A 230,686-nucleotide genomic window follows, 5' to 3' on the forward strand; every position below is an offset into this window, starting at 1 on the left:
TTACGGTGGTTATAGCGTCAGGGAAACGCCCGGTTACATTCCGAACCCGGAAGCTAAGGCTGACAGCGCCGATGGTACTGCGAGGGGGACCTCGTGGGAGAGTAGGACACCGCCGGACCTCTTCATCGAGGGTCGTGCAACGGACACCAATGCTGGTGACCGTCGCACGGCCCTCTTTTTTTTGTGCGCTCGGGCGACTCGACGATCCCTAGCGCATCGAGCCGAAAGCGGTTGCCAGTCGCGCTCCGCTAAACTGGATGACTGAAACACCACACCGACCGCCAACGATATTGAGAGCGAGCCGCCTATGGGTGCGATGACGAGTGCTATCGTCTGCCTCTCGGTCCTCGCACTGCTCGCCTACCCGTTGGTTCGCCGTTTCGGTCGGAAGACCTTCCTCTTCCTCTCGGCCGCGATGCTCGCGGTCTTCGTATGGATTCTTGTGCTTGCTCAGCCTGTGTTTACGGGTGGAGAGCCGCTTGTTGAAGCAGCGGAATGGATCCCTCACTTGCAGATGGGGTTGACGTTCCGGCTCGATGTCGTCGGTGCGCTCTTTGCTCTTCTGGTGACCGGTGCCGGCGCCCTCGTGCTGCTGTACTGCACGGCTTACTTTGAAGAGGGAGAGGCCGGTCTGCCTCGGTTCGCCTCGGTCTTTCTCGGGTTCGCCGCCTCGATGCTGGGCCTCGTGCTCTCAGACGATGTCTACCTGCTCTTCATCTTCTGGGAAGGCACGACTGTCTTCTCCTTCCTGCTGATCGGACACGTGACCCGTCTGCGCACGGCCAACTCGGCGGCGCTGCAAGCGCTGATGGTGACGACGCTGGGTGGCCTTGCCATGCTCGTCGGATTCGTGATTCTCGCCCAGGGAGCCGGCACCAGCCGACTGTCAGAGATTATCGCCGACCCACCGGGCGGTCCTGCGGTACATGTTGCGGTCTTCCTTCTGCTTGCCGGAGCACTCTCCAAGTCGGCGATCTTCCCATTCCATTTCTGGCTTCCCGGAGCCATGGCTGCTCCGACTCCCGTGAGCGCTTACCTGCACGCCGCAGCGATGGTGAAGGCAGGGGTCTATCTCATCGCAAGGATCAGTCCGGGTTTCGGCGACGTTGCCGGGTACCGCGAGACTTTGGTCATCCTGGGCGGCGCGACGATGATCGTCGGCGGCATCCGCGCACTCAAGCAGTTCGATATCAAGTTGATCGTCGCCCACGGCACGGTCAGCCAACTCGGCATGCTCGTCATGGTCTTCGGGTTAGCCGACCCACGCGCATCGTTTGCGGGTTTCGCGTTGCTGTTTGCCCATGCGCTTGCGAAGGCACCGCTCTTCCTCTCGGTCGGCATCATCGACCACGCCACCGGCACCCGCGATCTGCGGCGACTCTGCGGCGTCGGCCGAAGAATGCCGACACTGGCGGTGGTCACCACACTCGCCGCCGCTTCGATGGCGGGTGTGCCCGTCTTCGTCGGCTTCGTGGCCAAAGAGTCAGCGATTATCGAGCTGAGCCGGATGGGGGAGTCGTTCCCGATCGCCTACCTCGCATTGACCGTCATGATCTTGGGCAGCGTGCTCACCGTCGCTTACATGGGTCGACTGCTGTGGGGTGCATTCGGTGATAAGCGGGACGCTCAGGAGTGCGCCGTGTTGCATCGGCCGCACCGCGGCATTCTGGTCGCACCGGCGGTGTTCGTACTGCTGACGCTCGTCGGCGGCGTGCTCGCATCCTCGCTCGATCCGCTGCTCCAGTCCATGATCCAGAAGACTGCCGACGCTGAACCGGAACACTTCGCACTGTGGCACGGGTTCACCGCAGAGCTCGGCGTCTCGCTTGCGATCCTGGTCGTAGGTGCGGCAGTTGCACTGCTGACATCGCGCACCCGGCCGGTGCTTCCCGTGCTTCCTGAACGGTTCTCGGGCTCGCACATGTACTGGACGGTGACTCACTGGGTCGATGCGATCGCAGTAAAGGTCACGTCAATCACCCAGCGCGGCTCGCTGCCGTTCTACCTGTCGGTGATTCTGCTCGTCGTCGTCGCAACACTCGGAGGCACCGTTCTCGGTATTGGAGCTTGGCCTGAGCAGGTCACGTTCTTCAGCGCACCCGTGCAGATTCCCATCGCGATCGTCATGATCATCGCCGCGATCTACTCCCTGCGTGCGCGCACGAGATTCCAGTCGGTTGTGCTGGTCGGCGTGACTGGCTACGGCATGTCCGCGATCTTCGCGACGCACGGGGCGCCCGATCTGGCCCTCACCCAGGCGCTCGTAGAAACAGTCACGTTGATCGCCTTCGTGCTCGTCATCCGGCGGCTTCCGCAGCGGCTCGGGCCGCGGCCCAAGCGCAGCCTCCACTGGATCCGTCTCGGTATCGGCAGCGCCGTAGGCTTGGTTCTCGGTGCGGTCGCAATCGTGTCGCTCGGCGCTCGAATCGCCGATCCGATCTCACTCGAACTGCCAGCGCTCGCCTATTCGGGAGGACATGGAAGCAACGTCGTGAACGTGATGCTCGTCGATATCCGCGGCTGGGACACAATGGGGGAGCTGTCCGTGATCCTCGCTGCCGCCACGGGCGTCGCCTCGCTCGTTTTTCTGAACACCCGGGTCGATCTGCGCCCGAAACTGAGTCGACGCGATGCACGCAAGCGCACACAGGCCCATCTTCTGCGCGTCGCCGACCCCAGCGATCCGGCGAGTCGTTTCTCCTGGCTCCTCGCAGGACCGCAGCTTGATCAGTCCCGTCGTTCGATACTGCTAGAGGTCGTCGTCCGGCTGATCTTCCACGCGCTGATCATCCTCTCGATTTACTTGTTGCTCACCGGGCACAACACTCCGGGCGGTGGCTTCGCAGGAGGCCTTGTCGCGGGCCTCGCACTTGTGGCCCGCTACCTCGCCGGTGGACGCTACGAGCTCGGCGCGACCGTGCCGCTCGATGCAGGGCGGATTCTGGGTACGGGTCTCGCGCTCGCGGTCTCAATGGCCTTCCTGCCGCTGCTCTTCGGCCAGTCCGCACTCGCCTCGGCATGGGTTGACCTTGACCTGGGGTTCTTCGGCACGTTGCCGCTTGTCACATCGACGTTGTTCGACATCGGCGTCTACTTGGTCGTCTTCGGATTGATCCTTGATGTGCTGCGCAGCCTGGGTGCCGAGATCGATGAGCAGGAAGAGGCCGATGCTGCCGCCTTCGAAGATGAGGCGGTGATGAACCGATGACGACGATGCCACTCGTATTGGTCGCCGTGATGGTCGTACTCTACGCCTGTGGCGTGTATCTGATGCTCGATCGCACCCTGACGCGTCTGCTGCTGGGTTTCCTGCTCGTCGGCAACGCCACCAACCTCCTCATCTTCTTGATGTCGGGGTCATTCGGGAAGGCACCGCTCTCGGCGGAGACCGGTGCCGAGGAGATGAGCGACCCGTTGCCACAGGCGTTCATCTTGACAGCGATCGTGATCACGTTCGGTGTCAGCGCCTTCCTACTCGCGCTCATCTACCGGTCATGGCGTCTTGCTCAGCACCGAGACGATACTGTGCAGGACGATGAGGCAGATCTCGAGGTCGCGCGTACCGGTGCGCTCACGACCGCGGAGGTCACGGATGAGGATCTCCAGGAGACCCCAGAGCTCTCGGACGACGATGATGTCGACGATGACGGTGATCCCTTCGCGCCGGGGACCGGGCCTATCAAGACGCTGATCGCTCCGGAATCTGGGCTTGGCACACGGGAGGAGCAGCGATGATCGCATTGGTTCCCCTCGCGGTACTCATTCCCCTCGGTGGCGCGGCGCTCGCGCTCGCGGTTCCGGGGCACCGGAGACTGCAGCAGGCCATCACCCTGGTTGCCCTTGGTGCGGTCGCAGTGCTGAGCGGCGTACTCATGTGGCTGGTCGACAGCGCGGGAACGCTGGTGATGGAAGTGGGCGGCTGGGCCGCGCCCTTCGGCATTGCGCTGGTCGTGGATCGCGTGTCCGCCCTGATGCTGATCGTCTCGGCTCTCGTGCTCTTGGGCGTGTTCCTGTTCTCTATCGGACAGGGTCTCGCGGATGGCGACGAAGATACTCCGGTCTCGATCTACTATCCGACCTATCTTGTGCTGGGTGCGGGCGTCTTCAACGCCTTTATCGCGGGCGATCTCTTCAATCTCTACGTCGGGTTCGAGATCCTGCTCGTCGCAAGCTACGTGCTCATCACGCTCGGAGGAACACAGCAACGCATTCGTGCGGGCGTCACCTACGTCATCGTGTCGCTCGTCTCCTCGGTGCTGTTCCTCGCTGCGATCGCGCTCATCTACGGCGCGACGGGCACGGTGAACATGGCACAGCTGACCGTGCGTATTGCGGAGCTCCCGGCAGAGGTACAGCTACTCCTGAACCTCGCCTTGCTCATTGCATTCGGGATCAAGGCGGCGGTCTTCCCACTCTCTTTCTGGCTACCTGATTCCTATCCGACGGCTCCGGCTCCGGTGACGGCGGTCTTTGCCGGCTTGCTCACCAAAGTCGGTGTGTATGCCATTATTCGGAGCCAGACGCTACTGTTCCCCGAATCGAGCGTCGACAATGTGCTGCTGGTCGTGGCGGGACTGACGCTGCTCATCGGTATCCTCGGTGCTGTCTCGCAGCTTGATATCAAGCGTCTACTCTCATTTACGCTGATCAGTCATATCGGGTACATGATCTTCGGTATCGGGATGGCGAACGCCGCGGGCTTCGCTGCCACGATCTACTACATCGCGCACCACATCATCGTGCAGACTACGTTGTTCCTCGCAGTCGGTCTGCTCGAACGTCAGGGGGGCACGACCTCGCTCTCCGACCTCGGCGGAATGATGCGCAGTGCTCCGGCGATTGCGGTTCTCTTCTTCATACCGATGCTCAATCTCGGTGGGATCCCACCATTCTCAGGGTTCATCGGCAAGGTCGGCCTGTTCTCAGTTGCAGCTGAACTCGCCACTCCCGGTGCATACATGCTCATGGGCGTTGGCGCACTGGTCTCGTTGCTGACGTTGTATGCCCTGGCACGCGCGTGGGTGCTGGCGTTCTGGCGCCCGCGCATCACAGCGGAGTCGAAGCAGGCGAAGAACCCCAGCACTGAGGCGCTGCTGCTTCGGGAGCGTGAAGAGGCGCTCCTTGAGCGACTGCAAGACGCTCCCGATGCCCAGCCGAAGCAGGAGCAAAAGGAGATTCCGCGTCTGATGCTGTCGGCGACCGGTGGCATGGTCGTGGTCAGTATCGCGCTGACCGTATTCGCGGGACCTCTGTACGCGTACGCGACCCGCGCCGGCGATGACCTCGCGAAGCCTGGACGCCTGGTCGAGCAGGTTCTTGATTCGCCGGGACCGCTCGGTGGAGGAAGCGGAACCACCGAGCCGGAGGGGGAGGGGCACTGATGTCGAAGCTGCATGAACCCGCAAGCCCCGCCCGTCGTATCGAGCGCGGCGTGCGCCTGCACGAACTGCCGCTCATCGCGGGGTTGGTCATACTCTGGACGATGCTCTGGCAGACCTTCTCACCGCTCTCGGTGGTGAGCGGCGTGATTGTCGCGATCTTCGTCATGAGACTTTTCTACCTGCCTCCGGTGGACCTCGCCGGGCGGTTCAATGTGCTCTGGGCGTTGCGCTATGTCGGCTACTTCCTCTGGCATCTCTCCCGGGCCTCCTGGCAGGTGGCGTGGCTCGCCGTGCGCCCCGGGCCGGTGCCGAAGACGTCGATCATCGAGGTGCAACTTCGTACGCGCTCAGATTTCATTCTCACGATGGTCGGGCTGACGAACTCGCTCATCCCGGGTTCGCTCGTCGCCGAGGTCGACCGTTTCAACTCGACCCTGTACCTCCACGTGATCAACACACCCACCGAGCGCGAGATCGAGATGATGCGCGATGAGGTCTACCACATCGAGCGATTGCTCATCATGGCCGCGGGCTCTCGCGAAGAGATGAGGGCCGTCGCATGAGTATCCTCACGACTGCGTTGATCGTCGCTGCGGCTGCCGGTCTCACGGTAACCGCGCTCGCGGCGATCGTCAGGATCGTGCGTGGTCCGACGATCCTCGACCGTATGGTGGCATCAGACGTACTGCTCACGACGCTGATGCTCGCCGTGGGGACTGACATGGTCGTGCGGGGGCACACCGACTCGATCGCGCTCATGACTGCGATCGCCGCGACCGCGACGTTCGCGACCATCGTCGTGGCGCGCTTCGTGAAGCGTCGTGCCGAGCACGCCGCAACGACACACACTGGTGAGCCGTCCGGAAAGGAAGCCGGCAATGTATGAGGATCTGCTCGACGTCGTCGTGCTTACCTTGCTCGTGCTCGCTGCCGCACTGTCGGCAGCGGCGGGGATCGGCTTGCTGCGTTTCCCCGATGCGCTGAGTCGACTGCACGCGGCCACGAAGCCGCAGATCTTTGGTTTGCTGCTGGTGATCGCTGCCGTGGCCCTGGATCAGCGCTCCTTGGGAACTCTGTTCGCGCTGGTGCCCGTATTCGTCTTCCAGTCGCTGACGGCGCCGGTCGCTGCGCATATGGTGGGCCGCGCCGCGTATCGGAGCGGTCAACTCGACACCGCGAGCATGGTCGCCGATGAGCTTGCGCCGGCCATTGAGCGGAGCGCGCGCGAGTCGAGCTGAATCGCCGATGTCAGGATGCGCGGGGCCCGCCGCTGCGATAGCGTAGTGGTATTGGCCCAGGAGGCCTTCTCACAGTCGATTCGAGCAGGGAAAGAGTGGACGTGAACGCCGAACACAGGGCCCGTCGTAACGATGATACGCAGTCGCGCTCGACCCAGCAGTTCCGCGAGGATCTGGGGGCGATGGTGCGTGCTCGCGTCACCGATCTCACGGTCGACGAGCAAGAAGCCGTCGCTGCTCTGCCGTCGGGTGCGGCCCTGCTCGTCGTCCGTCGGGGCCCTGATCTCGGCGCACGTTTCCTGCTCGATCAAGACCAGACCGTAGCGGGGCGGCATCCCGGTGGCGATATCTTCCTCGACGATGTGACGGTATCTCGACGGCACGCGGAGTTTCTGAGGCAGGGAACCACGTTCTCGGTGCGGGATATGGGGTCGTTGAACGGTACGTTCTGCGATGGCGCTCGTATTGACGGAGAGCGTGAGCTCGAGGATGGATCAGAGGTGCAGGTCGGCAAGTTCCGCTTCACCTTCTTCGCTTCGCGCTTCGATCTGGCGGACGCGGCCTGACGTGGGGGTGCGGAGCGCAAACCCGTCGCCGCCGGGTCTGCTGAGCATCGGTCAAGTTCTGGAGCGATTACAGGACGACTTCGTCGACCTCACGCCGTCGAAGTTGCGGTTCCTGGAAGAGCAGGGGCTCGTTTCGCCGGAACGGACGAAGTCGGGGTACCGCAAGTTCTCTCAGTCCGACATCGAACGTTTGCGCCTGATCCTCACCCTGCAGCGCGAGCACTACTTGCCGCTGAAGGTGATCGCAGAGGTGCTTCGAGAGGTCGATGCGGGGCGCGATCCGATCATTCCGGGCGCGGCCCCGCGCAGTGCGTCGACGATTCTCGCCCCGCGCAGCGTGCTGAGCGGCGATGAGCTGCGTCGTCTTACCGGCGCAAACGCTCGGTTTCTCGGAGAAGCGATCGCTGCGGGTCTGCTCCCCGCCGCGGAGGTGTTCCCGCACGACTGCGTCGCGCAGTTGACGGCCCTCTTGAAGCTGGCTGAGCGGGGAGTCACCCCTCGCCACCTGCGTTCGCTGCGCGTGGCTGCTGAGCGCGATGCCGAGTTGATTGGTCAGGCTGTTGCCACTCGCGGAGCCCGGGCAGGCTCGCCGGAGGTGAGCGAGGAATCGCTCGAGCTCGCCGGTTACTTGGAGACTGTCCGTTCGGGCGTGCTGCGTCAGCGCCTCGCCGGCGGCCGGTAGTTCTCTCGACCCGCGCAACTCGCGGGTCGAAGGTCGTTGCAGTTGGCCCTCCCTGTGGGTACCGTTAATGAAGTCCGACGCTGTTCGCGTCGATGAGGAAGGATCGTGATGGAAGACTCCCCTTCGCAGTCGGGCGACCCGGTGACGGACGAAGATCGAACTGCCCCTGAAGTCGCTCCCGATGATGCGGTGATGCTCTTCGACGACGGCCTTCCGAAGCCCGATCGTAATGGTGGTTTCAAGGGTGCGGTGGCGGCCCGCGCGGCGGGCATCAGCTACCGGCAGCTTGACTACTGGGCACGCACTGGTCTGGTGGAGCCGACGGTGCGCGGCGCTCAGGGGTCCGGTTCGCAACGCCTCTACGGGTTCCGGGACATTCTTGTGCTCAAGCTTGTGAAGCGGCTGCTCGACACCGGGATCTCGTTGCAGCAGATTCGCACCGCGGTCGCCCAACTGCATGAGGCCGGCGTGCACGATCTCTCGCAGACCACGCTCATGAGTGATGGGGCGAGCGTCTATCTGTGCACCTCGAGCGACGAGGTGATTGACCTCATGAGCCGGGGCCAGGGGGTCTTCGGCATTGCTGTCGGTAAGGTGCTGCGCGAAGTCGAGTCAACTCTCGTCGACCTCGACAGCCATCGTTCCGGCGCGGATGCCACGGATACTGACGCGGTGGACGAGCTTGCTGCACGGCGACGTGCGCGCAAGATTTCCTGAATTCGGGTTGGAGTCGCTGGCTTCAGGCCCAGGAGACTTCGAGTCTCGGGTCAGTCGCTCTCTCGGTCGGTGACGACCTCTTGCGTATCCGACATCTCATCGGGGATGGCGTCGTCGACGACAGTCATAGCGCGCCCGGCGAGCGGCGCGGCCGGGGGAGCATCGATGCCTCCGGAGCGGAGCACACGGTCGAGGACCTGATCGAAGTAACCTGCCATCTCCTGCGCCGCTTCGCCCGGCCAGACGTGCACGGGGCGCGCAGCCCCCTGCGCCTGCTGCAGTGAGGTGCGCTCGGGCAGCTGCGGATTGAGTACGAGCGGACCGAACATTTCGCGCAGCTCGCGGATGCGGAACTGATGCTCCATCGACTGCGGACGAGTGCGGTTGATGAGAATGCCGAGCGGCTGCAGTCGGGGGCTGACGCCGCGACGCAACTCCTCGATCGAGCGCAGCGCGCGATCGGCGGCAGCGACGGCGAAGAGGCCGGGCTCGGTGACGACGAGTACCCGATCGCTCGCAGCCCATGCGGTGCGCGTGAGGGCGTTCAGCGACGGGGCGCAATCGATGAGTACCAGGTCGTAGTCGGACTCGACGTGAGCGAGCGCTTCCTCGAGCTTCCAAATCTCGCGAACTGACGGGTGGGGGCCGTCGAAGTTAATGGCCGACGGGCTCCCCAGCATCAGGTCGATGGTGCCGCCCTCATGATGGCGCGTCCAACCGCTGGGTGCGATCGCGTCGCGTACGGTCTTCTCTTTCGGATTCTCGAGTACGTCAGCGATGTTGAGGTGACCTTCCGGGTTCACATCCATGCCCGTCGAGACGTCGGACTGCGGGTCGAAGTCGACCACGAGCGTTCGGAGGCCGCGGGAGAAGGCTGCGGAGGCCAGGCCGAGGGTGACGGTCGTCTTGCCGACACCGCCTTTGAGGGAACTCACGCTCAATACATGCACGCCCCAAGTTTAGACGAACGTAACCTTGAGTGCGCCAGGGAGTCGGAAACGGTGACGGCTTCGAAGAAACTGCAGACTACCCCCGCAAAAGTTTGTGTGAGGTATTTGGTAATCTTTGTCTGGTTGTAAGACAATTTTGGGTGATGAAGCGCTAGGCTGATTTCGTTCAGTGTTGAAACGGTTCTGCCACCCGAAGGAGCCCCCATAGATGTTCGAGAAGATCCTGGTCGCCAACCGCGGCGAGATCGCGATCCGAGCCTTTCGCGCCGCCCACGAGCTCGGTGCGAGAACGGTCGCGGTATTCCCCTATGAAGACCGTAATTCCCTGCACCGCCTGAAGGCGGATGAGGCGTATCTGATCGGCGAAGAGGGGCACCCGGTACGCGCGTACCTGGATGTCTCCGAGATTGTTCGTGTGGCTCAGGAGTCGGGAGCGGATGCGATCTATCCGGGATACGGCTTCTTGTCGGAGAATCCGGAACTTGCGGCGGCTGCCGAGGCGGCGGGGATTCGCTTTATCGGGCCGGGGCGTCAAGCGCTTGAGATGGCGGGGAACAAGGTTGCGGCGAAGGAGCACGCGATCGCGGCGGGCGTTCCGGTGCTGCGGTCGACGCCACCGTCGACCGATGTCGACGAGTTGATCTCGGGCGCGCGTGAGATCGGCTTCCCGGTGTTCGCGAAGGCGGTTGCGGGCGGCGGTGGGCGCGGTATGCGTCGGGTCGAACGCGAAGAGGATCTGCGTGACGCGCTCGAATCAGCGATGCGCGAGGCGGGAAGTGCGTTCGGCGACTCGACGATGTTCATCGAGCAGGCCGTCTTGCGGCCGCGCCACATCGAGGTGCAGGTGCTCGCTGACAAGACCGGCGCGGCGGTCCACCTGTTCGAGCGCGACTGCTCGGTGCAGCGCCGTCACCAGAAGGTCGTCGAGATCGCACCGGCGCCGAACCTTGACCAGTCTGTGCGTGATGCGCTGACGCGTGACGCGATCGCGTTCGCGAAGTCGATCGGTTATGAGAATGCTGGCACGGTTGAGTTCCTGCTCGATACTGAGGGAGACCGGGCTGGTGAGCATGTGTTCATTGAGATGAACCCTCGCATCCAGGTTGAGCACACGGTGACCGAGGAAGTCACCGACATCGATCTGGTGCAGTCGCAGATGCGGATCGCTGCCGGCGAGACGCTTGCGGACCTGGAGTTGACGCAGGACCGGATCCAGTTGCGTGGTGCGGCTCTGCAGTGCCGCATCACGACTGAGAACCCGGCTGATGGGTTCCGTCCGGATCTGGGGCGCATCACGGCGTATCGTTCACCGGGCGGTGGCGGGGTGCGTCTTGACGGCGGCACGATCAACCCGGGCGACCACATCAGCCCGCACTTCGATTCGATGCTGGCGAAGCTCACCTGCCGCGGGCGGGATTTCCCGGCGGCCGTGTTGCGTGCCCGCCGTGCGCTTGCGGAGTTCCGCATTCGCGGTGTGGCGACGAACATCCCCTTCCTGCAGTCCGTGCTCGCCGATGCCGATTTCCAGGCCGGTGATGTGTCGACCGCGTTCATTGAGGAGCGGCCTGAGCTGCTGAGCTTGAACAAGCCTCAGGATCGTGCCACCCGAATGCTGCAGTACCTCGCCGATGTCACGGTGAACGAACCGAACGGGAAGCGCCCGGGCACGATGGCGCCGGCTCGGAAGCTCCCTGCGACGGATCTATCGCAGCCGGCACCTGCGGCGGGCCGTCAGCGGTTGCTGGAACTGGGGCCGGAGGGCTTCGCGCAGGCGCTGCGCGAGCAGACGGCGCTCGGCATCACCGAGACCACGTTCCGAGACGCTCACCAGTCGCTCCTCGCGACACGGGTGCGTTCGCGTGACCTCATCGCGGTTGCTCCGCATGTGGCCAGGCTCACTCCGCAGTTGTTCTCGGTAGAAGCGTGGGGCGGTGCAACCTACGACGTGGCGCTCCGCTTCCTCAGCGAGGATCCCTGGGAGCGGTTGGCAGGGTTGCGTGAGGCGATGCCGAACATCCCGATTCAGATGCTGCTGCGCGGCCAGAACACCGTCGGTTACACGCCGTATCCGGCACAGGTGGCACAGGCGTTTGTGCAGGAGGCTGCGGCAACCGGCGTCGATATTTTCCGCATCTTCGATGCGCTCAACGATGTGAATCAGATGCGGGTTGCGATCGATGCGGTGCGCGAGACCGGTACCGCTGTTGCCGAAGTCGCGATGTCGTACACGGGGAACCTCCTCGACCCGGCTGAAGATAAGTACACGCTCGACTACTACCTGCACCTTGCAGACCGTATCGTCGAAGCAGGAGCGCACATTCTTGCGATCAAGGACATGGCTGGGCTGCTACGGCCCGCGGCTGCTGAGAAGCTGGTCACGGCGCTGCGCGAACGCTTTGATCTGCCGGTGCATCTGCACACCCACGACACTCCGGGTGGGCAGCTCGCAACTCTGCTCGCGGCGTCGCGAGCGGGGGTCGATGCGGTTGACGTGGCAAGCGCTCCGATGGCCGGTACGACCTCGCAGCCGTCGCTGTCGTCGCTGGTGGCGGCGCTCGCGCACACCGAGCGCGACAGCGGACTCTCGACTGACGCGGTGTATGCGCTCGAGCCGTACTGGGATGCGGTGCGCACCACGTACAAGCCGTTCGAATCGGGTCTGCCGTCACCGACCGGGCGCGTGTACACGCATGAGATTCCAGGCGGTCAGCTGTCGAATCTGCGCCAGCAGGCGATCGCGCTCGGTCTCGCCGACAACTTCGAGAAGATCGAGGACATGTACGCGGCGGCAGACCGTATTCTTGGACGTATTCCGAAGGTGACGCCGTCCTCGAAGGTGGTCGGTGACCTCGCCTTGCATCTCACGGCGGTTGACGCGGATCCTGCCGACTTCGAGGCCAATCCCGAGAAGTACGACATCCCGGACTCGGTCGTCGGTTTCCTGGCGGGAGAACTCGGCGAGATTCCAGGCGGTTGGCCGGAGCCGTTCCGTTCGCGCGTGCTCACGGGCCGGAGCCGCTCGGTCGAAGTCGCGCCGGTTGCCGCCGAGGATGCTGAACTGCTTGAGCATGCTGGGGAGGAGCGTCGGGCAACGTTGAACCGTCTGCTGTTCCCCGGGCCCACGGCGCAGTACCTCGATGCGAGGGGGCGCTTCGGTGATCTCTCCATTCTCGAGACCGATGCGTACCTGTACGGTCTCGAGGCAGGGGAGGAGCAGGCGATCGACCTGTCGCGAGGAGTTCGTCTGTATGTCGGGCTCGAGGCCATTGGCGAGGCCGATGACAAGGGCGTGCGCACGGTGATGGCTCGGGTGAATGGGCAGTTGCGTCCGGTGTTCGTGAAGGATCAGCGCGTCGCCGTCAGTGCTCCGCAGGCTGAGAAGGCCGACCGTACTGTGCCGGGGCAGGTTGCTGCGCCGTTCTCGGGTACGGTGACGCTGAAGGCCGAGGTCGGAGACACGGTCTCTGCGGGCGATCCGGTCGCGACGATCGAGGCGATGAAGATGGAAGCCGCGATCACGGCGACCGTTGATGGAACTGTGGAGCGCGTCGCGTTCACCGGTACGCGGGGTGTGGAATCGGGGGATCTGATCCTCGTCATCTCCTAGCATTGGCGCTCCCGAGCGTCGGAGTCTTCTAGGATTGCAGCGTGGCTGTACGTGAAATCAGACTCTTCGGTGACCCGGTGCTCCGCACCGCGTGCGACCCCGTCGTCGATATCGACGACGGGGTCCGCGCGATGGTGGCAGACCTGTGCGACACGGTTGCCTTCGATGGGCGTGCCGGGCTCGCCTCGACGCAGATCGGTTACACGCTGCGTGCCTTCAGCCTGCATATCGAGGGCGAGGTGAGCTACATCCTGAACCCTGAGATCGTTGCACTCGAGGGTGATCCCGTGCCGACTGGGGAAGGGTGCCTCTCGGTTCCCGAACTCTGGTTCGATGTCATGCGTTACCCGCGGGCCACCGTGCGTGGTATCGACCTCGATGGTGTCGAGCGGACGATCGCCGGGGAGGGGCTACTCGCCCAGGCGCTGCAGCACGAGTGCGATCATCTCGACGGGAAGCTCTATCTCAGCCGACTCGATCGCGAGACCCGAGGCGAGGCGATGCGCCGGGTCCGCACCTCTTCCTGGTTCTGAGCGAAGGGTGCGGCCGCCCGGTCAGGCAGACGTCGTAACGGCCTGAGTCTGCGGGTTGTCGCCGTAGAGTGCCTCGATCTCGCCCGCGTAGTCACGCAGAATATTGTCGCGCTTGATGCTCATCTTCGGCGTGAGGTGTCCGCTGGACTCCGTGAACTCGGTCGGAAGGATCGTGAACTTCCTCACGGACTCGGCTCGGGAGACGTGTTCATTGCCGTGGTCGATGGCCCTCTGGACCTCTTCATGCACTTTAGGGTGCGCTGAGGCCTCAGCCAGTGACATTTCAGGATCCTCACCCTGGTTCTTCAGCCATCCAGGCAGCATCTCGGGATCGAGCGTGACGAGCGCCGCGATGAACGGCTTCTGCTCACCAACGACGACAACCTGACTGATGATCGAGTTGGAACGGATCGGATCCTCGAGCTGAGCAGGGGCAACGTTCTTACCGCCCGCAGTGACGATGATCTCCTTCTTGCGTCCCGTGATCGCGAGGTATCCGTCTTCGTCGATCTCGCCGACATCGCCGGTGCGGAAGAAGCCGTCTTCGGAGAATGCTGCAGCCGTAGCCTCAGGATTGTTCCAGTACTCCTTGAACACATCGATGCCTTTGACCTCGATCTCTCCCTCATCCGAGATCCGAATCGTGTGTCCGGGGAGTGCGGGGCCGACCGTACCGATCTTGAACTTGTCGGGAAGGTTCACCGTGACGGGGGCCGTCGTCTCGGTGAGCCCGTACCCCTCCAAGATCTTGACGCCCAGACTGCGGTAGAAGTGACCGAGGTAGCGGCTGAGCGGCGCGGATCCTGACACGGCGTACTTCACACGTCCGCCGAGACGCTCGCGCAGCTTTCCGTAGACGAGCTTGTCGAAGAGCTTGAATTTCAGCCCGAGAACGAGCGGCACTCGTCCGGCGTCCAAGGCCTCCGAATGGGCGACCGCAACTTTCGCGGCTGCGCGGAAGATCTTGCCCTTCCCTTCGGCCTCCGTCTTCTGCTCAGCCGAGTTGTAGACCTTCTCGAACACGCGAGGCACCGCAAGCAGGAACGTCGGCTGGAAGGAGCCGAGCGCCGGAAGCAGCTGCGTGGTGTCGGCTTGGTGCCCGACACGCACGCCCGCGTGCACCGCGAGCACCGAGATGAAGCGGGCGAATACGTGTGCCAGCGTGATGAAGAGCAGAGTCGACGACCCGGGCTCCTCAACGACCTTGCTCAGTGCTGAAGCCGAGTTGCGCGAGAGGTCGACGAAATTGGAGTGAGTCAGCACGCAGCCCTTGGGGCGTCCGGTAGAGCCGGAGGTGTATATCAGCGTGGCGATGTCGTCACCGTTCGCGAGTGAGCGTCGACGCTCGATCTCTTCCTCGGGCACCTCTGAGCCTTGCGAGACGAGCGCATCGATCGCTCCATCGTCGAGGTTCCAAACGAGATCGACGAGCGGCAGCTCATCGCGTACCTCCTCGAATCGTGCAGACTGATCGCGTGTCTCGGTGATGATGCCGCGCGCGCCGGAATCTTCGAGAATCCAATGGATCTGCAGCGGGGAGGAAGTCTCGTAGACGGGGACCATCACGGCTCCTGCATAGTGCAGCGCGAAGTCGATGAGCGACCACTCATACTTCGTCTTGCAGATGAAGGCGATCCGGTCGCCAGGTCGCACTCCGGCGGCCGCAAGTCCCTTCGCGACCGACACCACCTGATCTCTGAAAGCGGTGGCGGTGATGCCACGCCAACCATCGCCTGCGGGCACTGCGAAGAGCTCCCGTTCCGGGGTTGCGGAGACGCGTTCTTCAAGCAGGTCTGAAATGTTGTCGTGAGGGGCCTGGGGAACGATGAGGGGGGTCTCTGACGTCTTCACGGTAACTCCTTCGATACCCGTTCGCAGGCTCCGATCGCGTCGCTGTCGCGAATGCGGACGGTGCGTGTCGCTTGCACTGTTACCCACCACCCTATCGGCCGACTCGGCTGGGAAGACTGGAGGCGCCGCGCGTCGGCATGCTCGCCCAGGATGCGGGCCTCCGCTATCCTGTTCGAGTCGAAAGGGATCGCACGCCGTGATGTACTGGATTTTTAAGCACCTGATCATCGGGCCGCTCCTGAAGACGATCTATCGACCCTGGGTCGAGGGATCGGAGAACATGCCGGCAACGGGGCCCGTCATCATCGTGGGCAATCACCTGTCAGTTGTGGACTCCTTCTTCATGCCGCTCATGATCGACCGGCGTGTGTACTTTCTCGCGAAGAGTGACTACTTCAAGGGGCGAGGCCTCACAGGTTGGATCGTCAAGAACTTCATGCTCGCGGTCGGGCAGCTGCCGATCGACCGTTCCGGGGGCAAGGCCTCTGAGGCGTCTCTCAATACCGGATTGTCGGTGCTCGAACAGGGCAACGTACTCGGTATCTATCCGGAAGGCACGCGCAGCCCAGATGCCAAGCTCTACCGCGGCCGCACGGGGGTCGCACGCCTCGTTCTCGAATCGGGTGCACTCGTCGTGCCGATCGTGATGATCGACACCGAGAAGGCGATGCCGATCGGGGCAAAGCTTCCGAAGATCCGCCGTATCGGTACGGTCATCGGTAAGCCGATCGACTTCAGTCGATTCGCGGGCATGAGCGCCGACCGCTTTGTCTTGCGTAGTGTCACTGACGAGATCATGTTCGAAATCCAACGGCTCAGCGGTCAGGAATACGTCGACGTCTACGCTTCCAGCGTACGTGCGGCCCGAAGCGCCTGAAGCCGGGCCGTTCCGCGCAGCTGCGCTGCTCCGCTCCTCTGCTCGATCCGTAGGAAGTCGAGTAGGCTGGAGAGGTTGCGGCGGAGCGTCGCACCACCATTTGAACCTCGGGAGCAATCGTGAGCCACATCGACGGTAGCGGAGCAGCGCAGCGACTCGCGGAACTCGATGAGTACCGCCGCTACGAAGCGAAGCAGCAGCCGAGCTGGCCGGATCCCGCCGCCGCACAGTCGGTCGGAGCCGAGCTCGCCCAGCAGCCGCCGCTGATTTTTGCTGGTGAAGCTGATCAGCTGCGCGAGCGTCTGGCTGTCGCGGCTCGAGGTGAGGCATTCCTGCTTCAGGGCGGCGATTGCGCGGAGACCTTCGCGGGTGCCACCGCTGACAAGATCAGGGACCGGGTCAAGACGCTCTTGCAGATGGCAGTTGTGCTCACCTACGGCGCTTCGATGCCGGTGATCAAGGTGGGACGCATGGCCGGCCAGTTCGCCAAGCCGCGCTCGAGTGATTCAGAGACCCGGGACGGGGTGACGCTTCCGGCCTTCCGCGGCGACCTCGTGAACGGATACGACTTCACTCCTGAATCTCGCACCGCAGACCCGCGTCGACTGCTGCAGGGGTACCACGTCTCGGCTTCGACGCTGAACCTCATCCGTGCATTCACGCAGGGCGGTTTTGCCGACCTTCGCCAGGTGCACGAGTGGAACAAGGGCTTCGTCTCGAACACGGCGAACCAGCGATACGAATCGCTCGCCGCCGAGATCGACCGTGCCGTGCGGTTCATGGATGCCTGCGGAGTCGACCATTCGGCACTGACCCAGACCGAATTCTTTGTGAGCCATGAGGCTTTGCTGCTCGACTACGAGCGCCCGCTCACCCGCATCGATTCTCGAACCGGAGACATCTACGACACCTCCGGGCACTTCCTATGGATCGGAGAGCGGACGCGCGATCTCGACGGTGCGCACGTCGAGTTCCTGTCGAAGGTGCGCAACCCGATCGGTGTGAAACTTGGTCCGACTGCCACCGTCGAAGACGCGCTGCGCCTCATCGACAAACTTGATCCGGAGCGCGAGCCCGGGCGCCTGACCTTCATCACCCGTATGGGTGCTGGCAAGATTCGTGAGGCCCTGCCACCGCTGCTCGCTGGTGTGAAGGACGCGGGTGCGCAGCCGCTGTGGGTCACCGACCCGATGCACGGCAACGGGATCACCTCCTCGACCGGTTACAAGACCCGTCGTTTCGACGACGTCATGGATGAGCTTCTCGGGTTCTTCGAGGCGCACCGCGAGGCAGGCACCTTCCCCGGTGGCATCCATGTCGAGCTCACGGGCGATGACGTAACCGAATGCCTGGGCGGATCCGAGAACATCGATGAGGAGACGCTCGCCACGCGGTACGAGTCTCTGTGCGATCCGCGACTCAACCACATGCAGTCGCTCGAGCTCGCGTTCCTGGTCGCTGAGGAGCTCAAGCGCCTCAGTCGCTAACTCGTCTCCCCTCTACCGGGGGCTTTCCCTTCTACCGGGGGCACCGAGGCGCTGTTCGGCCGGCCAGCGCTCAGAGGTCGATCGTGGCCCGTACTTGCACGGTCGCGCCCTTGCGTACTTGCTCGCCCGCGGCGGGGTCGGTTCCGGTCGCCTTCGCGAACCCTCGGAGTGCGGACGGCACCGCGGTCGTCGGTTCAAAGCCCTCAGCAGCCAGCGCGTCCATGGCATCTTGCAGCGGTCTGTCGGAAATGTCAGGGATCGGGAAGAGCTCAGGCCCGAGTGAGACCCGCAGTCCAACACTGTCACCGGCGCGGAGCGGATCGGTGTTCACCACGAGACCGATGACCTGGCCCTTCTCAACCTGATCGTGATGCGACTCCTCAGCGAGCCCGGGGTCGACGGTGAGTTCCTGCTCGGTCAGTGCGTCCGTTGCCGCTTGCACGCTGAGTCCCGATACATCGGGAATCGGCCCCATCGACAGGATGAGGTCGACCCGTCCCTGTTCGGCGTACTCGTCTCCGAGTTCTTCGCCGTCAGCATCGAGCGCCGCGATGACGGTGCCCGCATCTGCATCGGTGAAGCGCTTGTCCGCCACGTCGCCGACGGAGAAGCCCGCATCCTCGATCGCATGCTCCGCGTCGTCCGCAGTGAGGCCGACGAGGGTCGGTACGGGAAGCATCTCAGGTCCCGCCGAGGCGCACACTTTCACCACGCCGCCGCGGTCGACCCTGGTTCCGGCCTCGGGTTCCGTCCGCACCGCACTGCCGACCGGAACGTCGACGCTGGTGCAAGAGAAATCCTCGGCTTCCAAGTCGAGGTCAGAGAGCGAAGCGTGGGCATCGTCCATAGAGAGTCCGGCGACGTCAGGAACGGTGACCCGTGCTCCAGGGCCCTGGAATATCCACCAGGCGGCACCTCCGGCCAGCAACGCGAGCACCACGATAACGATCGCACTGATCTTGCCGCGCCGCTTGCGTTGGGATGCCGCGTCACGCGCAGCCCCGATTGGTGCGCGAGGCTCGGAAGCCTCGGAAGCCGCGGAGTCCGGCTCCTCGAAGCTCGTTGGCGGCGGGGCCGCCAGGGCATCGCGCTGGGCCTCGTCGAGTACCGTCGTTGCTGGAGTCGCACCGCTCGCGAACTCGTCCGTGGGCAGCACTCGTGTTGCCTGCTGCATCGAACCGGCGCGCAGAGTCGTGAGGTGGTCGAGCACCATGCCGGCGTCCCGGGGGCGAGCGTCGGGATCGCGCTGCGTCGTCCACCGCACGAGTTCGTCAAGTTCCGGACTGATACCTCGTGCGCGGGAGGAGGGCGCCGGAACGTCTGAATGGGCGTGCTGATACGCGATCTGCATCGGCTGTTCGCCAGTGAACGGTTGTGCTCCCGTCAGCATCTCGAACATCATGATGCCGAACGCATAGACATCACTGCGTGCATCGGCGATGCCTCGCGTGACGAGTTCGGGGGAGAGATAGGCGATGGTGCCGAGCAATGCTTGGCCGGTCGTCGTGTTCGCGGATACGGCGCGCGCAAGACCGAAGTCGCCGATCTTGATCCGCCCGTCATCTGCGAGTAGCACATTCTCAGGTTTGAGGTCGCGGTGCACGATGTCAGCGCGGTGCGCCGCGGCGAGCCCGGCAAGCACGGCTTCGGCGATCTCCGTCGCTTGATCCGGTGTGAGACGACGCTGCTGCTTCAGGAGATCGCGCAGGGTGATGCCCGGGAGATACTCCATCACGAGGTAGGCGCGTCCATCGGCGGTGCCCTGGTCGAGCACATTGACGACGTTGGGATGTGCGAGGCGCGCCGCGCTCAGCGCTTCGCGTTCAAAACGCCTGACGAAGTTCTCTTCATCGGCGAGGTGCGCGTGCATGACTTTCACCGCGACTCGGCGTTCAAGCCGGAGATCGCTCGCGAGGTACACCATCGCCATGCCGCCCCTGGCGATGCGCGAACGTACGACGTAGCGATCGTCGAGCGTTCGGCCAATCAGAGGGTCGACGGGAGCGGAGGTCACGTGGAGAGTCTAGTGGAGCGCTGGAATCTATAGAGTTGAGACGTGGCACAGAACATCGATCCCGACACCCCATTCCTGACCGTCCCCGATCTCGTCGAGCTCCTCGGCGTCTCACCCGGCAAGATTCACCGCCTCATCGAGGAGCGTCACGTCGCCGAGGTCCGTATCGATGGCGTGCGGAAGATTCCCGCAGAGTTCGTGAAGGATGGAGAGCCGCTCCCATCGCTGCGCGGAACACTGCTCACGCTGCTCGACGCCGGATTCGCGGAGGAAGAAGCGGTGGCCTGGTTGCTCGCCGACAATGACGAACTCGGGGAGCGGCCCATCGATGCGCTGCGCGCCGGTCGGAAGAGCGGTGTGAGACGTGCGACCCAGGGGCTCGCGTTCTGACATGCGAGTCAGGCCGTTGCCGGCCGATCGTGCAGTGATCGCCCGCCGGCTGCCCGTCGAGAGTGGCGTCAAGCGGCTCGCTGCGTCGCGCGCTCGGCGAGGGCCGCGAGGCGTTCGGCGGCAGTGCGCTCGATCGGCGCGCTCTGCAGCGAAATGACGGCGCGTTCGACGTTACGCGAGATCATCTCTTCGACGCGTCCCACGGCTCCGCTCTCGCGGATCGTGCGTTGCAGCATGGCGATCTGGTCTCGGTCGAGTTCGGGCGTGCCGAGCAAGTCATCGAAGATTCTCGCCTGCGTGTGCGGGAGGTGTTGCCGCGCCAGGGTCACGAGAACAGTGCGCTTCCCTTCGGCGAGATCGTCACCGGTCGGTTTCCCCGTGAGCTCCTCATCGCCGAACACTCCGAGCAGGTCGTCACGGAGTTGGAAGGCCACGCCAACGGGCAGCCCGAAGTTTGCGAGCGCGTCTTCTTGGGCGGCGTCCGCGCCGGCGAGCGCTGCACCAATGAGCAGCGGGGCCTCGACACTGTACTTCGCCGATTTGTAGACCAGCACACGCGTGGAGCGCTCCAACTGCACCGCATGCTCGGCGAAGACCGGCTGCTGCTCCTCGAGCACATCGAGGTACTGGCCGATCGCGACCTCGCTGCGCATGCGATTGAAATGCTCCCGCGCCGCCTGAGCGGCGTGTCGGTCGGGAGTGTCGTCGCACACCTGTTGGAAGAGCTCGTCGGCCCAGGATTGCAGCAGATCGCCAAGCAGGATCGCGCCCGCGATCCCGAAGTGATGCGCCGAACCGCGCCAGCGGTGCAGCTCGTGCATCGCTGCCAGACTGCGGTGCGAGGCGGGGCGCCCTCGGCGGGTGTCAGAGCGGTCGATGACATCGTCGTGGATCAGCGCTGCGGCATGGAACAGCTCCAGTGCGCATGCGGCATCAAGCACTCGTGAGAACTCGGCCTCGACGCCGTCGTCGATGTCGAGCGGACGCACTGCTCGGTAACCGAGTGTGGCGAACTGTGCGCGGAAACGTTTGCCTCCGATGAGGAAGCCGACGGCCTCGTCGAGCAGGGGAGCGGCATCGGGGCCGAGTGGTTCGAGCAACCTGCGCTGCTCGGCCAGCCGGTCGGAGATGCGCTCCTGTATAAGGCCTGCGAGTCGAGTCGTTTCTTGCACGCTCACTAGCCTATCCCGGCAGGTGACGGCTAGACTTGGGGCAGAAGATTCACCACCATCGAGGGGGCCGTGATGGCGCTGTCAGAGCGAGAGCAGCAGCTGCTCGAAGAGATGGAGCGTCACCTCTATCAGAGTGAGGCTGACGTGGTGCAACCGAGCGCTCGTCGCTCCGTCAATTACCGTTCGCTCGTGCTCGGCATCATCGTCGCGCTCGTCGGTATCGGTGCATTGATCGGCGGGGTTGCCGCGCAGCAGCCCTGGCTCGGCGTTGTGGGCTTCATTGTGATGCTCGGCGGCGTGCTGCTGGCATTCGGTCGTGGAGGGTCTGCAGAGGCCTCCGAGGGTGCCGAGCGCCCGGGGGGCCGTTCCGAGCGAGTTGCGAAGGAATCGCTGAGCGACCGCATGAGCAAGCGCTGGGATCAGCGGATGGATGGCGAGCGGTAACTGAAGACGCGAAGCGTCTGAGGTCGCCGCTCGGCCCGGCTACAGCCGGGGCCCACGGAGCGAAGCGCTAAAGGGGCCGGTAGCTGTGGAGCGGTAGGTCAAGGCGCGCGAGATGTGCAGGGATCGTGGTTTCGGCCACGGTCCCTTTTTTTGCGTTTTGAGCGCGGTGTTCATGCGCGTCCTCTGAAGAGCAGTTGAACACTCCACTTTGCTCCACGTCGACCTTCCTGCTGGTCTGCCGCCTGATCCTGCGTCGTCAATTTCGCGATGATTCTGCGGATCTTAGAGCCCTGCGGGGTGCGCTCAGGTTCGTTCTCGTCTGCCGTATCGACGATCGTCAGCGTACTTTTCTGCCCAAAAATCGGTGGAGTGGAGGAAAAGTTCATAAAAGTGGAGTGAAGTGGAGTAAAGTGGCGATCACGGTCATCGACGGGCGAAAGGAGCACCGATGTTTCTCGGTACTTTCACGCCCAAGCTCGATGACAAGGGGCGGTTGATCCTCCCGTCGAAGTTCCGTGATGAGCTTGCAGACGGCCTCGTGATCACTCGCGGTCAGGAGCACTGCCTGTACGTCTTCAGCGAGCAGGAGTTCGGCGAGATGCATGAGCGCATCCGGCAGGCACCGATCACGTCGAAGCAGGGTCGCGACTACCTGCGTGTGTTCCTGTCAGGAGCTCACGCGGAAACGCCTGACAAGCAGAGCCGCGTGACGATACCTCCGGCACTGCGCGCATACGCGGGACTTGACCGGGAACTCGCAGTGATCGGTGCGGGTACTCGTGCCGAGATCTGGGACGCAGAGGCCTGGGAGCAGTATCTGACCGCTCAGGAGAGTGCCTTCGCCGAGATCGAGGAGGAGGTGATTCCGGGCATGTTCTAGCCCGGAATGGATATGGAACACCTCGATACCCGCGACGCCAGCGAACTGCACGTTCCCGTGCTGCTCGAGCGCTGCCTCGAACTTCTCGCGCCCGCCATCGAACATGCCGGTGCGGTCGTGGTTGACGCGACCCTTGGGATGGGCGGACACACCGAAGCCCTGCTCAATGCGCACCCTGAACTCACAGTCATCGGACTCGACCGAGACGCGGAAGCGTTGCGGCTCGCGGCGCGGCGCCTCGCGCCCTTCGGAGAACGCGCGGTGCTGGTGCACGCGGTCTACGACGAAATTGCCGAGGCGGTGCGGGGAGCTGGATTCGAGCGTGTCGATGGCGTGCTCTTCGATCTCGGTGTGTCGTCCCTCCAGCTCGACGAGGCCGAGCGAGGCTTCGCCTACGCCCAGGATGCTCCGCTCGACATGCGTATGGATCAGGAGCGGGGTGAGACTGCGGCCGATGTGCTGCGCACGGCTCCCGAAGGACGACTCCGGGCAATCTTCGAGCGGTACGGCGAGGAACCGTTGGCCGGGCGTTACGCCCGCGCGATCATCGCAGCCCGTACCGAAGCGCCCATCGAACGCAGCGGGCAGCTGGTCGACATCCTGCAGCAGGCGACGCCCGCCGCAGTACGGGACCAGCGGCACCCTGCCAAGCGTGTGTTCCAAGCTCTGCGGATCGAGGTGAACGGTGAGCTCCAGGCGCTGGAGCAGGCCGTTCCCGAAGCCATCGAACTGCTCGACGTCGGAGGTCGGATCGTCGTGATGTCATATCAATCGCTCGAAGACCGCCTCGTGAAGCGTTCACTCGCGGCTCGCAGCAAATCGACGGCACCTCCCGGGCTGCCGGTCGAGCTTCCCGAGCACCGCCCCGAACTGCGTCTGCTCACCCGCGGAGCCGAGGTCGCCTCCGACGAAGAACGCGAGCGCAATCCGCGTTCGATCCCGGTGCGCCTGCGTGCCGCTGAGCGGGCGAGGGCTGCCTGATGGCCGGCGAAACCGCACAGATCATGACGAATCGGTTCGACCGGAGTGCACTGCTTCAGGCAAGCGGCGCAGAGCAGAAGGCCACGCCGCATGAAGCTCCGCGAGAGCGACGTCCTCACCTGCGCATCGCCGAGTTGGCGTCTCAGCAGAAGGGCGCTCGACGCAGCCCGATCGCCGCAGCGCTGCTGGTGGGCGCGATCCTCCTCGCGATTCTCGCCACCCAGCTGGGCCTCAGCATCGTGATCTCCCAGGGTGCATACGAGAAGCGCGCACTGGAACTTGAGCAGCGCGATCTGCTGCGCGTCGAGCGCGTCCTGACTCAGAACGTGCAGAAGCTCGCATCGCCGCAGAACCTGGCCGACAACGCCGCTGAGCTCGGCATGGTGCAGAACCTGAACCCCGCCTCGCTTCGTCTGAGTGACGCCGCGGTGCTGGGGTCGCTCGACTCCAAAACCGAAGCCGTCGGCGAGAACACGGTGCCGAACGCCACCCTCGAGTCGATGCCGGTCGTAGATGCGGAGGGCCTCCTCGTGCCGCGATCAGGGCAGGTCGGCGCGGATAGCGCAGTATCGACGCAACCCCCGGTACCGTGGAAGGGCAAGCTGCCGGCGCCCACAACGCACTAGCCGATCTCGATACCGGCAGTACCGGATCGCGACGGGCTCAGCAGGTGCGAAACGAGCGAAAGCAGCGAACGGAGTCAGCGGAATGATGAGAGCGAGTGCACGACCCAGGTTCCGCAGAGCCGTCGCACTGCTCGTCATCCTGCTCACCGCCCTGATCTTCGTGTTCCGACTGGTCGATCTGCAGGTCGTCTCCGCTGCGGCGCTGAACGAAGAAGCGAAGGACAAGCGGGCAGTTCCGGTCTCGATCCCGAGTCTGCGAGGGGACATCGTCGACCGCAACGGCGTCACGCTCGCCACGACCGACGAGCGTTACGATGTGCAACTCTCGCCCAAGAACACGCGGCTCAACAACGGCAAGTTCTACCGGCCGAAGGACGACCAGGGTGTGGCCACCGTCGAGGTGACCGCCAAGCAGGCCTTTGCCGAGATCGGCGAGATCACGGGCCAGTCCGCTGCCGAGATCGAGGAGATCGTCGACGACGCGCTCGAAGAGAATCCGAAATCGGATTTCGCCTACGTGAAGCGGGCTGTCGACCTCGGGTCGCTGAACCGGCTCAAGGAGTTGCGGATCCCCTGGCTCACGTTCGAGAGCCATCACACCCGGAGCTACCCGAACGGAGCAGTCGCCGGCAATATCATCGGGTTCTCCGGCTTCGAGGACGTGCCGCAGTCGGGCGTCGAGGTGTCGCAGGATGCGTGTCTGACCGGGGAAGACGGGGCAGAGACCTATGAGCGGGGAGCCGACGGGGTACCTCTTCCCGGAAGTGTTGTCATCGCGAATGAGGCAGTCGATGGAGGGACGGTCGAGCTCACGATCGATCGTGACCTCAACTGGCAGGCTCAGCAGACCGTGAACGCGAAGGTCGATGAGTTCGATGCCGAGTGGGCGCGTGCCGTCGTCATGGACATCAAGACTGGCGAGCTGCTCGCCGTCGCCGAGGACGGATCGGTCGACCCGAACGACGTCGATGCCGGGGATCCTGCCAAACGCGAGGCGCGCTCGTTCGTCGATCCGTACGAGCCCGGGTCGACCTTCAAAACCATCACCGCAGCTGCCCTGATCAATGAGGGCGTCGCCAATGCCGCGACTCGGAACAGCACCCCGGACTACTGGGAGCCTGAACCCGGGGTGCGCTTCAGCGACTCGTTCGTGCACCCTCCCATGAACTGGACGCTTGCAGGCATCATGGCGAATTCTTCGAACGTCGGCATCTCGGCGCTCGGTCGAAACCTGTCGGAGGAGAAGCGCTACGACTACCTGCAGAAGTTCGGAATCGGTGCGGCAACCGATGCCGGGATGCCGGTTGAGGACACGGGAACGCTGCATCCGGTTGAGGATTGGGATCGCCAGACCTCGTACAACACCATGTTCGGACAGGGCTTGTCGTCGACCATCGTGCAAACGGCCGGGGTCTTCCAGACGATCGCGAACGGTGGCGTGCGCGTACCTCCGAGCATCGTGCGCAGCTGCACGGACGCAGATGGAACCGAGCACGTGCTCGAGCACGGTGATCCGGTGAATGTGGTCTCTGAGGATACGTCGAAGCAGATGCTCGACATTCTCGAGACCGCCGCTGCACAGGAATGGATCCAAGACACGATCGATCTGCCTGGCTACCGCATCGCCGGCAAGACCGGCACGGCGGAGCAGTCGGACGGGCAGGGCGGTTATCGCGCCGATTACGTGCACAGCTTCGCCACGATCTTCCCTGCCGAGGACCCGCAGTACGTCGCGGTAGCATCGATTGGTTATCCGAAGTCGGGTAATGGTGGCGTCGCCGCCGTGTCCACGGTCGGCGAGGTCATCGAAGCGATGATTCGCAACTACAACCTGCCGCCGTCGAGCGGTAAATTCGAGCCGCTTCCGCTCGAGTACTGATCGCAGACGAAAGCCGAGGAGTTAAGCCACCGATGAGCGCCGACGACGTGCTGAGCATTCGCCCCCTGAACCCCGAGCCCTGCCGGTTGGGGGAGCTGAGCCGACGCTTCGATCTGACCGTGGCGAACTCTGACGTGCTCGGTCCTCTTGCGGCGACGGGGGTCACGCTCGATTCGCGCGATGTGCAGCCCGGAGACCTCTACGTCGGTCTCCCGGGGGCCCGGCGGCACGGCGCAGAGTTCGCCGCCCAGGCGAAGGAACGCGGCGCGGTCGCCATGCTGAGCGACGCGGAGGGTGCACGGATCGCGGCCGACTCGGGCCTTCCGGTGCTGGTGACCTCCGGCGGGCCCCGGGAAGTGCTCGGAGAGGTTGCCGCAGCCGTCTATGGCACTGGCAGGATCGGCGGCACTGGCAGGATCGGCGCGGCCGAAGGCGGCGTTCCCGTCTTCGGCGTCACCGGCACCAATGGCAAGACGAGTGTCGTGTATCTACTCGCCGAGCTGCTGCGGGCCGCAGGGCTTCGTCCGGGACTGAGCTCCACTGCCGAGCGCCGGGTCGGCGATACCGTGATCCCATCGAACTTGACGAGCCCCGAAGCGCCGGAGCTGCACGGACTGCTCGCACGCATGCTCGAAGAGCAGGTGGAAGGCATCGCCCTCGAGGTCTCGGCGCACGCAACCGCCCGACACCGCGTGGACGGGGTGCATTTCGATGTGGTCGCCTTCAACAACTTCTCCCAGGATCACCTGGACGACTTCGGCGATCTCGAAAGCTACTTCGCAGCTAAGCAGCTCCTGTTCACCCCAGCGCACGCTGAGCGCGGCGTTGTCGTGGTGGATTCCGATCATGGTGCGCGCATGGCGAGAGAATCCCGGATCCCGGTGACCACGCTTGCCACCGAGTACGGCCGCGACGCCGATTGGCACCTCGCAATCACCCGACAGGACCTCGATGGTGTCGGGTTCGTGCTGCAGGGCCCGGAGGGTGCCAGGTTCCGCGGCAGTGTGCCGGTGTTCGGGCGGTTCATGGCGGAGAATGCGGCGCTCGCGCTCATCATGCTGCATGAGGCGGGGATCCCGATCTCGCAGGTGGAAGCAGGGCTTGAGCACGGGCGTATTCCGGTCTACATTCCGGGCCGGCTCGAGGAGATCTCGGAGGGAGGCGGCCCGCGTTTCTACGTCGACTACGGGCATACTCCCGGGGCTTTCTCGGCGATGCTCGATGCGCTCGGCGAGGTCGCTCCCGGGCGGGTGATCTTCATGTTCGGTGCTGACGGTGACCGCGATACGACCAAGCGTGCGGAGATGGGCCGGATCGCTGCGGCCGGCTCGGACGTGCTCATTGTCTGCGACTACCACCCTCGCACCGAAGATCCGGCGGCGATCCGCGCACAGCTCATTGCCGGGGCGCGTACAGCGAATCACGCAGAAATCATCGAGGTCGCCGACCCGCGTGAGGCGGTGCGGCACGCGGTTTCGCTCGCTCGACCCGATGACGTTATTCTGTATGCCGGTCCCGGTCACGAGGACTATCAGGAGGTCGACGGGCAGCACCTGCCGTACTCGGCTCGCGAGGAAGTACGCGGAGCACTCCGCGAGGCAGGATTGCTGCAGTGATCGAACTCACACTGTCCGAAGTTGCCGAGGCGGTATCGGGACGTCTCGTTGGTGGCGACGCCGATCGGGTGGTCTCGGGCGAATCGCAGACCGACTCGCGCGAGGTGAGTCCCGGGCAGATCTTCTTCGCACGGCGCGGTGAGGAGACTGACGGTCACCTGTTCGCCGGTCAGGCTGTCGCAGCCGGTGCCGCGTTGCTCGTCGTCGAGCGTGAGCTCGACGAGCAAAGTCTCCGTGTCGAGCGTGAGCTCGATGCAGAGGTTCCCCAGATTGTGGTGGAGGACGCGACGATCGCGCTCGGCGCTCTCGCGGGCGAAGTGGTGCGTCGAGTCAACGCCGAGGGCAAGCTGACGATTGTCGGCATCACCGGTTCGAACGGCAAGACGACGACAAAGAACCTGGTCGAGTCGATGGCCGAGCGCATCGGGCCGACGGTCGCGTCGGCGAAGTCCTTTAACAATGAGGTCGGCGGGCCGCTCACGATGCTGCGTGTCACCGGTGAGACTCGAACGCTGGTCGCCGAGATGGGGGCCAGTGCGGAGGGCGAGATCGCGAGGCTGACCGCGATGGCACCGCCCCATATCGGTGTGGTGCTGTCGGTGGGTCTCGCGCACGCGGGCGAGTTCGGCGGTATCGAGACGACATTCCGAACGAAGAGCGAGATGGTTCGGGATCTTCCGGCCGGTGCCGTTGCCGTGCTCAACCGTGATGATCCTCGTGTCGCGAAGATGGCGGAGCTGACGCGTGCCGATGTGCTGTGGTTCGGTCAGCACCCGGAGTCGGATGTTCGCGCGAGCGATATCGAGTCCGACGCGAGCGGCACCAGTTTTACCCTGCATGTCGGCGGTGAGTCCCTCCCGGTGCGCTTCCGCGTGCTGGGGGAGCATCACGTCATGAACGCTCTTGCCGCCGCCGCGGTCGGCTCCCGCCTCGGGCTCAGCGCCAGACAGATCGTGGAGGTGCTCGAGGCGGCGACACTCGCGGCTCCCGGTCGCATGGAGGTGCTCGGTGGACGCGATGAGATCACCATCATCAACGATGCCTACAATGCGAGCCCGGACTCCATGAGCGCTGCGCTGCGCACGCTCGCCCAGATCCGACGCCCGGAGGGGCGTTCAGTCGCGGTGCTCGGCGCGATGAGCGAACTCGGGGAGTACTCGATCGATGAGCACATCAGAATCGGCCTGCAGGCGGTCCGTCTGCGCATCTCCGAACTCGTGGTTGTCGGACGGGAGGCTCGGGACCTGCACATCAGTGCGATCAACGAGGGATCCTGGGACGGTGAGAGCGTGTTCTTCGAAACGCAAGATGAGGCGTTCGACTACCTGCGCGAAAACTTGCGTACGGGGGACACTGTATTGGTGAAGTCCTCGAACGCGGCCGGGTTGCAACGACTCGGTGACCGACTGGGGGAGGCCTACGCATGATCGCACTGATGATCGCCGGTGGCTTCTCGCTGCTGTACTCGCTGCTGCTCACCCCCGCGTTCGTGCGCGTCTTCAACCGCCTGCGCTGGGGTCAGCCGATTCGCGTCGATGGCCCCAAGGAGCACGAGGTGAAGCGGGGCACGCCGACCATGGGCGGCCTCATATTCCTGTCGGGATCGATCCTCGCCTATTTCGTCGGCAAGCTCGTCATGGGAGAGACGCCGACGCCGTCGGCACTGCTCGTGATCCTCATGGCCGCGGGGGCCGGCCTCGTGGGCTTCGTCGATGACTTCATGAAGGCCAGGCTCCAGCACTCGGCGGGCCTGAACGGATGGGCGAAGATCGTCGGCCAGATCCTCATAGCCGTCGCTTTCGCGCTGCTCGGCATCAGGTTCGCGAACGAGGCCGGGGTGACGCCCGCCTCGACGAACATCTCACTGTTCAGAGACTTGCCTTTCGACTTCATGATGCTCGGTTCCGTCGTCGGCATCGTACTGTTCATCATCTGGATCATGGTCATCGTCACGGCGACGACGAATGCCGTCAACGTCACTGACGGGCTCGACGGGCTTGCCGCCGGTGCGGGTATTTTCGCGTTCGGCGCCTACCTCGTGATCGGATTCTGGCAGTCGGCTCAGAGCTGCGCCGTCACGCTGAACGAGCAGGGCTGCTACGAAGTGCGCGACCCGATGGATCTCGCAGTCATCGCCGCAGCCTTCCTCGGAGGTCTCGCCGGTTTCCTGTGGTGGAACACCAACCCGGCGCAGGTGTTCATGGGAGACACCGGGTCGATGGGCATCGGCGGAGCGATCGCTGCGCTCGCGATCCTCACCCGCACCGAACTGCTGCTCGTGCTCATCGGCGGGCTGTTCATCATTGAAACCGGCTCGGTCATCGTGCAGCGCCTGTACTTCAAGGTCACCAAGGGCAAACGCATCTTCTTGATGAGTCCGATTCACCACCACTTCGAGCTCAAAGGGTGGGCCGAGGTCACCGTCGTCGTGCGTTTCTGGATGATCTCGGGCCTGTTCGTCGTCGTTGGCATCGGACTTTTCTACGCAGAATGGGTGCTGCAGCAATGACGACGACACAGGAGCGAGTGCTCGCACTGACGAGCTGGCACGATGACTGGGCAGGCCTGCGCGTCGCCGTGCTCGGGCTCGGAGTGACCGGCTTCTCGGTGGCGGATACGCTCGTGGAACTCGGCAGTCGCGTGCGGGTCATCGCGGGTGCTCCGGATCCCGAGCGGGAACGACTGCTCGACGTCATCGGCGCCGAACGCTTCACCGGAGGCGATGACGAGCAACTCACCGATCTCGTCGCGTTCGAGCCGGAGCTTGTGGTGGTGTCGCCCGGCTATCGGCCCGATCATCCGCTCACGACGTGGGCACTGGAGCAGGGCGTCGTGGTCTGGGGAGACATCGAACTCGGGTGGCGGCTGCGCGACAAGACGCCGCGGATCGCGGATTGGATCTGCATTACCGGAACGAACGGGAAGACCACGACCACCCAGTTGACGGCGCACATGCTGGTCGCCGGTGGTCTCCGCGCGACACCCGCGGGCAATATCGGTACGCCGATCCTCGACGCGCTCCGCGACCCTCAGGGCTACGACGCCATCGTCGTCGAGCTCTCGAGCTTTCAGCTCGAACGCCTCGGGGAGATCTCTCCCTATGCGAGTGCGTGCCTGAACGTGGCGGATGACCACTTGGACTGGCACGGTGGCCCGGATGCCTATCGCAGCGCGAAGGGCAAGGTCTACCGGAACACGCAGATCGCCTGCGTCTACAACCGGGCCGATGCGGCGACCGAGCGCATGGTCGAAGAAGCCGACGTCGTCGAGGGTGCCCGCGCCATCAGTTTCGGTCTCGACAGCCCTCCGCCGAGCGGGTTCGGGCTCGTTGACGACCTGCTCATCGACCGAGGGTTCCACGCCGAGCGCCGGGAGTCCGCATTCGAGCTCGTCTCGCTCGACGAACTCGGAGAACGGCACCTCGCAGCACCGCACATGGTGCAGAACATTCTCGCCGCTGCGGCGCTCGCGCGAAGTCGCGGTGTCGAACCGGCGGAGATCGCGGAGGCGATCCTCGCCTTCGAACCCGATGCGCACCGTGCACAGCACCTCGGACGACTCGACGAGGTCATCTGGATCGACGACTCCAAAGCGACGAACGCGCACGCAGCCGATGCGTCGTTGCGTGCGCTCGACCGCGTGGTCTGGGTGCTCGGAGGGCTCCTCAAGGGGGTCGACATCGGAGATCTCGTGGCCGCCCATGCGCACCGATTGCGGGGCGCCGTGGTGATCGGGGTCGATCGAACTGAAGTCGTCGCAGCGCTCGCGGCGCACGCACCCGGCGTTCCCGTAGCCGAGGTCGACGCCGGCGACTCTGATGAAGTCATGCTGCAGGCCGTTCGTGAGGCTGCCGCAATCGCCGAATCAGGCGATACCGTGCTGCTCTCACCGGCCGCCGCGTCGATGGATCAGTTCACCGACTACGCGCATCGCGGGCGCTGCTTCCAGGCGGCGCTGAGCGCGTATAGCCGGGAGTAGCCGATGAATTCGTCGGACGACAGCACCGGAGGGAGCGCACTCGGGCGGCTGCGCATCAGACTGGGCGGGCAGGCGAGCGGTGGGCCGAACACGCTCGTCGTGTCGCTGTACACGATCACACTGTTGCTCGTCGCCTTCGGCCTCTTCATGGTGCTCTCCTCGTCATCGATCAGTTCGTATCTCAGCGACCGCGGCTTCTTCGGCGCGTTCTGGCAGCAGGCGACCTTCGCGCTGATCGGATTGCCGTTCCTCATCATCGCCGCAAGAATGCGCATCGCCTTCTGGAAGCGATGGGCGTGGCCTCTGCTGGGGCTCGGGATCCTGCTTCAGGTGCTGGTCTTTACCCCGATCGGCGTGGAGGTGTACGGCAACAGGAACTGGATTCAGCTCGGGCCGGTCAGCGCGCAGCCCTCTGAAGCGCTGAAACTCGCGCTCATCGTATGGATCGGTGCCATCTTGGCGAAGAAGGAGCCGTTGCTGCACGACATGAAGCACGAACTGATCCCGATCGTGCTGCCGGGCGCCATCCTCTCACTCGGACTCGTGATGCTCGGACACGATCTCGGTACCGCCATGATCATGGGTGCTGCAGTCGTCGGCGCGATGTACTTCGGAGGCGTGAGCGGGCGATCTCTAGCACTCATTGCAGCTGGGGCACTCGTTTCCGTCGGGCTGTTCGTGCTGACGAGCCCGAACCGACTCGCGCGTATCACCGCCGCCGGCGATGACTACAGCGGTCTTGATTGGCAGCCATTGCACGGCACCTGGGCCTTGGCGGGCGGCGGCATCTTCGGGGTCGGTCTCGGCGGTTCGAAGGCGAAGTGGTCGTGGCTCCCGGAAGCCGACAACGACTACATTTTTGCGATCATCGGTGAGGAACTGGGATTGATCGGGGCGCTGCTCGTCATCGCGATGTTCGTCGCACTCGCAATAGTCATGCTGCGTGTGATTGCCAAGACGCGCGATCGTTTCGGCCGCGCAGTGGTCGGTGGCATCCTGGTGTGGATCGTCGGTCAGGCCTTTGTCAACATCGGCGTAGTCACCGGCGTGTTTCCGGTGCTGGGTGTGCCGCTGCCACTCATCAGTTCAGGAGGTACGGCGCTCATCGCCTGTCTCACTGCGATGGGCGTAGTAATTTCGATTGCACGGGATACGACGGCGCAGGACTCCGAGCCAGCGGGCGCCGGAGAAAGGATTCCATGACCACCTATCTGCTAGCAGGCGGCGGAACCGCCGGCCACGTGAATCCGCTGTTGGCGCTCGCGGACCTGATTCGGGCAGAGGAACCCGATTCGGAGATCGTGGTGTTGGGCACTCGCGAGGGGCTGGAGGCCCGACTCGTGCCTGAGCGAGGTTACGAACTGTGCACGATCGAGCGTCTGCCGTTCCCGCGGCGCCCGAATCTGGCCGCCCTGCGCTTTCCGCGACGATTTGCCAGTGCCGTGACTGAAGTGCGTGCGATCGTTCGTGAACGAGGCGTGGACGTGGTCGTGGGGTTTGGCGGTTACGCTGCAGCACCGGCATACCGTGCGGGACGGGCGGAGAACGTGCCCGTCGTCATTCACGAGGCGAATGCGAAACCGGGGCTTGCGAATAAGCTCGGTGCGCGCAGTACTCCCTACGTCGGCGTGACCTTCGCCGGAACGCCCATCCGAGGCGCTCGGGTCACGGGCATGCCGCTGCGCCCTGAGATCACCGGCCTTGACCGTATGCGGTTGCACGCGTCGGCCCGAACGCACTTCGGGCTCGACCCGGAACTACCGACTCTGCTCGTGACCGGAGGGTCCCTCGGGGCCCGCGCCATCAACCGAGGCATCTCCGGATCTGCTGCCGAGATCGTTGCTTCGGGGGCGCAGGTGTTGCACGTCTGGGGTGGCCTCACCGAGCTCGAAGATCCGGAGATTCCGGGCTATGTGGTCGTCCCGTACTGCGATCGAATGGATCTCGCGTTCGCGGCGTGTGACCTCGCGGTTTCACGCGCAGGATCGACGACCGTCAGTGAGCTCGCCGGTCTCGGGGTGCCGGCGATCCTCGTTCCGTACACCTCGGGAAACGGCGAACAGCGATTCAACGCGCGAGGCGTCACCGAAGCCGGGGGAGCGCTGCTCGTGGAGGATGCCGAACTCACTCCGGAGTGGGTACGCGGCGTGCTGCTGCCGCTTCTGAACGACCGTGCACGCCTCGATGACATGTCGCGGCGCGCCCAGACCGCCGGCGCGCTCGACGGAACTGAACGGCTTCTCGAACTGGTACGCGAGGCCCTGGCCGCGAGCTAAGCCGCTTCAGAGCGTGGGAGCGCTACGCTTGACGGGCACTGGCACAGGAGGAGCTGAGATGATCTATCCCGACCTCGAGATGGAGATACCCGAAGAACTCGGGCGCGTCCACTTCGTCGGCATCGGCGGCTCTGGCATGAGTGGTATCGCCCGCATGATGCATCGGGCCGGAGTGTCGGTGACCGGGTCCGACCGCAGCGCCAACTACAGCACCGCTGCGCTCGAGGAGCTCGGAATCCCGGTCGCGATCGGGCATGACGCCGCACACGTGGGGGAGGCCGACACGCTCGTCGTCACCGGTGCGCTCTGGGAAGACAACCCCGAGTACCAACGCGCATTGGCACTTGGGCTGCCGGTGCTCCACCGTTCGCAGGCCCTCGTCTGGCTCGCACGGGGCAAGCGTGTCGTGGCGATCGCCGGCGCTCACGGCAAGACCACTTCGACTGGGATGGTCGTGACCGGTCTGCTCGGTATCGGTGCTGATCCGTCGTTCGTGAACGGCGGCATCATCGAGTCGCTGGGTGTCTCGTCGGCTCCGGGTACTGATGACCTGTTCGTGATCGAAGCAGACGAGAGTGACAAGTCGTTCCTGCTCTACGACACGAGTATCGCGCTCATCACCAATGTCGACCCGGAGCATCTCGACTTCTATGGGTCGCGCGAAGCGTTCATGCAGGCTTTCGTCGACTTCGCTCGTGGGGCGCGGGAGACGGTCGTCATCTCGGCAGACGACCCGGGTGCCCGGGAAGTGCTCGACCTGCTCCGAGCCGAGGGCGGGATGCCGCTGCGTACGTTCGGAGAGGACCCCGATGCCGACGTTCGCATTCTTGAGATCGACGACTCGGGGCCGGTGCGATTTGAGGTGGAGATCGACGGGCGCCGCTACTGGGGAGGGCTCTCGGTCTACGGCAGGCACAACGCGGTCAACGCGGTCGGAGCGCTCGCGGTACTGACCGGTCTGGGGTATGAGCCTGCATCGGCGCTCGAGGCGATCGGCGGTTTCGGCGGGACGAAGCGACGTTTTGAGTTTCATGCTGAGGTCGGTGGGGTGCGAGTCTACGACGACTACGCTCACCATCCGACCGAGGTCGCGGCGCTGCTCGATTCAGCACGCGCAGTCGCAGGCGATGGACGACTGATCGCGATCCATCAACCGCATCTCTTCAGCCGCACGCAGCACTTCCACCGTGAGTTCGCCGAAGTGCTGGAGAGCGGGGCCGATCATACGGTCGTGCTCGCCGTCGACGGCGCTCGCGAGGACCCCGTTCCCGGGGTGACCGGAGAACTCGTGTCGAACGACTTCGTCGACGCTTCGCGAGTGGCCTATCGTCCGGAGTGGCAGGACGCCTCCGACTACCTGGCCACTATCGCCCGCCCCGGCGACGTCATGGTCACGATGAGCTGCGGGACCGTCTATCGGATCATCCCGCAGGTCATCGACGCGCTCCGCGACCGCTTCGATGCGGAGCCGGCCGAGCAGTGAAACGGCCAGGCGGGTTCGACGGGGCGATCGAGCCCGAAGAACCGTCCGCGCTCGAAGAGCGTCAAGTGTACGACGCAGCCGTGGAGCGGCCGGAACGACCGGAGCGCGATACGGGCGGCGTGACGCGACTGTTCCGTCGGAGATTTCCTCGAGGCACGCCGTCGGATATGGACGCGACTGCCGCAGACGGTGCCGACTCGGACGAGTTCGACGATGTCTCTGTGCCGTTCATGAACAGGCGAGGCTCGGAAGTGGAGGCATCGGAAGGAACGCACACCGATAGTGTTCCCACCGAGGCGCTCGATGAGCTCGATCGGCTTCGTGATGAGGACACGGAAGCCACGAGAGAACTCTCCCGTACCCCAGCGGTCGCCCCAGTGGGTCGACGAATGCTGGGGGCACTTCCCGTACTGCGTCGCAGGCAGGACGAGGATCCGGTGCGCACTGCGGAGCGCGACCTCAAGCGCGCCGAGCGCGCTCGCCGCAAGCAGCAGCGACAGGAACGCCGCAGGTTCTCGGTGCAGGCGCGGCGCAGGCGTCGGAACTGGCTCATCGCTGCGGGCGCAGTGGGCGCGCTCGTGCTCTTCGTGCTCGCAGGAGTGGTCACTCCGCTGATGGCCGTGCGCGACATCCAGGTTGCTGGGGCCTCGCTCGTGAACGCGGACAATGTGGAGGCGGCGCTCGAGAAGTTCGAGGGAGTGCCACTCGCGCTCGTCGATGATGCCGAAGTGCACCGTGCACTGGAGCCCTTCCCGTTGATCCAGCGCTATGCGATCGAACGCGTCCCGCCGCACTCGCTGATCGTGCGGATCGAGGAGCGTGTTCCCGTGATCGCGCTCGAGCAAGACGGCGAGTTCGCACTCCACGATCCGGCAGGTGTGCTCCTCGCAGTGTCGGGCGAGCGGCCCGAAGGAGTTCCGCAGGGTAAAGGAGCGCTCGCTGATGTGAGTTCGCCGGCCTATGCCAGTGCGGGGACGGTGCTCCGCGACATGCCGGCCAAGCTGAGGAAACGGGTGGTCGAGGTCTCGGCGACCAGTCCGCAGGACCTCACGCTCACGCTGGATGACGGGGTAAAAGTGCTCTGGGGTGACGCCGAACAGACCAACCGGAAAGCCGTCGTGCTCACCGCGATGGTGGATGCGCTCAAGGACCGCACGGTCGAAGTCATCGACGTCTCGTCGACGGAGGCGCCGGTCTTCCGCTAGACACCGTCCGTACCGGTGGTACGCTCCGGCTGTGAGGGAGCAACGAAGTCTCTGGCGGCTGACCGTAGCCGGCGCCATGGTCGTGGGCACGGCATTCGGGCTCAACCGCTATGCCTACGGGGGAACCCTCCCGGAATTGCGCAGCGAGTTCGGCTTGGGCGAGGTGCTGCTGGGCGTGATCGCCGGAGGGTCGCAGGCCGGGTTCCTGATCGGCCTGTTCCTCGCGATTCCGCTCGCTGCGCGTTTCGGACCGCGTGCACCCACCACCCTCGGAGGGGTGTGCGGTGCCATCGGAGCAACCCTCGTGTGCACGGCCCAGACGCCGACACTGCTGGCAACCGGTGTGCTGCTCGCAGGCAGTTCGTCCGGCCTGGTCTGGGCACCATACAACGACATCGTCGCAGCGGCCGCGCCTGAGCATCTGCGGCCGAGGATGCTGGCGGTCATCAGCACCGGGACGGCGGTTGGGCTCGCGCTTTTGGGATCGCTGCTGGCCGTCGTGGTGCCCTGGAGAGGTGTCTGGGCAGTGGCCGCGATCTGCGCGACCGTGGCCGCACTCCTCAACCTGCGGTGGGTGCCGAAGACACGGGGCCGTTTGCAGCCGATGCTCGATGGCGTGCGCGATCCGACACCCGCACGGGAACGATTGTTCCGTCGCGCCGCTCTCGCCCCGCTCATCTACACGGTGTTCTTATTCGTGGTGGTGACCGCTTACTTCACGTACGCGGCCGATGCCGCGATCGCCGCCGGTGCGGGTGAGCGTTCAGCGGGAGTGATCTTCATCGTCTTGGGCGTAGTCGGAATATCGGGCGCGTTCGCCGGAGATTGGTGTGTGCGCTTCGGCACTCCGTTCATCGGAGTGTTGACGCTGTTGGGGGTGGGGGCAGCCTGCGTCGTTCTGGGGTTGCTGACCGACAGCCTGCTGGGAATCATCGCCTCGGCGCTGCTGGCAGGTACGGGATATTGCGTGAGTGGTGCAGTGCTCGCGGTCTGGTCGGCGGAGACGTATCCCTCGCGGCCGGGTGAGGGATTTACCTTCGTGCTGGTGGTCGGCCTGCTCGGCGGAATCGCTACTCCGCCGATGATCGGAGCCTTCCGATATCTTCTGGACCTTCCGACGATCCTCATCGGGGCCGGCGCGATCGTCGTTGTGGTGGCGCTGGTGCTGGGCGCGACGACTCGCGGGCCTCGCAGAAGTCGGTATGTGAATCGTGCCGACGCGCGGCGTGTCTGAAGGTGAGAACAGGGGCCTGCACTTAGCTTGGTGGTCAGGAAATGTATACCCGAATACTAACTTTCACCTTGAAGTAGAGGTTGAAGGTCGAGGGGGAGGACCCACGTGTCAGCGAACCAGAACTACCTCGCAGTGATCAAGGTTGTCGGAGTCGGCGGCGGCGGGGTCAATGCCGTCAACCGCATGATCGAGCTCGGCCTCCGTGGTGTCGAGTTCATCGCGGTGAACACCGATGCCCAAGCACTGCTGCTCAGTGACGCAGATGTGAAGCTCGATGTCGGACGCGAGCTGACGCGCGGTCTCGGTGCCGGCGCGGATCCCGAGGTGGGGCGTCGCGCCGCCGAGGACCATGCCGAGGAGATCGAGGAGGCGCTCACCGGCGCCGACATGGTCTTCGTCACCGCTGGTGAAGGAGGCGGTACCGGTACCGGTGCCGCTCCAGTAGTCGCTCGCATCGCGAAGTCGGTCGGCGCGCTGACGATCGGTGTCGTCACTCGGCCCTTCAGCTTCGAGGGCAAGCGGCGCGCGGCCCAGGCCGATGCCGGTGTCAACGCCCTCCGCGAGGCCGTCGACACCCTCATCGTCGTGCCCAACGATCGCCTGCTCGAAATCAGCGAGCCCGGCATCAGCATGATCGAGGCCTTCGCGGCTGCCGACCAGGTGCTGCTCGCCGGTGTTCAGGGCATCACCGACCTCATCACGACGCCCGGACTCATCAACCTCGACTTCGCGGATGTGAAATCCGTGATGCAGGGAGCGGGCTCCGCCCTGATGGGTATCGGATCCGCGCGGGGCGCCGATCGCGCCATCAAGGCAGCAGAGCTGGCCGTTGCCTCTCCTCTGCTCGAAGCATCTGTGGAGGGGGCGCACGGCGTGCTCCTCTCGATTCAGGGCTCCTCGAACCTCGCCCTCAGCGAGATCTACGAGGCCTCTTCGCTCGTGCAGGACGTCGTGCACACCGAGGCGAACATCATCTTCGGCACCGTGATCGATGACACCCTCGGCGATGAAGTGCGTGTCACCGTGATTGCGGCGGGATTCGATGCCGACCCTGCTGGGCGGCCGCAGCCCGAGGTTGAGAGGGGCCGCCGTGGCAGCCATGTCGAGACGCTCGAAGAAGCCGCTGCGCAGGATCGCGGTTCGAACGCTCCCGCTACGTCTGCAGGCCGCACCGAAGAGGAGCCGACGACCGGCGAATTCGGCGAGGTCATCTCTCACCCTCCCGTCGAGGCGCAGATGTCGGACCCGGCATTCGACGGCGAAGACCTGGACCTCGATATCCCCGAGTTTCTCCGGTAGCACGTGGACGCGGTGAACGGAGTGGTGCCGACGTACCCCGGGCTCGAGGAGCGGTTGCTCCGCGTGCGCGGGGAGATCGCTGAGGCCGCCTCGTCCGCCCGGCGCAGCCCCGATGAGCTGACGCTGATCGTGGTGACGAAGTTCCATCCGGCATCGCTCGTGGAGGCGCTCGCCGAGCTCGGTGTCCGAGCCGTCGGAGAAAACCGTCACCAGGAAGCGCAGACGAAGGCCGCGGAACTCGGGCACCTTGATCTCGAATGGCACTTCATCGGCCAACTCCAGGGAAAGAAGGCGCGTCAGGCCGCGGGGTATGCGCATGCGATTCATTCGATCGATCGCGCTCGCCTCGTCGACCCGCTCGACCGTCTCGCCGAGGAAGGCGGGCTCGCGAAGCCGATCGACGCCTTCGTGCAGATCAACATGACCGATGATCCCGGCCGTGGAGGAGTTGCGCCGGACGGCCTCGAATCGCTCGCGCAACGCGTACTCGAATCGCCGGCGCTCCGTCTGCGCGGAGTCATGGCAGTCGCACCGCTCGACGAGACGCCTGCCGCGGCCTTCGAGCGGCTGGCCGGATATTCGGAGCGGATTCGGAGCATCGCTCCAGATGCCGATGCAATATCGGCAGGGATGACGCACGACTTCGCCGAGGCGATCGCAGCCGGAGCGACACACCTGCGAATCGGCAGCGCAATCACGGGCAAGCGCCCGGAGCCCCGTTAGTCTCGATACAACGCATCGTTGGGAGAAGCAACATGAGCAACCCGCTGAAGAAGACCATGGTATTCCTCGGTCTGGCCGAGGATGATCTGCAGGCGCAAGAGGAGGAGACTTCTCGTCCGGGGAAGGTGGCTGCGGCGTCCGTGCCGGCCGACGAGCAGCCCACCGGTGTTGTGGCTGCGGCGCCGCAGCGGCAGAGTGCTCAACGCGCGGCTGTAACCCCGCTGCGCAAGGTCACCCCGACTCGGCAGTCGGTCGCGCCGTCGATGAGCGAGATCCTCACCGTGCACCCCACGAAGTACAGCGACGCCGCCGTCATCGCGGAAAGCTTCCGAGAGGGCATCCCGGTGGTGATCAACCTGTCGCAGATGGCCGACACCGACGCCAAGCGTCTCGTGGACTTCGCGAGCGGGCTCTCGATGGGGCTTCGCGGTCGTATCGAGCGGGTGACGAGCAAGGTGTTCCTGCTGTCGCCGGAGCATATCGCCGTGAGTGGCGATGAGCAGCGGGCGAACGACAGCGGGTCGTTCTTCGTCGCTCCGTCCGCCTGACCTTGGAGGGGTTCCTGCTGATCAGCGGCATCGTCCGTCTGATCCTCCGTATTTACATCCTGATTCTCTGGATCCGCTTCGTGCTCGACTGGGTGCGTGTGCTGAATCCACGATTCCGTCCGAAAGGGCTGTTCGTGGTGCTCGTGGAGTTCGTGTTCTCGATCACTGATCCGCCTATCAGGATGTTCCGCCGCCTCCTGCCCCCGATTCGTCTGGGGCAAATCCAGCTCGACCTGGGCTGGATGCTGACCCTGCTGAGCTGCTGGATCCTCGTCGCGCTGCTGCCGTGAGAGTTCCCCGACGGGTGCTGCTCAGGCGTGCGGTCATCAGGTCGCAGGCGTACGATCTATTCAGAGTTTGCTAGCGTAGACCTCGACCACGCAATTGGTCCCGATTCGAAAGAGACTGACGAATGGCACTGACACCCGAAGACGTCGTGAATCAGAAGTTCACGATCACTAAGTTCCGTGACGGATATGATCTCGACCAGGTCGATGACTTCCTGGACACGATCGTCGAGGAGCTGCGCAGGCACGAGCAGGAGAAAGATGAGCTTCGTGCGCAGGTCGAAGAACTGACCTCTCAGCTCGAGGCGGCGAAGGAGTCCTCCGCCGAGGACACGGAACAGCCGGTGCAAGCTGTCGACCGCACCATCGTCGTCGACGCACCCGCTCCGACTCCTGCGGTGCCCACCCAGTCCCAGGCGCCGGCCACTCAAGACAGCAGCAACGCGAACGATGCGAAGAAGTCGAGCGCGATGCTGCAGCTCGCACTCGAGCTGCACGACAAGCACGTGCGCGACGGCGAGGAGACCCGGGACCGTCTCATCGAAGAGGCCGAGAGCACCGCGCGCCGCCTGGTCGAAGAGGCGCAGCAGCAGCGTGCCGAAGAGCTTCGTCTGCTCGGCGACGAGCGCAAGGGCGTTCAGGAGAAGATCAAGGAACTGCGGGACTTCGAAGGCGAGTACCGCACGACGCTGCGTTCGTACATCCAGTCGCAGCTGCGCAGCCTCGATGGGTCGCCGGAGCCGGGCGGGGCACCCGAGGGCCTCGACTAGCACCGGAGCGTGAATCGCGCATCTGACGAGGCGGGACGAACCGCTTCACCGTCGCGACGCCGAGGAGCCATATTGCTGCTCCTCGGCGTCGCGGCGCTCATCTACGCTGCTGATCAGCTCGTCAAGAACTGGGTCGTCGCTGAACTGCCCGAGGGCCAGACCGTGCCGGTGCTGGGTGAATTCCTGCAGTGGCACTTTGTGAGAAACCCGGGCGCCGCATTCTCCATGGCGGAAGGTGCGACCTGGCTCTTCACGATCCTGGCTGTCGTGGTCGTGGGAGTCATTCTGTGGCAGATCCGAAAGCTCGCGTCGCTCGCGTGGGCCGTGTTCTTCGGGCTGCTCCTCGGTGGTGTACTCGGGAACCTTACCGATCGCCTGACGCGAGATCCCGGCTTCCCCGTCGGCCACGTGATCGATTTCATTCTGACCCCATGGATGTGGCTCGGATTCAGGCCGGCGATCTACAACATTGCCGACATGGGCATCGTCATCGGGATGTGCCTCTTCGTCATCATTAGCCTGATCGGTCTGCCTTCGGATGGCACTCCGCGAGCGCGCCGGAAACGAGAAGAAGCGGACGGGCGTCAGGAACGCCTCGATGAGCGAGAGGAGCGCACGAGCGATGGAGCAGCGTAGTTTGCCCGTCCCCGATGGTCTGGTCGGGGAACGAGTGGACGCTGCGCTCGCAAAGCTGCTCGGTTTCTCACGCAGCTTTGCGGCCGAGGTCGTGAATAACGGTGGCGCCGTGCTCGACGGGAAGGCGCTTGCCAAATCCGATCGCCTCACCGCGAACAGCTGGCTCGAGGTCACGTGGGAAGAGAAGCGCGGGCCCGAAGTCGTTCCTGTCGACCTCCCGGAGCTTGGCATCATCTACGACGACGATGACTTCGTGGTCGTAGACAAGCCGGCCGGTGTGACTGCGCACCCCTCGCTCGGGTGGGACGGGCCGACGGTGCTGGGTGCGCTCGCCGGCGCGGGGTACCGGATCGCAACCTCGGGTCCCGCTGAACGGCAGGGCATCGTGCATCGGCTCGACGCCGGCACGAGCGGGCTCATGGTCGTCGCGAAGAGCGAGCACGCCTATCGAGAGCTCAAGCGCGCGTTCAAGGAGCGCGAGGTCGACAAGATCTATCACGCGGTCGTGCAGGGGCATCCGGATCCCTTCTCCGGCACCATCGAAGGTCCGATCGGGCGTCACCCGGGGCACGAGTGGAAGTTCGCGGTCACCGCGAACGGAAAACCTTCCGTCACGCACTACGAGACGCTCGAAGCGTTCCCGTACGCAACTCTCCTCGAGATCGAGCTCGAGACGGGGCGCACGCACCAGATCCGAGTGCACATGGCGGCCCAGAAGCATCCGTGCGTCGGCGACGGGATGTACGGGGCCGACCCGACCCTCAGCGAACGTCTGGGACTCGATCGGCAGTGGCTGCATGCAATGCGCCTCGGCTTCAAGCACCCTGCGACCGGGGAGTCGGTCGAATTCGAGAGCCGGTACCCCGCTGATCTGCGACACGCCCTCGACGTGCTCGGAGAGTAGGGGAGGAGACGCCGGTACGTCGGCACCTTGATCTCGATCTGGCTATGGTTGAGGCATGACGCGGGATGAAGACATTCGCGCGCAGCTCGGGGACCTGCGCGATCGAGCGATGCGGCGACTGGAACGATCTGAGGCCGCGCTCGAGTCGCTGACTCGTGATCGGCTGAGCGAATCGGATGACGATGAGCATGACCCCGAGGGGGTGCCGCTCTCGGCCGAGTGGTCGAGGCTCGCGGGCCTCGTGGAAAACGCGAGAGACGACCTCGCCCAGGCCGATGACGCGCTCGGGCGCCTCGCTGAGGGACGCTACGGAATCTGTGCGGTCTGTGGGCAGGAGATCCCGCTCGAGCGTCTCGAGGTGCGTCCGTTCGCAGATCGCTGCGTCCCCTGTGCGACGGCGGGAGCCCGGTAACGGGGATCCTGTCATGCAGTGACACGGCGTGCCGTGTGTTGCACAGACGGCACGCCGACGCGCCGGTGGATGGTCACCACGCACGGTACCCTGGAACGGTCGGCGAGAGGGGTCCAATCGGTGTCTGACAAGGACAATTTCGTACACCTGCACGTGCACAGCGAGTACTCGATGCTCGACGGAGCCGCGCGAGTCGGGCAGCTTATGGAGGCGGTCGAAGCCCAGGGCATGCCCGCGGTCGCGGTGACCGACCACGGCAACACCTTCGGCGCGTTTGATTTCTGGAAGCAGGCTCGTGACCATGGCCTCAACCCGATCATCGGTATCGAGGCCTATCTGACCCCGGGCACCCACAGATCTGACCGCACCCGGGTTCGCTGGGGCGACGGGGTCGGAGATGATGTGTCGGGTGCCGGTGCCTACACGCACATGACACTGCTCTCCGAGTCGACCGAGGGCATGCATAATCTGTTCCGGCTTTCGAGCTACTCCTCGATGGAGGGCTACTACTTCAAGCCGCGTATGGACCGCGAGCTGCTGCAGACCTACGGCAAGGGGCTCATCGCAACGACTGGCTGTCCCTCCGGCGAGATCCAGACGAGGCTTCGACTGGGCCAGTACGACGAGGCGGTGAAGGCCGCCGCCGAGTTCCAAGACATCTTCGGCAAAGAGAACTTCTATTGCGAGTTGATGGATCACGGCCTGGACATCGAGCGGCAGGTGAAGAGCGATCTCATCAAGATCGCGCGAGAGCTCAAGATTCCGCTTGTCGCGACGAATGATCTCCACTACGTGCACGAGTCCGATGCCGAGGCGCACTCAGCGCTCCTGTGCGTGCAGTCGGGTTCGCGACTCGATGATCCCAACCGTTTCCAGTTCAGCGGCTCCGGGTACTACCTGAAGTCCGCGGCCGAAATGCGCCACATCTTCCGAGACTTCCCCGAGGCGTGCGACAACACGCTTGCGATCGCCGAACGGTGCCGCGTCGAATTCAACACCTCCGCGAACTACATGCCGCGCTACCCCGTTCCTGACGGAGAAAGCGAAGACAGCTGGTTCGTGAAGGAAGTCGAAAAGGGGCTCCATTACCGGTACCCGTCTGGCATCCCCGATGATGTGCGCAAGCAGGCCGAGTACGAGATCGGCGTCATCACTCAAATGGGTTTCCCCGGCTACTTCCTCGTCGTCGCCGACTTCATCAACTGGTCGAAGGACAACGGTATTCGAGTGGGCCCGGGCCGAGGGTCTGGTGCCGGGTCGATGGTGGCCTACGCGATGAGGATCACCGACCTCGATCCGCTGCAGCACGGCCTGATCTTCGAGCGCTTCCTCAACCCAGACCGCGTGTCCATGCCTGACTTCGACGTCGACTTCGATGATCGCCGTCGCGGTGAGGTCATCAGGTATGTGACGGAGAAGTACGGTGACGAGCGTGTCGCCCAGATCGTCACCTACGGCACGATCAAATCGAAGCAGGCGCTCAAGGATGCGGGTCGCGTGCTCGGGCAGCCGTTCAGCATGGGTGAGAAGCTCACCAAGGCGATGCCGCCCGCCGTGATGGCGAAGGACATTCCGCTCTCCGGCATCACTGATCCGAAGCACCCCCGGTACAAGGAAGCCGCCGAATTCCGGACGGTGCTCGCAGAAGATCCCGATGCGCAGAAGGTCTACGAGACGGCCCTCGGTATCGAGGGACTCAAACGGCAGTGGGGCGTGCACGCGGCAGGCGTGATCATGTCGAGCGATCCGCTCATCGACATCATCCCGTTGCAGAAGCGCGAGCAGGACGGGCAGATCGTCACCCAGTTCGACTATCCGACCTGCGAGAGCCTCGGGCTCATCAAGATGGACTTCCTGGGGTTGCGCAACCTCACGATCATCTCCGATGCCATCGAGAACATTCGACTGAACCGTGAGGAAGAACTCGACCTCGAACACCTCGAGCTCGATGATCCGGCTTCCTACGAGCTTCTGGCTCGCGGCGACTCTCTCGGTGTGTTCCAGCTCGATGGTGGCCCGCTGCGCTCGTTGATGCGGCTCATGAAGCCCGACAACTTCGAAGATATCTCCGCGCTCATCGCCCTGTACCGACCCGGCCCCATGGGTGCGAATTCGCACATCAACTATGCGCTCCGCAAGAACGGCGAGCAGGAGATCACTCCGATCCACCCGGAGCTCGAAGAGCCGCTCCGCGAGATTCTGGACACGACTTACGGCCTGATCATCTATCAGGAGCAGGTGATGGCAGTCGCGCAGAAGGTTGCCGGCTTCACGCTCGGTCAAGCGGACATTCTGCGCCGCGCGATGGGTAAGAAGAAGAAGGAGGAGCTCGACAAGCAGTACGCGGGCTTCTCCGGAGGCATGCAGGAGCGTGGGTACTCCGAGGGTGCGATCAAAGCGCTGTGGGACATTCTGCTGCCGTTCTCGGACTATGCCTTCAACAAGGCGCACTCGGCGGCCTACGGCCTGGTCAGCTACTGGACCGCGTACCTGAAGTCGCACTATCCGGCTGAGTACATGGCGGCGCTGCTCACGAGTGTGGGCGACTCCAAGGACAAGCTGGCGATGTATCTCAACGAGTGCCGGCACATGGGCATCAAAGTGCTGCCGCCCGATGTGAACGCCTCCTTCGTGAACTTCGCGGCGGCGGGAGAAGACATCCGTTTCGGACTCGGCGCGGTGCGCAACGTGGGTGCGAATGTCGTCGAAGGGATCCGCGAGGCGCGTGAGAGCGGGGGAGACTTCACGTCCTTCCACGACTTCCTCAAGCGCGTGCCGATGCACGTGCTCAATAAGCGCACGATCGAGTCGCTCGTCAAGGCGGGTGCGTTTGACACGATGGAAGGAACTCGCCGGGCGCTCGTGGAGATTCACGAGCAGGCAGTGGAGAGCGCTGTCAAGGAGAAGCGGGACGCCGAGAACGGAAACGTCGGTTTCGATTTCGACAGTCTGTTCGCGGAGGCCGCCGACGAGTCCGGCGCAGCGGAGGCTACTTCTCAGGTTCCGGATCGGCCGGAGTGGACGAAGAAGGACAAGCTCGCCTTCGAGCGCGAGATGCTGGGGCTCTACGTCTCGGATCACCCGTTGCGCGGGCTCGAGAGCGCTCTGGCGAAGGAGGCGTCGGCCACCGTCGAGCAGATCACCAGCCCGGACTCCACCTATGACGGTGAGATCGTGACGGTTGCGGGTCTGCTGACCAGCGTGCAGCACCGTACGGCGAAGTCGGGCAACCTGTACGGCATGGTGACGATCGAGGACTTCACCGGTGAGTTGCAGGCCTTGTTCATGGGGAAGTCGTACCAGGAGTTCGGGACCATGCTGCAGCCGGATTCGATCGTCGCGCTGCGAGGAAAACTCAATGCGCGAGACGACGGCATGAGCATGCATTCGTACGGGGTGAAACCGATCGACGCCGTAGTGCAAGAGGAGACGGCGAATCTTGCGATCTCCATTTCGGATACGCGTGCCACGGAGCACCTCATGGAGGAGCTCAAGGCGACACTGCTGCGTCACCGCGGAGACGGAGAGGTCCGCCTCAACCTCATCACCGGCTCCGGGGTCCGCATCTTCGAACTGCCGCAGCAGGTGCGTGTCACCTCCGATCTGTTCGGAGAGTTGAAGGGTCTGCTCGGGCCACGGTGCCTGCTCGATATCGATGAGTTGGTCCGTGTGTGAAGCGGCAACCCTGGAGCCCTGGGGCCGCGCCACAGCCGTAACCCGTATGAAACACCGGAGGAGTAGGCTCGTCGCATGAGTGAGATGCAGCGGCGGATCATTGATGCGCTGGGATCCCAGGGGAGTATCGATCCGGCAACGGAGATTGAGCGTCGGGTCTCATTCCTTGTGGAATATGCGCGCTCGATTCCCGGATGCCGTGGGTTTGTCCTGGGCATCTCGGGCGGACAGGATTCGACACTGGCGGGTCGTCTCGCACAACTCGCCTCCGAACGGTTGCGTTCTGATGGTGCGGACGCGGAGTTCGTCGCTGTGCGACTGCCGTACGGGGTGCAGCAGGACGAAGATGACGCACAGCTCGCGCTGAGATTCATTCGACCTGATCGATCGGTCACCGTCGATATCGCTCCCGGCGTCGATGCGCTCGTCGACTCGGTCGGGGCTGCGACCGGTGCGCAGGTGAGCGACTTCACGAAGGGCAATGCGAAGGCGCGCATGCGGATGATCGCGCAGTACACGATCGCAGGCGATCGAGCGCTGCTAGTGATCGGGACGGATCATGCGGCAGAGGCGATCACCGGGTTCTTCACGAAGTTCGGTGACGGAGCCGCCGACGTGCTTCCGCTCGCGGGACTCACCAAGGGCCAGGGGGCGACATTGCTGCAGTGCCTGGGCGCTGCCGAGCGGCTCTGGCGCAAAGCGCCGACTGCCGATCTGCTGGACGAAGACCCCGGTCAGACCGACGAGGCGAGCCTCGGTGTGAGCTACGCCGAGATCGACGCCTATCTGCGCGGTGAAGAGGTGTCGGAGCATGCACGTGTCGAGCTGGAGCGCCGGTACGCTGCGACAGAGCACAAGCGGCGCCCGCCAGTCGGCCCGAGGGATGACTGGTGGCGATAGGACCGGCGCGATGGCAACGACGACGCCGAGGATGCGGCGGAACAGCGTCCCGAATTCCAGTAGAGCGGAGAGTGAATCATGAGTACGACATTCGTGCTGGGAGGCGGCTGCTACTGGTGCCTGGACGCGGCCTACCGAGCGTTCGCAGGAGTGGAGCGCGTGCTCTCCGGGTTCACCGGCGGTGAGGTCGCCGATCCGAGTTACGAACTCGTCTGCACGGGAAGCACTGGCCACGCCGAGGTGGTCTCTGTGACGTTTGATGAGTCAGTGCTGCCCGAGCAGGTAGTGCTCGACGCGTTCTTCACGATGCATGACCCCACCCAATTCAACCGACAGGGTGCAGACGTCGGTACCCAGTACCGATCTGCGATGTTCTATGCCGATGAGCAGCAGCGCGAGCTATTCGAGGCTGCGCGTGCGCGGGCTGCGGAGTTCTGGCCGGGGGAGATCGTGACATCGATCGAACCGCTCGGAACCGTGTACCCGGGGCCCGACGATCACCAAGACTTCTTCGCACACAACCCGACCCAGGCGTACTGTCTCGCTGTCGCGGTGCCGAAGGTGCAGAAGATCCGTGCGTCCTTCGGTGAATACATTCGCTGAGCCGCAGTGCGTATGAGGTAGACGTATCCGTGCACACCGCTCACGCCGCGACGCTCGGGGTGAATCCGTCTGCCGAGACCTGTTCCTCAGTGTGACCACCATCCGGATCCTCGGATCCGGCGACTGCAGGCCGGGAGCCTGCTCTGCCGGTGTCATCTCCTGCGGCAGATTCTGCTCCGGCGTCCTCGAGGCCGAAGGCCTCTGCGCCGGAGCCCTCCGTGCCGACCGTCTCGGCGGATCGCGGCCAGCGGTCGAGCGCGGCTTCCGCAAGCCCCCGATCGGGAGAACCGAACTCCGGCACAGGAGAGCCCCCTTCCGGGTGCTCGGCTTCCGCGCCGAACGCGGACCCATCTGCGTCGGCACTGCGGTGTTTACGGAACGAGGAGACGCCCCAGCGCACATCGTGACCGACGGCCTCCGCATCGATTTCGACCGAGGTGCCCGACTTCTCCGCAGTTGACCACTGCCGAACGCGAAGTCTGCCCGTGACGACGATGCGGTCGCCCACTGCGAATGATTGCTCCGCATGATCGGCGAGGCCTCTGAACGTGACGACGGTGTACCAATTAGTATCACCGTCCTCCCAACGTTCGGCCTCTCGGTTGTAGCGACGCTCGTTTGCCGCGACCCGGAACGAGCAGACGGAGGCGCGACCCGGTGTGGCGAAGCGGTTGGGGCGTGTGGCGACAGTGCCGACGACGCTGACATGGCTTGACATAGCAGTGAGATCTCCTTGCGTGGCTGATGGCTCACACCAGCTGGCGTGAGGAGGGGCCACCGAGCCGTGCCGGTGCGGTGGCCCCTCGAAGGAGAGCCTCCATGATTCGGCCTTGCTCGAGGACGCTCTACGGTGAAATGTGGAGAAATGCCGCCCGAATCGTGGCCAGGTGCGGCCTGTGAGGCGTACAGGTGCGCCTCGCTACACTGACAGGGTGATCCGCAACCGCCGCTCATCGCTCATCGCACTCGTCGCAGCCGGCATGTTTCTGCTCCCCGCTCTCGCCGGGTGCGCGCTGCTCGAAGGGCCCACCCCGACGACGCCGCAGCGCCAGGCGCCTGAACGGCCTGAAGCGAAGCCCGAGTTGGTGCCGGGGGGTTCGGCGGAAGACAACATGCCCTACTTCACCGAGGTGCTGCGCGAATACGGTGAGGGGGATGATCCGGTCGAAGGCGTCCCGATCACGACTGCGCTTCGTGAGGCGGGCTTCGATACCGCAGATATGCAGGTGAGCTTCGATACGTCGCGCACCGGCCTGGTGGCGGATAGCATCTACGTTTCCGTTCGCATCGATACCGGTTGCATGCTCGGACAGCTCACGACGGAGGATCGAGAACTCGCGGTCGACCTCGCCGAGGCGGTCGGTCCGGAGCAGAACGTCTGCATCATCGGCGAGACGCGCACGATCGACTGGTAGATTGGGCTCTTATGGCTGAGTACATTTTCCAAATGGTTCGCGCGCGCAAGGCGCACGGCGACAAAGTGATCCTCGACGACGTCACGACGGCGATCCTGCCCGGCGCCAAGATCGGTGTGGTCGGCCCCAACGGGGCCGGAAAGTCGACGATCCTGAAGATCATCGCAGGCCTCGATACGCCGTCGAACGGCGAGGCAGTGCTCACCCCCGGTTACTCCGTCGGCATCCTCATGCAGGAGCCGGAGCTCGATGAAGAGAAGACGGTCCTCGAGAACGTCCAACAGGGCGTCGCCGATATCAAGGGCAAGCTCGACCGCTTCAACGAGATTTCTGCCGAGATGGCTGATCCTGACGCAGACTACGACAAGTTGCTGCCCGAGATGGGAGAGCTGCAGGAAGCCATCGATGCGGTCGATGGGTGGGATCTCGACAGCCAGCTCGAGCAGGCGATGGATGCGCTGCGTTGTCCTCCGGCCGATGCGATCATCAGTCACCTCTCGGGCGGCGAGAAGCGCCGTGTCGCACTGTGCAAGCTGCTGCTGGAGAAGCCCGATCTCCTGCTGCTCGACGAGCCCACGAACCACCTCGACGCCGAGAGCGTGCTGTGGCTCGAGCAGCACCTCTCGAAGTATCCTGGCGCGGTCATGGCGGTCACGCACGATCGATACTTCCTGGATCATGTCGCGACGTGGATCTGCGAGGTCGATCGGGGTCGCCTCTACCCCTACGAGGGCAACTACTCGACCTATCTCGAGCAGAAGGCTGCGCGTCTCGAAGTGCAGGGCAAGAAGGACGCCAAACTGCAGAAGCGCCTGAAGGAAGAACTCGAATGGGTGCGATCCAACACCAAGGGTCGCCAGGCGAAGTCGAAGGCCCGTCTCGCCCGCTATGAGGAGATGGCAGCCGAGGCCGAGCGCACGCGCAAACTTGATTTCGAAGAGATCCAGATTCCGCCGGGGCCGCGCCTCGGCAGCCTGGTGCTCGAGGGGAAGGACCTCAACAAGGGCTTCGATGAACGTACGCTCATCGACGGTCTCTCGTTCTCGCTGCCTCGCAACGGCATCGTCGGCATCATCGGACCGAACGGCGTCGGCAAGACGACCCTGTTCAAGACGATCGTCGGCATCGAGCCGCTTGACGGGGGCGAGCTGAAGATCGGCGACACCGTCAAGCTCAGTTATGTGGACCAGACTCGCGGAGGAATCGACCCGAAGAAGACGGTGTGGGAAGTGGTCTCCGACGGGCTCGACTACATTCAGGTCGGCAACACCGAGATCCCATCGCGCGCATACGTCTCAACGTTCGGCTTCAAGGGGCCGGACCAGCAGAAGCCCGCAGGCGTGCTGTCAGGCGGCGAGCGGAACCGGTTGAACCTGGCGCTCACGCTCAAGCAGGGCGGTAACGTGCTGCTGCTCGATGAGCCGACGAACGACCTCGACGTCGAGACCCTGACGAGCCTCGAGAACGCACTGCTCGAGTTCCCCGGCTGCGCTGTCGTGATCACGCACGACCGGTGGTTCCTCGACCGCATCGCCACCCACATCCTCGCCTACGAGGGCACTGAGGAGAACCCGGCGAACTGGTACTGGTTCGAGGGCAACTTCGAGGCCTACGAGCAGAACAAGGTCGAGCGGCTCGGTTCCGAGGCGGCGAAGCCGTCGCGGGTGACCTACCGCAAGCTGACGAGGAGCTGAGCGTTTGGCACGGGTCCATGTAGACCTCGAGCTGCGCTGGGGTGATCAGGACGCGTACGGTCACGTGAACAACGTCGCGTACGCGCGCTATCTCGAGGAAGCGCGCGTACGCGTGTTCTGGCGAGGGACGGCCCGAGAGAAGACCGGGATGGAAGGGCACTTCCGAGGCGATCGTCCGGAAGACCCGAAGATGCTGGTCGCAAGTCAGCGGATCGATTTCGTCGATGTACTCGAGTACGGCGAGGCCCCGATCCTGATCGAACTCTGGATCGGAAAACTGGGCGGATCAAGCCTGGAGGTGCACTACGAGATCGTCGATGCGGCGGCCTCAGCGCGCAGAGTAGTGGCTCGGGCGATCACCACCGTCGTGATCGTGGATGGGGTCACGCTGCGGCCGAGTCGTCTGTCGACTGAGGCGCGTGCCTCCGTCGAGCCCTGGACAGACGAGCCGTTGGCGCTGCGTGCCTGAGCGTCGCTGATCAGCTCGTCGGGAGACGGAGCATGCTCTCTTGCGCGACACTCGCGACCAGCGTGCCCGACGTGTCGTAGAAGCGCCCGTGTGCGAGGCCTCGCCCGCCTTGGGAGCTCGGTGACTCCAATGCATAGAGCAGCCACTCGTCGACGCGGAAGGGGCGGTGAAACCACATGGCGTGATCCAGGCTGGCTCCGCGCATGCCGGGTGTGGCCCAGGGGACGCCGTGCTGACGCGCGACCGGCTCGAGCAGCAGATAGTCGCTCGCGAAGGCGAGCGCGGCAGCGTGCATCATGTGACCATCGGGCAGGGGGTCACGTGCACGCAACCAGACCAGTTGGCGGCTCGTTCGCTCGGCAACCTCCAGAATGATGTCCGATTCCACGTAGCGGAAGTCGAACGGACGGTTCAGCACCCAAGAGGCGTGCCCGTCGCTCGCAAGGTGACCGTACTTTTCCCAGACAGTCGGGAGTGCGTCGGGAGGCGCGACTCCGCTGACGTCGAAGGACTCCTGATGCTCAAGGCCCTCCGATGGCTGTTGGAATGAAGCGATCATCGCCATGAGCTCTTCTCCGCCTTGAAAGGCCTGCGTGCGTCGCGTCGAGAAGGATCGGCCATCGTGCAGACGCGCTACCTCGAACGTCATGCGCTGCTCGCTGTCGCCCGGCCGTAAGAAGTAGCCGTGCATCGAGTGGATGAGGCGATCCTCGGGCACTGTGGTTCCGGCGGCGGCGATCGCTTGACCGAGTACCTGTCCGCCGAATGACCGGCCATGGGGCGTCGGGAGTGCGGGGCCGGTCAAGATGTCGTGGCGGGTGCGTGCGCCGGAGTCGATGACCGAGAGCATGGTGACGAGATCGGGCGTTGCGGTGATCATGAGGTCCTCCTTCGACGCCGGTCGGCGCCAGCGCGCCGCCTCTGTGTCCAGTCTAGGGTGGGGGTGATGAACGCTCAGATCTCGCTCGCCGATACTGCCACTCGAGATGATCTCCGTATCTTCTTGGACCGTCTGCTGCGGGTAGGCCAGGCCGAGGTGCGCATGGTGTCTCGAGGCAGCGCACTCGCGGTGTTCGGGTGCACGCAGATGCCGAGCGGGATCACCGACCAGGTTCCAGTCGTACTCGTCATGCGCGCGTTCGAGTTGCGCAGCGCGAGCGCCGAGCCGCTCGATGAAACGGTGCAGGCTCGGGCACTGCTCGATCGGATCGCGCGTCTCGGGGTCGTGGGCCTCGATCTGGATGTTCCGGACATGACCGCCATGGCGGCTTGGGCAGGAGTCTTGCCGCCGGTCGGTGGATGGGAACCCGCGGGAGCCATCGACGCCGATTCCCTCCGCAGCGTCGCGACGGAGGGAATCGACCGTGTCGCTGCAGCGCTTCCCGACAGTCCAGGTGAAGCGGTCGTCAGACAGGTGCGATCTGCCGTGTGGGGTGCGGAGATCGCGCCCGGGATCCCCGCAGCCGTGGCGTTTGCCGCCGAATCGCTCGGATTGATTGCGGAGCGGCCGCTTCGGGTTTCTCGTTCGCTCACCTGGGTCCGCTTGACGAGCGAACGGGGGCACGTGCTCGTGCGCTCGCTGCTCGGCTGAACGCGGTCGGACTCGGGCGCGCCTGTGGAGGCGAGTGCATGTAGACTGGACAGGTCTTACCTGAGGAGTGTTTTCATGGCCAATGTGAATGGCATCATCGACCCGCCCATCGACGATCTGCTTGAGAAGGTCGATTCGAAGTACGCGCTGGTCACCTTCGCGTCTCAGCGTGCACGCCAGATCAACGATTACTACACGGATCTGCATGACGGCAACCTCTTCGACAACGTCGGCCCGCTGGTCGATTCGTCGATTGATGACAAGCCGCTGTCGATCGCGCTGCACGAGATCGTCGAGGGCAAGCTCTCGATGACGGCGCGAGGGGAGTAGCCCTTCCGCTCGAGCGGTCTCGCTGCGTCATACGCAGGCCGCATGTCAGTGGCGTCGGATACCCTTTTCACGAGGGACCGGCGCCTTTGGCGTTCCCACACCACTCATTCGTATCAACGTCGTCAGGAGCACCGTGTCGCTGCGCCAGTTCACCTCCGAGTCCGTGACCGAGGGACACCCCGACAAGATCTGCGATCGCATCTCCGATTCGATTCTCGACGCGATGCTGGCGCAAGATCCGGGAGCCCGCGTCGCGGTCGAGACTCTGGTCACTACCGGGCTCGTGCATGTCGCGGGTGAAGTCTCGACCTCGGGATACGTCGAGATTCCGCAGCTCGTCAGGGAGACCATCAAGAACATCGGATACACGAGTTCAGAGATGGGCTTCGACGGCGCATCGTGCGGTGTCTCGGTGTCGATCGGTCAGCAATCACCTGACATCGCAAGCGGTGTCGACTCGTCTCTTGAAGAGCGCAGTGGAGGCATCGAAGACGAGCTGAGCCGTCAGGGAGCCGGCGATCAGGGCATCATGTTCGGCTACGCCTCCGACGAGACGCCCGTGCTGCAGCCGCTTCCCAGCTGGATCGCTCATCGACTCGCGGAGCGCCTCACCGAGGTACGCAAGAGCGGTCTCGTTCCAGAACTTCGCCCCGACGGCAAGACTCAGGTGACGATCGGTTACGACGGCGAACGCGCCGCCTCGATCGAGGCCGTCGTGGTGTCGACGCAGCACCACCGCGACCTGAGCCAGCCCGCACTGCGCGACGTCATCGAACGCGAGGTGATCCGGCCCGTGCTCGGCCGTGTCGATCTCAGCAGCGACAACGCCGAGTTCTTCATCAACCCTGCCGGCCCGTTCGTCGTCGGCGGACCGATGGGCGATGCGGGGCTCACCGGCCGAAAGATCATCATCGACACCTATGGCGGGGTATCCCGCCACGGCGGCGGGGCGTTCAGCGGCAAGGATCCGTCGAAGGTCGACCGCTCGGCTGCGTATGCGATGCGTTGGGTTGCGAAGCACGTTGTTCGCGCCGGACTCGCGAAACGTGCGGAACTGCAGGTCGCCTACGCCATCGGGAGGGCCCACCCGGTCGGGCTCTACGTCGAGACCTTCGGCACCGAGACGGTACCTCGTGAACGCATCGAATCAGCCGTTCGCGAGGTCTTCGATCTGCGACCGCTCGCAATCATCCGTGACTTGCAGTTGCTGCGCCCCATCTATGCGCAGACGAGCGCTTACGGTCATTTCGGGCGCGAGCTGCCGGGCTTCACCTGGGAGGCGACCCCCCGCGTCGATGCGTTGCGCGCGGCCGCCGGCGCTGCTTGATCGCGTGAGCACCCTGTCCACGTGAGCACCGATGCGGGCCTGAGCGCGGCAGAGGCACCCGCGGGTCGTGCTGTCGCCCAGGTGCTGCTCGACTCCGTGCTGCCGCAGCTCGATCATCTGTTCGACTATGCCATTCCATCGGAACTGGCAGAGGATCTGCGCGTCGGTCACCGTGTGCGCGTGCCATTTCGTTCGCGCGACCGCAAGAGTTTCGGTTACATCGTCGGCTTCGCCGACTCCAGCGAGTTCGGTGGTGAGCTCTCGCCGATCGCTGAGATCGTCTCTCCCGTGCCGATGCTTCCTCCTGAGTTGTGGCGGCTCGCCCGTGCGGTCGCAGACCGGGCAGGGGGTAGCGCCGGGGACATTCTCCGACTCGCGATCCCACTCCGCCAAGTGCGCGTCGAGAAGCGACATCTTGCCGCAGCAAGCGTGGGTGCTGCGGATGCCGGCGTCGGCAATTCCGATGCCGGCGATGAAGCTCAGGAGACTGCCGACCTGCTGATCGGGGGATCGCGTCTCGCGATCACGGCGTCTCACGGGCCGGAACGGCTTGAGACGGGAGAGTGGGTCGGATCTTGGGCGGTGCAGCTCGCCCGTACCGCCCTCGCGGTCTTCGCGACCGGCCGGAGCGCGATCATCGTGGTGCCCGACTACCGAGACCTCGATCAGGTGCGTGACGCTTTGAGCGCGTGCGGTCACGACGGAGTGGTGCGTGTCGACTCACGACAATCGAACGCGGAACGCTACACGGGGTTCCTGCGAGCTCTCGACACGGAACCTCGAATCCTGCTCGGCAACCGCTCAGCGGTGTACGCCCCGGCGTACGAGCTGGGAGCGATCCTCATGTGGGATGACGGCGATCCGGTACTCGCGGAGCCTCTGACCCCCTACGTGCACGCGCGCGATGCTGCACTCGTTCGTGCGGAGCAGAGCGGCGCCGGTCTGCTCTTCGCGGCTCACTCGCGAAGCGTCGAGGTGCACCGGCTGGTCGAGATCGGCTATGTGCAGCCGCAGGCTCATCCTCCGCGCCGTACCCGCGTCGTGCACGCAGACGCGTCGATGACCCCGGACGTATTCGCCGGCCGGCTTCCTGAATTTGCTACGCGCACGATTCGTGAGGGCCTGCGACACGGGCCGGTGCTCGTGCAGGTTGCGACTCCGGGGTACGCTCCGATCGCCGTGTGCGGCACCTGCTCAGAGCTCGCCCGCTGCCTCGTGTGCGCGGGGCCAATCGGATTTCGGAGTGCGGGTCGGGGAGCCTGTCGCTGGTGCGGCGAGCAGGCGAGTGCGTGGCGCTGCCCCGAGTGCGGAGGCCGTGAGCTGGAGCGTCGAGGCATGGGATCCGAACGAACGGTAGAGCAGTTCGAAGAGCAGTTTGCGGGCGCACGCGTGCTCCTCAGCGACGGTGACCACCCTCGCGAGAGCGTTGACGCCCGTTCGGCGCTCGTCGTCGCGACCCGAGGAGCCGAGCCGCTCGCAGCAGGTGGCTATCGTGCGGTTGTTCTGCTCGACGCTGAGCGCATGCTCGCCCGCGAAACGCTGCGCGCCGGTGAGGATTGCCTGCGGTGGTGGGAGAATGCCGCAGCACTTGCCGCTCCCGACGGAACCTGCGTCGTAGCGTCAGGGGGCGGAACCGCGGTGCGAGCGTTCGTGACAGGCAGGATCGAGGCGTGGCTCACCGAGGAGTTGGCGGGGAGGCGAGAGCTTCGCTATCCGCCGGCTGTTCGGGTGGCGAGCGTGAGAGGCGGTCGAGAGGAAGTCGACCGAGCCCTTGCGACGCTTCGCGATCTGCCAGGTGTCGATGATCTGGGTGCAGTACCCATCCCGACAGGTGGTCGCGACCGAATTCCGGCTGGACTCGTCCGCGCTATCGTTCGCTTTGAATATGCACAGGGACCTGAGGTCGCCAGGCGACTGCGCGGTGCGCTCGTGGCGGACGCGGCCGGATCCTCGTCCCGCGTGGGCGGGCGAGCCCCGGGACGCGCACGGCCGGAGGCTCTGAGGCTGCGCTTCGATGACCGCGGTGTGTTCGACTTCTGAACGTCGGAGCCGACATCTCGACTGATGAGAGAATAGGCGGATGCGCATCGTATTCGCCGGCACCCCGGAGTTCGCAGTCCCCAGCCTCCAGTCGCTCGTCGAGGCAGGACACCAGGTTGCGGGTGTCATCACACGTGAGGACGCGCCCCTGGGCAGAAAGCGCGTGCTCACCCCATCGCCAGTCGCTATCGCTGCCGAAGAGCTCGGCATCCCCGTGTTCAAAGCGAACCGGCTTGATGCATCAGCAGTCGGGTGGGCGTCGGAACTCGGGGCGGAGCTCGGCGTCATAGTGGCTTACGGCGGACTGGTGCGCGAGCCCTTGCTCTCCCTGCCGGCCCTGGGATGGATCAATCTGCATTTCTCTGAACTGCCTCGTTGGCGCGGTGCCGCGCCAGTGCAACGCGCGCTCGAGGCCGGCGAGCAGCGGCTCGGCGTGACGGTCTTCCGGCTCGTCGAAGCGCTCGACGCCGGAGACGTACTCACTCGTGACGAGCGCGACTTCGCTCCGGGTACGTCTGCCGGATCCGCACTCACGGCGCTCGCCGACTCGGGCACTGAAGCGCTTCTGGCAGCCGTTGACCGCCTCGCAGCAGATCCGGATGCGGGCTCGCCGCAACTCGGTGAGGCGAGCTACGCGCACAAACTCACCCGCGAAGATGGTCGACTCGAGCTGCAGGCGCCGGTGCAGCGCGTGCTTGCGCAGTGGGCCGGGGTCACACCCGAACCGGGTGCTTTCGCGATGCTTGATGACCAGCCGATCAAGATTCTTGAACTCCGGATCTCTGAGTGCAGCAACGATAGGCCTGGTTTGGATACCGTCGTCGGCAGTGTTCTCCTGCAAGCGAAACGTGCCGTGCTGCAGCTGATCGACGGAGAACTCGAGCTAGTGCGTGTGCAACCGGCGGGCAAGGCTGCAATGGATGGCGCGGCGTGGTTGCACGGCCGCGGAGGGGAAGCGGTGCTGCGATGAGCGCGCGAAACAGTCGCCAGAACACGCGCCGGTCATCGGGGCGCCGCGAGCAGCGGGTCGAGATATCCGGGGCGCGTATTGTCGCATTCGATGTGTTGCGAGACGTCGCGGATCGCGATGCCTATGCCAACCTCGCGCTCCCATCGCGCATCCGTGCTGCAGGACTGGGACCCCGCGATGCGGCGCTCGCGACTGAGCTCGCCGCGGGCGTACTCCGCGGACGTGGGCGATACGACCGGATCATCGAGCTGGCAGCCGACCGAGAGACGGACCGCATCGATCCGCGCACCCTTGACGTGCTTCGACTCGGTGCGCACCAGCTCCTCAGTATGCGCACCGCGGCGCACGCGGCGGTCAACGAGAGCGTTGAGCTGCAGCGGCGCGTTGCCGAGGCTCGCGCGGCCGGATTTGTGAACGGCGTGCTGCGCACAATCGGGCGCGCGAGCACCGAGCAGTGGGACGAGCGGATTGACGCGTCGTCGTTGTCTCCTGATACGTCTCTTGCCGACCGCTTCTCGCACCCCGAGTGGGTGGTTCGCGCGCTGCGAGATGCGCTGCGGGCCGAAGGCCGCGAGAACGAGCTCGAGGATCTGCTCGCGGCGGATAACTTGCCGCCTCGAGTGAGTCTCGTCTTGCTGCAGGAGACGCAGGGTCTTGCCGAGCTGCTCGATCAGGGTGTGGTGAGCGCCTCCGGCCCGTCTCCGGTGGGCTATGAGTCTGCCGGAGGTGACCCTTCCCGGATCGTCGCGCGGTCTGGCATCGCTGAAGGTCAGTTGCGCGTTCAAGACCAGGGATCGCAGCTCGCAGCGCTCGCGCTCACCCGGGCCCGACCCGTGCGTGAGGGGGAGCGGTGGCTCGACCTGTGTGCTGGGCCGGGTGGCAAGGCGGCGCTGCTCGGTGCTGAGGCGCTCCGCGCCGGTCGGGTCGGCGTCACCGTGCGAGCGAATGAAGTCTCGGCGCACCGCGCCGAGTTGGTGCGTCGATCCATCATCGGAGTCGCCGACGCGGTCACCGTCGTATCGCATGACGGTCGCGAACCGGATGCGTATGGCGACGGTGCGGACTCCCGGCGCACCTACGACCGGATTCTTGTCGATGCTCCGTGTTCGGGGCTCGGCGCGCTTCGCCGCCGGCCTGAGGCCCGCTGGCGAAAGCTCCCGAGCGACCTTCCCGAGCTCACGGAGCTGCAGAGCGAGCTGCTCTCGCGTGCGGTGGATCACCTGTCGCCAGGCGGGATACTCGCGTATGTCACCTGCTCACCTCATCTTGCAGAGACCCGCGCGGTGCTCAATCGTCTGCTGCGCAGCCGGTCCGACCTGCGTGAGCTCGACGCCAAGTCCGTGCTGAACGAGGTCGCACGGGAGCCGCTCGACCTTGCGGGGCCGCAGCTGAGCGCACAGCTCTGGCCGCATCGCAACGGCACTGACGCGATGTTCATATCCTTGATCGAACGGTCTCCCGAGACCAGTTGAGCAGAACGGCCGCTCAGCACAGGAATCCTGTGCTGAGCGGCCGGTTGCGAATCCGGTACGGACGGAGGCTATTCCTCCCAGGTGATGGCGGGACCATCCGCCGCACCGAAATCGACCGTCGGGTTCAGCATGAGGCCTCCCCAGAGGAGTTCGAGTTCGGCTCGCTGGCCGTCCTTCTCGCCCTCGAGAGTGATATCGACGTCAACGGAGTCCCAGCTCGTGACGACGAGAGGATCCTCATACCCGACCCGTGGTTCCAGCTTCTCGATCTGGCGCTTGCCCTCGGAACTCAGCACGCGCTTCACCGTTCCGTCGATGGGCTCGTAGCCCTCCGAGGACTCGCCCTCGACGCTGAAGCCGCACGGCGTCGTGAGCGTCTTGAGTGCGAGGCACTCGTCGAGTGACTCGGCAACCAGTGCGCGGAAGGTGTCGACGCCCTGTTCGGAGAGCTCGGGCATCAGTTCACGCAACGCGTCCTCATCGCCCTCGCCGGTCAGCGTGAAGACATTCTCGCCTCCGGCCAACTGGAAGTCGTCGCTCGCGAGTTCGAAGGCGTAGGTACCCGGGAACACCGGCTGGTAATCCTCATCGGGGGTCGCACCGTTGATGGTCAAATCGTGACCCGAGAACGCCGAAGTCGGAATACCGGGAAGCGCGTCGGTGAGTACCCAGCCCTCGCTGAAGTCCCAAGCGACGAAGCTGCGGTCCACGGATTCGCCGCCGATCGTGAACGATGCATCCACGGTCGTTTGGTCGTAGCGGCCCTCGTACGGTTCGCCCACCTCGATATTGTCGATCGGTGCGAGCTCGAGTGATGCGGCGAGCACCTCGTCCGTGAGAAGTGCCCGGCTGCTCGGAGTGTCGACATACTCGAGCGCTGCGTCGGCGTCGCCCTCCGACAAGGCGGTGAGGAAGCCCTCGACGGCCTCGGACGGGTTGCTCGCGGAAGCCGATCCGCCACCTCCACCGGCGATACGGCCGAAGAACAGCACGGCAATGACCACGAGTGCAATCACGACGGCGACACCGCCGAGGATGATGGCCACGAGCACACCGGGTTTCATTCCGCGGTGCTGCGGCGCTGCGGCGCCGGGCTGGCCGGCGCCCGCCTGCGGCTGTTGAATGTAGCCCGGTACCTGTGGCGGTGCGTACACCGCGTGGCCGGGCTCCTCAGGTGAGGGGGATTGCGGCGACTGCGGGGCGGCCGGCGGAACCTGTGCGTTCTGCGCTGGCTGACCGTACTGCGGGGCCTGCTGGGCCTGGGCCTGCTCCTGCATCGGTGGCTGAGGCTGCCAGGGCTGCGCCTGGCTGAAGTTGTCCGGCCCCTGCTGGGTGTGCCAGGCCGCAGCGTCCGTGGTCTGCGGCTCATTGCCCGGAGGCGCGAAGGAGGCGGGTTCGCGCGACTCGGGTGCCTGCAGGCCCTGAGGCGGAGCGATACCGGGCGAAGGCTGCAACCCATTCGGAGCCTCGCTGCTCAGGCCCGGCTGCTCGGCCTGGAGATCGGGTTGCTCGGCGCTCAGACCAGGCTCCGCACTGAGTTCCGGCTGCTCGGCGCTCAGACCAGGCTCCGCGCTCAGGTCAGGCCCGCCGTTCGCGGGTGCTGGCTGCGCGGTGGTCTCGGGCGGCGCGGCCGCCGGGTCTTTGTCTGATGCAGTGCCTTCGTCTGCTGCAGTGTCTCCGTTTGACGGCACCGGGGGTGCTGCCTCGTTGTTCTCTTCCGGTACATCGTCTTCGGTGCTCATAGCTCACAGATTACGCGAGCGCGCGAGAAGAGTAGTCGACGCATGTTGTTTATGGTGTGGTGTGGGGCTTGGGTGCGCCTACACTGGTCGTCGTGACCGCGCAGCGTATCAATCCCAGCATTCTGTCCGCCGATTTCGTGAACCTGCAGGCTGAACTCGATCGCATTGCGACGGCGGATCTCGTGCATGTCGATGTGATGGACAACCATTTCGTGCCGAACCTCACGATGGGCCCGCCGGTTGTGGAGCGAATCCAGGCGGTGTCGCCGATTCCGCTCGACATGCACCTCATGATTTCAGATGCGGATCGCTGGGCTCCCGGGTACGCGGAGCTCGGCGCATACTCCGTGACATTCCATGCGGAAGCGGCCGAGGATCCTGTCGGCCTGGCGAGGCGGCTTCGTGAGATTGGGGCTCGCGCCGGGCTCGCGCTGAAGCCCGGAACTGACCCTGAACCGTATCTTGAACTGCTGCCCGAATTCGATCAGGTGCTCGTCATGACGGTCGAGCCCGGGTTCGGCGGGCAGAAGTTCATGCCTGACATGATGCCGAAGCTGCGCCGGTTCGCCGAAGTCAAGGCGCGACTGGGGCTCGACGTGTGGCTGCAGGTCGATGGGGGAGTCACGGTCGATACGATCGGAATCGCGGCGGAGGCAGGCGCGGACACGTTCGTAGCCGGGTCGGCGGTCTTTGGCGGTGTCCCGGAAGAGCGGATCACCGAGCTGCGGCTTGCCGCGGCGAGTCATCGGCACTGAGCGTGCTCCGGTGAGCGTGCGAGGCGGAGCTGCGGCTTGCCGCGGAGCGGGGCGGCGGATCGACCGGCTACGATGGGGTACCGTGAAAACTTTCGACGAACTCTTCGCTGAACTGGGTGAGAAGGCCGTGTCGCGCCCTGAGGGTAGCGACACTGTGAAGCGCCTGGACGCGGGTGTCCATTCGATCGGCAAGAAGATCGTCGAGGAGGCCGCCGAGGTTTGGATGGCGGCGGAGCACGAAACCGATGAGGCCTGCGCTGAGGAGATCAGTCAGCTTCTTTACCATTTGCAGGTGCTCATGCTCGCGAAGGGTTTGAGCCTGCAAGACGTGTACAAGCACCTCTAATCGAGTCCCGGAAGGACTGACGCCCATGCTTCGCATCGCCGTGCCCAATAAGGGTTCGCTGTCGGAAACTGCTCAGCAGATGCTGCTCGAGGCCGGTTACAGCGGCCGTCGCGATACGAAGCAGCTCGTGCATACCGATTCGCGTAACGACGTGGAGTTCTTTTACCTGCGTCCTACCGATATTGCGACGTATGTGGGTTCGGGTGCGCTCGATGTCGGGATCACGGGTCGTGATTTGATGCTCGATTCGGGGTCGGATGCGCGGGAGATCGCGCCGCTTGACTTCGGCGATTCCACGTTCCGTTTCGCGGCTCCTGCCGATGCGATCAGCGATATCGCGGGGCTTGCCGGTAAGCGTGTGGCGACGAGCTACCCTCGGCTGGTTGATGATTTCTTGCGTGAGCGCGGTATCGAGGCGAACCTGGTGAAGCTCGACGGGGCTGTGGAGTCGGCGGTTCGGCTGGGCGTGGCCGATGCGGTTGCCGATGTGGTGTCGACGGGGGCGACGCTTCGTGCTGCGGGCCTTGAGATCTTCGGTCCGGTGATTCTCGAGTCGACCGCAGTGCTGATCGGTGGACCGAGCAAGCATGACGGTATCGAGCGTCTGCTGCGTCGGTTGCGCGGGGTGCTCGTGGCTCGCAAGTTTGTGATGGTCGAGTACGACCTGCCGATCGATCAGCTGGATCGGGCGACTGCGATCGCGAGTGGCATCGAGTCGCCGACTGTGTCTTCGTTGCGCGATGAGTCGTGGGTGGCGGTCCGTGTGATGATCGCTGCGGATTCTGCGAACGAGGTGATGGATCAGCTCTATGATCTCGGTGCCCGCGCGATCCTCGTGACTGCGATTCACGCGGCTCGACTGTAGACCGGCGGTGTGAAGCGCGCGGTTCGGCACACTGAAATTTGGCACACTGAGGAGGAACGGTGACCGCTAATGCGATCGGCAGCGGAGTGAGCGTTCGTGTCATTCCCTGCCTCGATGTGGCTGCGGGTCGCGTCGTCAAGGGCGTCAATTTTCTGAATCTGCGTGATGCCGGCGATCCGGTGGAGCTCGCTGCGCGTTATGCGGAGCAGGGAGCCGATGAGCTCACCTTCCTCGATGTGACCGCGACTGTCGATGCGCGTGAGACGACTCATGACATGGTGCGGCGTACTGCCGAGCAGGTGTTCATTCCGTTGACTGTCGGCGGCGGTGTGCGTTCCGTAACCGATGTGGCGCGACTGCTGGAGGTCGGTGCCGACAAGGTCGGGGTGAACAGCGCGGCGATCGCCCGGCCGGAGTTGATCGGTGAGATTGCCGATCGCTTCGGTGAACAGGTGCTGGTGCTCTCGCTCGACATCAAGCGAAGCGACCGGCAGCCTTCGGGGTTCGTCGTGACGACGCACGGAGGGCAGCGCGAGAGTGATCTCGATGCCCTCGAATGGTGTCGGGAGGTCGTGGATCGCGGTGCGGGTGAGTTGCTGGTGAATTCGATGGATGCTGACGGCACACTCGCAGGGTTCGACCTTGAACTGACGCGGCTGGTGCGGGAGATTGCAACTGTTCCGGTCATCGCTTCGGGGGGTGCGGGAAAGCTGGAGCACTTCGCGCCGGCCATTGAAGCCGGCGCCGATGCGGTGCTCGCGGCATCGGTGTTCCATGACGGTACGTTCACGATCGGCGAAGTGAAGCAGGCCGTTGCCGAAGCCGGCTACCCGGTCCGCGTGCAGGGAGCAGTCGCATGACCCCCGATCCGGTGCCTGCTGGTCTCGCATTCAACGACGACGGTCTGCTCCCGGCAGTCATCCAGGATGACGAGAACGGCGAGGTGCTCATGCTCGCCTGGATGGACCGGGAAGCCGTGCGGCGTACGCTCACGACGGGCCGAGTGACGTTCTGGTCGCGTTCACGGGGCGAGTACTGGCGCAAGGGCGATACCTCGGGGCACCGCCAGTACGTACGCAGTGTGGCCGCCGACTGCGACGGCGATACTCTGCTCGTCCGAGTCATTCAGATCGGTGTGGCGTGCCACACGGGTACTCGCACGTGCTTCACAGACCGGGAGATCGCGGCGCTCGTCGGTGACCCCGACAGCGAGAGCTGATCGGCAGATACCAGAACACGAATGGACGGTAGGCTGGCACGGTGAGCCTGACGACCACCCGCGCCGCGTTCGACGCCGCTCGAGCCTCCCATGCTGTGATCCCCGTATGCCGCGAGATCTTCGCGGACGCCGACTCGCCCGCGAGCATTTACCGGAAGGTCGCAGGGTCGAGGCCCGGCACGTTCCTGCTCGAGTCTGCAGAGCAGGGCGGAGTCTGGACCAGGTTTAGCTTTGTCGGAGCCGGCAGTTTCGGTGTGCTGGGGGAGCGGGGCGGACGCGCTCATTGGCAGCCGAGCCCGATGGGTACATCGATCGCCGAGGAACGCCTGTTGCGAGGCGGAGTCGCTTCGTTGCAGCCTGTCGAGGCGTTGCGGGCGGTCTACGAGCGCTGGCGCGCCCCTCAGGTGGAAGGACTCCCTCCGTTGGCGAGTGGCTTTGTCGGCTACCTCGGCTGGGAGACCGTGCGTCAGTTCGAGCGGTTGGAGCATCCTCCCGCTGAAGGTCCCGGGTTGCCGACGCAGGGCCTGAGCTTCGTCTCCGAGCTGGTCGTGATCGACCACCGAGAGGGAACTGTGGTGCTCCTCGCGAACGTGCTCAACGACGCGGTGCTGCCTGACGCGCTGCGGAGTGACGGTGCGACTGATGAGGCGGCCTCGGAGCATGATGCTGAGACGCAATGGGCCGATGCCCAGCGCCGGCTCGATGCGCTGCAAGCCGCGCTCGCCGCTCCGGTTCCTTCGCCGCTCGGCGAGATCGACCGTAGTGCGTCACCCGACCCCATGCGATTGACCAGCAGCGCCGAGTTCATGGCCTCGGTCGATATTGCCAAGCACCGCATTGTTGACGGCGATATCTTCCAGGTCGTGCCCTCGCAGCGCTTCGACCAGGAGTGCACGGCAGATCCGCTCGACGTGTATCGCGTGCTCAGGCACCTGAATCCGAGCCCGTATCTGTATCTGCTGCAGCTCGAAGACGCCGCCGGCGTGCCTTTCTCTGTGGTCGGTTCGAGCCCGGAGGCGCTGGTCACTGTCCAAGAGAGTGGTCACGTCTTCATGCATCCGATCGCAGGGTCACGCCCGCGAGGAGCATCGATCGAAGAAGATCAGCAGTACGAGCGCGATCTGCTCGCCGACGACAAAGAGCGGGCGGAGCACCTCATGCTCGTCGACCTCGCGCGTAACGACCTGCTGCGTGCCTGTGAACCCGACTCAGTAGCTGTCACGGAGTTCATGCGCGTCGAGCGTTTCAGTCACATCATGCACATTGTCTCGTCGGTCGAGGGCCAGCTGTGCTCCGACCAGAACCCCATCGACGTCTTTCGTGCGACCTTCCCGGCAGGCACGCTTTCCGGCGCCCCGAAGCCGAGTGCGTTGCAGATCATCGACGAGCTCGAGCCCGTACAACGCGGTGTCTACGGCGGCGTAGTCGGGTACTTCGGCCTCGGAGGGGCGGCGGACCTCGCGATCGCGATCCGCACAGCGACCATCAAGGACGGTACCGCCATGGTGCAGGCCGGAGCAGGCATCGTTTCAGATTCAGTTCCCGAATCCGAGGACCTCGAGTGTCGCAACAAGGCCGCGGCACCGTTGCGCGCCATCGCAATCGCGAACACTTTGCGCGAGTTCCCCGCCGCTGGTGGTTCAGAGTGAGCGCTTCCAAACGGCCGCTGGTCCTCGGGCTGTTGCTCGCATCGCTCGCGCTGCTCCTGGCATCGACGCAGGTCTGGATCGGGTTCGAGCTGGCAGAGGGAGCCGCAGCCGTTGCAGAGATTGAGCTGCAGGGACAGAACGCCGGTCTCGGCGCGATGCCCATCGCCATCGCACTGATCGCGATCTCGGTAGTGCTGGCGATTTCCGGCCGTGTCGCTCGCGTGGTGCTCAGTTTGCTCGCCGCGTTGCTCGGCGGCTGGGTCGCCTATGCCTCCTGGCGATTCATCGGCGGATCGCGAAGCGCCGTGATCGAAGCCGGATCCGGCCCGCTCTCGGAAGCGACCGGCCTCGGAGACGCGGAGCATGAGGCCGTTGTGAGTGCCATCCATACCTCGCCCTGGCCGATCGTTGCCGCGGTGGCCGGCGCGGCAGTAGTGCTGCTGGCGGTCGCGGTGCTGGTGCTGGGCCGCGCCTGGGGCCAGGGTGGACGAAAGTACGGGGTGACCTCGCGTCGAGAGCGCGTGCGCGCGGAAGACGGAGACCGCATCGCGGAGTGGGACGCACTGTCCGAAGGCGATGACCCGACTTCGTCGGTGTGAGTCATTCTGAACTGCTCGTGAGGGCGCTCGCAGCGCCGTGGGCGTGCAGAGCTTCGCTCTGCCCCGAACGCCCGGGCGGGCGATGACCCGACTTCGTCGGTGTGAGTCATTCTGACTCGCGTGACCATGGTTCGCCTGATACGCGCCAGAGCCGGTAAGCTCGAAGGCATACCGATTCCAGTCAGAGGAGATTCATGAGTACTCACCACGGAGACCCCGGTCACGGCGATTCGCCCGCGGCGTGGACAGCAGTGGTCGTCATGCTGCTCGGCATTGCGGCCGGCACGGTGTTCTTCTTCCTGCACATGGCCACTTTCGTGTGGGTGTGCGCGGGTGTGGTTGTCTTCGGAGCCGTGCTCGGATGGATCCTTTCGAAGGCCGGCTACGGGGTGAACGGCCCGAAGTTCTCGCCGAAGACCCACGACTGACGTGCTGGAACAGCTTCTCGCTGGCTCCCTGGAGGATGCTGCGGCTCGGCGTGCGTTGAAGAGTTACGCGGCGCTCGAAGCGGAAGCGCTGGAGCGTCCCGCGGCTCTCGACGCGCTGGAGGCACTTGCGCCCGCAGATCGGATCAAGGTCATCGCCGAGGTGAAGCGCGCGAGCCCCTCGCGAGGCGACTTGGCAGACATCCCCGAGCCGCAGACCCTCGCTGCCCAGTATGAGTCAGGTGGTGCGAGCGTCGTCAGCGTGCTGACCGAGGAGCGCAAGTTCAAGGGCTCGCTCTCCGACCTCGAGGCCGTGCGCAAGGCCGTCAGCATCCCGATTCTGCGTAAGGATTTCATCGGCGACGAGTACCAGGTGCTGGAAGCGCGTGCTGCCGGTGCCGATCTGGTTCTTCTCATCGTCGCAGCCCTGCCGCAGGCGACTCTTGAACGTCTCTACTCACTGATTCGAGAGCTCGGTATGACTCCTCTCGTCGAAGCGCACAGCGCTGACGAGGTCGCGCGTTCCGTCGACCTCGGCGCCGAACTCATCGGGGTCAACGCGCGCGACCTGACGACATTCGAGCTGGATCGCGACCTCTTCGGCCGGGTCGCCGACCAGATCCCTGCCGGCGTCATCAGGGTCGCGGAGTCGGCCGTGCTCGACGTCTCAGATGTTGAGCGTTACCGTGAAGCTGGCGCGGATGCGGTGCTCGTCGGTGAGGCGCTGGTGAAGGGTGACCCGACTCAGACACTCGCATCCTTCCTGAGCGTCTGACGCCGACCATACATACGGACGGATTTTCATGACTGAACAGACCCCTGAGACCGGATCGCTGCGCGAACAGCACGGTCCCTTCTTCGGCGACTTCGGCGGCCGCTACATGCCCGAATCGCTGATCGCCGCGATCGAAGAGCTCACCACGGCGTACAACGAGGCCAAGGCGGATCCGGAGTTCCAAGCAGAGCTGCTCGATCTGTTGCGGGACTACGCCGGCCGACCCTCGCCGATCACCGAGGTGCCGCGCTTCGCGGAGCATGCCGGTGGCGCTCGGATCTTCCTCAAACGCGAAGATCTGAACCACACCGGTTCCCACAAGATCAACAATGTCCTCGGGCAGGCGCTGCTGACGAAACGACTCGGCAAATCGCGAGTGATCGCGGAGACCGGCGCCGGTCAGCACGGCGTTGCGACTGCGACCGCCGCAGCGCTGTTCGGGCTCGAGTGCACCATTTACATGGGGGAGGTCGATACCGAGCGACAGGCATTGAATGTTGCGCGTATGCAGTTGCTCGGGGCCGAGGTGATTCCGGTGACTGCCGGATCGCGGACGTTGAAAGACGCGATCAACGAGGCCTACCGCGATTGGGTTGCGAGCGTTGAGCGAACGAACTACATCTTCGGTACTGCCGCTGGGCCGCATCCCTTTCCTGCGATGGTGCGCGACTTCCAGAAGATCATCTCGGAAGAAGCGCGCGCCCAGCTGCTCGACCGTACGGGTCGCCTTCCGGATGCGGTCGTGGCGTGCGTCGGCGGTGGTTCCAATGCGATCGGAATGTTCGACGCCTTTCTCGATGATGCGGACGTGCGGCTCTACGGGGTCGAAGCTGCGGGTGACGGTGTCGAGACACCGCGTCACGCCGCATCGATTGGACGAGGCCGCCCCGGGATCTTGCACGGATCCAAGACCTTCGTACTGCAAGACGAAGACGGGCAGACGATCGAATCGCACTCCATCTCGGCGGGCTTGGATTATCCCGGGGTAGGGCCCGAACATGCGTGGCTCGCCGATATCGGACGCGCGGAGTACATCCCCGCCACAGACGACGAGGCGATGCAAGCACTGCGACTCCTCAGCCGCACCGAGGGAATCATCCCGGCCATCGAATCGGCGCACGCACTCGCGGGCGCCATCCGTATCGGACAGGAGCTCGGCCCCGAGGGCGTCATCGCAGTCAGCCTGTCAGGGCGAGGGGATAAAGACATGACGACCGCCGGGCGCTATTTCGGTCTGCTCGACGAGAACTCGGAGGTCGAAGGTTGAGCGGCGAATCGCAGGTCGTGCAGGCAATTCGAGCGGCGCAGCAGGAGCGCCGCGGTGCGCTGATCGGTTACCTCCCGGTCGGCTTTCCAGACCTCGACACGAGCGTAGAGGCCGCGATCGCCATGGCGCGCAGCGGTGCGGATGTGCTCGAATTCGGAGTGCCCTACTCCGATCCGGTCATGGACGGCCTCGTGATCCAGGAGGCGACCCAGCAGGCACTCGCGAACGGTTTCCGCTTGAGCGACCTCTTCGAAGCGGTGCGCCGCGTACGCGAAGCGGTTGATGTGCCCGTGCTCGTGATGACCTACTGGAACCCCGTGCTGCAGTACGGAGTCGAGCGCTTCGCCGACGACCTCGTGAAAGCCGGTGGAGCCGGCCTGATCACGCCCGACATCACCCCGGATGCTGCCGAGGACTGGATTACGGCCAGCGAGAGGACCGGGCTCGACCGGGTGTTCCTCGCCGCCCCCAGCTCGAGCGACGAGCGCCTGCGGCTCGTCGCGGAACGCACGAGCGGCTTCGTGTACACCGTCTCCACGATGGGCATCACCGGCGAGCGGACCGAGCTCGACGCGGCAGCGCGTGCGCTCACGGCGCGCTTGCGCGAGCAGGGAGCAGAACTGGCGTGTGTCGGCATCGGGATCTCGACTGCAGACCAGGTTGCAGCCGCGCTTGAATACGCCGACGGTGCGATTGTCGGCACGGCCTTCGTGCGCGCTCTGCGTGACGAAGGCGTCGAAGGGCTGTCACGGGTCGTGTCCCGGATCGCGGCGGGCACGGGACGTTAGAGCGCGCTGCATGTGAAGCGCATCGGCTGCTCAGCGAACCGGGCGCTAGGATGATGAGGGTTCCCGAGTGAATGCCCGAACGAACGCTGTCGGCCCGCACACCGCGGACGCGGCACCCTGAAAGAGGAGCGGATGATCCTGCCAGCGAGTATTCCCAGTCCAGACGAATCGTACTGGGTGCTGGGTGAGCCAGTACGGATTCTCAATTGGGAGTTCGGCCCGCTGACGATCCACTTCTACGCGCTATGTATCCTCGTCGGTGTGGTCTGCGCATGGATCTGGACAGGTCGCAGAATCGCGAAGCGCGGCGGTGACCGTGCGGTGGCGCTCGACTTCACCGTCTGGGCCCTGGTGCTCGGTATCGTCGGTGCTCGCCTCTACCACGTCGTAACGCACTGGGGCGACTACTTCGGTACGGGCGAACCCTTCTGGGTGGCCTTCTACAACGCACTCGCCTTCTGGCAGGGCGGTATCGCAATCTTCGGGGCGCTGCTCGGTGGAGCCTTGGGTGTGCTGCTCGCATCGCGGCTCACCGGCGTCAAGTTCAGCGCGTTCGCGGACGCGCTGGTGCCCGGCCTGCTGCTTGCGCAGGCGTTCGGCCGCCTCGGCAACTGGTTCAACCACGAACTCTTCGGCGGCCCGACGACGCTGCCGTGGGGGCTCGAGATCGAATCGAGCAACCCGGCCTTTCCGGTCGGCCTGCCGGAGGGCACGCTGTTCCATCCCACGTTCCTCTATGAGATCGTCTGGAATCTGCTCGGCATCGTGGTGCTGCTCGCAATCGAGCGTCGCTGGCAGCCGAGATGGGGTCGCTTCTTCGGCCTCTACCTGATCTGGTACGGACTCGGTCGAGCCGTCATCGAGTCGCTCCGGGTCGACCCGAGCCTGCTCTTCCTGGGCCTTCGCACCAATGTGCTGGCAGCATTGCTGGCAGTGGTCCTCGGGATCGTCATCATCATTGTCCAGGGGCGTCGCCACCCAGGTATTGAGACCTCTATTCACCTGCCCGGCCGCGCCAACCCGATCGACGAAGTGCTCGACGAACACCGTGCCTCGGACCGCTTCTACCGTGTAACTGAGGTTGCTGAGGCGGATGCATCCGAGACGCCCATCGCGGAACCCGAAGCCGAACCCGAAGCCGAGAGCGCCAACGCGCGTTCAGGAGAGTAAGTCCATGCGTCACGCCAAGATCGTTGCCACCTGGGGCCCCGCGGTCTCCAGCTACGACCACACGCTTGATCTCATTCGTGCCGGAGTGAACGTTGCGCGTCTCAACATGTCGCACGGTGTGCACCATGTGCATGAAGGGGTGTATCGGAACATCCGCCGCGCCGAGGCCGAGGTGGGGCGCCCTATCGCGGTGCTCGCTGACCTCCAGGGCCCGAAGATTCGCCTGGGCGTCTTTGCCGACGGCCCGTACGAGCTCGAGGAAGGCGACGAGTTCGCGATCACGACCCGTGATATCGTCGGCGACCGCACGATCTGCGGCACCACGCATAAGGGCTTGCCAGGAGATGTGCGTCCGGGAGACCCGTTGCTCGTTGACGATGGCAAAGTGGCTCTGCGTGCGGTGCGCGTTACCGAAGATACGGTGCACACGGTGGTCGAGGTTCCAGGAACCGTCTCGAATAGTAAGGGCATCAACCTTCCGGGCGTCGCAGTCAACGTGCCTGCGCTCTCCGAGAAAGACGAAACAGATCTGCGCTGGGCCTTGAAACTCGGGGTCGACTACATCGCGCTCTCTTTCGTCAGGGACGCTGCTGATATCACCCGCGTGCACGAGATCATGAATGAGGTGGGGATCCGCCTCCCGGTCATCGCGAAGATCGAGAAGCCGCAGGCGGTCGACTGCCTCGAGGAGATCGTCATGGCGTTCGACGGCATTATGGTCGCACGAGGCGACCTGGGTGTCGAGCTGCCGCTCGAGCGCGTGCCGCTGGTTCAGACGGAAGCGATTGCCTTGGCTCGCCGCAATGCGAAGCCCGTGATCGTCGCGACTCAGGTATTCGAGTCGATGATCGAGAATCCGCGGCCGACGCGTGCCGAGGCGTCGGACTGTGCCAATGCGGTGCTCGACGGTGCGGACGCGGTCATGCTCTCCGGAGAGACAAGCGTCGGAGCTTACCCGCGGGAAGCCGTGGAGACGATGGATCGGATCATCCAGGCCACGGAGGAGCACGCACTCGACCGAATCGAGCCACTCGGTGCGAGTCCTCGCACTCAGGGCGGGGCACTCACGCTTGCGGCGTCGGAGGTCGCGGACTTCATCGGTGCGCGGTACATCTGCGTCTTCACGGAGTCCGGAGATACGGTTCGTCGCATGGCGCGCCTGCGTCGCCCGATCGCGATCATCGGGTTCACCCCGAACCTGAGCACGCGGCGTCGAATGGAGCTGACCTGGGGAGCTCGCAGTTATGAGGTTCCCCGCGTCGCAAGCACTGACGAGATGTTCGTGCAGGTCGACGAGGTGCTGCTCTCGCGCGACCGTGCGGATATCGGCGACAAGGTGGTGATCATCGCGGGTTCGCCTCCCGGTGTCGTCGGAACGACGAACACGATGCGGATCCACCGCATGGGCGAATCGACCGGCTTGCTGCCGGAGGCGCGGCCCCGTGAGCATGTCATCGGACGGGGGAGCGTTCCCGTGTGAGAAGAATGCGGGTTCGACTGTGTCAAACCCGCGGCTCCCATCTGCACTAAGCTGGGAGATCGAGCCGGATTGGTGGAATTGGCAGACACGGCGCACTCAAAATGCGCTGCCGAAAGGTGTGCGGGTTCGAGTCCCGCATCCGGCACCGGAGTCGTCACTCGTCGGCGAGCTCATAACCCCTCGTACGCACCTTGAGACCGCTCGTCGGCGCTCACATCGAAACCCCGCGACTCTGCGCTAGGGTGGACGACGTGAATGACCAGACCAGTACACCGAAGACCCGCCGCGTCGTCGTCGCGGAGGATGAGTCCCTGATCCGTCTCGACATCGTCGAGACTCTGCGCGATAACGGTTTCGACGTTGTCGGCGAGGCCGGTGACGGCGAGACCGCGGTGCGACTCGTGAAGGAGCTCCGTCCTGACCTTGTAGTGATGGACGTCAAGATGCCGCAGCTCGATGGCATCTCCGCCGCTGAGCAGATCAACAAGGAGCACATCGCACCCGTCGTGCTGCTGACCGCATTCAGCCAGCGCGAACTGGTGGAGCGGGCCTCTGAGGCTGGTGCGCTCGCCTATGTGGTGAAGCCGTTCACCCCTGCCGATCTGCTTCCGGCAATCGAGATCGCGCTGTCGCGCTTCCAGCAGATCACCGCTCTTGAGAACGAGGTCAGTGACCTGGCCGAACGGTTCGAGACGCGCAAGCTCGTCGACCGGGCGAAGGGGATTCTGAACGACAAGATGGGCCTGAGCGAGCCCGAGGCGTTCCGTTGGATTCAGAAGGCTTCCATGGACCGCCGCCTGACGATGCAGGATGTGGCGAAGACCATCATCGACCAGCTTGGTCCGAAGAAGGACTGACACACGCAAGTGAGGCCTTGATCCGGCAGCTCAGTAGAGCCGGATCAAGGCCTCACGCGTATGCGCTTGCGAGTTACCGCCTGATGCGCGTGTAGTGATTCGTGATGCGCACGGTCGAGCAGCGGCGACCGTCTTCGCCGGTGATGACGATCTCGTGCACGGTCATCGAACGACCGAGCTTGATGGGTGTGCAGACTGCGGTGACGACCCCTGCGGCAGCAGGTGCCGTATGGGTCGCATTCACATCGACGCCGACGCCGACATAGCCCTCAGGTGCGACGTAGTTGGCATGCACCGAGCCGAGCGTCTCGCCGAGTACGACATGGGCGCCGCCGTGCAGGATCCCGGTCGGCTGCGTGTTGCCTTCGACCGGCATCGTCGCGACCACCCGGTCGCGAGTGAACTCGGTCACTTCGATGTTCATCTTCTCGGCAAGCGCGCCGACTCCGAGCCACGCGAGAAAATCGGGGCCAGCGCCCTCGGGCTCGGGGATCAGGTTCTGCTGCGTCATAGGTGTCCCTTTCGAGTCGGTCGAGCGCATGGGAAACGCCCGCATCGAGGAGTAATTCCGAGCGCTGAAGCCGCGGCGGATTGTAGGCTGGTGCCGTGTCGAATCCTCAGCCTACCCTCATGATCATCGACGGCCATTCACTGGCCTTCCGAGCCTTCTACGCGCTGCCGGTCGACAGCTTCCAGACTCAGACCGGGCAGCACACCAATGCGATCCACGGCTTCATCGCAATGCTCATCAACCTGTTGGGAAACGAGCGCCCCGATGCACTCGCAGTCGCCTTCGACATCTCCCGGCACTCGTTCCGCACGGAGGAGTACCCCGAGTACAAGGGCACACGGGGCGAGACTCCGCCCGAGTTCAAGGGGCAGATCCCGCTGCTGCAAGAAGCACTGCATGCGATGGGGATCCGGACCCTCGAGAAAGAGAACTACGAGGCCGACGACATTCTTGCGACGCTTGCGACCCGGGGTGCCGACCAGGGGTACCGCGTACTCGTCGTTTCTGGAGATCGCGACACGATTCAGCTCGTAGACGATCGGATCACCCTGCTGTACCCGTCGAAGCAGGGCGTGAGCGAACTCACGCGGTACGACGCAGACAAGGTGATGGAGCGCTACGGCGTGCGCCCGGAGCAATACCCCGAGATCGCCGCGCTCGTCGGTGAAACAAGCGACAACCTGCCCGGCATCCCGCGAGTGGGCGAGAAGACGGCCGTGAAGTGGATCAACCAGTTCGGATCGCTTGACGAGGTCTTGCGCAGGCAGGACGAGGTCACCGGCAAGGTCGGTGAAAGCCTGCGTGAGCATGCTCACCTCGCCGTACGGAACCGTCGGCTCAACCGTCTCGTGCGCGATGTCGAGCTCGAGGTCGAGATCGAGGACCTGACGCGCGGCGACATCGACATGTCGGAGGTGCAGGCCGTGTTCGCGCAGCTCGAGTTCCGCACGCTCCTGCAGCGCGTCGCGAAGCTCGCCGGCGCCGAGGTGCCGGTGGCCGGCACGCAGGCTGCCGTCGATCTCGCGCCGGTGAAGCCCGAGTCGAAGAACCTGATCGACGAGGAACTCGGCGCATGGCTCGATCGCGCCGAAGCGCCGGCGATCCTCATCGAACGCGCGGGTGCCGGCCTCGATGTCGGTCTTGCGACTGCAGATTCCGCCGTGCACCTGCACTGGCAGCCAGGCGGGAGAGACTATGCGATCTTCGAGCGGTGGCTTGCATCCGACGCGCCCAAGGTGTTCTGGGACGCGAAATCGCAGATCGAGCTCGTGCATGAGTTCGACGTGGCAATCGGAGGTATCGCCGGAGACGCCCTGCTCGGTGCGTGGCTGCTGCGCCCGCAGACGGCTGAGAAGACGATCGCGGAGCTCGCATTCCGCTTCCTCGGCGAGCAGGTGCCGGAGGGGGATCCGAATCAGCTGGTGCCGGAGGAGGGCAGCATCGCGACGCTGCCAGAACTCGCCTGGTACCTGGTGCGGGCGCATGCCTCGCTTGTCGAGCGCTTCCAATCGCGCACCGGAGAGATCTACACCGAGATCGAGCTGCCGCTGACTCCCGTGCTCGCGGCACTCGAGGAGCGCGGCGTCGAGATCGACCTGCCCGTGCTGCAGGCGCAGGAGGCCGAGCTCAAGGAACGCGTGGCTGGATACGAGCGGCAGGCGTTCGACGCCATTGGGCGAGAGGTCAACCTGTCGTCGCCGAAGCAGCTGCAAGAGGTGCTCTTCGAGCAGCTCGACATGCCGAAGACCCGCAAGACGAAGAGCGGGTACACGACCGATGCCGCGGCGCTGGCCGACTTGCAGGTCAAGAACCCGCACCCGTTCCTCGATGCGCTGCTCGCGCACCGCGATGCGAACAAGCTGAGGCAGATCGTCGAGACGCTGATCAAGGCAGTCGGCGATGACCAGCGGATCCACACCACACTCGTGCAGACCGGCGCGAGCACCGGGCGGCTGGCTTCGGCTGATCCGAATCTGCAGAATATCCCGGTGCGCTCGGAAGAAGGACGACGCATTCGCGAGGTCTTCACGCACGCGCCCGAGTTCGAGTGCCTCATGACTGCCGACTACTCCCAGATCGAGATGCGCATCATGGCGCATCTCTCGGGCGATGAGGGACTCATCCAGGCCTTCAATGAGGGCGAGGATCTCCACCGCTTTGTCGGCGCGCGCATCTTCGGGGTGGCACCCGAAGAGGTCACGAACGAACAGCGCAGCAAGGTGAAGGCCATGTCGTACGGCCTCGCATACGGGCTCTCGGCGTTCGGGCTCTCCAAGCAGCTGGGAATCTCCGCACCCGAGGCGCGGCAGCTCATGGAAGATTACTTCGAGCGCTTCGGTGGGGTGCGGGACTACCTCCGCTCCGTTGTGGATCAGGCGAAACGTGACACCTTCACCGAGACGATCTTCGGGCGACGCCGTCCGTTCCCCGACTTGGCGAGCCCCAACCGAATCCTCCGCGAGAACGCTGAGCGCGCCGCACTGAACGCGCCCATACAGGGCTCCGCGGCCGACATCATCAAGCGAGCCATGGTGCAGGTCGAGCGCCGCATCCAGGAGGCCGAACTCTCTTCGCGCATGCTGTTGCAGATCCATGACGAGCTCATGTTCGAGGTCGCCGAGGGGGAGTGGGATCGGCTCGAGTCGATCGTGCGGGAGGAGATGGCTGGAGCCGCGGACCTGTCGGTACCGCTCGAGGTCCAGGTCGGACGCGGCCCGAACTGGAACGCTGCAGCCCACTGATCGGCCTGCGCTGCCATCAGTCGCTCAAGCGATCGGAACTGAACGGCCGCTCCTGAATGCTCGGCGTGAGCCATCGATCGGATCTCGAAATGAGAGCTCACTTGCGAGCAGTTGCAGTGGCGTCGAGAAGTCGTCGACGTCGACATCGAGTACCTCTGGGTAGAGCGGATCACCAAGGATCGGGATGCCGAGCCCGTGCATGTGGACCCGCAGTTGGTGCGTGCGACCGGTCGCCGGAGTCAAACGGTACACCCCGGTGCCGTCTCCGCGATCCTGCTCGAGCTCGACGAGCGTGCGAGCATTCGGTGACGCATCGGGCACGACGGCCGCCTGGAATACGCCCCGTTGCTTCGCGATGTGATCGGTGACCGTTCGAGGCAGCTCGAGCGACGGATCTATGCGGGCGAGCGCCCGATAGGTCTTCTCGACGGCTTGGTCCTGGAACAGCGACTGATAAGCGCCCCGCCACCTGCGTTCGGTCGTGAGCACCAACAGGCCGGAAGTGACCCGGTCCAAACGGTGTGCGGGGGTCAACTCGGGGAGCTGCAATTCCTTGCGCAAACGCACGACGACACTCTGCATGACGTGCCGGCCGCGCGGAATCGACGAGAGGAACGGAGGCTTGTCGGCGACGACGATGCGTTCGTCACGATGCACCAGTCGGATGCTGCCGGGTACTTCGGGTTCGTCGCGCAGATCTCGATGGAACCAGACGAACGTATGCGGGCGGTACGGATCGTCAGGCCTGAGTACAGAGCCGTCCTCGTAGACGAAGCGACCAGACGCGGCCATCCGCGCGGGGTCGGCTGCGGCCGGGATCCTGGTCATCAGCCAATCGAGCATCGTCTCGGCGGGGTCGGCGGCACCGCGCACGCGGTTCGGCGTACGCATCCAGGCAGCGTCGAGACCGTGGCGCTGGGGCAGCGGAGAGCGAGGAGGCACGCGAGTAGCCTAGTGACCCCTCAAGTGCGCTTGAATCCGGGCGTGTCATCGGGATAGACTGAGATGTCACATCTGTGGCGGTTTACACCTGTCCAAATGCGGCCATCGCATTCGAAGGTCTCGCGCACGCGCCGACCCGCGATTGCCGCCTGAACACCCTGTCCATTCTGGAGACCAATTACATGACGAACGCAACGACCGACAAGGCAAGCAAGCAGGTCGCGATCAACGACATCGGCTCGGCCGACGACTTCCTTGCCGCGGTCGAGAAGACCCTGAAGTTCTTCAACGACGGCGACCTCATCGAGGGCACTGTCGTGAAGATCGACCGCGACGAGGTGCTGCTCGACGTGGGGTACAAGACCGAGGGCGTCATCCCCTCGCGCGAGCTTTCCATCAAGCATGACATCAACCCCGACGAGGTCGTCGAGGTCGGCGACGCCGTCGAGGCGCTCGTTCTCCAGAAGGAGGACAAGGAAGGCCGCCTCATCCTGTCGAAGAAGCGCGCCCAGTACGAGCGCGCCTGGGGCGATGTCGAGAAGATCAAGGAGAACGAGGGCGTCGTCACCGGCACCGTCATCGAGGTCGTCAAGGGCGGTCTCATCGTCGATATCGGGCTCCGCGGCTTCCTCCCGGCTTCGCTCATCGAGCTGCGCCGTGTGCGTGACCTGACCCCGTACCTCGGCCAGGAGATCGAGGCGAAGATCCTCGAGCTCGACAAGAACCGCAACAACGTGGTTCTCTCGCGCCGTGCGCTCCTCGAGGAGACCCAGTCGGCGACCCGTTCGTCGTTCCTCGCCGAGCTCAAGCCCGGCCAGGTGCGCAAGGGTGTTATCTCGTCGATCGTCAACTTCGGTGCGTTCGTCGACCTGGGTGGCGTGGACGGCCTCGTGCACGTCTCCGAGCTCTCGTGGAAGCACATCGAGCACGCCTCCGACGTCGTCGAGGTTGGCCAGGAGGTCACCGTCGAGGTGCTTTCGGTCGAGCACGACCGTGAGCGCGTCTCGCTGTCGCTCAAGGCGACCCAGGAGGACCCGTGGCAGGTCTTCGCCCGCACCCACGCGATCGGTCAGATCGCCCCGGGCGTCGTCACCAAGCTCGTTCCCTTCGGCGCGTTCGTGCGCGTCGCAGACGGCATCGAGGGCCTCGTGCACATCTCGGAGCTGTCGGATCAGCACGTCGAGCTCGCCGAGCAGGTCGTCCAGGCCGGCCAGGAGGTCTTCGTCAAGATCATCGACATCGACCTCGACCGCCGTCGTATCTCCCTCAGCCTCAAGCAGGCCAACGAGGGCGTCGACCCCGAGGGCACCGAGTTCGACCCGGCTCTGTACGGCATGACCACGGAGTACGACGAGAACGGTGAGTACAAGTACCCCGAGGGCTTCGACCCGGAGACTCAGGAGTGGAAGGAAGGCTTCGAGTCGCAGCGCGAGAAGTGGGAGCAGGAGTACGCTGCTGCCCAGTCTCGCTGGGAGGCTCACAAGAAGCAGGTTGCCGCGTCGCTCGTCGAGGCTGCTGCCGCTCCCGCAGCCGAGGCGCCCGCTTCGAACTTCTCGAACGACTCGGCTTCGGCCGGTGCGCTCGCTGACGATGAGGCGCTTGCCGCGCTGAAGGCTCAGCTCGAGGGCAACTAAGCCGAATTCCCCGACCCGGGGAAAATAGGTCACGAAGGACCCGGTCTCCGCGAGGAGACCGGGTCCTTCGCCGTCTGCGCCCGACCTGGATCACCTGCTCCGTCTGTCGCGTCGAAGCGATACACTGCCCGGGTGACTCTCATCGCATTGACGGGTGGCATCGCCGCCGGAAAGTCCACCATCGGTCGGCGACTGGAAGCGCTCGGCGCCGTCAGAATCGATGCTGATCAGCTCGCCCGTGAGGCGGTGGCGCAGGGAAGTTCAGGCCTGGCACGTATCGTCGCGGAGTTCGGCGAGAGCATGGTGGCGGCCGACGGATCGCTGGATCGCGCGAAGCTCGGTGCGCACGTCTTCGGAGACCAGGATCGGCTCTCCGCGCTCAACGCGATCGTGCATCCGGAGGTGCGCGACCTGGCCGGGAAGCGTATTGCCGAAGCTCGGGCTGCTGATCCGGATGCTGTGATCGCATACGAGATTCCGCTGCTCGTAGAGACCGGCGCGCTGCCACCTGAGGGAGGCGCTTGGGACCTGATTGTCGTCGCCGAGGCCGACGCGCGGACGAGAGCAGAACGTCTCGTCGAGCTTCGGGGCATGGACCGGACTGAGGCTGAGAGAAGAATCGGCAGTCAGGCGAGTGACGAGGATCGCAGGTCCATCGCCGACATCGTCATCGATACCTCAGCTACTGAGTCGGAGACCGTCGCGCAGACCGACCGGCTGTGGGATCGGATCAGAGGAATGCACGAGGGATCCAGGACAGCTGGAACTGAGCCATCGCGGCAATGATGATGTAGGTCACCAGTACGAGCACCCACGTCCACGAGTGCATCGTCTGCGAGAAGCGGGTGAGCATGTGCCCAGCCGGCACGTCTCCGACGGCAGTCGGACGGAACAGCGTCGACCAGAAGAGCGGGATCATGACAGTCCACACGACCATGCACCAGGGGCACATCGTGCCGAGGTTGAACACGCTCTGATACGACAACCAGCAGATGAGCGCGAATCCGCCCAGCAGACCGAGCTGGTAGAGGCGCCAGAACCACGGCGCAAAGCGTGCTCCGGCCAACAGTGCAACACCCACGGCAACGGGGGCGACGAATGCGCTGACCCCGATGATCGTGTTGCTGAACCCGAATATGGATCCCTGCCAGGACTCCATGTTCGGCCCGCAAGTGACGAGTGGATTGATATTGCAGTTCGGCACGTGCGCCGGGTTCACCAGAGTGCTGATGTACTCGGTCAGCAGTTCGAATGATGCGAACCAGCCGATCACGCCGAGGACGATCGTGGATACCGCGAATCCGATCGGAGGGCGTGTACCGGTTCCTGTGGCCGTCATACCACGAATCCTAGTGCGGCGCTTCTGCGAGTCGGGTGAGCGCCATGTCATAATGGAGCCCGATGCACGACGCGCATGATGCGTGGCGCACGTACAGTCTTTTGAACGCCGAAAGGTGGGACCCGGTCTGCACGACCGAGCGCGAGGCACGCCTCGCGGAAAGTTGAGATCGACGGCCAAGGCCGAAGCGAATGGATTCCCGGTAAGAGGCATAGATCTCCCGGTTTATGAGGAGCACACCAGCGATGGTGAATGAAGAGAACACATACGAAGCAGAAGAATCACAGACAGAACAGCGGAGCAGTGAGCGCTCGGCCCCTGACACCGGGGGAGGAGCCGAGCAGGAAGTGGCCTCGGACGCGGCCTCAGAAGGGCAGGCGGATGTAGTCACGAGTTCTCCGGCGGAGGAGGGCGTCGTCGCCGAAGCTGCGGAAGTCGGCGGCACCGCGGAAGCTGGCGGCATCGCGGAGGCAACCGGCACGGGGGAAGCCACCGGCGCTGCGGAAGCGGAAGCCAGCGGAACCGCGCTGCTCCCTCGCCTCGAAGATCTGAGCCCGGAGGAGCGATTCCGGGCTACGACGCGTCTCGTCTTCCTGGCTCCCGATGTGCCACCGGTCCCTCCGCGTCCGCGTCGCAGCGAGCTGCGACAGCTCGATGAGATGCTCGACGGCCGCTTCGGTGACGATGAGCGAGCAGAGCACGACGACCTGCAGGATCGTGACGGGTCGTCTCGCCGCCGCCGCCGACGCAGTACGGGCGAGGGCCGCGATGAGCCTCCCCAGCGCGCGCAGCCACGTCAGGCGCCCGTCATCACGGAACCGCAGAAGGTGAAGGGCTCCACGCGACTCGAAGCGAAGAAGCAGCGTCGACGCGATGGACGCGATGCGGGTCGTCGCAGGGTCGTCATCACCGAGTCCGAGTTTCTGGCACGCCGCGAGGCAGTCGACCGCGAGATGATCGTGCGGACGACTGCCGACCGCATTCAGATCGGTGTGATGGAAGACAAGGTGCTCGTCGAGCACTATGTCGCCCGTTCGAGCGAAACTTCGCTGATCGGAAACGTCTACCTGGGGCGCGTGCAGAATGTGCTGCCGAGCATGGAGGCCGCCTTCGTCGATATCGGGCGGGGTCGCAATGCGGTGCTCTACTCCGGCGAGGTCGACTGGTCCGAATTCGAGGGTGGAAACACCGCCCGCAAGATTGAGAACGCGCTCAAGCCTGGCGATCAGGTGCTTGTGCAGGTCACGAAGGATCCAGTCGGCCACAAGGGTGCGCGTCTGACCAGTCAGATCTCGTTACCGGGCCGCTTCCTGGTCTATGTGCCGGGCGGTGCGATGAACGGCATCTCGCGGAAACTGCCGGACACCGAGCGGGCGCGTCTCAAGAAGATCCTGAAGGAAGTTCTGCCGAGCGGCGCAGGTGTGATCGTGCGGACCGCGGCGGAGGGGGCGAGCGAGGATCAGCTCACCCATGATGTGCAGCGACTCACGCGGCAGTGGGAGTCGATTCAGAGTCGGGTCGAGAAGGGCGGCGCGCCGCTTCTGCTGCACTCCGAACCCGACATGCTCATCAAGATCGTGCGTGACGTCTTCAACGAGGACTTCCACAAGATGATCATCGCCGGCGATACGACCTACCGTACGATCGAGGACTACCTGACGCAAGTAGCTCCGGATCTGCTGCAGCGCGTTGAACGCTACGAAGGGGAGAGGGACGTCTTCGACGAGTACCGAATCTCCGAGCAGATCGCGAAGGCGCTCGACCGGAAGGTCTGGCTGCCGTCGGGCGGTTCGCTCGTCATCGACCGGACCGAGGCGATGACAGTGGTCGACGTGAACACCGGCAAGTTCGTGGGTTCGGGTGGCAATCTCGAGGAGACGGTCACCAAGAACAACCTCGAGGCAGCTGAGGAGATCGTGCGGCAGCTGCGCTTGCGCGACATCGGCGGCATTATCGTCGTCGACTTCATCGACATGGTGCTCGAGTCGAACCGTGACCTTGTGCTGCGGCGCATGGTCGAATGCTTGAGCCGCGACCGCACGAAGCATCAGGTCGCTGAGGTGACCTCGCTTGGGCTCGTGCAGATGACTCGGAAGAAGCTTGGTCTCGGGCTTCTCGAATCCTTTAGTGAGCCGTGCGAAGTCTGCGCTGGCCGCGGCTTGATCGTGCACCATGAGCCGGTTGCGAAGCACGGGGGCTCGGGCAATTCGCGCGGCACTGGTGGCAAGCGTGGAAAGGGGCACCAGCCGCAGCAGTCGGGCGGTTCCCGCCAGAACGGCGGCGCGCAGCAGACGAGCGCGCCCCAGACCCATGCCATCACCGATGGCGCGAAGAACATGCTCGCGCAAGTTGCGGCGTCGACCATCGCGGGAAAGTCGGCTTCGGACCCTGAGGAGGGCTCGGCGAAGGCCGAGGGGAACTTGCTCGACTCCGTGCTGAGCGCGCTTCCGGAGGCGCCGCCCGCAGGAACGGGTCGGGCGCGTAGCCGGCGTGTCTCGACGGCACCGCTACGGGGCGGTCGCGAGGCGACGCCCGTGCGTGATGCGGAAGAAGCGCAGCTCGCGCTCGACTCCGCGCTGGACGCGACTGCCAGAGCAAAATCCCGGCCGACGCAGTGACACGCGCCCGGACACATTTGACCGGACCTCAGTGTTCGCGATATCATAGAGCGTTGTGCCATTCATATGGCAGGTACGCAGACTTGGAACGCGGCGAGAGTCGACGTTCGCGGGCAAGAAGATCCTCGAGAAAAGGGTGACAAGTGGTTTACGCAGTAGTGCGCGCCGGTGGTCGGCAGGAGAAGGTTGAGGTCGGTTCGATCATCACGGTGAACCGTATTGCGGGTGACGCCCAGGGTGAGCTCGAGCTGCCCGCCGTGCTGCTCGTCGACGGTGACACGATCACCACCGACGCCTCCAAGCTCGCGAAGGTGAAGGTCACCGCTGAGGTGCTCAACGACCTCCGTGGCCCGAAGATCGTGATCCAGCGCTACAAGAACAAGACCGGTTACAAGTCCCGTCAGGGTCACCGCCAGGATCTGACCCGCCTCAAGATCACCGGCATCAAGTAACCGATTTTCTGTAGAGATTTACCAAAGGAGTAGAGACTCATGGCATCAAAGAAGGGCGTCGGCTCCAGCAAGAACGGCCGCGACTCCAACCCGCAGTACCTCGGCGTGAAGCGCTTCGGCGGCCAGCAGGTGAACGCTGGCGAGATCCTCGTGCGCCAGCGCGGTACGCGCTTCCACCCGGGTGCCAATGTCGGCCGTGGTGGCGATGACACCCTCTTCGCTCTTGCCGCTGGCGAGGTCGAGTTCGGTGCGAAGGGCGGCCGCAAGGTCGTCAACATCGTCGCAGCCGCCTAAGCGGAAGCGATAACGGCAAGGCGGGCTTCGGCTCGCCTTTTGCCGTATCTGGGGTGAGATACGTAGCTCGAACAGCATAGGGAGTTGGGAACGCGCATGGTCACGTTCGTTGATCGAGTGCAGGTGCACCTGCAGGCCGGCCGCGGCGGCGACGGCTGCGTGTCAGTGAAGCGAGAGAAGTTCAAGCCGCTCGCTGGTCCCGACGGCGGCAACGGCGGGCACGGCGGCAACATCGTGCTGTACGCCGATCCGCAGGTCACGACGCTGCTCGACTTCCACCGCCGACCTCACCGATCCGCGGAGAACGGCGGATTCGGGATGGGTGATCATCGCGCTGGTACCAACGGTGCGGAGCTCACGCTCTCCGTGCCTGTGGGCACCGTCGTCAAAGGTTCGGACGGGGAGACTCTCGTCGACCTGGTCGAAGCTGGCACACGATACGTGGTCGCCGAAGGCGGTCTCGGAGGACTCGGCAACGCCGCACTCGCCAGTACGAAGCGGAAGGCCCCGGGCTTCGCGCTCCTCGGCACGACGGGTTGGGCCGGGAGCGTCACACTCGAACTCAAGACCATCGCCGATGTGGCGCTCGTCGGTTATCCATCCGCAGGCAAGTCGAGCCTCATCGCCGCGATGAGTGCCGCGAAGCCGAAGATCGCTGACTATCCCTTCACCACGTTGCACCCCAACCTCGGGGTGGTTCAGGCGGGGGAGCACCGCTTCACCGTTGCCGACGTTCCCGGACTGATCGAGGGCGCCAGCGAAGGTAAGGGGCTCGGCCTGGACTTCCTGCGCCACGTCGAACGGTGCAGCGCCCTGTTGCACGTACTCGACTGCGCGACCCTCGAGCCCGGGCGTGATCCGGTATCTGATCTTGAGGTGATTCGGCGTGAACTCGCCGCGTATCCCGTTCCCGAAGGCCAGCTTCCGCTGCTCGAGCGCCCGCAGCTCGTCGCGCTCAACAAGATCGATGTTCCTGAGGCGCGTGAACTCGCCGACTTCGTTCGCCCTGAGCTGGAGGCGCAGGGGTACCGAGTCTTCGAGATCTCCACTGTCGCGCGAGAGGGTCTGCGCGAGTTGAGCTTCGCCCTTGCCGAACTGGTGGAACAGGCCCGTTCACGCGCACTTGAAGCGGAACCGGTGCAGCCTCGCATTGTGTTGCAGGCCAAGCGCGTCGACGACCGCGGCTTCCGCATCGCTACCGAGGGCGGCACCTATGGCACGCTTTTCCGGGTACTCGGTGTCAAGCCTGAGCGTTGGGTGGAGCAGACCGACTTCGCGAATGACGAGGCCGTCGGGTACCTGGCAGACCGCTTGCAGAAGATCGGAATCGAGGACGCGCTGGTCAAGGCTGGCGCAGTTGCCGGATCGACGGTCGTGATCGGCCCCGGCTCGGGTGTCGTCTTCGACTGGGAGCCCACGGTGACGAGTGCCGCTGAGGTGCAGGTGGGTGCTCGCGGGACCGACGATCGCATCGACGCGAGTGATCGACGCACCAACAAGCAGCGCCGCGCCGGGTATCACGAGCGCATGGACGCGAAGGCCGAAGCTCGTGCGGAGCTTGAGCGTGAGCGCGAAGCCGGGCTGTGGAGTGAGCAGTGAGCGAATCGCACGGCGCACGACTCCTCTCCGCACGACGCGTCGTGGTGAAAGTCGGCTCCTCGTCGATCAGCGGTGATAACTCGGGCCAGATTCCGCACCTCGTCAGTGCGCTCGCGCGTATGACCGCCGCGGGCGCCGAAGTGATTCTCGTGTCGAGCGGCGCGATCGCGACAGGTGTGCCCTTTCTGCGGCTGGAAGCACGCCCAGACGACCTCGCCACACAGCAGGCCGCGGCGGCGGTCGGGCAGAACATCCTGGTGAACCGGTACCAGCGCGCCCTCAGCAGTCACGACATCGTTGCGGGCCAAGTGCTCCTCACAGCGCATGATCTGGACAACCCGACACACCGCGGCAACGCGAAGCGCGCGATCGAGCGACTGCTGAATCTCCGCATACTCCCGATCATCAATGAGAATGACACGGTCGCCACTCACGAGATCCGATTCGGAGACAACGACCGTCTCGCGGCGCTCGTGTCTCGCCTGGTCGGAGCCGATCAGTTGGTGCTGCTCTCGGACGTAGACGCCCTCTACACCGCCCCTCCCACGACTGTCGGGGCCGAACGCATTCCGGTGGTGGAATACGGCGATGAGCTGGAGCATGTGGAGATCGGTGAGGCCCTGTCTGGCTGGGGCACCGGCGGCGCACGCACCAAGGTGCAGGCTGCCAGGCTCGCCGCGGAGGCTGGGGCAACGGCGCTGCTGACTGAAGCCCGGCTGCTCTCAGCGGTACTCGATGGTGCGGATCACGGTACGAGGTTCGCTGCCGCCCCGTAAGGGAGTCATGCTCGCGCTGCGGCAGCTGCGAGACCTCTGCGAGCCGGCCGATATGCTTTCGATATGCACGGTACGGATCCTTTCGTCACACTGCTCGATCAGGTGCGCCAGGGCGCACGTTCCCTCGCGCACGCGACGACGCAACAGAAGAATGATGCGCTGGCGGCAATTGCGGATGCAATCGAGCAAGGCATCGACGAAGTCGTCGCGGCAAACGCCCTCGATCTTGAAACGGGCCGCGCGTCAGGGCTTGCCCAAGGACTTCTCGACCGATTGCTGCTCGACGAAGACCGTCTACGCGGTTTGGCCCGTGCGGTGCGCGATGTGATTGCTCTGCCGGACCCGGTGGGGCAGGTCGTACGTGGCAGCACGCTCGCCAATGGGATCGCCATCAATCAGGTGCGCGTGCCCTTCGGTGTGATTGGTGCCATCTATGAGGCGCGCCCCAACGTGACCGTCGACATCGCCGCACTCGCGCTGAAGAGCGGCAACGGCGTCGTGCTCCGTGGTGGCAGCGCGGCGGAGCAGTCGAACCGTGTGCTCGTCGGCTTGATTCAGAAGGCGATTTCACGCGCGGGCCTCGACGGGGAAGCGGTGCAGACGATCGATCCGTTCGGGCGGGAGGGCGCAGCGCGACTGATGCGCGCTCGCGGGTACGTCGATGTGCTCATACCGCGCGGAAGCGCCGGCCTCATCAGCACAGTCGTGCAAGAGTCGACGGTGCCGGTGATCGAGACAGGATCCGGAATCGTTCACGTCTTCATCGACGCGAGTGCTGACGAGGAGCAGGCGGTTGCGATCGCGCTCAACTCGAAGACCCATCGTCCGAGCGTGTGCAACGCGGCCGAGACGCTCCTCGTGCATCGGGAGGCCGCGCCGAGACTGTTGTCGAGGCTCGTTCGCGAGCTGCAGAACTCGGGTGTCGTGCTGAGCGGAGACGAAGGGGCCCGTGAACTCGTCCCAGATCTCGAGAGGGCAGGGGATGCCACGTGGGAGACGGAGCATCTCGCCCTCGAAATGGGGGTTCGCGTGGTCGACTCCCTGGACGAAGCGTTGCTGCACATCGAACGGTATTCGACGCACCACACCGAGTGCATTGTGACGAGCGACTACGCCAATGCTGAGCGGTTCCTGGCCGAGGTCGACTCGGCCGCGGTGATGGTCAACGCTTCGACTCGATTCACTGACGGTGGCGAGTTCGGCTTCGGTGCTGAGGTGGGGATCTCAACGCAGAAGCTCCACGCACGCGGACCGATGGGGCTGCCGGAACTGACGAGCACGAAGTGGCTCGTGCGTGGCTCCGGCCAGATTCGCTAGTTCACGCCTTCGAGACGCTAGACTGAGTCCAGTACACCGCACACCACCAGACTGAGGAACGTCGAATGTCACTTCTCGCAACGATCACCGCTGCCGCCGAAGAGGGGCACCACATCGTCAACGAGCTGCCGTTTCCCGGCTGGGTATTCGGGGCGGCGGTGCTCGCCACGTTCACCATTCTCGCGGGTATCGTCTTCAGCTTCCGAGACGTGGCGAACCGCCACTCGGAAAAGGCAGAGGCGTACGCGCGCGAGCACGGCGGCTCCCAGGGGCATTAAACCACTGTGAGTAGCCGGCGCCGCATCGGCGTGATGGGCGGTACGTTCGACCCCATCCACCACGGACACCTCGTTGCGGCGAGTGAGGTCGCATCGCACTTCGATCTCGACGAGGTTCTCTTCGTGCCGACGGGGCAACCGTGGCAGAAGCCGAACGTCTCGGAGAGCGAGCATCGCTATCTGATGACCGTCATCGCCACTGCTTCGAACCCGAGCTTTCGGGTGAGCCGAGTAGATATCGACCGTGATGGGCCGACGTACACCGTGGACACGTTGCGGGATCTCCGCAAAGAGCTTCCTGACGCGGATCTCTTCTTCATCACGGGGGCCGACGCGGTGGAGCAGATCCTGAACTGGAAGGATGTCGAGCAGTTCTGGGAGCTGGCGCACTTCATCGCAGTGTCCCGTCCCGGGCATGAACTCTCGCTTTCTGGATTATCAGGCGAACACGTAAGCTTGTTAGAGGTGCCGGCTCTGGCGATTTCGTCGACAGACTGTCGGAGTCGCGTCTCACGCGGATTCCCGGTGTGGTATCTCGTGCCAGATGGCGTAGTGCAGTACATTGCGAAGCACGAGTTATACAAGGAGGGAGGCGACGCGTAGATGAGCGAACAGCAGGAATCACGACCGCTGACTCGACGCGAGCGGCGCTTACTCGAGATGGCCGCGGCCGAGCAGGGCAATGAAGCCCAGCCGAGCGCAGCAGATGCGCAGGAGCCGGCGGATTCTCCCAAGGACGATGCAGAGGCCCAGGCAGTCCCTGCGGCGCAAGTCGGAGGGCACCGTGGCCCAGCTGACTCATTGCATGGCACCGAATCTGCTGCTCCCGATCCTTCTCAGGATGCTGGAGACTCTGATGCGTCCGAGCCCGAGATCGATATTTCGCCTGTCGATGCAGACGGGAACCCGCGCACGCGCCGTGAGATGAGGCGCTTGCGCGAGGAAGCGTTGGAGCGGCTGGCGGCTGCCGCTGCGGCGGAAGCTTCGGACGCTCCCGATGCTGTACCCGCGGCTGAGGAGCCTGAAGCTCCGGTCGAGGAGCCTGAGGCTCCGGTCGAGGAGCCTGAGGCTCCGGCCGAACCAGAGGAAGCTGTTGCCTCGGATGCGGTTGTAGCTTCGGATGAGGCTGCTGCTCCGGAGGATGGCGACACTCCGGATGATGCTGATGTGCCGGAGGCTGCCGACGCGCCCGAGGAGAAGTCCCCGAGCGAGTCTCCGGCCGCTGCCGAAGTGCCACCGCCACCTGTTTCCGCATTCGACCGGGCTCGCGCTACGCCGCAAGCAACAACTACGGATGCTGAACCTGCCAGGAGTGATGACACCGGTCAGCAGGAAGAGAAGGCCATCGACGCGGATGACTCCGCGGGGGGTGCGGCTGACGAGCATTCAGATGATCGGAGTGCGGGAGCAGAGGGTGCCGGCTTCGACGAGATCGTAGCTCCAACCGAACCGTTTTCTCTCGAAGATCTTCGCGAGGCGGAAGGGGCGCCGGATGGAGCGGTGCCCACGGTCAGCGAACTCGTCGAAGAACCATCCTCAGCGGAACTGCCTGCCACAGAGCCTCTCGCCGAAACACCGGCTGAGGTCGCCGAAGAGAAGCCGAAATCCCGCTTGCCGTGGCGTCGAGGCAGGTCGAAGTCGAAGAATACTGCGCCGGAGCCTGAAGCTCCCGATGAGGCGAGCGATGAAATCACTGCAGACGCAGACCTTTCGGTGGCAGCTGTCGGCGATGTTTCCGAACCGGATGACTCTCAGCAGTCCAGCGCCGTGACCGATGGTCAAGAGGATGCTGGAGTCGCGGAACAGGTGGAACTTGCAGAGAGTGCTCGGGCCGACGAAGAGGCAGGGGTTCTCTCTGAGATTGTCGAAGAGAATGCTGCTGCAGACAGTTCGGAAGCGGAAGCAGGATCGAGTTCTAGCGAAGCTGAGCCGGAGCAACCCAAGCAGGGTTACTCTTTCCCGGATATCGTTCCTCCCGAGGAATGGCGGTCGGTATTCGATGACCCGTCGACTCGTGTCGTGCCGAATGCGCCTCGGACCGAGCCGGCCCAGTCAACCGGTGGCTTCGATGACCTGATTTCTCGCGCGGTGGTGGAAGAGGGGGGTACCGACGGGTCGAACACGGCGGCTCTGATCCTGCCCTCGATGCCGCAGGATGGCGGCCTTTCCGGGCCGCTCGGTGGCACCGGTGAGCTCTTCGTGACGGGCTCCATCGACTTGCCGAAGTCGATTGGCGAGACAGGTGGACATTCGTCGCTGCACGACTCCATCGAGATGGATCCGGTAGACGAGGAGCCCGGCAGCCCGCAGGCGCCGGTACCTTCCGAGAGCGACGGCGGACCCGTGTCTGCACGCCGCGCGGTGAGCGCTGTCTCGCAGACCGGTGTTCCCACGATCACCGAGGTGAAGAAGGACCGGAGCAAGTTGCCACTGGTTCTTTCCGTAACCGGTGGAACGCTGGTGCTCGGGGTCGGGGCGCTCGTTGTCTGGGGTGCGACAAATGGCTTTTTCGGTTGATCGTTTTCCGATCACTCACGACCGTCAGGCTCGGCCGTGAGCTCGGTTCGCCGGGTACGACAATTTGAAAGGCAAATGTGAACGAAACTCCTGATGTGCTGCGCCAACTCGGTATCGCGGTGCGCGCAGCCGACGACAAGGGTGCTACGGCACCCGTGGCGCTGGAGGTCGGTGAGCAATTCGGTCTGGCCGATGTGTTCCTCGTGGTGAGCGGCGCGGTCGAGCGCAATGTGCAAGCCATTTCAGATGAGATTGAGGATCGCCTGAACGCTGCAGGCGTGCGAACAGTTCGGCGCGAAGGGCGCACCGGTGGTCGGTGGGTACTGCTCGATTTCGGCGACCTGATCGTGCATGTCTTCCACGATGAAGAGCGGGAGTATTACCGGCTTGAGCGACTGTGGGGCGACTGCCCGGTGGTCGACGTCGCACCCCTGCTCGAAGAGCCCACGGATTTGCAACGGCTCCCTGACGATGGTGTAGAGTAGAGGAGTTGTCGGGGGAGCATTTCCCCGGCTTCCATGGGTCTGTGGCGCAGTTGGTAGCGCACCTGCATGGCATGCAGGGGGTCACGGGTTCGAATCCCGTCAGATCCACCATTCATCGAGAAAGCCCCGCTCAGGCGGGGCTTTCTCGATTCAGAACACTATGTGAGCTGCTGCTTCGCGTAGACGGCCATCGCGTCGCGCACATACGCGGCGGAGCTCTCGCCGTCTGCAGAGTACACAGCACCGAACCTCGGGTCGGCGACGTACATCTCACCGAGCCCGGTGAACGCCTCCGCGCTCGGGGGAGTGCCGCCCCAACCGGCGCGCACCCACTCGAATTGGCGTGCTGCAAGCCGCTGCACGTCGTCGCTGTGCACATCGAGCCCGCGCCTCGCGGCACCCGCGAAATCATTCACTAGTGCATTGAGCGCACTTCGGTGCAGCTCCTGCGCATCGGCTCCGAGCGCGTTCCACCAGGTATCGGCGGACTCGTAGGCGTCTGCTCCCCAACGCTCTTCAACCTCCTCGCGGTGCTGCGTATGGTCGAATCCTTCAAACATCTTCTCTGCCACGAGTTCTCCTTCTGCTTCGATCATGGCAATTGTGGTTCGCACGGAGCCGGCGATCGTCGCGAGGCGTGCGCGTTCTTGTTCGAGCTCCTCGACATGGTGCCGCAGGGCGTCGCCGATGTCGGTGGGTCGCTCAAGCACACGTCGGATCTCTTGGAGCCCCAGACCGAGGCCGCGCAGTACGAGGATTCTCTGGAGGCGCAGCAGCGCCTCCGCATCGTAGAACCGCTGGCCCGCGGCCCCGGTGCGACTCGGTTCGAGCAGGCCGACGCGCTGGTAGTGTCTGAGCGCTCGGCTGGTGATACCGGAGCTCTTCGTCACTTCCTGAATCGACCAGACCTGATCCGACATCGTGTGCACCTCTCATATCGTGTTCCGTACATCGATCACAATTTCAGTTGACGTCGCGTCAAGCGCAATCTTAGATTTTGCAGAATCGAAGGTGGCACACCGTGCTTACCGGCTGAGGTGTTGTTCTCTTCCGATCCGAGATAGAATCGTTACATTGTGTCTTCAGTCCTCCACACCTCCGCCCCGGGCGCGACCCGTTGGTCGCGGATACGCGGCACGGCAGCCGCGTTGGCGGTCGTGGTATTTCTCGGAGCAGCGGCCACCGCGCCGCTGTCACTCTCCGGCGCATCCGCAGTCGACGGACGAGCGTCCATGATGTCGCAGCAGGAGCAGGGCATCGTCTCTGCTGATGGGTGGGAGCCCGCGCTCGACGTGGAGAGATCAGGTGTGGAGGAGAGCGCGGGCGGCGATCAGTCCTCCGGCGGCGCCGCGAAGAAGTCCTCGTCCAAGGCGCTCTATTCCCTCGAACGATTCATGTTCAGCGGTGTCGTGAACTGGGGTGGGTACCGCTTCACGTACTACAGTCAGCAGGTGCTGCCCGGGGAGGGGCTGCAGATTCCCGGACGGCATGTGAACGATGGCGGATTTGTCAGCGACGCCGACGGATATATCGTGCTCGCCGGCGACGCGCCGAAGGGCACCGTGTTCGAGACCCCGTTCGGACACCCGGGCAAGATCTACGATCGCGGCACGTTTGGCACCCACCTCGACGTGTACATCCGATGAGCTCGTAGCTTCAGCGGGACTGTGCTTCAACCGGTTCGAGCTTCCTCGCCTCGACGCAGGAGGACCTCGCGGAGCACCACAGCATGATTCATTTCGGGATCCTTCGCACCGTAGACGAGCGTGACCCGTTGATGCTCCTGCGCAAGTGCGAGGAGCTCGTCGAGCGCCTCTCGCGCCGGCGATTCGGCGAGTTCGTCTCGATAGTGCGCGGAGAAGGCTTCGAACCCCGCATCCGTGCGCCCCTGCGGGTCCGCGTGCCAAGATCGCCGTAACTCTGCACTCGGAGCGGAATTCTTCGCCCAGAGGTCGAGGTGTGCCTGCTCCTTCGAGATGCCACGAGGCCAGAGTCGGTCGACGAGCACCCTGCAGTGATCTTCGGGAGCGGGCGGCTCATAGACCCGTTTGAGTGCGATGTCCATGCCGGCAGCGCCCTTACTCGCTCTGCAGGCGTTGCACTGCGAAGGCGACCGCGTGCTCGATCCCCTCCGGTTGTCCTTGCGAAGCGAGCAGGCCGGGTACGAAGTCTCGCGGCGCTGGATGCCAAGGCAGATCGGCGAGGTAGGCCTCGTGCGCCTCGAGTGATGCGACCGCGCGTTCGACTCCCTCGGATGAGACCCGAAGGTAATGCGTCGGAGCCGTTCCGGTGAGCAGGTGCCAGGATGCCGACCACGGCGCCAGATCCTCCTCGTGAATCTGCTCGGGGAAGACCCAGCGATTACCCGCATCGCGAACCGCGTCGACCGTCGCGAGCCCGACTGCCCGATGATCGGCGTGATCGATGCCCCAGGCGACGTGAACGGCGCCGCTTCCGCTGATGACGACGTCCGGTTGGAACGCTCGGATCTCGCGAGCAATGGCCCGACGGAGCGGGATGCCGTATTCGACGATGCCATCGGGGAAGTCGAGGATCGTGAGCCGTTCGACCCCCACGGCTTCGCAGGCGCGCCACTGCTCATCTCGTCGAAGTGGTCCGGCCTCTTCGGGCGGGCGCTGCATGCCGGCCTCACCGGCGGTCAGCAAGAGATACCCGACCTCGATATCTCGGTCGGTCCACATGGAGACCGCCGCCGAGGTCCCGTATTCGATGTCGTCAGGATGAGCAACGACCACGAGCACTCGTCGAAAGTCATCGTCTTCAAGCTCGGCGAGTGGTGTCGAAGGGGGCTGCAATGTTGCCGAATCAGTCATGCGCTCAGGATAGGCGGCACTGCATTCGGGCGACAAGGCCCATCAAGCCTCGAGATCGGGTATGGTGAGGAATGCCCGTGGCGTGCTCAATGGCGAGTTGCGTCCGGGTCTTGTTCGATTCGCTACAGTTCAGCGTCGCAGAGCTGGAAGTACCGGGCTCAGATCTGTCCAGATTTCTCGGTTATCGCACGCGCCTCACGTCGAATGTTCTCTGCGGCGCCACGTAGGCCTCCTGGGATTCCACGAGGCGCAGTTCACGAGAGTCTGCCAGCATGGTGTTCTCGAGCAGCTCATAGACGCTCGCGGTTGTTCGTGAGAGCGAGTCGGCGAGGTCACCCGTGCGTCGGAGGTGTGCGGAGAAGAGTGCAGCTGTCACGTCGCCGGATCCGCTCGGCGTGGTGTCGAGCAGTGGCGTCTGCACTATCCAGGCCTCTTCACTCGTGGCAGCGAGCATTTCGATCGTGCCCTCGGGTCGATCTGGTCGCTTGAGGCTGGTCACCAGCACGGTAGACGGGCCTCGTGAGATGACGCGATCTACGGCCTCCAGGGTCGATGCGACCGTGTCGGGGTCAGTACCGGTGAGATAACCCAGCTCGAACTGGTTCGGCGTGATGACATCGGCATGCGGGATAACGCGATCTCGGAACAGGTCGTGAATCTCGGGGGAGACCACGCAACCGGTATCGATGTTTCCCATGACAGGGTCGCAGGCGTAGATCGCCTCGGGGTTGCGCTGCTTCACACGCCCCACGGTCTCGAGCACGGCATCGCCGATACCGCTGCCGCCCAGGTAGCCGGACAGCACCGCGTCTACGCCGTCGAGGCCACCGCGCCGTTCGACACCGTCCACGATGTCGATCACCTCGTCCGCGCTCAGGGCGCGGCCCGTCCAGTCGCCGTATCCGGTGTGGTTCGAAAAGTAGACCGTGAACACTGGCATGACCTCGACACCGATGCGCTGCAAGGGGAACATGGCGGCCGAGTTGCCGACATGACCATAAGCGACTGCGGACTGTATCGAGAGGAATTTCATGTGTCGATCTTGCCACCGCACCGCTCGGTGGTCCATTTCCTCGCGAACTGAATGGACCACGCTTGTTTCTGCTCCGATCCAGAAGGTGCGAGGAGGAACGGGAACAACGGCGTGGGAGGATGGGACGCATGGCCGTCGATACCGTACCGGGGAGTGCTGCTCAAGGGGCCGGGCGGTATGCGCCGAGCCCCTCGGGGGATCTGCACCTCGGCAACCTGCGTACCGCACTCGTCGCTTGGCTCTTCGCGCGTTCGACGGGACGCCGCTTCCTGATGCGAATCGAGGATCTGGATCGGGCGCGCGACAGCGGGGCAGCGGAGTCGCAACTCGCCGATCTTGCGGACATAGGCATTGACTGGGACGGTGACCCCGTTCGCCAGACGAACCAGCAGGCGCGCTACGCAGAGGCGATCAGGTGCCTGGCCGAGCAGGGTCTCGTCTACGAGTGCACCTGTTCGCGGAAAGACATCCTCGCAGCACCGACTGCGCCGCATGCACCTCCGGGCGCATATCCCGGCACCTGCAGAGATCGCGGAGATGCCGAGCGCGCGGCGGCCCGAGCATCGATCTCTCCTCGGCTCCCGGCCTTGCGGTTGCGTGCGCCGCAAGGATCAGCCGCTGAGTACGGTTTCGACGACCTCATTCGAGGCCCGGTGCGCGGTGAGATCGATGATCTGGTGTTGCAACGCGGCGACGGGACGGTCGCATACAACCTCGCCGCGGTGATCGATGATGCGGAGTCAGGGGTCGATCAGGTGGTTCGCGGTGACGATCTCGTCTCATCGACTCCGCGTCAGATCATGCTGCAGCAGCTCCTGGGCCTGCCGACGCCCAGCTACGCGCACGTGCCGCTCGTGCTGGGGTCGAGCGGTGCGCGTCTCGCCAAGCGCGATGGGGCCGTGACGTTGCGAGAGCTTCGGGATCAGGGAACCGACGCCGCGATGCTCAGAGGTGTGCTCGCGACCTCGCTCGGGTTAGCCGAGCGAGGCGAGCAACCGGAAATGGCGACGCTGCTCGAGCGCTTCTCGCCGCAGTCGCTGCCGCGCACGCCGTGGACGTGGGAAGGCGCCGACTCGCTTCGCGGAGAGGACCCTGCTTAGCGCTTGCCGCGCAGGCCGCGCAGGATCCTGCCCACTGCACGACCCGCCACCCACACGAGGGGGATGGCGACGGCGAGCAGTGCGATGGTGTTCGGCTCGAAGCGAGTCACCCCGGAACGGGAGACGTAGGCTCCGATCGGCACGGCGTATCCGCCGCCACCGCCGCCGGATCCGGACAGGTCCTTCTCTGCGCCGTCTTCGGCGCCGCCTTCGCCCGCGCCGAAGCCGTAGGCCGCAAGAGCGACGGGGAGCACCGTCGTGCCGTCGAGATCGATCGCTTCGCCGTAGGCGGTATCCACGCCGACGGTCGAGACGGTTTCCGCGATTTCCTTCGTGATGTGAGCCATGGTCTCAGCCTACGCCCTCGAGGTGCTCAGGTCACAGGGTCGGGCCGCGGCTCGCAGAGGACCCTCAGCGAGTTCCCGTCCGCCGGTCGGCGACGAGGCTGCCGAGCACCATCACGATGCCGAACACCGCAAGGATTGCTCCGGCCCAGAGTGGAGCACGGAAGCCAAGCCCGGCAGAGATGACGGCAGCCGCGAGCGCCGCGCCCACACCGTTACCGATGTTGAGCGCCGAATGGTTGAGCGCTGCAGCGAGAGTCTGGGCATCACGGGCCACATCCATGAGCCGCACCTGCACCAGCGGTCCCATCGTCGAGCTCACGACGCCCAGAAGCATCAGCCCGGCGATGAGCGCGATGGGAGACTCGGCGGTCAGCGCGATCACGCCGAGCATGATCGCAAAGAGGGGCATGATTCGAGCGAGGCTGCGCAGCGGTGAGCGATCGGCGAGGCGACCCCCGATGACAGTGCCGACCGTCATGCCGACGCCGATCGCGGCGAGCGTCCAAGGCACGGTCGAGATCGAGAGACCGGCAACCTCGGTGACGAGCGGGGACACGTAGCTGTAAGCGGCGAAGAAGCCACCGAATCCGATCGCGCCGATGCCGATGGCGAGCCAGACTCGGCCGCTTGCGAGCGCCGAAAGCTCAGATCGGATGGTCGCTCCCGGTTGTCCGGGCTGCGCCGGCACCGTCGCTGCGATCGCTACGGTCGCGCAAGCGAAGATGGCCGCGACGACGAAGTAGGCCACTCGCCAGTTGAACGCCTGTCCCAGCGCAGTGACCAGTGGCACGCCGATGATGTTTGCGATCGTCAGCCCGAGAAGCACCGAGGCCACACCGCGCCCGCGTTTCCCCGGCCCCATGAGGTCGGCGGCGGCCAGAGACGCGATGCCGAAGTATGCTCCGTGGGGAAGCCCCGCGAGGAAGCGGGCGACCACTGCGGTTTCCAGTGTGGGGGCCATCGCCGAGACCGCGGTGAGTACCGTGAACGAAACGCCGAGCCAGAGCAGCACCACCTTCCTCGGGTACTTCGCAACCCACGCCGCGATCGTGGGGGCACCGACGACCACGCCGAGCGCGTACGCGGAGATGAGGATGCCGACGCGCCCGAGTGCGGTCTCAGGCTGCGACGCGTACTGCTCGGGGAGCAGATTCTGGGCGATCTCGGGAAGCAGGCCCATCGCAGCGAACTCGGTGGCTCCGATACCGAAGCCGCCGAGTGCGAGAGCGACAAGTGCCGGGAGAACCGAGCGGCGGGCCTTCACTCCTCGTGACCGTACCGGCCGCGGCGTGGGCTCACGGCATCGGGGCGCTTGGGGAGGATCCCGTCACCCGACGACTGGTGGCGAATACGGCGGATCACCCACGGGACGAGATACTCACGTGCCCACACCACATCGTCCTTGCGCGCCTGGCGCCAACTGCGCACGGGAAGGGGCGGGGGATCCAGGGGCTCCAAGTCGTGCGGAACGTTGAGTGCGTCGAGCGCGGCCCGGGCGATCGTGTGGTGACCGAGCGCGTTCAAGTGGAGACGATCACCAGCCCAGTAGCGGCTGTCTTGCAGCTCTTCGAGCGCCCACTGGTCCACGACTACGCAGTCATGGCGTTGAGCGATCTTACGGACGTTCTCATTGAAAATCGCGACCTTGCCCCGGATGGAACGAAACACCGGTTGGAACGCGGTGTCGACCCCGGTGAAGAGCAGCAGAGTGGCATCACCCTCGCGCAGGCGCTCCACGACGCGCTCGAGCTTGGCGGTGACCTCGTCGGGATCGGTGCCAGGGCGGATGACGTCATTGCCTCCGGCGCACAGGCTGATGAGATCGGGCCGCAGGTCCAGGGCCGGCTCGATCTGCTCCTCCGCGATCTGCTTGATGAGCTTGCCCCGCACCGCGAGATTCGCATATGCGAACTCGTCGTCATAGCCGCTCAGCACTTCGGCCACGCGGTCTGCCCAACCGCGCAAACCGCCGGGGCTCTCGGGCTCCGGGTCACCGACACCCTCGGTGAATGAATCACCGAGGGCAACGAAGCGCGACCATGGGAGCTCCGGTGATTCAGTAGAGGACATAGCAGCTAGTCTAGAACGTCGTGATGGATTCGGAGCACGGCCTGCATCTCCCGGGCACTAGCGCCGCCGAACACCTGCCTCCCGCGTACCCCGAACGCGCAGCGAGAGGCACCGCCGGCAGCCTGCGCGCCTGGCAGGAGGAGGCCATCAAGAGGTATCTGGAGGTTGCGCCGCGCGACTTCCTGGCATCGGCGACCCCGGGAGCGGGGAAGACGACATTCGCGCTCAGGCTTGCCGCGATCCTGCGCGCAGCTCGTACGGTCACCCAGATCGTCGTCGTTGCTCCGACGGAGCATCTGAAAACTCAGTGGGCGGATGCTGCTGCACGAGCCGGCATTCGGATCAATCCGCACTACTCCAACAACGACGGGCTTGCATACGGGCGCCAGTATCACGGTGTCGCCGTCACCTACGCCCAGGTTGCGATGAAGCCGATTCAGCACCGGATGCTCACCGAGAGCGCCGACACTCTGGTGATCCTTGATGAGGTGCATCACGGCGGTGACGCCCTCAGCTGGGGTGACGCGATCCGTGAGGCCTACGGGTCAGCGAAGCGACGTCTCTCGCTCACGGGTACGCCGTTCCGTTCCGACGATGCCCCGATCCCGTTCGTGCAGTACGCCCCGCAGGGCGACGGTTCGAAGATCTCTGTCACAGATTACGACTACGGCTACGGGCGCGCATTGGCCGACGGCATCGTGCGCCCGGTCATCTTCATGGTCTACGCGGGCCAGATGCGCTGGCAGACGTCGGCCGGAGAGGAGATGGAGGCGCGTCTCGGCGAAGGCAACACCAAAGACATCACCGCTCAGGCGTGGCGCACGGCGCTCGATCCGGCAGGCGAATGGATCGCCAAGGTACTGCATGCTGCCGATCGCCGTCTCACCGAGGTGCGCCAGCAGATCCCGGATGCCGGTGGTCTTGTCATCGCGACCGACCATGCATCTGCCAAGGCCTATGCGTCCCAGCTCCAGGAGATCACTGGAGAGCAGGTTGCCCTGATTCTCTCGGACGATTCCGGTGCCAGCCAGAGGATCGACGAATTCTCGGCAGGGGAGAGCCGATGGATGGTGGCCGTCCGAATGGTCTCGGAGGGCGTCGACGTGCCCCGTCTCGCAGTCGGTGTCTACGCGACCAGTTCATCGACGCCGCTCTTCTTCGCGCAGGCTATCGGTCGTTTCGTGCGGTCCCGCCGCCGAGGCGAGGTCGCTTCGGTGTTCATTCCGAACGTGCCCGCGCTCATGCAGCTCGCGGCAGAGCTCGAGAAGGAACGCGGGCATGTACTCGAGGGGCCGAAGAGCACCGAAGAGATGTGGGACGCCGAGGCGGTCCTGATGGCCGAGGCCGAACGTGAGGATCGAGCCTCTTCCGACCTTGCAGAAGGCGAGTTCGTCTACCAGGCTCTGGGGTCGGATGCACATTTCGACCGGGCCGTGTTCGATGGTGCAGAGTTCGGAGGCTATGCCGAAGTTGAGACCGAAGAGGAACTCGACTTCCTCGGCTTCCCGGGACTGCTCGAACCGCAGGAAGTGCGCGCCTTGTTGCAGCAACGGCAGGCCAGGCAGGCACGGCGTAGCGCACAGAGGCAGGGGATTCTCGAACACGCCCCCGAGCGGGCCGAGCGCCCCGAAGCGTTGCACCGCACCCTAGGGGACCAGAGAAAGCTGCTGAACTCGCTCGTCGGGATGTGGTCGCGGGCCTCTGGTGAGCCGCACGGAGCCATCCACACCGAGCTGCGGAGAATCTGCGGCGGCCCCGCGGTTCCGCAAGCGACCGTGACGCAGCTGCAGAAGCGAATTGAGCTGTTGCGCCGTCGACTGAGTCCGTAGCCTCAACACCGGGCGTGCTGGGATCCCCTCGCATAGGATCGAGGGCGTGGGAAGGCGGGCAAGATCAGCAACCGGCGTTGGAGCGACGCCGGCGACCAGTGCACTCGTACACCTCGGCATGTCGTACGAAGTGCGCAGTTACGAGCACGATCCGGCAGTGAAAGATTTCGGCGCTGAAGCAGTCGAGAAGCTTGAGGCGGACCCGAACCGGGTATTCAAGACATTGCTCGCCGAGGTTGATGGTTCACTCGTCGTGGCCGTCGTTCCAGTGACGGGACGGCTCGACCTGAAGGCGCTCGCCGCAGCGTGCGGAGGCAAACGCGCGCTCATGGCCGATCCCGCCGTTGCAGAACGAAAGACCGGATACACGGTTGGCGGGATCAGTCCGATCGGGCAGCGCACGCGTCTGCCGACAGTCATCGATGAGTCGGCCAGGTCGTTCGCGACCGTACTCGTGTCAGGGGGCCGTCGAGGCTTCGACATCGAACTCGATCCGAATGATCTGGTACGCGCGACCACCGCAGTGTGGGCGGTCGTCGCCCGGCAGAATTGACCCGTCACATGCCCGGAAACACAGGGCTTCGTATTGGCGCGAGTACGACGCGCCCGGCAGCCGCGCAGAACCCGGCCGGATTCGTTCTGCAATCGAATCCGTGCTAAGTTATTCTCTGTTCGGCCGATGATGGCCCGGACCATTCGCGCGGGTGGCGGAATTGGCAGACGCGCTAGCTTGAGGTGCTAGTGCCCGTATTAGGGCGTGGGGGTTCAAGTCCCCCCTCGCGCACGCGAATGAATAACAACCCTTGACACTGGGACTGAACTCCGGCGTCAAGGGTTGTTGTCGTTGAAACCGCTCGAAACGGAACCGTGAGTCGAACTTTCCTGGTTTCAGGTTCTCGGGTCCTGGCGATCGCCGCGGCCGATATGAGGTCCGGAAAATGAGGCGAGGGTCGAGAAACCGACGCAAGATTCAGATCTCGCGCAAGTTTCTCGACCCTCGCTGCGCCTGCCGAGCCCGGCGCTCTCGGCGAACACTCGAGCGGATCCCGCACGGGTGAAGTTCACGACATGCACGGGAATCGGACGCCATTTCATCGACGTCGCTCCTCCGGACTCGTCGTGATTGAGGATCGGGGAATGCTTGGGGCGTATCATCGTTGAAGCTCCCTAGAACGAATTACACGGGCGTCTGAAGAGGGGCGGAGCGATCCGCCCCTCTTCCTGCGCGTCGTGCGCCGCAGTGAGCGGTGACCATACCGGAACGGAACCGAATGAGCAGGATCGCCTCGCCGCTATTGCGAGAGACCGCTGCCTGTACCCAGCACGACACGAGGCACGGTACGGGTCTCGCCCACGCGAAAGCAATCCTCTTCGGAGAGCACGCCGTCGTCTACGGTGCTCCTGCGATCGCCGTGCCGTTGCACGGGCTCGAGGTGCAGGTTGAGATGCACGCCACTCCCGATGCCGAGACGCGCATCGAAAGTGAACTCTTCGCAGGGTCCGCGGCAGCAGCCCCGGCACTGATGGGGCCAGTGGTCGCTGCCGCGCGCGCCGCACTGGAGATGACCGGGGATGCAGATGAGCACGTGCAGCTGCGCATCCGCAGCGCGATCCCGCATGGCCGCGGCCTGGGGTCGAGTGCCGCAGTCGCAGCGGCGGTGGCGCGCGCTGTGGCCGATCAACACGGCGTGAGTCTCAGTTCCGAGGCACTGCATCGCATCGTGCAGCGTGCTGAGAGCGTCGCCCACGGCAACCCCAGCGGCATCGATGCGCGGGCAGTCGCTGCGACCGGGCCGATCCGCTTCCAGAGCGGCGAGGTATCGGCGGTCAGCGTCGGTGCACCGCTCACGTTCGTCATCGCGGACTCCGGAGCTTCAGGTTGCACGGCCGAGGCCGTCGCGGGAGTGCGAGATCTGCGATCCTTCGACCCCGGTCTCGTCGACGACCTGATCGAGCAGCTCTCGGAGCTCACGGAAGCGTCTCTCGACGATCTTGCTGCAGGATCGGCCGAAGCTCTGGGAGCACGGATGGTCGAGGCGCACCGTCTCCTCGGTCGACTGGGTGTCAGCACGGTGGACCTCGATGTGCTCGTCGCGGCCGCAACCGGTGCAGGAGCCTACGGCGCCAAGCTCACCGGCGGCGGACTCGGGGGGTGCGTGCTCGCGCTCGCCCCGTCGGCAGACGACGCTGAGCGCATCTCGTTGGCGCTGCGTACCGCCGGTGCCGCGCGCACTTGGACCACGGCGGTGCCTGCCGTATGAGTATCGCAACCGCTCGCGCATTCCCGAACATCGCGCTCGTCAAGTACTGGGGCAAACGCGACGAATCTCTCATGCTCCCGGCCGCGGGGAGTCTGTCTTTGACCCTCGACGCCTTCCCGACCGTCACTGCGGTCGAGCCCTCGCCTGACGCAGCGGAGGACCAGTTGCAGTTGGGCGGGGCCGCGGCCGATAGTGAGCAGCTGCGCCGAGTCTCGGAGTTCCTCGACCACGTCCGCGCGCTCGCAGGCTCAGATCAGCGAGCCTTCGTGCGCACGCGCAACTCGGTGCCGACCGGTGCGGGGCTCGCATCTTCGGCTTCCGGCTTTGCGGCGCTTGCCACCGCAGCTGCGACTGCCTACGGTCTCGACCTCGACGCGCCGGCGCTCAGCCGCCTGGCACGACGGGGTTCGGGGTCGGCGTGCCGGTCGATCGCTCCGGGTGTTGCTGTCTGGCACGCCGGAGACGGTGATGAGACCTCGTACGCGGAGCCCGTCGACGCCCCGGACATGCGGATGATCATCGTCACGCTCTCGCGCAGTCGCAAGGCGGTGTCGAGTCGGGAGGCGATGCGCCTCACGGCCGCGACTTCGCCGTTCTACGACGCCTGGGTGAGTTCGACGGAGGAGACGCTGGAGCAGATGCTCGAGGCCTGCGGCGCGGCGGATTTCACTACTATCGGGCGTCTCACCGAATCGCACGCGCTGCGGATGCACGCGGTGATCCAATCGACCGAGCCTCCGATCCGCTATCTGTCCCCGCAGAGCATCGCGGTGTTCGATGCGGTAGTCGCGCTGCGTGAGCAGGGCATCGAAGCGTATTCGACGGCGGACGCGGGACCGAACGTCGCCGTCATCACCCGCCCGGATGATGCAGATACCGTCGCTCGCGCCCTCGCGGAGTTCGGCGAGGTCCGTGTCGTCGGCCCCGGAGGCGGGGCCGAGCTGATTCCCGAGGCGGACGCGGGGGAGGTCGGGCTGTGATCGAGACCCGAGCCCCGGGCAAACTGTTCATCGCCGGCGAGTACGCGGTGGTTGAACCCGGTCAACCGGCCGTACTCGTCGCGGTCAACCGGTATATCTCCGTCCGGCTCGCTGAAAGCCATGAAGCCGGCCGAATCCGCTCGAGCGAGTACGGCCGGGCCCCGCTCGTCTGGGTGCGGGAGCCCGACGGCAACGCCATCGCAGTGGAGCACCGTCCGCTCGATTATGTGCTGTCCGCCATTTCGACCATGGAACAGCTCAGGGCGGAGCTCGGCGCCGCGCCGCGCTACTTCGATCTGGACATCTCCAGCGAACTCGATGACACGAGCGGTAGGAAGTTCGGGCTGGGATCCTCCGCCGCAGTGACGACAGCTGTGATCTGCGCGATTGACGAGTTCTACGACCTCGGTCTCACACGCACCGAGCGTTTCAAACTCGCTCTGCTCGCGACCATCGAGGTGGCCCCGAATGCGTCGGGCGGAGACCTCGCCGCGACGACGTTCGGCGGGTGGATCCGCTACACCTCCCCGGATCGCGAAGCGCTCCGTCTGCACCGTGCGGTGCACGGTGTGGCACGCACGCTGCGCTCTGAGGAGTGGGCCGAGTGCACCATCACTCGCCTGCCTCCGCCAGATGCTCTGCGGTTGCTCGTCGGATGGACCGGGTCTCCCGCGTCTACTGAGCAGTTGGTACGCAGCGTCCGGCGCCCCGATGAGGCCGACCCGCTCGTCTACGACTCGTTCGTCGCCGAGAGCCGGATTTGCGTCGACGCGCTGGTCGAGTCGCTCGAATCCGGCGGTGCCGGCGCGATTGCATGCCTCCGCCGTGCTCGTCGACTCCTGCAGCGACTCGAGGCGGCATCGCGCATGCGCATCGAGACCGAGCAGCTCCAAGCGCTCTGCGACGTCGCGGAGCAATACGAGGCCGCGGGGAAGCCCTCCGGCGCCGGCGGAGGCGACTGCGGTATCGCCCTCGTCGGCGAGGCGGATCGGACTCGTGAGATCCTCCTCGGCTGGGAGGCCCACGACATCCGGCACCTCAACCTCTCGGTGCACCCGGCAGAAGGAGGAGTCGATGAGATCTGACCCGACGGACTCCCGGGCCTTGCGCGCGGAACGCAAGGATGACCATGTGCGTCTCGCGCAACAGCAGCGACGTGACGCGCCTGCGCGGAACGAATTCGACGATCTCGAGTTCGTGCACCATGCGCTTGACGGCGCCGATGCGGCACACGTCGATCTTTCGGTGCGCATCGGCGATTGGACGTGGGATACCCCGTTCTATGCCAACGGGATGACGGGCGGCACTCAGCTCACCACGCGTATCAACCGCGACCTCGCGATCGCAGCCCGGGAAACCGGCATGCCGATGGCCTGCGGTTCTATGAGCGTCGCCCTTGACGATGCTGAAGCCGCGCGAGGGTTCGCGGTGATCCGTGAAGAGAACCCGAGTGGGTTCGTGATGGCGAATCTCGGCGCGGGCAGAGCTCCCGACGATGCGGTTCGAGCTGTCGAGCTGCTGCAGGCCGATGCCCTGCAGATTCATGTGAACCCGGTGCAGGAGACCGCTATGCCGGAGGGCACGCGCGACTTCCCGAATTGGCTGCGCAGCATCGAGCGCATCGTCGAGGCCTCGCCGGTGCCGGTCATCGCAAAGGAAGTGGGCTTCGGGCTGAGTCGTCGCACGATCGAACGGCTGCGGGGCGCGGGTGTGCGGATCGCCGATGTCAGCGGCACCGGCGGGACCGACTTCTTGCGCATCGAGAACGCGCGGAACACCGACAGCGATTACTCGATGCTCTCGGGCTTCGGGCAGTCTGCGCCAGCCTGTCTGATCGATGCTCCGCGTAACGGGATCGACCTGCTTGCCTCGGGCGGGATCCGCCACTCCTTCGACCTCGTGAAGGCCCTCGCTCTGGGAGCCCGTGCCGTCGGCGTCGCCGGTGTCTTCCTCGAAGCGCTGCTCGACGGTGAGGCAGAGGGGCTGATTCGGCTCGTGCGCGACTGGCAGCGACAGACCACCGCGCTCTTCGCACTGCTCGGAGCAGCCAGGGCCGAAGATCTTCTTACCACCGACGTGCTGGTGCGGGGCCGACTCGGCGAATTCTGCCGTTTGCGCGGCATCGATGTCGTTGAGCTGGCGCAGCGCTCCCGAGCGCGGCTCTCGTGATCGTCCGACCTCGCAGCACCGGCTTCGCACGCATTCCCATCAGAAAGACTTCGCAGTGAATCAATCAGAGACCTTCAGTACCGCCGTTCCCACGCGCTGGGTCGGGCCGCTGCGTATCAGCGGCGAGGCGGTTTCGAGTGGTGCGCAGCACACCGAGATCTCGGTACCGCTCGCCACGTACGAGACGCCCTTGTGGCCGTCGGTCGGCCGTGGCGCGAGCATCTCCCGTGAAATTCGGGGAGGGATCCGTACTGTCGTCGTCGATGAGCGTATGACGCGATCCACACTGTTCGTCGCTGGGAGCGCGATCGCCGCCGAGGCAGGGGCACGCATCATCCGGGAGCGTACGGCTGAGTTGCAGGCCGTTGTCGAGGCCGGCAGTCGCCATGCGAGGCTCATCGAGATCCATACCGAGATCACGGGCAACCTGCTCTTCACGCGGTTCGCCTTCCGCACAGGTGATGCTTCGGGGCACAACATGGTCACGAATGCGGCAGATGCTCTCATGGAACGCATCCTGTCGTGGGGTCTAGGGCTGGGCTACGGGTCCATTTCGGGTAACTTCTGCTCGGACAAGAAGGCGACCGCGGTGAACGGCATCCTGGGTCGTGGTCGGAACGTCGTCGCCGACATCCTCCTCCCGCACGAAGTCGTGCATCGCCGTCTGCGCACGACTGCGCAGCGCATGGCCGAGATCGTGGTGCGCAAGAATCTCGTCGGCAGTACCATTGCGGGCGCGCTGCGTTCGGCGAACGCGCACTATGCGAACATGCTGCTCGCCTTCTACCTGGCCACGGGCCAGGACGCGGCCAACATTGTGGAGGGTTCGCAGGGTATTACCTATGCGGAGGACCGCGAGGAGGGGCTGTACTTCTCGTGCACGCTGCCGCACCTCATCGTCGGGACTGTCGGTAACGGCAAGCATCTTGCGACCGCCGATTCCGCGCTCGAGCAGCTCGGGTGCCGCGAGGAACGCGAACCGGGCGCGAACGCCCGCCGACTTGCCGCCCTGATGGCGGCGACCGTGCTGTGCGGTGAGCTCTCACTGCTCGCCGCGCAGACCAATCCCGGGGAGCTGATGGCGACCCACCTGCTCATGGAACGGAACAAGGAGCGCGACGCATGACCGCGATCGGCATTCACGACATCGAACTTGCGACCGCCCACTATGTGGTCGATCTGGCGCGCATCGCGGAGTCGAACGGCACGGACCCGAATAAGTACCGTCTGGGGCTCGGACAGGATGAGATGGGCTTCCCCGCGCCCGACGAGGACATCGTCACGATGGGCGCGGCGGCGGCCCGGCCGATCATCGAGCGCAATGGCGCGGAGGGCATCCGAACCCTCCTCTTCGCAACCGAGTCGGGGGTCGACCAGTCGAAGGCGGCCGGTGTCGCCGCGCATCGACTCCTGGGCCTTCCCTCGAATGTGCGGGTCACGGAGTTCAAGCAGGCCTGCTACGGCGGTACCGCGGCGCTGCAGGCCGCCGTCGGCATCGTGAGCCGGGCACCCGGAGAACGCGTGCTCGTGATCATGAGCGATGTGGCGCGTTACGAGCTCGACAGCCCGGGGGAGCCGACCCAGGGGGCCGGCGCCGTCGCCCTGCTTGTCGCGGCCGAGCCGGCACTCGTGGAGATCGAACCCGCGTCGGGGATCCACACCGACGATGTCGACGACTTCTGGCGACCGAACGACTCCTCGACCGCGGTCGTCGACGGTGCGCTGTCAGTCTCCGCCTATCTCGATGCGCTCACGAGCTCGTGGGACGACCTTCAGGCTCACGGCGGCCCCGGCATCGATGAGATCGATCGCCTGCTGTACCATCAGCCCTTCACGAAGATGGCGAAGAAGGGGCAGGTGCAGCTCGCCGCGCACACCGGAGCGCATCTCGACTCCGGTGATGGCGATGGACGTGACACGGGCCTCGTCACCGGTTCGCTCTACAACCGCCGGATCGGCAATACGTACACGTCCTCGCTCTATGGAAGCCTCGTCGCACTGCTCGACCACGACCCAGACCTCGCAGGAAAGCGCCTCGGACTGTTCAGCTACGGATCAGGCGCAGTGAGCGAATTCATCACCGGCGTCGTGCGACCGAGCTATGCGGGGAGGGGCGGCGCGGAACGGATGGCTCGAGCGCTCGACGCGCGCGAGCCGATCGGGGTCGCCGAGTACCGTGAGCTGCACGCCAGGGAGTACCCGAGTGCTCAGGACATCGCGACGCCTCGCGTCACGGCCGGCCCGTTCCGCTTCGCGGGTATCCGAGGAAAGGCGCGCCTCTACGAGGCGGTCTGAGCACCGAAGGAGTGGGGTTCAGCGCCTCGATGCTCGCTTGAGGCGGCGGTAGGCGAAGATCGTCATGATGAGGACGACCGCCCAAGCCGCACCGACGATCACAGCCGGGAGTACGGCGGGATCGGCGATGAACGCACCGATCGCGACGAGTGACACCTGACCCGGCACGGTGGAGAGGCTGCTGCCCACAAGGAAGTCGCGCTGCGAGATGCCGAAGGCTCCGCTGCCGTAATTGACGGGCCAGTAGGGGATACCGGGCATGAGACGTAACAGGTACACGGCCTCGACGCCGGCGTTCTCCAGGTGCGCCTCGACGGTTGCCGCGTGACGGCCCAGCAGGCGCTTCACCACACTCTTCCCGAGCGCCCGGGCGAGCCAGTACGCGGCCCAGCTGCCGAGGAAGGCTCCGATCACTGAGAGGATGCTCCCCTCGACGACGCCGAAGAGCACCCCTCCGGCTACGGCCATGATCGAGATCGGGATCGGAGTGATCGCGACCAGCGCGTAGAGCAGAATGAATCCGAGCCACGCGGCTCCGCCCCACGCTCCGAGGTCGTCGCGGAGATGATCGGCAGACGGCAGCCGCACATGGAACGCGAGCCACAGCATGAGGAGCAGCACGATTCCGAGCAGCACGTCGCGAATGACCGTGCCCCAGTTCGGGCCGCCGCGAGGCCATCGCGATCGGTGAGCGGGCGCGTCGTCAGGAGACTCGTGCTCCGCGTCATCAGCCATTCCGTCATTCTAGGCGAGAGTTCGGGGCCGACTTGCTCGCAGTATCGGGCGTGAGACGCCGACATGATGCGACATGCGTCGGAGGTGGCGGCTACGCTGGAGGCATGAGCATCGACGCAAGAGCCACCAGCACCGACTCGGGAGCCGTCGCAGGCGGAGCGGCGAGTGGTGCAGAGGTCTCGCCCGAACTGTCGGAGACCGCGCGGATCGCGCGTGATCTGATCAGGATCGATACTTCGAATCGCGGGGGTGGCGACGCGAACCCGGAGCGTCCCGCGGCAGAATACGTCGCGGCGTATCTGCGGGAGCTCGGGCTTGAACCGCAGATCTTCGAGTCGGATCCGGGGAGGGCGAGCGTCGTCGCCCGGGTACAGGGGGCGAATGCCGAACTCCCCGCACTCGTTCTGCACGGTCATCTCGATGTCGTACCCGCTGACGCGGAGCACTGGAGTGTCGACCCCTTCGCCGGCGTCGTGAAGGACGGGATGCTGTGGGGGCGCGGCGCCGTCGATATGAAGGACATGGACGCCATGATCCTCAGCTCGGTGGCTGAGCTGCTGCGCGCGGGCGAGCGGCCTCGGCGCGACGTGATCCTGGCGTTCTTCGCGGATGAAGAGAACGGCAGCGTCTACGGTGCGCACCACCTCGTCACACATCACCCCGAACTCTTCGCAGGCGCGAAGACCGCGATCAGCGAAGTCGGCGGGTATTCGATCGATTTGGCCGGCACTCGGGCCTATCTCATTCAGACGGGCGAGAAGGCGCTCGATTGGGTGCGGCTGCGTGCTCGGGGCGCGGCTGGACACGGTTCGCGTATTTGGCCGAACAACGTCATTACGCGGCTCGCAGAGGCGATCGCGGCGCTCGGCCGCCACGCGTGGCCCATCTCGCTCTGCGACACGACGCGCGAGTTGGTGGACGAGATCGCCCGAATCCTGGGTGAAGATCCGCGTGAGATCGACCCTGAGCAGCTCGTGCTGCAAGCCGGGCCCGGAGCCGGGTTCGTGCACGCCAGCCTGCGCAACACGACCAACCCGACAGTGTTGAAAGCCGGGTACAAGCACAACGTGATCCCCGAGACCGCCGAGGCACTCGTCGACATTCGTACGCTGCCGGCCGAGCGCGACGATGTCATCGCCGAGGTGCAGCGCATCATCGGCGACGACATCGAGATCGAGTTCGTGCACTCCGATGTCGGGATGGAGGCACCGTTCTCCGGGGAAGCCGTTGAAGCGATGATCTCAAGTCTGCGACGCTTCGATCCGGAGGCCGAAGTGCTGCCGTACCTGCTTTCAGCGGGAACCGACAACAAGCCGCTCTCGCGTCTCGGCATCGTCGGTTATGGTTTCGTGCCCCTTCGGCTGCCGGCCGACCTCGATTTCCCGGGTATGTTCCACGGCATTGATGAGCGGGTACCCCTGGACGCGCTCGACTTCGGGCACCAAGTGCTCGTCGATCTGCTGCGCACCTATTAGCCGAGCCTGAAGCGACCGCAGCCGCCGTCCAGGTAGTCTGGACGGCGGCTCGCGGCGACGCGCGCCCCGCATCATCCGCGAAAGGACCCAATGAGCATCATCGAGGCCATCATCCTCGGGATCGTGCAGGGACTCACCGAGTTTTTGCCCGTCTCTTCGAGCGCTCATCTGCGCATAGTGACCGAGCTCATGGGCATCGGCGACGCCGGTGCAGCCTTCACCGCGATCACTCAGATCGGCACCGAGGCCGCGGTCGTGGTGTTCTTCTGGCGCGATATCGTGAGGATCATCGGGCGCTGGTTCCGATCCTTACCCGGTAAGACGGTGCCGCGGAACGACCCTGACGCGCTCATGGGGTGGTGGATCATTCTCGGATCCTTGCCGATCGTGATTCTCGGACTCCTATTCGAAGATCAGATCGACACGTCGCTGCGTTCGCTGTGGTTCACCGCGACAACGCTCATCGTGTTCGGGCTGCTGCTCGGACTCGCCGACCGAGTCGGGGCGAAGACGCGGCCGCTCGAACAGCTCACCTGGAAGCACGGCCTCGTCTACGGCTTCGCCCAAGCACTCGCGCTCATCCCGGGCGTCTCGCGCTCGGGCGGCACCAATACAGCCGGACTGCTCCTCGGCTATAAGCGCGAGGCGGCGGTGCGCTATTCCTTCCTGCTGGCGATCCCGGCGGTGTTCGGTTCGGGCCTGTACAAGCTCTTCAGCGAGGTGCGTGAGCCGAGCGGCGGCGCACCCATAGCGATGACGGCGATCGCCACGGTCATCGCATTCTTCGTCGCCATCGTTGTCATCAAATTCTTCATGAGCTACATCTCGAGGCGTAGCTTCATGCCATTCGTCATCTACCGGGTCTTGCTCGGTATCGTCATCATCGTGCTGCTCTCCACCGGAGTGCTCTCCGCAGAGGGCGGCACGGCCATCGCAGCCGCAGGAGGAGCGCAGTGAGAACCTGGACCCCACCCCTGATCCCCGACCTCCCCGGCGAGGGGACCATCCCGAAGCTCTACAACACCGCGAGCGAGCGGTTCGAACATCCCGGCGTCTCCGACGGCACCGCGACCCTGTACGTCTGCGGCATCACGCCCTACGATGCCACGCACCTGGGGCATGCCTTCACCTATCTGGCGTTCGACCTGATGCAGCGAGCCTGGCTCGATGCGGGCATCAACGTCGTCTACGCCCAGAACATCACCGATATCGACGACCCGCTGCTCGAGCGTGCGAACGCCAACGGAGTGGACTGGCGTGCCCTGGCGGATGAACAGATCGGGCTGTTCCGCTCAGACATGTTCCGGCTCGGCATGCTGCCGCCGCAGCACTACGTGGCAGTGACCGAACAGATCGACGAGATCGCCGGGGCGGTGAAGGGGCTGCTCGAGAAGGGGGTGGCCTACTACATCGAGACGCCCGACGCCGAAGGCGAAGACATCTACTTCGACACGAATGCCGCCGAGAAGATCACGCAGTGGCGTCTCGGAGATGTCGCAGCCGAATACGAGCGCAGCATGATGCGGCATCTCAGCGCTGAACGCGGCGGAGATCCGGACCGCCCTGGCAAGCGCGACCCCCTGGACCCGCTGCTCTGGCGTGCCGCACGAGACGGGGAGCCCAGCTGGGAATCATCCGTCGGCACCGGGCGTCCGGGCTGGCACATCGAATGCTCGGTGATCGCGACTCGCGCGCTCGGCGGTGTGTTCACCGTGCAGGGCGGCGGGCAAGACCTCGTCTTCCCGCACCACGAGTTCACCGCGGCTCATGCAACGTCACTGTCGGGTACTCCTCTCGCACACGCCTACTGCCACGTGGCGCTCGTCTCGTACCAGGGGTACAAGATGTCGAAGTCTCGAGGCAATCTTGTTTTCATCTCGAAGCTGCTCGACAGCGGGACCGATCCGTCGGCCATCCGACTCGGTCTCATGGCGCATCACTACCGTACGGAGTGGGAGTGGAAGGATGAAGACCTGGCGACGGCGCAGCGTCGCCTCGCAGCGTGGCGTGCGGGCCTCGAACTGCAACCGGAGGAGCCCGTCTCGTCAGTCGTAGTGCTCCAGCAGCTGCGTGCCGCCTTCGCGAACGACCTCGATACGCCGGTGATGCTGGCGATCCTTGACTCCGCGCTCGCCCAGGGCGTCGATGATCCGGGCCTGGTCGCGGATGCGTCGGAGGCGCTGCTCGGCGTGCGGCTCGTCGAGCGGGAGACCGAGGACTAAGCCTCGTCGTCTGAAGAGCCGCTATCGGTGTTCTCGGTATCGGCGTCTTCGGTTTCGACGTCTTCGGTGACGCTGTCGTCGGCTTTCGGGGTCTCGGCAGACTTCCCTTCGGCGTCGGTGCTCCCGGGGTCGGCGCTGTCGGCGTCGGTGCTCCCGGTATCCGAAAGCAGTCGGGCATCGTCGAGCAGTCGCTCGAATTCCATCGCGATCGCGTCGCCGGAGGCCTCGGCCGCCATCGTGGCGTCCCGCGACTCTTCAAGCGTGCGGATGTAGCGAGACATGTCTTCGTCGGCGTCGGCGATGCGGTTGATGTTCGCCTCCCACTCGGTCGCTTCGTCGAGGAGCTCGCCGCGTGGAATCACGATATCGAGGAGCTCTTCGAGCTTGTCGAGGAGTGCGAGGGTCGCCTTGGGAGACGGTGAGCTGTGCACATAGTGCGGCACCTCTGCCCAGAGAGACAGCGAGTCGATGCCGGCCTCGATGAATGCGAGATCGATGACGGTCGAGATGCCTACCGGCCCTTCATAATCGGAGCGCGTTGCTCCGGTCGCGGCCCGGACCTTCGGATTCTCGCTCGACAGTGAGACGGCGATCGGTCGTGAGTGCGGCGAGTCGGAGTACATCGATCCGAGGAGCACGACCGAATCGATGCCCCAGACGTCGACGAGTTCGACGATCTCATCGGCGAAGGATCGCCAATCCCGTGACGGCTCGACGCCTGCGAGCAGGAAGATGCCGCGCGCGCGACTGCCGTCGAGTCGTCGCACCGTATCTTCGGTCATCTCTGCGAGTGCCTCGCCGGGGGAGTCCAGCCCCGCGATTCCGGGGCGCTGGATCTCACCGAAGAGGCGGGTGTCGGGCCAGTCGAGCACGCGATTACCGTGCTCGTCACGACCCAGCTTGGGGCGGTGCACCTGGAAGTCAACGTAGCCCTCGGCGCCGATCGCGTGCAGCGGTTCCAGATGCATCAGTTCGCCGAGGTGCTGCAGCACCGTCGTCGTGGCTGCTCCGGCATCGCTCCAGCCCTCGAAGGCGGCGATGAGTATGCGCGGCGGTTCGGCGCCTGAGTCTGCGGGGGTCACGGGTGCTGCGGCTCCTCACGGGTTCGGTCCCGGTTCAGCAAGAACCGGATCAGTACAGGGTACCGCCGCGGCTCGGTAGACTCGTGGGAATGAGCGCAGCATCGACCTCCGACCCGGCACCGCGGGCGATCCTCTGGGACATGGACGGGACCGTCATCGATTCCGAACCTCTCTGGTTGCAGGCCGAGGTCCGCATGCTCGAGCGGTATGGGCTGGAGCTCGGGGAGGAACTGCATGATCGGCTCATCGGTACGGGGCTGTGGGCCGGTGCCGAGCTCTTTCGGGAGCTCGGTGTTCCGCTGACTGCGGATGAGATCGTCGCCGAATGGGTGGCCGGAGTCGAGGAGGGGCTTGAGCAGAGCGAACCTCTGTGGCGGCCGGGCGCGGTCGAATTGCTGACCGAGCTGCGCGACGCGGGTACTCCGTGCGCGCTCGTCACGATGTCAGTGCGATCCTTCGCCGAGAAGGTCGTGTCCCTGCTGCCCGAGGGCGTGTTCAGCGCCATCATCGCGGGTGACGAGGTGGAGCACGAGAAGCCGCATCCGGATCCGTACCTTCGCGGGGCTGCAGCTCTCGGCGTCGATATCGGCGATTGCTTGGCGTTCGAGGACTCACCGACCGGCGCACGGTCAGCACGCTCGGCGGGCGCAGTGACGGTTGGTGTGCCGAACATGATTGCGCTTGACGGGTCGGCGGCGCACGAGGTGTGGCCCTCGCTCGTCGGAGTGGATCTGCACGTGCTCACCGAGGGATTTGCGCGCGTTCGCGCTGCCGAAGTCTCCGACACTCCGGCTGCCAGCGGGCCGTTTCGCTACGGCGACCGTGTGCAACTGACGGGTCCGAAGGGGCGGATCAATACCGTCACCCTGATCCGAGGCGGCGAGTTCCACAGTCACCGGGGCACGATTCAGCACGCCGATCTGGTGGGCCTCCCGGATGCCTCGGTAGTGGTCAACAGCACCGGGGAGGAGTATTTGGCGCTGCGACCACTGCTTTCGGACTTTGTGATGTCGATGCCGCGAGGCGCTGCGATCGTGTATCCCAAGGACGCGGCGCAGATCCTCTCCCTCGCCGATATCTTCCCGGGGGCGACAGTGGTCGAGGCCGGGGTCGGATCCGGAGCCCTCTCGTTGCATCTGTTGCGGGCGATCGGACCGGAGGGGCGCCTGCACTCGTTCGAACGGCGTGACGAGTTCGCGCAGATTGCGCAGGCTAACGCCGCGGCCTTCGCGGGCGGAGCGCCTGCGAACTGGTCGGTGACCGTTGGTGATTTGCAGGAGCAGCTGCCTGCGGCCTGCCCGGGCGCGAGCGTCGACCGTATCGTGCTCGACATGCTGGCGCCCTGGGAATGCGTCAGCGTCGCCGCCGATGCTCTGAAGCCAGGGGGAGTGCTCATCTGCTACGTCGCGACGGTCACCCAGCTGTCTCGCACCGTGGAAGAGCTGCGAAGCTCGGGAAGTTTCACCCACCCGCAGGCCTCCGAGACGATGGTGCGCGGCTGGCACGTCGAGGGTCTCGCCGTCCGTCCGGATCATCGGATGGTGGCGCACACCGGCTTCCTCGTGACCGCTCGCCGATTGGCTCTGGGCACCGTCCTGCCGAGTCTCAAACGCCGGGCCTCGAAGAGCGATTTCAGCGAGGACGACATGGCGAGCTGGTTACCGGATGCTGCGGGCGGCACGGATGCCTCGGTGTGGACGCCGGAAGCGGTGGGTGAACGCGGCAAGAGCGACAAGATCCTGCGTAAGAAGGCGCGAGAAGCCCATCGACTCGCTGCGCAGACGGAGAATGGGGAAAGCCCCGAGGCTGTCTGACGGGATTCCCTGCGGCACTCGGATAGTATGGCCGGGTTCACCGAACTTCTGCGAGAGGTCTCCATGCGTCGTCGTATCCTCCCCGTCATCGCGGTTCCCGCGCTGCTGCTCGCCGGTGCGACCGGCTGCTCGGCACAGGCAGCAGCAGACAACTGCGCACCCACGCTCAAGCCGGGTGCGCTGAGCGACGGCGTGGAGGTGAGCGGTACCTTCGGTGAGGAGCCGTCGATCACGGTTCCGGAAGATGTACGTGCGCAGGTTTCGCAGCGCACGGCTGTGGTGTCGAGCGACGATCGTGATGAACTCGCGGAAGATGACGGGTTCGTTCTCGCGAATGTGGCGTACTTCGACTCTTCGACCGGAGAGGCGGTCGGTCAGTCCGGCCCCTTTGATGCGAACCGTGCGTCTCGCTTCGTCATGCTGGGCCAGGATCCGCTCGGCGCCGGCCTCGAATGCACGGCTGCGGGCGACCGCACGCTCGTGGTGCTGAGCCCTGAAGAGACCGAGGCTTACGCCCAGACGATGAACCTGCAGGTCGAATCGGGATCCTCCGTGATCGCGGTAGTCGACACGGTCGGCGTGGGGGAGACTTCAGCGCGTGGCACCGAGCGCGGCTTGCCTCAGGGCTTCCCCGCCGTCGTGACCGATGAGCACGGCAACCCCGGAGTCGTCCTGCCTCCGCAGGGATTCTCCGATGGGACGCGCACCGCAGTCCGCATCGAGGGCAAGGGTGCGAAGGTCGGTGCTGACGACACCGTCCTCGTCCATGCACTGGGTGTCGACGGCGAAGGAGAGGTGTTCGCGAATACGCGCGAGCAGGGCACCCCGATCCCGATCTTCGATGAGGAGACAGCACCTGCCGATGGCTACGACTTCCGTGACCAGATCACCGGCGTTCCCGTAGGTTCGCAGCTCGTGATCATGCGCGGCGGCGAGTCGCCGCATGTGCTCGTGCTCGACATCCTGGGCATCGCGTAGGCGGACTCGATGACGGCCGGGCGCATTCCCGGTGAGCAGCGGCTTTTCAGCCTGCTGCTCGCCCTCATCGCCACGCCGCAGGGCGCGACGAAGCGAGAGCTGCTCTCCAGCGTCTACGGCTATGCGGATCGCTATGAGCGGGAGTCGGCATCGGTTGCGCTCGAACGGCAGTTCGAGCGCGACAAAGATCAGTTGCGCACACTCGGGATGCCGATCGAGACGCTCGATTCTCCGACAGAGCCCGGGAACACGCAGCTCACGCGATACCGTATCTCTCGGGAGCGCTTGGAGGTGCCCGCAGAGCTGAGATTCTCTGCAGAGGAACTGGTGCTGCTGCGGCTCGCGGCGCTGGCCTGGCGCGATGGCAGCATGGGTGAACACTCCAGACGCGCTGCCATGCGACTGGAAGCGCTAGGAGCTGGCGTCGACGCCCGACATCTCGGAGTCGTGCCCAAGATCGGTTCGGTGGAACCGGCTGCTCCGGTGCTCCAGCGGGCCATCGATGAGCGGCGCACGGTCGTGTTCGACTATCAGCTCCCGGGCAAGGCGCGTCCGTTGCAGCGCAGAGTCGCTCCGTTGCGATTGCATCGTGCAGACGGGCGCTGGCATCTGGTGGCGTGGGATCTTGAGCGCGACGCGGGCCGAGTCTTTCTGCTCTCGCGTATTGCTGGAGATGTGCGTCGGGAACGCGACACCTTCGAAGTGGCGCTGCTCGACCGGGCGGATGAGCAGATCGGCGAATTGCTGCGCCGTGGCGAAACCCAGCTTGCGGATCTCTGCGTGCGACGCGGTTCGACCGCGGAGGCGAGGCTCTCACCTCGGTCGGTCAGCGGAGAAGGAGAGGTTGCCGGATTCCGTACGCTGCGGGTCGGTACGCTCGATTATCACGAGCACGCCCTTGCCGATGAGCTTGCCACGTACGGTGCTGATGTCGAGGTGCTCGGCCCCGAGGTGCTTCGGAAGGCCGTGCGGCGGCGACTCGCGACGGTGGCCGCACAGCATATGTCTGCGGATGCCGCGGGAGAAGGTGGTCGGCGTGGCGCGTGACCTGACCTCGGTGGATCGAGTCCTGCTGCTCTTCAACCTCGTGCCTTATCTGCGGGAGCGCGGGCCGACGCCCATCGTCGAGCTCGCCGAGACCTTCGGCGTCGAACCGGCCGAGCTCCGCAGCCTGTTCCGATTCCTCGGCACCGCCGGCGTGCCGGGGGAGACGCTGACCTATCAGCCGGAAGACCTCTTCGACATCGACTGGGATGCGCTGGAGCACGAAGACCTCGCCAGCCTGGTGCGTCCAGTGGTCGTGGAAGAAGTACCGCGCTTCGCGCCGGTAGAGGCGGCTGCGCTCATCGCAGGGCTGCAGGCGCTCACTTCGATGCTCCCGGCTGACGATGCCGAACTTGCGGCACGTACCGCCGCCAAGCTGGGTGAAGCGTTCGCCGTGCCGTCTGATGCCGCAGCGCTCAGCATCAGCGTGGAACCGCAAGACGAACGTCTGCCAATGATCGTCGAGGCACTGCGAGTCGGCGTCGCTTTGGAGTTCACCTACCGTGATGGAAGAGGAACCGAGACCGAGCGGAGGGTGAGCCCGATGCGACTCCAGCAGGGAGCCGACGCTTGGTACTTGCGCGGTGTGTGCCATGATCGGGGCGAGGAGCGGACGTTCCGCGTCGATCGCATGCGTCGCCTCGCGATGCTCGATGAGCCCGCATTGCTCGCGGAGCCGGCGACGCTTGCGCAGCGAGCGGAGCCAGCAGATTCCGCGAAGCCGCAGCGCGCGCCCCTTGCGGCACCTGCACCCGAGAAGCCGGCGTCGGTTCGGTCCGCCGGCGATGCCGTGACCGTCGAGGCTCGAGTGCGCGAGTGGGCGCTGTCCCGCATCTCCGGGTTCGAGCCGGAGCTTCTCGCCGTACCTGCGGAGGAGGGCTGGGTGCGCGTGCGCGTCGAGCTCGGCCATGTCGATGCTGCGATCCGTCTTGTCGAACATGCCCTGGGCGAGGTCGTCGTCGAAGCGCCGGACGAGGCTCGAGAGGCCGTTCGGTGCTGGGCCGAAGAAGCGCTCGCGTACTACGACGAGTGAGCGCAATGCTCGTACGCATCCCGGCGGATCCCGGGAGTCGCTGGGATACACTGGGCGCGTGGCGGTGAGAAGTCGGCGAGCGCGGAACTCCGAGGGGAGGATGAGCCTCGGGGAGCATCTCGTCGAACTGCGCAAGCGACTCATCATCTCGGCAATCGCGATTGCTCTCGCTCTGGTCGCCGGTTGGTTCCTGTCGGATTGGGTCTGGGATGTGTTGCGCGCGCCGTTGCGGATCATCGAAGAAGAGACGGGTCGTACTGCCCAGATCATGTACACCGATGTGTCGAGCGGCTTCGATCTCAAGATGCAGATCTCGCTGTTCATCGCGGTGATGATTGCTTGTCCGATCTGGTTGTACCAGCTCTGGGCGTTCATCGTGCCCGGGTTGCGTCGGCGTGAGAAGTGGTACGCCATCGGATTCCTCGGCACTGCGGTGCCCCTGTTTCTGGGTGGTATCTACGCCGGATGGAGCGTCCTTCCGAACATCGTCAGGCTCATGGCAACCTTCCAACCCGACGAAGACGTCTTCAGTATGAACGCGCGATCGTACCTCGACTTCGCCATCAAGCTGCTACTCGCGGTCGGAGTCGGCTTTGTACTGCCCGTGCTTCTCGTGCTCCTCAACTTCATCGGAGTGCTGCGCGGCATGTCGATCCTGAAGAGTTGGCGGATCGCGATCCTCTGCATCGTCATCTTCGCCGCGATCACCACCCCGGCTGCCGATCTCATGAGCATGTTCCTATTGGCTGCGCCGATCGCCGTGCTGTACTTCATCGCGGCGGGAGTCGCGATCTGGCATGACCGAATTGTTGACCGGCGACGTGCCGCTGACCTTGCCGACTATGACCTCGAGGATGTGCACGGGTGAGCGGCGCTTTGCACCCCGCTCTCGACCACTTCGCTGAGCGCCTCGGTTACCCGCTCGACGCGTTCCAGCGCGCTGCCTGCGAGCGGCTGGAGGAGGGGCGCAGTGTGCTCGTCGCTGCGCCGACCGGGTCTGGAAAGACGACCGTCGCGGAGTTCGCCGTCAGGCTGGCACGACGTGAGCGCGACGCGCGCATCTTCTACACGGCACCCATCAAGGCGCTCTCGAATCAGAAGTTCCACGAGCTCTGCGCGGAGTACGGGGAGGACGAGGTCGGCCTCTTGACCGGCGATGTCAATGTGCGTGGCGACGCTCCGATCATCGTGATGACGACTGAAGTGCTGCGCAACATGATCTATGCCGAGGGCTCGGACGGCGGAGGCGGCGGATCGCGGGCGGTGCTCGATGACCTCGCCTTCGTGGTGCTCGATGAGGTCCATTACCTCGGCGACCGGCACCGAGGCGCAGTATGGGAAGAGATCATCCTGCACCTGCCGCGTCATGTGCGCATCGTCGCGCTCTCGGCCACCGTCTCGAACGCCGAGGAATTCGGTGACTGGATCCATGCCGTACGCGGTGATACCGATGTGATCCTCTCAGAGCACCGCCCCGTACCGTTGCACCAGCACGTGCTCACATCGCGGGCGCTGCTGCCGCTCTACATCGATGCCGAGGCGGACCCCACCGGTCGTGGCGGCCCGCGCCGCCGCCGGCTCAATCCCGAGCTCCGGGAATTGGAATGGGGCGGCCGCCGCAGCGGCTCAGGTCGTGGCGGGCGCGGCGAGCGCTCTCGAGGTCGCCCGCCGCGACGTCGAGCGCCCCGCATCTCGCACGCTGATATCGCGCGTGCGCTTGACGAGACCGGGCTCACCCCGGCGATCGTGTTCGTGTTCAGTCGCAACGGCTGTGATCAGGCAGTGCGCCAGTGCATGTTCGAAGGGGTCCGGCTGACCACGCGCGAGGAGCGAGACGAGATTCGGCGGACTGTTCGTTCGGGACTCGTCGGCCTGAGCGATGAGGAGCACCGTGTACTCGGTACGCGCGAGTGGAGCGCGGCGCTCGAGCGCGGGGTCGCCGCGCATCACGCCGGGCTGCTTCCTGCGCTGAAGAGCATCATCGAGCGCCTCTTCCAGCGACGGCTCGTGAAGCTCGTCTTCGCAACCGAGACGCTTGCCCTCGGTATCAACATGCCCGCGCGCGCGGTGGTGATCGAGAAGCTCACGAAGTTCAACGGCGAAGAGCGCGTGCCGCTCACCTCCGGCGAGTACACCCAGTTGACCGGTCGTGCCGGTCGTCGTGGGATAGATACCGAGGGGCACGCGGTCGTCGTCTGGCAAGACGGTACGGACCTCGAGGCACTCGCACACCTCGCAGGAGCCCGGTCGTTTCCGGTGAAGTCGATCTTCCGGCCGACACCGAATATGGCGGTGAATCTGCTCGGTCGGATGAGTCGTGAGAGTGCACACGAAATGCTCGAGCTCTCCTTCGCCCAGTTCCAAGCCGATCGCGCGGTCGTCGCGCAGGCGCGCGAACTGCGTGCGGAGCAGGAGTCGCTCGCGGGGTACGAGGCCGCAGTTGCTCGAGCGCACGGCTCGGATCGAAAACGCTGGGAGGATCGCACACGCAAGCTCCGTCGTCGTATCGAGCGAGGGCGTCGTCAGATCGCCGCCCGAACGGGCACGATTGCCCGCACGTTCGATCGAGTGGTCGATGCGCTTCTCGACCTCGGGTATCTCACGGCGCACAGGCGATCTGAAGAGCTCGAGGTCGCACCGTGGGGAGAACTGCTGCGCCGCATCTACGGCGAACGGGACCTGCTGGTCGCCGAGTGCCTGCGCCGCGACGCCTGGCGCGGACTGGACGCGCCGGGCCTGGCCGCGATGTGTTGCGCACTGAGCTACGAGCCGCGGCGCGACGATGAACTCGAGGAGCGCCTGCCGGGCGGTCGTTTCGCTGAGGCCTACGATCGGGTGCTCGACATCTGGGTCGAGCTCGACGACCTCGCCGAGCAGCATCGGCTTCCGCGAGCAGCGCCTCCGCATGCCGGATTCGCGCGCGCAATGCGCGCATGGGCGCGCGGCGACTCGATCGAGCGCGTGCTCGAGGAGAGCGGCGCCGGTGCCGGTGATTTCGTGCGCTGGGCGAAGCAGACGATCGATCTGCTCGATCAGATTGCTCGTGCGGGTGAGCATGCCGGAAGCAGTGGTGCGAATCTCGGTGCGGAGGATTGTGATCGCCTCGCCGGCCTCGCGAAATTGGCGCGGGAGGCCAAGCGCGCGGTGCGGCGTGGCATCGTGGAAGCCTCCAGCTCCTCATGAGTGAGCGGCACGCAGGCTCGCGCGTCGGGTCGCTGAAGTGGTGGTTGGCTCTTCCGATCGCGGCGCTCGGCGGTTTCGCGCTCGATGCGGCCGCTCCCGGTCTGGGGTGGTGGCCGCTCGCGATCCCCGGCGCCGCGCTGATGCTGCTCGCGATGTGGCAGCAGCGCCCCGCATTCGGGCTGCTCGTCGGCTTCGTGGCCGGGGCGTCGTTCTGGATGCCGCACATATCGTGGCTCACTCTCTACCTCGGTCCAATTCCCTGGCTGGGCCTCTGCGGCGCCATGGTGCTCTGGTTCACACTGATGGGCGGGCTCGTCGGCAGTGGCACTCGTGGATTCGCGATCCTGCGAGACCATTCAGCGCGCCCGGCAGTGCGAGCGCTGCTCGCGGCTGCTCAGGCAGTGACTGCGGCCGGACTCTGGGTGGCGCGCGAGCAGTTGCAGGGCGCCTGGCCGTATGGCGGCTTTGCTTGGGGACGACTGGCACACACCCAGGCTTCATCGCCTCTCGGCGATCTCGCCTCGTGGATGGGTTTCGTGGGGCTCACCGGGCTGCTTGCACTCGCGGCTGCGGGGATCGCGGGAGCCGTAATCGCCGGGCTCGAACAGTGGCGGATCACGAAGGTTACTCGGGCGGTGTCCAATGCCGTTGCAGGTGACAGTGCTCCCTCCAAGACGCGTTGGCCACGCGTGTATGCAGGACCGCTGATCACAGTCGCCGGTGTGACCGCCTCGGTACTGTTGCTGGCGTGCGTCCCTCCAGCACAGCTGGAGCGCACAGGAGACGTGCGGATTGCGGCGATTCAGGGAAACTCGCAGGCCGGCATCTTTGATGATCGCGACTCAGGCGATGTGTTCGACGATCACATTGCGGAGACCGAGCGCCTGCTTGACCGGCTCGAGGCCTCTGGCGATAGCGTCGATCTCATCGTGTGGCCGGAGAACAGCGCTGAGTACGAGGTCCGTGACCGCGTCCGAGACGGTCAGCGCATCGCCCAGCTCGCCAGGCGCAGCGGAGCGGCGATCGTCGTGGGATCAGTGCTGCAGGATCCGGACGGCACGTTCACGAACAGTTCGCTCGTGTGGGGACCCCAAGGACCCCTGGCAGCTGATGGCAAGCGGGCTCGTCCGGGCGAGGAGTTGCGTTACGACAAGCGATTCCCAGTGCCCTTCGCCGAGTACATGCCGAACCGGGAGTTCTTCCATGCGCTGGTGCCCGAGCTCGTCGAGCTGGTGCAGCTCGAGTATGAGTTCGGTACGCGCCCCGCGGTGATGGAGATCCCTATTGGAGACCTCGATGACGCCAGCGGTGTTTCTGAGCACGTTCGCGCCGGCCTCGCGATCTGCTTCGATATCGTTGTCGACGCGCACGCTGAGGCGATGGTTCGGGACGGTGCGCAGCTGATTCTCGCTCCGACCAACAACGCCGACTTCGGCTATACCGACCAGAGCGCGCAGCAGCTCCAGATCGCGCGGCTCCGCGCGATTGAGACGGGACATGCAGTCGTCAACATTTCTACGGTCGGTACCAGCGAGATCGTCGGACCCGACGGAAACTCGTTGGACGCACTCGAACCGCACACTGCCGATGCGCTGCTGGCGGACGTGCCGTTGGTGCGCGGCATCACCCCCGGCATCGCCGTGACGCCCCGGCTCGCTTGGGCGTGGATCGTACTCGGTCTCGGAGGTTCCGCCGTCGGTGCGCTGACGATCCTCCGGTCACGAAACAAGGAGCAGTAAGAGAGGGGGACTACTTCTTCCCGCTGCGTCTCGCCCGCAAGAGTTGCAACCGTTCCTCGAGGAGTTCCTCCAACTCCTCACGGGAGCGGCGCTCGATGAGCATGTCCCAGTGCGTGCGCTGAGATGCTTCCTTCTCTTCGAACTCGGCTCGTGCGGTCTGCCCGGCTTCATCATCGAGAAAGCCCAGTTCTCCCGTACGCTGGTCGATCCAGTCGGGCGGCGGCTCTGCATCGGCGTCGAAGGTCACCGTGAACCGCGTGCCCTTATCGGTCAGGTACTCCACGCTGCGCCGCGGAGCCAGTTCCACCCCTGCCTCGCCTTGCAGGCTGGTCGACCCGATTCGCGCACCTCGGAGTGTTCGCTCGGCCATGGATCCTCCTCCGTTGGGGGAACCACCTGAAGCCGCGGGCGGTTCCCTTGCCTCCTCTCCGCAGACTACTCCTCTGGGCGGCGGGGCGATACCCCTCCGCGATGCGAGACCGCGATTCCACTACGCTGGAGGCTGAAACCGCCGCACCCCGCCGACCGCGCAGAGTGCGCAGCGCAGCACTACCGAATGAAGGAGCATCTGTGACTCAGCCTCTCGAACCCAATAGCCTGCAGGGCCGTCGCGCTCTCGTGACGGGATCCTCCCGTGGCATCGGTGCCGACACCGTGCGCTACTTCGCGGAGGCCGGAGCCGATGTCGTCGTCAACTTCCGCAACAAGGCGCCTCGGGCCGAGAAACTCGCCGCACAACTGCGAGAGCTCGGTTCGCGCGCGATCGTGCAGGGTGCCGACCTGACGGATCCTGCCTCCGTCGCTTCCATGATGGACGCGGTGCGCGAGGAGTTCGGCGGCCTCGATATCCTCGTGCTCAATGCTTCCGGGGGTATGGAGAGCGGCATGGGCGAAGACTATGCGCTCCGCTTGAACCGTGATGCGCAGGTCTCGGTGCTCGACGCAGCGCTGCCGCTGATGAGCGAGGGGTCGCGAGTCGTCTTCGTGACGAGTCACCAGGCGCACTTCATTCGAACCACTCCGACGATGCCGGAGTACGAGCCGGTGGCGCGCTCCAAGCGTGCCGGCGAGGATGCGCTGCGCGAGCGCATCCCGGAGCTCGAAGAGCGCGGTATCGGCTTCGTGGTCGTGTCGGGCGACATGATCGAGGGCACCGTGACCGCCACGCTGCTCAACCGGTTGAACCCCGGTGCGATCGAGGAGCGACGCGAGCAGGCGGGTCGCCTCTACAATGTGTCGGAGTTCGCGGCAGAGGTCGCACGAGCTGCCGTCGACCCGATCCCGGCCGATCACACGAGGCTCACCGGAGACGTCTCGAGCTTCGCAGCGGAGTAGTCGCTTTCTCCTGTGTCGCGGGTGGCTGCCGAGCGGATAGCTCGGCAGCCACCCGTTTGCGTTGCCGCCTCAGGTGCATTCTCAGGCCCTGAGCACGTCTGTTACGGGAGTGTTTCGGAGCTGTTTCCGGAAGATATTCTTGATTCACGCGATTCGGAATAATTCAAGCCCTGCCGAATATTATTCGGTCATAATGCGCATATCTTGGTATATCACGCATAAGGTTCGATGGTCGATTCATTTTGCCGAATAAAACGGTGATATTCTCGAGCTCCGGGTTGACGATGCCCGAGTCCCGGATACTTCGAGAAAGGGCGTCGATGCGCACGAACCACCCCACTCAGCAGCCCGTCGCCACTGGCCTCTATCGGCCCGAGGATGAGCGCGATGCCTGCGGCCTCGCCTCGGTCGTCTCACTGACCGGCGAACCCAGCCACGAGATCGTGGCACTCGCGCTCGAAGCGCTCGAGAATCTGGAGCATCGCGGCGCAGTCGGCTCCGACGCGGGAACTGGTGATGGCGCGGGCATCCTCGTAGACGTCCCCGACGCCTTCCTGCGCGAAGAGCTCGAGGGGCCCGGCATTGCTGATCGCCTTCCCGCAGCCGGCCTCTACGCGACCGGCCTCGTGTTCCTGCCGCAGGCTTCGACCGAGCGACAGGCCGTGCGCTACCGAATCACCTCAATCGCCGCGGAAGAAGGGCTCGAAGTACTGCACTGGCGCGAAGTGCCCGTGCGGCCGGAAGTACTCGGAGAGAGCGCTCGTGCTGCGAGCCCGGTGATCGAGCAACCGATCCTGGTCGCCTCGACCACGGGCGCCGTGTCCGGGCTCGGCGGATCAGTGCTTGGCGGACCCGCGCTCGGTGGATCGATGTTCGGCGGGTCCGGTGCTGACGGTGCGGAGATCGAGCGTCGCGCCTTCCGCGTGCGCAAGCGCATTGAACGCGAGACCGGATGCTATTTGCCATCGTTCTCCAGCCGGACCATGACCTACAAGGGAATGGTCACGACGCTGCAGCTCGCAGAGTTCTACCCCGAGCTGCATGATGAGCGCCTGACTTCGCGCTTCGCGATCGTGCACTCCCGCTATTCGACCAACACGTTCCCCTCCTGGCACCTGGCGCAACCCTTGCGCATGGTCGCGCACAACGGCGAGATCAATACGGTGCGCGGCAACCGCAACTGGATGAGGGCACGAGAATCGCAGCTGGTCTCCGAACGACTCGGCGATCTCCGCCCGCTTCTCCCCATCTGCTCGGAGGGGGGCAGCGACTCTGCGAGCTTCGATGAAGTGCTCGAGTTGCTGGTCGCCGCCGGCCGTTCCCTGCCTCACGCGCTCGCGATGATGGTGCCGGAGGCCTGGGAATCGGAGCTCGGTCTCTCGGATGACCTGCGTGCCTTCCTCGAATATCACTCGCTCGTGATGGAGCCGTGGGACGGCCCCGCGGCGATGATCGCGACCGACGGCAATGAGCTCGTGGCCTTGCTCGACCGCAATGGGCTTCGTCCGGGACGTTTCCAGATCACCTCTGACGGACTGCTCGTCATCGCGAGTGAGACCGGAGTGCTCGACTTCGCGCCCGAACGGGTCGTGCGACGGGGGAGGTTGCAGCCCGGCCGCATGCTCGCAGTCGATCTCTCTCACGGACGAGTTCGCTTCGACCATGAGGTCAAGGAAGAGCTGGCCTCGCTCGCGCCCTGGGGCGAATGGCTCCAGAACGGACGCATCCGGCTCACCGACCTGCCCGAACGCGAGCACCTCGTGCATCCGCCCGCGTCGATTCACCGCCGGCAGCGCACCTTCGGCTACACGGATGAGGAGCTGCGCGTGCTCCTCGCGCCGATGGCACGAGACGGCGCCGAGCCGATCGCGGCAATGGGCACGGACACCCCGATCGCCGTGCTTTCCGAGCGCCCGCGTCTCATCTTCGACTACTTCGTCCAGCAGTTCGCGCAAGTGACGAACCCGCCGCTCGACGCGCTCCGCGAAGAGCTCGTCACGAGCCTCGAGGCCAGCATCGGTCCTCAGCCGAATCTTCTGGCACAGTCCGAGGACCACGCGCGTCAAGTGATCCTCGACTTCCCGGTCATCGACAACGATGCGCTCGCCCGCATTCAGCACTTCAGCGAGGACGTCGAGCGCGAGCGCGCCGTCACCATCAGAGGACTCTACGAGGTGGGCGGGGGCGCGCAGGCGCTCGCGAACCGGCTCGAAGAAATGTGCCTCGAGACGAGCGCGGCGATTGCCGAGGGCGCTGAGTTCGTGATCCTCTCCGACCGCGACTCCAACCGACTGCAAGCGCCCGTGCCCTCGCTGCTCGCGGTATCCGCAGTGCACCACCACCTGATCCGCGAAGGCACGCGTATGCGCGTCGCTCTCATCGCCGAAGCCGGTGATGTACGCGAGGTGCATCATGTCGCCGCACTCATCGGCTACGGAGCCGCCGCAGTGAATCCGTATCTCGCGATGGAAAGCGTGGAGTGGTTAGTCCGCTCCGGTGAACTGGATGACGGGGGAATCGAGCCGATTGACGAGAAGACTGCGGTCGCCCGTCTCATCAAGGCCCTGGGCAAGGGACTCCTCAAGGTCATGAGCAAGATGGGGATCTCCACGGTCGCCTCCTACTGCGGCGCCCAGACTTTCGAAGCACTCGGACTCGCGCAGCACATCGTCGATCGCTACTTCACCGGCACCGGATCCCGTCTCGGAGGCGTCGGGCTCGACGTGATCGCGGCGGAGGTCGCGGCACGCCACCATCGCGCCTACCCCGATGACCCGGCGGCGCTGGCGCACCGTCGCCTTGAGACCGGCGGCGAATACCGTTGGCGCCGCGGAGAAGAACCGCACCTCTTCGACCCCGAGACGATCTACAAGCTGCAGCATGCGACCCGCACGGGCCGGCGCGAGATCTTCACCGAATACACGCGTCGCGTCAACGAGCAGCAGGAACGACTCATGACGCTGCGCGGACTCTTCCGCTTCGCGCCGCAGCGACCCCCGGTACCGCTTGATGAGGTCGAACCCGTCGAATCGATCGTGCGACGCTTCGCGACGGGCGCGATGAGCTATGGTTCGATCTCGCCTGAAGCTCATCAGACCCTTGCCATCGCGATGAATCGACTCGGTGGTCGATCGAATACCGGCGAGGGGGGCGAGAGCGAGGAGCGTCTGCTCGATCCTGAGCGCCGCAGCTCCATCAAGCAGGTCGCATCGGGTCGCTTCGGCGTCACCTCGATGTATCTGACGCATGCCGACGAGATTCAGATCAAGCTTGCGCAGGGGGCAAAGCCCGGCGAGGGCGGGCAGCTTCCGCCGCAGAAGATGTACCCCTGGATCGCTTCGACGCGTCACGCGACGCCGGGTGTTGGGCTGATCTCTCCGCCACCCCACCACGACATCTACTCGATTGAAGACCTCAAGCAGCTGATCTTCGATCTGAAGCGAGCGAATCCATCGGCGCGCATCTCGACGAAGCTCGTCTCGCAGTCGGGTATCGGTCCCGTCGCGGCGGGCGTGGCGAAGGCGCTCTCCGATGTCATTCTGGTCTCCGGGCACGACGGCGGCACCGGTGCGAGCCCGATGAACTCGCTCAAGCACGCCGGTTCGCCCTGGGAACTCGGTCTCGCCGAGGCTCAGCAGACGCTCATGCTCAACGGCCTGCGAGATCGCGTCGTGGTGCAGGTCGACGGCCAGCTGAAAACCGGACGAGACGTGGTCATCGCCGCTCTGCTCGGAGCCGAGGAATTCGGCTTCGCGACCGCGCCGCTCGTGGTTTCCGGCTGCATCATGATGCGCGTGTGCCATCTCGACACATGCCCGGTCGGGGTTGCGACGCAGAACCCAGAGTTGCGCTCTCGCTTCACCGGGCAGGCCGAGCACGTCGTCAACTTCTTCCTGTTCATCGCCGAAGAGGTGCGAGAACTGCTCGCCTCGCTCGGCTACCGCAGCCTCGACGAAGCGACCGGTGACCATCGCGCGCTCGACGTCGACTTCGCCATCGCGCACTGGAAGGCGGAGGGGCTCGACCTCACGCCGATCCTGTGCGGCCCCGAATTCGCCGACGACGAACCGCGCCGATCCGGAAGAAGCCAGGACCACGAGCTCGACCAGCACTTCGACCGAGCCCTCATCCCGCTCGCCGCCGACGCGCTGGAACGTCGCGAGCCGGTGGTGGTCGACCTGCCGATCCGCAACATCGACCGTGCGGTCGGAACGATGCTCGGGCACGAGGTCACCAAGCGCTTCGGCGCCGATGGGCTCGCCCCGGAGACCATCGACATCACGCTCACCGGGTCGGCCGGACAGTCACTCGGCGCATTCTTGCCGTCGGGAATGACACTGCGCCTGATCGGCGACGCCAACGACTACGTCGGCAAGGGGCTTTCAGGCGGAGAGATCGTGATCCGATCCCACCCGAACGCCGTGCTCGAGTCTGACGGCAACGTGATCGCGGGCAATGTCATCGGTTACGGTGCCACGGGCGGATCCCTGTGGATCGCGGGCGTCGTCGGCGAGCGCTTCCTCGTCCGAGGCTCCGGAGCGACCGCCGTCGTCGAAGGCACGGGTGATCACGCGCTCGAATACTTCACTGGCGGATTCGCTCTTATCCTCGGCCCCACCGGCCGCAATATCGGCGCGGGCATGTCCGGAGGCGAAGCCGTACTGCTCGACCTCGATCCGACCGATATCAACTCGGCAGAGCTCGACTCCGGGGCATTGCAATTGCAGTCGATCGGAGTGGAAACCCCCGAGGATCGGGCGCTGCGCGAGCGCGTCGCCGCTCTGCTGAAGCGACACGTCGAGCAGACCTCGTCCACGCTGGCAGCGGGTCTCCTCGACCAGATCGAGGCTGATCCGGAGCAGGTCTTCGGCCGCTTCACCCGGCTCGTGCCGAGAAACTACGCCCGCGTCATCGAGATCCGCGAAAGCGCGACCCGACGCGGCATCGACCCCGATGGCGACCAGGCCTGGTCCGAGATTCTGGAGGCGACCCGTGGCTGATCCCCGAGGTTTTCTGAAAGTTCGCGAGCGCGAGCTCGCACCGAAGCGCCCCGTGCCCCTGCGGTTGCAGGACTGGCGAGAGGTCGTCGATCCGGCTGACCCGACGCTCGTCGCGAAGCAGGCCTCGCGCTGCATGGACTGCGGTGTGGCGTTCTGCCACCAGGGCTGCCCGCTCGGCAATCTCATCCCCGAGTGGAACGACCTCGTCTGGCGGGGTCGCGAGCGCGAAGCACTCGACCGATTGCACGCGACGAACAACTTCCCGGAGTTCACCGGTCGTGCATGCCCGGCGCCCTGCGAATCCGCGTGTGTACTCGGCATCAACCAACCTGCGGTGACCATCAAGCAGGTCGAGAACAGCATCATCGACCAGGGCTTCGCCAACGGCTGGGTCGAACCGCAACCCCCTGCGCGCCTCACCGGCCGCACGGTCGCGGTCGTCGGTTCCGGCCCTGCCGGTCTCGCGGCGGCGCAGCAGCTCACCCGAGCCGGGCACACCGTTGCCGTCTATGAGCGTGACGAGGTTCCGGGGGGTCTGCTGGCACTCGGCATTCCCGACTTCAAGCTCGAGAAGGCGCTCGTCGAGCGCCGCATCGCACAGCTCAAGGCCGAGGGCACGCGGTTCCGCACGGGAGTGGAGATCGGTGTCGACATGAGCTGGGGCGAACTGCGACGACGCTATGACGCCGTGGTCGTGGCCACGGGGTCCACGCGCCCACGACCGCTCGACCTGCCGGGTCGCGAACTCCCGGGGATCCATTACGCGATGGAGTACCTGACCGCTCAGAACCGCGCGTTGGCGACCGGCCGCCCGATCCCGAAGGAGCTCGATGCGAAGGGCAAGCGTGTCGTCGTCATCGGCGGCGGCGATACCGGCGCGGATTGCATCGGCACCGCGCATCGCCAGGGCGCTGCGTCCGTCACGAATCTCGCGATCGGGCGCAGGCCATCCGAGGTGCGCGACGCATCCCAGCCGTGGCCGGTGCACCCCAACCTCTTCGAGGTATCGAGTTCGCACGAGGAAGGCGGCGAACGGCGGTTCCTCGCATCCACTGTCGAGTACGTCGCAGATGCACAGGGGCGCCTGTGCGGACTCTCGGTTGCCGAGACCGCCTACACTGAGACCGGCCGCGAGCCGACCGTCGGCACCGAGCAGCTGCTCGATGCCGATCTCGTGCTCATCGCCATGGGCTTCACAGGGCCGGAGGCCATTGAGGATCCGCGACTCACTCTCGAACGTGGTCGTCGTGGTGCCTTCGAGCGCGGACGCGACTACTCGACATCCGCCCCAGGCGTATTCGTCGCGGGAGACGCAGGGCGTGGGCAGTCGCTCATCGTCTGGGCGATCGCCGAAGGGCGAGCCGCAGCGGCAGCGGTCGACCAGTACCTGACCGGCGGCACTGTGCTGCCGGCGCCCGTTACCGCGCACGATCGCGCCTTCGCCTGACGTCGCGCACGTATGCGTCCCCGCATACCCCTCTGGCAGCCGCTGCCTGTGACCGACCGCGCAGCGGAAGCGGGTCTGGCAGATCAGCACGTAGATATGCAAACAGCACTTCAATATGCCGAATCTGCCGAGAATCACATATCTAGCAGCTGTTTCCATATCTACGTGCTGATCTGCAGCTGGCGCCGTCGTGTTCAGGAGCTGCAGACCGCCATAGCGCCTGACACCGAGCGCAGGAGTACCGTAGAGATGAACGCACGAGAGAAAGGGCGGGCATGATCATCACGGTCTTCGGAGGCAGCGGGTATGCAGGATCGCACATCGTGGAGGCGGCCGCCGTGCGCGGGCACGATGTGACGAGCATCACACGCACAGAGCCTGCGGAGCAGATGGCAGGAGTTCGTTACCGTATCGGCGACCTGCTCGATGAGGCCGAGCGCGCGCGGGCCTTGGAATCCTCCGAAGTCGTCGTGGTGGCGACCTCCCTGCACGGAAACGACGCCGAACAACTGCGCGATGCCATCCTCTCGCTTGCTGCCGAGAGCGATACTGCCGGCGTGCGCCTCGGCGTCGTCGGCGGCGCAAGCTCACTGCGCTATACGGCCGACGGACCGCTCGTGATGGATACGGAGGGATTCCCGCCCGACATTCGTCCAGTCGCCGGGGTGATGGCGGGGGTGCTCGACTCACTGCGCGAGACGCCGGAAAGTCTGGACTGGTTCTTGGTGAGCCCGGCGGGCGGGTTCGGTCGGCAGGCGCCGGGGGAGTACCTCGGGCATTACCGCACCGGAGGGGACGTGATGCTCGTCGACGACGAAGGCCGGTCTGAACTCTCGGGCGCTGATTTCGGTATGGCATTCCTTGATGAAATCGAGGATCCGCAGCACGCGCGGCAGCGCTTCACGATCGCCTATTGAGCGCGCCTGAGTAGGCTGGGCAGGTGGATCCCAAGCTCATCGACCGCTTGCGCGCAGACCTCGCTGCCGCCTCCTATCGAGTGGATGCTGTGACTGCGCTCCTAGGTGCGGGGGCGGAGGAAGCCCGACTACGCGGGGTCTTCGCCCCGGCCCGGCGTGCACTCGCTCAGCGGGAGTCGAGCCCGCTCGAGTCCCTTGTGCGAGTGCTGTTGCTGGGGGAAGCCATTGCGGTGGAGGAGATTGATGCCGCGCTGCCGTCGCTTGGTGCCGCGGGGGCGATCGAACTCGGTTTGCTGACAGCGGACGATCAGTTCGGAGCGTCCGAGAACTTCGCCGTGTCCCAGAGCCCTGCCGGGTCGCAGGTCTCCGATTCGACGAGCCGTCTGCGAGCTGCTCTCTCCCTCAACCCGGTCGTCGTCGATGATTCCGCGTTCGACGATCCGGCGGAATGGTGGATCCTCTCTGATCTCGATGATCAGTTACGACGAGCCCCCGCGCGCCCCGACCACGTGATGGGCATCGGGGGAGCTACCCGTTCGCTCATCGCGCTGGTGCCTTCCGGTCCTCTCGATCGTGCGCTGGATCTCGGTACCGGATGCGGCATCGTCGCGCTCCATCTCGCACGCCGCGTCGGTTCCACCGGAGCCGTTGTTGCGACTGACATCTCCGATCGTGCGTTGTGTTTTGCCGAAGCGAACGCACGCCTCAATGGCGTGGACGGTATCGACTTCCGCAAGGGAAATCTCTTCGAACCCGTCGACGAAGAGCGGTTCGACCTGATCCTCTCGAATCCGCCATTCGTCATCACCCCGCGTGGTGACAAGGTGCAGAATCACCGTCGTTATGAGTACCGGGACGGCGGACTTGTCGGCGATGCGCTGGCCGAGGCAGTCGTGCGATCCGGACCTGCGTACCTCGAAACGGGTGGACAGCTGCTCTGCCTCGCCAACTGGGAGTGCCCGTGGGGCGTCGACGGTCTCGGGCGGGTGCGGGCGTGGATCGATGCCGCGGCGAAGGGTATTGACGAGCCGGTGGCCGCTTGGGTGATCGAGCGCGACCGTGTGCTGCCCGAGCAGTACGCCGAAACGTGGGCGCGCGACGGGGGAGCGAGGCCTGGCGATGCTGAGTTCGAACGGCTCATGGATGACTGGCTTGTGGATTTCTCAGCTCGTCGCGTGGCTGCGATCGGCCTCGGATCTATCCGCGTTGCACGAGCTGCGCAGATGGCTGGTCGCGCAGACGCTGGTAGGCAGACCGGGGCTGATGCTACTGTCGTGCGTCTTGAACGTGCTTCCGGCGCGTGGGGCGCGCATCCTGCGGACCCGCTCCAACATGCCTTCGAGACTGCGATGCGCTGTGAGGCGATGACCGATTCCGAGATGCTGTCCACGCACTGGCAGAAGGACGCCGCGGTGGGAGAAGAACGCATGTACGAGCCAGGTATGGAAGCACCGTCGGAGCTGACGCTTCTCACTGAACGGGGGATCGCGCGGCGAGTGAGTGCGGATCCTCTCCTCTCCGCGGCAGTCGGTGCCTGCGACGGTGACCTCTCCCTCGAGCAGATCGCCGATGCGCTCGCGACAATCCTCGAGGTCGACGCAGATGCTGCACGGGATGCGCTCGTCGCCGGGGTCCGTGAGCTCGCTTGGCTTGGAATGCTCCGTCCGTCTGGGGAGGAGCCAGGCTTCGCTCGCTAGACTGGGTGGGTGATGCGAACGATCGACCTGCGTGGACGGGATCTCTCCCGCGCCGAATTGCTGACCCTCGTGCCTCGCGCCGCCGTCAGCGCCGAAACTGCAGTTGAACGAGTGCGCCCGTTGGTCGCCGCGGTCGCCGAGCACGGCGAGGCGGCGCTGCGCGAGCAAGCGCGCGACTTCGACGGCGTGACCGGGCACGCGCTGAGAGTTCCCGAGGCGGCAATTTCCTCGTCTCTCGCCGACTGTCCGCCTAAGGTGGAATCGGCGCTGCGCGAGCTCATCGCACGACTGCGGCTCGGCTCCGCGGCTCAGGTGCCGGCAGAGCAGGTGACTGTCATCGGAGACGGAGCCACCATCCGGCAGCGCTGGCAGCCGGTCGCGCGCGTCGGCCTCTATGCGCCAGGCGGTAAAGCCGCGTACCCGTCCTCGGTCATCATGAACGCTGTCGCTGCCCAGACCGCGGGGGTGCCGAGCCTCGCGCTCGCGTCGCCTGCGCAGAGCGATAACGATGGCCTTCCGCACCCGGCAGTGCTCTGGGCAGCCGCGCTGTGCGGGGTGACCGAGGTGTATGCGATCGGTGGGGCAGGTGCTATCGCCGCCTTCGCGCACGGCGTGCCGTCGATCGGTCTGGAGCCGGTCGACGTTGTTACCGGCCCCGGCAACGTCTTCGTCGCAGCCGCGAAGCGGGTGGTGAGTGGTCGCGTCGGCATCGACTCCGAGGCGGGTACGACCGAGATCCTCATTATTGCCGACGATTCGGCGCGCGCTGGCACCGTCGCGGCCGACCTCATCAGCCAGGCGGAACACGACGAGGCAGCCGCCTCCGTGCTCGTTACTGACTCCGCGGACTTCGCAGCTGAGGTGCTGGAGGAAGTCGAGCGCCGCGTCGCCGAAACTCGGCATTCGGAGCGCGCCGGGACCGCGCTCAGCGGACCGCAGTCCGCGGTGATCCTCGTCGACGACATCGCAACTGCGGCCAGGATCAGCAACGCCTATGGGCCCGAGCACCTTGAGATTCACACCCGCGACGATGAAGCGGTGCTGGGCAGCATCTCTGATGCGGGAGCGATCTTCCTCGGAGCCTCCACTCCGGTCAGCCTGGGTGACTACCTCGCTGGCTCGAATCACGTGCTGCCGACCGGGGGCACGGCTCGATTCGCTGCGGGACTCGGAGCGCACACCTTCTTGCGGCCCCAGCAGATCATCTCGTACGACCGCGCAGCACTCGATGCGGTGCGTGCTCCGCTGCTCGCACTTGCAGAGGCAGAGGGGCTGCCTGCTCACGGTGAGGCGGTCGAAGCGCGCTTCGAGACCGGAGTCGAGGACTGATGCACTGCCCTTTTTGTCGGCATCCTGATAGCCGGGTGATCGATTCTCGTACTTCTGATGACGGGCTCGCGATCCGTCGGCGGCGGCAATGCCCGGAGTGCGGGCGTCGCTTCAGCACGACCGAGACCGCGAGTCTCACCGTCATCAAGAGGTCAGGCGTCGTCGAACCCTTCAGCCGTGGCAAGGTGATGAGCGGAGTACGGAAGGCCTGCCAAGGACGACCGGTCACCGAAGCCGACCTCGCCGTGCTCGCGCAGCGAGTCGAAGAATCGGTGCGCTCCACCGGCGTCGCTCAGCTCGAGGCGAACGACATCGGGCTCGCAGTTCTGCCGCACCTGCGTGATCTCGATGAGATCGCGTACCTGCGCTTTGCGAGCGTCTATCAGGCTTTTGAGACACTCACCGATTTCGAATCCGCAATCGCCGCGCTCCGTGCGGCGCACCCCGCTGCGACGGACGCCGCGGACGACCCTGAGGAGTGAACCTCATGCGCCTGTTTCCGAAGCGCCTCTATCCGGCGCTGTTCAATTCGGTATTGCGCCGACTGGATCCCGAGCGGGCGCATCATCTGGCCTTCAGCGTTATCAAGGCGGCGCCACTCGCCGGGTCCTTCCTGGCGCAGCGCTGCGCGCCTTCACCGCAGCTGGCTGTGACAGCGATGGGAATACAGTTCCCGAGCCCGTTCGGTCTCGCCGCCGGGTTCGATAAGAATGCGCAGGGGATCCTCGGCCTCGGCGCGCTGGGGTTCGGGCACGTCGAAATCGGCACACTCACTCGGCATGCCCAGCCGGGCAACCCGAAGCCGCGCATGTTCCGCCTGCTCCGTGATCGAGCGGTCATCAATCGCATGGGTTTCAACAATGGAGGATCAGCGGCAGCCGTGCCGCGTATCGAGCGGGCGCTGCTCAGCGCCCGTCGCCCGGTGATCGGCGCGAATATCGGGAAGAGCCGCGTGACGGAAGTCGAGCACGCGGTCGACGACTATGTGTGGAGTGCACAACGCCTCGCCCCGATCTCCGACTATCTCGCCGTCAACGTGAGCTCGCCGAACACGCCGGGACTGCGCGGACTCCAGGAACTCGCAATGCTCGAGCCGTTGCTCGCCGCAGTCCGATCCGCCGCGGGGAGCACACCGCTGCTCGTCAAGATCGCGCCAGACATGGATGATGAGCAGGTGGTCGGGATCGTCCAGCTTGCAATCAGGCTCGGACTCGACGGCATCATCGCCACCAATACGACGATCTCACGCGACGGCCTCGCAGCCAGTGACCTCGAGATCGAACGTATCGGAGCCGGAGGTCTATCGGGCGAGCCGCTCAAGCACCGCTCGCTTGAAGTGCTGCGCACGATTCGCAGGGTCGCGCCAGAGGGCTTCTGTGTGATCTCGGTCGGCGGCGTGACCGACGCATCCGATGTGCTCGAGCGGCTCGAGGCAGGCGCGACGCTCGTACAGGGCTTCACCGCCTTCATCTACGAGGGGCCGGCCTGGGCGAAGGAGATCAACGAGGGTCTCGTGCGCGCGGGGTGGCGGGGGAACGCCTAACTCGACGGCGGTCGATCGGGCTGGATCCGCTGGCCCTGGGCAGGGTTGGCGCGGTGAGCCGGTAACGCCGGCCTCAGCGTTGGCGGTGCGGGTACTGGCCGCGCTTCACCTGCGGCTTCGGGAGGCGCAGCATGCGGAACTGGAGCGCACGCATCGCCGCGTACCAGCGGAACCCGCCCTGCAGCTTGTCGGCTCCGAAGCGCTGTGTCAGGAGCCCGCGCAGGCGGATGCCCAGAATGACGGCATCAAGAATTGCGAGCGCGAGGAAGGCCCAGATGACGAGAATGCTGATCTGCGCGAGAGGGCCGGGAATGAGCGAGACCAGGAGCATCACGAGCATCATCGGAATCAGGAGCTCGCCGACGTTCCAGCGGGCGTCGACGTAGTCGCGGACGAAGCGGCGCTGCGGACCGCGGTCGCGCGCAGTCAGGAAACGTTCGTCGCCCGCCATCATGCCGAGACGAGCGCGTTCCCTGGCCTGTGCCTGCTTGGCACGCTCGGCCTTGAGCGCTGACTTGTCCCGTGAGCCGACCAGCGGCTGGGCCTTCGCGGCTTGCGCATCCTTGCGTTTCGGTGTGGGGCGACCCTTGCCGATCGACTCCGGTGCCTCATCCTGATTCGCGTCTGCGCTGTTCTTCTTCGCCACGCCAGACCCCTCCGTGCTCTTTGGGTGCCGCGTCGTCGGCACCGGAACAGCCTATCGCGCCGGAGCGGTGACTATCGTGGAGAGCGCTCAGAGGTAGACTGGGGACAGTGCAGTCGACATGTAGGGAGTGCTGACATATGAGCGTTGAGACTATGAGTCCCGAGCAGACGACGACAGCCGATGCGCCCGCGCACGGCGTGAGCCTCACCGAGCGAGCCCAAGAGAAGGTGCGCGCTCTGTTGATGCAGGAGGGGCGCGATGATCTCCGCCTGCGTATCGCGGTGCAGCCGGGCGGATGCTCCGGGCTGATCTACCAGCTCTTCTTCGACGAGCGCGTGCTCGACAACGACGCCATCGTCGACTTCGGCGGGGTCGAGGTTGCGGTGGACGCAATGAGTGTCCCGTACCTGAACGGGGCATCCATCGATTTCGAAGACACGATTCAGAAGCAGGGCTTCACGATCGATAATCCGAACGCGCAGGGCAGCTGCGCATGCGGCGACAGCTTCAGCTAAACAGGGGTCGTGCGCCACGGAAGTGGCCGACACTCGGCGTGTGTTCTGGGAACGCTCAGGATCACGCTAAGCTATCAGGGAGTCATCAGCTTCGCCTGCTTCTCAGGCGAGCGAATTAACGTTTCGAAAGGTATGCGGTGCGTTCCAATCGTCGAATGAAATGGGTCGCTGCCCCCGCGGCAGTGGCTGCTGCGCTGGTGCTTGCCGGCTGCACCCCCGCCCAGCAGCGAGGCTTCCTGCCTGAAGGATCAGAGGGAGCGACGAACCATACCGACGGCATCACTGGCCTGTGGGTGACCTCCTGGACGGTGCTGCTCGTGGTGGGCATGATCACCTGGGGTCTCATCATTTGGGCCACCATCGTGTACCGCCGGCGCAAGGGGCAGACCGGTCTCCCCGTGCAGCTGCGCTACAACATGCCGATCGAGACGTTCTTCACGGTGATCCCGGTCATCCTCGTCATGGGCTTCTTCGCGTTCACCGCGCAGGAACAGGCGACGATCGAGCAGCGCGTGGACGATCCCGAGAACGTGGTCGAGGTCTGGGGCAAGCGCTGGGCATGGGACTTCAACTACGTCACCGATGACACCCACTTCCAGGGCGTGCAGGTGCAGACCGACGAAGACGGTTCGCCGACCGACGAGACGATGCCGATCCTGTATCTCCCGGTCGACAAGACCACTGAGATCCGTCTCGAGACCCGCGACGTGATCCACTCCTTCTGGATCGTAGAGTTCCTCTACAAGAAGGACATGATCCCGGGGCAGACGAACTACATGAACTTCACCCCCACCAAGACCGGCACCTTCATGGGCAAGTGCGCCGAGCTGTGCGGTGAATACCACTCAATGATGCTCTTCGAGGTGCAGGTACTCGAGCAGGATGAGTACGACCAGAAGATGGAAGAGCTCCGCGCTCAGGGCAACGAAGGCCTTGTCGGCCCTGAGTTGAACCCGAACCAGGAGCACTTCCACGGCGACGAGGCTCGGGCCGAGAACGAGTAGTAGCGAGGGACAAGCAGAGTTATGAAAAAGGGCAATATCGTAGTCTCGTGGCTCACGTCCACGGACCACAAGGTCATCGGGTACATGTACCTGATCTCCTCCTTCGTCTGGTTTCTCATCGGTGGCCTGATGGCGCTGCTGATCCGTGCGCAACTGTTCGCACCGGGCCTCGAGGTCATTGCGACGAAGGAGCAGTACAACCAGCTGTTCACGATGCACGGCACGATCATGTTGCTGATGTTCGCGACGCCGCTGTTCGCAGGCTTCGCAAACGTCATCATGCCGCTGCAGATCGGCGCTCCAGATGTCGCGTTCCCGCGCCTGAATGCATTCGCCTTCTGGCTGTACACATTTGGTTCGCTGATCGCCGTGGGTGGCTTCCTCACACCGCAGGGTGCCGCCTCCTTCGGATGGTTCGCGTACGCACCGCTCTCTGACCTCACGTTCTCGCCGGGCGTCGGTGGAAACCTCTGGGTTCTCGGCCTGGGTGTGAGCGGCTTCGGCACGATCATGGGTGGCGTGAACTTCATCACGACCATCATTACGATGCGTGCCCCGGGCATGACCATGTGGCGCATGTCGGTCTTCACCTGGAACACGCTGATCACTTCGATCCTGGTTCTGCTGGTGTTCCCGGTGCTGGCCGCAGCCATGTTCGGCCTCGCCGCAGACCGCATCTTCGGTGCGCAGATCTACAACGGAGAGGGCGGGGCCATCCTCTGGCAGCACCTCTTCTGGTTCTTCGGGCACCCAGAGGTGTACGTCATCGCGCTGCCGTTCTTCGGCATCGTCTCAGAGGTGTTCCCGGTCTTCAGCCGGAAGCCGATCTTCGGATACAAGACTCTGATCTACGCGACCATCTCGATCGCCGCTCTGTCGATGACGGTGTGGGCGCACCACATGTACGTCACCGGCTCGGTGCTGCTGCCCTTCTTCGCGCTGATGACGATGCTCATCGCGGTTCCGACGGGCGTGAAGATCTTCAACTGGATCGGCACGATGTGGCGCGGTTCGATCACCTTTGAGACGCCGATGCTCTGGGCACTGGGCTTCCTCGTGACCTTCGTGTTCGGCGGTCTCACCGGTGTGATCCTGGCTTCGCCGGCTCTCGACTTCCACCTCTCCGACACCTACTTCGTCGTGGCCCACTTCCACTACGTGGTGTTCGGCACCGTGGTGTTCGCGATGTTCTCCGGCTTCTACTTCTGGTGGCCGAAGTGGACCGGCCGGATGCTCAACGAGCGTCTCGGCAAGATCCACTTCTGGGTGCTGTTCATTGGCTTCCACATGACCTTCCTCGTACAGCACTGGCTGGGTGTGCAGGCTGCTCCCCGTCGGTACTACACGTACCTGCCCGAGGATGGCATCACCTGGATGAACCAGATCTCCTCGGTCGGTGCGATGGTGCTGGGTGCATCGATGATTCCGTTCCTCCTGAACGTATACATCTCGCGGAAGTCGCCGAAGGTGACCGTGGACGATCCGTGGGGCTTCGGGCGCTCGCTCGAGTGGGCAACCTCCTGCCCGCCTCCGCGCCACAACTTCACCTCCATCCCGCGCATCCGTACCGAGTCGCCTGCGTTCGACCTCAACCACCCCGAGGTCAGCGGTATCAAGCAGCCCGGTGAAGAATCGGAAACGCACGAGCTTGCACCGCAGAAGTGACTGCAGAGGAGAACTAAGACATGAAATCTAACATCGTCATCTTCTGGGTGCTGACAGCCTATTTCGTCGTGGTGGCTGCGGCCTACACGCTCTGGAACCTGTCTCTGCATGGTCGCCCCGAGTGGGCCGGTTCAACTGCGATCCTGCTCTCCGGCGGGCTCACCGGCTTCATCGCGTTCTACCTCGGACTGGTCAAGCGCAAGCAGGGCGGCGTACTCGTCGAAGACATCGAGACCTCCGATATCGATGATGGCGACCCGGAGATCGGTGATTTCAGCCCGTGGAGCTGGTGGCCGATCGTGCTCTCGTTCGGCGCTTCCTGCGTCATCCTGGGACTCTGCGTCGGGTTCAACTTCTGGTTCTCGTTCATCAGTGCGCCGATCGTCGTCGTTGGCATCGTCGGCTGGGTATACGAGTACTACCGCGGTAACTTCGCACGCTAACCGACCGAGGAGACCGTCACGTGAGTATCTCCATTCGACGAGGCCAGTCCGAGGACTGCCAAGATCTGTTTGATCTCGCTCGGCAGTACCAGACCGGCCGCGAGCCTATCGGCGCGGATGAGTTCAACGTGGCCCTGGACAATGTGCTGCGGCACCGCGACCAGGAGACCAACGTGCTCTTCGTCGCCGAGCAGGACGGAACGGTCGTCGGCTATTCGCTGATGACCGTTTCCCGCCTACTGCATGCACCAGGCCTGACGGCGCACCTGCAGGAGATCGTCGTCGACGAATCCGCCCGCGGCACCGGAGTGGGAGACCGGCTCATGCAGGCCAACGAGCACTACTGCATGGGGCGAGGCGTGCGCCAGCTGTCGGCATCGACCTCTCGAATCGGTTCTTTCTACAACCATCGCGGCTTCGAGCCGATGGGGGAGCACTACCGCAAGATTCTCGAGCTGGGCTGACGCCCGTGACCGTACGCAGACCTCGGCGCCGCCCCGGCGAGAACCGACTGCGCTTGTTAGAGGCCGGACTCATCGAGTTCGGCCTCTTCGGCTATCACGGCGCATCGACGACGTCCATCGCGCATCGCGCCGAAGTTCCGCAGCCGCATGTCTACACGAACTTCGGGTCGAAGCAGGAGCTCTTCCTGGCCTGCTGGGAGTTCGTGCACGATTCCGTGCAGCAGAACCTCGGCTTGGTCGGTGCCAGCGAGGCAGCGTTCTTCTATCAGACCGTCGCATCCGTCCGTGATCGAGACCTGGTCGAGAAGGTCCGCGGGGATCTGCGAGAACTGCGCACGGTGCTGAGCGAAGATCGCTTCAGCGTGCTTCTCGCGTCCGGCGCATCGCAGCTCCTGGCGGAGGACGAGTAGTCTCGCTGGAAACTTGGCGGTGCCTCAGTGCTGCCCACGTGGTTCGCCATGAACGGGAAGGTAGAATTTCAACACGAATCAGGCGTCCATGCAGGACGACGCCAGCTAGGAGCGCGGGATGACGGATGAGAAGCAACGGCCGGTCCGACAGGGCGCTGCTCTCTCGCTCATGAACGGTATGCGGGTGCTCGAGGCCTTCTCGGTGGAGCAGCCCGTTCTCGGTGTCACGGAGGTCGCCCAGATCACGGGGCTGCACAAGAGCACGGTATCGCGCGTGCTCAACGGATTCGCCGAGGAAGGCTATGTCGAGAAGAATCCTCTGACGGGGCGTTTCAGCCTCGGGCTGGGCCTCATCAAGCTCGCTTCGCCGCTCTTGACAGATCTCGGCCTGCGAAGGGTCTCGTATCCGTTCATGCAGGAACTGATGCAGGTCACCGGAGAGAGTGTCTCCGTGCTGGTCTGGAATCGGAACGAGTCTGTCGTTGTCGAACAGGTCTCGAGCCCGAAGATGGTGAAGCATACGTCGGCGATCGGTGCCTCGTTCCAGTACATCGAAAGCGCTACGGTCCGAGCATTCCTGGCCGAGTTCACGAACGAGGAGATCGATGCCCGATTCGAATCCGGGGTCATCCGCTCGAAGCACGGGGAGATCCGCCTCGACGAGATCATTGCCCTGCTTGAGCCAGTTCGCCGCGACGGAATCTCAGTCAACGACGGCGATACGTTCGAGGACGACTACAGCGTGGCGTCGGTGATCCGGGACTACCGCGGAGACGTTGTGGGATGTCTCTGCTGTGCCGCTCCGCGCTCACGCGTCAATCGGCTCGAGTCCGAGTCCCAGATGCAGGCGCTGGTCAAGAGTACGGCTCTCAATATCTCCCAGCGGCTCGGCGGAAGGTGACGGCGGAGAAGGTGCGGAGGGCCGTATCCTTGCGGGTCTGACCCTCCGCCGTCACCGAAACGGCCTCAGCCGCCCCACACCTCCTCGAAGAGCCGGAGGAAGTTGCCGCCCATGACCTTCGCGATGTCTGCATGCGTATACCCGCGGTTTCCGAGGCTTTCGGCCATGTCGAACATGTTCGACGGCCCCACTGGATCGAAGATGGGCGGCGCCGGATAGTCCTCGGGGTTCCAGATCCCCGCGGCGATGTTCTCGTAGTAGCCCTTGGTGTAATCGTAGGCGTCGGTCGAGAACCCGATGTGGTCGATTCCGACCAACTGCACGAAGTAGTCGAGATGATCCACGATGTCCTCCACACTCGGTCGCTCGATGGGCTTGAGGAACACGCACGAGCTGCACACACCGATGACGCCGTTCTTCTCCGCGACCCGCTTTATTTGTTCATCGGTGAGGTTGCGAGGATGATCGAAGACGCCCTTTGCGTTGGCGTGTGTGAAGGCATCGGGGCGTTCCGAAGTCTCCAAAGCGTCGAGCGTGGTGCGCTCTCCGGTGTGCGAGAGGTCGACCAGCACGCGATTGTCGTTCAGCGCCTTCACGACGTTCTTGCCGAACTCAGACAGGCCGGCATTCTCCGGCTCGAGGCAGCCGTCGCCCACGGCATTGCGATAGTTGTAGGTGAGCTGGTTCACGCGCAGGCCGAGCTGCGCATAGGCGCCGATGAGATTCACGTTTCGATCGACGGGTGTGTTCTGAAACTGCAGCACCAGAGCCAGCTTGCCCTCTGCTTTCGCGCGTCGGATGTCCTCGACTGAACGCGCGATCAAGAGGAAGTCCTTCTGCTTCTCAACAAAAGCGGTCCAATCTGCGAGCCGCTCGAAGGTGTCCGCCGATCTTGCATCGAGCGTGACCGTCGTGAGTACCGCATCGACTCCGCCGTCAGCGTACCGTTTCCACTCATCCGGGTGCTGCATGAGTAGTGGCGAGGTTCCGTCGATGATGACGCTGCTTTCGTAGAGCTGTTGGAGCGTGTCGTTCATGGGTGTCATCCTTTCTCAGAGGGATCGGCTGTGCGATAGGGGCGACGAAAGCTCCGGAGGCGTGTCCGGCGCGGCATGGTCGTCGAGGTCGAAGTCTCGGATGCTGACGTACCGCTTCATGCCGAAGAGGCAGAGTGCCGAGAGGAGGGCGACGATGCCCATCCCGAGAGCAAGCGGCCAGAACGTCTGTCCGAAAACACCGACGAGCGTCGCAGCGCCCACCGGGAAGACCGCTCCGCCGATGGCGGCGCCGAACTGGTAACCGATGGAGAAACCGCTGTAACGGTACTCGGTGGGGAAACTCTCGAATGCGACCGCGGCGATGGGCCCCAGGACGACCCCGAGAATGATGCCGACGACGATGAAGGCGAGGAACACGAGTGCCGTGCTCCCACTGGAGAGCAGCAGGAAAAAGGGATAGGCCCAGAGCAGCGCAAGGATGTATCCGGTGGCGGACACCTTCCAAGGCCGAATGCGGTCGGCGATCGCTCCGGCGATGACGGAGAAGATGGTCTGGAAGATGTTGTTGACCATGACCGCGAGAATCGCGATCCTCGAATCGATGTCAAGAGTCTGCCCCATGTATCCGGGTGACCATGAGACGAGCACGTAGAAGATCGCGATCTGGCCGATGTTCACTCCGGCGAACAGGAGGATGTTCTTCCAGTCGCGTTTGAGTGCGGAGAACAGCGGAGCGCGGTGGAGTTTCTCGTTGAGCTTCGAAGCCTCGAAATCAGGGCTCTCCTCGAGCTGCAGACGCATGTAGATCCCGACCAGGACGATCACAGCGCTCGCGAGAAACGGAATGCGCCAACCCCACGCCATGAAGTTCTCATCGTTCATCGAAATGAGTACGCCGTAGAACACGAGAGGTCCGAGCACACCTCCGGCAGGTGCGCCCGCCATGCCCACGCCTCCGTAGAGGCCCCGTTTGCCTTTCGGTCCGTGCTCGACCGCCGTGAGGAGTGCGCCTCCGGTCTCGCCACCCTGGGCGATGCCTTGAGTGATGCGAAGCAGGAGCAGGAGCACCGGGGCGATCAAACCGACACTGTTGTACGTCGGCAGCAGCCCCATGGCGATAGTGGCGGTGCCCATGACGATGAGCGTGATCTGGAGCATGCGCTTCCTGCCGACGCGGTCGCCGAAGTGGCTGAAGATCAGGCCTCCGAGCGGTCGCGCGATGAAGCCGACGCCGAAGGAGCCGAGCGCGAGGATCGTGGCGACTTGAGCGTCGTCCGAGGGAAAGAAGAGCTGGTTGAATACCAGCCCCGCCGCAAGCCCGTACAGCGTGATGTCGTACAGCTCGAGCGCTGCGCCGGCGGTGCAGCCGATCGCGATTCTGCGGAGCGGCGTATGGGGCCGCTCCGCAGGGGTATTGCTCGTCATTGAGTTCTCCTTCAGTGTCTTATGGTGCGGGAAGACCATGAACGGTTCCGTCTGCGGTTGGCGCATCAGACCGATTGTCGAGCCTCTTCACTCGGCGCTTGGTGACCCCTGCTGTATACAGCGTTGCTACAGTAGCATCCGTGTTGCAACAATAACAACCAGCTCGGCCACTGGACCGAACAGAGGAGCGCTCTGCTGGACGAGGGATCGGTCCAACACGCGGCACTGGGGGATGGGTGCCTCGGAGCCATCCCGCTGCAGACATTTCGGGTGGCTACTTGAGGCTCGCGGACCTGGACCGCTTCTTCTGGGAATGCATTCTCACGGTCATATGCGGAGCAGCACCTCACGGAGCAGCGAATAGCTATGGGATCAGCACGTAGATATGTCGATCTCAGCCCGTTTGGCATATCTATGAGCTGATCCCATAGCTACGTGCTGATGAGGAAGCGCTTCGCGTAGGGAGCTCGGGCCGTCGAAATGATTGCGCGGGGAAGTCTGGCCGAGTCGGCGACTCAGGCTAAGGCTAGGTCTGAGGCTGTTGCGGAAGCTGCTGTGGAGGGGGGTGAGGCTCAGGATGCTGCAGGGGCAAGGTAGGGGCAGAGGAAGGGGCGGGGCTTCGCTGTGTACTGGATCTCAAACCGCCGGCAGAAAGGCGCGTTCGCCGTCAGAGGTACGTGGGGAGCGAGCAGACCACCGGTCAAGCAGACTTCTGCCGTCGTGTTCGTCAGGCTGCTGACACGAAAACGACGGTGGCCCCGCGAGATTGAATCTCGCGGGGCCACCGAACGGGGGAGAGGATCCTAGTGACCCTCGTGTTTCTCCTGCTCGAGTTCACCCTGAGTCGGGGGAACAATGCGATCCTCGAAGAACCAGCGGCTGAAGCCGGCGCGGAGTCGCTTCGAGAAAGAGATACGACCATTGTCGTCAGGGCGCAGCATCAGCGGGGCGTAGTCGTGGTAGCTCACCAGTTCCCAGCGCTCGTAATCGCTGACGGGCTTGTGCACCTCGATGTACTCGCCGCCGGGGAGGCGGACGATGCGACCCGACTCGTAGCCGTGCAGCGCGATGGCACGATCCTTCTTCTGCAGGCCCAAGCAGATCCGCTTCGCGAGGATGTACGCGAAGATCGGCCCGAAGATGAGCAAGAACTGCAGCGCGTGGATCACACCCTCCATGGACAGCTGGAAGTGCGTCGCCATGAGGTCGGAGCTTGCACCTGCCCACATCACCGCGTAGAACGTGACGCCGGCGGCGCCAATCGCAGTACGGGTCGGAGCGTTGCGGGGACGGTCCAGGATGTGGTGCTCACGCTTGTCGCCAGTCACCCAGGCCTCAATGAATGGGTAGAGGGCGACCAACACCAGGAAGACTCCGATGAGGATCAACGGAATCAGCATGTTCCAAGACCAGGTGAAGCCGAACCATTCGGTCTCGAGCCCCGGCGGAACCAGGCGCAACATACCGTCTGCGAAGCCGATGTACCAGTCAGGCTGGGTACCAGCGGAGACGGGGGACGGGTCGTAGGGACCGTAGTTCCAGATCGGGTTGATGCCGACGAACGATGCGATGAGCATGATGACGCCGAACACGATGAAGAAGAAGCCGCCGGCCTTCGCCGCGTAGACGGGAAGTACGGGGAAGCCGACCACGTTCTGCTGGGTCTTCCCGGGCCCGGGGTACTGCGTGTGCTTGTGGATGACCACGAAAGCGAGGTGCAGGGCCACGAACAGGATCACCAGCGCGGGGAGCACCATGATGTGCAGCATGTAGAGGCGTCCCACGATATCGACGCCAGGGAACTCGCCGCCGAAGAAGAGGAACGACAGCCAGGTACCGATGACGGGGATCGCCTTGATGATGCCGTCGATAATGCGGAGGCCGTTGCCCGAGAGCACATCATCGGGGAGGGAATACCCTGTGAAGCCCTCGGCCATCGCCAGCACGAACAGCACGAAGCCGATCACCCAGTTGAGCTCTCGCGGCTTGCGGAACGCACCCGTGAAGAAAATGCGCAGCATGTGCAGGCCGATCGAGGCGACGAAGAGCAGGGCCGCCCAGTGGTGGACGTGACGCATGAGCAGGCCGCCGCGTACTGAGAAGGAGATATCGAGCGTCGAAGCCATGGCTCCCGACATCTCAACACCCTTCATGGGTGCGTAGGGGCCGTTGTACACGGTCTCGATCATCGTCGCCTGGAAGAACAGCGTCAGGAAGGTGCCCGAGAGCAGGATGACGACGAAGCTGTACAGGGCGACCTCGCCGAGCAGGAACGACCAGTGGTCGGGGAAGACCTTGCGGCCGAACTCCTTGACAGCGACACCGATCTTCGTGCGCTCGTCGATGTAGTTCGCGGCTGCGGCGGTGAAGCGAGTCGAGCCGCTCTGCTGCTGCGTGGTAGAGGTGACGGTGCTGCTCACTTGAGACGCTCCCAGTAGCTCGGGCCGACAGGTTCATGGAAGTCGCTCTGCGCGACGAGGTAGCCTTCGTCATCGACCGTGATCGGCAGCTGCGGCAGGGGGCGCTTCGCAGGGCCGAAGATGACTTTCGCGTGCTCCGAGACGTCGAACTGCGACTGGTGGCAGGGGCAGAGCAAGTGGTGGGTGTGCTGCTCGTAGAGTGCCACGGGGCAGCCCACGTGCGTGCAGACCTTCGAGTAGGCGACGATGCCGTTGTATGACCAGTCCTTGCGGTCCTCTTCTTCCTTCAGATCCTGTGGATCGAGGCGCATGAGGAGGACGATGGCCTTGGCCTTCTCGTCGAGGACGTGCTCGGCCTCAGCGAGGTTCTCGGGTACGACGTGGAACGCGGACCCGATGGTGACTTCGGAGGCCTTGATCGCGCCTCCGACACCGTGACCACCGGTATCCCGAGCGAGGCGAACACCCTTGTCCCACATGGTGTGGCGGAGCAGCTCCACTGGATCCTTGTCCAGCGGCGCAAGGCTGCGGAGCAGGGTGATGCCGGGGATCGGGAAGGCGATGAGCGCACCGAGGAGGCTGTTGCGCACCAGAGCGCGACGGGAGAAGCCCGACTCCTCGTTGGCGAGTGTGAAGACCTCGGCGGCCTTCTCACGGGTCGGCTCGTCGCTGGCGACCGGGTGGCGCTCATCAATCGACTCGTGGTCGGCCATGAGCGCCTTGCCCCAGTGGACCGCTCCGATGCCGAGGGCGAGGAGTGCGAGCGTCATGCCCAGGCCCACGAACATCGTGTGCAATCGGACGGCGAGCAGCTCGCCCGTCTCGATCGGGAAGAACATGTACGCGAGCACAGCGCCGAGGCTGCCTACGATCGAAAGGTAGAAGAGGGTGTAGACAGTGCGCTCGGCACGCTTCTCCCGCTTCGGATCGGTGTCGGTGACACGCTGACGGTGCGGGGGAAGGCCCGGGTTCTGAACCGCGTCGGAGGGAACCACCGCGGTTCCCGCGGAAGCCTGGCTCACTCCGTGGCTCTGGGCGGCGACGACGGCGCCGTCGCGACCGTCGGTCTTCGCTTCCTCTGCCATGTTGCTCCTAATTCCTGAACTGATGAATGCTCTGCGCTTGGTCGACTAGTTCGACTTCGCGGTGACCCATACGGTGAGGCCGATGATCGCGCCCAGACCGATGATCCAGATGAAGAGACCCTCGGCGACCGGACCGATCGAGCCCAGGGTAAGACCGCCAACCGCAGGCTCCTCGTCGATGTACTTGAGGTACGAGATGATGTCGGCCTTGTCCTGCGGCTCCAGGTTGGCGTCGTTGAAGACAGGCATGTTCTGCGGACCGGTCACCATGGCGTTGTACACGTGGATTGCGGGGACGCCGGTGAGCTTCGGGGCGAACTTGCCCTCGGTCAGCGCGCCACCGGCAGCGGCGACGTTGTGGCACATGGCGCAGTTGATGCGGAAGAGCGTCGCGCCGTTCGCGACATCGCCGTCACCCGCGAGGTACTTCTCGTCAGGCAGACCGGGCCCGGGGGCGAGCGACGCCACGTAGGCGGCCAGCTGCTGAGTCTGAACCTCATCGAACTGCTTCGGCTTCACCATGCCCTGCGGGCCCTGGAAGGCGAGGGGCATGCGGCCGGTGCCGACCTGGAAGTGGACGGAAGCGGCGCCTGCGCCGATCAGGGACGGACCCTCATCGGTGCCTTCAGCCTCCATACCGTGGCAGGTGGCGCAGTTCGCTCCGAAGAGCTTCTGGCCCTCGGAGATGGTCTGCGGGGAGGACAGATCTACGTTGTCCTCGGCCGTGGCGGACTGAGTGAAACCCGTGTACGCGGCACCGGTGACCAGCAGTCCGACGGCCACGAGTGCGACGGTAGCGAGCGGGTGTCGGCGCCCCGACTTGCGAAGGTGCTTCTTGGCGCGAGCCATGGTGACGATATCTCCTGACGCTACTTGATGACGTAGATGACGATGAAGAGGATGATCCAGACGATGTCGACGAAGTGCCAGTAGTAGGACACGACGACCGCGGAGGTCTCTTCCTTGTGCGTGAAGTTCTTGACGGCGTAAATACGGCCGATGATGAGAAGGAAGGCGATGAGGCCGAGAGCCACGTGGATGCCGTGGAAGCCGGTCGTCATGTAGAACGCAGAACCGTAGGGATCCGAGGGAAGGGTGACGCCCTCGGAGATGAAGGTCGCGTACTCCCAGACCTGGCCTGCGACGAACGTCGCTCCCATGAAGAAGGTCAGGTAGAACCACTCCACGGCGCCCCACTTCGCGGGGCTCGCTCCAGTGGCGCGGGGCTGCATGCGCTCAGCGGCGAAGACGCCTGCCTGGCACGTGATCGACGATGCCACCAGAATGAGCGTGTTCACCAGGGCGAAGGGGAAGTTGTGAAGTTCGGTCTTCTCTGCCCAAAGCTCCGGGTTCATCGCCCGAAGGGTGAAGTAGATCGCGAACAGGCCTGCGAAGAACATGACCTCGCTGCCGAGCCACACGATCGTACCGACGGCGACCGTATTGGGTCGCTTCACCGAGGGCACGGCTGACTTGGTATTCATAGTGGTCGTAGTCACCCCTCCATTATGGCTGAAAGTTTGGTGTGTGTTTTCACGCGCACGCGGCGTGCCGAACTTTCTGCGACGTACCAGGACACTCTATCGGTTGGAAGCCTCTCGTTTCGCCATTCGGGGTGATTCGAATGGATCGCTAGAATTGCCCGTATGTCTGATGAATTGACCTGGCCCACCGTGCTCTCCGCGCTGCTCGAGCGCGACGATCTCAGCGTCTCCCAGGCGGAGTGGGCTATGTCGGAGTTCATGACCGGCGCTGCCTCCGGTGCGCAGATGGGCGGCTTCCTCGTCGGACTGCAGTCGAAGGGCGTCACGGTCGACGAGATCGTCGGGTTCCGTGACGCGATTCTTGCGGAAGCAACCCCGATTGCCCTGCCTGCTGAGTCACTGGACATTGTGGGCACCGGTGGCGATCGCTATGGGACAGTCAATGTCTCGACTACGGCCTCGATCGTTGCGGCGGCGGCCGGGGCGCCGGTCGTGAAGCACGGCAATCGCGCCGCAAGCAGCAAGTCGGGATCTTCCGATGTGCTGACGGCGCTGGGGGTCAGTCTGTCGCTGAACTCCGAACAGTTGCGGAGATCCTTCTCCGATACCGGAATCGCATTTGTGCATGCGGCACGGTTCCTCCCGGGCTTCCGGCACGTCGCACCGGCGCGCGCCGATCTCGGCATCCCCACGGTCTTCAATTTCCTCGGCCCGCTGTGCAACCCGGTGAGGCCTGAGGCTTCGGCGGTCGGCGTCGCCGATGCCGACCGTGCGCCGCTGATCGCAGGTGTGTTTCGGATTCGTGGTGCTTCCGCTCTCGTGTTCCGTGGTGACGACGGCCTCGATGAGTTGACGACGACCGGACACTCCCGAATCTGGGAGGTGAGTCGTGGGGGGATGACTGAGCATGATCTGGATCCCCGCGACCTGGGTATTCCTCGCGCCTCGATCGAGGATCTTCTCGGTGGCACGCCGGAGGAGAATGCGGAAACCGTGCATCGAGTGCTGTCTGGGGAGAGCGGACCCGTGCGCGACATCGTGCTGCTCAACGCAGCGGCAGGCCTCGCCGCGTTTGATCTGGTCCGTACACCGGAGTCAGCCGAGCGCCCACTGCTCGAGCGGTTGCGGGAGCAGTACGAAGTTGCGGCAGAGGCGATCGACTCGGGTCGTGCGACTGAGAAGCTGGCAAGTTGGGCTGCCTCGACGACCGCAATCGCGGATCCTGCCTGACGGGAACGCGTGTCGTCAGGCGTTTCGGGCCGCTGCGATGAACCGGCCGATGAGTTCCTGACTTTTGACGCCCGGCGCGCTCTCGACTCCGCTCGAGACGTCGACGCCCCACGGGCGGGCCTCGGCGATTGCTGCGCTGACATTATCGGGTGCGAGCCCGCCTGCGAGAATCCACCGTTCGCCGATGCGAGCGGTATCGATGCGGTTGAGGTCCCAACGCTCACCAGCGCCACCGGTCGTGCCGTCGAGCAGAAGCAGTTCCTCTCCGTACTCTCCGGCTCGGATGTCCGGCGTGCGCTCGAGCGAGGCCGCGCGCCAGACTCGGGGAAGTGCTTCGGTCGCGAATGCGAAGTCGTCAGCGATGTAGTCGCCGTGCAATTGCAGCACATCGATGCCGAGATGCTGCACACGCTCGACGGCTTCTGCGACTGGGGTTCGACTCACCACGAGCACGGTATCGGCGCGCCCCGCAACCATCTCCACGACGTCGGCTGCCGCGTGCTCATCGGCGTTCCGGGGGCTGCCAGCGCTCATGACAATGCCGATTGCGTCGGCACCGGACCGTACCGCGAAGTCGGCGTCGTCGACGTCGCGAAGTCCGCAGATTTTGATGTACACGCCTGCAGCTTACCTGTGAGAGAGCGCCTCTCGTCGGGCGACGTAGGCCTCGGCACGTTCGAAATAGCGGAGGTTCTGACGCAAACAGGCTACGGCGCTGATTTCGTCGCCGCGTTCGATGTGGTCGACGATATCGAGGAGATCTTGGCCGCTCAGGATGTTCGAGATCTCGGAGTCCTCGAGAATTCCGCTGAGCCGGGATTGGTCGCGTAAGCGCAGGCTGACGTCGGCGGCGCGAGCGCCGAGACCGTAGCGCAGGAGCGAGCGATGGAACTCGCGATCGATGCGATGGAACTCCGCCTCGTCACCGGAACGGGCCGCAACGAGGGCGTCGGTTCCGAGCTCACGGAGGCGCTCGAGCACGGGGGGGATGGTCGGATCCTCGGAACGCGATCGGGCGCAAAGCGCAGCGGCGGCCGGTTCGGAGAGCAGCAGGCGAATACTGATGATCTCTTCGAGGTCTTCGGGGGAGATGGGAACGAGGCGGAACCCGCGATTCGGGATCGCTTCAACCGTTCCCTCGGTGACGAGCGACATCATGGCTTCGCGCACGGGGCTGAGCGACATGCCGAGCTGTTTCGCGAGACCGGCGGCGGAGTAGATACGATCTTCGCCCAGTTCTCCTGTTGCGATCGCGAGGCGGATCACCTCGAGCGCCTGCTCCCGCAGAGACTGTGTCTGGGGTCGCTCCTGAGGTCCGTTCATAGGGTGGCTCCTGAAGATGTAGGCTGCATTTTGACAATGTCGTGCGCAGGGTTCTATAAAGATCATAGCCAGAGGTAACCGATTACCGACTACACTGGTCGGAGTCGCTCACAGTTGAGCGGCTCCACAGGTCCCGAAGAACCTCGTCCCACGACGACCTACCCCCTCAAGAAAGCGTGGAGCAACGTGACCAATGACGCTCTTTTTCAGCCCTTTCAGCTCGGCAGCCTGACTCTCCGTAACCGCATCGTCTCGACATCGCACGAGCCGGCGTACACGGACGACGCCATGCCGAAGGACCGCTACCGCCTCTATCACGTCGAGAAGGCGCGGGGTGGCATCGGTATGACGATGATCGGCGGCTCCGCGGTGGTGTCGAAGGACTCCTCTGGAGTCTTCGGCAACATCGACCTCACCACCGACGAAGTCGTCCCGTGGATCAAGAAGCTCACCGACGACGTGCACGCCGAGGGCGCTGCAGTCATGATCCAGCTGACGCACCTCGGATGGCGCTCGACGAACTACCAGGCCGACTGGCTGCCGATCCTCGCGCCGAGCCGGACGCGTGAGACGGCTCACCGCTCCTTCACCAAGGCGATGGAGGACTGGGACATCGACCGAGTCGTGTCCGATTTCGCGGAGGCGGCTCGCCGTTGCGCCGAAGGCGGGCTCGACGGGCTCGAGCTCATGCACTCGGGGCACCTGGTCGACATGTTCCTCGCGCCTCGCCACAACCACCGTGATGATGAGTACGCGGGCAGCCTCGAGAACGAGCTGAAGTTCTCGCTGCGCATCATCGATGCGATCAAGGCCGCGGTGCCGGAGGACTTCGTGGTCGGCATCAAGATGACGGTCAACGAATGGAAGCCCGACGGAATCGATGAGGATCGCGCGGTCGAACTCATCAACATCTACACCGAGCACGGCATCCAGTTCCTCAATCTGGTCACGGGTACCACCGAGAGCGAAGCGAAGCTGGCAAAGCAGATCCCGGGCATGGGCACGCCATCAGCGCCGTTCCTCGAGATCTCGCGCCGTATCCGCGAGCGCATTTCCATCCCGGTCATGCACGCCAGCCGCATCGCCGATGTGACGACGGCGCGTTATGCGATCGAGGAGGGCTGCGTCGACATGATCGGCATGGTGCGCGCCCAGATCGCCGACCCCTATCTGCCGCTCAAGACCCAGGAGGGTCGCGAGGACGACATCCGCCCCTGCGTCGGCGCGAACGCGTGCCTCGACGGCATCTACTCGTCGGGTGCAGCGGTCTGCATTCACAACCCCTCGACGGGGCGCGAGGGGCAGCTGCCCCAGGTGATTGAGCCGGCGTCGGTCTCGGGCAAGAAGAAGGTCGTCATCGTGGGTGCGGGCCCCGGCGGTCTTGAGGCCGCACGCGTATGTGCAGTCCGTGGTCACGAAGTCGTGGTGCTGGAAGCCGATACGACCTACGGCGGCCAGGTGCAGATCGCGGCACGCTCGGAGCGGCGCCGGGATCTCGTCGGCATTGTGGATTGGCGATACCAGCAATGCAAGAAGCGCAACGTCGACTTCCGCTTCGGTGTGTACGCTGAGGCTGACGAGGTGCTTGCAGAGAATCCGGACATTGTGATCGTCGCGACCGGCGGCGTCCCGGATACCGAGCTCGAAGAGGGCGCCCGCGTGCAGGTCAACGATGTGTGGGACGTGATGCAGGATCAGCTGAAGAATAAGCAGCGCGTCGTGGTGTTCGACGACAGCGGAGCCTACCCCGCCGTCGACGCCGTCGAGCGTCTCGCCCGCAACGGCCAGCAGGTGACCTACGTCACGCGTGACCGTGCTGTCGCGGCAGAGGTCGGCGAGATGAACGGTCCCGCATATATGGAGGTCTTCTCGAAGTTCGGGGTGCAGACGATTCTCGGAGAGAATCTCGTCTCCGCAGCCAGGGGCGAGGGCGGCGGCGCACTTGTGACACTGCGCAACGAGTATTCCGATGAGGAGACGCAGCTCACCTTCGATGCGGTCGTCGTCGAGCGCGGGGTGATCCCGAATGAAGATCTGTACTTCGAACTCAAGGAACGCTCGAAGAACCGCGGTGAGGTCGACTACGATGCGTTTGTGAACGGCGCGTCGCAGGACGGGCCGGCGAGCAACAACCCGGCGGGGGAGTTCCAGCTCTTCCGTATCGGCGATGCCGTGACGTCCCGCAACATCCACGCTTCGATCCTTGACGCTCTGCGTCTGGGTCTGGGCGTTTAATCCACTACAGAGGCAGTGTTACTGATGAAGATTCTTGTTCTGGTGAAGGAAGTTCCCGACACGTATGGGGAGCGCAAGCTTGATCTCTCGACCGGTCTGGTTGATCGTGCCGGGGGTGAGGCGGTGCTCGACGAGGTCAGCGAGCGTGCGCTCGAGCTGGCGTTGAGTTACACGGATGCCGGTGGTGATGCGGAGATCGTGACGGTGTCGGTCGCGCCGGAGAGTGCGATCACGTCGGTGCGGAAGGGGCTCGCTATGGGGGCGTCTCGTGCGATCCATGTCGTGGATGACCAGTTGGCGGGTGCGGATGCTGCGTTCACCGCTGAGGTGTTGGCGGCTGCGATCAAGCGGGAGGGCTTTGATCTCGTGATCGCGGGGAACTCGTCGACCGATGGCGGGTCGAGTGTTGTGCCGACCGCGATCGCGGAGCACCTGGGTACGGCGGTGCTGACCTGGTTGAGTTCGGTCGAGATCACTGAGGGGCAGGTGTCGGGGACGCGTGCACTGGATATCGGGACGCAGCAGGTCGTGGCCGAGCTGCCGGCCGTGATCTCGGTGACCGAGGCGCTGCCGGAGGCCCGGTTCCCGAATTTCAAGGGCATCATGGCGGCGAAGAAGAAGCCGGTGGACACGTTGTCGCTTGCTGATCTCGGGGTGAGTGATGACTATGCGGGCACTGCGCGCGCGATCGTGCTGCAGGTCTCGGAGAAACCGCCGCGTGATGCGGGCATCAAGATCGAAGACGATGGCAGTGCAGCGGAGAAGCTTGCCGACTACCTCGTGGAAAACCAGCTGGTCTAGGACCGGTCGAGACTGAAAGAGAAGAGTTGGATATGACCGAGTTCCCGAATGATGCAGTCCTCGTCGTCTTAGAAGCCTTGGAGTCCCACGCGGACGGCAAGCTTGAGGGTGCTGCGGCCGAGTTGATCGGTGCGGCTTCCCAGATCGGCACCCCGGTGGCGTTGATCCTCACCACGAATGCGGCAACCGCTGACCAGGCTGCGACTGAAGCGGCCGGGTATGGTGTGGGCCGGGTGGTCCTCGCGGAGATCCCCGAGTCCGGTCTCGGTACGGATTCCGTGGATGCGCTGGCTGCGACGGCCGCGATTGTGGAGCCCGATGCGGTACTCATTTCGCACTCGCCGATCGGCTGCGATCTCGCGGGCAGGTATGTTGCCAGGACCCGGTCCGCGGCGCTGACCGATGCCGTCGGTCTCTCCCGTGATGACCAGGGCATCGTGACGGAGCACTCCGCGTTCGGTGGCAACTTCCTCGTCACCGCTGCGGCGACGTTCGGTGCTCCGGTGATCACGCTGCGGCAGGGGACTGTCGAGACACGCGTCGAGGCGTGCCCGGTGGTGACGCAGCGTCTGAGCTACGTGCCGACGGGTGGGCCTGCGGGGCGGATCGAGTCGATGGAGGCGAAGGTCGAGACCTCGTCGCGTCCGGACCTGCGGGGTGCGAAGAGCGTCGTGTCGGGTGGTCGTGGTCTCGGGTCGCAGGAGCAGTTCGTGCTCGTTGAGCAGCTCGCCGACGCGATCGGTGGTGCAGTCGGTGCGTCGCGTGCGGCAGTCGATGCGGGGTATGTGCCGCAGACGTTCCAGGTGGGGCAGACGGGTGTGTCGGTGTCGCCGGACCTGTATATCGCGCTCGGCATCTCGGGGGCGATTCAGCACAAGGCGGGCATGCAGACCTCGAAGACGATTGTCGCGATCAACAAGGATGGGGATTCGCCGATCTTCGAGATCGCTGATTTCGGTGTTGTGGGTGATCTCCACACAGTGGTGCCGCAGCTGATCGAGGCCATTGAGACTCGAAAGGGTCGGGCATGACAGTCCAGGGGACGGTTCGGCGTGGTCTGCCGCGTGTGGGCGGGGGTGAGTCCTGGCCGCCCGAGACCGAGTACGCGTTCGATGCGCTTGAGACCGGTGCGACGCTGAGCGATCCTCTGCAGTTGCAGCCGAAGAGTGCTGCTGGTGCCTCTGCTCCGGCCCCGGCCGCTGCTGATACTGCGGCGACCGAATCGGGTGAGAGCGTAGCCGCGACACCAGCAGAAGCACCGGCAGCCGAGTCTGCGGCCACTTCCCCCGGGGATCCCGTCCTCACCCCCGTGCCCGGTGTTCCGGTTCCGGAGTCGGTCACGTCGCCGCTGCGCGCTTTGGGTGAGCCCGTCGTGACTGAGTACGAGGCGCCGCTCAGGCAGGGCCTGCCCCGCACCACCGGGGGAGAGGCCTGGCCTCCCGCCGGCACCGGTACGATGCAGGTCGTGCTGCCCGCGGGCACCGCGCTCGACGTGGCGCTCGACCATGGCGGCGCCGAGACAACCACTGCCGCGCCCGCTGCTGCAGCTTCCGGAGCCTCTGCACCTGCTACTACTGGTACGCAGGCGGAGGTGTCGGGTGAGGATCGCGTTGCGGAGTCCGAAGTGGCGCTGCGGCGTGGTCTGCCCCGCGACGCTGGTGGCGATCCCTGGCCTCCGGCCGGCACCGGCACGCTGCGTACCGTGGTGCCGGTGGGCAGCGGACTCGCGGAGTTTGGGGCTGCAGGGAGCGCCGAGGAGTCTGTCGCCGAGCCTGTCGCTCAGGAGGGCGCCGCTGTGGCGGCTCCGGCTGAGCAGCCCACGGCTCCGGCCCAGGCGGAGGACACTGTTCCGGTGGAGCAGTCCGCTCCTGCGGGACAGCCGGCTCCGGCGGCGCCCTCCGTTCCGGCGGCAGGAGCCGGACAGCCTGCCGGGGCGCTAGCCCAGGAAGCCACCGCTGCGGCTCAGCAGGCGGCGATCGCGGCTCAGGAAGCCGCTCGAGCTGCTCAGCAGGCGGCATCCGCTGCAGCCGAGGTCGCCGTCGCCGCGCGACAGTTGGCCGCAGCCGCAGAGCAGACCGCCGCTGCGGCTGCGCAGCAGCCTTCCGGGTGGAGGAGATGGTCGAAGCGAGGCAGGAAATCGGAGGGGTCCAAGCCCGACTCGGGTTCGGACTCTGAACAACGCCCGCTCTGGGTGAAGATCGCTGTCGCGGCCGTCGCCGTCGCGGTTCTCGGTGTCGCGGCCGTGTTGATCGTGCGAGCGGTGCTGGCGACGGGGCCGTTGCAGGAGTTCCTCACCCGGTACCCGGGCGAGTACCACCTGCCCGAGACCGCGGAGCCCGGTTTCCCGGCATGGGCGAAGTGGACCCACTTCCTGAACTTCTTCTTCATGGTGCAGATCGTGCGCTCCGGGCTGCAGGTCCGTACCCAGAAGAAGCCTGCTGCGTACTGGACTCCGAAACGGTCGAAGAACGGTGAGGGCAAGATCAGCCTCGCGCTGTGGTTCCACCAATCGCTCGACATTCTGTGGCTCGTGAACGGTGCCATCTTCGTGGTGCTGCTGTTCGTGTCGGGGCACTGGATGCGTATCGTGCCGACGAGTTGGGAAGTGTTCCCGAACGCGCTCTCGGCGATGCTGCAGTACATTTCCTTGGACTGGCCGACTGAGGACGGGTGGGTGAACTACAACAGCTTGCAGCAGCTCATGTACTTCATCATCGTGTTCATCGCGGCTCCGCTGGCTGCGGTGTCCGGGTTCCGGATGAGCGGGATGTGGTCGAAGAGCTGGAAGCGGCTCTCATCGATCTACCCGGTCGAGGTGGCGCGGGCGATCCATTTCCCGACGATGTTGTTCTTCGTGTTCTTCGTGATCGTGCACGTGGTGCTCGTGTTCACGACGGGTGCGTTGAAGAACCTGAACCACATGTACGGGGAGGGTCCGGTCGTGAGTTGGGTCGGGCTGGGGTTCTTCGCTCTGGGTCTGGCCGTAGTGGCAGGGGTGTGGGTCGCGGCGCGCCCGTTGATCCTCGCACCGATCGCGAGCCTCTTCGGCAGGGTCAGCAACCGCTAACCCGCGTTGTACCGCGTACGAGGAGTGCCGGGGCTCGTTTACGGGCCCCGGCACTCCTCGCTACTGTTGGGGTATGAACGGGAGCGCGGGAGAGTCGGCTGGCGGCACGACGGGGCGGCAGGGAATTGGGGGAGCGGTGCGTCGGATCATCGCTTTCGCCCTGAGGTTGCGCGTGGTGCGTGCGTACCTGCTGTATAGCGAGCACCGTGGGTCGATGCTGGCTGACAGCATCACCTACCGCGCGCTCTTCAGCGTCTTTGCCGGGGTGCTGCTCGGGTTCTCAATCGCCGCGCTCTGGTTGGGGGGTAACCCGGATGCAATGCGTGCCTTGGCCGAGTCGTTGGACACCGTTCTCCCCGGCCTGAGCGACATTGTCGATGTCAGCGCGATTGACGGCCTCAGCGCCGGTTTCACGGTTGCAGGTATAGCGTCGATCGCAGGTCTCGTCGGCGCAGCGATCGGAGCGATCGGTAGCCTGCGTGCGGCCCTGCTCACCCTCGACGATCGTGCTGTCGATCAGACCAGCGGAATACTCGTGGTCCTCCGAAAGCTCTTCGTCGCGATCTGCTTCGGTGGCCTGCTCGTGCTCGCGGCTGCGGCCTCCTTCCTGGGGAGCCTCGGGCTGGGCTTCGTGGCCGATGTACTCGGCTTCTCAGAAGAGAGCACGCTCGGACAGACGCTCGCGCGCATCGTCGGAATCGTCATCGTGTTCGGGATCGACACCGTCGCGGTGGCTCTCGTGTTCCGCTTGCTGTCGGATGTACGCGCACCGCGTCGAGACTTCTGGGCCGGTGCCATGCTCGGCGGCGCTGGCCTCGTCGTCTTGCAAGAGCTCTCAGGTCTCTTCGTCCGGGGAGCCGGATCGAATCCACTGCTCGGCGCGTTTGCAGCGCTCATCGCACTCCTGCTCTGGTTCAACCTGTCGGCCCAGGTCCTCCTCATCGCGAGTAGTTACATCATTTGTGCGGCGCATGAAGCGCACGATCGTGTTCGTGTTCAGCATGGAGCCTCGACGCTCGTTCAGTTGAATCGCCAGCGAGCGGAGGATCGACTGCGTGCGGCGACCGAGGAGCTACGAGTAGCGCAAGAGGCCGAGCGGACCGAGCACGAGAAGCTTGCGGAGGCAGATTCCGGCGCCACTGCGTGACGAGCAGGTGAACGACCGGGTTCGACGAGCACCTGCCGGTCATCTAAACTGGGTCAGTCGCCAATTTTTCATGCACGTGTGCAATTTCGATGCTAAATTGTTACAAAACATTCGATGTGTCCGGAGAGTAATGCAGTCTGAGTCGAGTTCGCGTCCACGCGATGCATCGACGACTTCTCGGCGCGGAGGGGCAGAGGCGCTGACGCCCATCCTGGAGTATCGTCCGGCCGGTGTCACGGAGCTCACCCCGGTACTCACGCCGCTCGCATCCGATGAGGGACCTTCTGCGAAGAGGGGAGTGCGTCGCGTGATCGCGGGTGCCTCTGCGCTCGCATGTGCTGGTGCACTCATTGTGGGAACCGTGCTCCCTGCAAGTAACGCGATGACTTCAGCGGCCCTATCTGAGGCGGGCGCTTCACAGCTGATGAACACCGGAAGTACGGCTGCCGCTCCTGGCTCTGGCTTCTCTGAACCGTTGCCACTCGTGCAGACCGCACCGCAGGCGGTGGCGAGTGCGAGCGCCGCCGCAACTCTTGCCGGCCTGGAGGAGACGAAGCTCCGGTACCCCTTCGACTCCAAGGTGCCGCTCACCGACTCCTTCGGCTACCGTCTTGCGCCGGTTGCGGAGTTCCATGATGCGCAAGATCTGGCTCCGGATGCCGGAACCCCGATCCGAATCATCGGAGACGGCGTCGTCAGCGAAGCTGGATTCGGCTCTGATGGATGCGGTTTCGGGCTCAAGATCGAGCACCGAGTGTCTGATCAGGCCGTGACGAGCCGGTACTGCCACATGGAAGCTGACTCGCACGCGTACCAGGTCGGTGACGTTGTCTCGATCGGAGATACGGCTGGCAGAGTGGGATCGACCGGTAATTCCTTCGGCGCCCATTTGCACTTGGTGGTTCAGTTGGAGGGCGAATCGATCGATCCGTTGCCCTTCATCGAGTTGCATTCGGAGTAGTTCATCATCTGACGGACAACCCGTGGTCGAGTCCGCGGGGAGGACCCTGGCCTTCGAAGCCGACGAAAGGCGGAGCTATGACCATGTCTCAGGCATTGCTGAGCTTCACGACCGTAGCGCTGCTCCTTACCTTGATTCCTGGCCTCGACACGACTCTGGTTCTGCGCACCACCCTGGCGAGTGGTCGGCGTCACGGGTTCGCAGCGATGGTCGGAATCAACCTGGGCGCACTCACCTGGGGTGCCGCTGCCGCCGTCGGAGCCGCAGCTCTGCTCGCGGCTTCAGAGCTCGCGTACAGGCTCGTGACAGTCGCCGGCGCCCTCTACATGGCCTATCTCGGATTCACATTGATCCGGAAGAGTTTCTCGAGTCACTCGATCACAGTGGAAGACCAGGCTGACAGCGCGCAGGCGCAGAAGTCAGCCTGGCGCAGTTTCGTCCTCGGGTACTGGACGAATCTGCTCAACCCCAAGATCGGGGTGTTCTACGTTGCGACGATTCCGCAGTTCGTCCCCGCGGGTATCGCGCCCTTGGAAATGGGCCTGCTGCTCGCCGGGGTCCATGCGCTGCTCGGCACGATCTGGTTGGGGACGATCGTGGAGGGCGCTGTTGCTGCTCGGCGGTGGATCGCGAATCCTCGCGCACTCCGTGTCATCGATCGGGTTGTCGGCATCGTACTGATCGGATTCGGTGCAAAGCTCGCCTGGGATGCGCGCTGAACACGGTGCAAGACGCGGACGGGCATCGTCTTGGGTGAAGCCGGGATGCGTGCTACGAGTTACCTGAGCCCGGGGAACCGCGGAGGGAAGGTCCCGCAATAATATACACATGTTTATATATTCTGGCTCGGGTCGATCCTGACCTTCAAGGTGAGCAATCACGTCAGCGGCAAGGTTGCGGGTTCCGGCGCGTGAGCGAGGGCTCCGGATCGAAGCCGCAACATCACCGCGCGTGTCCAGTCATGCGAAGTTCTTGTCGGACGTCAAGCGTGCAGGGAAGCGACGCTGCAAGGAGGGTCGGCGCAGGAGAGCCTTCGCGTGCCGGGGGAACCTGTCGGGCGCAGGGACCTGGATCAACGGGCATTCCAGTGTGGGTCAGCGACGACTAAGCTGACATAATATAGATTATCCATTTTTGGTCCGGACGTTCCCGCTGAGGCGATTCGAGAGATCTCGCCGACGCTGGTGGCAAGGCGAACCTGATCCGTGACGTCAGCGTGAATCGGTGCGTCGGCGCCCAGCGGTTGTTGAAGACAGTCGCCGGCACTTGCTTGGCGATCTGCGGCGATCTGTGTCAGCGGTGAATCTTGACTACCGGGATGCTTTACGTCTCCTTGTGCGAGATGAAGCGCCGTGAAATGGGTGCTCATGTACTGATCGTGAACGCTCGTGATCTCTTCGAGACGGTCCTATTGCAAGGAAAGCTTAGGTAAGCGTTAGCGATCCTTACGGTAAAATCCGCATGATCTCGCCATTCCTCTGTGGGTTTTTGTTTAGTTGTCAAACAAGTCTTGTGAGCGAGGTTCTCCGGCATCTACGCTGAAGCCGCGCGCGCGTCCTCAGCCAGTTTCCTCCGTGATGATGGCGTTCGAGGATTCGTGTCTGCGACACCATTCAACGATGAAAGGCCCCCGAAAGATGACACTCCACTCCCCCAAATTTACTCGTGTGCTCGCATTGGGTGGGATCGCCGTCCTCGCCTCCGTCTCCCTTGCAGCCTGCTCGGGTGGCGGGGACACCGCCGGCGGCGAGGACTGCACCCCGGCTCATGAGTTCGAGACGGTCGACTCCGGCGTGCTGACAATCGCCTCGTACGACTACCCGCCGTCGACGCTTATCGAGGGCGACGATTCGATCACCGGCTTCGAGGGGGATCTCCTCATGCAGTTCGCTGAAGAGAACTGCCTCTCGGTAGTTGTCAGTGCGGCCGGTGGTGCGGGTGCAGTCATCCCGTCGATCGAGACCGGTCGCGCCGACATCGGCGCCGGCTCCTGGTATCGCACTACCGAGCGCGCGGAGATCGTGCACCTCAGCGAGCCGACGGTGATCGATGCGAGCGCCATCATCTCGACAGAGGGCCTCACCGTCAACGACTTGGACGGCAAGAAGATCGGGTCGGTCTCCGGAAACCTCTGGAACGAGAGCCTGCAGAAGAAGTACGGCGACAACTTCACGGTGTATCAGGACGACGAGTCCATCTACAGCGACCTGGCCGCGGGGCGCATCGACGTGATTGTCGCGAGCGCCGCGTCCGCAGCCGGTCGTCTTGAAGATCGCCCGATCGAGGGAGCCACGGTGGAGACCACCGAGTCGCTCGACGGGGTGCCCGAGTTCGATCGTCCCGGCCAGCTGACCTTCCCGACCCCTCTCGAGAATACGGAGCTGGGCGAAGCCATCGACGCCTTCGTCGTGGAGAAGCGCGAGGACGGCACGATCGCCGACGTGATCGAGGGGTACGGCCTCGATCCGGAGCTCGCCGACATCACCGAGGTGTGGGAGCTCTAGCTTTCCGATCAGCGACGGGCGAGGAAGTGGGACCCTTCCTCGCCCGTCGTGCTGTCCATGCATGCTGATCGAGTCGCACGCGCGCCGACACCCCTTCGCGGCGGGCCGAATTCACGCTCAGATCCGGGTGCCGGCGACTGGTGAGACCCCGTCACGATCTCTGCGGTCAAACCAACTTTTGGCAGGCGCCGAAACACCGGAAAATGCGCAGTATTCGGCGTATCGGAGCGCGGTAACCGACTGCTAGCGTGGCCTCAGTTCTCGGTGCTGGGCGGCACAGACGCCTCGGAGTGCGAAGGAGCACGATTGACACAGATGCACGTCCGAGGAACCGGTCTCGGTATTCCTCTCGCAATCACTGCGGCCGTGGTGTTCGCCTCCGTCGGACCCTTCAGCAAGTTGCTGCTCGAGACTGGCTGGTCGCCGGGCGGGGTGGTCATGCTGCGGGTGATCTGCGCGTCCTTGCTGCTACTCCCCCTGACGCTGTGGTCGGTGCGACGCGATCCCGGTGTGCTGCGCAGACGATGGCTCTGGATCTTGGCCTACGGCGTCGTCGCACTCTGCGGATGTCAGGTGCTCTACATGTACGCGTCCGCACGCCTTCCCGTGGCGATCGCCTTGCTCATCCAGTTTCTTGCGCCGGTGCTGATCTTGTTCGCAGTCTGGGGCCGCACCCGTATCCGGCCGGCCTGGCTTGCGCTGATCGGCGCAGGGCTTGCCGTTGCTGGTCTCGTACTTGTTCTGGGACCGTCGAGTGATACCGCGTTGGATCCTTTGGGTCTCGTGTGGGCAGGACTCGCCGCTGTCAGCCTCGCCGTGTACTTCTTGCTCGGTGCGAATACGCCGGGAGACCTTCCTCCGATCGCGCTCATCGGAAGCGGCCTGCTTGTCTCGGCGGTGGTTCTCGCCATCCTGGGCACGCTCGGCCTGGTACCCATGAGATTCGTGTTCTCCGATGCGATCCCGTTCTTCGGAGCTGAAGCACCCTGGTGGGTGCCACTCGGTCTCGTCGTCGTACTCGGAACCGTGTTCGGGTATGTGCTGGGGCTGCAAGCGGCCATCAAACTCGGGTCGCGCCTCGCGTCGTTCCTCGGCATGTTCGAGATTCTGGTTGTCGTGCTGCTCGCGGCGCTGCTGCTCGGCGAGGTGCCTACCCTGGTGCAGCTCGGGGGCGCGATCGTGCTTGTCGCGGGCGTCATTGCCGTGCGTCTTGCGCCCGATCGCGCGCATGTCGGAGCCGCTGATCCGCTCGAGGCTGGGCCGGTTACCGCCCCGATCCCAATTATCTCCGCGCCTACTGAAGACGAGTACCGCGGGTAGCCGCCATGGTCGCTCATTCGTCGCTACCGTGAGCTGAGCAGGAGAAGCGCTCGCACGGTGAGCAGGGAGGCCCCGACGAGCCCGACGGCCCCGGCGATGAGCATGATGTCGCTGCGATCTGCCAGCAGCGCCACCACAGCTCCGACGGTACCCACTGCCGCGAGGGCGAAACCCCCGGCTGTCAGCAGCAGCGGGATCCCTCGGCCATGGGCAGCAGCAGCTCGACGGCCCGGACGCGCCACCAGCGAAGCCACGGCGAAGACGAAAGCGCAGAGCGCCAGCGCACCGAGCACATCGCTCGGACGGTGCCAGCCGTACACGACCAGCTGACATGCGGCTACCGACATAACAATCGCGCCGGCAAGAGCGGATCCTGCGCGAGCCCCGGCCGGTACGGCCCAGACGAGTGCCCCGGTGAGGGCGGCGAACACGGTCATGTGCCCGCTCGGGAATGTGTTGGGAGCATCGAGTTCGAAGAGTCCGGGGCGCTGCAGGAACTGCTGCTTGAGCAGCTGCGAGGCGACAATCGCGATGACCGGGGTGAGCGTCGCGGTGACGGCTCGTCGTACGCCGTGCGAGGCGAGTGCGATACCTGCAATGATCACGAGCGCGATTGCGACGGCGGGCACTGACACGAGATTCAACGGCGGCGGCGGCGAATAAGTGAACGACGCGGCATCCAGCACACTTGCCTCGGCCTGCTGGCCGACGACGTTGAGCACTCCGCCGGCGTAGAACAAGGCGCCTGCTGCGAGGGAGAGCAGCGCGAGACCCCAAGCCGCCGCGTGTCCGCGATGCACTGCAGCCATGACGTCTCCTCTCTCTTCTCCCCCAGCCAGTACCCGGATCAAGATCGTAACCTGTCGGACTTTTCAGACTGCTGAATGTCACAGGGTGTGTGCTGCTCCGCCGTCAGGTAGACGTCCTGTCTGTGATCAGCGCAGCATTGCTACCCTGGGGTGTGTAGAACATATTCGTTTTCTTTCATCCGCGGCCCGATGCCCGGGTGAGTCATGGCCGAGAGAGGCGAGATGCCAGCACCGAGCGAATCGCATGTTGCACCGACCGCGTCGGCAGAGGCGGTGTCTGCGAGCGAATCCGCGGCCCTGATTCCCATGGAGCGGGTCGATGGCGACCGGAGTGTCGCGGATCGTGTCATGCGTCGTCTGCTTCGTGTCGACAGCGTCGATCGGTCTGCCGCGTCGGAGGTCTCGGCGCATCGGTACCTTCGAACGTCAATGGTGATCACGGGTATTCGGTGCATCATCACGTATCTCGTCATTCCGATCGCGGTGCCGATCATCGGTCTGAGCGGAGCGGTGTCTGCTCCCCTCGGTCTCCTGCTCAGTTTGGTGGCACTGGTGACCGGGATCATGAGCCTGCGGAAGTTCTGGATGGGCGACCATCGATTCAGATGGATGTATACGGGGTTCATCGGCATCGTGTTCATGGTGCTCGCGATCACCCTGTACACCGACGTGTCAGAGATAGTGAGCACTCTATGAGCCCCGAAGAGCGGGGGCACTCCCCCGAACGGTCTGATAATCACACCGAGGGATCGCCGGAGCGTGTGCCGCCAAAAGCTTGGGTCACGCTCATTGCCTTCGCTGCCTTTGTCACCCTCTTCGGCACCTGCGCAAGTACCTTCATGTTCCGCTGACTTGCGGAGGACGCAGGCGTAGGCTGGCAGCATCGAGCGCCGCCCGAAGGAGGATCTCATGCCGACCATCGCCGATACCATCGTCGAGACCATCAAGGATGCGGGCGTCGAACGGGTCTACGGACTACCCGGCGACTCGCTCAACGGATTCACCGACGCGCTTCGCAGAGATGGCACCCTTGCGTGGCAGCACGTTCGACACGAGGAGGCTGCCGCATTCGCGGCCTCTGCTGAGGCGGCGCTGACGGGCAACCTGGCAGTGTGCGCCGGCAGCTGCGGGCCCGGCAACACCCACCTGCTGAACGGACTCTACGACGCGCAGCGCAGCCGAGTGCCCGTTCTCGCGATCGCCGCTCAGATCCCGGGACCGGAGGTCGGAAGCGCCTACTTCCAAGAAACGCACCCGCAGGATCTCTTTCGCGAAGCATCGGTCTACACCGAGCTCGTGAGCGTTCCCGATCAGCTGCCCCATGTGTTGGAGATCGCAATCCGAGCCGCGGTCGAGCAGCAGGGCGTGGCCGTCCTGGTGATCCCGGGCGAGATCTTTCTCACGGACAGCCCGACCGTGCGCCGTTCTGCTCCGATCGCACGAATCCCTCGAGTGACAGTGCCGGCAGAGCGTGAGTTGCAAGACGCTGCGACGTTGCTGAACGCGGCGAAGAAGGTGACGATCTTGGGCGGAGCGGGTACGGAGGGTGCGCACGCCGAGCTCATCGCGCTCGCGGAGAAGTTGCAGGCTCCCGTGGTGCATGCGTTGCGTGGCAAGGAGTTCATCGAGCACGATAACCCCTACGACGTCGGGATGACTGGCCTGATCGGATTCTCCTCGGGGTATCGCGCGATGGAGAACTGCGATGCGCTGCTGATGCTGGGCACCGACTTCCCCTACCGGCAGTTCCTCCCGTCGAAGGCGAAGATCGTACAGGTCGATCTCCGTGGTGAGCACCTCGGGCGGCGCACACCCATTGACGTCGGTCTGGTGGGCAGCGTCCGCGACACTGCGCAGGCGTTGTTACCGCTTCTCTCGGATCGAGCTGACGGTAAGCACCTCGATGACTCGATCAAACACTATACGAAGGCGCGGAAGGGGCTCGACGAACTCGCGTCGAGTGACAAGAACCGTGCGCCGATCCATCCCCAGTACGTTGCAAAGCTGGTGAGCGACCTTGCGGCGGACGATGCAGTCTTCATCCCTGACGTCGGTTCGCCGACGGTGTGGGCCGCACGATATCTGCGGATGAACGGGAAGCGGCGTCTCATCGGCTCCTTCACCCACGGCTCGATGGCGAATGCGCTGCCGCACGCGATCGGTGCACAGTCCGCCTTCCCCGACCGACAGGTCGTGGCTCTCGCCGGTGACGGCGGACTCGCGATGTTGCTCGGAGAACTCCTCACCCTGCGGCAGCTGCGACTTCCGGTCAAACTGGTCGTATTCAATAACTCCTCACTGAACTTCGTCGAACTCGAGATGAAGGCTGCCGGATTCGTGAACTACGGCACCGAGCTCGATAACCCGGACTTCGCCGACATCGCGAAGGCTGTCGGCATTCACGGTCGACGCGTCGAACAACCGGACGAACTCGACGGAGCGCTGCGGGATGCGTTCGCACACGATGGTCCGGCACTGGTCGACGTGGTCACCGCGCGACAAGAGCTGTCGATACCGCCCACCATTACGGCAGCGCAGGCCAAAGGGTTCACCCTGTACGCGCTCCGCACGATTCTCTCGGGGCGAGGCGAAGAACTGCTCGACCTTGCCGACACCAACGTATTCCGGCGACTGTTCGGCTGAGCCGCTCAGCGGGTCGCGTAGAACGCTACCGCGGACGATGCAGCGACATTGAGCGAGTCGACGCCGCCCATCATCGGGATCGTCACCCTCCGGTCGAGCTGGCGATCTGTCGCCGGAATGAGACCGTGACCTTCGGTGCCGAACACCAGTGCGAGCCGCTCGTGATCTTCGGCGACGAGCTCGTCGAGCGTGATCGCCCCCTCGCCCAGAGTCATGCCGGCAACGACGTAACCGAGATCCTTGAGCAGTTGGAGACCACTTCGGGGCCAGGGGTCAATACGCGTCCATGGGACTTGGAAGACAGTGCCCATCGACACGCGGACTGCGCGTCGGTAGAGCGGGTCCGCGCACCGAGGCGTCACCAGCACCGCATCGAGTCCCATGGCGGCCGCATTCCTGAAGGCGCTTCCGACATTTGCATGATCGGCGAGGTTCTCTAGCACGGCAATCCGTGAACGCGCAGGACGGCCCGACCCACGAGTCGTCTGCGATGCCAGTGAGGAAGCTGCGAGCAGTTCGGCGGGGTCTATCGGCTCCGGGCGGTGCATGGATGCGATCGCCCCGCGGTGCATGTGGAAACCGGTGAGACGCTCCAGCTGTTCCGGCGTCCCCAGATACACCGGAACTTCAGGGAAGGCAGCCAGCAGAGGCTCGATCTGCGGGAGCCATTCTTCGAGCAGCAAGACCGAACGTGGGCGATGCCCTGCGGTGATGGCGCGCTCGATGACCTTGGGCGACTCGGCGAGATACAGCCCTGACTCGGGTTCGAGTACCCGGCGCAGTGCCACGTCGGTCAACTGCGTGAAATCGCGGAGCTCGGGTGCGTCGAGTGATGCGATGCGGTGCAGGATCACCGGCACTCCTCCGTCACGCTAGAGTCGTTCGCGGCAGGGCTCGTCGATTGCGTGACCGTGCGCAAGAACCTCGCTATGTGTACTGCGGCGTCTTCGGGGGCTTCGTAGTGCACCAAATGTCCGACCCCTGGAATCACGCGGAGCTCGGCACCTGGAATGCGTCGCTGCAGGTCGAGTTGGGCGCGTAGAGGAGAGATGTCGTCGCGATCCCCCGCGATGATGAGCGTCGGAACTGAGAACGGCGACCCGTTTGGAGTGTCTGGTCGGTGCTCGGTCACGACCTCCGCAACCGTGTGCGACACCGAGGCTCGGAAAGCCTGAAGCAGCGTGGTCGGATCGGAGAACACGCTGAAATACCGGTCGTGCTGACCATGGATCCAGCTGCGCAGCTCGGAGTCGCGTGTCTTCGCCATGACCTCGCTCATGACTCGAACGATCGCAGGATTGCCGAGAAGTGCCCGAGCAGCAGCCGGGGGAAGCGCATCCGCTGCCCGGTAATAGGCGATCGCGAGCTTGGTCATGATCGCGTTCGGACCGGAGAGTGCGGGAGATGAGATCGGGTTGATGAAGGTGACGCTGCTGGGTGCGAGTCCATCGGCAATCGCACGTGCGACAACCAGTGAGCCGAACGAATGACCCACGATATGTACGTCGCTTGGTCGTGCTGCGGCGCGCTCGACCTGGCCGTCGCGCTCAACGTTTCCGGCGTGCTGATCAACTGCGGTGGCGAATGCTCGCAACCACTCCCCGTAGAGCGCGAGATCGTGTTCACGATCGGGGACGGCTGAGCTCATTCCGAAGCCGGGCAGATCTGGGACGATGATCGGCACGCCAGGCAACATGACGGTCAGCCCCTCGGCGATGAGCTCCAGACCATGATGATCTCCGCGGAATCCATGAACGAGCAGTATGGGGGCGGCGTCACCCACACCGTACTGCCAAGCGCGGGTCGGCGCGCCGAACACGGGGACGGTCAGTTGGCGGGGGTGTTCGGTCACGAGGCGAGTCTAGCGAGCGCACCTGTGCTCCCCCGCCACCGATAGCATCGTGATTGACGAAAGGATGCGCCGTGACTAGAGAACTGCCCCTGTGGGCTGCGAACCTCGCCGTCTTCGACACCGAGACGACGGGAGTCGACACGAGCAGTGCGCGCATCGTGAGCTCGACGATCGCGCTGCTGGGTTCGGGGGGTGAGGTGCTCGAACGCTACGATTGGCTGCTCGACCCAGGAGTCGAGATTCCCGAGCCGGCAGTGCGGGTGCACGGCATCAGCACTGAGATCGCGCGTTCGAGCGGCATCCGAGCTGAATTCGGAGTTGCGCAGATCATCGAACAGCTCTCGGCGATGCGCGAGCGCGGCTTCCCGCTCGTCGTCTACAACGCGCCCTTCGACCTGTCGCTGCTTCACGCCGAATCACGGCGGCACGGACTCGCCTGGCCAGATGCGGTGTCACCGGTGCTCGACCCGTTGATCATCGACAAGCAGATGGATCGCTTCCGCCGCGGGAAGCGCACCCTCGAGGTGGTCACGGCGCACTATGGCATCGAGCTCGGTACCGCCCATGACGCCGGTGATGACGCGATCGCTGCCGGGCGATTGCTGCAGGCGATCGCGATCAAGTACGCCGACACCCTGCCGGGCGATCTCGAGGAGCTGCACGCCGCTCAGGCCTCCTGGGCTGCAGCCCAGGCCGAGAACTTCCAGGACTACATGCGGCGCGTCCGCGACCCGTCGTTTGTGGCAGATGGACGTTGGCCGATTCGGTAACGGTGGAGACAGCAAAGGGCGGGCGATCCGGAATGGATCGCCCGCCCTTCGTCGTATGACTTCGGAGTTTAGGCGCCGAAGCCCTTGAAGCGCTGGTTGAACTTCTCGACACGACCGGCCGAGTCCATGATGCGCTGCTTGCCCGTGTAGAACGGGTGCGATGCGCTCGAGATCTCGACATCGATGACCGGGTAGGTCTCGCCCTCGAGCTCGATCGTCTTATCGCTGGTCAGCGTGGAGCGGGTGAGGAACGTCTCCCCCGAGGCGAGGTCGCGGAAAACAATGGCGTTGTACTCGGGGTGGATATCGGTCTTCATGAGTGTTCCTTAGGATTGTCGCCTTGAATGGGGCCTGTAGCAGCAGGCCCCGAGGTCTTGGGAGGTTGCGGATGACCGCACAAAGTTCTACTTTACATCAGAATTAGATTAGTCGCGGCACATATTGCTAGGTCGCGAACACAGAGTTCGACGAACCGAGTCTCAGTTCTTGGCGATCGCGGAGTAGCGGCCGTCGCTCTCGGTGAGTTCGAATTCCAGGCCGAACGCCGCGCCGAGGTTCTCCGCAGTCAGAGTCTCGGCGATGGGCCCGGCTGCCTGCACGCGGCCCTCGCTCAGCAGCAGCACATGCGTGAAGCCCGGAGGGATCTCCTCTACGTGGTGAGTCACCATGACCATCGCCGGGGAGGTCGGCGACTGCGCGAATCCCGAGAGCATGCGGAGCAGGCGTTCGCGGGCGCCGAGGTCGAGACTCGCGCTCGGCTCATCGAGCAGCAAGAGTTCTGGGTCAGTCATTACGGCTCGCGCGATCATGGCGCGCTTGCGCTCTCCGTCGCTCAAGGTCCCGAAGAGATTGTCGGCGAGGCTTGTGAGCTCCCACTCGGCGATGATGCGGTCGGCCTGACGAATGTCGATGTCGTCGTACTGCTCGTTCCAGCGCCCCTCGACCGAGTGCGCCGCGGTCAGCACGAGGTTGCGCACGGACTCGTCGTTCGGAATGCGTCGTGCGTTCGCCGATGATGCGAAGCCGATGCGGTGGCGCAACTCAAAGATGTCAACTTTGCCGAGCGTCTCGTCGAGAATCTCGACGCTGCCCCGGGTCGGATAGTCGTTTGCAGTGGCGAGCTTGAGCATCGTCGTCTTGCCGGCGCCGTTGGGGCCGAGAATCACCCAGCGCTCGGCGCTGTCGACAGACCAGTTCACCCCGTCGAGGATCGGCCTGCCGTCGCGAACATAGGTGACATCTGAGAATCGCAGAGCGTTGACCATGCCGACCAGCCTACCGACCGTCGGTCGTGAGTTGGCTCCGACGCGGCGGCAGTTCCCTAAACTTGAATGCATGAACGATGCTGCTGCGCCCCTTCTCGTGGTTCTCGACTGCGATTCGACGACGATTCAGGACGAGGTGATCGAGTTGCTCGCGGATGCGGCCGGTACGCGGGACGAAGTCGCCGACGTTACCGAGCGCGCGATGCGGGGCGAGCTCGACTTCGCGGAGAGCTTGGCAGAACGCGTGGCTACGCTTGCAGGCACGCCCGAGACGGTCTTCCAACAGGCATACGAGCGAGTGCGGCTCTCCCCCGGCATCCGCGAACTGATCGCCGCAGTACATGAACGCGGCGGTAAAGTCGGTGTGGTCTCAGGTGGCTTCCATGAAGTTCTCGATTTCATCGCCGACGACCTCGGTCTCGACTATTGGCGGGCAAATCGCCTGGAGACCGCAGACGGCGCGCTCACCGGTCGCACCGTGGGCCAGGTGATCGATGGGGCCGCCAAGGCCGAGGCATTGCGCGAATGGGCGGAGGCGCAAGGCACTCCCCTCAGCGCAACTGCCGCGATCGGCGACGGCGCGAACGATCTCGAGATGATGCGGGTTGCCGCCCTGGGAGTGGGGTACAACGCGAAGCCGATCGTGCAAGAGCGTGCCGATGTGAGCATCGAGCACGATCTGTCCGCGGTGATCCCGTTGCTCGATCGTTTGAGCTGACCCCTATTCCGGTCCGAAGGGCGCGGACCTCTATTCATCTGCGAGATCAGAGATTGTTGAGGCGCTCGGTGTCGTCGGGTATGGTCCCGTCTGCGAGCAACGATGTTCCGAGACGTTTGAGCGCCGTGAGTGCGACGTTCTGGGGCATCGGTCCGTAGGAGATGCGGGCGATTCCGAGTGCCTCGTACTCTGCCGCGGTGAGCGCGCCCGGGAGCCCGATGACGCTGACCTTGCGCGATCCGATCTCCTCGACGAGCTCCTGCGCCTCCTCTGCGGTGACGACTCCCGGCACGAACACGCACTGGGCGCCGGCTGCCAGGTAGGCGCGTCCGCGCTCGATCGCGTCGGTCAGAGATGCGGCACGGGAGCGATCCCCACCCTTGAGCAGTGCATCGGTGCGTGCATTGAGTACGAAGTCGACGCCTTCCTGACGGCCGGCTTCGACGGCGTCACGCATCACTGTCACGGATTCATCGATGGGGCGCAGCTGATCCTCGATGTTCGCTCCGCAGACCCCCGCAGCGATGGCCTTTCGCACCGTGCCGGCCGGATCACCGAATCCGCCATCGAGATCCGCAGTGACGGGCAGCTCGGTCGTTGCGACGATGCGTGCGGTCGCAGCGATCATGAGGTCGACCGGGATCTTCTCGCCGTCGGGGTACCCGTGGCTTGCGGCAATGCCGTGTCCTGCGGTGGCGATGGCCGTCGACCCGTTCAGATCGGATACCACCCGCGCACTTATGGCATCCCAGACGTTCACGACACGCAGGATCTCGGGTGCCTCGTACAGATCGATGAGGGTACGAGCGTCGTCGGCAACGCGCTCGCGGGAACGGGGTTCGCTGTGTTCGGTCATGCCTCCACGCTATGCCGTGAGACGAGTTCGCGGAAGGGCTTGCAGACCGTAGCTGCGGGTGTTATCTCCGGTGCGGCGCGATCAGTGGCCCATGCCCAGTCCGCCGTCGACCGGAATGACGGCCCCGGAGACGTACGCCGACTCGTCACCGGCCAGCCATGAGGCGACGCCGGCGATCTCCTCCACCTTGCCGAAACGTCCGGCCGGAATGGACTCGAGGTACTTCTGCTGCTGAGCCTCGGGGAGCGCCGCAGTCATGTCGGTCTCGATGAACCCCGGGGCAATCACGTTCGCGGTGATGCCCCGACCACCGAGTTCACGGGTCAGCGAACGCGCGAACCCGACGAGAGCCGCCTTCGAAGACGCGTAGTTGATCTGTCCGGGGGAACCGTAGAGGGCCACCACGCTCGACAGCAGGATCACGCGCCCGAAGCGCCCCTTGAGGAGGCCCTTCGCAGCCCGCTTCACCACACGGAACGTTCCGGTGAGGTTCGTGTCGATGACCTCGCTGAAGTCCTCTTCGCTCATGCGCAGCAGCAGCGTATCGCGGGTAATCCCCGCGTTCGCGATGACCACCTCGACTGCTCCGAGCTTCTCCTCGATCTCCGAGAACGCGGCATCGATCGATGCGCTGTCGCTCATTTCCGCGTGGACGGTGAGCGCGCCCGCGGGGCCTGCTCCTGAGCGGGCGGTCACGGCGACCCGATGTCCGTCTGCGATCATTCGTTCGGCGATGGCGAAACCGATGCCGCGATTGCCGCCGGTGACGAGGACGGTGCGGGAAGTGCTCATGCGGGCGTTCCTTTCGTATGGTGCTTCCCCAAGCCTAGAGGAAGGTCGTGCGCGTGCCGGGTAGCGGCGCAGTGAGGGGCGGAGCGACATCCAAGGTGCGGGGCGTAGACTTCCGTGTGGACGAAGAAGGAGCCGATGGGCGAGAGTTACCGGGTCACGACGGTGGGAATGGCCCCCGCCGAAGATCGTGCGAAGCGCATGCGCTTCTACTACATGGCGATGGGCCTGCGCATGCTCTGCGTGGCCTCGCTGCTCTTCGTCAGAGGCTGGTGGATCGCGGTCGCACTCCTCGGGGCAGTGCTTCTGCCGTATTTCGCGGTGATGATCGCAAATGCGGTCGCGGCAACGCCTGACGAAGAGGTGGACGCACCCGAACCGCTCAGCATTGCCGGTTCGGACTCCGGGACCGCTTCTTCCACGTCTCCTGCTGATCGACCACCGGTCATCGTCGTGGATGCCCCAGGTCATGAGGAGACATGGCGAAGCTCCCCTGCCGAAACCGCTTCGAGTGAGACGGTGTCTGATCAGCCCGTACAGGGAGGGACTGAAGACGGTCACAGCAAGAGCGACGGTTCCACAGGATGACGGGTGTGTTGTCCGCCGCCCTCGGTGGAGCGCCGTCGGAACGTTTCGAATGCTCCCGAGCCGGCTGCCGTGCGGCCGCTTCGCGCGCACTGATTTGGCGGAACCCCAAGATTCACGGCCCAGAACGTCGTAAGACCTGGCTTGCCTGCTCGGAACACCTTCCCTACCTGCGGGATTTCTTGGCTGCCCGTTCCTTCCCGCTCGAAGAGACCTCGATAGATACGCTGAGCGACTCGCAGATAGCGGAGAGATCGGCTGCGTCACAGGGATCGGCGCCCGAAGCAGAACGACGAGAGCGGTCCGGTGGCTGAGCAGACGATGCCGCTTACGGAACCCGAGGCGCGCCCGCGCGACGCTCATTCGGAGGAACAGGAGCTCCCGGGCTGGTCCTTCCTCCGCAGTCGACGCTGGCTGGGCTACTACGCGCTCTTGCTCGCGTTCTCGGTCGCGTGCGTGATGCTGGGAAACTGGCAGTTCGATCGGCGCGCCGAGGCTCGCGCCGAGATCGACCGCATAGACGCGAACTATGATGCACCGGCGATACCGCTCGATGCGGCACTTCCAGAACTCTCTTTCTTCGATGAGGATCAGCTGAAGTGGCAGACCGTCGAGGTCACCGGCGAGTACTTCGGTGAGCCGTTCCTCGCCCGCAATCGGCCGGGGCCGGGAGGTGTCGGGGCCGATCTGATCCATCCGCTGCGCACCGAAGACGGTCGTGTCTTCTTCGTGGACCGGGGGTGGGTCCCATTCGAGGCAGATTCCGGTTCTGAGAACGCAGCAGTCGCTCTCGAGGCGCTCCCGCAACCGGCAGAGGGGTGGGTGCTCGTCGAAGCGCGACTGCGTGCCGGCGAACCGGCGGTGGAAGGCCGTTCAAGCCGCGGGAGCACCGTGGGGAGTATTGATCTGCCTGAGATCGCGCGTCTCGCCCAGGTCGAAGCGGAGGCCTACACCGGAGCGTACGGCATGCTTGTCAGCGAAGAGCCGACGGGTGAGGCCGGCGTGCTGCCGGATCGGCCGGAACGCGATGAGGGCCCCCACCTGTCGTACGCGCTGCAGTGGTACGTGTTCATCATCATCGCCCTCGGCGGGGTGAGCTATGCAGCGAGACAGGAATATCGCGGCCTGAATGCGGGTAGCGAGAGAGTGCTCGAGCAGGATCGCCGACGAGCCGAGCGGCGAAAGCGCAAGGGCGACACCGACGCCGATGAAGAAGACGCTTTGCTCGACGGTTGAGCGAATCGACGGTAGAGGTGCCTGCCAGCGCGGCTCGAAAACCACGCAGGACGGGACGATACACTCGCGTCTCGTGACCTCAACTGCATCTGAACCGGCGCTCAGCGCACCACGATCCGCGGTGCGGGCGCTGGTCGAACGCGCTTGGTTTCAACGCTGCATCATCGCGTTGATCGTCTTCAACGCGGTCATCTTGGGGTTGGAGACCTATGCTGCGGTAGTTCAGAGATTCGGTCCGGGCCTGCACGCGGTCAACGCAGTAGTGATCGGGATCTTTGTCCTCGAGTTGATCCTGCGTATCTACGCGTACGGCTGGCGCTTCTTTCGAGACGGCTGGAACGTGTTCGATTTCATCGTCGTCATCGCCGCGCTGGTACCCGCGAACTCGGCCTCGGGCGCCCTGCGGCTGCTGCGGCTGTTGCGGGTCTTCCGGTTGCTCTCGGCGGTCCGCTCGATGCGAATGGTCGTGCGAGCGCTCGGAGCCTCCATCCCCGGCATCATGTCGATGGGCGGGCTCTTCATGATGGTGCTCTATGTCTTTGCGATCGCCTCGACGACGCTGTTCGCCCCGTACGATCCGAAGAACTACGGGGACCTCGGGCTCACCTTCGGGTCGCTGTATCGCATCGTCATCGGCGATGGGTGGAGCGACGTGGTCGTTCCGTTGGCATCCGAGCATCCCTGGGTCTGGGCCTATTTCATCGGATTCTCATTGCTCGGTGCGGTCGTGCTCCTCAACCTGTTCGTAGCGGTGGTTGTTGAGGCAATGAACAGGATCCAGACTGAAGAGTTCGAGGAATCTCGCGAGGAAGAGCACGCGCAGGGAGACTTGATTCTTGCGGAGCTCAGTGCGCTGCGAGCAAGCGTTGAGAGTCTGCGCACCCACCGCGGCGAATTCGATGATGCTGATTCACGCAGGTCCGAATCGGGGAAAGTAGACTCATCCGATGCCGCATCGGGTGAGTCGCAAGAGGGACGGAGCACTGTTGGCGCCTGATGTTGCACGCTCCTCGAGAGTCATGCTGGGATGTCGCTCATTGCTTCTGGTAGCGGTCGTGGGAGCGACGTTGCTCACTGCCGGTTGCAGCCAGGGTCCGGATCCGGTCGAAACGCGTGATTCTTTGAGCGAGGTGACGGCGGAACCGTCCGAGCCGGAGGCAGCGACGGAGTACGACGCGGAGCTCAACCCTGAGCCGATCGTGGAGCCCCGCGAGTGTACGAACTATCTGGTGATCACCGGTCGCGGCACCGGCGAACCTGCGGACAATCAGCTGCTCAGTCCGGTCGCAGAGATGATTGCGGACGCCAGACCCGACGAGGTGGACATCGTGGATCTCGACTATCCAGCGGACACCGAAGTCAAGGAAGGGGGCACGCTCGGAGTACGCACCCTCATCGACACACTGAACGTTCAGGCCGAGGCATGCCCCGATCAGGGGTTCGTTCTGCTCGGATACTCGCAGGGCGCCCTGGTCATCGGAGATGCGTTGGTCGACCCGGATGTTCGACTCGTCGGTGGCACAGTGGGCGAACTGCATTCTGAGGCGACAGATCGGATTCGTGCCATCGTCTTCTACGGAGACCCTCGCCTCGTCGGCGGGGAGGAGTACAACTTCGGCACCGACACGGGCACGAATGGTCTGCTCCCCCGCCCGTTCGGCAGCCTGGAAGCGTTCGCCGATCGCATCAGGGATTACTGCGTGCCGAGTGACTTCGTGTGTCAGACCGCGATCGATGCGGTCGAGTTGGACGGCGGTGCAGCGGGCGTGGGACTGGACGAGCAGGGGCACGTCGAGTACTTCAATAACGGGATGCAGCAGGATGGCGCGGCATTCGCGATCACGAAGCTGGCTCCCCCGGATCCGCCGGAAGACGACGCCGAGGGTGAGGAGCCGAAGGATAAGGACGCCGAGGACTCTACGCCAGCTCGATGAGCTCGAGGTACTCCTTGGACCAGTGATCTTCAGTCGCCTCGGGCATGATGAGGACACGTTCGGGGTTGAGCGCCTCGACTGCTCCGGGATCGTGCGATACCAGCACGACTGCGCCGCTGAAGTGCGCGAGCGCGTCGAGCACCTCCTCACGGCTCGCCGGATCGAGGTTGTTGGTCGGCTCGTCGAGGAGCAGCACGTTCGCGCTCGAGACCACCAGCATCGCGAGCGCCAGACGTGTCTTCTCTCCGCCAGACAGCACGCCGGCAGGCTTGTGCACGTCATCTCCAGTGAACAGGAAGGATCCGAGCACTTTGCGTGCCTCGGTCTCGGTGAGATGCTGCGACACCGAGATCATGTTCTGCAGCACGCTCGCCTTGACGTCCAGTGTCTCGTGCTCCTGCGCGTAGTAGCCGACCTTCAGGCCGTGACCTGCGATGAGCTCCCCGGTGTCGGGAGTATCCACCTGCGCGAGCAGCCGCAGCAGTGTGGTCTTTCCGGCGCCGTTGAGCCCCAGCACGACAACTTTTGATCCACGATCGATTGCGAGGTCGACGCCGGCGAAGATCTCGAGTGAGCCGAACGACTTCGAGAGGCTCTGCGCCATGAGCGGGGTCTTGCCGCAGGGCGCCGGGTCCGGAAAGCGGAGCTTCGCTACGCGATCCACCTGGCGCACCTCTTCGAGGCCGGACAGCATTCGCTCGGCCCGCGCAACCATCTGGTGCGCTGCGGCGGCCTTCGAAGCCTTGGCACCGAACTTTGCCGCCTGATCCTTGAGCGCCGAGGCCTTCTTCTCCACATTCGCGCGTTCCTTGCGACGGCGCTCCTCGTCAGCGGCGCGCTGACGCTGGTAGAGCTTCCAGCCCATGTTGTACACATCGATCACCTGGCGATTGGCATCGAGGTAGAAGACCCGGTTCACGGTCTCTCCTACCAGGTCGATGTCGTGGCTGATGATGATGACGCCGCCCTTGTAGCTCTTCAAGAACTCCCGTAGCCACACGATGGAGTCGGCATCCAAGTGGTTTGTCGGCTCATCGAGGATCATGGTGTCTGCATCGCTGAAGAGGATACGAGCGAGCTCGATGCGACGGCGTTGACCGCCGGAAAGCGTCTTGAGCGGCTGATCCAGCACTCGATCAGGGAGACCCAAGTTGTGCGAGATCGAGGCGGCCTCGGCTTCAGCGGCATAGCCACCGAGAGCCTGGAAGCGATCGGTAAGCGATCCGAAGCGCTTCATCGCCTTCTCCGCAACACGCGGGTCGTCCGACGCCATCTCCTCCGAGGCCTTCGCGAGGTTCTTCGTCAGCGTGCCGAGTCCGCGGGCATCGAGGATGCGATGCCTCGCGAGCTGCTCGGGATCGCCAGAGCGCGGGTCCTGCGGAAGGAAGCCGAGCTCGCCGGACACCTGCACTCGGCCCTCCGCAGGCTGCAGCTCGCCCGAGAGCGTACGTGTCAGCGTCGTCTTACCGGCGCCGTTTCGCCCCACGAGGCCGATCTTGTCGCCGGGGTTCACTCGGAACGTGACGCCTGACATGAGGCGACGTGCGCCGACGTCGATGGCGAGATCCTCGACGATGATCATGCGTGTGTCCTTAGAAGATGTGATGAGACGGAGTGTCCGCCAAACGAAAGGTTCGGGGGATCATTTCCGGGAAGGCATGCGTGGTGAGCCTGACGGCGCGCTGCGCAGCCGCGCGCCGGAGAGCATGCCGGTGGAAACGAACCCCCGAACCGAAGAAAAGACTAGATGGCGAAGCCCAGGGCGCGCATCATGTCTCGACCATCATCGGTGATTCGCTCCGGTGTCCACGGCGGCATCCACACCCAGTTGATGCGGAAGGCTGTGACGAGACCGTCGAGCGCCTCGGCGATATCGTTCTCGATCACGTCGGTCAGGGGGCAGCCGGCGCTCGTGAGCGTCATGCTGACCACGAGCGCGTCGTGCTCTTCGTCGAAGGCGAGGTCGTAGATGAGTCCGAGGTCGACGATATTGACGCCGAGCTCCGGGTCTGACACATCTTTGAGCGCTTCGATCGCCTGTTCGCGGAACTCGGGATCGATGGACTTCGCGGGAATGGCCTCAGTCATGCCAATAGCCTACGCCGCATCGACGAGGTAGCGGTCGTATCCCTCTTCTTCAAGACGCTCGGCAAGCTCAGGTCCGCCCTCTTCCGCCACCTTGCCGTTGACGAAGACGTGCACGAAATCCGGCTTGATGTAGCGGAGAATGCGCGTGTAGTGGGTGATGAGGAGCGTGCCGAGACCAGTGTGGTCCTTGGCGCGGTTGACACCCTCGGAGACCACCTTCAGTGCATCGACGTCGAGGCCGGAGTCGGTTTCGTCGAGCACGGCGAACTTCGGCTGCAGCAGTTCGAGCTGCAGGATCTCGTTGCGCTTCTTCTCGCCGCCCGAGAAGCCCTCGTTGACGTTGCGTTCTGCAAAGGAGGAGTCCATGCGGAGGTTCTCCATCGCGCCCTTGACATCCTTCATCCAGGTACGGATAGCCGGAGCCTCACCGTCGATCGCGGTCTTGGCGGTACGGAGGAAGTTGGCGTTGGTGACGCCGGGAATCTCGACCGGGTACTGCATGGCGAGGAAGAGACCCGCCTTGGCGCGCTCGTCCACCTCCATCTCGGTGACCTCTTCGCCGTCGAGCAGAATCGATCCGCTCGTGATCTCGTAGCGCGGGTGCCCGGCGATCGCGTAGGCGAGCGTCGACTTGCCCGAGCCGTTCGGTCCCATGATGGCGTGGGTTTCACCCTGCTTGATGGTGAGGTTGACCCCCTTGAGGATCTGCTTCTCACCCTGCTCGGTTTCGACGCTGACGTGCAGGTCCTTGATCTCAAGCACTGAGCTCATTGTTCAATCTCTTTCGTAATGTCGGGGTCGATGTACACGTCGCCGTCTTCGATCTCGACAACGTAAACGGGTACCGGCTCATAAGCCGGAAGGTTCTGCGGGAAGCCGGTGCACAGTGAGAAAGCTGATCCGTGCGCCCAGCATTCGAGGGTCTTTCCCTCGACGAAGCCTTCGGAGAGGCTGATCTGGCCGTGGGTGCAGGTGTCTCCGATGGCATGAACCTCACCATCAGAGTCGAGCACGATCGCGATGGGCGTATCGTCGAGGACGACACGCGTCGCTTGATCCTGCACGAGGTCGCTCATGGAGAGCGCCTTCTGCCTCGTCACTCGGATCAGGCCCCCTTCTGGGCGGCCGTCACGCTCTGGGCGAGCTCGGTCTCCACTGCGGCGGTGAGGCGTTCCTCGGTCGCGGGGTCACCGATCTGCTGAATGACCTCGAGCAGGAAGCCGCGCACGACGAGCTTGCGGGCCTCTTCTTCCGAGATGCCCCGGCTCATGAGGTAGAACAGATGCTCATCGTCGAAACGGCCCGTCGCGGAGGCGTGTCCGGCGCCGGCGATGTCGCCGGTCTCGATCTCGAGGTTCGGAATCGAATCGGCACGCGTGCCCTCGGAGAGAACCAGGTTACGGTTCTGCTCGTAGCTGTCGGTACCGCTTGCGACGCGGCGGATCAGCACGTCGCCGATCCAGACCGTGCGTGCTCCTTCGCCCTGCAGCGCCCCCTTGTAGGTGACGCGGCTGCGCGAGTTCGGGGCATTGTGGTCCATGTAGACCTGATGCTCCAAGTGCTGGCCTGCGTCTGCGAAGTATGCGCCGAACGCCTCGCCGTTCGCCCCCTCGGAATCGAGATGGATCGTCGGGTTGAGGCGCACCACGGAACCGCCGAGCGACACCACGATGTGCTTGAGGGTCGCGTCGCGCCCGACCTTGCCGAAGTGGCTCGACAGGTGGATGGCGCTGTCATCCCACTGCTGCACGGAGACCAGAGTGAGATCGGCGCCATCGCCGACGACGATCTCGACGTTCTCCGTGAGCTGCGCTTCCCCCTCGTGCGAGAGGATCACGACGGCCTTCGACTGCGGCGCGGCTTCGACGATGACGTGCGCGGCGCGCGCCTCCGTGCCGAAACCGGTGCGGTTCAGCGTGATCGCGTCGGCGTGCTCCCCCGACACCGTGAGGTGCAGGGCGCGATCGAACGACGACCAGGCATTCGCCGAAGCGCGGTCCTCAGGAGTTCCCGCACGTCCGATCAGCTCGGAATCGCGGTCGATCCAGCGGAGGGTCACGCCGTCTGCGTCAGCGGCATCATCGTTCGGCTGCGAGCCGTCGACCTCGCCGTGCAGCAGCGTGTCGATCTTCGCGACCGGGCTGAACTTCCAGTTGCCCTCGCGGCCGGTCACCTTCGGGAAATCGGCGACGTTCACAGAGGTGAACCGGGCCGAACGGGTCTGCACGGGCGCGCCGAAGTCCCAACCGCCATCTGAGTGGGCGGTGAGACCGTGCTGAGCGGTGCCCGTCGCGGGCTTCGTTGCAACAGCTTCAGTCATTATCCGACAGATCCTTCCATGCCCATCTCGATGAGCTTGTTCAGTTCGAGTGCGTACTCCATCGGCAGCTCGCGCGCGATCGGCTCGATGAAGCCGCGTACGATCATCGCCATGGCCTCCTCCTCGGCGAGGCCGCGGCTCATCAGGTAGAAGAGCTGATCTTCGCTCACACGCGACACGGTGGCTTCGTGACCGAGCTCGGCGTCGTCGGTGCGGATGTCGATGGCCGGGTACGTGTCGCTGCGCGAGATCGTATCGACGAGCAGTGCATCGCAGACGACTGAGTTCGCCGCGTGGTGCGCGTTGGCGTCGATGCGCACCTCACCGCGGTAACCGGTGCGGCCACCGCCGCGAGCGATCGACTTCGAGAGGATCGACGACTTGGTGTGCGGAGCCAAGTGGATCATCTTCGCACCGGCATCCTGGTGCTGGCCGGGCCCGGCGAAGGCGACCGACAGAGTCTCACCCTTGGCGTGCTCGCCCGTGAGGAAGATCGACGGGTACTTCATCGTCACCTTGGAACCGATGTTGCCGTCGACCCACTCCATGGTCGCGCCCTCTTCGGCGATCGCTCGCTTCGTGACGAGGTTGTAGACGTTGTTCGACCAGTTCTGGATCGTCGTGTAACGCACGCGCGCATTCTTCTTCACGATGATCTCGACGACTGCGGAGTGCAAGGAGTCGGACTTGTAGATCGGAGCGGTGCAGCCCTCGATGTAGTGCACGTAACTGTCTTCGTCAGCGATGATGAGCGTGCGCTCGAACTGGCCCATGTTCTCCGTGTTGATGCGGAAGTAGGCCTGCAGCGGGATCTCGACGTGCACGCCCTTCGGCACGTACACGAACGAGCCGCCCGACCACACGGCCGTGTTCAGCGCGGCGAACTTGTTATCGCCCGACGGGATCACGGTGCCGAAGTACTCTTCGAAGATCTCCGGGTGCTCCTTGAGCGCGGTATCGGTGTCGAGGAAGAGCACGCCCTGGGCCTCGAGATCCTCGCGGATCTGGTGGTACACCACCTCGGACTCGTACTGCGCGGCGACGCCGGCGACGAGACGTTGGCGCTCGGCCTCGGGAATGCCGAGACGCTCGTACGTATTCTTGATGTCCTCGGGCAGGTCCTCCCAGGTGGTGGCCTGCTTCTCGGTGGAGCGCACGAAATACTTGATGTTGTCGAAATCGATCTCGCTGAGATCTGCGCCCCACGTGGGCATCGGTTTACGACCGAAGATCTGCAGGGCCTTCAAACGGCGCTGGAGCATCCACTCCGGTTCGTTCTTCAGCTCGGAGATCTCTCGCACGACCTGTTCGTTGAGCCCACGCTTCGCCGTCTCACCGGCGGCATCGGCATCGTGCCAGCCGAATTCGTACTGACCCAAGCTTTCAAGCTCAGGACGGTCGATCAGCACCTCAGGCATGATCACTCCTCCTCATCATCTCGCTGGCGAACCCAAAAGCGATCGGAGGGATCCATCTCGCCGGTGCCGGTTTGGGCCACATGCCCGTGGCACCCATCGGGTTCCCTGCAGCGGTGCAGTATTCTGGGCCTCGAACGGATCGGGCCGAACTGCGCCCGGCTGCCGTACGCAACCACAGCTTCTCATTCTACCCCCTGCATCGCTGCTTGTCAGGGGAGGTGACCCTTAGTAGAGGAGCGAGCTCAGCCGTGGCCGAAAGGAATCGTGTGACCGACACACAGAGCGTCAGGACTCGAACACTCGAAGGGGCTATGCCCCGTTCACTGCGGTTCTGGGCGTGGTGCTCGTTCGTGCTGAACGTGATCATCATCGGCACCGGCGGCGCGGTCCGACTGACGGGCTCGGGGCTCGGTTGCTCGGAGTGGCCGTTATGCACCCCTGACTCGCTCGTGCCCACGCAGGAGATGGGAATCCACGGCATCATCGAGTTCGGTAACCGCACTATCACGGGGCTGCTGCTCGTAGCCGCGCTCGGGGTGCTCTTCACGGTGCTGCACGCGGTGGGCGGTGCGCGCCTCGCGAAGCACGCGCTGCGCTGGGCGCTGGTCTCAGTGCTCGTGGGCGCCGTCGTTGCGGCGCTCGTCGTGTTCGGCGGGTCGCAGCTGGTGGAGAATCTGTCGGAAGTCTTCGCGGTGAGTGCGCTTGCCGGGGCCGCCTTCTCTGGCGGCCTGCTGGTTGTCGTCGTCATCGCTGCAGTCGCGTCCTTGCGGAGAGAGGCGCGTCGCCGCGATCTTCCCGTGCTGGCCTGGATCGTGCTGATCGGCATCATGGCGCAGGCCTTCGTCGGCGGCATCACAGTGCTCACCGACCTGCACGCGCTCATCGTGGGCTTCCACTACGTCTCGTCTTTGGCGCTGGTGTGTGTAACGGCCGCCTTCCTGGTGCGCATGTACGAGGCCCCCGGGGCGCGCGAACGCGCAGTCCCGCTCCCCTACGCGATCGTCACACATGTCACCACGCTCTTCATGGCGGTCACCATCTTCGTCGGAGTGCTCACGACGGGAGCCGGCCCGCACTCGGGAGACGCCGACGTGATCCGTGACGGCTTCGACGCGACGCTGCTCAGCCACATCCATGCCTGGCCGGGATATATCTCGCTCGCGCTGGTGCTCGCGATCGCGGTGTGGGCCGGGGTGCGGCAGCTGCGGCCACGGCGCTGGTCGTACGCACTGCTCGCTGCGCTGCTCGTGCAGATCGCCGTCGGCATTTATCAGGCTCGCAACGGCCTGCCGCCGTTCGCGGTGGGTGTGCACATGGTGTTGGCCTCGCTCACGGCCGCGGCTATGACGGTGACGGTGCTCCGGCTCAAGCAGCCGGCCCAGCACCACCACGACGGAGCATCGCTCGGCGACTGAGGATCACCAGCGTGAGACTCAACGAAACGAGCAAGAGGTAGCCAGAGAATCCCCAGACCTCGGGAGCCCAGGATGTCATCGTGAGCAGCGTGATGACTGAACCGAGCACGGTGAGCACGAACAGGAACACCGATTCCGAGTTCGGGTCGTGCCAGGCCTTGCGGAAGGTCGGAATCGCGGCCACGCCGTCGGCGATGATCGCGAGGAAGACTGCGTAGCGCGCATCGCCGGCCGTGATCCAAGCGATGAGTGCGATGAGTGCGAACACGCCGCACCAGATGTCGAAGACGGTGACTCGTACGCGACCGTGACGGGTGAGAAGTGCCGCGATGAAGACGATGAGTGGACCGAGACCCGAGCCCAGCGTCTGCAGCGAGGGCATGCCGACACCGGAATCGAGCTGCGCGAAGAAGCCGATGAGTGGGGCCGCGGCCCAGAGGGACCAGGTCACCAGGTTGGGTCGTACCTTGCCTCGGATCGTGAGATAGGCGTAGCGCCCGGCGCCCACCATGCTCAGCGCAAGGGTGACGAGTACCCAGTTCGGGTCGATCACGCGTTCCTCCTCAGCCCACGGACGTCAGGATCTGGACCGGGAGACTCCCCGTCCAGGACGACCTTAGGCGAAGTGGAGCAGCGGGTCGACTGCGATCGCGATCGAGAGCACCGACAAGTAGCTGATGGACCCGTGGAAGACCCGCATCGGCTTACCCTCCTGGCCACGGATCGCACTGCCGTACAGGCGGTGAGACTCCACGATGAAGTAGCCGCCGGAGAGCAGGGCGACGGCGGTGTAGATCCACCCCATCTGCCCTGCGGGGATCAGCAGTAGGCTCGAGGCGACAGTCGCCCAGGCGTACAGGATGATCTGCAGACCGACCGTGGTGCGACCGCGAACGACGCCCAGCATCGGAACGCCGGCCGCTGCGTAGTCGTCTCGATACCGCATGGAGAGCGGCCAGTAGTGCGCCGGAGTCCAGAGGAAGATGATGAGGAAGAACACCCAGGCCGCCCAATCGAGCGATCCGGTGACTGCGGCCCAGCCGATGAGTACGGGGAAACAGCCCGCGATTCCGCCCCAGATGATGTTCTGCTCGCTGCGACCCTTGAGCCACATGGTGTAGACCACGACATAGGTGAAGATCGCTGCAGCACCGAGCATCGCTGCGAGCCAGTTCGTGGTGAAATAGAGCCAGACGATCGACAGCACGCCGAGCACCCAGGCGAACACCAGCGCGCTGCGGTCGGAGATCTCACCGGTCACCAGCGGACGGTTGCGCGTCCGTCGCATGAGGCGATCGGCTTCGCGGTCGATGTAGCAATTGAAGGCGCCGGCGGAGCCTGCGCTCATGGCTCCGCCGATGAGCGTTGCGAGTACGAGCCACAGGTTCGGGATGCCGCGCTCCGCGAGGATCATCGCGGGTACGGTCACGACAAGCAGAAGCTCCATGACTCGCGGCTTGGTGAGAGATACGTACGCCTTCACCGTGCTTGCGAAACCGGAGCTGGGTCGCGTCTTGCGAACCTGCGCTGGGGTCTGAATCTCGGCTGACATCACCCTCAATGGTACCGTGCCCGCGCTAAGCTTGATACCTGTGTGCCCGATCAGCGCGGCACCGGGTTTTGAGAGGCTGGGCAGTGGCAGAGGAATTGAAGTGGGACGAGCTCGACGACCTCGCGGTGGATACCGCGCGAGTGCTCGCGGCTGACGCGGTCGAGCAGGCCGGCAACGGACACCCGGGAACCGCGATTAGCCTGGCCCCCCTCTCCTACCTCTTGCACCAGCGCGTCATGCGGCATGACCCCGCCGACCCCGATTGGATCGGACGCGACCGCTTCATCCTCTCGGTCGGGCACTCGTCGCTGACGCAGTACGTACAGCTCTACCTGGGCGGTTACGGCCTGGAGCTCGACGACATCCGAGCGCTGCGCACCTGGGGATCGAAGACCCCGGGCCACCCTGAGTACGGGCACACCGCCGGAGTCGAGATCACAACGGGTCCGCTCGGCCAGGGCCTCGCCTCGGCGGTGGGTTTCGCGTTCGCGGCCCGGTACGAGCGCGGACTCTTCGACCCGGACGCAGCTCCGGGCACGAGCCCCTTCGACCACTTCGTCTATGTCGTCGCCGGTGACGGCGACCTCCAGGAGGGCGTGACTGCCGAGGCATCCTCGCTCGCGGGCCATCAGGAGCTCGGCAACCTCATCGCGATCTACGACTCCAACCAGATCTCCATCGAAGACGACACCGACATCTCCTTCTCCGAGGATGTCGCCCAGCGTTACGAGTCGTACGGCTGGCAGGTGCTCGAGGTCGACTGGAAGAAGACCGGCGAATATGTCGAGGATCTGGTCGAGCTGCACCGCGCGATCGAGGCGGCGAAGTCCGAGACGTCGAAGCCATCTCTCATCGTGCTGAAGACCATCATCGGGTGGCCGAGCCCGGGGAAGCAGAACACCGGGGGCATTCACGGCGCGAAGTTGGGCGCCGACGAGCTCGCAGGCCTGAAGGAAGCGCTCGGCTTCGACCCGGAACAGCACTTCGTCGTCAGCGATGAGGTCATCGCACACACGCGCAAGGCGGTCGATCGCGGTGCTGAGCGCCGTGCGGAGTGGCAGCGCTCCTTCGATGCCTGGAGCGAGCGCAACCCTGAACGGAAGGCGTTGCTCGATCGGCTCGAGGCACGCGAACTTCCTGAAGGGGTGCTCGAGGCGCTCCCCTCCTTCGAGCCTGGCGCGAGCGTTGCGACCCGCTCTGCGAGCGGTAAGACCCTTGCTGCGCTCGGCCCGATCATGCCGGAGCTCTGGGGCGGATCCGCCGACCTCGCGGGATCGAACAACACTACGATTCCGGGAGTCCCGTCGTTCGTACCCGCGCGTCGATCGACCGGCGCTTGGCAGGGCGAGCCGTACGGCCGGGTGCTGCACTTCGGTATTCGCGAGCATGCCATGGGTGCGATCCTCAACGGAATTCAGTTGCACGGACGTACCCGCAGCTACGGCGGAACGTTCCTGCAGTTTGCCGACTACATGCGACCCGCGGTGCGTCTCGCGGCACTCATGAACATCCCGAGCATCTTCGTCTGGACCCACGACTCCATTGCGTTGGGCGAAGACGGCCCGACGCACCAGCCCATCGAGCACCTCGCCGCACTACGGGCGATCCCGAACCTCGCGATCGTGCGGCCCGCCGACGCGAATGAAACCGTGATCGCCTGGCACGAGACGCTGAGCCGCCACGGTGGCCCAATCGGGCTCGCGCTCACGCGTCAGAACGTGCCCGTGCTTCCTCGCGGCGGAGAGTTCGCCAGCGAGGCGCAGGCCGCGGAGGGCGTGCGTCGCGGCGCCTACGTACTCGCCGACTCCCCTACCGACTCGATCGATGTGCTGCTGATCGGAACGGGCTCCGAGGTACAGCTCGCAGTCGAGGCACGCGAGCGACTGGCCGCGGACGGCATCGGTGCCCGCGTCGTATCGATGCCCTGCGTCGAGTGGTTCGCCGAGCAGAGCGACGACTACCGCGAAAGCGTGCTGCCGAGTGCGGTTACGGCGCGAGTAAGCGTGGAGGCCGGTATCGCGTTGGGCTGGGAGCGGTTCGTTGGAGCGAATGGACGTTCCGTCTCCATCGAGACATTCGGGGCCTCCGCTGACTTCGAGACACTGTTCCGCGAGTTCGGCATCACGACCGATGCGGTCGTGGCCGCAGCGAAGGACTCCCTGGGCGCGTGAGCGTCGGCAACGCTCAAGAAAGGCACACCATGACCACCACCCCCACGGCGAAGTTGAGCGAATCAGGTGTGAGCATCTGGCTCGACGATCTCTCCCGCAGCCGTATCGACAGCGGCAACCTTGCCGAACTCATCGTCGACCGCGATGTTGTGGGTGTGACGACGAACCCGACGATCTTCGCGAACGCCATCGGCGCGGGCGACGGGTACGGAGCACGCATCGCCGATTGCGCGGCGCGCGGTCTCGACGCGAACGATACCATCATCGAGCTCACGACCGCGGACGTCTCCGATGCCTGCGACGTCTTCGCTTCGGTATATGAGCGCTCGGACGGCCTCGACGGACGAGTGTCGATCGAGGTCGAGCCCGGGCTCGCGCATGACACCGAGGGCACGGTGGCCCAGGCGGTGGCGCTCTGGGAGCGCGTCGATCGCCCCAATGCCATGATCAAGATTCCCGCGACCGAGGCCGGAGTGCTCGCGATTGCTGACGTGATCGCGCGCGGTATCAGCGTCAACGTGACGCTGATCTTCAGCCTCGAGCGCTACCGGCAGGTCATCAACGCATATCTCTCGGGTCTCGAACGCGCTCGCGCGGCTGGAATCGAGCTGTCGACCATCCACTCGGTCGCCTCCTTCTTCGTCTCTCGTCTCGACACTGAGATCGATCGTCGACTCGACGAAGTGGGAACCGACGAGGCCCGCGCGCTTCGGGGTACCGCAGGACTTGCGAATGCACGCCTCGCGTACGAGGTCTTCGAACAGGGCTTCAGCTCGGAACGCGCGGCGCTGCTGCGCGATGTCGGGGCAAACGATCAGCGGCCGTTGTGGGCCTCGACAGGTGTGAAGGATCCGGCGTTGCCGGATACGCTCTACGTCACCGAGCTGATCGCCGAGGGCATTGTCAACACCATGCCTGCCGCCACGCTTGAAGCGGTCGCCGATCACGCTGAGATCACGGGCGATACCATCACCGCGAACTACCGGGAGGCCGGCCTGGCCCTGAACGCGATCGCCGCGCAAGGCATCGACTACGTTGAGGTGACTGAGCTGTTGGAGCGCGAGGGCCTGCAGAAGTTCGAGGCGTCGTGGATCGAACTCGTCGATACCGTTCGATCGGCTCTGCGGGACGCGGAATGACCGTCGACCTGGAGGTCGGTTCTCACGTCGCAGACGCGGAGGCGGGTGTCTCGCGGCTGGTCGCTGATCGGGCCGCGAGCAGGCTGTTCGCCGGAGACGCCGGGCTGTGGGGCCCGGAGCATCGAGACGAGGCGCTTCACAGGCTGGGCTGGACGCACTGCGCTTTGCAGACGGGACCACTGATCACCGAAATCACGGAGGTGCGAGAGGCGCTTCGTAGTGATGGGGTGGACCGAGTGGTTCTGTGCGGCATGGGAGGATCAAGCCTCGCGCCGGAGATCATTTCCCGATGGGGCGGTGTGGCGCTGGAGATCCTGGACTCGACGCATCCCGAGCAGGTGCGTCGAGCGGTCGACGGTGACCTGGGCCGCACCGCGGTTGTGGTGAGTTCCAAGTCCGGCTCGACGATCGACACACTGAGCCACCTGGCCACCTTCGAGCACGCGTATGAGAATGCGGGTATAGACGCGGCTTCGCGCATCGTCATCGTCACCGATGCCGGTTCTCCTCTGGAAGCCGAATCGCTCGCTGCCGGCCGTCGGGTCTTCCGTGCGGATCCGGACGTAGGAGGACGCTACTCCGCCCTGACCGCATTTGGTCTTGTGCCTTCGGGGCTCGCCGGAGCGGATATCGCAGGGCTGGTTGCCGAAGCGGAGGCTGTGCAGGATGAGTTCGCGCGAGACGACGCGGAGAACCCGGCCATCGGGCTTGCTGCGCTGCTCGCGGCCGGGCTCCCTGATCGCTATCTGCTCGCGCTGCGTTCGGCGGTCGACGCCGACTGGGAGCTTGGCGAGTGGGTTGAGCAACTCATCGCGGAGTCGACCGGCAAGAACGGAACTGGAATGCTGCCGATCGCGCTGCAGCGGGACGCTCCGGAGTTCTCCGAAGAGATTCCGGACACCATGCTGGTCTCGACCATCGCTGCGGAGCCGCGGGGCGCCGATGCCCCAGCGTTACGTGGGGCCGAACTGATCGTCTCGGGTGCCCTCGGGGCGCAGCTGCTGCTGTGGGAGTCCGCGACAGCACTCCTCGGACGCCTGCTCGGAATCAACCCGTTCGATCAGCCGGATGTCGAGTCGGCGAAGGAGGCTGCCCGCGAGATCCTCCGGGCGGAGGCCGTCGAAGCGCCCGCCCTCTGTACATTGCGCGACGTCACGGATGTCGAAGTGCTCTCCGGAGGCACGGCGCTCACTGACAGCGCTCGAGTGTGCCGAGCACTCCGCTCCGCGGTGCGACCCGACGGATACGTGTCAGTGCAGGCTTATCTCACGCGGGATTCCGAGACCGACACCGCGCTCGAGGCATTGCGAGACGAGCTGTTCCGGTCCTTGGGCGTTCCAGTCACCTTGGACTGGGGCCCTCGGTTCCTGCACTCCACAGGTCAGTTCCACAAGGGCGGCCCGGCCCGCGGGGTGTTCCTGCAGATTCTTGATCGGGCGGAGCCTGAGCTCGACATTCCGGGTTCGGAGACCGGATTCGGGGCCCTCATCTCGGCCCAGGCGCACGGTGATCGGCGAGTTCTTCTCACTCGAGGGATGCCCGTCATCGCACTGCGGTGCTCTCAGCCCAAATCACTTGCCGATGCACTCCGCAGAGCACTCGTCACGACCGATTAGGCCCATGGCCGGGACGCCGTAGGGCGGGACCTCTGAAGAGGTCCCGCCCTACGGCGTCTTCGATCCGTGCACAGTACGCGTGATATCAGTACCGCTGCGGGTTCACACGAGGGAGGCTATGCGCTGCGCTTCACCGAACCGCGACGTTCGCGCAGCTTCTGCAAGGCCTGCTCGAGGAGCTCGTCGGCCTCTTCAGGCGTACGGCGCTCCTTCACATAGGCGAGATGAGTCTTGTACGGCTCGTTCTTCGACAGCGACGGCGGGTTATTGCGATCGCGACCTGCCGGGAGTCCGGTGTGCGGGGAATCGATCAGCTCCGGAATGTCTTCATCTGTCACGTCCGCGGCAAAGTAGCGAACTGTCTCGTTGCCGAGAGCATCCCAGTACGAGATCGCGACGCGCTCGGCACGAGAGCCATGGTCCTTCTCCCCCATGGGTCCGGAACCGACGCGTGCGCCGCGAATTGCATTGCTGCCTACCACGAATATCCTTTCTGATGAGCCAGAGGCTCGACAGAGTCGAGAGAAAAGAACCTGTGCCGAACGCCGATTAGATGACGGCGAAGCGCGCGATGAGGCCGAGCCCGATAATCGAGAAGAACCAGATCAGCGACACGACGATGGTGATGCGGTTGAGGTTGCGCTCCGCAACGCCAGACGACCCCAGGGCCGAGGTCATGCCGCCACCGAACATGTCGGAGAGGCCACCGCCGCGTCCCTTGTGCAACAGGATGAACAGGGTGAGCAGCAGGCTCGTGATCACGAGGATCGAGATGAGCACGATGTTCAGGATGAGCACACGGGCCACCTTTCAGAATCTGAGACGCAGAACGCCAACGTACAGTATAACGCGAGTTGTGCGGCCGTCGACCGGCTACGCGCCGGTGACGTGGCTGCGGAAGCGCACAATGCGCGAGAACTCCTCCGCCTTCAGGCTCGCGCCTCCGACCAGCGCGCCGTCGATGTTCGGCTGACGCATGAGCGCGGCGATGTTCTGGCTGCTTACAGAACCCCCGTAGAGTACTCGCGTTGAGATCGCGCTTTCAGGACCGAGACGGCGATGCAGCTGCTCGCGCAGTGCTCGACATACTTCCTCCGCCTGCTCCGGGGTTGCCGCCTGACCGCTTCCGATCGCCCAGACGGGCTCGTAGGCGACGACGAACTCTGCATCGGCGGAGAGCGTCGCGAGTACCGCATCGAGCTGAGCGACGGGGATCGCCGCAGCGCCGTGCTCCTCAAGATCTGCAGCGGTCTCGCCGACGCACACCACGGGAACGAGCCCCGCACGAATCGCTGCCGCGGCCTTCGCACCGACGAGGTCATCGTCTTCAGCGTGATCGGCTCGACGTTCGGAATGCCCCACGATCGCGTATTTGACGTCGAGCTTGGTGAGGAAGGCTGCTGACACGTCGCCGGTATGGGCACCGGATTCGTGCTGTGAAACGTCTTGGGCCCCGAGCGCAAGTTCTAAGCGATCTGCCGCAAGCAGGGTCTGCACCGACCGGAGATCGGTGAACGGTGGAAATACCGCGACCTCGACGTCGTCGTAGTCGTGCCGCGCGTCCTTCAACGACCACGAGAGCTTCTGCACGAACGCAATTGCCTGCAGATGGTCGAAGTTCATCTTCCAGTTGCCCGCGATGAGCGGCGTGCGCTCTCCCGGAGGGAGCTGCGCGAGTGGTGATTCGCCTGCTTCGGTTGCTGTCGCAGCGATGGGGTCGGTCACGCGAGTACCTCCAAGCCGGGAAGCGCCTGACCCTCGAGGTACTCGAGACTGGCGCCACCACCCGTTGAAATATGGCTGAACTGGTCGTCCGTGAAACCCAGTGCCCGGACGGCCGCTGCGGAATCTCCTCCGCCGATGACGGTGAAAGCGGAAGTGTCGGCGAGCGCACGGGCCACGGTGCGGGTTCCACCGGAGAATGCCTCCATCTCGAACACGCCCATGGGGCCGTTCCAGAACACGGTTGCCGATTGCGACAGGAGCTCGGCGAACTCCGTTGCCGACTCGGGGCCGATATCGAGGCCGATGCCGTGCTCGCCGAACGAAGAGCTCTCGATCGCATGCGCTGCGACGACTTCATGCGCGGCATCCGCCGCGAACTTCTCGGCGACGACGATATCGGTGGGGAGCACGATGCGTACGCCGCGGCGTTCAGCCTCTGCAAGATAGCCGCGCACGGTATCGAGCTGATCCTCCTCGAGCAGGCTGGCGGCAACACCATGACCCTCGGCCGCGAGGAAGGTGAACAGCATGCCGCCACCGATCAGCAACGTGTCAACGCGTTCAAGCAGGTGCTCGATCACGCCGAGTTTGTCTGAGACCTTGGAGCCGCCGAGCACGACAGTGTACGGACGCTCGGGAGACTCGGTGAGACGACGCAGCACGTCGAGTTCTGCCGCAACGAGGCGGCCGGCCGCACTGGGCAACTGTTCCGCAAGATCGGTGACGGAAGCCTGTCGGCGATGCACCACGCCGAAACCATCGGATACAAATGCATCTCCGAAGGCCGCGATGCGGGCGGCGAAGGCAGCACGCTCCTCGGTGTCTTTGCTCGTCTCCCCCGCATTGAAGCGAAGGTTCTCAAGAAGAAGTACGTCGCCGTCGGCGAGGGCTGCCACCGCAGCGGCGGCTTCATCCCCGATGGTCTCGGGGACGAAGCCGACCGGAGCACCCAAGAGTTCAGACATGCGTACGGAAACGGGGCGCAAGGAGAAGCGCTCATCGGGTTCGCCCTTCGGGCGGCCGAGATGGCTGATGAGCACGACCCTGGCGCCCGCCTCGCGGAGTTCACGGATCGTGGTGAGTGACGCACGGATGCGTCCGTCGTCGGTGATCTTCCCATCCGCGAGCGGCACGTTGAGATCGCACCGCACGATCACCGTCTTCGAACGCAGCTGACCGAGGGACTCGAGGGTTCGCATAGCTGAAACTGATACTCCTGGGGCTATCGGATGACGGGAGTGAACGTGCTTAGATCAGGCCGGGTGTCTGCGTGCGAGCGTTCTCGAAGCGCTGCGCGACGTCCTGCCAGTTCGCGATGTTCCAGAACGCCTTCACGTAGTCAGCCTTGACATTCAGGTAGTCGAGGTAGAACGCGTGCTCCCACATGTCGAGCATCAGCAGAGGAGTCAGCCCGAGCGGGACGTTGCCCTGCTGATCGAACAGCTGGAAGATCGACAGGCGCTGACCCACCGCATCCCATGCGAGCACCGACCAGCCCGAGCCCTGAATTCCGTTTGCGACTGCCGCGAAATGAGCCTGGAACTTGGCAAACGAACCAAACTGCTCGGTGATCGCCGCAGCAAGTTCGCCCTCGGGCTCCCCGCCGCCCTCCGGCGACAGGTTGTTCCAGAAGACGGTGTGGTTCGTGTGTCCACCGAGGTGGAACGCGAGGTCCTTCTCCAGCTTGTTCACGTTCGCGAGGTCATCGTTCTCACGAGCTGCGGCGAGCTGCTCGAGCGCGTTGTTCGCACCGGTGACGTACGCCTGATGATGCTTATCGTGGTGCAGCTCCATGATCTTGCCGCTGATGTGCGGCTCGAGAGCGGCGTAGTCGTAGGGAAGTTCGGGAAGCGTGTACTGAGCCATGTGTCTCTCCTTCGTCGGATTCCGTATGGGCACCAGCCAGTCTAGACCCGGCACAGCTCGGGTCGCCGGAGAGTTCCCGCAGAGCGGAACCTTACATCGTGTCGAGGTCTTCCGGCAGGCTTGCCTCAGTGCCGGGAATCCCCCGGACCTCGGCTTCCTTGTCCGCCATCGCGAGCAGGCGACGGATGCGCCCCGCGATGGCGTCCTTCGTCAGCGGCGGCTCGGCCCGTGCACCGAGATCGTCGAGACTTGCCTCCCGATGCGCCAATCGCAGCGACCCGGCGTAAGCGAGATGCTCGGGAGCAGAGTCGCCGAGGATCTCGAGCGCGCGTTCCACTCGTGCACAGGCCGCAACCGACGCCTGCGCCGATCGTCGAAGGTTGGCATCGTCAAAATTCACGAGACGGTTTGCCGTTGCGCGGGTCTCACGTGCGCGGCGCAGTTCATCCCATTGCTCGCGAGCTTGAGTGGCGCCCATGGCGCCGAGCATTTCTCCGATGGTCTCGCTGTCGCGGATGACCACCTTGTGCTGCCCACGGATCTCACGGTTCTTCACCTGGATGCCGATGCGGCCCGCTGCACCCACCAGGGCCATCGCAACCTCGTTCGTCGGGCAGATGACCTCGAGCGCGGCGGAGCGGCCGGGAGGGGTGAGGGTCCCGCGCGCGAGGAACGCGCCGCGCCAGATCGCGGTGAGCTCATTCGTCGCTCCGGTCGCAAGACGATTCGGCAGACCTCGGATCGGCCGCCGCCGCGGATCGAGCAAACCGAGCTGGCGGGCGAGTGTTTCGCCATCGAGCACGCGCACCAGGAACTGCGGTGCGCCCGCCCGTGTCGACGACGGGGGAAGCTGCTTCGCCTCGGACCGTACTCCGTAGAGTTCCGCAAGGTCCTTGCGCACACGCTGCACGATCTGCGGAGTGTGCAGCTCGGCCTCGAGGGCGATCCGGCCCGAGATCGTGTGAAGCCCGCCAGCGAGACGGAGCACCGTGGCGACTTCGGCCGCCCGTTCGCTGGTGCGCCCGGTCTGAACTCTGACGAGTTCGCTTCTCACTTCGGGGGTCGAAGACACGAAGATTTTCCTCTCGATCGGAAGGACGAAATACTACTGGAGCGGGACGGCGCTATTCGCGGCCCAGATCGCGGTGGCGCAGACTCACACTCACTCCGGGCAACCCGGCAAGCCTATCTGCGAGTTCGCGAGCCATGGCGACCGAGCGGTGCTTGCCGCCGGTGCAGCCAACACCCAAGGAGGCAAGGCGCTTATTCTCTCGCTGAAACCCAGCGAACACGGGCGTCAGTGCGGCCACGTAGTGCTCGAGAAACTCCGCGGCCCCTTCGCGCCCGAGAACGTAGTCTTTCACCTCGGCGTCGACGCCCGTCAGCGGACGAAGGTCGGGCTCCCAGAACGGATTGGGGAGAAAACGCATGTCGGCGATGAGGTCAACATCGGTGGGAGCACCGTACTTGAAGCCGAAGCTTTGAATGGTCAGTTGCAGACCCGGGGTCGCATCGTCCGAGAACATCTCGCGGGTTGCGGTCGCGAGGTCATGCGGGTTGTAGCGGGACGTGTCGATGACGACGTCACTCGAGGCACGCAGCTCCAGCAGCCGTTCGCGCTCGAGCTTGATGCCGTCGAGCAGCGATCCTGTTCCCTGGAGCGGGTGAGGGCGTCGCACGGATTCGTAACGTCGCACGAGGATGTCGTCGGTTGCGTCGAGGAACACGACGCGCACTGTGGCGTACTGACGAAGCTCTTCGACGGTCTCCTGAATATCGTGAAAGAGGTCGCGGCCGCGGACATCGACAACGGCGACGATACGCGAGAGCACGCCACCTGATTTGTCGGCCATATCGGCGAGCGGGCGCAGCATCTGGAGAGGAAGGTTGTCTACGACGTACCAACCGAGGTCTTCCAGCGTGTTCGCGACGGTGCTGCGACCGGCGCCCGACATCCCGGTGACGACGAGGATCTCCTGCGCAGTATCAGCTTCCACCGCAGTTCACCCCTCTCCACTATCGGTCGACGACTCGCCGTCAATCTTACCGTCACTCGGGCCTTCTCGTTGGCCGGAGCTCCTCGCGAGGTGAGCAGAGATCTGCTCTGCGAGTTGTAAGCCAAGACCGGGTGCGGCGGAGATCTCCGCAGGGGTTGCGGCACGTAGACGAGTGACCGATCCGAAGTGCTTGAGCAGGGCCTGCACGCGTTTCGGTCCGAGACCCGGGATCTCGGAGAGCTGCGTCGCGATGGCCGTGCTGCGCCGTTGCCGTTGAAAGGTGATGGCGAAGCGGTGCGCCTCATCGCGAATGCGTTGGACGAGGAAGAGCGATTCACTGGTGCGCGGCAGGATCACCGGGAACGGATCATCGGGAAGCCAGATCTCCTCGAGACGCTTCGCGACACCGCACAGCGCGATTCCGTCGACGCCGACGTCACGGAGCGCGCGGGCCGCCGCGCGAACCTGCGGTTCACCGCCGTCGACGATCAGCAGCTGCGGCCGATCGCGGTAGCGCCCACTCGGCGGCTCGTCAGCCTCGGCCAATTGCTTGATCTGCGTCGCACGCCGCGTCACGACCTGGTAGATCGAATCCGTGTCGTCGGTGGTCTGCTCGATGCGGTACTTGCGATAGGCACCCTTCGCCGGAATGCCGTCTTCGAACACGACGAGGGAGGCGACCACTCCGGTGCCCTGGAGATGGGAGACGTCGACGCACTCGATGCGCAGTGGCGGTTCATCCATGCCGAGGGCGTCCTGCAGTTCGGCGAGAGCATCCGTCCGGGCAGCGAGATCGGCTGCGCGCTTGAGCTTGTGCCGAACGAGGTTCTCCCCCGCGTTCATCGCGGCGCGCTCGACGAGTTGCAGCTTGTCTCCGCGCTCCGGCACCCTGATGCGCACTGTGCCGCGACGGGGTCGACGATCCCGTAACGCGGATTCGAGTGCCTCTCGATTCTCGGGCAGCGAACGAACGAGAATCTCTGGCGGAGGTTCGCGATCCCCCGCATACGCCGTCTGAATGACCTGCTCGATCAGCCGTGCCGGCGAATCATCGAGATCGACATCGACGATCCAGCTTCGCTCACCGCGGATGCGCCCTCCGCGAATGATGAACTGGTGGGCGGCAGCGGCGAGCTCATCGGCACGCAGCCCGAAGACATCGAGGTTGACGTCATGCCCGAGTACGACAGCATTCTTCTCGATGACATGCTCGACGGCCTCGACCTGGTCGCGCAGTCGGGCCGCGTCTTCGTACCGCTGCTCCCCCGCTGCCACCTTCATCTCGCGCTGCATCGCACGCAGGTGCGACGTGAAGTTGCCGCTCAAGAACGAAACCAACTCGTTCACTCGCGCGCGGTGCTCCTCGATGGTGACCTGCTGGGAGCAGGGGCCGGCGCAGCGGCCGATCTGACTCGCCAGGCACGGCCTGCCGGAGCTCATGGCGCGCTTGTAGTCGCCGTCATTGCAGGTGCGGATCGGAAACGCCTCCTGCAGCAACGCCGCGGTCTCGCGCACCGCCCACACCTTCGGATACGGGCCGAAATAGCGGGCGCCGCGGATACGCTCATTACGCGTGATGAGGAGTCGCGGAGCCTCATCCTTCAGAGGCACCGCCAGATACGGATACGTCTTGTCGTCTTTGAACTGGACGTTGAAGGGAGGTTTGAACTCGGTGATCCAGGTGTGCTCGAGTACGAGCGACTCGGTGTCAGTCGCGACCACCGTCCAATCAACCTTCGCGGCAAGCGTGAGCATGCGCTGGGTGCGCGGCATGAGCGCGTGCATCGGCTGAAAGTAATTTGTCACCCGCGAACGCAGGTTCTTCGCTTTGCCGATGTAGAGCACGCGACCGTACTTGTCGGAGAAGCGGTAGACCCCAGGACTCGTCGGGATCTCGCCCTGGGCGGGGCGGAAGGCGGATCGCGGATCGTCGGGACTCACGCCGACGCCCGTGCAGCGGCCAGCGCCGACTTCCGCTCCCGTCCATCGAGTACCTCGGCGAGGAACCTGCCGGTGTGGCTCTCGGGATGCTTCGCGAGCTGTTCTGGTGTGCCCTCGGCCACGATCGTGCCACCGCCGGATCCGCCTTCGGGCCCGAGGTCGATCACCCAGTCGGCGCTGCGGATCACATCGAGATTATGTTCGATCGTGATCACCGTGTTTCCCTTGTCGACGAGACCGTTGAGCACGAGCAGGAGCTTGCGCACGTCTTCGAAGTGCAGACCCGTCGTGGGCTCATCGAGCACGTAGATGCTGCGACCGTTCGAACGCTTCTGCAGTTCTGTCGCCAGCTTGACGCGCTGCGCCTCGCCGCCCGACAGCGTGGTCGCGCTCTGGCCGAGGCGGACGTAGCCGAGTCCGACATCGACGAGAGTCTTCATGTACCGGTGGATGCTCGAAATCGGCTCGAAGAACTGCTCCGCCTCGGCAATGGGCATATCCAGAACCTCGGAGATGTTCTTGCCCTTGTAGCGGACCTGCAGAGTCTCACGGTTGTATCGCTTGCCTCCACAGGCTTCGCAGGCGACATAGACATCCGGGAGGAAGTTCATTTCGATCTTGAGCGTGCCGTCGCCCGAGCAGGCTTCGCAGCGTCCGCCCTTCACGTTGAAGCTGAAGCGTCCCGGCAAGTACCCGCGGATCTTCGCCTCGGGGGTTTCCGCGAAGAGGGTGCGGATCTTGTCGAAGACGCCCGTATAGGTGGCGGGGTTCGAACGGGGGGTGCGGCCGATCGGAGCCTGATCGACGTGCACGACCTTATCGAGGTGGTCGAGGCCCAGCACCCGGGTGTGCTTGCCGGGAACGAGCCTGGCGCCGTTCAGTTGGTTGGCAAGAACGCGGTAGAGGATGTCGTTGACCAGGGTTGACTTGCCTGACCCGGAGACCCCGGTGACGGCCGTCATCACGCCCAACGGGAAGGTGGCATCGACTCCCTTGAGGTTGTTGGATCGCGCGCCCACGACCTTCAGCTCTCGCTTACGGTCGCGCTTTCGCCTCCGTTTCGGAGTGTCGATGGAGCGTCGCCCGGCCAGGTAATCGCCCGTGATGGAGCGGCGGTTCTCGATGAGGTCGGTGTATCCCCCGGAGTGGACGACCGAGCCGCCCTCGACACCTGCCCCTGGCCCGATGTCGACGACCCAGTCGGCAGACTCAATCGTCTCTTCGTCGTGCTCGACGACGATCAGGGTGTTCCCCAGGTCGCGCAGCTTCAGCAGGGTTTCGATCAGGCGGCGGTTGTCGCGCTGGTGCAAACCGATGCTGGGTTCGTCGAGCACGTAGAGCACACCGGTGAGGCCGGAGCCGATCTGGGTGGCGAGACGGATGCGCTGCGCTTCACCGCCCGAGAGGGTACCCGCGGCCCGTGCAAGGGTGAGGTAGCCGAGGCCGACCTCGATGAGGAAGTCGAAGCGGAGGCGAATCTCGCGCAGCACCTGTGCAGCGATCTTCGCCTCGCGCTCTGTCAGAGTGACCTCCGCGAAGAAGCGCTGCGCGTCGGTGAGGCTGAACTCGCCGACGCCGGCGATGGATTCGCCGTGCACGGTCACCGCGAGCACTTCCGGCTTCAGCCGCCTGCCGCGACACGCGTGGCAGGGTACCTCGCGCAGGAACTCCGCCCAGCGATCGCGCTTCGTATCGGACTCCGCTTCGGCGTACTGCCGTTCGATGAACGGGATGACGCCCTCGAAACCGCTCGTGTACTTGACCTCCCGGCCGAAGCGATTCTTCCAGCGGACCCCGACCTTGAAGTTGTTGCCGTACAGCACCGCCTCGCGAACTTCGTCGCCGAGGTCTTGCCAGGGGGTGTTGAGCGAGAAGTCCAGATCCATCGACAGGCCGACGAGTAAGCGCTCGTAGTACTGGTACAGGCTCTTGCCCTGGCTGGTCCAGGGAACGATGACGCCCTCGCCGATCGACAGTTCGGGGTCGGCCAGCACCAGGTCTTCGTCGACGGACATGCTGGTGCCGAGACCAGAGCAGGCGGGGCATGCGCCGAAGGGTGCGTTGAATGAGAAGGTGCGCGGCTCGATCTCGGTGAGCTGCACGGGGTGCTGGTTCGGGCACGAGAGGTGTTCGCTGAAGGTCTGCGTGCGATCATCGGCCGCGGCATCGCGGTCGACGAAATCAATCACGACGAGTCCGTTGGCGAGCTTCAGTGCGGTCTCGAGTGAATCGGTCAGTCGACCGAGCACGTCGGGGCCGGCAACCAGTCGGTCGATCACGACTGAGATGTCGTGCTTGACCTGCTTCTTGAGCTTCGGCGGATCCGAGAGCTGCACGGTCTCGCCGTCGACGACGGCACGCGAATACCCGCCGGCGGCCAAGTCCTGGAAGAGATCGACGAACTCGCCCTTCTTCTGGGACACGACCGGAGCGAGCACTTGGAAGCGGGTGCGCTCGGGCAGCTCCATGAGTTGGTCGGCGATCTGTTGCACGGTCTGCGATGAAATGCGTTCACCGCAGACGGCACAGTGCGGCACACCGATGCGGGCCCAGAGCAAGCGCATGTAGTCGTAGATCTCGGTGATCGTACCGACGGTTGAACGCGGGTTGCGGTTGGTCGACTTCTGGTCGATGCTCACCGCCGGGCTGAGGCCCTCGATGAAATCGACGTCGGGGCGGTCGACCTGTCCGAGGAACTGCCGGGCGTACGCGCTCAAGCTTTCGACGTAGCGGCGTTGGCCTTCGGCGAAGATCGTGTCGAACGCGAGGCTCGACTTGCCGCTGCCGGAGAGCCCCGTGAAGACCACCATGGAGTCGCGCGGAATCGCGAGATCCACGTTCTTGAGATTGTGGACCCGGGCGCCCTGCACGCTGAGTTCGGCGTGGGCGGCCGACGAGCGGATGGGAGTCGGTGAGGTCTGCGAATTCACCGCATCAGTCTACGCTGTTCGGCCTGAAAATTCGAACATATATGCGAAACAGTTCTAGTCAACGATTTCGGCTCCGGCCGTCTCCAGCTCAGACAGTGCCGCATCGCTCGATTCGGGTGAGACACCGGCCACGAGGCTGCGCAGGATCCGCACTCGAACCCCGGATTCGAGTGCGTCGAGCGCTGAGGCGCGGACGCAGTGGTCGGTCGCGATCCCGACGACGTCGATATCGGAGATGCTGTAGGCGTTGAGGAGATCTACCGCGCTCTCCCCCGCGTCGGTGCGCCCCTGGAACAGGGAGTAGTCGGGGCGCCCTTGCCCTTTGTAGAGGTGATGCGTGATCGCGGCCGTGTCGAGTAGCGGGTCGTAGTCGGCTCCTGGCGTATCGGCGACGCAGTGCACGGGCCAGGTCGTGACAAAGTCGGGAGTTGACGGGGCCAGGGCGAAGTGCCCGCCGTTGTCGCCAGTCGCCTCGTGCCAGTCTCGGGATGCCACGACGACGTCGTAGGCCTCGGCGTGCTCACGGAGGTGCCGGGTCACACCTTCGGCGACGGCGTCTCCACCGGAGACACCGAGCGCTCCGCCCTCGGTGAAATCGTTCTGGACGTCGACGATGAAGAGCGCTCTGGTCATGGCAGCCAGAATAGCCCGCTCATCTGCATTACTAGAGGTGACCTGCCGCGTCCATGCTGCGGAGCTCTCGTTTGAGCTCGGCGACCTCGTCGCGCAGCCGGGCGGCAAGCTCGAACTTGAGCTCCTCTGCCGCAACGAGCATCTGCTCGGTCAGGTCGGCGACGAGCGCCTCGAGTTTCTCGGCACCCTCGGCAGCGACCGCACCGGCCCGCGCGGCAGCCTTGCCCTTCGCTCGCTGCGGCGAGCCACCCTTGCGTTGGGCGTGAGCTCCTGTTCGAGAGAGCACGTCTTCGGTGTCGGCGGCTTCGCGGTTCAGCATCTCGGTGATGTCACCGATCTTCTTCCGCAGCGGTTGCGGGTCGATGCCGTGCTCGCGGTTGTATTCGAGTTGGATCTCGCGCCGTCGATTCGTCTCGTCGATCGCGGCACGCATGGATCGTGTCACGGTATCTGCGTACATGTGCACCTGCCCGGTGACGTTTCGGGCTGCGCGGCCGATCGTCTGAATCAGCGAGGTGGTGGAGCGCAGGAAGCCTTCCTTGTCGGCGTCGAGGATCGCCACGAGGGAGACTTCGGGGAGGTCGAGGCCTTCTCGGAGCAGGTTGATGCCGACGAGCACGTCGTAGACGCCGGCACGTAGTTCGGTGAGCAGTTCGACACGACGGAGCGTGTCGACGTCGGAGTGCAGGTAGCGCACGCGCACCCCGGCCTCTTCCATGAAGGTGGTCAGCTGCTCGGCCATCCTCTTGGTCAATGTCGTCACCAGCACGCGCTCATCGCGCTCCGCGCGTTCGCGGACCTGTTCGAGCAGATCATCGATCTGGCCCTCGCTCGGTTTGACGACGATCTCGGGGTCGATGAGGCCGGTCGGTCGAATGATCTGCTCGACGACACCATCGGCGAGGTCGAGCTCGTAGTCGCCGGGCGTTGCTGAGAGGTACACGGTCTGCCCGACCCGATCTTTGAACTCGGAGAATTTCAGTGGCCGGTTGTCGAGAGCGCTGGGAAGCCTGAAACCGTAGTCGACGAGCGTGCGCTTGCGCGAGGCATCGCCTTCGTACATCGCACCGATCTGCGGAACCGTCACGTGCGACTCGTCGATGACGACGAGAAAGTCGTCTGGAAAGTAGTCGAGCAGGCAGTGCGGCGCCTCGCCGGGTGCGCGGCCATCGATATGCCGCGAGTAGTTCTCGATTCCCGAGCAGAATCCGATCTGCTCCATCATCTCGAGGTCGAACGTGGTGCGCATGCGCAGACGCTGTTCTTCGACGAGCTTGTTCTGATCCTTCAACTCCTTCGAACGCACCTCGAGCTCCTCGGCGATCGTACCCATCGCGCGTCGCATCACATCGTTGCTGGCGACGTAGTGAGAACCGGGGAACACGGACACTGTCTCTACCTGCTTGATGACATCGCCCGTGACCGGATGCAGGTAATAGAGTGACTCGATCTCGTCACCGAAGAACTCGATGCGGATCGCGAGCTCCTCGTACATGGGGATGATCTCGACGGTATCGCCTCGCACACGGAAATTGCCGCGAACGAATTCGATGTCGTTGCGCTGATACTGGATCTCGACGAAGCGGCGCAGCAGAACGTCGCGGTCGATCACGTCACCGACGGCGAGCGGCACCATCATCTCGTAGTACTCCTCGGGCTTACCGAGACCGTAGATACAGGAGACCGTGGAGACGACCACTGTGTCACGACGGCTCAGCAGCGCATTCGTGGTCGAGTGGCGCAGGCGTTCAACCTCGGCGTTCACCGAGGAATCCTTCTCGATGAAGGTGTCGGACTGGGGCACGTAGGCCTCAGGCTGGTAGTAGTCGTAGTAGCTGACGAAGTACTCGACCGAGTTGTTGGGAAGCAGTTCGCGGAACTCGCTCGCCAGCTGCGCGGCGAGGGTCTTGTTGTGCGCCAGAACCAGGGTGGGGCGCTGCACCGCCTCGATGAGCCAGGCGGTGGTCGCGGATTTGCCGGTGCCGGTGGCACCGAGCAGCACGACGTCCGTCTCGCCTGCATTGATGCGTTTCGCGAGCTCCTCGATGGCCTTCGGCTGATCACCGCTGGGCTCATATTCGGAGACCACTTCGAACGGCCTGACGGAGCGTGTCGTTTCCATAGCCTCGAGACTACTCCCGGCCACCGACACTCCGTCTACAGCATCCTGCGAGCACGAGGTGCGCCGTCACGTTCATGTCTACGGGTGTGGTGCCAGAGTGGAAACGCAGACGAGGAAGCCGGAGCGATGAGGTTCGAAAGGCAGTAAGTCCCATGAAGAGAAGCGGTGCTGCACGATGAGTCCGACGGCCGCGAGATCTGCGAGGTAATCATCCAGCTCGTATCCGCGATCGAGCCCGAAGCCCGTCACGATCCGTCCCTCCGAACTGAGTACCGAGCGCAGACCCTCGAGCGCGGGTCGTCGCGCGGCCGGGTCGAGAAAGGTCAGCACGTTCCCCGCCGAGATCGCGAGGTCGACCCCGGCTCCCCCAGGCAGATCTGCCTCAGCGTCACCCGTCTCCCCCGCTGCGGTTCGGAGTTCTCCGGAATAGTCGAACGTGGCGAGATCGCCGATGTGCCAGGCGGCCGATGGAAAGGCGCTTCGGGCTTCGGCGATCAGCACGTCGTCGAGGTCGACACCGGTGACCGCGTATCCTCGTTCTGAGAGATACCCGCCGACGCGACCCTGCCCGCACCCCGCATCCAGCACGGTGGCGCCGGGCGCGACGAGCGCCATCGCGAACCTCGCCTCGCCGTCGAGATCGTGCCCTTCCGCGGCGAGATTGCGCCAGCGCTGGGCGTAGTTCGCGGAGTGCTCAGGGTTCTCGGAGCGGAGGCGGTCCCACAGGTGTGAGTATTTCGGGGTCGTGCGGGAGGAAGACGGAGAGTCATGACGGCGCATGATCCGAGCGTATCTGTCGGCGCACCTTTCCGGACGATCCGTCGCGACTAGTGGAGCTGGGACATCGCTGCCGCGACCTCCGGAACCGCAGACGTGGGAATCGCCGTCGAGGCCTCTTCGAGCACGAGCAGCCGAGCATCTGGGATCTCCCGAGCAAGTGCCTCGGCGTTGCCAACGGGAAAGAATGGATCGTGTCGGCCGTGTACGACGAGCGTGGGCAGCGTGAGCGAAGTGAGGCGTTCCCGCCAACGCGGACCGCAGTCGAGCCTGGAGAACACCATTCCCAGCTGGTTGGCCGCGTGCACGGCAGGCAGCGCCTGCGGAGTGCGGTCCCAAATGCGCGCTGCCAGTGCGCGTGCCGTAACGGGGTCGTCTCCGAGTATCTCGGCGCCCAACGCTTGATGCTCCGCTACGGCATCTCGATCCGACCAGTCGGGCATGGGGCGGGAGAAGAGCCGGTGCATCACCGATGCTTCGTGGTCGGGCAGGTCGTCATCGATCGGACCAGGGGCGACCGGCCGCGTCCCCACCAATGTGAGTGCGGAGAATGCCTCAGGATGATCGAGTGCGGCGACCTGAGCGACCATACCGCCGACGCCGATTCCGGCGATGTGGGCCGGGCGGTCATCGAGTTCACCGGCGAGTGCTCCGGCATCAGCGGCCAAGTCCCGCAACGTGTACTGCGGCGACTCGGGATCGCCGGCGGTCGATGAGCCGGCATCTCGCAGGTCGTACCGTACGACATGGCGGCCGGCGTGTGCCAGGGCCACGCAGAGCGCATCGGGCCAAGAAAGCATGGTGGGGTCTCCCACGCACAGGATCAGCGGTGCGGAAGCATCGCCGAAACGCTCGATGCCGAGCGTCACGCCGTTCGTCGTGAGAGTTGCCGTCGAGTGCTCCGTCATGCGCTCACCCTACATCGACACGGGCTCGCGCCCGGGGTCGTCCGGTCGGACGACCCGTAACGGTTAGCGCAACGGCGACAGCGTTTTGTCGAGCTGTACGAGCTCATCAAGAATCAAGCCGGCGACAGTCTGTTGCTGCTCGTTCGGCGTGAACACGCCGTCTTCGATCTGTCTCTGGGGGAAGTTGATCTCGATAGAGCCGTGCGTGGCGACCATGCCGAGCGCGGCAAGGGTCGGACGCAGCGCACTCTGAGCGCGCGTTCCGCCGGAGTTGCCTCCCCAGTTCACCAGGCTGACGGGCTTGCGATCCCATTCGGCCGAAAGATAGTCGAGAGCGTTCTTGATAGGTGCGGAGTAGCTGTAGTTGTACTCCGGGAATACCAGGACGATGGCGTCGGCTTCGTCGACCCGCTTCGACCATTCGACCGTGTGCGCCTTCGTGTACTTGCGCAGACGCGGATGATTCGGCTCGTCCATCAGGGGCAGCTGCAGTTCACGCAGGTCCACGTAATCGACTGCAAAGCGTCCGTCCTGCTCAGCGGCTTCCCTGAACCAGTTCCCGATCGACTGGCCGATGCCTCCCTCGCGAACGCTGCCGAGAATGATCATGAGCTTGGGCATGGATGTCTCCGTTTCGATCGTGCAAACCAGTCAGTGCGGGGCGCCTGCGCGCGACCGCACGCAGAGATCGAACGTTTCTCAGCTGCTTCCTATTCCCGGACCCCGAACCGGGCGGCGATCTGCGTCATCCTCCGAAGCTGGAGGGCAGGGGCAGGTTTCCGGCACCAGAACTGCGCACACGGTCGAGCCCCTGCCAGGAAGCAGCGCGTGCGAGCAGCTGTTCGGCGATCTCCGGCGTGTGCGCGGGGGCACGATCCTCTTGCCAAGCAGCTTGGACGAGCAGTTCTCGGTTCGCGCGGTCTGCCTTCAGATCGATGCGGCCCGCAAGCCGGCCGCCGACCATGAGCGGCAAGCAGTAGTACCCGTACTGTCGCTGCTCCTTCGGCGTATAGATCTCGATGCGGTAGTGGAAATCGAAGATGCGCTCGGCGCGCGGGCGGAACCAGACGAGCGGGTCAAACGGGGTGAGCAGTGCGTCGGGGGTGAGTCGAGCCGGGACCTGCGTTTCGCGGTGGATCCAGGCAGCGGCGGGCGATCCTGACCTCGTACGCCATCCGTCGACTGCGACCGGTATCAGTTCGCCCGACTCCTCGAGTGCTCCGATCGCGGTCGCGGCCTCCCCGCGTTTCAGTCGGTGATAATCGGCGAGATCGGCGAGGGTCGCGACGCCGAGTGAGCGCGCGGCACGGGCGACGAGGATCCGCTGCGCCGCTTCGCGCTCCACCGGATTCAGGTGTGCATCCGGAATCACATGCGCTGCGAGCGCGTAACGGCGTTGGAACCCCACTCGGCCGGCCGAGACGACTTCTCCCATCGCGAAGAGCATCTCGACAGCGCGCTTCGTGTCACTCCAATCCCACCACGGGCCGCGGTGTGCGCGTGGTTCGGCCTCGAGCTCGCGAACCAGGCTCGGGCCTTGATCGGCGAGAGCCGATCGTACGCGCGCTATGGACGGCTCGAGATCTCGGATGCGACCTTGCTGATCGAATCGACGGCGGTAGTCGCTCATCCGCCATGCGAACAGGGGTCGATCCGAGACCGGCAGGAATGCCGCCTCATGCGCCCAGTACTCGGTGTATTCTCCTGACCCCCAGAGCAGCGTGTCGAGCGCTCCCGCGTCGTACTCGCCATGTCGCGAGAAGACCGGAAGGTAGTGGCTGCGCGCGAATACGTTGACCGAGTCGATCTGCAACACGTGTACGCGTTCCAGTGCCTGATCGAATGGGCGTCGGACTCGCAGACGTGCAGTGCTCGAGAAGCCCTGTGCCGCGAGGGCTACGCGTCTCGCCTGATCGGCGCCGAGCGTCTCAGTCATGTTCGGGGCGCGGAAGGCAGGGCCCGGAGTCTTATGCGAACCAGAGCGCGAGCTCGCGCTCGGCTGACAGCGTCGAATCGCTGCCGTGCACGAGGTTCTGCTGCACGTTCAGGCCCCAGTCTCGACCGAGGTCTCCACGAATCGTGCCGGGCGCAGCGGTTGTCGGATCGGTCGCTCCTGCGAGTGAACGGAAGCCCTCGATGACCCGGTGACCGGTTGCGCGAATCGCGACGGTCGGGCCGGAAGACATGAACTCGATGAGCGGTTCGTAGAACGGCTTGCCCTCGTGCTCGGCATAGTGCGCCGCGAGAAGTGCACGATCGGCCTGCACGAGCTTCAGATCGGCGAGCTGGTAGCCCTTGGCCTCGATCCGACGAAGGATCTCCCCGGTCAGCCCACGGGCCACTCCGTCGGGCTTCACCAAGATCAGGGTCTCTTCAACGGACATGCTCGCTCCTTCACAGTCGGTCGGCGGGGCGCGGTCGGCCCCGGTGCTTCAGTGTAGTGGGACGGCGGTGCTCTCCGTCTGGGCGGCGATCCAGAGCACAGCAAGCACAGGAGGATCGCCACCGATCACCACGAGTCGCGTTGCGACTCCATCCATGCAATTCTGTCTCGGTCGATCTGTGCACCGCGGATCATGCAGAAGATCCACAGTGCGGTGAACAGCACACCGACGAATACTGCCATCGGCAGGATCAGGCCGCACGCGAGCAACAGCACGTGAACCACCCACCCGAGCACGATGCCCACCCGGCCTCGCCGCATCACAGCGAGCGCGATGATGATGAGCAGAGCAAAGGCACCGCCGCCGTACAATCCCAACTCTCGTGGCTCGACGGCACTGAGGCCGAAGACCGCGAGCCCGATGAGTACGACGATGATCAGTTCGAAGCCGAGCACGATCGAAGCAAGCGCCCGCTGTGTGGACTGCGCGCCACGACGAGCACCCGAGATGCGCATCGCCGAGTTGTGCGCCACAGTCTCGGAGGGCGAGAGCCGCAGCTCGTCGTCTCCCTGGCCGTCCTGGTTCGGCTGCACGGTGCTCATGCGATCCCCCACCCTTCGGCACGGGATCGGGCGATCGCCTCACCTGCGAGCAGCACGGAGCCGACGACGAGCACTGCGCGCCCGTCAGTGACACTCGCCCAGGAACGGGCGGACTCGAGGGCACCGGTCAGGCTCGGCGCGATCTCGATCGGGGTATCGGGGATCTCTCGATTGGCGAGCTCTCGTAACGCATCCGTGGACAGTGTCCGGGGCGAGTCGACCGGGGTCAGGTACACCGCGTGGGCGATGGGCGCAAGGGCAGACAGTACCCCGGAAGCGTCCTTCTCCCCCAGGACCCCGATCACCAGCGCAACCTCGTCGAAGTCGAAAGATTCCGACACCGCCGTGACGAGGGCCTGTGCACCGTGCGGATTGTGCGCGGCGTCGACGTAGACCACCGGGTCGTTGCCGATGAGCTGCAGACGGCCCGGCGAGGTGAGTTGTGCGAGTCCTTCGTCGAGCACTTCCTCGGGCACCGGACGTTCCCCGCCGAAGAACGACTCCACTGCAACGATCGCAAGCGCGATGTTCTCTGCCTGGTGGGCACCGAAGAGCGGGACGAACGCGGGATCGTAGGCATGACCATCGCTCCCGAGCACGTCGATCTGACGCCCCCCGACGGCCAGACGATCGGCGGCGAGTTCGAAATCGCGGTTCCCGACGAGCAGTCGTGCGTGCCGGGACTGAGCGGCCCGCTCGATCTCGATCAGCGCCGCCGGCTGTTGCTGCGCCGAGACGACAGTGCTGCCTTCTTTGATGATGCCCGCTTTGGTGCGAGCGATTTCCGCGATGTCGTCGCCCAGTATCTCGACATGATCCAACCCGATCGGGGTGATGACTGCGACCTGCGCATTCGCGATGTTGGTCGCATCCCACTCACCACCCATACCGACCTCGATGACCGCGACCTCGGCGGGAAGATCGGCGAAGACCGAGAACGCGAGAACGGCGAGCGCTTCGAAGAAGGTGATCGCACCGTGACCCGCCCGTTCGAGCTCAGCGTCAACGACCTGCAGCGGCAGCTGGAGCTCGTCCCACGCGGCGGCCAGCACCTCACCGTCGACGGGCTCGCCGTCGACCTGGAAGCGCTCCGTGAAGTCCACCAGATGCGGGCTCGTGAACAAGCCCGTACGCAGCCCGTGCGCACGCAGCAACGACTCGATGGCGCGACTTGTGGAGGTCTTGCCGTTGGTGCCCGCGACCTGAATGACCGGATAGGACAACTGGGGTGAGCCCGCGAGTTCAGCGAGGCGTCGTACCGGTTCGATGCGGGGTCGAGGGCTGGCCTCGCCCACGCGTTCAAGTAGTTCGGCGTAGACGCGCGACGCTGCATCGGATGATGCGGGAGATGTCATTCTGTCCTCACTTCCCCTGATCAGTCGTCTCAATGGTGATGAGGAGCGTGTCCTTATCGGCCCCGAGGGCACGGGAACGAGAGAAGAAGACACCCGGTTCGGCACCTTCGTGTGCGTCCGGTTGCTCTGAGAGCTCGGTGTCAGACAGCCCCTGCACGGTGCATCCCACCGCCAGAGTCTCACCGGAGATGAGGTCACGATGCGCCTCGAGGGCAGGGCCGTGCGCGGTTCCGGCGCGCAGCGTCAAGCGGATCCGGTCGCTCACGTCGAGCCCCGCCTGCTTACGCGCCTCCTGCACGGCACGAATCGCGTCACGCGCCACACCTTCGGCTTCGAGTTCGGGGGTGGTCTCCGTCGACAGGAGTACGAACCCGCCTCCGGCGATGAGTGCGAGTGCCGGGCCCTCATCCGAGCCGTCGCCGACCTTGAGGGTCAGCTCGTACTCCTGCGGCTCGAGTGCGATGCCGCCCGCGGTCACAATGCCGTCGGACTCGGACCAGTCACCGGACTTCGCGCCCTTGATCGCCTGTTGCACCTGCTTGCCGAGGCGCGGACCCGCGGCACGGGCATTGACAGTGAGCGTGTGCACGATGCCGTGCTCTGCTGCACTCGTCTCCGACTGCTGCACGAGCCGGATCGCCTTCACGTTGAGTTCCTCCCGCAGAATGTCGGTGAAGGGTTCAAGCGCTTCGGGGCGCGCGGTCACTACTGTGAGCTCGGCGAGCGGCAGACGCACTCTCAGACGCCGCGCCTTGCGGAGCGCGAGGGCTTGCGAGGTGATCTGACGGAGTTCGTCCATGGCTTCGACGAGCTCGGGTGCCTCGGGGAACTCTGCAGCGTCTGGCCAGTCTTCGAGATGCACGGAGCGTCCCTCGCTGTTGCCGGCCGAATAGCCGAGGCCACGCCAGAGCTCCTCCGTCATGAGCGGCGCCATCGGGGCCGCGACACGGGCGACGGTCTCGAGCACGGTGTAGAGCGTGTCGAATGCCTGACGGTTGGCCTCGGCACCGTTCTCTCCGGAGACGCCTTCCCAGAAGCGGTCGCGAGATCGGCGCACGTACCAGTTCGTCAGCACCTCTGCGTACGCGCGCAGTGCTTCTGCTGCAGACGTCGTGTCCAGGTCGTCGAGGTGCTGCGCCACCTCACGGACCAGTGTGCCGGTCTTCGCGAGGATGTAGCGGTCGAGTGGATCCGAAGAATCGGTGCGGCGCTTAGAGGTGAGCCCATCGGCGTTCGCATACAGAGAGAAGAAGTACCAGGTGTTCCAGAGCGGGAGGAGGAACTGTCGTACGCCCTCCCGGATCCCCTCTTCAGTGACGACGAGGTTTCCTCCACGCACCACCGGCGAGGCCATCAAGAACCAGCGCATGGCATCGGAGCCATCGCGGTCGAAGACCTCGTTCACGTCGGGGTAGTTTCGGAGGGACTTCGACATCTTGTTGCCGTCGGAGCCGAGCACGATCCCGTGGCTGATCACGTTCGTGAAGGCCGGGCGGTCGAAGAGTGCCGTCGCGAGCACGTGCTGCACATAGAACCAGCCGCGGGTCTGACCGATGTACTCGACGATGAAGTCCGCCGGCTGATGGGAATCGAACCACTCTCGGTTCTCGAACGGGTAGTGCGCCTGCGCAAACGGCATGGATCCGGAATCGAACCAGACATCGAAGATGTCCTCGATACGGCGCATCGTCGAACGCCCGGTCGGATCATCTGGATTCGGCCTCGTCAGCGAATCAATGTACGGCCGATGCAGATCGACTTCGCCACGTTCGTTCCGAGGAAGGTCGCCGAAGTCACGCTCGAGCTCATCGAGGGAGCCGTACACATCGATACGGGGGTACTCGGGATTATCGCTCTTCCACACCGGGATCGGGCTGCCCCAGTAGCGGTTACGACTCACCGACCAGTCACGGGCTCCTTCGAGCCACTTCCCGAACTGCCCGTGCTTCACATTGCTGGGCACCCAAGTGATGTCTTCATTCACCTCGAGCATGCGCTGCTTGATCTCGGTCACGCGGACGAACCAGCTGGAGACCGGCATGTAGATCAACGGGTTCCGGCAGCGCCAGCAGTGCGGGTAACTGTGCTCGTAGCTCTGCAGTCGCAGCAGTCGCCCGCGGCTGCGCAGGATCCGCACAAGCGGAGTGTTGGCGTCCGACCACAGTTCGCCGGCGACATCCGGGACAAAATCGAGGAAGCGCCCGTCGGGGCCGAGGGAGACGATGGACGGGATGCCGCCTGCCTCGTGCACGCGGTGATCGTCCTCGCCATACGGCGCCTGATGCACGATCCCGGTTCCGTCCCCGGTGGACACGTAGTCATCGGCGAAGATCTGCCATGCACGCTCCGTGCCCCACTTCTCGGTATCGGTGAAGTAGTCGAAGAGAGGCTCGTAGGAGGTGCCTGCCAGTTGCGTCCCGGTCACACGATCGCGGATCGCGGAGACCGCGTCCACGGGCTCGGCGTAACCCAGAACTTGTGCGTGTGCACCCACGAGCTCTTCTGCGAGCAGGAAGGCATCATCCTCGGCGCCATCGCCGGCACCACCGGGTCCGACGGGAACGATCGCGTAGACGATCTCGGGACCGACCGCGAGTGACAGGTTCGTCGGGAGCGTCCACGGGGTCGTGGTCCACGCGAGGGCACGCACCCCGACTAACCCGAGTTCTTCTGCGCGCTCGCCTCTCAGCGGGAACGACACCGTCACCGAGGGATCCTGACGCATCTGATAGACATCGTCGTCCATACGGAGCTCGTGATTGGAGAGCGGGGTCTCGTCACGCCAGCAGTACGGGAGCACGCGGTACCCCTCGTATGCGAGCCCCTGGTCGTAGAGTTGCTTGAACGCCCAGATGACGCTCTCCATGTACCCGAGATTCAGTGTCTTGTAGTCGTTCTCGAAGTCCACCCACCGGGCCTGACGGGTGACGTACTCCTCCCACTCGCGGGTGTACTGGAGTACGGACTCCCGAGCCTTCTCATTGAACGCGGCGACCCCCATCGCCTCGATCTCGCTCTTCTCGGTGATGCCGAGCTGCTTCATCGCCTCCAGCTCGGCAGGAAGTCCGTGCGTGTCCCAGCCGAACCGGCGTTCCACCTTCTTGCCTCGCATGGTTTGGAAGCGGGGGAAGACATCCTTCGCGTACCCCGTGAGAAGGTGGCCGTAGTGCGGGAGACCGTTCGCGAACGGCGGGCCATCGTTGAAGACCCACTCAGGTGCGTGCTCTCGCTGGCGGATCGACGCCCGGAAGGTGTCATCCTGCTCCCAGAAAGATAAGACGCGGCGTTCGATCTCGGGAAAGCTTGGAGACGGCGACACACCGAATGCTGCTCCCGGAGCGTGTTCACCGGTCGACTGCTGTGGGTAAGGCATGGGGGTTCCTTCGGGCTCCGGCTGATGCTTCTTCATATATCTGCCGGGACGAGATCCTTCAGGATCCCGCGGTACCACCCTGCTTGCCTGTGCATCGCCTTCGGACGAAGCCGGCCTCTCTCGTCGGCTGTGACGGGCCGTACCCGCCCGGTTCTACTGGGTGCCAATTACGGCACTGTTCTTCCGGGGACTCCCCACTGATGATGGATCGCAGTCGTGCGCATCCATAGTACCGCACGCGGGAACGCGCAGGCGATGGAGCGGCGAAATGAGTGGGCTCGGCTTGCTTGATAACGAGTCTGTAACGGAACGTTCGGGGAAAAAGCATGATCAAGTAGGAAAAATCCGCGATTTGAGCAGTTTTTCGACCTTCGTGGCCTTGTGCCTTTCGTTCGCCGGTCGCTAGCTTGGGATCAGCGCTGAGGGATGCACGCATCTGTTCTTGCACACGGTTCGGTATCGAAGTATTCGTCGAGACACGACGAGCCGGGACGTAACGTGAAGAGAGCGGAGCTCCTCCTTCTCGCAATACGAAATCCTCTGGCCAGTCGAGTGGCCAACAGGCTGGAAGTGCGTCAAAGATGACTCGCGGAAAGCCTCCGATCTGGTGCACCCGGATGAACGTTCGGAGCACCTGGGGAGTTGAGAAATGAGTACATCTACAACCACTACCGACGCCCGAGACGTGGCCCTGGAGGTTGAGGGCGCGTATAAGGTGTTTGGTCGGCGTCCGAAAGAGGCGGTGAAGCGTCTCCAATCCGGGTCGAGTCGCGATGACGTCCGCGAGTACGGGACAGCGGCGGTGATCGATGCTTCGTTCGAGGTGAAGCAGGGCGAGATCTTCGTGGTCATGGGCCTATCGGGGTCGGGGAAATCGACGATCATTCGCATGTTGAACGGCCTGAATACGACCACTGAAGGATCGATCAAGGTCCTCGGGACCGAGATCGTGGGCCGATCGGCGGCTGATCTGCGTGAGGTCCGCCGAGACAAGATGTCGATGGTGTTCCAGCACTTCGCGCTGCTGCCGCACCGGACCGTGCTCGATAACGTGGCGTACGGGCTGGAGTTGCAGGGCGTGTCCCCAAGCGAGCGGCAGGAACGCGCGCAGGGCTGGCTCGAGCGGGTCGGGTTGTCGGGGTGGGAGCGGTCGTTCCCGTCGGAGCTGTCCGGTGGTATGCAGCAACGTGTGGGTATCGCTCGCGCGTTGGCGGCTGATACCGAGATCCTGCTCATGGACGAAGCGTTCTCTGCGTTGGATCCGCTGATCCGCAGAGAGATGCAGGAACAGCTCGTGGAGTTGCAGCAAGAGCTCGGGAAGACGATCGTGTTCATCACGCATGATTTGAACGAGGCGATGTTCCTCGGCGATCGGATCGCGGTGATGCGCGATGGTCGGGTCGTGCAGGTCGGCACACCGAACGATATCCTCACGGATCCCGCGAATGATTATGTGGCGCAGTTCGTGCAGGATGTGGATCGTGCCCGGGTGCTCACTGCTGGGGATGTGATGGAACCGGCGCAAGCGGTGGTACTGGCCTCGGCTGGGCCACGTGTCGCGTTGCGTACGATGCGGGATCTGCAGACCTCAGCATGCTTCGTGACGTCACCGTCGCGGGAGTTGTTGGGTGTCGTGCGTGACAAGGACGTGTTGCGGCAGGTGCGTGAGGGTGAGTCGGATCTCGCCCGCAGGCTCCGGCCAACTCCCTCGATCGTGAAGGAAGGACAGCTGATCGCGGATCTGTTCGAGCTCGCGGTGGAGAGCCCATTACCGATCGCGGTGACTGACGAGCAGGAACGGTTGATCGGGGTGATCCCGCGGGTCACGTTGCTCGCGGCGTTGACTGATCTGCCGACGACGACGACATCGATCCCGGTGATCGAACCGTCACTGGAGGTATCGGTCGAGACGATCACGGAAACTCTGGGCACGGTCAGTCCGGCAGAAGCCGCAGCTGATAAGGCCGCTCGCGCAGCAGCAGCCGGTGATGCTGGTGCTGGCAGTGCCGGGGTTGCGACGAATGAGGAGGCACGCTGATGGAAATCCCCCGTATTCCTCTGGGTGAATGGGGCGAGGTCGTTTTCGACTGGTTCCGCGATACCTTCACCTGGTTGATCGATTTCTTCACCCTCGTCATCAAAGAGGGCACGAACGGTCTGGTCGATGCGTTACTCGCGGTCCCGTTCCCGATCATGATCGTGGTCTTCGCGCTGATCGGGTGGTTGCTGCGTTCGTGGCAACTCGCGATCGGTACAGTGGTCACGTTCTTGTTGATCGTGTCGATGGGATTCTGGGAGTCTGCGATGCAGACCCTCGGGCTCGTTCTCGTCGCGACGGTGATCGCGGTCGTCCTCGCGATTCCCTTGGGTATTTGGGCGGCGAAGAACGATCGGGTCAGCGCGGTCGTGAAACCCGTGCTCGACTTCATGCAGACCATGCCCGCGTTCGTGTACCTGATCCCTGCAGTGCTGCTGTTCAGCATCGGGTATGTGCCGGGAATCTTCGCGACAGTGATCTTCTCGCTCCCTCCGGGAGTGCGGTTCACCGAGCTGGGGATCCGTGGTGTGGATTCGGAGACGGTCGAGGCGGGGCAAGCGTTTGGTGCGACGCCGGGGAAGATCCTGCGCGGTATTCAGTTGCCGCTTGCGATGCCGACGATTATGGCGGGTGTGAACCAGGTCATCATGTTGTCGCTGTCGATGGCAGTGCTGGCCGGGTTCGTGGGTGCTGACGGGCTCGGTAAAGACGTCGTCGCAGCAGTTTCGACGCAGCGTTTGGGTCTCGGTATCGAGGCCGGTCTGAGTGTCGTGATTATCGCGGTGTACCTCGATCGCGTGACCGCGGCACTAGGCACCCCCGCCGCATACAAGCAGTCGCTCCTCGCGATATTCAAGAAGCAACGCGATGGCCGTTCTACGGTCAAGAGCTAGCCTTCCCAAAATTCACTCGTAGTTCAGACGGAAAGGAAACACCATGAAGAAGAAGTACGCAGGCATACTCGCTCTCGGCGCTGCATCGATGCTCGCGCTCTCGGCATGCTCGGGAGGCGGGTCAGGCGACGGCGGTGGCGGCGATGGCGGTGACGGCGGCACCATCACGATCGGGTACGTCGCCGGATGGACTGATGGTCAGAGCATGACCTACCTCCTCAAGAATCAGCTGGAGAAGCTCGACTACACGGTCGAGATCGAGGAGCTCACCGACAATGGACCGCTCTACGCGGGGCTGTCGAACGGTGACATCAACATCCACGCCTCCGGTTGGCCCGAGGTTACGCAGAAGTCGTACATGGATGAGTTCGGCGACGACATCGAGTCGCTCGGCGTCTACTACGACAATGCGGTGCTCACGATCGCTGTCCCGTCGTACTCGAAGATCAACTCGATGGACGAGCTCAAGGACAATGCCGATCTCTTCGGCAGCGAGATCATCGGCATCGAGCCCGGTGCCGGCCTGACTGATGTGACGCAGAACTCGATGATGCCGGCCTACGGTCTCGACGACTGGACGCTCGCGACCTCGTCAACGGCGTCGATGCTCACCGTCTTGGGTGACAAGATCGACAACGAAGAAGAGGTCGCAGTGACACTGTGGCGTCCCTTCTGGGCGAACAGCGAGTTCGACATCAAGGACCTCGAGGACCCCGAGGGCGCCATGGGTGAGCCCGAGGGACTCCACATGCTCGGCAACAAGGGCTTCGCCGACGAGTTCCCGGAGGCGGCCGAGATGATGGCTGGTCTGCAGCTCGACGATGATGCCTACGGTGCTCTGGAGAGCCTCATCACGAGCGATGAATTCGAGAACGATTCTGAGGGCGCTGTCGAGAAGTGGCTCGAGGAGAACCCCGACGCCTTCAGCACTGAGATCACCGACTGAGGTCGTGACCTTCGGGTGTCGCACTGACACACGATGAGGCGCAAGAACGGGCGGATGAGCGAGCAGCTCATCCGCCCGTTCTTGTTCCGGAGCCTTCTCGCAGTCCTGGACAGATCGCGCTCGGGCATACTGGCGGTGGAGCATCCGAAGAGATACGGGAGCGTGCGATGAGCAGGATCACTGGTGGAAACGCGGGGCGGGAGTCCGGTCCAGGTCGTCCCCGTGTCTCCAGTCGAGAGGTGCTCGAGGAAGCGGCATTCGAGCTGTTCCTCGAACAGGGCTATGAAGGCACCACGGTCGCGCAGATCGCACGTCGCGCAGGAGTGAGCCGAGGCACATACTTCAATTACTTCCCTACCAAGGCTGATGTGTTCTGGGCCGATGTCGACGAAGCGCTTGATGAGCTACCGAGGTTGCTCCGCGGAGCACTTCCTCCACACGACGAGAGCGGAGCCCGCAGCGCAATGCGTACGGCTCTGCTCGCGCTCGGACGGGGCTTCGGGCCGCAACGCGTGCCCTGGCTCATTCCTCACTTCGAAATCATCGGCCGTCCGGCGGAGGTAGGAGCGTCCGCGCTCGTACGCATGTCCCGCGCGGCCGGCATCCTGCGCGAATTCCTGGTTGAGCGCTCACCGTCGGGCCTCAGAGATGCGAACTCGCGCACACAGGCCTATGTTGTGGTCGGAGCGATCATCGCGGCCGCCTATGCATGGTCGGAAGCCGGGCCCCGCCGGGGCGCGCTGGATGCGCATCTCGCGGGGGCCCTCGCAGTAGCCATGGGCCCTGATTCAGGCGGCCCTGCCGTGCCGAATCCATGATGAAGCATGCTCGAGACACGCCCCTCCTGCTGCCCGGATAGACTGGACGTTGACCATCTGGCACCAGGGCGCCCACACGCCCGCTGATGCGGTTTCGACCGCCACGATTTTCAGCACAATGACGCGGTGCCGCCCATAGCGAATACGGAGCCCTGCATGACCGCGATCCCCGACAAGCCCAAGCTCGAAGGCCTCGAATCAAAGTGGGCCCAGGTCTGGGAAGAACAGGGAACCTACCGCTTCGACCGCGACGGGGCCGAGCGGGCGGACGTCTTCAGCATCGACACTCCCCCGCCGACTGCGTCAGGATCACTGCACGTCGGTCACGTGTTCAGTTACACGCACACTGATACGGTCGCCAGGTTTCACCGCATGCGCGGCAAGCGGGTCTTCTACCCGATGGGATGGGACGACAACGGTCTTCCGACCGAACGACGCGTCCAGAACTATTACGGAGTGCGCTGCGATCCCTCGCTCCCCTATGTAGCGGACTTCACACCGCCGCATGATGGGGGTGACGGCAAGAGCATCAAGGCAGCCGACCAGCAACCGATCTCACGCCGTAACTTCATCGAGTTGTGCGAACGGCTGACCGTCGAAGACGAGAAGCAGTTCGAAGGTCTCTGGCGCACTCTCGGCCTGTCGGTCGACTGGAACCAGACGTATCGCACGATCGGTGACGAGTCGCTCCGGGCTTCGCAGCTCGCCTTCATCCGCAACGTTGAGCGCGGCGAGGCCTATCAGGCTCAGGCACCCACGCTGTGGGATGTGACCTTCCGTACCGCAGTGGCACAGGCCGAACTCGAGGACCGCGAGCAGCCGAGCGCGTACCATGCGCTTGCGTTCCACAAGTCTGACGGCAGCGGTGACATCGTCATCGACACCACACGCCCCGAGCTGCTGGCTGCCTGCGTCGCCCTGGTCGCACATCCCGATGACGAGCGTTATCAGTCGCTCTTCGGCACGACGGTACGCACTCCCCTCTTCGATGTCGAGGTGCCCGTTGTAGCCCACCACCTCGCACAGCCCGACAAGGGCACCGGCATCGCCATGATCTGCACCTTCGGTGATGTCACGGACGTGGTCTGGTGGCGAGAACTCGACCTGCCGAACCGTGCGATTCTGGGCTTCGACGGTCGCGTGATCTCCGAGGCACCAGAGGCGATCGTGAGCGAGGCCGGCCGCGAGGCTTACGCTCGCATCGCCGGCAAGACCGTCTTCAGCGCAAAGAAGGAAGTGGTCGAGGCTCTCCAAGCGTCGGGTGAACTCGTGGGAGAGATTCGCAAGATCAATCACCCGGTCAAGTTCTTCGAGAAGGGCGACAAACCGCTCGAGATCGTCTCGACCCGCCAGTGGTACATCATGAACGGTGCTCGCGACGAGGCATTGCGAGAGCGCCTGTTGGCACACGGACGTGAGCTCGATTGGCATCCGGACTTCATGCGGGTGCGTTACGAGAACTGGGTCGAGGGTCTGTCAGGCGATTGGCTCATCTCGCGACAGCGATTCTTCGGCGTGCCCATCCCGGTCTGGTACCCGCTCGACGCCGAAGGAAATCCCGTCTTCGACGAGCCCATTCTGCCGGCGGAGGCTCAGCTCCCCGTAGATCCGTCGAGCGATGCGCCCGCTGGATACTCCGAAGAGCAGCGTGGCGTACCTGGAGGCTTCCAAGGAGAAGTCGACGTCATGGATACCTGGGCGACCTCCTCGCTCACGCCGCAATTGGCCGGTGGTTGGGAGCGCGACAGCGATCTCTTCGAGCTGGTCTATCCCTACGATCTGCGGCCGCAAGGGCAGGACATCATCCGCACCTGGTTGTTCTCGACCCTGCTGCGCTCAGAACTCGAGGCTGGGGCTCTGCCGTGGAAGAACGCAGGTATTTCGGGTTGGATCTTGGACCCGGACCGCAAGAAGATGTCGAAGTCCAAGGGCAACGTGGTGACTCCAGCGGGATTGCTCGATCAGCACGGTTCCGACGCTGTGAGGTACTGGGCTGCATCGGCGAAGCTCGGCACTGACGCGGCATTCGACCCGCAGAACCCGACGCAGATCAAGATCGGCCGACGACTCGCCATCAAGTTGCTCAACGCCGCGAAGTTCACCTTGGGTTTCGACGCGAGCGCCGCCGGTACTGTGACCGAAGCGCTCGACCGGTCGATGCTTGCGGGTCTTGCCCGCGTGATCGCAGATGCGACTCGTGCTTTCGAGTCGTACGATCATGCCCGTGCTCTCGAGATCACCGAATCCTACTTCTGGACCTTCTGCGACGACTATCTGGAGCTTGTGAAGCAGCGCGCTCATGCGGGCTCGGGGCAGCCGCAGGCGTCAGCGGTCACTGCACTGCGTGCGGCGCTCTCGGTCTTCGTGCGACTGCTGGCACCGTTCCTCCCATATGCAACCGAAGAGGTCTGGTCATGGTTCGAGAGTGGATCAGTGCATCAGGCGCCATGGCCTGACAGCGATGAGGCACTGACGCTCGCGGGCGATGACGCCGACGCTGAACTGCTCGGTCTCGTAGGTTCTGCGCTGATCGGCATTCGTGGTGCGAAGACTGCCGCGAAGGCCTCGCAGAAGACTCCCGTGACGCGGGCGGTCGTGTACGTCCCTGCAGATCAGCGTGAGCGGATTGAGCTCGCAGCGGCTGATCTCGCGGCGGTGGGGCGGATCGCTGACCTGAGCGTTGAAGCAGCGGATGTCTCTGAAGCAACGGTCGCGGAGATCGAACTGGAAACTGCGGAGAGCTGATCGTGCGACTCGGAGTTCGCTGGGGTGTCGGCAGTGCGCCGCACCCCAGCGTGCCCGAAGCGCTGCACGGCGCGATCGACGAAGCGGAGCAGTCTCATCCGACCGCCCGATCCTGGACCCTCACATGGCTCGAAGGACGCCCGCGCTGCGAACTCGGCGTGGGAGAACTCGACAAGCCCGTACTCGTGTCGCTTGACGCGGACGGTGCGGTGCGTCTCTCAGATGAGCCGAACGCAGGTCTGCCGCAAGCCGACGGCGCACCGGCCGATGATGAAGACGATGACTGGCTGACCTAGCCAGCTGCATCTGCCGGCGTCACGCCGAGCGCTGCTGCTCCGTGGCACCGATCGTAATCGGCGATGCCTCCCCCAGCACCGATTCTCGAGTCACAATGACCCGGGAGACATCGGTGCTCGATGGGACGTCGAACATCACCGGCCCCAGCACGGACTCGAGGATGGCGCGGAGTCCGCGAGCTCCTGTCTTCCGTTCAACGGCCTGGTCGGCGATTGCCGTGAGTGCGCCCTCCTCGAATTCGAGTGCCACATCGTCGAGCTCGAAAATGCGCTGATACTGCTTCACCAGGGCGTTCCTGGGCTCAGTAAGGATGCGGGTGAGGGCCTCCGCGTCGAGCGGGTCGACCGTCGCGACGACTGGCAGACGACCGATGAACTCGGGGATGAGGCCGAACTTGTGAAGATCTTCCGGCTGTACTCGGGAGAGCAGATCGGATTCGTCTCGCCTGTGTGCGATCGGTGCGCCGAAGCCGATGCCGCCCTTACCGAGCCGCGTCGAGATGATGTCTTCAAGGCCCGCGAATGCGCCTGCGACGATGAACAAGATGTTCGTCGTGTCGAGCTGGATGAACTCTTGATTCGGGTGCTTACGACCACCCTGAGGCGGAATCGAGGCGACAGTGCCTTCGAGGATCTTGAGGAGTGCTTGCTGCACCCCCTCGCCGGAAACGTCGCGCGTGATCGAAGGATTCTCGGCCTTGCGCGTGATCTTGTCGATCTCGTCGATGTAGATGATGCCGTACTCAGCACGCTGCACGTCGAAGTCGGCGGCCTGCATCAGCTTGAGCAGAATGTTCTCGACGTCTTCGCCGACGTACCCGGCTTCGGTCAAAGCGGTCGCGTCGGCAACGGCGAAGGGTACATTGAGCTGCCGAGCGAGGGACTGGGCGAGATAGGTCTTGCCGCACCCCGTAGGGCCCAGCATCAGAATATTGGACTTCGCAATCTCGATCTGCTCGGCGGCCGCCTCAGCGCTGGTGAGCGACTGCGTCGCACGTACGCGCTTGTAGTGGTTGTACACGGCGACGGCGAGGGACTGCTTGGCGCGATCTTGACCGATGACGTACTGGTCCAGGAAATCTGCGATCTCACGGGGCTTGTGGAGCGTGAAATCGCTCGACTCGGCAGCCGGCTGCTGCTCGGCGACGCGCTCCTCGATGATCTCGTTGCAGAGCGCGACGCATTCGTCGCAGATGTAGATCTGCGGGCCGGCGATCAGCTGTTGCACCTGCTTCTGCGATTTTCCGCAGAAGGAGCACTTCAACAGATCGCTGCTCTCGCCAATCCTTGCCATGAGCTCTCCCTGACTGTGCCGAAGTTCCGCTTCGATGAGCCTAACCGGGACCCCCGACAAACCACGAAACGGCGCGCCGCCGTGAGCTGGGGAGCGAGTGCTCCCCAGCGCCAGCCTTAGCTCTCGATCGCGGGTTGGGGGTTCTTGCGGCTCGTCAGCACCTGGTCGACGAGGCCGTAATCCAAAGCTTCCTGCGCGCTCAGGATCTTGTCGCGGTCAATGTCGCGGTTGACCTCTTCGATGCTTCGCTTGGAATGCTTGGAGAGAGTCTCTTCAAGCCATTCGCGCATCCGCAGAATCTCCGCGGCCTGGATCTCGATATCCGAGGCCTGCCCGTGCCCACCTTGCCCGGTCGACGGCTGATGGATCAGGACTCGCGCGTTCGGGAGCGCCATGCGCTTGCCAGGAGTACCGCCGGCGAGGAGAACTGCAGCGGCGGATGCGGCCTGGCCCAGGCAGACCGTCTGAACGTGCGGTCGAATGTACTGCATCGTGTCGTAGATCGCAGTCATCGCGGTGAACGAACCGCCGGGTGAGTTGATGTACATCGTGATGTCGCGCTCGGGATCTTGGCTCTCCAAGACCAGGAGCTGCGCCATCACATCGTCTGCCGAAGCGTCATCGACCTGCACCCCCAGGAAGATGATGCGGTCTTCGAACAGCTTGGCGTAGGGATCCTGGCGCTTGAAGCCATACGCGGTGCGCTCCTCGAATGAGGGCAGCACGTAGCGGGCCTCGGGCAACTGCAGGCCGGGGCCGCCGGCCATCGGCGTGTGAAGCTGAGTCATTTGGTGCATTCCCTTACTTGCTGGTTCCGCCGCCGCCGACGACATCGCTCGCCGAATCGCGGATGTAGTCGACGAAGCCGTATTCGAGAGCCTCATCGGCGGTGAACCAGCGGTCGCGGTCGCCGTCTTCGTTGATCTGCTCGAGAGTCTTGCCGGTCTGCGACGCAGTGATCTCGGCGAGACGGTTCTTCATGGATGTGATGAGCTGAGCTTGAGTCTGAATATCGCTCGCGGTGCCCCCGAAGCCACCGTGCGGCTGATGGAGGAGCACGCGGGCGTTGGGAGTGATGTAGCGCTTGCCCCGTGTGCCGGCGGTCAGGAGGAACTGACCCATTGACGCGGCCATACCGATCCCGACGGTCACGATGTCATTCGGGACGAAGGACATCGTGTCGTAGATGGCCATGCCAGCGGTGATGGAACCGCCGGGCGAGTTGATGTAGAGATAGATATCGGCTTCAGGATCCTCGGCTGCAAGCAGCAGGATCTTGGCGCAGATCTCGTTCGCGTTCTCATCGCGGACCTCGGAACCCAGCCAGATGATCCGGTCTTTCAGCAGTCGCTCGAACACACTGTTCGGAGGCGTCTGTTCTGCCATTCGGTGCTCCATTCTTCGGTGCTTGATTCGAATCTACCGACTCAGAGCGCTGTACATCGGCGTGTTCGCCCTGGGCACATACGCTGCCGCCCGGATACGGATGGTCCCTCGCGCCGTGCGGCGCGAGGGACCATGGCAAAGCGGACCGAAATTACTCGGCGGCGCGCTCGGCCTCTTCCTTCGCCTTCTTCTTGGCGGCGCGGGTCGCGGCGGCCTTCTTCGCAGCCGCAGATCGAGCGGCCTTCTTGGCGGCCTCCTCGTCGCTCAGCTCCGAGTCTGCTGCTGCGGTCTCGGCGGGTGCTGCCTCTGCGGGCGATGCGGCTTCGTCAGCGGCGTCCCCCTGGTCAGCGGGAGCGGTCTCATCTGCCTCTGCATCGTTCTCATCGCCGTGGTCCACTGACGTGAACTCGCTGAGGTCGACCGGGTTGCCCGACTTGTCGACGACCTTCGCCTGGGCGAGGGCGACCGCGAGTGCCTTGTTACGGGTCACCTCGCCGATGATCACATTCATCTGGTTGCCCTGGCTGATCGCCTGCAGGAACTGCGCGGGCTCCATGCCGTACTGCTGCGCCGACTGGAAGATGTACTGCGACAGCTCGTTCTGGGTCGGGCTGACGCCCTCGGCCTCGACGATGGCATCGAGCAGCAGCTGCAACTGGAACTGCTTCTCCGACGCTACTCGCACCTCAGCGCGGTGCTCATCGTCTTCGAGGCGTCCTTCGCCCTCAAGGTGGCGGTGGACCTCGTCTTCGACGATCTCCTCGGAGATCGGGATGTCTGCCTGCTCGATGAGCGTTTCGGTGAAGAGGTCGCGAGCCTGCTGCCCCTGGGCGAAAACGCTGCTCCGGCCGGCCTGCTCCTTGAGGCTGTCACGGAGCTCGCCGATCGTGTCGAACTCGCTGGCGAGCTGGGCGAACTCGTCATCAGCCTCGGGCAGTTCACGGACCTTGACGGCGGTCACAGTGAGCTCGACCTCGGCATCACGGCCCTCGTGCTCGCCACCGAGCAACTGCGACGTGAAGGTGGTCGATTCGCCGGCGGTGAGCGTCTCGACGGCTTCGTCGGTGCCCTCGAGGAGGTTGCCCGCTCCGACCTCGTACGAGACGCCGGAGGCCTGGTCGACTTCCTCGCCGTCGATCTTCGCAATGAGGTCGAGCTCGACGAAATCACCCTTCGCAGCGGGGCGCTCAACCGTGACGAGGGTTCCAAAGCGCTCGCGCAACTTGGTCAGTTCGACCTCAACCGCATCGTCGTCGACCTCGGCGTCGTCGACGACGAGCTCGATACCCGAGTAGTCGGGCAGGTCGAAGTCAGGACGCGCCTCGACCTCGAAGGCAAGGATGAGCTCACTCTTCTCGTCCTTCACATCAAGCCACTGTTCGATGTCGGCGCTCGGGCGGCCGATCGGCTCGGTCTCGGTCTCTGCGAGCGCCGCCTGGTAGAACTCGTCGAGAGAAGCGTTCACGGCCTCCTGCACGACGGCCTCGCGGCCGAGCCGCTGGTCGATGATGGGCGCCGGTACCTTGCCCTTGCGGAAGCCGGGAATCGAGACCTGCTCCGAGATCGTCTTGTAGGCCGTCTTCAAGTGCGGCTCGAGCTCGTCGATCGTGATCGCGACGGTCAGTTTGACGCGGGTCGGATTCAGCTTCTCAGCGTTGGTCTTCGGCAATTTGGCCTCTCAGTCTTCGGTGGTGCTGTCAGACGGCTTTCCACGAGTTGTGAACAACTCGAGTCGGGGCGACAGGATTCGAACCTGCGACCTCCCGCTCCCAAAGCGGGCGCTCTAGCCAAGCTGAGCTACGCCCCGAAACCGGCAGGTTTCGCGTTCGGAACGCGCACAAGCGCGCAACCTGAGCAAGTCTAGCCGAAACGACGGAGATGACGGGAATCGAAACTCCCGATCGAACGAAGGAATACAGGCGGTGGAGGGGATGACGGGAATCGAACCCGCGTGACCAGTTTGGAAGACTGGGGCTCTACCATTGAGCTACATCCCCGAGAGGCTCAGGCCTCACGGACTCGGAGGCGGTTCCGCTGCCGAGCACTCCACGAGCATACTGCATGACAGGCCGTCAGCGGAAACCAGGACACGCCTGACTCTGCTCACTCTCCGGCTGCGCGATGATGAGCGGTGTAGTCGAGGTAGACGGCGGAATTCTCCTGGATCGCTGCGCGGTCGGACTCGTTCAACTCGCGGATGATCCGTGCAGGAACTCCAGCTGCCAGGGACTGCGGAGGCACCTCCATCCCCTGGGGAACGACAGCCCCTGCGGCGATGAGGGATCCGGAGCCGATGATTGCGCCGCTGAGCACGGTCGCGTTCATGCCGATGAGTGCGCCATCGCCGACCGTCGCTGCATGCACGACGGCGTTGTGCCCGATCGAAACGTCGTCACCGATCAGCGCGGCGCCGACGTCGCCGGTGCCGCCGCGCTGCGTATGGATGACCGCACCATCTTGAACGTTGCACCTCGCACCGATGCGCACAGCATTCGAATCTCCACGTACAACCGCGTTGTACCAGACGCTGCTGTCCGCGCCGATCGCCACGTCACCGGCGACGACGGCGCCCGGCGCGATCCAGGTGGACTCGTGCAGAGCGGGTGACCCGTAGGGAGGTACTGGGATGACGGCGCTCATCTGGGTTCCTCTCGGAGATGCTCTCGGAGAACGAAAAACCCCTACCGCGATCGGTAGGGGTCTGATTCCGCTCCCCCGGCTGGGCTCGAACCAGCGACATCCTGATTAACAGTCAAGCGCTCTGCCAACTGAGCTACAGGGGATCATTGCCGAAGCAACGACGTTCATGTTAGCAAGCGGAAGAATCACGACGCAAATCGTTCGCGCCCGGTTTCGCGGCCGTAGCACGTACGAGACAGTGGGCACGAAGTGCGACCGAGACCGCGCGCAGAATTGTCCGCCTATTCCTCGGCGATCTCGTCGTACGCGGTCGTGCGCAAGGCCTGCGCGAGACGCTGCACATAGGCGTGATCGGCGCGTCGGAAGATCTCGTTGATATTCCCCTTCGCGATCAGGCGCCCCTCTTGCATGACGAGAACGTCTTCGACGAGGGCCTCGAGCATGCCGATGTCATGGCTGATCAGCAGCATGGCCGCACCGCTGCGCTCGCGGTACCAGCGGAGCAGGTCAACGATCTTTGGCCGATTGTTCGCGTCGACGCCGAGCGTCGGCTCATCGGCGAAGTAGACCGGTGGGTCGAGCATGAGTGAACGCATGACTGCCACGCGTTGACGTTGACCCTTCGACAATTCGTACGGATACTCCTGCAGCTTGCTCAGCGGAAGCGCCACGATGTCCATCATCTCGGCGACGCGCTCGCCCAGCTGCTCACGATCGAAGTTCTTGCTGCGCTCGGCAATCGGCTCGAACAGCAAATCGCCGACATTGAGCTCGGGTTTGAGCGTGGCGCCGGCATCCTGCGCCAGGTGTCCGACGTAGGCGGTGAGGCGGGCCCTCGTACGCCGACTCATGCGCCGCATAGGTACGCCCAGTACCGTTGCGTCACCACCCGTGAGCTTGATGCGGGAGGACTTCTCCGCAACGTCGTTCGCTCGACCGGCAAGGAAGCGCGTGAGCGTCGACTTGCCGGATCCGCTTTCGCCGAGCAGCGCGACGACGCCACCGCGCGCAACGTCGAGCGTCATCCCTTCGACGGCGTGAAATGCTCCGCCTCCGGCATGTGCCGGGTACGCCAGCGAAAGATCCGAGGTGCGAACAGCCGGGTCCGCGTCGAGCTCCGGGTACGCCATTCCACGCTCCTTCGATCACCAAGCCCGTGTCTCGGGCCGCGAATCAGCCTAGGGCATGAGGAGCGGTGCGACCCGAAGAATGGCGGAAAACCGTCAGTTATCGCGGAGTCCGCGCCGTGCGGCTTCCAGCGCGACGAGCTGTTCCTGTACACGCCGAGAACCGGGATCCGCCGAATCGCCGATGCGCTGCATGCGTGCCACGAGTTCGCTCTTGAGCGCGAGCAAGTCGCGGTCGAGCAACGACACGACGACGTCGCGTGCGTACGCGGCGATGAGCTCAGGACGACGCTGCGGCATCGGCGCCATCGCGAGTTCACGCACCAGGGAGCGATGAGAGTCGGGCGTCGCCCCGAGAACCCGTTCGAGCCAGGAGCCCGGCTCCGATGCGGCCAGTGCGATGGCCACCGCGTCCCGCACTACCGCCAACTGCGGTTCGTGCACTTGTGCAGTGACGGCCTGAGCGAGCAGCTCCGTGCCGACGGCCTCGCTCTGCTGCAGCATCGCCATCAGCGCATCTCGCTCGAGTCTGGTCGTGGGAAGATTTCGCAGAGAGGAGAGCCCGATCTGCGGCCCGGCAGGCTGCAAGTGCTCGGGAGTGGAATCGGGGCCGTGGTGCTCTGTGCCGTCCCGCTGCTGTTGAGGAGGTTGCGTACGTACGGCAGTAGTGGCTGCGGCCACGGCGCGCTGCACTTCTGGCAGATCACTGCCGAGCATTCGGGCGAGTTCCCGTGTGTACCCGGGGCGCAGCGCTGGATCTTTGATCTGCGCCACAATCGGGGCGGCTTCTCGCAGCGCCGCAACGCGCCCGGCAACGCTGTTGAGGTCGAAGCGGGACACTGCCTGGCGGAGGGCGAATTCGAACAGGGGAACCTTGCGCGTGAACAGCTCGCGCACCGCCTCGTCGCCGCGATGCAAGCGCAAGTCGCTCGGATCGAGCCCCTCGGGAGCCACTGCGACATAGGTCTGCGCACTGAATCGGCGCTCTTCGGCGAATGCGCGCAACGCGGCCTTCTGGCCGGCTTCATCGGGGTCGAATGTGAAGATCACCTCTGACGCGGCATCGTCTCCCATGATGCGTCGCAGCATCGAGATGTGGTTCTTGCCGAACGCCGTGCCGCAGGTCGCGACCGCCGTGTCGACACCGGCCAGGTGACACGCCATGACGTCGGTGTAGCCTTCCACGACGACCACGCGCCTCCCGCGCGAGATCGACCGCTTCGCGAGGTCGAGTCCGTAGAGCACTCGACCTTTGTGGTAGACGGGTGATTCCGGAGTGTTCAGGTACTTCGGTCCCTGGTCGTCGTCGTACAGCTTGCGGGCACCGAATCCGAGGGTCTGCCCGCTCGTATCGCGGATCGGCCAGACGACCCGGCCGCGAAATCGGTCGTAGACCCCGCGCTGACCGGCGGAGAGCAAGCCGGCCTGTACGGCCTCTTCGCGGCTGAATCCTTGCCCTGCGAGGTGCGAGGCGAGCGAGTCCCACCCTTTCGGCGCATACCCGACTCCGAAGAGCTCGCAGGCTGCCGGGTCGAAGCCTCGCGCGGCCAGGAAGTCCCTCGCGTAGGCGCCCTCCTCGCCTGCCAGTTGGGCGACATAGTAG

Annotated in this window: 209 protein-coding genes, 6 tRNA genes, 1 rRNA gene and 1 pseudogene (1 of these 217 cut by a window edge); 143 read left to right on the forward strand and 74 right to left on the reverse strand. The window is 64.4% G+C overall.

Features of this window, described 5'->3' with window-relative positions; translation table 11 throughout:
* Position 1 precedes the first annotated feature (1 nt).
* From rrf to ACUYV6_RS02920, 10 genes are all read left to right on the forward strand, one after another.
* A 5S ribosomal RNA gene (rrf, locus tag ACUYV6_RS02875) occupies positions 2-118 on the forward strand.
* Between the two features lie 198 nt (positions 119-316).
* The gene (locus tag ACUYV6_RS02880; protein WP_449277150.1) at positions 317-3,208 is read left to right on the forward strand and encodes a Na+/H+ antiporter subunit A; all 2,892 of its coding nucleotides are present in this window, start codon (positions 317-319) and stop codon (positions 3,206-3,208) included.
* Positions 3,205-3,735: a Na(+)/H(+) antiporter subunit C gene (locus ACUYV6_RS02885; protein WP_449277151.1), complete on the forward strand. Its 531-nt coding sequence runs from the start codon at positions 3,205-3,207 to the stop codon at positions 3,733-3,735. Before ACUYV6_RS02880 ends, ACUYV6_RS02885 begins: the two co-directional genes overlap by 4 nt.
* Positions 3,732-5,381, forward strand: a complete 1,650-nt coding sequence (locus tag ACUYV6_RS02890) for a Na+/H+ antiporter subunit D (RefSeq protein ID WP_449277152.1) — start codon at positions 3,732-3,734, stop codon at positions 5,379-5,381. Before ACUYV6_RS02885 ends, ACUYV6_RS02890 begins: the two co-directional genes overlap by 4 nt.
* Positions 5,381-5,944 (forward strand): Na+/H+ antiporter subunit E, encoded by a 564-nt coding sequence (locus ACUYV6_RS02895; protein ID WP_449277153.1) that lies wholly within the window; start codon positions 5,381-5,383, stop codon positions 5,942-5,944. The genes ACUYV6_RS02890 and ACUYV6_RS02895 overlap by 1 nt, the downstream gene beginning before the upstream one ends.
* Positions 5,941-6,267, forward strand: a complete 327-nt coding sequence (locus ACUYV6_RS02900; RefSeq protein WP_449277154.1) for a monovalent cation/H+ antiporter complex subunit F — start codon at positions 5,941-5,943, stop codon at positions 6,265-6,267. The genes ACUYV6_RS02895 and ACUYV6_RS02900 overlap by 4 nt, the downstream gene beginning before the upstream one ends.
* Entirely contained in the window at positions 6,260-6,619 is a 360-nt protein-coding gene (gene mnhG / locus ACUYV6_RS02905; protein ID WP_449277155.1) for a monovalent cation/H(+) antiporter subunit G, read from the forward strand. The genes ACUYV6_RS02900 and mnhG overlap by 8 nt, the downstream gene beginning before the upstream one ends.
* Before the next feature lie 101 nt (positions 6,620-6,720).
* Positions 6,721-7,185 (forward strand): FHA domain-containing protein, encoded by a 465-nt coding sequence (locus tag ACUYV6_RS02910; RefSeq protein ID WP_449277156.1) that lies wholly within the window; start codon positions 6,721-6,723, stop codon positions 7,183-7,185.
* A 1-nt stretch (position 7,186) separates the two neighbouring features.
* Positions 7,187-7,867 carry a transcriptional regulator FtsR gene (gene ftsR / locus ACUYV6_RS02915; protein WP_449277157.1) on the forward strand — a complete coding sequence of 227 codons (681 nt, stop codon included), beginning with the start codon at positions 7,187-7,189 and terminating at the stop codon, positions 7,865-7,867.
* Between the two features lie 108 nt (positions 7,868-7,975).
* Complete coding sequence (locus ACUYV6_RS02920; protein ID WP_449277158.1) at positions 7,976-8,584, forward strand: MerR family transcriptional regulator; 609 nt, start codon at positions 7,976-7,978, stop codon at positions 8,582-8,584.
* A 50-nt stretch (positions 8,585-8,634) separates the two neighbouring features.
* On the opposite strand, the gene ACUYV6_RS02925 is transcribed toward ACUYV6_RS02920, so the two are convergent.
* Positions 8,635-9,534, reverse strand: coding sequence for a ParA family protein (locus ACUYV6_RS02925; RefSeq protein WP_449277159.1), 900 nt, complete (start codon positions 9,532-9,534; stop codon positions 8,635-8,637).
* Between the two features lie 208 nt (positions 9,535-9,742).
* Here ACUYV6_RS02925 and ACUYV6_RS02930 point away from each other — a divergent pair, with 208 nt between their 5' ends.
* Both ACUYV6_RS02930 and def read left to right on the forward strand, forming a co-directional pair.
* On the forward strand, positions 9,743-13,141 hold the full coding sequence (locus tag ACUYV6_RS02930) for a pyruvate carboxylase (RefSeq protein WP_449277160.1): 3,399 nt from the start codon (positions 9,743-9,745) through the stop codon (positions 13,139-13,141).
* Positions 13,142-13,182: 41 nt separating this feature from the next.
* The gene (gene def / locus ACUYV6_RS02935; protein ID WP_449277161.1) at positions 13,183-13,674 is read left to right on the forward strand and encodes a peptide deformylase; all 492 of its coding nucleotides are present in this window, start codon (positions 13,183-13,185) and stop codon (positions 13,672-13,674) included.
* Positions 13,675-13,695: 21 nt separating this feature from the next.
* On the opposite strand, the gene ACUYV6_RS02940 is transcribed toward def, so the two are convergent.
* Positions 13,696-15,525 (reverse strand): AMP-dependent synthetase/ligase, encoded by a 1,830-nt coding sequence (locus ACUYV6_RS02940; RefSeq protein WP_449277162.1) that lies wholly within the window; start codon positions 15,523-15,525, stop codon positions 13,696-13,698.
* Between the two features lie 196 nt (positions 15,526-15,721).
* Here ACUYV6_RS02940 and ACUYV6_RS02945 point away from each other — a divergent pair, with 196 nt between their 5' ends.
* Both ACUYV6_RS02945 and ACUYV6_RS02950 read left to right on the forward strand, forming a co-directional pair.
* Positions 15,722-16,402, forward strand: a complete 681-nt coding sequence (locus tag ACUYV6_RS02945) for a lysophospholipid acyltransferase family protein (RefSeq protein ID WP_449277163.1) — start codon at positions 15,722-15,724, stop codon at positions 16,400-16,402.
* A 128-nt stretch (positions 16,403-16,530) separates the two neighbouring features.
* Positions 16,531-17,889: a class II 3-deoxy-7-phosphoheptulonate synthase gene (locus tag ACUYV6_RS02950; protein ID WP_449277546.1), complete on the forward strand. Its 1,359-nt coding sequence runs from the start codon at positions 16,531-16,533 to the stop codon at positions 17,887-17,889.
* A 70-nt stretch (positions 17,890-17,959) separates the two neighbouring features.
* Here the strand turns inward: ACUYV6_RS02950 and pknB are convergent, their stop codons facing one another.
* The gene (gene pknB / locus ACUYV6_RS02955; protein ID WP_449277164.1) at positions 17,960-19,903 is read right to left on the reverse strand and encodes a Stk1 family PASTA domain-containing Ser/Thr kinase; all 1,944 of its coding nucleotides are present in this window, start codon (positions 19,901-19,903) and stop codon (positions 17,960-17,962) included.
* A 42-nt stretch (positions 19,904-19,945) separates the two neighbouring features.
* Between pknB and ACUYV6_RS02960 the strand changes: the two genes are divergently transcribed.
* Positions 19,946-20,293, forward strand: a complete 348-nt coding sequence (locus ACUYV6_RS02960) for an Rv2175c family DNA-binding protein (RefSeq protein WP_449277165.1) — start codon at positions 19,946-19,948, stop codon at positions 20,291-20,293.
* Between the two features lie 68 nt (positions 20,294-20,361).
* Here the strand turns inward: ACUYV6_RS02960 and ACUYV6_RS02965 are convergent, their stop codons facing one another.
* The gene (locus ACUYV6_RS02965; protein WP_449277166.1) at positions 20,362-21,465 is read right to left on the reverse strand and encodes a polyprenyl synthetase family protein; all 1,104 of its coding nucleotides are present in this window, start codon (positions 21,463-21,465) and stop codon (positions 20,362-20,364) included.
* 72 nt (positions 21,466-21,537) lie between these two features.
* Between ACUYV6_RS02965 and ACUYV6_RS02970 the strand changes: the two genes are divergently transcribed.
* From ACUYV6_RS02970 to msrA, 25 genes are all read left to right on the forward strand, one after another.
* Positions 21,538-21,909, forward strand: coding sequence for a DUF3040 domain-containing protein (locus tag ACUYV6_RS02970; RefSeq protein ID WP_449277167.1), 372 nt, complete (start codon positions 21,538-21,540; stop codon positions 21,907-21,909).
* 448 nt (positions 21,910-22,357) lie between these two features.
* The gene (gene mraZ / locus ACUYV6_RS02975) at positions 22,358-22,789 is read left to right on the forward strand and encodes a division/cell wall cluster transcriptional repressor MraZ (protein WP_449277168.1); all 432 of its coding nucleotides are present in this window, start codon (positions 22,358-22,360) and stop codon (positions 22,787-22,789) included.
* Between the two features lie 12 nt (positions 22,790-22,801).
* The gene (rsmH, locus tag ACUYV6_RS02980; RefSeq protein ID WP_449277169.1) at positions 22,802-23,770 is read left to right on the forward strand and encodes a 16S rRNA (cytosine(1402)-N(4))-methyltransferase RsmH; all 969 of its coding nucleotides are present in this window, start codon (positions 22,802-22,804) and stop codon (positions 23,768-23,770) included.
* Entirely contained in the window at positions 23,770-24,396 is a 627-nt protein-coding gene (locus tag ACUYV6_RS02985; protein WP_449277170.1) for a hypothetical protein, read from the forward strand. The genes rsmH and ACUYV6_RS02985 overlap by 1 nt, the downstream gene beginning before the upstream one ends.
* Positions 24,397-24,478: 82 nt before the next feature.
* Positions 24,479-26,275: a peptidoglycan D,D-transpeptidase FtsI family protein gene (locus tag ACUYV6_RS02990; RefSeq protein WP_449277171.1), complete on the forward strand. Its 1,797-nt coding sequence runs from the start codon at positions 24,479-24,481 to the stop codon at positions 26,273-26,275.
* Positions 26,276-26,307: 32 nt separating this feature from the next.
* The gene (locus tag ACUYV6_RS02995; protein WP_449277172.1) at positions 26,308-27,891 is read left to right on the forward strand and encodes a Mur ligase family protein; all 1,584 of its coding nucleotides are present in this window, start codon (positions 26,308-26,310) and stop codon (positions 27,889-27,891) included.
* On the forward strand, positions 27,888-29,318 hold the full coding sequence (locus tag ACUYV6_RS03000) for a UDP-N-acetylmuramoyl-tripeptide--D-alanyl-D-alanine ligase (RefSeq protein ID WP_449277173.1): 1,431 nt from the start codon (positions 27,888-27,890) through the stop codon (positions 29,316-29,318). The genes ACUYV6_RS02995 and ACUYV6_RS03000 overlap by 4 nt, the downstream gene beginning before the upstream one ends.
* A complete protein-coding gene (mraY, locus tag ACUYV6_RS03005; protein ID WP_449277174.1) occupies positions 29,315-30,400 on the forward strand; it encodes a phospho-N-acetylmuramoyl-pentapeptide-transferase in 1,086 nt (361 codons plus the stop codon). The genes ACUYV6_RS03000 and mraY overlap by 4 nt, the downstream gene beginning before the upstream one ends.
* Complete coding sequence (gene murD, locus ACUYV6_RS03010; protein WP_449277175.1) at positions 30,397-31,869, forward strand: UDP-N-acetylmuramoyl-L-alanine--D-glutamate ligase; 1,473 nt, start codon at positions 30,397-30,399, stop codon at positions 31,867-31,869. The genes mraY and murD overlap by 4 nt, the downstream gene beginning before the upstream one ends.
* 3 nt (positions 31,870-31,872) lie before the next feature.
* Positions 31,873-33,072, forward strand: a complete 1,200-nt coding sequence (locus ACUYV6_RS03015; RefSeq protein WP_449277176.1) for an FtsW/RodA/SpoVE family cell cycle protein — start codon at positions 31,873-31,875, stop codon at positions 33,070-33,072.
* Positions 33,069-34,145, forward strand: coding sequence for a UDP-N-acetylglucosamine--N-acetylmuramyl-(pentapeptide) pyrophosphoryl-undecaprenol N-acetylglucosamine transferase (locus tag ACUYV6_RS03020; protein WP_449277177.1), 1,077 nt, complete (start codon positions 33,069-33,071; stop codon positions 34,143-34,145). The genes ACUYV6_RS03015 and ACUYV6_RS03020 overlap by 4 nt, the downstream gene beginning before the upstream one ends.
* Before the next feature lie 58 nt (positions 34,146-34,203).
* Complete coding sequence (gene murC, locus ACUYV6_RS03025; RefSeq protein WP_449277178.1) at positions 34,204-35,628, forward strand: UDP-N-acetylmuramate--L-alanine ligase; 1,425 nt, start codon at positions 34,204-34,206, stop codon at positions 35,626-35,628.
* Complete coding sequence (locus ACUYV6_RS03030) at positions 35,625-36,833, forward strand: cell division protein FtsQ/DivIB (protein ID WP_449277179.1); 1,209 nt, start codon at positions 35,625-35,627, stop codon at positions 36,831-36,833. The genes murC and ACUYV6_RS03030 overlap by 4 nt, the downstream gene beginning before the upstream one ends.
* Positions 36,834-36,864: 31 nt before the next feature.
* On the forward strand, positions 36,865-38,067 hold the full coding sequence (locus ACUYV6_RS03035; protein ID WP_449277180.1) for an MFS transporter: 1,203 nt from the start codon (positions 36,865-36,867) through the stop codon (positions 38,065-38,067).
* Positions 38,068-38,172: 105 nt separating this feature from the next.
* Positions 38,173-39,366 (forward strand): cell division protein FtsZ, encoded by a 1,194-nt coding sequence (ftsZ, locus tag ACUYV6_RS03040; protein WP_449277181.1) that lies wholly within the window; start codon positions 38,173-38,175, stop codon positions 39,364-39,366.
* 12 nt (positions 39,367-39,378) lie between these two features.
* On the forward strand, positions 39,379-40,089 hold the full coding sequence (locus ACUYV6_RS03045; protein WP_449277182.1) for a YggS family pyridoxal phosphate-dependent enzyme: 711 nt from the start codon (positions 39,379-39,381) through the stop codon (positions 40,087-40,089).
* Between the two features lie 32 nt (positions 40,090-40,121).
* Positions 40,122-40,637 carry a cell division protein SepF gene (locus ACUYV6_RS03050; protein ID WP_449277183.1) on the forward strand — a complete coding sequence of 172 codons (516 nt, stop codon included), beginning with the start codon at positions 40,122-40,124 and terminating at the stop codon, positions 40,635-40,637.
* Between the two features lie 2 nt (positions 40,638-40,639).
* Positions 40,640-40,927: a YggT family protein gene (locus ACUYV6_RS03055; RefSeq protein ID WP_449277184.1), complete on the forward strand. Its 288-nt coding sequence runs from the start codon at positions 40,640-40,642 to the stop codon at positions 40,925-40,927.
* Between the two features lie 122 nt (positions 40,928-41,049).
* Entirely contained in the window at positions 41,050-41,694 is a 645-nt protein-coding gene (locus tag ACUYV6_RS03060; RefSeq protein ID WP_449277185.1) for a DivIVA domain-containing protein, read from the forward strand.
* Positions 41,695-41,703: 9 nt separating this feature from the next.
* Positions 41,704-42,330, forward strand: coding sequence for a signal peptidase II (lspA, locus tag ACUYV6_RS03065; RefSeq protein WP_449277186.1), 627 nt, complete (start codon positions 41,704-41,706; stop codon positions 42,328-42,330).
* On the forward strand, positions 42,317-43,234 hold the full coding sequence (locus ACUYV6_RS03070) for an RluA family pseudouridine synthase (RefSeq protein ID WP_449277187.1): 918 nt from the start codon (positions 42,317-42,319) through the stop codon (positions 43,232-43,234). The genes lspA and ACUYV6_RS03070 overlap by 14 nt, the downstream gene beginning before the upstream one ends.
* 55 nt (positions 43,235-43,289) lie before the next feature.
* A complete protein-coding gene (locus ACUYV6_RS03075) occupies positions 43,290-43,646 on the forward strand; it encodes a TraR/DksA family transcriptional regulator (protein ID WP_449277188.1) in 357 nt (118 codons plus the stop codon).
* 171 nt (positions 43,647-43,817) lie between these two features.
* A complete protein-coding gene (gene dnaE, locus ACUYV6_RS03080; RefSeq protein ID WP_449277547.1) occupies positions 43,818-47,321 on the forward strand; it encodes a DNA polymerase III subunit alpha in 3,504 nt (1,167 codons plus the stop codon).
* 75 nt (positions 47,322-47,396) lie between these two features.
* Complete coding sequence (nadE, locus tag ACUYV6_RS03085) at positions 47,397-48,221, forward strand: ammonia-dependent NAD(+) synthetase (protein ID WP_449277189.1); 825 nt, start codon at positions 47,397-47,399, stop codon at positions 48,219-48,221.
* 78 nt (positions 48,222-48,299) lie between these two features.
* Positions 48,300-48,824: a peptide-methionine (S)-S-oxide reductase MsrA gene (gene msrA, locus ACUYV6_RS03090; protein WP_449277190.1), complete on the forward strand. Its 525-nt coding sequence runs from the start codon at positions 48,300-48,302 to the stop codon at positions 48,822-48,824.
* A 40-nt stretch (positions 48,825-48,864) separates the two neighbouring features.
* Here msrA and ACUYV6_RS03095 read toward each other — a convergent pair whose 3' ends face one another.
* On the reverse strand, positions 48,865-49,542 hold the full coding sequence (locus tag ACUYV6_RS03095; RefSeq protein WP_449277191.1) for a single-stranded DNA-binding protein: 678 nt from the start codon (positions 49,540-49,542) through the stop codon (positions 48,865-48,867).
* Between the two features lie 214 nt (positions 49,543-49,756).
* Between ACUYV6_RS03095 and ACUYV6_RS03100 the strand changes: the two genes are divergently transcribed.
* Genes ACUYV6_RS03100 through ACUYV6_RS03110 form a run of 3 tightly spaced genes read left to right on the forward strand, consistent with a single transcriptional unit; the run spans position 49,757 to position 52,402 of the window.
* Entirely contained in the window at positions 49,757-50,239 is a 483-nt protein-coding gene (locus ACUYV6_RS03100) for a DUF6993 domain-containing protein (RefSeq protein WP_449277192.1), read from the forward strand.
* Positions 50,240-50,250: 11 nt separating this feature from the next.
* Complete coding sequence (gene ettA / locus ACUYV6_RS03105) at positions 50,251-51,933, forward strand: energy-dependent translational throttle protein EttA (protein ID WP_449277193.1); 1,683 nt, start codon at positions 50,251-50,253, stop codon at positions 51,931-51,933.
* Between the two features lie 4 nt (positions 51,934-51,937).
* Positions 51,938-52,402 carry an acyl-CoA thioesterase gene (locus tag ACUYV6_RS03110; protein WP_449277194.1) on the forward strand — a complete coding sequence of 155 codons (465 nt, stop codon included), beginning with the start codon at positions 51,938-51,940 and terminating at the stop codon, positions 52,400-52,402.
* Positions 52,403-52,412: 10 nt separating this feature from the next.
* On the opposite strand, the gene ACUYV6_RS03115 is transcribed toward ACUYV6_RS03110, so the two are convergent.
* Positions 52,413-53,282, reverse strand: a complete 870-nt coding sequence (locus tag ACUYV6_RS03115) for an acyl-CoA thioesterase (protein ID WP_449277195.1) — start codon at positions 53,280-53,282, stop codon at positions 52,413-52,415.
* Between the two features lie 66 nt (positions 53,283-53,348).
* Between ACUYV6_RS03115 and ACUYV6_RS03120 the strand changes: the two genes are divergently transcribed.
* The 6 genes from ACUYV6_RS03120 to ACUYV6_RS03145 all read left to right on the forward strand — a co-directional run bounded on the left by ACUYV6_RS03120 (position 53,349) and on the right by ACUYV6_RS03145 (position 60,132).
* Positions 53,349-53,993: a hypothetical protein gene (locus ACUYV6_RS03120; protein WP_449277196.1), complete on the forward strand. Its 645-nt coding sequence runs from the start codon at positions 53,349-53,351 to the stop codon at positions 53,991-53,993.
* Positions 53,994-54,068: 75 nt separating this feature from the next.
* A complete protein-coding gene (gene rpoZ, locus ACUYV6_RS03125) occupies positions 54,069-54,323 on the forward strand; it encodes a DNA-directed RNA polymerase subunit omega (protein ID WP_449277197.1) in 255 nt (84 codons plus the stop codon).
* Positions 54,324-54,456: 133 nt separating this feature from the next.
* Positions 54,457-55,650, forward strand: coding sequence for a methionine adenosyltransferase (gene metK / locus ACUYV6_RS03130; protein WP_449277198.1), 1,194 nt, complete (start codon positions 54,457-54,459; stop codon positions 55,648-55,650).
* A gap of 21 nt (positions 55,651-55,671) precedes the next feature.
* A complete protein-coding gene (locus ACUYV6_RS03135) occupies positions 55,672-57,690 on the forward strand; it encodes a primosomal protein N' family DNA-binding protein (protein ID WP_449277199.1) in 2,019 nt (672 codons plus the stop codon).
* A gap of 40 nt (positions 57,691-57,730) precedes the next feature.
* Positions 57,731-58,660, forward strand: coding sequence for a methionyl-tRNA formyltransferase (locus ACUYV6_RS03140; RefSeq protein WP_449277200.1), 930 nt, complete (start codon positions 57,731-57,733; stop codon positions 58,658-58,660).
* Positions 58,657-60,132: an RsmB/NOP family class I SAM-dependent RNA methyltransferase gene (locus ACUYV6_RS03145; protein WP_449277201.1), complete on the forward strand. Its 1,476-nt coding sequence runs from the start codon at positions 58,657-58,659 to the stop codon at positions 60,130-60,132. The genes ACUYV6_RS03140 and ACUYV6_RS03145 overlap by 4 nt, the downstream gene beginning before the upstream one ends.
* Before the next feature lie 68 nt (positions 60,133-60,200).
* Here the strand turns inward: ACUYV6_RS03145 and ACUYV6_RS03150 are convergent, their stop codons facing one another.
* The gene (locus ACUYV6_RS03150; RefSeq protein WP_449277202.1) at positions 60,201-61,874 is read right to left on the reverse strand and encodes a hypothetical protein; all 1,674 of its coding nucleotides are present in this window, start codon (positions 61,872-61,874) and stop codon (positions 60,201-60,203) included.
* Between the two features lie 92 nt (positions 61,875-61,966).
* Between ACUYV6_RS03150 and rpe the strand changes: the two genes are divergently transcribed.
* From rpe to ACUYV6_RS03225, 15 genes are all read left to right on the forward strand, one after another.
* Complete coding sequence (rpe, locus tag ACUYV6_RS03155) at positions 61,967-62,629, forward strand: ribulose-phosphate 3-epimerase (protein WP_449277203.1); 663 nt, start codon at positions 61,967-61,969, stop codon at positions 62,627-62,629.
* 82 nt (positions 62,630-62,711) lie between these two features.
* Positions 62,712-62,975, forward strand: a complete 264-nt coding sequence (locus tag ACUYV6_RS03160) for a phosphoribosyl-ATP diphosphatase (RefSeq protein WP_449277204.1) — start codon at positions 62,712-62,714, stop codon at positions 62,973-62,975.
* A gap of 25 nt (positions 62,976-63,000) precedes the next feature.
* The gene (gene hisG, locus ACUYV6_RS03165; RefSeq protein WP_449277205.1) at positions 63,001-63,840 is read left to right on the forward strand and encodes an ATP phosphoribosyltransferase; all 840 of its coding nucleotides are present in this window, start codon (positions 63,001-63,003) and stop codon (positions 63,838-63,840) included.
* Between the two features lie 59 nt (positions 63,841-63,899).
* Positions 63,900-64,700: an imidazole glycerol phosphate synthase subunit HisF gene (gene hisF / locus ACUYV6_RS03170; RefSeq protein WP_449277206.1), complete on the forward strand. Its 801-nt coding sequence runs from the start codon at positions 63,900-63,902 to the stop codon at positions 64,698-64,700.
* On the forward strand, positions 64,697-65,059 hold the full coding sequence (gene hisI / locus ACUYV6_RS03175) for a phosphoribosyl-AMP cyclohydrolase (protein ID WP_449277207.1): 363 nt from the start codon (positions 64,697-64,699) through the stop codon (positions 65,057-65,059). The genes hisF and hisI overlap by 4 nt, the downstream gene beginning before the upstream one ends.
* Before the next feature lie 41 nt (positions 65,060-65,100).
* The gene (locus ACUYV6_RS03180; RefSeq protein ID WP_449277208.1) at positions 65,101-66,708 is read left to right on the forward strand and encodes an anthranilate synthase component I; all 1,608 of its coding nucleotides are present in this window, start codon (positions 65,101-65,103) and stop codon (positions 66,706-66,708) included.
* Positions 66,705-67,307: a Trp biosynthesis-associated membrane protein gene (locus ACUYV6_RS03185; protein WP_449277209.1), complete on the forward strand. Its 603-nt coding sequence runs from the start codon at positions 66,705-66,707 to the stop codon at positions 67,305-67,307. Before ACUYV6_RS03180 ends, ACUYV6_RS03185 begins: the two co-directional genes overlap by 4 nt.
* Before the next feature lie 194 nt (positions 67,308-67,501).
* Positions 67,502-67,735, forward strand: coding sequence for a DUF6704 family protein (locus ACUYV6_RS03190; RefSeq protein ID WP_449277210.1), 234 nt, complete (start codon positions 67,502-67,504; stop codon positions 67,733-67,735).
* Position 67,736: 1 nt separating this feature from the next.
* A complete protein-coding gene (gene trpC, locus ACUYV6_RS03195; protein ID WP_449277211.1) occupies positions 67,737-68,507 on the forward strand; it encodes an indole-3-glycerol phosphate synthase TrpC in 771 nt (256 codons plus the stop codon).
* A 28-nt stretch (positions 68,508-68,535) separates the two neighbouring features.
* Positions 68,536-69,774: a tryptophan synthase subunit beta gene (gene trpB / locus ACUYV6_RS03200; protein ID WP_449277212.1), complete on the forward strand. Its 1,239-nt coding sequence runs from the start codon at positions 68,536-68,538 to the stop codon at positions 69,772-69,774.
* On the forward strand, positions 69,771-70,562 hold the full coding sequence (trpA, locus tag ACUYV6_RS03205) for a tryptophan synthase subunit alpha (protein WP_449277213.1): 792 nt from the start codon (positions 69,771-69,773) through the stop codon (positions 70,560-70,562). Before trpB ends, trpA begins: the two co-directional genes overlap by 4 nt.
* 132 nt (positions 70,563-70,694) lie before the next feature.
* The gene (gene lgt, locus ACUYV6_RS03210) at positions 70,695-71,732 is read left to right on the forward strand and encodes a prolipoprotein diacylglyceryl transferase (protein WP_449277214.1); all 1,038 of its coding nucleotides are present in this window, start codon (positions 70,695-70,697) and stop codon (positions 71,730-71,732) included.
* Between the two features lie 4 nt (positions 71,733-71,736).
* Positions 71,737-73,212 carry a pyruvate kinase gene (gene pyk, locus ACUYV6_RS03215; RefSeq protein ID WP_449277215.1) on the forward strand — a complete coding sequence of 492 codons (1,476 nt, stop codon included), beginning with the start codon at positions 71,737-71,739 and terminating at the stop codon, positions 73,210-73,212.
* 63 nt (positions 73,213-73,275) lie between these two features.
* Positions 73,276-73,357: transfer RNA gene (locus ACUYV6_RS03220), tRNA-Leu, on the forward strand.
* A gap of 106 nt (positions 73,358-73,463) precedes the next feature.
* On the forward strand, positions 73,464-74,069 hold the full coding sequence (locus ACUYV6_RS03225; protein ID WP_449277216.1) for an ANTAR domain-containing response regulator: 606 nt from the start codon (positions 73,464-73,466) through the stop codon (positions 74,067-74,069).
* Positions 74,070-74,142: 73 nt separating this feature from the next.
* Here ACUYV6_RS03225 and ACUYV6_RS03230 read toward each other — a convergent pair whose 3' ends face one another.
* A complete protein-coding gene (locus ACUYV6_RS03230) occupies positions 74,143-74,580 on the reverse strand; it encodes a PaaI family thioesterase (RefSeq protein WP_449277217.1) in 438 nt (145 codons plus the stop codon).
* A gap of 119 nt (positions 74,581-74,699) precedes the next feature.
* Between ACUYV6_RS03230 and polA the strand changes: the two genes are divergently transcribed.
* Positions 74,700-77,321: a DNA polymerase I gene (gene polA, locus ACUYV6_RS03235; protein ID WP_449277548.1), complete on the forward strand. Its 2,622-nt coding sequence runs from the start codon at positions 74,700-74,702 to the stop codon at positions 77,319-77,321.
* 24 nt (positions 77,322-77,345) lie between these two features.
* On the opposite strand, the gene ACUYV6_RS03240 is transcribed toward polA, so the two are convergent.
* On the reverse strand, positions 77,346-78,263 hold the full coding sequence (locus tag ACUYV6_RS03240; protein ID WP_449277218.1) for a pseudouridine synthase: 918 nt from the start codon (positions 78,261-78,263) through the stop codon (positions 77,346-77,348).
* 182 nt (positions 78,264-78,445) lie between these two features.
* Between ACUYV6_RS03240 and rpsA the strand changes: the two genes are divergently transcribed.
* Positions 78,446-79,897 carry a 30S ribosomal protein S1 gene (rpsA, locus tag ACUYV6_RS03245; RefSeq protein ID WP_449277219.1) on the forward strand — a complete coding sequence of 484 codons (1,452 nt, stop codon included), beginning with the start codon at positions 78,446-78,448 and terminating at the stop codon, positions 79,895-79,897.
* 132 nt (positions 79,898-80,029) lie between these two features.
* Positions 80,030-80,683: a dephospho-CoA kinase gene (gene coaE / locus ACUYV6_RS03250; RefSeq protein ID WP_449277220.1), complete on the forward strand. Its 654-nt coding sequence runs from the start codon at positions 80,030-80,032 to the stop codon at positions 80,681-80,683.
* On the opposite strand, the gene ACUYV6_RS03255 is transcribed toward coaE, so the two are convergent.
* Entirely contained in the window at positions 80,628-81,236 is a 609-nt protein-coding gene (locus ACUYV6_RS03255) for a vitamin K epoxide reductase family protein (RefSeq protein WP_449277221.1), read from the reverse strand. The genes coaE and ACUYV6_RS03255 overlap by 56 nt on opposite strands.
* A 245-nt stretch (positions 81,237-81,481) precedes the next feature.
* Here ACUYV6_RS03255 and ACUYV6_RS03260 point away from each other — a divergent pair, with 245 nt between their 5' ends.
* The 11 genes from ACUYV6_RS03260 (at position 81,482) to ACUYV6_RS03310 (ending at position 91,683) form a co-directional block, all read left to right on the forward strand.
* Positions 81,482-83,854 carry an Rne/Rng family ribonuclease gene (locus tag ACUYV6_RS03260; protein ID WP_449277222.1) on the forward strand — a complete coding sequence of 791 codons (2,373 nt, stop codon included), beginning with the start codon at positions 81,482-81,484 and terminating at the stop codon, positions 83,852-83,854.
* Between the two features lie 143 nt (positions 83,855-83,997).
* Entirely contained in the window at positions 83,998-84,306 is a 309-nt protein-coding gene (gene rplU / locus ACUYV6_RS03265) for a 50S ribosomal protein L21 (RefSeq protein ID WP_449277223.1), read from the forward strand.
* Positions 84,307-84,345: 39 nt separating this feature from the next.
* Positions 84,346-84,600, forward strand: coding sequence for a 50S ribosomal protein L27 (rpmA, locus tag ACUYV6_RS03270; RefSeq protein ID WP_449277224.1), 255 nt, complete (start codon positions 84,346-84,348; stop codon positions 84,598-84,600).
* A gap of 96 nt (positions 84,601-84,696) precedes the next feature.
* Entirely contained in the window at positions 84,697-86,199 is a 1,503-nt protein-coding gene (gene obgE, locus ACUYV6_RS03275) for a GTPase ObgE (RefSeq protein WP_449277225.1), read from the forward strand.
* Positions 86,196-86,975 carry a glutamate 5-kinase gene (proB, locus tag ACUYV6_RS03280; protein ID WP_449277226.1) on the forward strand — a complete coding sequence of 260 codons (780 nt, stop codon included), beginning with the start codon at positions 86,196-86,198 and terminating at the stop codon, positions 86,973-86,975. The genes obgE and proB overlap by 4 nt, the downstream gene beginning before the upstream one ends.
* Positions 86,976-87,038: 63 nt before the next feature.
* Positions 87,039-88,292 carry a glutamate-5-semialdehyde dehydrogenase gene (locus tag ACUYV6_RS03285; RefSeq protein WP_449277227.1) on the forward strand — a complete coding sequence of 418 codons (1,254 nt, stop codon included), beginning with the start codon at positions 87,039-87,041 and terminating at the stop codon, positions 88,290-88,292.
* Positions 88,293-88,357: 65 nt separating this feature from the next.
* Entirely contained in the window at positions 88,358-88,570 is a 213-nt protein-coding gene (locus ACUYV6_RS03290) for a hypothetical protein (RefSeq protein WP_449277228.1), read from the forward strand.
* A gap of 6 nt (positions 88,571-88,576) precedes the next feature.
* Positions 88,577-89,173: a nicotinate-nucleotide adenylyltransferase gene (nadD, locus tag ACUYV6_RS03295; RefSeq protein WP_449277229.1), complete on the forward strand. Its 597-nt coding sequence runs from the start codon at positions 88,577-88,579 to the stop codon at positions 89,171-89,173.
* Entirely contained in the window at positions 89,174-91,087 is a 1,914-nt protein-coding gene (locus ACUYV6_RS03300) for a hypothetical protein (RefSeq protein ID WP_449277230.1), read from the forward strand. It begins immediately after the preceding gene.
* Positions 91,088-91,164: 77 nt separating this feature from the next.
* Entirely contained in the window at positions 91,165-91,572 is a 408-nt protein-coding gene (rsfS, locus tag ACUYV6_RS03305; protein ID WP_449277231.1) for a ribosome silencing factor, read from the forward strand.
* A 35-nt stretch (positions 91,573-91,607) separates the two neighbouring features.
* A tRNA-Ala gene (locus tag ACUYV6_RS03310) sits at positions 91,608-91,683 on the forward strand.
* A 47-nt stretch (positions 91,684-91,730) separates the two neighbouring features.
* On the opposite strand, the gene ACUYV6_RS03315 is transcribed toward ACUYV6_RS03310, so the two are convergent.
* Positions 91,731-92,492, reverse strand: a complete 762-nt coding sequence (locus ACUYV6_RS03315; protein ID WP_449277232.1) for a MerR family transcriptional regulator — start codon at positions 92,490-92,492, stop codon at positions 91,731-91,733.
* A 156-nt stretch (positions 92,493-92,648) separates the two neighbouring features.
* Between ACUYV6_RS03315 and ACUYV6_RS03320 the strand changes: the two genes are divergently transcribed.
* Entirely contained in the window at positions 92,649-93,218 is a 570-nt protein-coding gene (locus ACUYV6_RS03320; RefSeq protein WP_449277233.1) for a hypothetical protein, read from the forward strand.
* Between the two features lie 26 nt (positions 93,219-93,244).
* On the opposite strand, the gene ACUYV6_RS03325 is transcribed toward ACUYV6_RS03320, so the two are convergent.
* The 3 genes from ACUYV6_RS03325 to pdxY all read right to left on the reverse strand — a co-directional run bounded on the left by ACUYV6_RS03325 (position 93,245) and on the right by pdxY (position 95,439).
* Positions 93,245-93,637, reverse strand: coding sequence for a DUF488 domain-containing protein (locus ACUYV6_RS03325; protein WP_449277234.1), 393 nt, complete (start codon positions 93,635-93,637; stop codon positions 93,245-93,247).
* A gap of 13 nt (positions 93,638-93,650) precedes the next feature.
* A complete protein-coding gene (locus ACUYV6_RS03330) occupies positions 93,651-94,406 on the reverse strand; it encodes a PIG-L deacetylase family protein (protein WP_449277235.1) in 756 nt (251 codons plus the stop codon).
* Positions 94,407-94,587: 181 nt separating this feature from the next.
* Entirely contained in the window at positions 94,588-95,439 is an 852-nt protein-coding gene (gene pdxY / locus ACUYV6_RS03335) for a pyridoxal kinase PdxY (RefSeq protein WP_449277236.1), read from the reverse strand.
* A gap of 128 nt (positions 95,440-95,567) precedes the next feature.
* Here pdxY and gluQRS point away from each other — a divergent pair, with 128 nt between their 5' ends.
* Entirely contained in the window at positions 95,568-96,539 is a 972-nt protein-coding gene (gluQRS, locus tag ACUYV6_RS03340; RefSeq protein ID WP_449277237.1) for a tRNA glutamyl-Q(34) synthetase GluQRS, read from the forward strand.
* Here the strand turns inward: gluQRS and ACUYV6_RS03345 are convergent.
* From ACUYV6_RS03345 to ACUYV6_RS03355, 3 genes are all read right to left on the reverse strand, one after another.
* Complete coding sequence (locus tag ACUYV6_RS03345) at positions 96,536-96,886, reverse strand: spore germination protein GerW family protein (protein WP_449277238.1); 351 nt, start codon at positions 96,884-96,886, stop codon at positions 96,536-96,538. The two genes, gluQRS and ACUYV6_RS03345, sit on opposite strands and share 4 nt — an antisense overlap.
* 64 nt (positions 96,887-96,950) lie before the next feature.
* Positions 96,951-98,150, reverse strand: coding sequence for an MFS transporter (locus tag ACUYV6_RS03350; RefSeq protein WP_449277239.1), 1,200 nt, complete (start codon positions 98,148-98,150; stop codon positions 96,951-96,953).
* Positions 98,147-98,956, reverse strand: coding sequence for an SGNH/GDSL hydrolase family protein (locus ACUYV6_RS03355; protein ID WP_449277240.1), 810 nt, complete (start codon positions 98,954-98,956; stop codon positions 98,147-98,149). The genes ACUYV6_RS03350 and ACUYV6_RS03355 overlap by 4 nt, the downstream gene beginning before the upstream one ends.
* Positions 98,957-98,979: 23 nt before the next feature.
* On the opposite strand from ACUYV6_RS03355, the gene ACUYV6_RS03360 reads away from it, so the two are divergent.
* From ACUYV6_RS03360 to ACUYV6_RS03400, 9 genes are all read left to right on the forward strand, one after another.
* Positions 98,980-100,785 (forward strand): DEAD/DEAH box helicase, encoded by a 1,806-nt coding sequence (locus tag ACUYV6_RS03360; RefSeq protein ID WP_449277241.1) that lies wholly within the window; start codon positions 98,980-98,982, stop codon positions 100,783-100,785.
* 46 nt (positions 100,786-100,831) lie between these two features.
* On the forward strand, positions 100,832-101,338 hold the full coding sequence (gene ybaK, locus ACUYV6_RS03365; protein ID WP_449277242.1) for a Cys-tRNA(Pro) deacylase: 507 nt from the start codon (positions 100,832-100,834) through the stop codon (positions 101,336-101,338).
* 145 nt (positions 101,339-101,483) lie between these two features.
* Positions 101,484-101,569, forward strand: a tRNA-Leu gene (locus tag ACUYV6_RS03370).
* 487 nt (positions 101,570-102,056) lie between these two features.
* A complete protein-coding gene (gene mvk, locus ACUYV6_RS03375) occupies positions 102,057-103,046 on the forward strand; it encodes a mevalonate kinase (RefSeq protein ID WP_449277243.1) in 990 nt (329 codons plus the stop codon).
* On the forward strand, positions 103,043-104,026 hold the full coding sequence (mvaD, locus tag ACUYV6_RS03380) for a diphosphomevalonate decarboxylase (RefSeq protein WP_449277244.1): 984 nt from the start codon (positions 103,043-103,045) through the stop codon (positions 104,024-104,026). Before mvk ends, mvaD begins: the two co-directional genes overlap by 4 nt.
* Positions 104,023-105,111, forward strand: coding sequence for a phosphomevalonate kinase (locus ACUYV6_RS03385; RefSeq protein ID WP_449277245.1), 1,089 nt, complete (start codon positions 104,023-104,025; stop codon positions 105,109-105,111). The genes mvaD and ACUYV6_RS03385 overlap by 4 nt, the downstream gene beginning before the upstream one ends.
* Positions 105,101-106,195 carry a type 2 isopentenyl-diphosphate Delta-isomerase gene (fni, locus tag ACUYV6_RS03390; protein ID WP_449277246.1) on the forward strand — a complete coding sequence of 365 codons (1,095 nt, stop codon included), beginning with the start codon at positions 105,101-105,103 and terminating at the stop codon, positions 106,193-106,195. Before ACUYV6_RS03385 ends, fni begins: the two co-directional genes overlap by 11 nt.
* Positions 106,196-106,250: 55 nt before the next feature.
* Entirely contained in the window at positions 106,251-107,321 is a 1,071-nt protein-coding gene (locus ACUYV6_RS03395) for a hydroxymethylglutaryl-CoA reductase (RefSeq protein ID WP_449277247.1), read from the forward strand.
* A complete protein-coding gene (locus ACUYV6_RS03400) occupies positions 107,318-108,490 on the forward strand; it encodes a hydroxymethylglutaryl-CoA synthase (protein ID WP_449277248.1) in 1,173 nt (390 codons plus the stop codon). The genes ACUYV6_RS03395 and ACUYV6_RS03400 overlap by 4 nt, the downstream gene beginning before the upstream one ends.
* An 18-nt stretch (positions 108,491-108,508) precedes the next feature.
* Here ACUYV6_RS03400 and ACUYV6_RS03405 read toward each other — a convergent pair whose 3' ends face one another.
* The gene (locus tag ACUYV6_RS03405) at positions 108,509-109,225 is read right to left on the reverse strand and encodes a TVP38/TMEM64 family protein (RefSeq protein ID WP_449277249.1); all 717 of its coding nucleotides are present in this window, start codon (positions 109,223-109,225) and stop codon (positions 108,509-108,511) included.
* A gap of 104 nt (positions 109,226-109,329) precedes the next feature.
* On the opposite strand from ACUYV6_RS03405, the gene ACUYV6_RS03410 reads away from it, so the two are divergent.
* The 3 genes from ACUYV6_RS03410 to mshC all read left to right on the forward strand — a co-directional run bounded on the left by ACUYV6_RS03410 (position 109,330) and on the right by mshC (position 112,922).
* On the forward strand, positions 109,330-110,700 hold the full coding sequence (locus ACUYV6_RS03410) for a M20/M25/M40 family metallo-hydrolase (protein ID WP_449277250.1): 1,371 nt from the start codon (positions 109,330-109,332) through the stop codon (positions 110,698-110,700).
* Between the two features lie 90 nt (positions 110,701-110,790).
* Positions 110,791-111,657 carry an undecaprenyl-diphosphate phosphatase gene (locus tag ACUYV6_RS03415; RefSeq protein WP_449277251.1) on the forward strand — a complete coding sequence of 289 codons (867 nt, stop codon included), beginning with the start codon at positions 110,791-110,793 and terminating at the stop codon, positions 111,655-111,657.
* Positions 111,654-112,922: a cysteine--1-D-myo-inosityl 2-amino-2-deoxy-alpha-D-glucopyranoside ligase gene (gene mshC / locus ACUYV6_RS03420; RefSeq protein ID WP_449277252.1), complete on the forward strand. Its 1,269-nt coding sequence runs from the start codon at positions 111,654-111,656 to the stop codon at positions 112,920-112,922. Before ACUYV6_RS03415 ends, mshC begins: the two co-directional genes overlap by 4 nt.
* On the opposite strand, the gene ACUYV6_RS03425 is transcribed toward mshC, so the two are convergent.
* A complete protein-coding gene (locus tag ACUYV6_RS03425; RefSeq protein ID WP_449277253.1) occupies positions 112,919-114,004 on the reverse strand; it encodes a proteasome assembly chaperone family protein in 1,086 nt (361 codons plus the stop codon). The genes mshC and ACUYV6_RS03425 overlap by 4 nt on opposite strands.
* Positions 114,005-114,093: 89 nt before the next feature.
* Between ACUYV6_RS03425 and ACUYV6_RS03430 the strand changes: the two are divergent.
* The 8 genes and pseudogenes from ACUYV6_RS03430 to lnt form a co-directional block, all read left to right on the forward strand.
* Positions 114,094-114,657 (forward strand): annotated as a pseudogene (locus ACUYV6_RS03430) (HAD family hydrolase); the annotation flags it as partial.
* A gap of 18 nt (positions 114,658-114,675) precedes the next feature.
* Positions 114,676-115,818 (forward strand): tRNA (adenine-N1)-methyltransferase, encoded by a 1,143-nt coding sequence (locus ACUYV6_RS03435; protein WP_449277549.1) that lies wholly within the window; start codon positions 114,676-114,678, stop codon positions 115,816-115,818.
* 27 nt (positions 115,819-115,845) lie between these two features.
* Positions 115,846-116,796: a peptidylprolyl isomerase gene (locus ACUYV6_RS03440; RefSeq protein WP_449277254.1), complete on the forward strand. Its 951-nt coding sequence runs from the start codon at positions 115,846-115,848 to the stop codon at positions 116,794-116,796.
* Positions 116,797-116,805: 9 nt separating this feature from the next.
* The gene (locus ACUYV6_RS03445) at positions 116,806-117,843 is read left to right on the forward strand and encodes a helix-turn-helix transcriptional regulator (RefSeq protein WP_449277255.1); all 1,038 of its coding nucleotides are present in this window, start codon (positions 116,806-116,808) and stop codon (positions 117,841-117,843) included.
* A complete protein-coding gene (locus ACUYV6_RS03450) occupies positions 117,809-118,873 on the forward strand; it encodes a helix-turn-helix transcriptional regulator (RefSeq protein ID WP_449277256.1) in 1,065 nt (354 codons plus the stop codon). The genes ACUYV6_RS03445 and ACUYV6_RS03450 overlap by 35 nt, the downstream gene beginning before the upstream one ends.
* 100 nt (positions 118,874-118,973) lie before the next feature.
* Positions 118,974-119,741, forward strand: coding sequence for a twin-arginine translocase subunit TatC (tatC, locus tag ACUYV6_RS03455; protein WP_449277257.1), 768 nt, complete (start codon positions 118,974-118,976; stop codon positions 119,739-119,741).
* Positions 119,738-122,056 carry a DEAD/DEAH box helicase gene (locus tag ACUYV6_RS03460; protein WP_449277258.1) on the forward strand — a complete coding sequence of 773 codons (2,319 nt, stop codon included), beginning with the start codon at positions 119,738-119,740 and terminating at the stop codon, positions 122,054-122,056. Before tatC ends, ACUYV6_RS03460 begins: the two co-directional genes overlap by 4 nt.
* Positions 122,053-123,795, forward strand: a complete 1,743-nt coding sequence (gene lnt, locus ACUYV6_RS03465; RefSeq protein ID WP_449277259.1) for an apolipoprotein N-acyltransferase — start codon at positions 122,053-122,055, stop codon at positions 123,793-123,795. The genes ACUYV6_RS03460 and lnt overlap by 4 nt, the downstream gene beginning before the upstream one ends.
* A gap of 10 nt (positions 123,796-123,805) precedes the next feature.
* Here lnt and ACUYV6_RS03470 read toward each other — a convergent pair whose 3' ends face one another.
* Entirely contained in the window at positions 123,806-124,165 is a 360-nt protein-coding gene (locus tag ACUYV6_RS03470; protein ID WP_449277260.1) for an RNA polymerase-binding protein RbpA, read from the reverse strand.
* A 200-nt stretch (positions 124,166-124,365) separates the two neighbouring features.
* On the opposite strand from ACUYV6_RS03470, the gene ACUYV6_RS03475 reads away from it, so the two are divergent.
* From ACUYV6_RS03475 to ACUYV6_RS03510, 8 genes are all read left to right on the forward strand, one after another.
* On the forward strand, positions 124,366-125,130 hold the full coding sequence (locus ACUYV6_RS03475) for an SDR family oxidoreductase (RefSeq protein WP_449277261.1): 765 nt from the start codon (positions 124,366-124,368) through the stop codon (positions 125,128-125,130).
* Between the two features lie 320 nt (positions 125,131-125,450).
* Positions 125,451-130,130 (forward strand): glutamate synthase large subunit, encoded by a 4,680-nt coding sequence (gltB, locus tag ACUYV6_RS03480; protein WP_449277262.1) that lies wholly within the window; start codon positions 125,451-125,453, stop codon positions 130,128-130,130.
* Positions 130,123-131,577, forward strand: coding sequence for a glutamate synthase subunit beta (locus tag ACUYV6_RS03485; protein ID WP_449277263.1), 1,455 nt, complete (start codon positions 130,123-130,125; stop codon positions 131,575-131,577). The genes gltB and ACUYV6_RS03485 overlap by 8 nt, the downstream gene beginning before the upstream one ends.
* A 275-nt stretch (positions 131,578-131,852) precedes the next feature.
* On the forward strand, positions 131,853-132,494 hold the full coding sequence (locus ACUYV6_RS03490; RefSeq protein WP_449277264.1) for an NAD(P)-dependent oxidoreductase: 642 nt from the start codon (positions 131,853-131,855) through the stop codon (positions 132,492-132,494).
* 23 nt (positions 132,495-132,517) lie between these two features.
* Entirely contained in the window at positions 132,518-134,191 is a 1,674-nt protein-coding gene (locus ACUYV6_RS03495; protein ID WP_449277265.1) for a DUF7059 domain-containing protein, read from the forward strand.
* Positions 134,192-134,203: 12 nt separating this feature from the next.
* Positions 134,204-135,520, forward strand: coding sequence for a histidinol dehydrogenase (gene hisD, locus ACUYV6_RS03500; protein WP_449277550.1), 1,317 nt, complete (start codon positions 134,204-134,206; stop codon positions 135,518-135,520).
* Positions 135,520-136,002: a transcriptional regulator NrdR gene (nrdR, locus tag ACUYV6_RS03505; protein ID WP_449277266.1), complete on the forward strand. Its 483-nt coding sequence runs from the start codon at positions 135,520-135,522 to the stop codon at positions 136,000-136,002. The genes hisD and nrdR overlap by 1 nt, the downstream gene beginning before the upstream one ends.
* Positions 136,003-136,007: 5 nt before the next feature.
* On the forward strand, positions 136,008-137,063 hold the full coding sequence (locus ACUYV6_RS03510; RefSeq protein WP_449277267.1) for a quinone-dependent dihydroorotate dehydrogenase: 1,056 nt from the start codon (positions 136,008-136,010) through the stop codon (positions 137,061-137,063).
* Between the two features lie 73 nt (positions 137,064-137,136).
* On the opposite strand, the gene ACUYV6_RS03515 is transcribed toward ACUYV6_RS03510, so the two are convergent.
* Complete coding sequence (locus ACUYV6_RS03515; protein ID WP_449277268.1) at positions 137,137-137,709, reverse strand: DUF3043 domain-containing protein; 573 nt, start codon at positions 137,707-137,709, stop codon at positions 137,137-137,139.
* A 137-nt stretch (positions 137,710-137,846) separates the two neighbouring features.
* Between ACUYV6_RS03515 and ACUYV6_RS03520 the strand changes: the two genes are divergently transcribed.
* The 7 genes from ACUYV6_RS03520 (at position 137,847) to ACUYV6_RS03550 (ending at position 143,111) form a co-directional block, all read left to right on the forward strand.
* The gene (locus ACUYV6_RS03520; RefSeq protein WP_449277269.1) at positions 137,847-138,224 is read left to right on the forward strand and encodes a HesB/IscA family protein; all 378 of its coding nucleotides are present in this window, start codon (positions 137,847-137,849) and stop codon (positions 138,222-138,224) included.
* A gap of 155 nt (positions 138,225-138,379) precedes the next feature.
* On the forward strand, positions 138,380-139,228 hold the full coding sequence (ctaC, locus tag ACUYV6_RS03525) for an aa3-type cytochrome oxidase subunit II (protein WP_449277270.1): 849 nt from the start codon (positions 138,380-138,382) through the stop codon (positions 139,226-139,228).
* Positions 139,229-139,249: 21 nt separating this feature from the next.
* The gene (ctaD, locus tag ACUYV6_RS03530; protein ID WP_449277271.1) at positions 139,250-140,893 is read left to right on the forward strand and encodes an aa3-type cytochrome oxidase subunit I; all 1,644 of its coding nucleotides are present in this window, start codon (positions 139,250-139,252) and stop codon (positions 140,891-140,893) included.
* A gap of 20 nt (positions 140,894-140,913) precedes the next feature.
* The gene (ctaF, locus tag ACUYV6_RS03535) at positions 140,914-141,336 is read left to right on the forward strand and encodes an aa3-type cytochrome oxidase subunit IV (RefSeq protein WP_449277272.1); all 423 of its coding nucleotides are present in this window, start codon (positions 140,914-140,916) and stop codon (positions 141,334-141,336) included.
* A 20-nt stretch (positions 141,337-141,356) separates the two neighbouring features.
* The gene (locus ACUYV6_RS03540; protein WP_449277273.1) at positions 141,357-141,800 is read left to right on the forward strand and encodes an N-acetyltransferase family protein; all 444 of its coding nucleotides are present in this window, start codon (positions 141,357-141,359) and stop codon (positions 141,798-141,800) included.
* 5 nt (positions 141,801-141,805) lie between these two features.
* Complete coding sequence (locus tag ACUYV6_RS03545; RefSeq protein WP_449277274.1) at positions 141,806-142,210, forward strand: TetR/AcrR family transcriptional regulator; 405 nt, start codon at positions 141,806-141,808, stop codon at positions 142,208-142,210.
* A gap of 118 nt (positions 142,211-142,328) precedes the next feature.
* Complete coding sequence (locus ACUYV6_RS03550) at positions 142,329-143,111, forward strand: IclR family transcriptional regulator (protein WP_449277275.1); 783 nt, start codon at positions 142,329-142,331, stop codon at positions 143,109-143,111.
* 65 nt (positions 143,112-143,176) lie between these two features.
* Here the strand turns inward: ACUYV6_RS03550 and ACUYV6_RS03555 are convergent, their stop codons facing one another.
* From ACUYV6_RS03555 to ctaE, 6 genes are all read right to left on the reverse strand, one after another.
* On the reverse strand, positions 143,177-144,148 hold the full coding sequence (locus tag ACUYV6_RS03555; protein WP_449277276.1) for a dipeptidase: 972 nt from the start codon (positions 144,146-144,148) through the stop codon (positions 143,177-143,179).
* Between the two features lie 15 nt (positions 144,149-144,163).
* On the reverse strand, positions 144,164-145,534 hold the full coding sequence (locus tag ACUYV6_RS03560) for an MFS transporter (RefSeq protein ID WP_449277277.1): 1,371 nt from the start codon (positions 145,532-145,534) through the stop codon (positions 144,164-144,166).
* Positions 145,535-146,337: 803 nt separating this feature from the next.
* Positions 146,338-147,954, reverse strand: coding sequence for a cytochrome bc1 complex cytochrome b subunit (gene qcrB / locus ACUYV6_RS03565; protein ID WP_449277278.1), 1,617 nt, complete (start codon positions 147,952-147,954; stop codon positions 146,338-146,340).
* Positions 147,951-149,039, reverse strand: coding sequence for a cytochrome bc1 complex Rieske iron-sulfur subunit (qcrA, locus tag ACUYV6_RS03570; protein ID WP_449277279.1), 1,089 nt, complete (start codon positions 149,037-149,039; stop codon positions 147,951-147,953). The genes qcrB and qcrA overlap by 4 nt, the downstream gene beginning before the upstream one ends.
* Positions 149,040-149,084: 45 nt before the next feature.
* Positions 149,085-149,888: a cytochrome bc1 complex diheme cytochrome c subunit gene (gene qcrC, locus ACUYV6_RS03575; RefSeq protein ID WP_449277280.1), complete on the reverse strand. Its 804-nt coding sequence runs from the start codon at positions 149,886-149,888 to the stop codon at positions 149,085-149,087.
* A 20-nt stretch (positions 149,889-149,908) separates the two neighbouring features.
* Positions 149,909-150,523, reverse strand: a complete 615-nt coding sequence (ctaE, locus tag ACUYV6_RS03580) for an aa3-type cytochrome oxidase subunit III (protein ID WP_449277551.1) — start codon at positions 150,521-150,523, stop codon at positions 149,909-149,911.
* Positions 150,524-150,685: 162 nt separating this feature from the next.
* Between ctaE and trpD the strand changes: the two genes are divergently transcribed.
* The gene (trpD, locus tag ACUYV6_RS03585; RefSeq protein ID WP_449277281.1) at positions 150,686-151,753 is read left to right on the forward strand and encodes an anthranilate phosphoribosyltransferase; all 1,068 of its coding nucleotides are present in this window, start codon (positions 150,686-150,688) and stop codon (positions 151,751-151,753) included.
* A 15-nt stretch (positions 151,754-151,768) separates the two neighbouring features.
* On the opposite strand, the gene ACUYV6_RS03590 is transcribed toward trpD, so the two are convergent.
* Positions 151,769-152,371 carry a phosphoribosylanthranilate isomerase gene (locus ACUYV6_RS03590; RefSeq protein ID WP_449277282.1) on the reverse strand — a complete coding sequence of 201 codons (603 nt, stop codon included), beginning with the start codon at positions 152,369-152,371 and terminating at the stop codon, positions 151,769-151,771.
* Between the two features lie 9 nt (positions 152,372-152,380).
* Positions 152,381-153,076, reverse strand: coding sequence for a GntR family transcriptional regulator (locus tag ACUYV6_RS03595; RefSeq protein ID WP_449277283.1), 696 nt, complete (start codon positions 153,074-153,076; stop codon positions 152,381-152,383).
* Between the two features lie 186 nt (positions 153,077-153,262).
* Between ACUYV6_RS03595 and ACUYV6_RS03600 the strand changes: the two genes are divergently transcribed.
* The 7 genes from ACUYV6_RS03600 to ACUYV6_RS03630 all read left to right on the forward strand — a co-directional run bounded on the left by ACUYV6_RS03600 (position 153,263) and on the right by ACUYV6_RS03630 (position 162,006).
* Positions 153,263-155,311 (forward strand): oxidoreductase, encoded by a 2,049-nt coding sequence (locus tag ACUYV6_RS03600; protein ID WP_449277284.1) that lies wholly within the window; start codon positions 153,263-153,265, stop codon positions 155,309-155,311.
* Positions 155,312-155,335: 24 nt separating this feature from the next.
* Positions 155,336-156,112, forward strand: a complete 777-nt coding sequence (locus ACUYV6_RS03605; RefSeq protein WP_449277285.1) for an electron transfer flavoprotein subunit beta/FixA family protein — start codon at positions 155,336-155,338, stop codon at positions 156,110-156,112.
* Between the two features lie 32 nt (positions 156,113-156,144).
* Positions 156,145-157,143: an electron transfer flavoprotein subunit alpha/FixB family protein gene (locus ACUYV6_RS03610; RefSeq protein ID WP_449277286.1), complete on the forward strand. Its 999-nt coding sequence runs from the start codon at positions 156,145-156,147 to the stop codon at positions 157,141-157,143.
* A complete protein-coding gene (locus ACUYV6_RS03615) occupies positions 157,140-159,179 on the forward strand; it encodes a cytochrome b/b6 domain-containing protein (RefSeq protein ID WP_449277287.1) in 2,040 nt (679 codons plus the stop codon). Before ACUYV6_RS03610 ends, ACUYV6_RS03615 begins: the two co-directional genes overlap by 4 nt.
* Positions 159,180-159,252: 73 nt before the next feature.
* Complete coding sequence (locus ACUYV6_RS03620; RefSeq protein WP_449277288.1) at positions 159,253-160,326, forward strand: YihY/virulence factor BrkB family protein; 1,074 nt, start codon at positions 159,253-159,255, stop codon at positions 160,324-160,326.
* Positions 160,327-160,708: 382 nt separating this feature from the next.
* The gene (locus ACUYV6_RS03625; protein WP_449277289.1) at positions 160,709-161,287 is read left to right on the forward strand and encodes a M23 family metallopeptidase; all 579 of its coding nucleotides are present in this window, start codon (positions 160,709-160,711) and stop codon (positions 161,285-161,287) included.
* Positions 161,288-161,364: 77 nt separating this feature from the next.
* Positions 161,365-162,006 carry a LysE family translocator gene (locus ACUYV6_RS03630; protein ID WP_449277290.1) on the forward strand — a complete coding sequence of 214 codons (642 nt, stop codon included), beginning with the start codon at positions 161,365-161,367 and terminating at the stop codon, positions 162,004-162,006.
* A 353-nt stretch (positions 162,007-162,359) separates the two neighbouring features.
* On the opposite strand, the gene ACUYV6_RS03635 is transcribed toward ACUYV6_RS03630, so the two are convergent.
* Positions 162,360-162,656 carry a hypothetical protein gene (locus tag ACUYV6_RS03635; RefSeq protein WP_449277291.1) on the reverse strand — a complete coding sequence of 99 codons (297 nt, stop codon included), beginning with the start codon at positions 162,654-162,656 and terminating at the stop codon, positions 162,360-162,362.
* Positions 162,657-162,906: 250 nt separating this feature from the next.
* Between ACUYV6_RS03635 and ACUYV6_RS03640 the strand changes: the two genes are divergently transcribed.
* Entirely contained in the window at positions 162,907-163,791 is an 885-nt protein-coding gene (locus ACUYV6_RS03640; protein WP_449277292.1) for a transporter substrate-binding domain-containing protein, read from the forward strand.
* A gap of 315 nt (positions 163,792-164,106) precedes the next feature.
* Positions 164,107-165,111 (forward strand): EamA family transporter, encoded by a 1,005-nt coding sequence (locus ACUYV6_RS03645; RefSeq protein ID WP_449277552.1) that lies wholly within the window; start codon positions 164,107-164,109, stop codon positions 165,109-165,111.
* Positions 165,112-165,134: 23 nt separating this feature from the next.
* Here the strand turns inward: ACUYV6_RS03645 and ACUYV6_RS03650 are convergent, their stop codons facing one another.
* On the reverse strand, positions 165,135-165,920 hold the full coding sequence (locus ACUYV6_RS03650; RefSeq protein ID WP_449277293.1) for a phosphatase PAP2 family protein: 786 nt from the start codon (positions 165,918-165,920) through the stop codon (positions 165,135-165,137).
* Positions 165,921-166,142: 222 nt separating this feature from the next.
* Here ACUYV6_RS03650 and ACUYV6_RS03655 point away from each other — a divergent pair, with 222 nt between their 5' ends.
* Together ACUYV6_RS03655 and poxB are read left to right on the forward strand one after the other, a co-directional pair.
* Positions 166,143-166,616, forward strand: a complete 474-nt coding sequence (locus ACUYV6_RS03655; RefSeq protein WP_449277294.1) for a hypothetical protein — start codon at positions 166,143-166,145, stop codon at positions 166,614-166,616.
* A gap of 213 nt (positions 166,617-166,829) precedes the next feature.
* Positions 166,830-168,563, forward strand: a complete 1,734-nt coding sequence (gene poxB, locus ACUYV6_RS03660; protein WP_449277295.1) for a ubiquinone-dependent pyruvate dehydrogenase — start codon at positions 166,830-166,832, stop codon at positions 168,561-168,563.
* A gap of 5 nt (positions 168,564-168,568) precedes the next feature.
* Here the strand turns inward: poxB and ACUYV6_RS03665 are convergent, their stop codons facing one another.
* Positions 168,569-169,417 (reverse strand): TrmH family RNA methyltransferase, encoded by an 849-nt coding sequence (locus tag ACUYV6_RS03665; RefSeq protein ID WP_449277296.1) that lies wholly within the window; start codon positions 169,415-169,417, stop codon positions 168,569-168,571.
* A complete protein-coding gene (locus tag ACUYV6_RS03670) occupies positions 169,414-170,415 on the reverse strand; it encodes an alpha/beta fold hydrolase (RefSeq protein ID WP_449277297.1) in 1,002 nt (333 codons plus the stop codon). The genes ACUYV6_RS03665 and ACUYV6_RS03670 overlap by 4 nt, the downstream gene beginning before the upstream one ends.
* Before the next feature lie 71 nt (positions 170,416-170,486).
* Here ACUYV6_RS03670 and ACUYV6_RS03675 point away from each other — a divergent pair, with 71 nt between their 5' ends.
* Positions 170,487-171,185 carry an exonuclease domain-containing protein gene (locus tag ACUYV6_RS03675; RefSeq protein ID WP_449277298.1) on the forward strand — a complete coding sequence of 233 codons (699 nt, stop codon included), beginning with the start codon at positions 170,487-170,489 and terminating at the stop codon, positions 171,183-171,185.
* Positions 171,186-171,253: 68 nt separating this feature from the next.
* Here ACUYV6_RS03675 and ACUYV6_RS03680 read toward each other — a convergent pair whose 3' ends face one another.
* A complete protein-coding gene (locus tag ACUYV6_RS03680) occupies positions 171,254-171,502 on the reverse strand; it encodes a type B 50S ribosomal protein L31 (RefSeq protein WP_449277299.1) in 249 nt (82 codons plus the stop codon).
* 162 nt (positions 171,503-171,664) lie between these two features.
* On the reverse strand, positions 171,665-172,450 hold the full coding sequence (locus tag ACUYV6_RS03685) for an ABC transporter ATP-binding protein (protein WP_449277300.1): 786 nt from the start codon (positions 172,448-172,450) through the stop codon (positions 171,665-171,667).
* Positions 172,451-172,520: 70 nt separating this feature from the next.
* Here ACUYV6_RS03685 and serB point away from each other — a divergent pair, with 70 nt between their 5' ends.
* On the forward strand, positions 172,521-173,168 hold the full coding sequence (serB, locus tag ACUYV6_RS03690) for a phosphoserine phosphatase SerB (RefSeq protein ID WP_449277301.1): 648 nt from the start codon (positions 172,521-172,523) through the stop codon (positions 173,166-173,168).
* Positions 173,169-173,214: 46 nt separating this feature from the next.
* Here the strand turns inward: serB and ACUYV6_RS03695 are convergent, their stop codons facing one another.
* Complete coding sequence (locus tag ACUYV6_RS03695) at positions 173,215-174,024, reverse strand: isocitrate lyase/PEP mutase family protein (protein WP_449277302.1); 810 nt, start codon at positions 174,022-174,024, stop codon at positions 173,215-173,217.
* 81 nt (positions 174,025-174,105) lie between these two features.
* Positions 174,106-174,816, reverse strand: coding sequence for a 3-oxoacyl-ACP reductase FabG (gene fabG, locus ACUYV6_RS03700; protein ID WP_449277303.1), 711 nt, complete (start codon positions 174,814-174,816; stop codon positions 174,106-174,108).
* A 135-nt stretch (positions 174,817-174,951) separates the two neighbouring features.
* Here fabG and ACUYV6_RS03705 point away from each other — a divergent pair, with 135 nt between their 5' ends.
* From ACUYV6_RS03705 to ACUYV6_RS03720, 4 genes are all read left to right on the forward strand, one after another.
* Positions 174,952-175,401, forward strand: a complete 450-nt coding sequence (locus ACUYV6_RS03705) for a DUF3099 domain-containing protein (RefSeq protein WP_449277304.1) — start codon at positions 174,952-174,954, stop codon at positions 175,399-175,401.
* A gap of 303 nt (positions 175,402-175,704) precedes the next feature.
* Positions 175,705-176,634 carry an SURF1 family cytochrome oxidase biogenesis protein gene (locus tag ACUYV6_RS03710; protein ID WP_449277305.1) on the forward strand — a complete coding sequence of 310 codons (930 nt, stop codon included), beginning with the start codon at positions 175,705-175,707 and terminating at the stop codon, positions 176,632-176,634.
* 73 nt (positions 176,635-176,707) lie between these two features.
* A complete protein-coding gene (locus ACUYV6_RS03715; protein WP_449277306.1) occupies positions 176,708-177,631 on the forward strand; it encodes an ion transporter in 924 nt (307 codons plus the stop codon).
* A gap of 133 nt (positions 177,632-177,764) precedes the next feature.
* Positions 177,765-178,568: a cutinase family protein gene (locus tag ACUYV6_RS03720; protein ID WP_449277553.1), complete on the forward strand. Its 804-nt coding sequence runs from the start codon at positions 177,765-177,767 to the stop codon at positions 178,566-178,568.
* Here the strand turns inward: ACUYV6_RS03720 and ACUYV6_RS03725 are convergent.
* The 6 genes from ACUYV6_RS03725 to sufB all read right to left on the reverse strand — a co-directional run bounded on the left by ACUYV6_RS03725 (position 178,552) and on the right by sufB (position 184,394).
* On the reverse strand, positions 178,552-180,150 hold the full coding sequence (locus ACUYV6_RS03725) for an ABC-F family ATP-binding cassette domain-containing protein (RefSeq protein ID WP_449277307.1): 1,599 nt from the start codon (positions 180,148-180,150) through the stop codon (positions 178,552-178,554). The two genes, ACUYV6_RS03720 and ACUYV6_RS03725, sit on opposite strands and share 17 nt — an antisense overlap.
* A 161-nt stretch (positions 180,151-180,311) precedes the next feature.
* Positions 180,312-180,656 (reverse strand): metal-sulfur cluster assembly factor, encoded by a 345-nt coding sequence (locus ACUYV6_RS03730; protein ID WP_449277308.1) that lies wholly within the window; start codon positions 180,654-180,656, stop codon positions 180,312-180,314.
* Positions 180,657-180,665: 9 nt separating this feature from the next.
* Positions 180,666-181,427 carry a Fe-S cluster assembly ATPase SufC gene (sufC, locus tag ACUYV6_RS03735; RefSeq protein ID WP_449277309.1) on the reverse strand — a complete coding sequence of 254 codons (762 nt, stop codon included), beginning with the start codon at positions 181,425-181,427 and terminating at the stop codon, positions 180,666-180,668.
* Complete coding sequence (locus tag ACUYV6_RS03740) at positions 181,424-181,756, reverse strand: non-heme iron oxygenase ferredoxin subunit (RefSeq protein WP_449277310.1); 333 nt, start codon at positions 181,754-181,756, stop codon at positions 181,424-181,426. The genes sufC and ACUYV6_RS03740 overlap by 4 nt, the downstream gene beginning before the upstream one ends.
* Positions 181,757-181,761: 5 nt before the next feature.
* Complete coding sequence (sufD, locus tag ACUYV6_RS03745; protein ID WP_449277311.1) at positions 181,762-182,976, reverse strand: Fe-S cluster assembly protein SufD; 1,215 nt, start codon at positions 182,974-182,976, stop codon at positions 181,762-181,764.
* On the reverse strand, positions 182,976-184,394 hold the full coding sequence (gene sufB / locus ACUYV6_RS03750; protein WP_449277312.1) for a Fe-S cluster assembly protein SufB: 1,419 nt from the start codon (positions 184,392-184,394) through the stop codon (positions 182,976-182,978). The genes sufD and sufB overlap by 1 nt, the downstream gene beginning before the upstream one ends.
* Before the next feature lie 311 nt (positions 184,395-184,705).
* Between sufB and ACUYV6_RS03755 the strand changes: the two genes are divergently transcribed.
* Positions 184,706-185,809 carry a COX15/CtaA family protein gene (locus ACUYV6_RS03755; protein ID WP_449277313.1) on the forward strand — a complete coding sequence of 368 codons (1,104 nt, stop codon included), beginning with the start codon at positions 184,706-184,708 and terminating at the stop codon, positions 185,807-185,809.
* Here the strand turns inward: ACUYV6_RS03755 and ACUYV6_RS03760 are convergent.
* Both ACUYV6_RS03760 and ACUYV6_RS03765 read right to left on the reverse strand, forming a co-directional pair.
* Entirely contained in the window at positions 185,760-186,362 is a 603-nt protein-coding gene (locus ACUYV6_RS03760; RefSeq protein ID WP_449277314.1) for a hypothetical protein, read from the reverse strand. The two genes, ACUYV6_RS03755 and ACUYV6_RS03760, sit on opposite strands and share 50 nt — an antisense overlap.
* Positions 186,363-186,425: 63 nt before the next feature.
* On the reverse strand, positions 186,426-187,361 hold the full coding sequence (locus ACUYV6_RS03765; RefSeq protein WP_449277315.1) for a heme o synthase: 936 nt from the start codon (positions 187,359-187,361) through the stop codon (positions 186,426-186,428).
* Between the two features lie 83 nt (positions 187,362-187,444).
* Between ACUYV6_RS03765 and tkt the strand changes: the two genes are divergently transcribed.
* From tkt to ACUYV6_RS03780, 3 genes are read left to right on the forward strand one after another with little or no spacing between them, the layout of a single operon-like run.
* The gene (gene tkt, locus ACUYV6_RS03770; RefSeq protein WP_449277316.1) at positions 187,445-189,532 is read left to right on the forward strand and encodes a transketolase; all 2,088 of its coding nucleotides are present in this window, start codon (positions 187,445-187,447) and stop codon (positions 189,530-189,532) included.
* A gap of 29 nt (positions 189,533-189,561) precedes the next feature.
* Positions 189,562-190,671, forward strand: a complete 1,110-nt coding sequence (gene tal / locus ACUYV6_RS03775; RefSeq protein ID WP_449277317.1) for a transaldolase — start codon at positions 189,562-189,564, stop codon at positions 190,669-190,671.
* Positions 190,668-192,287, forward strand: coding sequence for a glucose-6-phosphate isomerase (locus ACUYV6_RS03780; RefSeq protein WP_449277318.1), 1,620 nt, complete (start codon positions 190,668-190,670; stop codon positions 192,285-192,287). Before tal ends, ACUYV6_RS03780 begins: the two co-directional genes overlap by 4 nt.
* Before the next feature lie 116 nt (positions 192,288-192,403).
* On the opposite strand, the gene ACUYV6_RS03785 is transcribed toward ACUYV6_RS03780, so the two are convergent.
* From ACUYV6_RS03785 to ileS, 19 genes are all read right to left on the reverse strand, one after another.
* Positions 192,404-192,769, reverse strand: a complete 366-nt coding sequence (locus tag ACUYV6_RS03785; RefSeq protein ID WP_449277319.1) for an RNA polymerase-binding protein RbpA — start codon at positions 192,767-192,769, stop codon at positions 192,404-192,406.
* Positions 192,770-192,836: 67 nt separating this feature from the next.
* Complete coding sequence (gene secG, locus ACUYV6_RS03790) at positions 192,837-193,085, reverse strand: preprotein translocase subunit SecG (RefSeq protein WP_449277554.1); 249 nt, start codon at positions 193,083-193,085, stop codon at positions 192,837-192,839.
* 75 nt (positions 193,086-193,160) lie between these two features.
* Complete coding sequence (gene tpiA / locus ACUYV6_RS03795) at positions 193,161-194,000, reverse strand: triose-phosphate isomerase (RefSeq protein WP_449277555.1); 840 nt, start codon at positions 193,998-194,000, stop codon at positions 193,161-193,163.
* A gap of 8 nt (positions 194,001-194,008) precedes the next feature.
* On the reverse strand, positions 194,009-195,211 hold the full coding sequence (locus ACUYV6_RS03800; protein ID WP_449277320.1) for a phosphoglycerate kinase: 1,203 nt from the start codon (positions 195,209-195,211) through the stop codon (positions 194,009-194,011).
* A 49-nt stretch (positions 195,212-195,260) separates the two neighbouring features.
* The gene (locus tag ACUYV6_RS03805) at positions 195,261-195,878 is read right to left on the reverse strand and encodes a superoxide dismutase (RefSeq protein WP_449277321.1); all 618 of its coding nucleotides are present in this window, start codon (positions 195,876-195,878) and stop codon (positions 195,261-195,263) included.
* Between the two features lie 91 nt (positions 195,879-195,969).
* A complete protein-coding gene (gene whiA, locus ACUYV6_RS03810; RefSeq protein WP_449277322.1) occupies positions 195,970-196,950 on the reverse strand; it encodes a DNA-binding protein WhiA in 981 nt (326 codons plus the stop codon).
* Positions 196,951-197,002: 52 nt separating this feature from the next.
* Positions 197,003-197,875 carry an RNase adapter RapZ gene (gene rapZ, locus ACUYV6_RS03815; RefSeq protein ID WP_449277323.1) on the reverse strand — a complete coding sequence of 291 codons (873 nt, stop codon included), beginning with the start codon at positions 197,873-197,875 and terminating at the stop codon, positions 197,003-197,005.
* Positions 197,876-197,881: 6 nt separating this feature from the next.
* The gene (gene uvrC / locus ACUYV6_RS03820) at positions 197,882-199,816 is read right to left on the reverse strand and encodes an excinuclease ABC subunit UvrC (RefSeq protein ID WP_449277324.1); all 1,935 of its coding nucleotides are present in this window, start codon (positions 199,814-199,816) and stop codon (positions 197,882-197,884) included.
* Entirely contained in the window at positions 199,813-202,746 is a 2,934-nt protein-coding gene (uvrA, locus tag ACUYV6_RS03825; RefSeq protein ID WP_449277325.1) for an excinuclease ABC subunit UvrA, read from the reverse strand. Before uvrA ends, uvrC begins: the two co-directional genes overlap by 4 nt.
* Positions 202,747-202,800: 54 nt before the next feature.
* Positions 202,801-203,379, reverse strand: coding sequence for an isochorismatase family protein (locus ACUYV6_RS03830; RefSeq protein ID WP_449277326.1), 579 nt, complete (start codon positions 203,377-203,379; stop codon positions 202,801-202,803).
* A 31-nt stretch (positions 203,380-203,410) separates the two neighbouring features.
* Positions 203,411-205,501 (reverse strand): excinuclease ABC subunit UvrB, encoded by a 2,091-nt coding sequence (gene uvrB, locus ACUYV6_RS03835; protein WP_449277327.1) that lies wholly within the window; start codon positions 205,499-205,501, stop codon positions 203,411-203,413.
* Positions 205,502-205,579: 78 nt separating this feature from the next.
* The gene (locus ACUYV6_RS03840; RefSeq protein ID WP_449277328.1) at positions 205,580-206,281 is read right to left on the reverse strand and encodes a class I SAM-dependent DNA methyltransferase; all 702 of its coding nucleotides are present in this window, start codon (positions 206,279-206,281) and stop codon (positions 205,580-205,582) included.
* A gap of 47 nt (positions 206,282-206,328) precedes the next feature.
* Positions 206,329-207,186 carry an alpha/beta fold hydrolase gene (locus ACUYV6_RS03845; protein ID WP_449277329.1) on the reverse strand — a complete coding sequence of 286 codons (858 nt, stop codon included), beginning with the start codon at positions 207,184-207,186 and terminating at the stop codon, positions 206,329-206,331.
* 63 nt (positions 207,187-207,249) lie between these two features.
* Positions 207,250-207,807 (reverse strand): NADPH-dependent FMN reductase, encoded by a 558-nt coding sequence (locus tag ACUYV6_RS03850; RefSeq protein ID WP_449277330.1) that lies wholly within the window; start codon positions 207,805-207,807, stop codon positions 207,250-207,252.
* Between the two features lie 124 nt (positions 207,808-207,931).
* The gene (locus tag ACUYV6_RS03855) at positions 207,932-209,122 is read right to left on the reverse strand and encodes a winged helix-turn-helix domain-containing protein (protein ID WP_449277331.1); all 1,191 of its coding nucleotides are present in this window, start codon (positions 209,120-209,122) and stop codon (positions 207,932-207,934) included.
* 31 nt (positions 209,123-209,153) lie between these two features.
* Entirely contained in the window at positions 209,154-209,570 is a 417-nt protein-coding gene (gene ndk / locus ACUYV6_RS03860) for a nucleoside-diphosphate kinase (protein WP_449277332.1), read from the reverse strand.
* A gap of 125 nt (positions 209,571-209,695) precedes the next feature.
* On the reverse strand, positions 209,696-210,172 hold the full coding sequence (locus tag ACUYV6_RS03865) for a DUF4233 domain-containing protein (protein ID WP_449277333.1): 477 nt from the start codon (positions 210,170-210,172) through the stop codon (positions 209,696-209,698).
* Entirely contained in the window at positions 210,169-211,527 is a 1,359-nt protein-coding gene (locus ACUYV6_RS03870) for a bifunctional folylpolyglutamate synthase/dihydrofolate synthase (RefSeq protein WP_449277334.1), read from the reverse strand. Before ACUYV6_RS03870 ends, ACUYV6_RS03865 begins: the two co-directional genes overlap by 4 nt.
* Before the next feature lie 7 nt (positions 211,528-211,534).
* Positions 211,535-214,900 (reverse strand): isoleucine--tRNA ligase, encoded by a 3,366-nt coding sequence (gene ileS, locus ACUYV6_RS03875; RefSeq protein ID WP_449277335.1) that lies wholly within the window; start codon positions 214,898-214,900, stop codon positions 211,535-211,537.
* Between the two features lie 649 nt (positions 214,901-215,549).
* Here ileS and ACUYV6_RS03880 point away from each other — a divergent pair.
* From ACUYV6_RS03880 to ACUYV6_RS03905, 6 genes are all read left to right on the forward strand, one after another.
* Positions 215,550-216,938, forward strand: coding sequence for a quaternary amine ABC transporter ATP-binding protein (locus tag ACUYV6_RS03880; RefSeq protein WP_449277336.1), 1,389 nt, complete (start codon positions 215,550-215,552; stop codon positions 216,936-216,938).
* Positions 216,938-217,831 (forward strand): ABC transporter permease, encoded by an 894-nt coding sequence (locus ACUYV6_RS03885; RefSeq protein ID WP_449277337.1) that lies wholly within the window; start codon positions 216,938-216,940, stop codon positions 217,829-217,831. The genes ACUYV6_RS03880 and ACUYV6_RS03885 overlap by 1 nt, the downstream gene beginning before the upstream one ends.
* Positions 217,832-217,874: 43 nt before the next feature.
* Complete coding sequence (locus ACUYV6_RS03890; RefSeq protein WP_449277338.1) at positions 217,875-218,777, forward strand: glycine betaine ABC transporter substrate-binding protein; 903 nt, start codon at positions 217,875-217,877, stop codon at positions 218,775-218,777.
* A 167-nt stretch (positions 218,778-218,944) separates the two neighbouring features.
* On the forward strand, positions 218,945-219,595 hold the full coding sequence (locus ACUYV6_RS03895; protein ID WP_449277339.1) for a TetR/AcrR family transcriptional regulator: 651 nt from the start codon (positions 218,945-218,947) through the stop codon (positions 219,593-219,595).
* Between the two features lie 156 nt (positions 219,596-219,751).
* Complete coding sequence (valS, locus tag ACUYV6_RS03900; RefSeq protein WP_449277340.1) at positions 219,752-222,340, forward strand: valine--tRNA ligase; 2,589 nt, start codon at positions 219,752-219,754, stop codon at positions 222,338-222,340.
* A 2-nt stretch (positions 222,341-222,342) separates the two neighbouring features.
* Positions 222,343-222,636 carry a Fe-S oxidoreductase gene (locus ACUYV6_RS03905; protein ID WP_449277341.1) on the forward strand — a complete coding sequence of 98 codons (294 nt, stop codon included), beginning with the start codon at positions 222,343-222,345 and terminating at the stop codon, positions 222,634-222,636.
* Positions 222,637-222,655: 19 nt separating this feature from the next.
* Here the strand turns inward: ACUYV6_RS03905 and clpX are convergent, their stop codons facing one another.
* From clpX to dnaG, 10 genes are all read right to left on the reverse strand, one after another.
* The gene (gene clpX / locus ACUYV6_RS03910) at positions 222,656-223,930 is read right to left on the reverse strand and encodes an ATP-dependent Clp protease ATP-binding subunit ClpX (protein WP_449277342.1); all 1,275 of its coding nucleotides are present in this window, start codon (positions 223,928-223,930) and stop codon (positions 222,656-222,658) included.
* Positions 223,931-224,046: 116 nt separating this feature from the next.
* Complete coding sequence (locus ACUYV6_RS03915) at positions 224,047-224,718, reverse strand: ATP-dependent Clp protease proteolytic subunit (protein WP_449277343.1); 672 nt, start codon at positions 224,716-224,718, stop codon at positions 224,047-224,049.
* A 13-nt stretch (positions 224,719-224,731) separates the two neighbouring features.
* Entirely contained in the window at positions 224,732-225,328 is a 597-nt protein-coding gene (locus ACUYV6_RS03920) for an ATP-dependent Clp protease proteolytic subunit (protein ID WP_449277344.1), read from the reverse strand.
* A gap of 139 nt (positions 225,329-225,467) precedes the next feature.
* On the reverse strand, positions 225,468-226,985 hold the full coding sequence (gene tig / locus ACUYV6_RS03925; RefSeq protein WP_449277345.1) for a trigger factor: 1,518 nt from the start codon (positions 226,983-226,985) through the stop codon (positions 225,468-225,470).
* Between the two features lie 63 nt (positions 226,986-227,048).
* Positions 227,049-227,123: transfer RNA gene (locus ACUYV6_RS03930), tRNA-Pro, on the reverse strand.
* 116 nt (positions 227,124-227,239) lie between these two features.
* Positions 227,240-227,313 (reverse strand) — tRNA-Gly (locus ACUYV6_RS03935).
* A gap of 106 nt (positions 227,314-227,419) precedes the next feature.
* The gene (locus ACUYV6_RS03940; protein WP_449277346.1) at positions 227,420-227,956 is read right to left on the reverse strand and encodes a gamma carbonic anhydrase family protein; all 537 of its coding nucleotides are present in this window, start codon (positions 227,954-227,956) and stop codon (positions 227,420-227,422) included.
* Positions 227,957-228,026: 70 nt separating this feature from the next.
* Positions 228,027-228,099: transfer RNA gene (locus ACUYV6_RS03945), tRNA-Asn, on the reverse strand.
* Positions 228,100-228,237: 138 nt separating this feature from the next.
* On the reverse strand, positions 228,238-229,086 hold the full coding sequence (locus ACUYV6_RS03950; protein WP_449277347.1) for an ATP-binding cassette domain-containing protein: 849 nt from the start codon (positions 229,084-229,086) through the stop codon (positions 228,238-228,240).
* Positions 229,087-229,179: 93 nt separating this feature from the next.
* Positions 229,180-230,686, reverse strand: the 3' portion of a protein-coding gene (gene dnaG, locus ACUYV6_RS03955) for a DNA primase (RefSeq protein WP_449277348.1). 374 nt of this gene lie beyond the right edge of the window; the window shows 1,507 of its 1,881 coding nt (coding positions 375-1,881); its start codon lies beyond the right edge, outside the window; it ends in the stop codon at positions 229,180-229,182.

It is taken from the genome of Leucobacter sp. GX24907, from assembly GCF_053567335.1.

Excerpts from the sequence above, each read along its gene's own strand:
- ACUYV6_RS02880 (WP_449277150.1), top strand. The coding sequence starts at position 317 with ATGACGAGTGCTATCGTCTGCCTCTCGGTCCTCGCACTGCTCGCCTAC.
- ACUYV6_RS02885 (WP_449277151.1), top strand. The coding sequence starts at position 3,205 with ATGACGACGATGCCACTCGTATTGGTCGCCGTGATGGTCGTACTCTAC.
- ACUYV6_RS02890 (WP_449277152.1), top strand. The coding sequence starts at position 3,732 with ATGATCGCATTGGTTCCCCTCGCGGTACTCATTCCCCTCGGTGGCGCG.
- ACUYV6_RS02895 (WP_449277153.1), top strand. The coding sequence starts at position 5,381 with ATGTCGAAGCTGCATGAACCCGCAAGCCCCGCCCGTCGTATCGAGCGC.
- ACUYV6_RS02900 (WP_449277154.1), top strand. The coding sequence starts at position 5,941 with ATGAGTATCCTCACGACTGCGTTGATCGTCGCTGCGGCTGCCGGTCTC.
- mnhG (WP_449277155.1), top strand. The coding sequence starts at position 6,260 with ATGTATGAGGATCTGCTCGACGTCGTCGTGCTTACCTTGCTCGTGCTC.
- ACUYV6_RS02920 (WP_449277158.1), top strand. The coding sequence starts at position 7,976 with ATGGAAGACTCCCCTTCGCAGTCGGGCGACCCGGTGACGGACGAAGAT.
- ACUYV6_RS02930 (WP_449277160.1), top strand. The coding sequence starts at position 9,743 with ATGTTCGAGAAGATCCTGGTCGCCAACCGCGGCGAGATCGCGATCCGA.
- ACUYV6_RS02970 (WP_449277167.1), top strand. The coding sequence starts at position 21,538 with ATGGCGCTGTCAGAGCGAGAGCAGCAGCTGCTCGAAGAGATGGAGCGT.
- mraZ (WP_449277168.1), top strand. The coding sequence starts at position 22,358 with ATGTTTCTCGGTACTTTCACGCCCAAGCTCGATGACAAGGGGCGGTTG.
- rsmH (WP_449277169.1), top strand. The coding sequence starts at position 22,802 with ATGGAACACCTCGATACCCGCGACGCCAGCGAACTGCACGTTCCCGTG.
- ACUYV6_RS02985 (WP_449277170.1), top strand. The coding sequence starts at position 23,770 with ATGGCCGGCGAAACCGCACAGATCATGACGAATCGGTTCGACCGGAGT.
- ACUYV6_RS02990 (WP_449277171.1), top strand. The coding sequence starts at position 24,479 with ATGATGAGAGCGAGTGCACGACCCAGGTTCCGCAGAGCCGTCGCACTG.
- ACUYV6_RS02995 (WP_449277172.1), top strand. The coding sequence starts at position 26,308 with ATGAGCGCCGACGACGTGCTGAGCATTCGCCCCCTGAACCCCGAGCCC.
- mraY (WP_449277174.1), top strand. The coding sequence starts at position 29,315 with ATGATCGCACTGATGATCGCCGGTGGCTTCTCGCTGCTGTACTCGCTG.
- murD (WP_449277175.1), top strand. The coding sequence starts at position 30,397 with ATGACGACGACACAGGAGCGAGTGCTCGCACTGACGAGCTGGCACGAT.
- ACUYV6_RS03015 (WP_449277176.1), top strand. The coding sequence starts at position 31,873 with ATGAATTCGTCGGACGACAGCACCGGAGGGAGCGCACTCGGGCGGCTG.
- ACUYV6_RS03020 (WP_449277177.1), top strand. The coding sequence starts at position 33,069 with ATGACCACCTATCTGCTAGCAGGCGGCGGAACCGCCGGCCACGTGAAT.
- murC (WP_449277178.1), top strand. The coding sequence starts at position 34,204 with ATGATCTATCCCGACCTCGAGATGGAGATACCCGAAGAACTCGGGCGC.
- ACUYV6_RS03050 (WP_449277183.1), top strand. The coding sequence starts at position 40,122 with ATGAGCAACCCGCTGAAGAAGACCATGGTATTCCTCGGTCTGGCCGAG.
- ACUYV6_RS03060 (WP_449277185.1), top strand. The coding sequence starts at position 41,050 with ATGGCACTGACACCCGAAGACGTCGTGAATCAGAAGTTCACGATCACT.
- ACUYV6_RS03070 (WP_449277187.1), top strand. The coding sequence starts at position 42,317 with ATGGAGCAGCGTAGTTTGCCCGTCCCCGATGGTCTGGTCGGGGAACGA.
- ACUYV6_RS03075 (WP_449277188.1), top strand. The coding sequence starts at position 43,290 with ATGACGCGGGATGAAGACATTCGCGCGCAGCTCGGGGACCTGCGCGAT.
- dnaE (WP_449277547.1), top strand. The coding sequence starts at position 43,818 with ATGCTCGACGGAGCCGCGCGAGTCGGGCAGCTTATGGAGGCGGTCGAA.
- nadE (WP_449277189.1), top strand. The coding sequence starts at position 47,397 with ATGAGTGAGATGCAGCGGCGGATCATTGATGCGCTGGGATCCCAGGGG.
- msrA (WP_449277190.1), top strand. The coding sequence starts at position 48,300 with ATGAGTACGACATTCGTGCTGGGAGGCGGCTGCTACTGGTGCCTGGAC.
- ACUYV6_RS03095 (WP_449277191.1), bottom strand. The coding sequence starts at position 49,542 with ATGTCAAGCCATGTCAGCGTCGTCGGCACTGTCGCCACACGCCCCAAC.
- ettA (WP_449277193.1), top strand. The coding sequence starts at position 50,251 with ATGGCTGAGTACATTTTCCAAATGGTTCGCGCGCGCAAGGCGCACGGC.
- ACUYV6_RS03115 (WP_449277195.1), bottom strand. The coding sequence starts at position 53,282 with ATGATCACCGCAACGCCCGATCTCGTCACCATGCTCTCGGTCATCGAC.
- ACUYV6_RS03120 (WP_449277196.1), top strand. The coding sequence starts at position 53,349 with ATGAACGCTCAGATCTCGCTCGCCGATACTGCCACTCGAGATGATCTC.
- rpoZ (WP_449277197.1), top strand. The coding sequence starts at position 54,069 with ATGGCCAATGTGAATGGCATCATCGACCCGCCCATCGACGATCTGCTT.
- ACUYV6_RS03140 (WP_449277200.1), top strand. The coding sequence starts at position 57,731 with ATGCGCATCGTATTCGCCGGCACCCCGGAGTTCGCAGTCCCCAGCCTC.
- ACUYV6_RS03145 (WP_449277201.1), top strand. The coding sequence starts at position 58,657 with ATGAGCGCGCGAAACAGTCGCCAGAACACGCGCCGGTCATCGGGGCGC.
- ACUYV6_RS03150 (WP_449277202.1), bottom strand. The coding sequence starts at position 61,874 with ATGAGCACCGAAGACGATGTACCGGAAGAGAACAACGAGGCAGCACCC.
- hisG (WP_449277205.1), top strand. The coding sequence starts at position 63,001 with ATGCTTCGCATCGCCGTGCCCAATAAGGGTTCGCTGTCGGAAACTGCT.
- hisI (WP_449277207.1), top strand. The coding sequence starts at position 64,697 with ATGACCCCCGATCCGGTGCCTGCTGGTCTCGCATTCAACGACGACGGT.
- ACUYV6_RS03190 (WP_449277210.1), top strand. The coding sequence starts at position 67,502 with ATGAGTACTCACCACGGAGACCCCGGTCACGGCGATTCGCCCGCGGCG.
- trpB (WP_449277212.1), top strand. The coding sequence starts at position 68,536 with ATGACTGAACAGACCCCTGAGACCGGATCGCTGCGCGAACAGCACGGT.
- lgt (WP_449277214.1), top strand. The coding sequence starts at position 70,695 with ATGATCCTGCCAGCGAGTATTCCCAGTCCAGACGAATCGTACTGGGTG.
- pyk (WP_449277215.1), top strand. The coding sequence starts at position 71,737 with ATGCGTCACGCCAAGATCGTTGCCACCTGGGGCCCCGCGGTCTCCAGC.
- ACUYV6_RS03230 (WP_449277217.1), bottom strand. The coding sequence starts at position 74,580 with ATGACGCAGCAGAACCTGATCCCCGAGCCCGAGGGCGCTGGCCCCGAT.
- polA (WP_449277548.1), top strand. The coding sequence starts at position 74,700 with ATGATCATCGACGGCCATTCACTGGCCTTCCGAGCCTTCTACGCGCTG.
- rpsA (WP_449277219.1), top strand. The coding sequence starts at position 78,446 with ATGACGAACGCAACGACCGACAAGGCAAGCAAGCAGGTCGCGATCAAC.
- ACUYV6_RS03255 (WP_449277221.1), bottom strand. The coding sequence starts at position 81,236 with ATGACGGCCACAGGAACCGGTACACGCCCTCCGATCGGATTCGCGGTA.
- ACUYV6_RS03260 (WP_449277222.1), top strand. The coding sequence starts at position 81,482 with ATGGTGAATGAAGAGAACACATACGAAGCAGAAGAATCACAGACAGAA.
- rpmA (WP_449277224.1), top strand. The coding sequence starts at position 84,346 with ATGGCATCAAAGAAGGGCGTCGGCTCCAGCAAGAACGGCCGCGACTCC.
- obgE (WP_449277225.1), top strand. The coding sequence starts at position 84,697 with ATGGTCACGTTCGTTGATCGAGTGCAGGTGCACCTGCAGGCCGGCCGC.
- ACUYV6_RS03285 (WP_449277227.1), top strand. The coding sequence starts at position 87,039 with ATGCACGGTACGGATCCTTTCGTCACACTGCTCGATCAGGTGCGCCAG.
- ACUYV6_RS03290 (WP_449277228.1), top strand. The coding sequence starts at position 88,358 with ATGTCACTTCTCGCAACGATCACCGCTGCCGCCGAAGAGGGGCACCAC.
- ACUYV6_RS03300 (WP_449277230.1), top strand. The coding sequence starts at position 89,174 with ATGAGCGAACAGCAGGAATCACGACCGCTGACTCGACGCGAGCGGCGC.
- ACUYV6_RS03315 (WP_449277232.1), bottom strand. The coding sequence starts at position 92,492 with ATGTCGGATCAGGTCTGGTCGATTCAGGAAGTGACGAAGAGCTCCGGT.
- ACUYV6_RS03325 (WP_449277234.1), bottom strand. The coding sequence starts at position 93,637 with ATGGACATCGCACTCAAACGGGTCTATGAGCCGCCCGCTCCCGAAGAT.
- ACUYV6_RS03330 (WP_449277235.1), bottom strand. The coding sequence starts at position 94,406 with ATGACTGATTCGGCAACATTGCAGCCCCCTTCGACACCACTCGCCGAG.
- pdxY (WP_449277236.1), bottom strand. The coding sequence starts at position 95,439 with ATGAAATTCCTCTCGATACAGTCCGCAGTCGCTTATGGTCATGTCGGC.
- gluQRS (WP_449277237.1), top strand. The coding sequence starts at position 95,568 with ATGGCCGTCGATACCGTACCGGGGAGTGCTGCTCAAGGGGCCGGGCGG.
- ACUYV6_RS03345 (WP_449277238.1), bottom strand. The coding sequence starts at position 96,886 with ATGGCTCACATCACGAAGGAAATCGCGGAAACCGTCTCGACCGTCGGC.
- ACUYV6_RS03355 (WP_449277240.1), bottom strand. The coding sequence starts at position 98,956 with ATGTCCTCTACTGAATCACCGGAGCTCCCATGGTCGCGCTTCGTTGCC.
- ACUYV6_RS03360 (WP_449277241.1), top strand. The coding sequence starts at position 98,980 with ATGGATTCGGAGCACGGCCTGCATCTCCCGGGCACTAGCGCCGCCGAA.
- mvk (WP_449277243.1), top strand. The coding sequence starts at position 102,057 with ATGAGCAGGATCGCCTCGCCGCTATTGCGAGAGACCGCTGCCTGTACC.
- mvaD (WP_449277244.1), top strand. The coding sequence starts at position 103,043 with ATGAGTATCGCAACCGCTCGCGCATTCCCGAACATCGCGCTCGTCAAG.
- fni (WP_449277246.1), top strand. The coding sequence starts at position 105,101 with ATGAGATCTGACCCGACGGACTCCCGGGCCTTGCGCGCGGAACGCAAG.
- ACUYV6_RS03400 (WP_449277248.1), top strand. The coding sequence starts at position 107,318 with ATGACCGCGATCGGCATTCACGACATCGAACTTGCGACCGCCCACTAT.
- ACUYV6_RS03405 (WP_449277249.1), bottom strand. The coding sequence starts at position 109,225 with ATGGCTGATGACGCGGAGCACGAGTCTCCTGACGACGCGCCCGCTCAC.
- ACUYV6_RS03410 (WP_449277250.1), top strand. The coding sequence starts at position 109,330 with ATGAGCATCGACGCAAGAGCCACCAGCACCGACTCGGGAGCCGTCGCA.
- ACUYV6_RS03415 (WP_449277251.1), top strand. The coding sequence starts at position 110,791 with ATGAGCATCATCGAGGCCATCATCCTCGGGATCGTGCAGGGACTCACC.
- ACUYV6_RS03435 (WP_449277549.1), top strand. The coding sequence starts at position 114,676 with ATGATTGCGCTTGACGGGTCGGCGGCGCACGAGGTGTGGCCCTCGCTC.
- ACUYV6_RS03440 (WP_449277254.1), top strand. The coding sequence starts at position 115,846 with ATGGCCGGGTTCACCGAACTTCTGCGAGAGGTCTCCATGCGTCGTCGT.
- ACUYV6_RS03445 (WP_449277255.1), top strand. The coding sequence starts at position 116,806 with ATGACGGCCGGGCGCATTCCCGGTGAGCAGCGGCTTTTCAGCCTGCTG.
- ACUYV6_RS03450 (WP_449277256.1), top strand. The coding sequence starts at position 117,809 with ATGCCGCGGGAGAAGGTGGTCGGCGTGGCGCGTGACCTGACCTCGGTG.
- tatC (WP_449277257.1), top strand. The coding sequence starts at position 118,974 with ATGAGCCTCGGGGAGCATCTCGTCGAACTGCGCAAGCGACTCATCATC.
- lnt (WP_449277259.1), top strand. The coding sequence starts at position 122,053 with ATGAGTGAGCGGCACGCAGGCTCGCGCGTCGGGTCGCTGAAGTGGTGG.
- ACUYV6_RS03470 (WP_449277260.1), bottom strand. The coding sequence starts at position 124,165 with ATGGCCGAGCGAACACTCCGAGGTGCGCGAATCGGGTCGACCAGCCTG.
- gltB (WP_449277262.1), top strand. The coding sequence starts at position 125,451 with ATGCGCACGAACCACCCCACTCAGCAGCCCGTCGCCACTGGCCTCTAT.
- ACUYV6_RS03490 (WP_449277264.1), top strand. The coding sequence starts at position 131,853 with ATGATCATCACGGTCTTCGGAGGCAGCGGGTATGCAGGATCGCACATC.
- hisD (WP_449277550.1), top strand. The coding sequence starts at position 134,204 with ATGCGAACGATCGACCTGCGTGGACGGGATCTCTCCCGCGCCGAATTG.
- nrdR (WP_449277266.1), top strand. The coding sequence starts at position 135,520 with ATGCACTGCCCTTTTTGTCGGCATCCTGATAGCCGGGTGATCGATTCT.
- ACUYV6_RS03510 (WP_449277267.1), top strand. The coding sequence starts at position 136,008 with ATGCGCCTGTTTCCGAAGCGCCTCTATCCGGCGCTGTTCAATTCGGTA.
- ACUYV6_RS03520 (WP_449277269.1), top strand. The coding sequence starts at position 137,847 with ATGAGCGTTGAGACTATGAGTCCCGAGCAGACGACGACAGCCGATGCG.
- ctaC (WP_449277270.1), top strand. The coding sequence starts at position 138,380 with ATGAAATGGGTCGCTGCCCCCGCGGCAGTGGCTGCTGCGCTGGTGCTT.
- ctaD (WP_449277271.1), top strand. The coding sequence starts at position 139,250 with ATGAAAAAGGGCAATATCGTAGTCTCGTGGCTCACGTCCACGGACCAC.
- ctaF (WP_449277272.1), top strand. The coding sequence starts at position 140,914 with ATGAAATCTAACATCGTCATCTTCTGGGTGCTGACAGCCTATTTCGTC.
- ACUYV6_RS03550 (WP_449277275.1), top strand. The coding sequence starts at position 142,329 with ATGACGGATGAGAAGCAACGGCCGGTCCGACAGGGCGCTGCTCTCTCG.
- ACUYV6_RS03555 (WP_449277276.1), bottom strand. The coding sequence starts at position 144,148 with ATGAACGACACGCTCCAACAGCTCTACGAAAGCAGCGTCATCATCGAC.
- ACUYV6_RS03560 (WP_449277277.1), bottom strand. The coding sequence starts at position 145,534 with ATGACGAGCAATACCCCTGCGGAGCGGCCCCATACGCCGCTCCGCAGA.
- qcrA (WP_449277279.1), bottom strand. The coding sequence starts at position 149,039 with ATGGCAGAGGAAGCGAAGACCGACGGTCGCGACGGCGCCGTCGTCGCC.
- qcrC (WP_449277280.1), bottom strand. The coding sequence starts at position 149,888 with ATGGCTCGCGCCAAGAAGCACCTTCGCAAGTCGGGGCGCCGACACCCG.
- ctaE (WP_449277551.1), bottom strand. The coding sequence starts at position 150,523 with ATGAATACCAAGTCAGCCGTGCCCTCGGTGAAGCGACCCAATACGGTC.
- trpD (WP_449277281.1), top strand. The coding sequence starts at position 150,686 with ATGTCTGATGAATTGACCTGGCCCACCGTGCTCTCCGCGCTGCTCGAG.
- ACUYV6_RS03595 (WP_449277283.1), bottom strand. The coding sequence starts at position 153,076 with ATGAACGGACCTCAGGAGCGACCCCAGACACAGTCTCTGCGGGAGCAG.
- ACUYV6_RS03605 (WP_449277285.1), top strand. The coding sequence starts at position 155,336 with ATGAAGATTCTTGTTCTGGTGAAGGAAGTTCCCGACACGTATGGGGAG.
- ACUYV6_RS03610 (WP_449277286.1), top strand. The coding sequence starts at position 156,145 with ATGACCGAGTTCCCGAATGATGCAGTCCTCGTCGTCTTAGAAGCCTTG.
- ACUYV6_RS03615 (WP_449277287.1), top strand. The coding sequence starts at position 157,140 with ATGACAGTCCAGGGGACGGTTCGGCGTGGTCTGCCGCGTGTGGGCGGG.
- ACUYV6_RS03620 (WP_449277288.1), top strand. The coding sequence starts at position 159,253 with ATGAACGGGAGCGCGGGAGAGTCGGCTGGCGGCACGACGGGGCGGCAG.
- ACUYV6_RS03625 (WP_449277289.1), top strand. The coding sequence starts at position 160,709 with ATGACTTCAGCGGCCCTATCTGAGGCGGGCGCTTCACAGCTGATGAAC.
- ACUYV6_RS03630 (WP_449277290.1), top strand. The coding sequence starts at position 161,365 with ATGACCATGTCTCAGGCATTGCTGAGCTTCACGACCGTAGCGCTGCTC.
- ACUYV6_RS03635 (WP_449277291.1), bottom strand. The coding sequence starts at position 162,656 with ATGAGCACCCATTTCACGGCGCTTCATCTCGCACAAGGAGACGTAAAG.
- ACUYV6_RS03640 (WP_449277292.1), top strand. The coding sequence starts at position 162,907 with ATGAAAGGCCCCCGAAAGATGACACTCCACTCCCCCAAATTTACTCGT.
- ACUYV6_RS03645 (WP_449277552.1), top strand. The coding sequence starts at position 164,107 with ATGCACGTCCGAGGAACCGGTCTCGGTATTCCTCTCGCAATCACTGCG.
- ACUYV6_RS03650 (WP_449277293.1), bottom strand. The coding sequence starts at position 165,920 with ATGGCTGCAGTGCATCGCGGACACGCGGCGGCTTGGGGTCTCGCGCTG.
- ACUYV6_RS03655 (WP_449277294.1), top strand. The coding sequence starts at position 166,143 with ATGCCAGCACCGAGCGAATCGCATGTTGCACCGACCGCGTCGGCAGAG.
- poxB (WP_449277295.1), top strand. The coding sequence starts at position 166,830 with ATGCCGACCATCGCCGATACCATCGTCGAGACCATCAAGGATGCGGGC.
- ACUYV6_RS03680 (WP_449277299.1), bottom strand. The coding sequence starts at position 171,502 with ATGAAGACCGATATCCACCCCGAGTACAACGCCATTGTTTTCCGCGAC.
- ACUYV6_RS03685 (WP_449277300.1), bottom strand. The coding sequence starts at position 172,450 with ATGGTCAACGCTCTGCGATTCTCAGATGTCACCTATGTTCGCGACGGC.
- serB (WP_449277301.1), top strand. The coding sequence starts at position 172,521 with ATGAACGATGCTGCTGCGCCCCTTCTCGTGGTTCTCGACTGCGATTCG.
- ACUYV6_RS03695 (WP_449277302.1), bottom strand. The coding sequence starts at position 174,024 with ATGACCGAACACAGCGAACCCCGTTCCCGCGAGCGCGTTGCCGACGAC.
- fabG (WP_449277303.1), bottom strand. The coding sequence starts at position 174,816 with ATGAGCACTTCCCGCACCGTCCTCGTCACCGGCGGCAATCGCGGCATC.
- ACUYV6_RS03705 (WP_449277304.1), top strand. The coding sequence starts at position 174,952 with ATGGGCGAGAGTTACCGGGTCACGACGGTGGGAATGGCCCCCGCCGAA.
- ACUYV6_RS03725 (WP_449277307.1), bottom strand. The coding sequence starts at position 180,150 with ATGATCATCGTCGAGGATCTCGCCATCGACGTCGGCGCACGTCGCCTC.
- ACUYV6_RS03730 (WP_449277308.1), bottom strand. The coding sequence starts at position 180,656 with ATGACTGAGGCCATTCCCGCGAAGTCCATCGATCCCGAGTTCCGCGAA.
- sufC (WP_449277309.1), bottom strand. The coding sequence starts at position 181,427 with ATGAGCTCAGTGCTTGAGATCAAGGACCTGCACGTCAGCGTCGAAACC.
- sufD (WP_449277311.1), bottom strand. The coding sequence starts at position 182,976 with ATGACTGAAGCTGTTGCAACGAAGCCCGCGACGGGCACCGCTCAGCAC.
- sufB (WP_449277312.1), bottom strand. The coding sequence starts at position 184,394 with ATGCCTGAGGTGCTGATCGACCGTCCTGAGCTTGAAAGCTTGGGTCAG.
- ACUYV6_RS03755 (WP_449277313.1), top strand. The coding sequence starts at position 184,706 with ATGCCCCGTTCACTGCGGTTCTGGGCGTGGTGCTCGTTCGTGCTGAAC.
- ACUYV6_RS03765 (WP_449277315.1), bottom strand. The coding sequence starts at position 187,361 with ATGTCAGCCGAGATTCAGACCCCAGCGCAGGTTCGCAAGACGCGACCC.
- tal (WP_449277317.1), top strand. The coding sequence starts at position 189,562 with ATGACCACCACCCCCACGGCGAAGTTGAGCGAATCAGGTGTGAGCATC.
- ACUYV6_RS03780 (WP_449277318.1), top strand. The coding sequence starts at position 190,668 with ATGACCGTCGACCTGGAGGTCGGTTCTCACGTCGCAGACGCGGAGGCG.
- ACUYV6_RS03800 (WP_449277320.1), bottom strand. The coding sequence starts at position 195,211 with ATGCGAACCCTCGAGTCCCTCGGTCAGCTGCGTTCGAAGACGGTGATC.
- ACUYV6_RS03805 (WP_449277321.1), bottom strand. The coding sequence starts at position 195,878 with ATGGCTCAGTACACGCTTCCCGAACTTCCCTACGACTACGCCGCTCTC.
- ACUYV6_RS03830 (WP_449277326.1), bottom strand. The coding sequence starts at position 203,379 with ATGACCAGAGCGCTCTTCATCGTCGACGTCCAGAACGATTTCACCGAG.
- uvrB (WP_449277327.1), bottom strand. The coding sequence starts at position 205,501 with ATGGAAACGACACGCTCCGTCAGGCCGTTCGAAGTGGTCTCCGAATAT.
- ACUYV6_RS03840 (WP_449277328.1), bottom strand. The coding sequence starts at position 206,281 with ATGCGCCGTCATGACTCTCCGTCTTCCTCCCGCACGACCCCGAAATAC.
- ACUYV6_RS03845 (WP_449277329.1), bottom strand. The coding sequence starts at position 207,186 with ATGACGGAGCACTCGACGGCAACTCTCACGACGAACGGCGTGACGCTC.
- ACUYV6_RS03850 (WP_449277330.1), bottom strand. The coding sequence starts at position 207,807 with ATGCCCAAGCTCATGATCATTCTCGGCAGCGTTCGCGAGGGAGGCATC.
- ACUYV6_RS03855 (WP_449277331.1), bottom strand. The coding sequence starts at position 209,122 with ATGACTGAGACGCTCGGCGCCGATCAGGCGAGACGCGTAGCCCTCGCG.
- ndk (WP_449277332.1), bottom strand. The coding sequence starts at position 209,570 with ATGTCCGTTGAAGAGACCCTGATCTTGGTGAAGCCCGACGGAGTGGCC.
- ACUYV6_RS03865 (WP_449277333.1), bottom strand. The coding sequence starts at position 210,172 with ATGAGCACCGTGCAGCCGAACCAGGACGGCCAGGGAGACGACGAGCTG.
- ACUYV6_RS03870 (WP_449277334.1), bottom strand. The coding sequence starts at position 211,527 with ATGACATCTCCCGCATCATCCGATGCAGCGTCGCGCGTCTACGCCGAA.
- ileS (WP_449277335.1), bottom strand. The coding sequence starts at position 214,900 with ATGCCTTACCCACAGCAGTCGACCGGTGAACACGCTCCGGGAGCAGCA.
- ACUYV6_RS03880 (WP_449277336.1), top strand. The coding sequence starts at position 215,550 with ATGAGTACATCTACAACCACTACCGACGCCCGAGACGTGGCCCTGGAG.
- ACUYV6_RS03885 (WP_449277337.1), top strand. The coding sequence starts at position 216,938 with ATGGAAATCCCCCGTATTCCTCTGGGTGAATGGGGCGAGGTCGTTTTC.
- ACUYV6_RS03890 (WP_449277338.1), top strand. The coding sequence starts at position 217,875 with ATGAAGAAGAAGTACGCAGGCATACTCGCTCTCGGCGCTGCATCGATG.
- ACUYV6_RS03895 (WP_449277339.1), top strand. The coding sequence starts at position 218,945 with ATGAGCAGGATCACTGGTGGAAACGCGGGGCGGGAGTCCGGTCCAGGT.
- valS (WP_449277340.1), top strand. The coding sequence starts at position 219,752 with ATGACCGCGATCCCCGACAAGCCCAAGCTCGAAGGCCTCGAATCAAAG.
- clpX (WP_449277342.1), bottom strand. The coding sequence starts at position 223,930 with ATGGCAAGGATTGGCGAGAGCAGCGATCTGTTGAAGTGCTCCTTCTGC.
- ACUYV6_RS03915 (WP_449277343.1), bottom strand. The coding sequence starts at position 224,718 with ATGACTCAGCTTCACACGCCGATGGCCGGCGGCCCCGGCCTGCAGTTG.
- ACUYV6_RS03920 (WP_449277344.1), bottom strand. The coding sequence starts at position 225,328 with ATGGAGCACCGAATGGCAGAACAGACGCCTCCGAACAGTGTGTTCGAG.
- ACUYV6_RS03940 (WP_449277346.1), bottom strand. The coding sequence starts at position 227,956 with ATGAGCGCCGTCATCCCAGTACCTCCCTACGGGTCACCCGCTCTGCAC.
- ACUYV6_RS03950 (WP_449277347.1), bottom strand. The coding sequence starts at position 229,086 with ATGGCGTACCCGGAGCTCGACGCGGACCCGGCTGTTCGCACCTCGGAT.